Below are 200,894 nucleotides of genomic sequence, written 5' to 3' on the forward strand. Positions count from 1 at the left end.
CTTCGCCTGGTTTAGCCATGTAAGTTGTACGCACGATTTATTCCTCCAATATTCTGTGTTTGTTTGACACTCAATAAGTTTCCGGGGCCTATCGTGGGGCAAACAATACCAGATACTATAGTACCGTAATTTTCTAATTAAGTCAATCGAATCTCGTATATTTCCAGTCTATTTATAATAAACTTCTTTTAAATACAAACCGCTTGCTGGCGCGGTTGAGCGCGCCTGTTGCCGATCTTTAACTTCATACAATCGTAAAAAGTCATGCACGTCGCGACGACCATTACCGATTTCCAATAAAGTGGCCACTAAGATGCGGACCATATTATATAAAAAGCCATTGCCGTGGAATTCAAAAACGAGTTCGTTTTCAGCTGCGTTGTATTCAACGGTTGCTTCATAGATCGTTCTCACTTTATCCTTGATCACCCCGCCAGCGGCCGCAAAACTCGTATAGTCATGCGTCCCCATCACATCAGGCAAGGCCGCCTTAATCCGTTCAACATCGATAGGATATGGATAGTGACCCGTATAACGCCGTTTAAACGGATTGGTGTAATGGCCTAGGTCAACCCGGTACATATAGCGCTTGCCGACCGTTGAAAAACGGGCATGAAAATCATCATCTGCCAATTGGCTATCAACGACTTCCATATCTAACGGTAAAAGGCTGTTTAAGGCCCGTAGCATGCTTTTAGCAGGGAGTGCAGACGGATAGTCAAAATGCACAACTTGACCCATAGCGTGGACGCCAGAGTCGGTTCGGCCGGAACCGTAAACTTGAATATCAGCGCCCTTACTCATCTTAGTTAGCGCCTTTTCCAAGGTGCCTTGAACAGTACGTTGCTTAGGCTGGACTTGAAAACCGGCAAAATCAGTCCCATCATAGGCGACCGTTACTCGATAGCGTTGTGTCATCATTTCTCCTCTTACTTCACAAAATCATTATTTCTATAATAGTCAATTTTCTGAAAAGTAGCAACCCTCCTTCCTATAATAGATAGCAAAAAAACCATTCATAAAAATGAATGGCTTTTTTAACGATTAACCAATTTGATACAATACCTTGCGCAATGCAGTATATTTCTCTCTACCTTCTCTGGTTACCTCGAGCTGCACTGTCCGTTGATCATCATCTATGTTGTGGGCCTTCATTATATAGTGCTTGTTTTGTAAAGCATTCAACTTACGTGAGGCGGCAGGTGGTGACGTATTAAATTTCTTTGCGATTTGCCCAGGTCGGTTATTACCGAGTTCAATAATCTGCTCCAAAACAAGGAACTGATCGTAGGTTAAGCCATATTCTTCACTCGCTTTGTTCAACTGGCTAATCTTTCGTTGTGCGTCAAGATACCACTCACTGATACTTAGAATTTCATTTTGCTCTGCCATTTTTGTTCCTCCTAAGCCTAGGCACCTTCATTTAATACCTGCTTCTGTGTTATGATAGCTATGTATGTAAAAGTGACCGGTAGTTGGTTTTCGAAGGCAAACTACCGACCACTTTTATAAAAATATTTTTTAAGAGCTTTAGTCTAATCTGTTTCAGATTGGATTAAAGTTTTTTTATGCAACTGTTGAGCTCAATGTCCATGTTAAGTTTGCTTTGTAGATAGCATTTGTAACTTGTGCACCTGAAGGCATTGATAATGTAATATTTTCTGGTGTCCAACCAAAGACGTTAGCACCTTGACCTTCGCCATCTTTAGCTTCAGCTACTTTAATGTCTGCACCACCAGCAGCTAATGGTGTTGAGAAATTATTTGTAATTGATGAAACTTTAGCTACTTTTGGTTGTGTAGGAAGAGCTGCTAAATCAGCTGTATAAGTAGCATCTTGTTTGTCTTTTGTTAATTCAGCCACTTTTTGTGTTTGACCGTATTGTGTGTTGTTAAATGATAACTTAGCCCCTGTAATTGTTTCAGCAGTTGGTTTTGATGGGTCAGAATTATCCATAGCTGTTAAAGGATCTACAGATTTAACTGATAATACCCACTTACCAGCTACAGAAGTTGTCCCTTCCCAGAAATCACTTGTTGGATCTGTTGTATTGTTAGGGTTAGCAGCATTGCTCTTAGAATCTTTACGTGTTACTTGTTTATCAACAACAGTTGCCCAAGCAGTACCATCGACATGACCAGCTTTTAAGTCTGCATCATCTGTATTTAAAACAGCTGTTTGGTTAGTCTTACCGCCTTCGTAACTTGCTTTAAGGTTATTTGTTGGTAATGATGTATTCTTACCATCAGCAGTAAAATCTAATTTTGAGTCATCTAAAATTTTGTGGTTACCAAAATCTAGTGTATGTGGCACCATTTGGAGACGTAAGTACCCTGTATTACCGTTGTCACTATTATCACCAAATGAAATCCCAGCAATTGTCTTGTCAGTTTGTGGTAATTTTGTACCACCATTATCATTTGATTGAGCATCTTGTGAACCTTGTTGTGATGTTGCAGCAAATGATGCAGTTGGTGCCATAAGTGAAAGTAATGTTGCGCCAGCCAATACTGAGCTTGTTAATTTTGTGAATTTCATGAGAAATTCCTCCCTAGAATTTTTAGCGCATTAAGCGCGTTTTTATTATATCACTAATATCATATATAGTCAATATAATATTTAGTGTTTATAACCTTTTTTTGTGTAATGCGTTTAAAACCCGTCTGACAACTACATTGTAATCGTTGTATAGACGTTGTAGCTATGGTAAACAAGGGCCGCCATAACGCCAGTCCCAATGAGTGTGATTGTTAGTATCGTTACCAGCGCAATCATGCCCCATTTCGTCTTTTTATAACCAAATTTATTTACCATTTTCTGCATGAAGATCCCTCTTTCGTTTTCTAACTCGGTATACTCTAAAGCAGAGGCTACCGATTATCACTAAAGCAATTGCGATGCCACCCAGAATCCAATTACGATTTCTGAGATAAGCAGCGTTCAGACTGTTAATATATTTAGCTTGCGACGCCGTGATTAAAACATCCTTATGAATCGTCTTGGTATATCGACTATTCTGTGTCGTTAAAGTCATATCATATGTGCCTGGTACCAAACGCTTTCCCCCAAGCAATAGATCCATATAGAAACTCGTATTTGGTGCCACCTTACCGTTTTTCACAGATGTCGTATATTGAATAAATTGCCATTTCTGATTCTGCAATTTGATTTTAATTTTTGCCTTTTCTAAATACATCGGATCAGGATTATTAATTTTGACACTAATCGCTGCCTTGCTAGCTTTAGTGAAACGCGTCTTAATCGACGGTGACTGCAAGTATTGATAGTCTCGCTTTTGCACCTGCTGATCATTCAAAATTAACCCAATCGCATACCGGTAAGCATTTTTAATAGCTGATTTTTGATTAAATTGGTCAGCACTTAGATTAATCGCCGTCGCTTTAGTCCCCTTAAAACTATCATTTGTTTTAATCTTAATGGTAATCCGTTTAGTGGCACCTGCTGGCAAACTTGTTTTTTTAGGAACAGACACCAACTGGCTTCCTGGTTTCTTCAAAAGATGTTTGTCAATCGAATGAGAACCAAGATAATCAACCGATGCATTGTCATTAGTTGTCGCATCTTTGACCTGACCATAAATATTAATTGTATGTTCAGTTGGGTTATAAACCTTAATTCGAACCGTTTTTGTCTGGTTAGCCTTAACATGTAAGTTAAAATAACCTAACCGTTTACCACCAATATTGTCCTTCGGCAATTCTGGCATCAACATAAATGTCGCTTTATTAGCTGCTGGAAGCTTAATGGTACTCTTCTTTTTAGCCGCCTGTACTTGCCCAACTCCTAGTGTCAGTACCACGCCAACCAGCATGGTCATTATTAATACATAACGCCAGTATTTCCGCATGGCATTAACCAATCCTAATAACTTTATAAAGACCATATGCTGCAACCAATAATAAAACCCCATTAGCTGCCATCATATACAACCATTTATTAGTTGGTCGTTGAATTGAGCGCTTATTTAAATTAGCAGCTGCTTCCTTCGATACCTTTAATGTTTTTTTAAACGTCCAAGACATCGGCAACTTATTCCAGAGGTTCTCCCCAGTTACTTTAACCGAAACTTGATACGTTCCAGCCTTCATGTTGTTATACTCCCATGAAATTGGCAGGGTCACAGATGAATTAGGCGCAATACTTGAACCTTCTTTTTCATAAAGGCGTTTATCAGAGAAAATCCCTTTTTTCGACACAACCGCTTTAAAATGTACGTTCTTCAAAACCATCGGCTGCGGGTTACGGAGCTTGATCCCCATCGCAGGTCGGTTATTATACAAAATCGGCTTAGTGGAATCGTATTTTAACTCTGGGTACACCTTATAGTGCGATCCCCGTAAAACAACACTAATCATATAAGCGTAATTACTCGAAATCGTTTGATCAGATGTTTTATTATCACGATATTCAATAAAATGCCAACCTCCAGAAATCATACCGTTAAAATTTTCTTCCGGCATCTTAATTTCTGCTTGAATCACCGTTGTTTCCTGTGGTCCTAAATGAAGCACACGATCTGATTTTCGAACAGCACCAATTGTTGTTAACGGAATCTTCGCACTGGGATCCAACCCCTTAGTAGACGTTTGAAATTTCATATCGCCGCCCATTTGAGTCATCCCATTTTGAAATTCATTCTTAATAGTAATTTTCTTATCGGTGAAATTTTGAACGCGCATCTTAATGGTATGTGTCGTCCCCGGTTTGAACTTAACATCAAAATAGTTCAAACTCGTATCCACTTGACCGTCGGGCATAATTGGTTGAATTTCAAAATCCGCTTTTTCTGTACCAGAAGCTGCCTGTACTTGCTGTGATAGAGCAAAGCCCCCTATCACACCGAAAGCAAGCCCTAAAATAATATTTTTTAATAATCGTTTTCTAAACACGATTTTCTTCCTCCTATGGTGCAACCGTTAATGTCCAATCTAAAGTCGTTGTATAGGTTGTATTATCCCGTTCAGTCGTTTCTGGGACATGTAAGCCAATACTGATATCGGCGTTTTTCTTATCACCAAATTGATAATACCAACTACCTTTACCTTGGTCATCACTGTAACGGTTAGTTTCACTACTCTTATCTTTATTAAGATCGACATCTTGGAAGACACCCGACTTAGTATAAGTCATCAAATTCTTAACTGTATCACCGGTCTTTAATTCAAAATGATTAATTGAAGACATCGCTTGCGCCGGAGTTGTGTTACCAGCATCTGCAATAACATTACCGTTCTTAAACTGTAGCTCCGCGTCTTTTAAGACTTGTTTGCGATCGTCCATAAATGGTTTTTCTTGCGTAACTTGCAATTGCCATGAATCTACACCGTAGTGATCAGTTACTTTAACAGCTTGTGGTGTCTTGTGATCTTCTAGATAGTAGGTACTATCCGTTTGTGTCCGGTTATGCGTCCCGAAGTCCCAATAACTAGGCGCTTCTACTGAAAGCATCCGTTTGTAATACCCATAAGTAATCGTTCGAACCTTATCTGTAAAGACAGGATCATCCTTGTAGGCTTTAGACCAATTAGCATTTGTCAAATCGGTATCTTCCGTTACAGCATGAATCGTGTAACCTTCGATAATCTTAGGTGCTACTCGTGCCGAGTTAACAGTCGATAGCTTAGTACCTGACGTTCCTTTTTCATCAACCTCACTAGCAATATAAGTTGGATGTTTCAAATCATTATCTTCTAAATCAACATAGCGGATAATGATTTCGCCAACATTCTTCTTCAAATTCAATATCGTTTGATTGAAGGTCATTGTATTACCAGCAATTAATGCATTTTCAGTCCCAGTTGATGTCGTTTTAGTTTCCGTTAATTCGTCCGCTGTTAGTTTGGCATCATTTGTAACTACTTTATCCGCTGCCAATGTATTATCATCAACACTAGCCGTCACTTGCATCTTATAGCTGATAGTTGCCATATATCCTGGCTTCAACGGTTGTGATAGTGTAATCGTCTGATGATCAGCACTGAATTTAGCATTTGTATCTGTCGTTTCATTCGTCCCATCGGCTTTGCTGATTTTAACAATCAGTGGGTAATCTTTACCAGTATCGGGGTCACTAAATGAAAGCTTGTCCGATTTTTTCATCGTAATCGCATTAACTTTCATGTTAGTAATGTTCCCGGTATTATCGTCTGCTGCTGTTACCTTGTAACGATAATCAATGACATCCCCTTTACCGGCAGTTGTTTCTACACGGTAACCATCCTTATCAGGATATTTAGGGTCAGTGGATGTTGATGTATCTTCCGTTGTCATATTTTTGAGCGTTTGTTCAAGTTTAACTTCTTTTTTATTCCGAATTTTCAACTTCGACTGGTTAGCTTTTGTCTTATGTTGGTAATTAGCAACCGTCTTATCCGTTAAATCACCGGTTAAATTGTCAGCGTAGAAGTTGGCATCATTCGTAACATCTTGCGTTTTAGCATTGTCTTTGATCTGTACTCGATATTGGACCATTACCTTTTTATCTGCATCAAGTGGATTCTTCAAAGCAATGCCTTTAAGCGTTGCTAACGTATCTGATACCGCGGAGCGTATAATTGTCCCGCCATAACTAATTTGAATCTGTTTATCTGGATACCCTTCAAGTGATACTAATGCCAAATCATCTGGCACATTCATCGTGATGTCTTGAATAGCAGCATTTACTAAAGCAGCATCGTTTGTATACTTCCCTGACGTACTGTCAGTTGGCAATGTAATATCAAAACGATAGCTGACATAATCGCCAGGTTTCCCCGTTGTTTCGGCTTTACCATCTCCAAAACCAGGACCGTTCCAAGCTTGTCCAGGAAGTGCAGTTGCTGGATTTCTGATAAATTGTTGAATGGTTGCACGGTTCGTTTGTGGCACCACGTTCAATTTTGTTTGATTAAACGCTTGTGAATTACCAGCCGTATTATCCAAACGCGTCGCCGTCAGATTACCATCATTAAAGATAGTCTTGGTCTCATTAGTCTTAATCTGCATGAGATAAGTAACCTTGAACGACTTCTTAATTGTCGGTGCAACATCGATACTATTACCAGTCATGTTCCCATTACTCATCACAACCGTGTCATCAACCGTGATGTTCATTGACTTCTCAACGAAAGTCATCATATCGGTGGCGTCGACCGCATTCGCTTCAGTCAACTTGATATTCTTAATGGCAACTTGTTTAAGATCTTCAGTATTACCAGTTGTCGTTTCACCCTTGAATGTGTAGCGGATTGTATCGCCCATCTTCCCGGACGTTTCAACAGCTTCTTTAGTCGTTGCATCATTCTTATCATTACTTGGTGTTGTCGTATTACTAATTGTTTGTTTTAGATTTGAAACTTGCGCCTGTGTTTTCTTAATAATCAAATGTGTTGCATTAGCCGGAATCAAATGACTCGGATCTGTTGGCTGATTTCCTGGGAAAGTACCGCTGCCAGTTAAATTGCTTGCGTAGAAGTTAGCGTCGTTTTGCACATCGACAGTATCGTCCATAATTGGTTCTAGTGTAATTTTCATTTGATATGAAATAACAATTTGTTGGTCAACGCCGTTAATTAGCGTCGAGGCAATCTTCACAGTACCATTCTTATTATTTAGAAAGTCTGTTTCTGATGGTGCCGGTGTAATTGGCTGACCATTAATCGTCGCCTTTAAAGTCCCTGAAACTAAATCCAACCCAAATGGTACGTTACTCATATTATTATTGATATCTTTTAACTGTGCATCTAATAGCGCTGCGTCATTCCCCTTTGGCACATTGATGGTGAATTGGTAATTAATCAAATCACCCATGACCCCCGCTGATTTAGTATCATCCCCGGTTGTATCCATTGTTGGCCGAGTAATATTATGAACTGTTTGTGTAACGGTTGCCGTATTATGTTGTGCAATAATATTTAAATATGCCTTATTGAAAGGAACATCTGTATCAGCTGAAAGACCGTCACCTGTAGAACCAGATTGGATATACTGATCACCTGCGACAGCTGTATCTTTAATAGTTCTTTCCAGATAAACTTTGACAACATCGCCAGCCTTAATACCCTTGCCACTAGCTAATGTCACCATGTAACTATCTTCGCCTGAACCACCTAGCGTTGCAGCAATCGGCGTATCACTTGCGCCTGTCGTCACTTTCAAGTTAGTTGGTGCTGTTAATTGATCAGCTTTTTGAATCCCGATTGCCTTCAAAATTTGCCCTTCAATATCAGCGGTATTATTTGACTTTGCTGTAAATGAGAATTCATAAGCAATTTCATCACCGATTTTACCTTCGGTTACAGCCTTAGGATCCTTCGCATCATCATATTGCCAATCTTCACCAGTTGTTTTGTTCTTAATTTTTTGTTTCAAATCTTCAACTTCACGTTGATTCTTAATGTGTAAAATTGATTGATTGGCTGCGGTTTTGTGCGTCTTATCAATGACTGTTGAAGTTGCTGGCATATCGCCTGTTAAGTTTGATGCGTAGAAGTTCGCGTCGTTGGTAACATCTTGCGTATAGGCAGTCTGACTAATCTTCGCACTATACTCAATTGTTACACCCTTACCCTTTTCTAGTGGGTCAGCTATCGCCAGTTCCGCGTTGTTACTAATTGGGTTACCACTTATATAGATAGGCGTTTCACCATCGATTGTAATTTTCACTTGCTTCGTAGCATCCGCAGAGCCTTCTGGATTAACTAATGACATCCCGCCTGATTCTTTCATCGTAATATCTTTCAAGGCAGTTGCCGCTAAAGCAGCGCCATTTTTTGCACCAGGTGCAACCTTGAATTTATAATCGATGATATTCCCAGGAACGCCACTTGTTTCAGCCTTATCATCACCAATACCAGGGCCCTTCCAAGTTTCGGCAGCAATACTTCTGTTTTTAATGAATTGTTGGATAGCAGCTGTATTATTAGCAGCGGTTATAGTGATAACAGCCGGATTAAATGGATAGCCATCCGGCACTAAATTATGGCCGACAGGGTCAGCGGTTAAGGAAGCAGCCTTTAAATAACCGGGTTGTAAATAAAAGCCACTTTTATTAGCCGTTCTCTCAAAGGTTACTGTGACTGTCTCACCTTTTTTAATCGGTGTATCAATTTTAATGGCATAAACACCAGCGGTTGAACCCTCAACAACCGTACCATCCGTTGTTGTTGAACCAACCGTCACCTTAGTGTTAGTTGGTGCGCTCAGCCCGGCGTTAACGGAAATCGCATTGATTGAAGCATCCGTAATACTTGCCGTATTTGAATCTTTAGCTTTGAAAGAGAAACGATAACCAACTTTATCACCCACATGGCCTGTAGTTGTCGACATATCCTCTACAATCGGTTGCCAATCTTCACCCGCTGTATCGTAGTTCTTGATTTCTTGTTTCATATCCTGCACTTCACGGACAGGATCTGGGACTTTAACGTGTCCGAAGGCCTCATTACTGTCCCAACCTTCCGCTTTTGCACCAGCCGCTTTAACAACATCTAAATGTGCGGTATTGGCGATTTTCGCATACGTATGTTTGACACCCTTATCATCCGTTGCCGTCACAGTTGGTAGACTGCTTAAATCGGCATCGGCTGCAACTGATGTTTCAATCTTCATATTATACGTTTTAGCGTAGTTATCTTCCTTGCCCAAGAAATCAGCCTTCGCCTTTGCCGTCACTTTGTTACCAGTCGTATCAATATCAAAATTGGCGGTTACATCCGTTACCCCATCTTGCATAATCGTGACTTTATCAACTTTTAAATTCTCATTGATCGGATCGGTTAGTTCAAACTTTTCCGTTGGATGGAAGGTACTAATCGTGCCACTTTCAGCTGTACCATGTTGTGGGTTTTTAATTGTACTCCCACGATATGGTAACGTCGCAACAACATTATAGTTAATATTATTGTCATCCCAATCTTGATTCCATTCATCGCCATCACCTGACTTTCCAGGTGCAGAGAATGCCACCGGTACGAGCGCTGATGCTAGAAAATCTAACCGTTGCCAATCAGAAACTGCATATTGAATTGATTGCGTTTTACTGAACGTAACGGTCGCCCAAGCATCTGTATTGTCGGGGTTAATAACTTCGTTATTGTCCCCCCATTCGTCACCGTTATTAGCAGATCCCCCGTTTCTGTCAGTATATTCTTTATTCCCGATATTATTAACAATCACGGTTGATGGATCCATTCCTGGCCCGAAAGTCCCTTTTAACGTACTCTTAGTGACTTGATTATTTGTAACGTAAACGCCTTGAATATTGCTATCTTTAGAAAATTGTAAAAAATCGCGGTGATCTAAATCGGCAACCGTTAAGAAGCCAGATATGCTAATCGGTTTTTTAGTTTCATTATCGTAGAATTCTAACTTGACCGTTGCCAACTGACGATACTGTAAATAGGCTTTTGGATCTTTATCTAAAATACCACCTGCTGAAGATTTTATCTTAGTCGTTCTAAAACCACCGGGTGCTTGAAATGAGCCATTGATCCCCAACATATCTTGTCGATTTTGATTACCTTTATTAGTGCCACGGCCGAAATTAAAACCCCAATTAGTGATATACGTTGTATCCAAAGTAGTACCATTAGGATCACTATAGCCTTGCGTTTTCCACTGAGGCCAATCATTATACCAACCGTGCTTTTCAAGGCCTACAAATTTCTGTTTAATGTCAATCCAATGTTGTTTCCCATTTCCATCCCGAAAGGCCATGACTTTTGTATAGTAGATATAATCTTTATCACCGTCTAATCCATTACCATTTATAAAATCTTTACTCGACTTTGTCTGACCATAATCCGTTTCAGTCGAAACACCTGGGATAAAACTTGGAAACGCGTTATTCGGATAAGGAATTTCGTTGTACGAATCATCTGGTTTTAAGGTCCCCGATGCATCAGCAATCGATGTGTGCGCATTACCAGCTGAATCGTAGTTAACAGTGATTACGCCTTGCTGTGATGATAATGTCTTACTGAAATCAGGATACGTATACGGATCCGTTTCAGTAATTGCTCGTGGTTGAATCAAAACAGACTTAACTTGTTTCTTCGATGATGCTTTTTTTTCACTACTTTTCTTAGACTCGCTCTTCTTAGACGTTTGTTGTTCACTAGACGATTGAACAATACTTTGGCTACTGCTACGAAGTTGCGAAGAGCCACTGACTTGCGTAATTGCTTTAGTGCTATCTATTATTTTAGATGTCTTCACACTATCATCGCCGTCTTGCGTTGATGAGGTCGCTAATACAGCACCTAGTGATTGAACAACCGTTGTCATCAATAGGAAAATTATTAATAAACTATAGATAATTCGCTTCTTCATGTTAAATACCCTCCCGTAGTGCTCTGTTACGTCATGTAACCGTCTGCGCCATTCTTAGGACTCACCCTAACTGCTACAGCGCTAGTTCAAATATTTTAAACAAAAACCATAACTCTTGAGTTATGGTTTTATTCGAAAAGCAATTATTAGCCAAGCGCAATGAACACCCCCGTTAACAGAACAAGCTGTTAATTTTTATAAAGCCCGTTAGAATAACATTAAAAAAAATAGATAATTACATTAATTACCTTGCACGCTATTAAACAATGGTGTAAACTAACTCTAGAGTTAATGATTCACAAATCAAGAGTTGCGGTTTTTATTTTTATTAATTAACAAATTCTTTCTACGTTAAAAACATAGCTATAATCGTTATAAATTAGCCCTTTTAATTCTAAATTCCCATTTTTACTAATTATAGAATTAAAAAATAACAGCTTATTATAAGCGTTAAATCAATCACATACCGGCTATTTTTATGATGTTTTTCTAATTAACCATTTATTAGATATCATTTTTGGAATCAAATAATTCATCACGTTGATATCGGTTAAGTTAACAAACAATTCCAAATGTTAAATTACGACTACTCCTAACCGTATTTATTAATCCCAGTTAAGCATATAAAAAGGAACTCATCACTGTGAAAGTGATGAGTTCCTTTTTATATGCTTATTTATTTTTAAATGTTAGAATTATCCCTTTGGCATAACTAACAATGTTGTTTCCTTACTTACTTGATCACCATTATGTTCTGTGAAAATAACATTTGTTGGTAAAACATCTTGATCAATTTGGCTTGTATCAAATTTGAATGATAAGCCGTCTTCGCTAACAGTCACATTATATTTTTCATTTGTATACATATCAACCGCCTCAATTGTATGTCCCGGTGTACTGATTTTACCGTTTACAATTACTCCCCACTTAACTCTTGATGCGTCCAATGAAGGTGCTGGTGGTACTGCGTTATCGTGTTCCACAATTGCTGTCCCAAACCCTTTAGTGCCTAATGCTGTTGTTTGATCAGCGTATAATTTCGTACCGGCTTTTTGTTGGATAATATCAGCAATGTATGTGCCATCAACGCCAGCAATTGCTGTCCCGATAACTGGACCATCTTCTGAGTTAGCACGAATTTTAACCGTTGAACCAGCTGGTGCGTTACCACCAATCACTTTAGTATCCGTATCCTTAACTGGTGTATGAATTGTTGGTACTTGGTTAATAATTGTCCAGCCTTTATCTAATTTATCCCAGTTAATCTTACCTTCAGATTCTGCATCCCCGATTAAGCTCCAATCTGGAATTGCTTCTGTTGATGTAACAACTGATTGAAATTGATAGAATGAGTTGTTATATGCATCAGGAATTCGTTCACCTAAATCTGTAATCGCTTGACCTAAGTCGATATAGATGTGTGATTCAAGCGTTTGATTGTTGAAAATGTTGTATAAGCCAATCTTGTTTTGGAAGACTAAGACGTTATTCGTACGGTCGTATGAAATATCTTCGCGCTTATAAGTATATTTCTGTGGTTGTCCACCTTGGTTATTCGGTGCGTAGAAGTAACTTGATGGTTCGATATAATCTAAGAATGTTTTTCCATCTGCTGTTGTTTTATTCATTAACGCTTTAAATTCATCAGGCATTACGATCTGAGTTTTTGTTTTTTCACCCACTGCAAGAGCTATAGTTGTCTTACCAGTATATGAAATCTGTAAAGTACCAGAAGTTAATGAAAAGTCATTTGATAGATGAACACCTTCAAGCATGTTTGAACCTTCAAAAGTTGTAGAACCTTTCGTTAAGAATCCAATACCTGCTTTTGGATCTGCAATCTTTGATTTTGCTTTTGTGTTTACTTTTTGTTCAGTCTTCACTGAGCTATTTTCGGCTGCCCGTACCGTTGCAACACCTGTGCTCACCATCAAACCTAACACCGTTGATGATGTTAATAATAAACTAACCATTTTTGTACTCTTGATCATAATTTTCGCCTCCATGTGCGTTTTTTATTTTTTAGCAGCGATCATTATTAGTCAATGACGTTAATTTCCTCTGCTATGTGAATAATGTACCATCTCATTTTCAATTGTGCAAGTAATATTTTCAATTAGATTTTTCCTATGTTAACAGACTTATTGACGCTGTAAGCGTTTCGAAAATAAACTTTTTTTAAATTCACTTGGCTGAATATGTTATTTTTTTAACTTGTTTACCATTATATTTTGAGACATGTAAATATAACCTAATGCTTATATAAATCCTGCTATACCAGTCGTTTTCAGGACTCATGCTAGGATTAGAAATAATTAACCGTTGCTACTAAAAAAGCATTATCTGTAAAATCACCTTTTTGAGGTTGTTTTCAGATAATGCTTTTTATTATTATTGATTAACGTAAGATTACTAACCCAATCGTTAATACCGCCATTGCGACAAACGCGAGCGTATCTCTTGTCTGCCATTTCAAGACACGATATTTACTGCGGCCTTCGCCACCTTGATAACCACGGGCTTCCATGGCAGTTGCTAAGTCATCAGCCCGGTTGAAGCTACTAACAAATAGCGGAATTAAGATGGGAATAATAGCTTTCATTTGTTGCAAAAGACTACCTTCGCCGAAATCAACACCCCGCGCACGTTGCGCATTCATAATCTTCGTGGTTTCATCCATCAACGTTGGTACGAAGCGTAGGGCAATTGATAACATCAATGCGACTTCATAGACTGGGAAATGGATGACTTTTAATGGCTTCAGGATCGATTCGATCGCATCCGCTAATGATAACGGTGGTGTCGTTAACGTTAAGAGCGTCGACATGAAGATAATCAATACAAAACGCATGAAGATATACGCCCCGTTGAGTAATCCGAACTTGGTTAGGCTCAAGAAGCCCCACTGCCAATAGACGGTGCCTCCACGCGTGAAGAAAATTTGGAGTAAAACGGTAAAGAGGATGAGCCACAATAATGGCCGCACCCCTTTCAAGAAGAAACTGAGTTTAATTTTCGAAATTAGAATTAAAGCCATCGTGAAAACAAATAATAAAAGATAAGCTGGCCAAGAGCGTGCTAAGAAAATGATTCCGATGTAATAGAAACTGGCAATTAACTTCGCCCGTGGGTCCATTCGATGCAGGATTGAATCTCCCGGGATATAGCGGCCTAGAATTAGTTTATTCATTAGCGCCACCTGCTTCCTGTGGTAACTGATCGCGCAACATTGCCGCCAACTCGTGTTCCGTTAACGGTACCTTAGGGAATACAAAGCCCTTCTTGATTAATGCTTGGGCAAACTGCGTCGTGGTGGGCAGACCTAGTTGTTTAGACGTTAGCCATTCCGGATCGGCAAAAATTTCGCGCGGTGTCCCACTCTTGGCAATCCCTCCATTTTCCAAGACAACAACGTGATCTGCATAGTTAGCAACATCGTCCATTTGATGTGTAACCATCACAATTGTCATCCCCTGTTCGCGGTGCAGCTTTTCAAATAAGCCCATCATTTCCCGGCGACCAACTGGATCGAGCCCAGCGGTTGGTTCATCGAGAATTAAGACTTCTGGCTGCATGGCCAAAACACCAGCAATTGCAACCCGGCGCATCTGGCCACCGGATAAATCAAATGGTGATTGTTCTAAGACCGCTTCTGGCAGACCAACCAGTTCAACCATTGCTTTAGCCCGTTCAAGCGCTTCGGCTTCTGGTACCCCGAAATTTTGGGGGCCAAAGGCGATATCCTTTTGGACCGTAGCTTCAAATAATTGACTTTCTGGAAATTGGAAGACCATACCAACTTTTTGCCGGATAATCTTCAAATTTTTGTTATTCGTTTCAGGCGTAATTTGGCGCTCACCAATCTGCACGATCCCTTCAGTCGGCTTCAACAACGCATTCAAGTGTTGCAATAACGTCGACTTGCCACTGCCGGTATGGCCGATTAATGCTGTATAAGAGCCCGATTCAATCGTTAAATTAATGTGTTTTAACCCAATCCCTTGAAAAGGTGTCCCGGGTTGATACGTATAACTTACATCTTTGAATGTAATGTCCATAGATGATCAACCATCCTTTCCGTTGTGAGATAGTCCGCTGGCATCGGTACGCCTAACTTAGTAAGTGCTGCTTTGAGTTTCTCGGGATACGGTACATCTAACCCGAGGTCGAGCAATCGTTGGCCATATGCAAAGATTTCGGCTGGTGTCCCTTGATCAATCACTTGTCCCTTGTCTAACATAACAATCCGATCCGCACTAGCCGCTTCGTCAATATCATGGGTAATGGAAAGCACGGTCATTTTCGTTTCTTGTTTCAACGTATGAATGGTCTCGAGGACTTCTTGGCGTCCCTTAGGATCAAGCATGCTTGTTGCTTCATCGAGAATGAGAATCTCAGGTTGTTGGGCGATAATCCCCGCTAATGCCACTCGTTGCTTCTGGCCGCCTGATAAACGACTTGGTTCGCGCGTCATAAATTGGGTCATACCAACGCGGTCAACCGCATCTTGAACCCGTCGCTGCATTTCAGTCCGTTCAATCCCTTGGTTTTCCAGACCAAACGCCACATCATCTTCGACCGTCGCGCCAACAAATTGATTATCCGGATTTTGGAAAACCATGCCAATCTTACGGCGAATGTCCCAAACGGTTTCAATCGATAAGGGTAATCCATCAATCGTAATACTTCCTGACTGTAAATCTAATAAGCCATTCAAGGATTTGGCAAACGTACTCTTACCACTCCCATTATGGCCAATAATTGCGACCCACTCATCGGCATTGATGCTGACCGATAAATCATTAAGGGCCAACCGATTCGCCTGTGGGTATTCATATTTTAAATGTGTCACTTCTATGATTTTATTTTCATTCATTGAGAATACCTAATTTCATGATTTAGAGTGCCATTTCAAGCGGTAGCTTCTGAGTATAGCATAATCAGGTGAATTAACGATGTAATCGTTGATTTGACTGATGTCGCTAGACGGAAGAAGTTGCTTGAAAGGGCACGTTTCAATTTAGAGTGCCGTCAAAGCGTTTTGGCTCTGAGCATTAGCCTAGTATCGTGAATAAGCGACACAGTCGATTGTTTGCGATGCATAGCTAAGCACAAAAGGCAGCTTTGAAAGGCACGTTTCAATTTAGAGTGCCACTTCAAGCGGTAAATTCTGAGTATAGCATAATCAGGTGAATTAACGATGTAATCGTTGATTTACCTGATGTCGCTAGACGCAAGAAGTTGCTTGAAAGGGCACGTTTCTACCAAAATCGCCCAACCACTTGCTTCTAGGGCTGCGAAACTACCCTCTATTTTATCATAGAATCCCCTTAAAGTGGCTGTGTAAGTCGCTCTGTTTATATTTCTACCTAACACAAAAAACGCCTAACTCTGTTAACAGAATTAGACGTTTTATTATGTAAATCATCAATCGATGAAAGCTATGCTGTAGTGCTAACATAACCTTAGGACTAGACTTGGCAAATAAATGCCATCATCATAACGCCCTGTCTCATCGATCAAATGACCTAGAAATCATTTTTTATTATTAAACAAGTTCAATAATAACCATTAATGCACCGTCACCACGACGAGGGGCTGTTTTAAGAATGCGTGTGTAACCACCATTTCTTTCAGCATAACGTGGAGCAATGTCACTAAATAACTTTTGTAAAGCAGATTGAACGATTACAGCATCGTCTTCTTCGCGAATATCAGCTACTTCGTTACGAACGAATGCTGCAGCTTGACGACGAGCGTGTAAATCACCGCGTTTACCTAAAGTGATCATTTTTTCAGTTGTTTTACGAATTTCTTTGGCACGAGCTTCAGTAGTAACAATACGTTCATTGATGATTAAATCTGTTGTCAAATCACGTAACATTGCTTTACGTTGTGAGCTTGTACGACCTAATTTACGATAACTCATGAATGGAGTCCCTCCTTCTTATCAGTTTATTCTTCTGTGCGTAAGCCTAAGCCAAGATCAAATAACTTGTTCTTAACTTCTTCTAACGACTTGCGACCAAGATTTCTAACTTTCATCATATCTGCTTCTGATTTGTCAGTTAACTCTTGAACAGTGTTGATACCAGCGCGTTTCAAACAGTTGTATGAACGGACTGATAAATCTAACTCTTCAATTGTCATTTCAAGCATTTTTTCTTTATGCGTCTCTTCTTTTTCGACCATGATTTCAGCATTCTTCGCTTCATCAGTAAGATCTACAAAGATTGCCAAATGCTCTGTCATAATCTTCGCAGCTAAGCTAATAGCTTCTCTAGGACTGATGGAACCGTTTGTCCAAACATCAAGTGTTAACTTGTCGAAATCGTTACGACGACCAACACGTGTACTTTCTACTTGATAGTTGACACGACTGATTGGGGTATAAATTGAGTCGATTGGTAAAACACCAATTGGCATATCGTCTGACTTGTTTTGAACAGCAGCAACATAACCACGGCCTTTTTTAACTGTCATTCGCACGTGGAAATTGCCGCCTTCAGCTACTGTACAAATATATTGATCAGTATTTAAGACTTCAACATCGTCATCCGAAATGATATCAGCAGCAGTAACTGTTGCTGGTCCCTTAACGTCAATCTCAATCGTTTTGTCTTCTTCAACGTGCAATTTAAGTGCTAATTTTTTGATATTCAAAATGATTTGTGTCACGTCTTCTAGGACGCCATCAATTGTTGAAAATTCATGTAAGACACCATCAATTTGGATATCTGTGACAGCAGTACCTGGTAAAGATGCTAATAAGATACGACGTAAAGAGTTACCTAAAGTCGTACCGTAGCCACGTTCAAGTGGTTCAACAACGAATTTACCGTAGTTAGTACTTTCATCAACCTTTGTAATGTTTGGTTTTTCAAATTCGATCATTCTTATCTTTTACCCCTTTCAAAACGAGAAGTGTTTATACGTGAACACGTTTCAGTTTGTCTCAAAATGAAGCGTAGCCCAGACTAAACACGACGGCGTTTTGGAGGACGAGATCCATTATGAGGAACTGGTGTGACGTCACGAATAGCAGTAACTTCTAAACCAGTTGCTTGTAATGAGCGGATTGCAGCTTCACGACCAGAACCTGGTCCTTTAACAGCAACTTCAATAGATTTCATACCATGTTCCATGGCTTCTTTACCAGCAGCTTCTGCAGCCATTTGAGCAGCAAAAGGTGTTGACTTACGACTACCTTTGAAACCTAATGAACCAGCAGATGACCATGCAACAGCATTCCCGTTAGGATCAGTGATCATTACAAGAGTGTTGTTAAATGTTGAGTGAATATGTGCAACGCCAGCTTCGATATTTTTCTTTACACGACGCTTACGTGGTGCATTCTTCTTGTTTGCCATAAATTATAACCTCCTTTTACTGATTATTTTTTCTTGCCTGCGATAGAAACTTTCTTACCTTTACGTGTACGAGCGTTGTTCTTCGTGTTTTGACCACGAACTGGTAAACCACGACGATGACGCATGCCACGATAAGAACCGATTTCTTGTAGACGTTTGATGTTTAAGCTAACTTCACGACGAAGATCGCCTTCAACTTTAACTGTATCTAATGCTGCACGGATCTTGTCTTCTTGATCCGGCGTTAAATCGCGTGTACGGACGTCTGTTGGGACGCCAGCATCAGCCAAGACTTTAACGGCAGTTGTATTTCCGATTCCGAAAATATAAGTTAAAGCAATCACAATTTGTTTATCACGTGGTAAATCCACACCTGCGATACGAGCCATTCTTGCACCTCCTGCTTATTAATTAACCTTGACGTTGTTTGTGTTTTGGATTAGCTGCGCAGATAATCATAACGCGGCCTTTTCGTTTAATAACTTTACAATGTTCGCACATTGGTTTTACTGATGGTCTTACTTTCATATCGACTGACCTCCTTGATATGATCCTTACGCCTATTTAAAGCGATACGTAATTCGTCCCTTAGTCAAATCATATGGTGATAGTTCAACTGTCACACGGTCTCCCGGTAAAATCTTGATGTAATTCTTACGGATTTTACCTGAAACGTGTGCCAAAATCACAGCACCATTTTCAAGTTCTACTTTGAACATTGCATTTGGTAAAGTATCAGTTACTTTACCTTCAATTTCAATGACGTCATCTTTTGCCACGCAAAAGTACCCCCTTGTGGTTATGAAAATTCATACAGAAAAATGGTGAGAGCTCTCCGCACTCACCCTAGTGTCATACCGAGATATTATATCACAAGCATTAAATTTTTAAAAGCACTGAGTACTTAGTCATTAACCACAAGTCAGGCTTTTACGTGAATAATGACCTAAAAGATCACTTGAGTTGATGACTAGTCTTTAATGGTATCAAGTACTTTTTTAACGGCAGCGAACACGTCATCAATTTCTTGATTCCCATCTACCGTGTAAAGCAGGTTACGTTTTTCATAAAAATCAAGTAAAGGTGTATTCATTTCGATATTGACCTTTAAGCGATTCTTAACCGTTTCAGGTTTATCATCTTCTCGTTGGAAGAAGACGTGGCCGCCACAGCGATCACATGTGCCTTCCACTTGAGTTGGATGGTAAAGCTTGTGGTACGTTGCGCCACAAGTTTTACAAATGAAGCGACCAGATAAACGATCAGCCAAGATTTCAGGATCAACATCAATGTTAATCACACCATCTAAAGGTTTGTTCAATTTATCAGTAATGACCGCTAAAGCATCCGCTTGGTCAAGTGTCCGAGGAAAACCATCAAGAAGATAACCTACATTAGTATCTGCTTGTGAAAGACGTTCCTCGACAATTCCGTTTGTCACATCGTCTGGTACCAATTCACCTTTGTCGATGAAGGCCTTAGCTTTAACACCAAGGTCTGTTTGATCTGCCATAGCAGCTCTAAACATGTCACCAGTTGAAATGTGTGGAATATGATAAGCGTCAACAATCTTTTCAGCTTGTGTTCCCTTACCAGCGCCAGGAAGTCCCATTAACATGAGATTCATGCCTTTGCCTCCTATTTAAAACAAGGATTCAATACTTTTTAAACGATAATTGCTTATCGAATGAAGCCAACGTATTTCCGTTTCATGAGTAAACCTTCGAGTTGACGTGTGCTTTCAAGCGCCACACCAACGACGATTAGTAAACTAGTCCCACCTAAACCAATTGATTGAGGTAGACCACCGAGGTTTGCTGCTAATTGAGGTAATAATGCAATTACCCCTAAGAACAACGCACCGACAGTCGATAGTCGCATTAATACGCCGGAGAGATATTTCTCGGTACCTTTACCCGGCCAAACACCTGGGATATAACTCCCTTGTTTGGTCAAGTTCTCAGCAACTTTTTCAGGGTTAACCTGAACAAACGCGTAGAAGAAGGTAAAGAGAATAATGAGCACCGTATAAACGATCGAACCTGTCACAGTTTGCATACTGAAAATGTCTGACATAACTTTGAACCAAGCATCTTCACCATGGCTTCCCTGGAAGGCCATTAAGATTGTTTGAGGTGTCATAATAAATGAACTAGCAAAGATAACCGGAATCACACCAGCAACATTGACCTTTAGTGGTAAGTAACTGTTGTCACCTGCACCTGCTTCGCGACGTGTATATTGAATTGGAATCTTACGGTTCGCCTGTTGCACCCAAGTAACGAAAGTCACAATGACTAAAACCGCTACAATCAAGCCAACAACGAACAAGATACCAAGCCACATTTCACCTTTAGAAGCATTCAAGACATGTTCCTTGATGATTTGATGAAGGCCACTTGGGAGGCGCGCAATGATACCCGCGAAGATAATCATTGAAACACCATTCCCTAAACCTTTATCAGTTATCTGTTCACCTAACCAAGTAATTAACATCGTCCCACCCGTCAGGATGATCCCGATGCTAACGAAGGTCTTAATTCCTGGATCCTTAACCAAACCCATTTGACTGAGTGAGTTAAAGCCAGCAGTAATCCCAATTGATTGGATAAACGCTAAGATGATCGTTAAGTAACGCGTCACTTGGTTAAGTTTACGTCTCCCAACTTCACCTTGCTTGCTCCATTCTACAAATTTAGGCACAATGTCCATTTGTAGTAATTGAACCACAATTTGGGCCGTGATGAATGGTGAAACCCCCATCGAGAAGATGGAGTAATTCGCCAAGCCACCACCACTAACAGTATCAAGTAAAGGAATCAAACCAGTTGATCCTAACTTGGTTAACGCGCCAGCGTTAACACCTGGTACCGTAATTTGTGCACCTAAACGATAAACGATCAAAACGCCTAAAGTAAACAAAATCTTACTACGGATTTCCTTGACTTTAAATGCGTTTCTTAGTGTTTTAAGCAATTAAATCACCTCAATTGAACCGCCAGCAGCTTCTACAGCAGCTTTTGCAGCTTCAGAATACTTGCTTACCTTAATGTTCAATTTTTTGTTTAATTCACCATTTGCTAATACTTTAACACCTGAAAGTTCGTTCTTAACAACACCTGCTTCGATTAATACAGTTGCTGTGATTTCTGTACCGTCTTCAAAACGATTTAAATCGTTAAGGTTAACGATAGCATATTCTTTGCGGTTGATGTTCTTGAAGCCGCGTTTTGGCATACGACGGAATAAAGGCATTTGCCCACCTTCAAAGCCTAAACGTACCTTACTACGAGCCTTTTGGCCTTTTTGTCCACGGCCAGCTGTTTTACCAGTACCTGAAGACGTACCACGACCGACACGCTTGCGAACATCGCGAGCACCTTCGTTAGGTTTCAATTCATGTAGTTTCATTATTGTGCGCACCTCCTTGCAATATATGTTGAAATTAGTCTTTAATTTCTTCGACTGTTACTAAATGTGCGAGTTTGAAAATCACACCGCGAGTTGCAGCATCATCTGGTTTGATTACAGAACTATTTACTCGGTTCAAGCCAAATTCTTTGACCATTTTACGTTGTTCTGGAAGACGATGAGCAGCACTTTTTCTTAAAGTAATCTTTAATTTAGCCATGTTCAGTTATCCTCCTAGTTTTGTAAGCTTTCTACAGAGATGTTACGCAATTCTGCGATTTGTTCAGCAGTCTTCATACGAGTTAAACCGTCAATTGTGGCACGAATAACGTTGATAGCAGTTTTGCTACCCAATGTTTTACTTGTCACATCATCGATTCCTGCTAATTCCATGACGGCACGAACAGCGCCACCAGCGGCGATACCAGAACCTTCAACGGCTGGTTTTAATAGCACACGACCAGCGCCGAAGCGACCGATAACTTCATGAGGTAAGGTTGTACCAACCTTAGGCACATTGATTAGATTCTTTTTAGCGTCTTCAACGGCTTTACGAATAGCTTCAGGTACTTCTTGAGCTTTACCAGTACCGAAACCAACGTGACCGTTTTTATCACCAACGATTACGATAGCAGCAAAACGTAGACGACGTCCACCTTTAACAACTTTTGTAACACGGTTGATTGAAACAACGCGATCTTCTAAGTCTAAATGAGTTGGATCAATGTAAGTCATAAATGGTTTTCCTCCTTATTAGAATTCTAGTCCGTTTTCACGAGCAGCTGTAGCTAAAGCTTCGATACGACCATGATATAAATAGCCGCCACGATCAAAGACAACAACTTTGTGGCCTGCTTTAACTGCACGTTGTGCAACTAATGCGCCGACTTGTTGTGCTTGTTCGACTTTAGTTCCTTCTACTTTTACTTCTTTATCTAATGTTGAGGCACTTGCTAGCGTCACACCCGCTACGTCATCAATAAGTTGAGCGTAGATGTTTTTGTTAGAACGGAAAACGTTCAAGCGTGGGCAGTCAGCAGTACCAGAGATCTTGCCACGAACGCGTGTATGGCGTTTTTGACGTGTCTTATTCTTGTCTGGTTTTGAAATCACAATTTTCACCTCTTAATGTTGTTTAAACAGCTAGGCTGCTTTATTTACCAGTTTTACCTTCTTTACGGCGAACATGTTCATCAGTATAACGAATACCTTTGCCTTTGTAAGGTTCTGGAGGACGTACATCACGAATTTCAGCTGCGAATTGGCCAACTTTTTGTTTGCTAATACCGCTGATGATGATGTTTGTATTTGATGGCACTTCTACGTTAACACCTTCTGGTGCTTCCATTTCAACTGGATGAGAGTAACCAACATTTAATACTAAAGTTTTACCTTTTAATTGGGCACGGTAACCAACACCGATAAGATCCAATGTCTTCTTGAAGCCTTCCGTAACACCCAAAATCATGTTATTTAAGTTAGCACGCATAGTACCGTGCATTGCACGATCGCTTTCACTCTTACGTGTAAAGTTGATAAGGTTTCCTTCTTGGTGCATTTCAATGATTGGATTGAAATGACGAGTTAGTTCACCTTTAGGTCCCTTAACAGTGATGTTTTCACCGTCTTTTGTTACGGTAACACCTGCAGGGATTTCAATTACTTTTAATCCGATACGACTCACGTTAATGACACCTCCTTATTTAAAGTTTAGATTACCAGACGTATGCGAGAACTTCGCCGCCGGCAGCCTTTTCACGAGCTTCTTTGTCAGTTACGACGCCGTTACTTGTTGAGATAATAGCAATTCCTAAACCATTTAATACCTTAGGAACTTCGTTAGCTTTTACGTAATTACGTAAACCAGGTTTTGAAATACGTTTCAAACCAGAGATAACACGTTCGTTATTCTTACCATACTTCAAGAATACACGGATGATACCTTGTTTGTCGTCTTCAATCACTTCGTAATCACGGATGAAGCCTTCGCGTTTCAAAATTTCAGAAATATCTTTTTTAATACGTGAAGCAGGAACTTCTAAAGATTCGTGACGTACCATGTTGGCGTTACGAATACGTGTTAGATAGTCTGCGATAGGATCTGTCATGACCATGTGGATTAACCTCCTTTATTGAATCTTTTGATTACCAGCTGGCTTTTTTCATGCCTGGAATTTGGCCCTTATGAGCTAATTCACGGAGGCAAACCCGGCAAAGCTTAAACTTACGATATACAGAATGTGGACGTCCACAACGTTCGCAACGTGTGTATTCTTGTGTTGAGAATTTTGCAGGACGATGATTCTTTACAACTAAAGATTTTTTAGCCAAGAAATTGACCTCCCTTTTTATTTAGCAAATGGCATGCCGAATTGTGTTAACAATTCGCGTGCTTCTTCGTCAGTGTTTGAAGTTGTTACAATAACAACATCTAAACCACGAACGCGATCTACCTTATCATAATCGATTTCAGGGAAGATCAATTGTTCGCGTACACCTAATGTATAATTACCGCGACCATCGAATGATTTTGCACTAACACCGTGAAAATCACGAACACGAGGTAAAGATACGTTAACTAATTTATCTAAGAAATCGTACATTCTTTCGCCACGTAAAGTTACTTTAGCGCCGATTGGCATACCTTCACGTAAACGGAAGCCGGCGATTGATTTCTTAGCTTTTGTGATTAATGGTTTTTGACCAGCAATCAAACCTAATTCTTCAACAGCTTTGTCCAAGTTCTTAGCGTTAGAAACAGCATCACCAACACCCATGTTAAGTACGATCTTTTCGATCTTAGGTACTTGCATGCTTGATGTGTAGTTGAACTTTTCGATCAACGCTGGTGTCATTTCTTTAACATATTTTTCTTTTAAACGGTTAGTCATGTAAAAAGTGCCTCCTTTCCCCAAAAGATTATTTATCGATTGATTCTCCAGTTTTCTTTGACACGCGTACTTTCTTGCCATCGACAACTTTGTAGCCAACACGTGTTGGTTCGTTGTTTGATGGATCGATTAGCATGACGTTTGAAGCATCGATACTTGCCTCTGTATCAACAATCCCACCATTAGGATTTTGAGCATTTGGCTTAACGTGCTTTTTAATGGTATTGATACCTTCAACAACAACTCGACCTTCTTTAGGCATAGCTTTGATGATTGTACCTTCTTTACCTTTATCTTTACCGCTGATTACTTTTACTTTATCACCAGTTTTAACAAACATTGATATACGCACCTCCTTGGTAGTCTGTAATTATAGAACTTCAGGCGCTAAGGAAACGATCTTCATGAAATCACTGTCACGTAATTCACGTGCAACTGGTCCGAAGATACGTGTTCCTTTTGGAGTCTTGTCATCATTGATGATAACAGCAGCGTTTTCATCGAACTTGATGTAAGAACCGTCTACACGACGAGCACCTGACTTAGTACGAACGATAACAGCCTTGACAACTTCACCTTTTTTGACAACGCCACCTGGTGTTGCCTGTTTAATTGTTGCAACGATAACATCACCAATATTGGCAGTCTTGCGACCTGAGCCACCTAAAACTTTAATAGTTAAAATTTCACGGGCACCTGAGTTATCAGCAACTTTAAGACGACTTTCTGATTGAATCACTTATAGGTCCTCCTTCCGTCACTTTTATATGAGTAACGATTTAGATAATAACTGCTTTTTCAACGACATCTAATAAACGGAACCGTTTTGTACGTGACAAAGGACGAGTTTCCATAACACGCACAACGTCGCCAACCTTTGCTTCGTTGTTGTCATCTTGTGCATAATATTTCTTTGAATATTTAACACGTTTACCGTATTCAGGATGTGTTTTATAAGTTTCAACCATGACAGTGATTGTTTTATCCATTTTGTCTGAAACAACACGGCCTTGGTACACTTTACGATGGTTACGACTTTCTTCGCTCAAAGTAAATAGCTCCTTTCCATTTATTATTTGTTAAGTTCTTGTTGACGTAATACAGTTTTAATCCGTGCAATGTTCTGACGAACTTGCTTTAAGCGGGCGGTATTTTCTAATTGACCGGTAGCTTGTTGGAAACGAAGATTGAATAATTCTTCTTTGTATTGGTGTTCTTTTTCAAGCATTTCAGCAGTGGTTAATTCAATAATATCTTTAGCCTTCATTTGACTCGCCACCTACTTCCTCGCGTTTTACGATCTTAGTTTTAACTGGCAATTTATGTGATGCCAAGCGTAATGCTTCACGAGCAACTTCTTCAGAAACGCCGCCGATTTCAAACATGACTTTTTCACGTTTTACTACAGCAACCCATCCAGCAGGAGCACCCTTACCTGAACCCATTCGAACGCCGACACCTTTTGCAGTGTATGATTTATGAGGGAAAATTTTAATCCACACTTTCCCACCACGTTTCATGTAACGAGTCATGGCAACACGGGCAGCTTCGATTTGACGGTTGGTAATCCAACTTGATTCTAATGCTTGTAACCCGAATTCACCAAAAGTGACTTCTTTGCCACCTTTTGCAGCACCGCGCATCTTCCCACGGAATTCACGACGATGTTTTACACGTTTAGGTACTAACATGTTTATTTCCCTCCTTTCGTATTGTTGTTGGCTTTAGCAGGTAATACTTCGCCCCGATAAATCCAAGTCTTAACTCCTAATTTACCGTAAGTAGTCATGGCTTCGTCCCATGAATAATCGATGTCTGCACGTAACGTATGCAAAGGAACAGTTCCTTGAGCATGTGTTTCGACACGAGACATGTCAGCACCGTTCAAACGGCCGGCAACTTGAGTTTTGATACCCTTAGCACCAGCGCGCATTGTACGTTGCATAGCTTGGCGTTGAGCGCGACGGAAAGCAACACGTGCTTCCAATTGACGAGCAATACCTTCGCCTACTAAATGAGCGTCTAAATCAGGTTTCTTGATTTCCACAATGTTGATGTGTACTTTCTTGCCTGTTAAGTTATTTAAAGCTTTACGTAGATTTTCTACTTCTGAGCCGCCTTTACCAATGACCATACCAGGTTTAGCAGTATGGATTGAAACGTTCACGCGATTTGCAGCACGTTCGATTTCAATAGTAGAGACAGATGCGTCAGCTAATTTTGTGTTGATATATTTACGAATCTTAAGATCTTCGTGTAAGAATGTTGCGAAATCTTTTTCTGCATACCATTTAGCGTCCCAATCACGGATGACGCCAACACGAAAACCGGTTGGATTAATCTTTTGACCCACGCGATATCCCTCCTTATGCTTCTTTTTCTGATACAACTACAGTGATATGACTTGTACGTTTGTTGATTGGTGATGCTGAGCCTTTAGCGCGAGGACGAAAACGTTTCAATGTTGGTCCTTCGTTAGCGTAAGCTTTCGTAACAACCAAGTTTTCTGCGTCTAAGTCATAATTGTGTTCTGCGTTAGCGATAGCTGACTTCAAAACTTTAATAACAACTGGTGAAGCAGCTCTTGGTGTAAATTCTAAGATTGCAATTGCTTCTGCAACACTCTTGCCTCTGATCAAGTCGATTACCATACGCACTTTACGTGCAGGCATGCGAACTGATTTAGCACTAGCTGTTGCACTAGTAATTTGATCTGCCATTGAGATTCATCCTCCTTTCTAGCGTGCTTTTGTTTTCTTATCGTCATTTCCATGACCATGGAAAGTTCTTGTTGGTACAAATTCGCCTAATTTATGGCCTACCATATCATCTGAAATGAAAACGGGAACGTGTTTCCGTCCATCATAAACAGCGATTGTGTAACCAATAAAGCTAGGGAAAATTGTCGAGCGACGGGACCAAGTCTTGATGACTTGTTTCTTTTCGCTGTCGGCTTGTGCTTCAATCTTGTTGAGCAAGTGAGCGTCTGCGAATGGTCCTTTTTTCAAACTACGACTCATTATGAAACCTCCTTCGAATGAAAAGTGCAACGTGCCCTAATTGCTTAGGCCGCGTTGGCTTTGGATAAGTTCAATTTAAATTGATTATCTTGATTTACGATGACGAATAATAAGTTTCTCTGAACGAGCCTTACTACTACGAGTTTTCTTACCAAGTGTCTTCTTACCCCATGGAGACATAGGAGAAGGACGACCGATAGGAGCTTTACCTTCACCACCACCATGAGGATGATCGTTAGGGTTCATTACTGAACCACGAACTGTAGGACGAATACCCATCCAACGTTTACGGCCAGCTTTACCAATCTTGATTAATTCGTGTTGACCGTTACCAACTGTACCGACCGTTGCACGACATGTAAGTAGGATCATACGTGTTTCGCCTGAAGTTAAACGAACGATAGCGTATTTGCCTTCTTTACCTAATAATTGAGCTGATGTACCAGCTGAACGAACCAATTGGCCGCCTTTACCAGGTTTTAATTCGATATTGTGGATAAGAGTACCATCAGGAATATTAGCTAATGGTAATGCGTTACCTACTTTGATATCAGCATTAACACCAGATTCAACGATCATACCTACTTCAAGGCCTTTAGGGGCGATGATGTATGATTTGATACCATCTGGATATTGGATTAATGCGATATTTGATGTTCTATTTGGATCATATTCGATTGACTTAACAGTCGCTTTGATATCATCCTTAATACGCTTGAAGTCAATGACACGGTAATATTGTTTATGACCGCCGCCACGATGACGAACAGTGATATGACCATGTGCATTACGACCAGCAGTATGGCTTTGGGATTCCAACAACGTCTTTTCAGGGGTTGTCTTTGTGATCTCAGCAAAATCTGAGCTGGTCATGTTACGACGACCATTTGTGGTTGGTTTGTACTTAATAATTCCCACGTGTATGCCCTCCTATAATTTATTCTATTTAATGTTAATTAATCTTCAAAAATCTTGATTTCTTTTGAGTCAGCTGTTAATGTCACGATTGCTTTACGGCGTTTCTTAGTGTAACCCGCATAGCGACCTTGGCGTTTTAACTTGCCACGGACGTTCATGATATTAACGTTTTTAACGTTGACACCAAAGATTTCTTCGATTGCGTAACGCACTTGTGTTTTGTTGGCACGAACATCAACATCAAATGTGTATTTCTTGTCGTCCATTGCAGCCATTGAGCTTTCAGTAACTACTGGGCGTAAAATAACATCGCGTGCTTCCATTATGCAAGCACCTCCTCAATTTTAGAAAGAGCAGCTTGAGTAAGGATTAATTTTTGGTTGCCTACAACGTCTAATACGTTGATACCATCAGCAGGAACAACAGTTACGTTAGGTAAGTTGCGAGCTGATAAAGCAGTAAAATCATTTCCGTCTTCAAGAACTACTAATACTTTAGTATTAACATCTAACTTGTTAAGTACTTCGGCGAATTCCTTAGTCTTAGGTGCATCAAAGCTAAATGAATCAACAACGATTAAATCATTATCGATAACCTTTTGTGAAAGTACTGACTTAATTGCAAGACGACGTACCTTACGAGGTAATTTATAGCTGTATGAACGAGGTGTAGGTCCGAAAACAACACCACCGCCACGCCATTGAGGTGAACGGATTGAGCCTTGACGAGCACGACCAGTACCTTTTTGACGCCAAGGTTTACGACCACCACCACGAACAGCTGATCTGTTCTTAACAGCGTGTGTTCCTTGTCTTAATGATGCACGTTGCATGATGATAGCATCAAATACAACATTTTCATTAGGTTCGATAGCCCAGATTGAGTCGTTTAATTCAACGTTCCCATTTTGGCTACCATCTTGTTTAAATAATGTTACGTTTGCCATTGGTAAAATCCTCCCTTCTCAGATTATTTATGAGCTTTAACGGCTGTTTTAATTGTAACCATTGAGTTTTTAGCGCCTGGTACGTTACCTTTAACAAGAATAACGTTCTTTTCTACGTCTGTACTTACAACCACAAGGTTTTGAACAGTACGTTGGTTGTTACCCATGCGTCCAGGTAATAATTTACCCTTGAAGACACGGTTGATAACAGCACCCATTGAACCAGGACGACGGTGGTAACGAGAACCGTGACCCATAGGCCCACGTGATTGTCCGTCTTTTTTAATGTTACCTTGGAAACCATGACCTTTCGTTACACCAGTAACGTCAACGACGTCGCCGGCTGCGAAAGTATCAACTTTGATTTCTGTTCCTACTTCGTAATCTCCTAATGCGACATCTCTGAATTCTCTAATGAAGCGCTTAGGAGTAGTATTTGCTTTTGCTACATGACCTTTAGCAGGTTTGTTTGACAAGACTTCGCGTTTATCTTCAAAACCGACTTGGATGGCTTCATAGCCGTCTGTTTCGTTTGTTTTAACTTGTAAAACAACGTTTGGAGTTGCTGCGATAACTGTTACGGGAATTAATTCACCGTTTTCAGTAAAGACTTGTGTCATACCTACTTTTCTACCTAAGATTCCTTTTGTGGTCATGGTAACACCTCTTTTCAATTATTTTTTTATTTGGATAATACTAATTAAAGCTTGATTTCGATGTCAACGCCACTAGGTAAGTCAAGTTTCATCAATGAATCAACTGTCTTAGGTGTTGGGTTAACAATATCGATTAAACGTTTGTGAGTACGCATTTCAAATTGTTCACGTGAATCCTTGTGCTTATGTGGTGAACGGAGAACTGTGTATAAAGTTCTTTCAGTTGGTAATGGAATTGGACCAGAGATTGAAGCTCCTGTTCTCTTTGCTGTTTCCACAATCTTATCAGCTGATTGATCTAAAATACGGTGTTCGAATGCTTTCAAACGAATACGAATTTTTTGTTTTGCCATGTTTTTCCCTCCTTCGTCTATTTTAAAAGTAGACTAGCTCCGTGAAAATTTTTCCGGCACGCCCGCCCATGGCAAAGCGGCCGGGTGTGTCGCAACCTCTCACATCTTAGCTACTCGGGGTATCTTGCGACCCCCATGTGTGCAAACCTCTGCTATAGAAATAGCACCTTATATATCTTACAAGATAGAGCGCGATAACGCAACCCCTTTTTTGCTGATTTATCAAAGTTTTTCATGACATTTTCATTACAAAAAAGCCCACAGCGTGTTAGTAGCCTTTTACATTGGTTTTCGTTAAACTAAAGTTAATTTTAAACCTCAGGAGGCTCTTCCAATGGATAAAGCTGCGTTATTGATTATCGATTACACAAATGACTTCGTCGCGCCAGACGGTGCCTTGACAGCTGGTAAGCCGGCTCAAGACATCGCATCTACCATTGTAACACTTGCGGATCAATTTTTAGCCCAAAAACAATTTATTATTTTACCAACTGACTTACACGTTGCCAACGACCCTTTCCATCCAGAGTCTAAACTCTTCCCACCCCACAACCTCGCAGATAGTCGCGGACGTGCTTTTTACGGCCCACTAGCTAATTGGTATGCTGAGCATCAAGACAGCCCCTACGTCTACGCATTTGCCAAGAATCGCTACTCTGCGTTTGCTAACACCAATCTCGATAATTTCCTACGCGAACGGCAGATTACCGATCTGCATTTAACCGGTGTCTGCACGGACATCTGCGTGTTACACACAGCCGTTTCAGCTTATAACTTAAATTATCCACTGACTATCCACCAAAAGGCTGTCGCTACTTTCACGCCAAACGGCCAAGGATGGGCGCTGGCACACTTCAAAAATAGTTTAGGTGCCACAATTGTCTAACAGTCACACATATGGTATATTATGACCAATCTAATCATTAAGGAGATTTTTTATGTTAAATAATAATTCGGCAATTGTGCTATCTATGGCGGTATTTTCTGCATAGATAGCTAATATACCGCCATATTTATACTCTACTATAGAAGTATTATAAATACGGAGGTTTTTAAATTGAATCAACAACTCACCGGCTACGTTATTTTTCAAAGCCAAGATCATTATCGCGTTTTAATTAACGATATCGAAATGAATGCCATCCTCAGCGGTCGTTATCGTCACGAGGCCCAAAGCAACGTCGACTTACCACTGGTCGGCGATCAAGTTTATGGTCAGCTTTACGATGACAATCGCCGTTTTCAAATTATGGGTTATGCAAAACGCCGCTCACTCATTCAAAGACGTAGCACAAAACAACAGAGTCATCTCCAACCACTAGCTGCCAACATCGAGATCCTCTTCATTGTGACGTCAGCTAATAAAGAATTTAATGAAGCGCGTCTTCAACGTTATCTAGCGATGGCTTGGGAAAGCGGCGCCAATCCCGTAATCATCCTCAGTAAAATCGATTTAATTAGCACCAATGAATTAACCGACTATTTGAATCAGATTAGTGCAATCACTTTCGATAGCGTACCGGTCATGACAACCGGCGCTAACCACGATCAACTTGCGGCACAATTCGCAAGCTACCTCGCTCCCGATAGTTGGGTGGGCTTTGTCGGCTCATCAGGGGTTGGTAAATCGACGCTGATTAAGCACATTATTGGTGACCAGCAGCTAACAACGCGTAGCATCCGTTCAGATGATGATAAGGGGCGCCATACGACAACTAGTCGTCAGGCATACCGGACGCCATCAGGAGCTTTCATCGTTGATACACCGGGCATGCGTGAACTTGGTATGACTAGCGAAATGGGCGCAACACTTAACGATGTCTTCACTGATATTGAGACCTTTGCCCAAAACTGTCGCTTCAACGACTGCCAACATAACGGCGAGCCTGGTTGCGCAGTTGCCGCAGCGATCGAAACCCATCAACTAACAGCCAAACGTTTAAGTGATTACCAGAAACTAAAAATCGAAGCTGAATATAGCCAGCTCTCCCCTAGAGAAATAGAACGTGCTAAGGTCACTCGTTTATTGGGTAGTTTAAAAACAAGGCCCGGCCAGAAATAACTAAAAAACACCGTCAATTTAAAATTGGCGGTGTTTTTTTATTTAAGTATTATCGACGAAAAAATGTTATGCCAGGGCGGTGGCAATCGAGTTAGTAGGAATTGAACCTACATCAACCATCTTAAATACATCAGCTCATTTCCATTGTGCCACTTTAATTGTGCCTTCGAAAGCAATTAAATACGGCCAGACAAACAGATCATAAGTGATATGTTTTGATTTTCTTGGGAGGAATTTCAAATGATGGTCCGTTCTACCGATTGAACTATAACTCATTGGTGTTGCTTGCGATAGCTAATTCTTTCTAGGGAGAGCTACCACACAAAATTAACAAAATCAGATGATTCTTGGGAGGAATTTATCTGATGTATAAAGAATAACAATTAGTTGTGAACAAAATGTGAACATTCAATTATGAAACTGTAAAAGAATGACATCGCTCACAACTAAAAAAACCGAGTTGCTTTTGACAGCAACCCGGTCACAAAAAACGATATTAAGCAATTAGTGCAGTCAAACGACCGTTCTGACGAACGATTCGCTTATTGGCCACCGTTCTTCTTAATGATTTCTTCTTGGATGCTCTTAGGAACAGCTGAGTAGTGGTCAAATACCATTGTAAATGTCCCACGACCTTGTGTAGCTGAACGTAATGTTGTCGCATAACCAAACATTTCTGACAATGGTACCATTGCATTAACGATTTGGGCATTACCACGTGCTTCCATACCTTCAACAGCACCACGACGAGCAGTTACTTGTCCCATGATATCGCCAAGATATTCTTCAGGAGCAATAACTTCAACCTTCATGATAGGTTCAAGGATTTCAGCGCCAGCTTGTTTAGCAGCGTTCTTCAATGCCATTGATGCAGCGATCTTAAATGCTGATTCATTAGAATCGACATCATGATAACTACCATCATATAACTTAGCTTTAACGTCAATCAATGGGTAACCAGCTAAGACACCGTTTGCCATTGATTCTTTCAAACCTTGTTCAACTGATGGGATGTATTCACGAGGAACAACACCACCGACGATAGCGTCTTCGAATTCGAAGCCTTTACCTTCTTCATTAGGTGTAAATTCAACCCAAACGTCACCATATTGACCTTTACCACCGGATTGACGAACGAATTTACCTTGTGCAGATGCTTGTTTTGTGAATGTTTCACGGTAAGCAACTTGAGGTTCACCAATTTTGGCAACCACTTTAAATTCACGTCTCATACGATCAACCATGATATCCAAATGCAATTCACCCATACCAGAAATAAGCGTTTCGCCTGTTTCATTGTTGGTTTCAGCCTTGAACGTAGGATCTTCTTCAGCAAGTTTTTGTAAAGCAAGATCTAACTTATCACGATCTTCTTTTGATTCAGGTTCAACAGAAACTTGGATAACTGGGTCAGGGAATTCCATTGATTCCAAGATTAATGGATGATCAACGTCAGTCAATGAATCACCAGTTGTTGTATTCTTCAAACCGATTGCAGCAGCGATATCCCCAGAGAATACTTCAGGAATTTCGTTACGGTGATTTGAATGCATTTGTAATAAACGACCAACACGTTCACGTTTGTCTTTAGTTGCATTCAAGATGTATGAACCAGATTGTAATGTACCAGTATAAACACGGAAGAATGTTAAACGACCAACGAATGGGTCAGTAGCAATCTTAAATGCTAAACCAGCAAATGGTTTGTCATCGCCAGCCATCAATTCAACTTCTGAATCGTCTTCTGGGTTTTTAGCGTTATAAGGGCGTACGTCTAATGGTGATGGTAGGTAATCTACAACACCATCCATTAACATTTGAACACCCTTGTTTTTGAAAGCTGAACCAGCGAAAACTGGGAAGAATTTCAAATCGATAGTTGCTTGACGGATCGCAGCTTTCAATTCTTCTTTAGAAATTTCTTCGCCTTCTAAGTACTTGTCCATAATGTCGTCATTAACATCAGCAACAGCTTCAACTAATTCGGCACGACGTTTTGTAGCTTCTTCAAGGTAGTCAGCAGGTACATCAACTGTATCCCACTTAGCACCTAATTCATCTTCGTCATAGATATCAGCTTGCATTTCGATCAAATCAATCACGCCTTGGAATTCATCTTCAGCGCCAATTGGCATTTGAACGGCATGTGCGTTAGCTTGTAGGCGATCTTCCAATGTTGTCATTGAATAATCAAAGTTAGCGCCAAGTTTGTCCATCTTATTAACGAAAACAATACGAGGTACACCATAAGTAGTAGCTTGACGCCAAACATTTTCAGTTTGAGGTTCAACCCCTGATTGAGCATCTAAGACAGTGATAGCACCATCTAAAACACGCAATGAACGTTCAACTTCGATTGTGAAATCAACGTGACCTGGTGTATCAATGATATTTACTCGATTACCTTTCCATTCAGCAGTTGTAGCAGCTGATGTGATTGTAATCCCACGTTCTTGTTCTTGTTCCATCCAATCCATTTGTGAAGCACCTTCATGTGTTTCACCGATCTTATGGATTTTACCAGTATAGTACAAGATACGTTCTGTAGTCGTTGTTTTACCAGCATCAATATGAGCCATGATACCAATATTACGCGTTTTGTCTAACGGAAATTCACGTTTGTTTGCCATAAGTGAATGTTACTCCTCTCGAATATTAACCTAAAGACAACAAGAGGCCATTATATGATTTTTTAAAAAACATACAATAGCCAACCTTGATAATCTTACCAGCGATAATGTGCAAATGCGCGGTTGGCATCAGCCATTTTATGTGTATCTTCACGTTTCTTAACAGCAGCCCCAGTGTTGTTGGCAGCATCCATGATTTCACGTGCAAGACGTTGATCCATAGTATGTTCCCCACGTAAGCGTGCGTAGTTAACTAACCAGCGTAAACCTAAAGTTGTACGACGTTCTGGGCGAACTTCAATTGGCACTTGGTAGTTAGAACCACCGATACGGCGAGCTTTAACTTCAAGTACTGGCATGATGTTGTTCATAGCTTCTTCGAACACTTCTAATGGTTCATTACCAGTTTCTTCTTTAATAATATCAAATGCGTCATATAAGATTGTTGACGCTGTACCACGTTTACCATCAATCATTAAGCGGTTGATTAAGCGTGAAACCAATTTAGAATTGTACATTGGATCAGGTAAAACGTCACGTTTTGCAACATAGCCTTTTCTTGGCATCCTGATAACCTCCTCAAGATATTTAAGTCCTTGAAGTAACACACAGTGTCATTTAAACTTCAATCGACTTTTTCAAATTTTTTTGTGTGTTATTTTTTAGGTCTCTTAGTACCATATTTAGAACGGCTTTGCATACGACCGTCAACGCCGGCTGTATCTAAAGCACCACGAATAACGTGATAACGAACCCCAGGTAAATCCTTAACACGGCCCCCACGGATAAGAACAACACTATGTTCTTGTAGGTTATGACCAATACCAGGAATATAAGCTGTGACTTCGATTAAGTTAGATAAGCGCACACGAGCATACTTACGTAAAGCAGAGTTAGGCTTTTTAGGTGTCATAGTACCGACACGAGTAGCGACCCCACGTTTTTGTGGTGCTGGATTATCTGTAGCTTTTTTCTTCATACTATTGTAGCCAAAGTTTAATGCAGGTGCATCAGACTTTGAAGTTCTTGATTTACGACCCTTACGTACCAATTGGTTAATTGTTGGCATTTGAAGGTTCCTCCTTCCTTGAGCTGAAAGTTATTTTTGAGTTTTAAGTCCACACATCCAGGTGGTTCTTTTTTTGCGATAAAAAAATGGCAACCTAGATTGCGCGGATTGAGATGCATTTTTAGACGTCAGTCAGCATGTCTGTTATCCAGAAAACCTCCGTAAAAAGCACATCTATAAGAATAGCATGCAAAAAATCGAAAGTCAACTCGATTTCGGTTACTTTTCTGAAAAAAACACTCCCCCTTTACCGTAGTCTAAGAGTAAGGAGGAGTCACTTATGTTACTTTATTTAATCATCTTTTACAGTGGTGCTTGTTGCGCCTCATTTCTAACAGTTTGCGCCTGGCGCTTACCCATCGAAAAGTCCATTATCACACCACGATCGCATTGCGATTGCTGCCAGCAACCACTGGCTTGGTACGACTTATTACCACTATTCAGTTACTTATACTTGCGTGGCCACTGCCGCACTTGTCACGCCCAGATTAAGCCCACTTTTTTATTCAGCGAACTAGCTGGTGGTCTATTAGCCTGCTTCATTTTTAGCCAAGCCCTTTCTTGGGACTTCGATTACTTACTCGTGATTCTCTTTTATATCAGCCTCGTCGATCTCTTCTACTACATTCTCTACCCAATTCCTTTATTTGCGTCGTTAGCCCCCCTCTTTTATTTGTATTGGCCCCAGAATCATTGGCTAGGGGCAGTTGCCTTTTGCTGTGGGCTGTTACTCACCACCTTCTGGGCGCCCGGTTTTGGCTTTGGTGATGTTGAGTTGCTCACTATTCTAACCTTGTGGGTCGGCCTCGAACCCGTTTTGCGAATTCTCTTGGCAGCCTGTTTAATCTGCATTCTATTTCAAGGCATCAAAAAAATCTGGCCATCGCCTAAACAAGCGACGCGCCAGATTCCGTTTATTCCTTATATATCGATGGGTGTAATCATATCACTCCTACAAACACCGCCCCAGCACTTATTCCTTTTGTAAAAATGAATAAGTAAAAAAGAGGCCCCTAAGGACCTCTTTTTTAACGTGCAATTTAGAGCATCTGCTCTAAATTGACACTTCTTTATTCTTTTGTTTCTTCTTGTTTCATTTGTGCTTCAATGTCACTGATTGAGTAAACATTTTCTGAGACAGCACCGACTGTCTTAGGTTCCATATGACGATACTTCGCCATACCAGTACCAGCTGGGACAATCTTACCAATGATAACATTTTCTTTCAAACCAAGTAATGGATCGCTCTTACCGCGGATAGAAGCATCCGTTAAGACACGCGTTGTTTCTTGGAATGATGCGGCTGATAAGAAACTATTTGTTTCCAATGATGCTTTAGTAATACCAAGCAAGACCGGACGACAAGTAGCAGGTACGCCACCGCTAATTAAGGTATCGTGGTTACGGTCTGTAAATTCACTAATATCCATTAATGTACCAGGTAAGATTTCTGTATCACCTGGGTCCATGACACGGACTTTACGTAACATTTGACGGACCATAACTTCAACGTGTTTATCGCCGATTTCAATCCCTTGCATACGGTAAACTTTTTGGACTTCATGCAAGAGGTAGTTTTCAGTTGATAACACATCGCGAACTTTAATTAATTGCTTAGGATCGACAGACCCACCAGTGATTTTTTCACCACGATGAATCATGTCGCCTTCGCTAACAATGATATTTGACGTATAAGGCACGCTGTATGAACGTGTATCAGTTTCGCCTTGAACTGTGATTTCACGTGTGTGTTCTGCGGGATTTTCTTCAACCGCAATCACTTCACCCGTTACTTCAGTAATAGTAGCGATCGCTTTAGGATTACGTGCTTCAAAAATTTCTTGGATACGAGGCAACCCTTGCGTGATATCTTCGCCACCAGCAACCCCACCAGTATGGAAGTTACGCATTGTTAATTGCGTACCAGGTTCACCGATTGATTGGGCAGCAACAGTACCAACTGCTTCGCCAACTTCAACTTCTTCGCCGTTAGCCATGTTACGGCCGTAACATTTCTTGCAGACACCGTGTTTTGTGTTACATGTGAAGACGGAACGAATTGTTACTTCTTCAACACCAGCATCAACAACCGCTTGAGCAAGTTGTTCATCCATCAATTGGTTCTTAGCAACCATTACTTCACCGGTTGTTGGGTTAACAATCGTCTTCATTGCACAACGGCCGACAAGACGGTCATACAATGGTTCGATCATTTCATTACCTTCACGGAGTGAGTGAATTAGAAGACCACGATCAGTACCACAATCTTCTTCACGAATGATAACATCTTGTGCAACATCAACTAAACGACGTGTTAAGTAACCAGAATCGGCAGTCTTAAGAGCCGTATCAGTCATCCCTTTACGGGCACCATGGGTAGACATAAACATTTCCATGACAGAGAGACCTTCACGGAAGTTTGATGTAACAGGGACTTCCATCATCCCACCATTAGGAGCGGCCATCAAGCCACGCATACCAGCAAGTTGCGTAAAGTTAGAGATATTACCACGGGCACCAGAATCAGACATCATTGAGATTGGGTTCGTTGGGTCAAATGAATCCGTTAAACGTTGTTGGATATCATCTTTAGCATCGTTCCAAATTTCAATAACACGCGCATGGCGTTCTTCATCTGTGATCAAACCGCGACGGAATTGTTTAGAAATTGTTGTAACTTTCTTATGAGCGTCATCAACAATTTCTTGTTTTTCAGGTAATTGAGGAACATCGGCAACCCCAACTGTTAAACCAGCATGAGTCGCTTGAACGTAACCTAAGGTCTTCATGTCATCTAATAAATCAGATGTCCGTTGAACCTTATATACCTTGAAGACTTGTGCAATGATATCACTTAAGAAACCTTTCTTAAATGGTAGGATTACGGGTGCACCAGCTAAGTAATCATGAATATCTTCACCGTTGTCGATGAAATACTTGTCAGGAACACCATTCATTAAGTTATCGGTTGTTGGTTCATTTAAATATGGGAAGTCAGCTGGCATGATTTCGTTGAACATCACTTTACCAACACTCGTTACCATAATCTTGTGACGTTGATCATCTGTAAATGGACGGTTAGCCATATCAGCAACTGATAAACCAATCCGACTGTGCAAATGAACGTGGCCAGTTTGATAAGCCATCAAGACTTCGTTTGTATCTTTGAAGATCATGCCTTCGCCGAGACGATTCTTTTGTTCAAGGGTTAAGTAGTAGTTCCCTAAAACAACATCTTGAGATGGTGTAACGATTGGCTTACCATCTTTAGGTGCCAAGATATGATGAGCGGCTAGCATTAACATTCTTGCTTCTGCTTGGGCTTCGTCAGATAAAGGTACGTGGATCGCCATTTGGTCCCCATCAAAATCGGCATTGTAAGCTTCACAAGCTAATGGGTGAAGACGGATTGATTTACCGTCAACCAAGATTGGTTCGAAGGCTTGAATACCAAGTCTATGCAATGTAGGTGCTCGGTTCAATAGAACTGGGCGTTCCTTGATGACATCTTCTAAAACGTCCCAAACATCGTCGTCTTGACGATCAATTTTACGTTTAGCATTCTTGATGTTTGAAGCCATATCGCGTTTAACCAATTCGTGCATCACGAATGGTTTGAACAATTCAAGGGCCATTTCACGTGGTAACCCACATTGATAGAACTTCAATGTAGGGCCAACGTCGATAACTGAACGACCAGAATAATCGACACGTTTACCAAGTAAGTTTTGACGGAAACGACCTTGTTTCCCTTTCAACATGTGTGAAAGTGACTTCAATGGACGGTTACCAGGTCCAGTAACTGGACGGCCACGACGACCATTATCAATCAAAGCATCAACGGCTTCTTGAAGCATCCGTTTTTCATTTTGAACGATGATGTTTGGTGCCATTAAGTCTAACAAGCGTTTCAAACGGTTGTTACGGTTAATAACCCGACGATACAAATCATTCAAATCAGAAGTTGCAAAACGGCCACCTTCAAGTTGAACCATCGGACGTAAATCCGGTGGAATAACTGGAATAGCATCCATTACCATCCAGTCAGGACGGTTCCCTGACTTACGGAAGGCATCTAAGATGTCTAAACGACGGATAGCACGTGTTCTCTTTTGGCCTTGCGCTGACTTCAAGTTTTCCTTCAATTCAGCGACTTCGCCTTCAAGATCAACGTCTTGTAACAATTCTTTAATGGCTTCAGCACCCATTTTGGCGTTGAATTTGTTGCCATATTCATCTAATTTTTCACGGTATTCGCGTTCTGTCATCAATTGTTTCTTTTCAAGTGCTGTATCACCTGGGTCGATAACAACGTATGATGCGAAGTAAATAACTTCTTCCAAAGCACGAGGGCTCATGTCTAAGACAAGACCCATCCGACTAGGAATACCCTTGAAATACCAGATATGGGTAACAGGGGCTGCTAATTCAATATGACCCATTCGTTCACGACGAACTTTTGAGCGTGTTACTTCAACGCCACAACGGTCACAGACGATTCCTTTATAACGAATCCGTTTGTACTTACCACAAGCACATTCCCAATCTTTTGTAGGGCCAAAGATTCTTTCATCAAAAAGGCCATCGCGTTCAGGTTTTAAGGTACGGTAATTGATTGTTTCTGGCTTTTTAACTTCACCATATGACCAACTACGGATTTTGTCTGAAGATGCTAAACCAATTTGCATGCTTTCAAACTTATTGACATCTATCAAAGGGCGACCTCCTCATTATTTGTAAGATAGTCAAGTGTTTTACGCACTCTACTAATCCGATATCAAACGCTTATTCTGCTGATGGATCTTCGGCACTTGCTGCTTGTGCTTTTTCAGCTTCTTGTTGCGCTTTCTTTTCTTCTTGTTCTTTTGCGTATTTAGATAAGGCATCAACGTTCACAACATCGTCATCGTCGTCATCCATATCGCGCAATTCAATTTCTTGATTATCGATATCTAAGACTTTCATGTCTAAACCAAGTGATTGCAATTCTTTAACCAATACTCGGAATGATTCCGGTACACCAGGTTTTGGAATTGGTTCACCCTTAACGATTGCTTCGTATGTCTTCACACGACCCACAACGTCATCAGACTTGTAAGTTAAGATTTCTTGTAAGGTATAAGCGGCACCGTAAGCTTCAAGGGCCCAAACTTCCATTTCACCGAAACGTTGGCCACCAAATTGTGCTTTACCACCCAATGGTTGTTGCGTAACAAGTGAGTATGGTCCGATTGAACGGGCATGAAGTTTATCGTCAACCATGTGGGCTAGTTTCATGTAGTACATGACACCAACTGACACACGTGTATCGAATGGTTCACCGGTCCGACCATCATAAAGAATGCTCTTACCATCAGAAGGCATGTTTGCTTCACGAACAGCAGCCCATAAATCTTTATCTTGCGCACCATCAAAAACCGGTGTTGCAACATGGATACCTAAGTTTCTAGCAGCCATCCCAAGATGTAATTCGAGCACTTGTCCGATATTCATACGAGAAGGCACACCCATGGGACTCAATAAGATATCAACTGGGGTACCATCTGGCATGTATGGCATATCTTCTTCAGGAACCACGATTGAAACAGTCCCTTTGTTACCATGACGTCCAGCCATCTTATCGCCGACTTGAATCTTACGTTTTTGTGTAATGTAAACACGAACCATCATGTTAACACCTGGTGATAATTCATCGCCAGCTTCACGCGTAAAGATCTTAACGTCTTGGATAATACCGCCGCCACCATGAGGTACTTTCAATGATGTATCGCGAACTTCGCGGGCTTTTTCACCGAAGATAGCATGCAATAGACGTTCTTCAGCTGATAATTCTGTCACACCCTTAGGCGTTACCTTACCAACTAAAATGTCGCCGTCTTTAACTTCTGCACCAACGCGGACAATCCCAAATTCGTCAAGATCCTTCAATGAATCTTCACCAACGTTAGGAATTTCACGTGTGATTTCTTCAGGTCCAAGTTTGGTATCGCGGGCTTCTGATTCGTATTCTTCAATATGAATTGATGTATACAAATCTTCTTTAACTAAGCGTTCTGAAAGAACGATCGCATCTTCGTAGTTATACATATTCCAAGTCATGAAAGCGATCAATGGGTTTTGACCTAAGGCTAATTCGCCTTTTTCCATAGCTGGTCCATCAGCGATAATTTCATCAACATCAACGTGATCGCCTTTTGCAACGATTGGGCGTTGGTTGTAGTTTTTACCAGCATTTGAACGACGGAATTTCATTAATTCGTACGTATCTAATGAGCTGTCTTCACGACGAACACGAATCACTTTCGCATCGACATATTCAACAGTTCCGGCATGTTGTGCTAATAAAGCAATCCCTGAATCGTGGGCTGCTTTGTATTCCATCCCAGTCCCAACAAGTGGTGCATGTGGGTTAACCAAAGGAACAGCTTGACGTTGCATGTTAGCACCCATCAAGGCCCGGTTTGAATCATCGTTTTCCAAGAAAGGAATGCAGGCCGTAGCGACAGCAACTACTTGCTTAGGCGAAACGTCCATGTAATCTAACTTGTCGATTGATGTTTCGATATTGTCATCCTTGTAACGGGCCAAGACCGTGTTATCAACGAATGAACCATCATCGTTTAATGGTGAGTTGGCTTGCGCAATGACATAGTTATCTTCTTCGTCGGCTGTTAAGTAGTCGATCTTATCAGTAACTTCATGCGTATCCCAACTAACACGACGATATGGTGTTTCAATGAAGCCATAACGGTTAACAACAGCGTAGCTCGCTAAACTATTGATCAAACCGATATTAGGGCCTTCAGGTGTTTCGATTGGGCACATACGACCATAATGCGTATAGTGAACATCTCGAACTTCATAACCGGCACGGTCACGAGTCAAACCACCAGGTCCTAAGGCAGATAGACGACGTTTATGCGTCAATTCGCCAAGCGGGTTGGTTTGATCCATGAATTGTGACAATTGTGATGAACCGAAGAATTCCTTGATTGAAGCAACAACTGGCCGAATATTGATCAATTGTTGTGGTGTGACGGTGCTTGTGTCTTGGATTGACATCCGTTCCCGAACCACACGTTCCATCCGTGATAAACCGATCCGGAATTGGTTTTGTAATAATTCACCAACTGAACGGATCCGACGGTTACCTAAATGATCAATATCATCCGTTGAACCTAAACCTTCTTGTAAGTTAAAGAAGTAGTTCATTGAAGCGATGATATCAGCAGGAATCACATGTTTCACTTTGGCATCGATATGACCATTACCAATTAAGTTAATTTCTTTATCAGGTGTCTTTTGTGAGTAAACTTTAATGACTTGGAGGGTCATTGGTTCTGGCAAGACGCCTTCATCAGAAGGTTGGTAAGTAACAGCTTTGAAGTCTTCACGATCTAAGTAAGGTGCCAAGGCATCCATCACTTGACGATCAACAACAGTATCTTTAGCAGCAATTACTTCGCCGGTGTCAGGATCAGCTAATGTTTCAGCCAATGTTTGACCCAATAAACGTGTCTTCAAGCTTAATTTCTTATTGATCTTGTAACGACCAACAGAAGCTAAATCATAACGTTTAGCATCGAAGAAACGGGCAAAAAGTAATGAACGTGAGCTGTCAGCTGTCTTAGGTTCGCCGGGGCGAAGTCTTTCATAGACATCTTTCAAAGCTTCTTCCGTTCTTGAGTCGTCAGTATTCTTATGGATATCTTTTTCTAACGTCAACATTAATGAATCGTTGTCGCCCAAGATATCGATAATTTCTTGATCAGACCCGTAACCTAAAGCACGCACTAAAACAGACATTGGAATCTTACGTGTCCGATCGATACGAACGTAGGCAATATCCTTAGCATCTGTTTCAAATTCTAACCAAGCACCCCGGTTAGGGATGACAGTTGTGCCATAAGTTGTCCGGCTATTTTTATCAATAGCACTGTTGAAATAAACACCTGGTGAACGTACTAATTGAGAAACGATAACACGTTCGGCACCATTAATGATGAAAGTCCCTTGGTCAGTCATCAATGGGAAGTCCCCAAAGAAGACGTCTTGAGATTTAATTTCACCAGTTTCATGGTTTGTTAATTTCAAAGTAACGTGTAATGGTGCTGAATAGTTGGCATCATGTTGTCTTGCTTCTTCGACCGTATATTTAGGTTCAAGAAGTTGATAATCAACGAATTCTAATGATAAGTTACCAGCAAAATCGTCGATTGGCATGATGTCATCAAACATTTCACGAAGCCCTTCGTCTAAAAACCATTGATAGGAATTAGATTGGATTTCGATCAAGTTTGGTAGTTCCAACACTTCTTTAATCCGTGCATAGCTTCTACGTGTCCGATGTTTACCGTAATTGACTAAGTGTCCTGCCAAATTGTTCACCCCTCTATAAGTTTTCCGCAGTACTTAATGTTACAAAAACATGACAAAGATTAAGAAAAGATTACATCGCCATATTTTCGAGTTTTTAAGCAGAAAAAAAACAAAAATAGTTGATTTGCTTGATTAAAATCAGCCTCACTATTTTTGCTTTTCATGAATACCGTGCTGGACAATAGATCAGCACAATAAATTTTTCTACGGATTTTCGCAGTTAACTGATAATATACCTTATTTCCTATTAAAAGTCAATCACTGACGCTCATCGAAATAGGCCAAGGCTTTACCCCCATAAACCGTCCCAGGACCGCCCGACATCATGACTGCTGTGTTGATAGTTTCGATTACTTCATCCCGACTAACGCCTTCTTTAATGAGGCGATTCATGTGACTGAGAATGCAGCCTTCACACCGCGTCGCAATCGCAATCCCTAATGCAATCAATTCTTTTTCCTTCACCGTTAAGGCACCATCTTTGACGTTGGCCTTGTGCAAGTCACCAAACGCCCCCATGACTTCGGGCGACGCTTCTTTGAGTGCTGCATATTCCTTTTTACCGGTTTGTGCCTGTTCTGAATAAGTCATCTGAATACCTCCTTGTTTTAATAAGTCTACTATAACAGAGAAAGCGTTTATATCGAGTTGATATGCATTTTTTACAATTTCGTCACACTACTTTTACCATCTTTACAGTAAATACCGGTCAATCTTTACACTGGCCCGCTATACTTTTGTTTGTACCTTAATTCAGGCTGGGAGGCTTCATTATGAAAAGAATAAGTACTGCATTACTATCAATCGGCGCTATCGCCCTCTTACTAGCGGGGTGTCAAGGCAAACAAGCAAATCAGGGTGAATCCAAAGAACAGTCGGCTAAAATCACAGCGGTTGGCTCAACAGCACTCCAACCCCTCGTTGAACAAGCTGGCGCAACCTATCAAACAAAACACGCCGGGATCGATATCACCGTTCAAGGTGGCGGCTCCGGGACCGGTCTGGCACAAGTCAGCGACGGCAGCGTCACAATCGGCAACTCAGACATCTTTGCCGAAGAAAAAGCCGGCATCAACGCTAAGCAGCTCGTTGATCACAAAGTCGCAGTCGTCGCAATTGCCCCCGTCGTGAACGAAAAACTCGGTATCAAATCATTAACCCAGGCACAACTAAAAGACATCTTTACTGGTAAAATTAAGAACTGGCACGCAGTTGGCGGCCCTGACCAATCAATTACCGTCGTTAACCGCGCACAAGGTAGCGGCACACGCCAAACTTTCGAAAATCTCGGTCTGAAAACGAATAAAGTCATGACCAGCCAAGAACAAGATTCATCGGGCACTGTTCAAAAAATCGTGCGCCAAACTCCGGGGGCCATTAGTTACCTCGCCTTTCCTTATATTAAGGATGGTTTGAAAGCTGTCGCACTTAATAAGGTTCAACCAACCACTAAAAACGTCCTCACCAACCAATGGCCTATCTGGTCTTACGAACATGCTTATACGAAGGGGGCGCCTAATTACCAAACCGCTAAATTTATTAATTACCTTCAATCTAAAGACGTGCAAAAAACACTTGTGCCAAAACTCGGTTACATCCCAATGACGCAAATGAAAGTGGAACGGCATGCTGATGGCAGCATCCAAGACGTTAAATAATAATTCTTTAAAGACGGCTAAAATCAGCCGTCTTTTTATATTGGTATAGACAAAAATATTAAGCGAAATAATAAACTTAACATTCAATCGCAAAATTGGTATAATTTAAACTATCAGTTTATGAAGGAGTCTTATTCATGATAAACAATAAAATGAAAACGCTATCCGATAAATACCCAACGAAAATGGCCGTTACTTCTGAAATCATCAATCTCAAGGCTATCTTAAACTTACCCAAACCAACCGAGGCCTTTATGAGCGACCTCCATGGTGAATACGATGCTTTCCAACATCTCATCCGGACCGGTGCCGGTAACTTACGCCAAAAAATCAATGAGCTCTTCTCCGGTGAGATGACCCCTGAGACGATGCAGGCCTTCGCTTTTCTCGTCTACTATCCCACCGAACGATTAGCGCTCAAACACAAGGCCCTCTCAGAAAATGAATTAAATCAGTGGTACCTGACGACTTTTAAACGGATGATTGACCTGCTTAAATTCGTTTCAACGAAATACACGCGTTCTAAAGTCCGTAAAGCGATGGCCCCCGACTTCGTCTACATCACCGAAGAATTAATGTATGGCGATGTCGCCAACGTTGATAAAAAGCGTTATTTCCAAGAAATCACCGCCACCATTATCGAATTAGGCCAAGCCGACGCGTTAATCATCGCCACAAGTCACACGATTCAGCGCCTCGTTGTTGACCAATGGCACATCATTGGTGATATTTACGACCGGGGGCCACATCCCGATTTGATTGTTGACCAATTGACCCAACTGCCAGCAGTCGATGTCCAATGGGGAAATCATGATATTTTATGGTTCGGGGCAGCCAGCGGTTCTGAGCTTTGCTTATTGAACTTGCTACGAATTTGCGCCCGTTATAATAACCTCGCCATCATCGAGGAAACTTATGGGATTGATTTAACTGACTTAGTCCGGTTTGCAGCCCAACACTATCAGGCTAACCCCGCCTTCATGCCGGTTGAAGATCCTAACCAAGGCCCACTAACGCTGGCAGAAAAGCTAAAAATCAGCCAAGTCCAACAAGCCTTAGCTATCATGCAATTTAAACTCGAGTTAACAGTCATTAAACGCCACCCGGAATTCAACATGGATCACCGGCTTCTATTGTCACAAGTCGACTTTAAACGCCGGGTCTTACACCTTAACGGACAAGAATACCCACTCGAAAATACCTGTTTCCAACTGGTCGATCCTGAGAATCCTGAAGCTTTAACGGCAGAAGAAAGCCAAATCATCGCGGATTTACTAGCTGCCTTCACCCGCTGTCAGAAGTTACGCAAACACCTGACCTTTTTAATTGATCACGGTAGTATGTACCGCATTTACAATCAAAACTTACTCTTCCATGGCTGCTTACCCGTCGATGCCCAAGGACACTTCCTAACACTGACCCTCGCTAATCAACACTATGCTGGTAAGCAACTACTCGATTTCTTCGATCAACAAATTCGCTCGTGTTTCAACCACCCCTTACACCAGGCAAATCTCTCGACTGATTTACTATGGTATTTATGGACAGGGCCGCTCTCACCACTTTTTGGTAAGAACGCGATGACGACCTTTGAACGTTATTTCTGCCCAGATCCTGAGACCCACGTTGAAACTAAGAACGCCTATTACAGTCTGCGCCACGACACGGACTTTATTCAAGAACTCCTTGCCGAATTCAACCTTTCGCCTGAAAACGGCCATATCTTAAACGGCCACACGCCGGTTAAAAAAGGCCACGACCCGATTATGGCCAACCGCCAGATGATTGTGATTGATGGTGGTTTTTCAAAAGCCTACCATCACACAACTGGTATTGGCGGCTTTACCCTACTCTATAATTCTTACGGGATGCAGCTGGTGACCCACCAACCTTTCACCACCAAGGCGGATGCGATTGCCAATATGAAAGATATCATCTCCACACGACGAGTCATCGATCAAGTTAGCCAACGCCAACGGGTGAGTCAAACCAATATTGGTGCAGCCATCAAAACCGAAATCGAACAACTCCAAACATTACTAACGATTCAACCGGATCATTAGGATTTAAAAAAACGCCCAGACAAATTAATCTTGTCTGGGCGCTTTTGAATATTATTGGTATTCGCTCTTATTTAACAGTTGTTTTTTCTTTTTTACTATTAATCGTAATTTCACCTTTGGTAGCGCCAATTGTGACTGGCGTATCCGTTGTGATTTCACCAGCTAATAGGGCTTCACTCAAGCGATCTTCAACTTGGGTTTGTAATGCACGGCGAATTGGACGCGCACCGTATTCTGGATCAAAACCGGCTTTAGCCACAACATCCATCGCTGCCGCAGTCATTTTGATCTTGACACCTTGTTCCGCTAAACGGTTTAAGATGCCTTTGGACATAATCTTGACGATTTCACGCAATTCAGGTTGCGTTAATGAGTGGAAGACCACCGTTTCGTCGATTCGGTTTAAGAATTCTGGGCGGAATGACTTCTTCAATTCTTCCAAAATCCGGCCTTGCATTGCTTTGTAATCCGCAGTGACATCTTTGACCCCAAAACCAACTGACTTGTCATCACGTAAGGCGGTTGCCCCTAAGTTAGACGTCATAATCATGATTGTGTTCCGGAAATCAACTTTCCGCCCCTTAGAATCCGTCAAATAGCCATCATCTAAGACTTGTAACAAGATATTGAAAACATCTGGATGAGCCTTTTCAACTTCATCAAAAAGAACAACGGAATACGGCTTATTACGAACTTTTTCAGTTAATTGGCCACCTTCGTCGTAACCGACGTAACCAGGTGCTGCCCCGACTAACCGGCTCGTACTGTAACGTTCCATGTATTCTGACATATCAACCCGAATCAGGTTGTCTTCAGACCCAAACATCGCTTCTGCCAATGCTTTGGCCAACTCAGTCTTACCAACCCCAGTAGGGCCTAAGAACATGAATGAACCGATTGGCCGTTTAGGATCCTTCAAACCACTACGAGCCCGTCGAATTGCGCGAGCGACAGCTGAAATCGCCTCTTCTTGGCCAACAACCCGTTCATGCAAGACTTTTTCAAGCTGCAACAAACGTTCGCTTTCCTTACGTTGCAATTGTGTCACTGGGACACCCGTCCATTGGGCAACAACTTGCGCGATATCTTCTGGTTGGACTTGAATATCTGTTCGAACACCATTTTCTTGTTCAGCCGCTTGGCGTTTAGCCATTTTAGCCTTAGTGATAATTTCTTTTTCGTGAATAGCAGCGGCTTTTTCGAAGTCTTGCGCACCGACTGCTGCTTCTTTTTCTTTGGCTAACGCTTGCAGTTCAGCTTCTAAGCGATCGATTGGTGATTTTTGGTTGACCGCATCTAAGCGGACCTTCGCAGCCGCTTCATCCATCAAATCAATTGCCTTATCAGGTAAGAAGCGATTGGTGATATACCGGTTCGCTAAAACAACGGCTTCATGTAATGCTTCATCGGAAATCGTGATACCGTGATGTTCTTCATAACGTGGTCGTAACCCGCGTAAGATTTGTTCCGCATCTTCTGGTGTTGGTTCATCAACCGTCACTGTCGCGAAACGCCGTTCTAAAGCGGCATCTTTTTCGATGTATTTTTGGTATTCATCAAGGGTTGTCGCCCCGATTAATTGCAATTCGCCACGAGCAAGGGCTGGTTTCAAGATATTTGAGGCGTCAATTGCACCTTCTGCTCCACCAGCACCGATTAAGGTATGCAATTCATCGATAAAGAGGATTACTTGGCCATCTTCATGGATTTCTTCAATAATCTTCTTGAGACGATCTTCAAATTCCCCACGATACTTAGTGCCCGCGACCAATGACCCCATATCAAGCATCATTAATCGTTTTTGTTGCATATCGCTTGGCACATCGCCATTGATAATCCGTTGGGCAAAACCTTCAGCAATCGCTGTTTTACCGACACCTGGTTCGCCAATTAAGACCGGGTTATTCTTGGAACGACGCGCTAAGATTTGCACGAGGCGTTTAACTTCCGAATCACGACCAACAACTGGATCAATTTGGTTTTCGCGGGCCATTTGCGTTAAATCACGAGCCAATTGGTTCAAAGTAGGCGTGCCTTCTTGATCGACCTTTTTAGCACTGGCTTTAGCGCGTTTCTTAGCAGTCGCTGCATCAATCCCCATCTTTTGGAGTAATAATTGCCGGGTTTTAGCTAAACTAAGGCCCAAGTTCAATAGAATGCGGGCCGCAATAATATCATCATCGCGTAATAACGCTAATAATAAATGGGCCGTTCCAATTTTAACTGAGTTTGCTTGCTGGGATTCAACACGCGCTAAATCCAGCACTTGCTTGGCTTTAGGTGAGTATGGCAAATAACCGCCTACACCCATAGCAACGATTGAATCGCCATAACCGGTCAAGCGTTCAATTTCTTCCAGGACATCAGTAGGTGTCACCCCTAACTCACGGAGTGCGTTCCCAGCAATCCCTTCGCTTTCGAGGACGAGCGCTAACAATAGGTGTTCCGTCCCTAATGCATGATGATTAAACTTCTTAGCTTGTTCTTGCGCTAACATTAAAACGTTCTTGGCACTTGGTGTAAATAGATTATTCATGGATAATCCCCCACTCTTTACTTAATTTCGTAACGTAATCTTTCTAAGACAGCAATTAACATTCGTGCCCGTAATTGCTCTTCTAACTGCTTATCGTTAACCGCTAATGTTTGTGGGCTTAAGGTTGCTAAAACCAGATTACCCTCTTTTTGCGATAAAATTTGTTCATCATAGAGCTTCTGGATGATGGCCAGCGTATCAGCCTGCGAAATTCGCGACTCGACACTGTCAATTAATGCCTCTAAAAATTCACGATCATCTAAAAATTGAACTTTAACGATACGGATATAGCCGCCCCCACCACGTTTACTGTTAACGACATAGCCACGTTGCTCAGTAAACCGGGTATTAATCACATAATTGATCTGCGATGGGACACAGTTAAATAATTTGGCAATTTCGGAGCGTCGAATTTCAATCTGCTCGCTGTCAGCCAATATTTTTTTCAAATAGGCTTCAATAATATCTGAGATATTCTGACTTTGCAAATAGATCAATCCCTTTTTTTCATTCTTCAGCGCTTATAATTCAGTCTAAAAATTTAACTTTGACTAACGTTGACTATTATTATAACGATTATTTGTTCAAAAGGAAAGTTTGAAGAACTGCACAAAAAAAGACTTGTTCGACAACAAGTCTTTGAGAGTCGGGAAAACAAGATTTGAACTTGCGACCCCTACGCCCCGAACGTAGTGCTCTACCAAACTGAGCTACTTCCCGGAGAGTTATTTAATTATTTACGGGTACAAAAAAAGCGGAAGACGGGATTCGAACCCGCGACCCCCACCATGGCAAGGTGATGTTCTACCACTGAACTACTTCCGCATTTTTTATTAACTTTTTGTATCCAGTCGGGAAAACAGGATTCGAACCTGCGACCCCCTGGTCCCAAACCAGGTGCTCTACCAAGCTGAGCTATTTCCCGTTATATGCACCCAGTAGGAGTCGAACCTACAACCTTCTGATTCGTAGTCAGACACTCTATCCAGTTGCGCTATGGGTGCATTTTTCATTATGATGCCGAGGACCGGAATCGAACCGGTACGGTAGTCACCTACCGCGGGATTTTAAGTCCCGTGCGTCTGCCAGTTCCGCCACCCCGGCTTAATCATAATGAAAGCGGAAGACGGGATTCGAACCCGCGACCCCCACCATGGCAAGGTGATGTTCTACCACTGAACTACTTCCGCATCTTAATGCCGACTAGACGATTCGAACGCCCGACCCTCTGATTACAAATCAGATGCTCTACCAACTGAGCTAAGTCGGCATAATAAGATAACTTTCATTGAATATTCAATTGAATGCGGGTGAAGGGACTTGAACCCCCACGTCTATATAGACACTAGAACCTAAATCTAGCGCGTCTGCCAATTCCGCCACACCCGCATTTTGGCGTGTAACTTGGCCGATGAGTCGTGACAGGCTCGAACTGTCGACCCTCTGATTAAAAGTCAGATGCTCTACCAACTGAGCTAACGACTCAATGGAGGTTACAGGGCTCGAACCTGTGACCCTCTGCTTGTAAGGCAGACGCTCTCCCAACTGAGCTAAACCTCCATCAAATATAGCGTGGCAACGTCCTATCCTCGCAGGTAGTTTCCCACCAACTACTATCGGCGCTAAGAAGCTTAACTACTGTGTTCGACATGGGAACAGGTGTATCCTTCTTGCTATCGCCACCACACTATTTGTGCTTACGCACTGAGAAGAACTTCGTTCTCTCAAAACTGCATAATAAGTAATATTTCATTTCAAAAGCCAAACATTGCACCTTTGGTTAAGTCCTCGACCGATTAGTACTAGTCCGCTCCATACATCGCTGTACTTCCACTTCTAGCCTATCTACCTGATCATCTTTCAGGGGTCTTACTTCCATAAAGGAATGGGAAATCTCATCTCGAGGGGGGCTTCACACTTAGATGCTTTCAGCGTTTATCCCTGCCATACATAGCTACCCAGCGATGCGCCTGGCGGCACAACTGGTACACCAGAGGTATGTCCATCCCGGTCCTCTCGTACTAAGGACAGCTCCTCTCAAATTTCCTGCGCCCGCGACGGATAGGGACCGAACTGTCTCACGACGTTCTGAACCCAGCTCGCGTACCGCTTTAATGGGCGAACAGCCCAACCCTTGGGACCGACTACAGCCCCAGGATGCGATGAGCCGACATCGAGGTGCCAAACCTCCCCGTCGATGTGGACTCTTGGGGGAGATAAGCCTGTTATCCCCAGGGTAGCTTTTATCCGTTGAGCGATGGCCCTTCCATACGGAACCACCGGATCACTAAGTCCGACTTTCGTCCCTGCTCGATTTGTCAATCTCACAGTCAAGCTCTCTTATACCTTTACACTCTACGAATGATTTCCAACCATTCTGAGAGAACCTTTGAGCGCCTCCGTTACACTTTAGGAGGCGACCGCCCCAGTCAAACTGCCCACCTGACACTGTCTCCCGCCACGCTAAGTGGCGCGGGTTAGAGTGGTCATACAGTTAGGGTAGTATCCCACCAACGCCTCAATCGAAACTAGCGTTCCGATTTCTACGGCTCCTACCTATCCTGTACAAACTGTACAAACACTCAATATCAAGCTACAGTAAAGCTCCATGGGGTCTTTCCGTCCTGTCGCGGGTAACCCGCATCTTCACGGGTATTATAATTTCACCGAGTCTCTCGTTGAGACAGTGCCCAAATCATTACGCCTTTCGTGCGGGTCGGAACTTACCCGACAAGGAATTTCGCTACCTTAGGACCGTTATAGTTACGGCCGCCGTTTACTGGGGCTTCAATTCTGGGCTTCGCTTGCGCTAACTCATCCTCTTAACCTTCCAGCACCGGGCAGGCGTCAGCCCCTATACGTCATCTTACGATTTTGCAGAGACCTGTGTTTTTGATAAACAGTTGTTTGGGCCTATTCACTGCGGCTGACCTGACGGTCAGCACCCCTTCTCCCGAAGTTACGGGGTCATTTTGCCGAGTTCCTTAACGAGAGTTCACTCGCTCACCTTAGGATATTCTCCTCGACCACCTGTGTCGGTTTACGGTACGGGTAGTTTATTTCTCACTAGAAGCTTTTCTTGGCAGTGTAACATCAGGAACTTCGCTACTTAATTTCGCTCCCCATCACAACTTGTCCTTAAAGAATCAAGCATTTCACTCAACTCAAGACTTATTGCTTGGACACACATTTCCAGTCGTGTGCATTCCTTAGCTTCCTGCGTCCCTCCATCATTCAAACAAAATAAACTAGTACAGGAATATCAACCTGTTATCCATCGACTACGCCTCTCGGCCTCGCCTTAGGTCCCGACTAACCCTGGGAGGACGAGCCTTCCCCAGGAAACCTTAGTCATACGGTGGATCAGATTCTCACTGATCTTTCGCTACTCATGCCGGCATTCTCACTTCTAAGCGCTCCACTAGTCCTTACGATCTAGCTTCATCGCCCTTAGAACGCTCTCCTACCGCGGACACTTACGTGTCCACCCACAGTTTCGGTATTATGTTTAGCCCCGGTACATTTTCGGCGCAGCGGCACTCGACTAGTGAGCTATTACGCACTCTTTAAATGGTGGCTGCTTCTGAGCCAACATCCTAGTTGTCTGTGCACCGCCACATCCTTTTCCACTTAACATAAATTTTGGGACCTTAACTGGTGATCTGGGCTGTTTCCCTTTCGACTACGGATCTTATCACTCGCAGTCTGACTCCCGGAACTAAATCAATGGTATTCGGAGTTTATCTGAATTCAGTAACCCATGACGGGCCCCTAGTCCAAACAGTGCTCTACCTCCATGATCCAATATTCCGAGGCTAGCCCTAAAGCTATTTCGGAGAGAACCAGCTATCTCCAAGTTCGATTGGAATTTCACCGCTACCCACACCTCATCCCCGCCATTTTCAACTGACGTGGGTTCGGTCCTCCAGTGTGTTTTACCACACCTTCAACCTGGACATGGGTAGGTCACTTGGTTTCGGGTCTACATCTATATACTCACTCGCCCATTTCAGACTCGCTTTCGCTACGGCTCCAGCTTTTCACTTTAACCTCGCATATAAACGTAACTCGCCGGTTCATTCTACAAAAGGCACGCCATCACTCATTAACGAGCTTTGACTAATTGTAGGCACATGGTTTCAGGATCTATTTCACTCCCCTTCCGGGGTGCTTTTCACCTTTCCCTCACGGTACTGGTTCACTATCGGTCACTAGGGAGTATTTAGCCTTGGGAGATGGTCCTCCCGGATTCCGACGGAATTTCACGTGTTCCGCCGTACTCAGGATCCAGAACGGAGGTTAAGTTGTTTAATCTACGTGGTTATCACACTCTTTGACTCAGCTTCCCAGCTGATTCGATTACAACTTAACTTGGTAACTCCAAAGTTCTGTCCTACAACCCCAAGAAGCAAGCTTCTTGGTTTGGGCTCTTCCCCGTTCGCTCGCCGCTACTTAGGGAATCGATTTTTCTTTCTCTTCCTGAAGGTACTTAGATGTTTCAGTTCCCCTCGTCTACCTTCATTAAGCTATGTATTCACTTAATGATAATACTCGATTAAAAGTATTGGGTTCCCCCATTCGGAAATCTCCGGATCAAAGCTTACTTACAGCTCCCCGAAGCATATCGGTGTTAGTACCGTCCTTCATCGGCTCCTAGTGCCAAGGCATCCACCATGCGCCCTTTATAACTTAACCTATCTTTACCTACGGTAAAGGGTTATTATTTGAGTTTAGCGATATGAACTAATTCATATTTCTATTATTAAAAAACTCTTTAAAACGCAATGTTTTTCTCGGCTTTTAAAACTAATATATTACTTATTATCCAGTTTTCAAAGAACAAAGTTACGATGACTATTGTCATCAATGGAGGATAACGGGATCGAACCGATGACCTCCTGCGTGCAAAGCAGGCGCTCTCCCAGCTGAGCTAATCCCCCATAATGAAACTATTAAATTGGTACAATGGGCCTAAATGGACTCGAACCATCGACCTCACGCTTATCAGGCGTGCGCTCTAACCAGCTGAGCTATAGGCCCAAAAACGTCCTTAATGATGAGAGTAGACCTCTCAAAACTAAACAAAGTTTTGATTTCGCAAATGTACAAGGTTTTCCGTATTATTCCTTAGAAAGGAGGTGATCCAGCCGCAGGTTCTCCTACGGCTACCTTGTTACGACTTCACCCTAATCATCTGTCCCACCTTAGACGGCTGGCTCCCCGAAGGGTTACCTCACCGGCTTTGGGTGTTACAAACTCTCATGGTGTGACGGGCGGTGTGTACAAGGCCCGGGAACGTATTCACCGCGGCATGCTGATCCGCGATTACTAGCGATTCCGGCTTCATGTAGGCGAGTTGCAGCCTACAATCCGAACTGAGAATGGTTTTAAGAGATTAGCTAAACCTCGCGGTCTCGCAACTCGTTGTACCATCCATTGTAGCACGTGTGTAGCCCAGGTCATAAGGGGCATGATGATTTGACGTCGTCCCCACCTTCCTCCGGTTTGTCACCGGCAGTCTCACTAGAGTGCCCAACTAAATGCTGGCAACTAGTAATAAGGGTTGCGCTCGTTGCGGGACTTAACCCAACATCTCACGACACGAGCTGACGACAACCATGCACCACCTGTCACTTTGTCCCCGAAGGGAAAGCTCTATCTCTAGAGTGGTCAAAGGATGTCAAGACCTGGTAAGGTTCTTCGCGTTGCTTCGAATTAAACCACATGCTCCACCGCTTGTGCGGGCCCCCGTCAATTCCTTTGAGTTTCAACCTTGCGGTCGTACTCCCCAGGCGGAGTGCTTAATGCGTTAGCTGCGGCACTGAAGGGCGGAAACCCTCCAACACCTAGCACTCATCGTTTACGGCATGGACTACCAGGGTATCTAATCCTGTTTGCTACCCATGCTTTCGAGCCTCAGCGTCAGTTACAGACCAGACAGCCGCCTTCGCCACTGGTGTTCTTCCATATATCTACGCATTTCACCGCTACACATGGAGTTCCACTGTCCTCTTCTGCACTCAAGTTTCCCAGTTTCCGATGCACTTCTTCGGTTGAGCCGAAGGCTTTCACATCAGACTTAAGAAACCGCCTGCGCTCGCTTTACGCCCAATAAATCCGGACAACGCTTGCCACCTACGTATTACCGCGGCTGCTGGCACGTAGTTAGCCGTGGCTTTCTGGTTGGATACCGTCACTACCTGATCAGTTACTATCAGATACATTCTTCTCCAACAACAGAGTTTTACGATCCGAAAACCTTCTTCACTCACGCGGCGTTGCTCCATCAGACTTTCGTCCATTGTGGAAGATTCCCTACTGCTGCCTCCCGTAGGAGTCTGGGCCGTGTCTCAGTCCCAGTGTGGCCGATTACCCTCTCAGGTCGGCTATGCATCACGGTCTTGGTGAGCCTTTACCTCACCAACTAACTAATGCACCGCGGGTCCATCCTAAAGTGATAGCCGAAACCATCTTTCAACCCTACACCATGCGGTGTTAGGTTTTATGCGGTATTAGCATCTGTTTCCAAATGTTATCCCCCACTTTAGGGCAGGTTACCCACGTGTTACTCACCCGTCCGCCACTCACTCAAATGTTTATCAATCAGGAGCAAGCTCCTTCAATCTAAACGAGAGTGCGTTCGACTTGCATGTATTAGGCACGCCGCCAGCGTTCGTCCTGAGCCAGGATCAAACTCTCGATTAAAAGTTTGTAGCTCTTGTTTTGTTACTTAATTTATTTGCTAGCGAAATTGACTTCGCAAATATGTTGTGCCCTAAAAGGGCGACCCTACACATTTGGTTTATCAAAACTTTGTTCAGTTTTCAAAGGTCTACCTTATATGAATCGCCGTTACTTGAAATTTAAAATCTCATAAGCAACGCAATTAATCATATCATGCAATCAAGTTGATGTCAACTACTTTTTAAAAATAATTTTTATCAACTTATCAATCACACGTTCATCTCTCGACAACATAGAATATCTTACCATCCTAGTGGGACAACGTCAATCACTATTTTCACATTTTTTTAAAAAACTTGAAATTAACCTTTGTCGAACTTTAAAAAACCGTTTTAATTCCTTTAAAATTGACTTTAATTGCGTCACTGATTATCTCTTATAACACTTTTAAATCGCGATTTCGACACCATTTTATAGAATTGGTATAGGTAAAAGGCGGATTGGCTAACAAATCATGCAAATTTGTTAGCTAATCCGCCTTAATTACCATTAATAGAAGTCTTCCAAGCGTTCATAATCTAATATTTCCACTTGTCGACCTTGTCTTTTTATCAATTGACGTTGTTCTAATTGCTTTAATTGCCGCGATAAAGTTTCTGGCGTCGTCCCAATATATGTTGCTAATTCTTTTAACTTCATCGGGATTTTAACCGTCAATGTCTCACTGACCTTCACCAAAGCCAATAAATAAGTTACCAGTCGTGATTCTACCGAGTCGATATTCATTAGATTAGCTTGTTGTTCCAACTTAATCATCTTATTAGCCGTCACTTCTAAAAGTTTCAAACTGATTTCCGGATAACTTAATAGTAGTTCTTGAAAAGGTGCGCGGGGCAATGTACAGATGACGCTGTCTTGAAGCGCCTCACCATATACTTGTTCCTCTTGGTTCGTAAAAAGCAGCTTCTCCCCTTCAAAGTCCCCCGGTTCCATAATCCGCAACAGTTGTTCTTTACCCGCTGCGGACAATTGATAAACTTTAATACTCCCACTAGCCAGAATCACTAGGCGTTTTTGCGCAGTCGGACTAATGACTTGCTGCCCCTTAGCAACCTTTTCGTGGTGGGTTAGCGCCGAAATCTTCAAGAGACTGTCGTGATCAAGGTGACTAAATATCGGTACTAATTCCGCACAAATATGTTGTTCAACAGTTGCCACACGCCCACTTCCTTCTATTTAGTCGTCATCTTCTTCGTCTAAACCTTCACGCGCATCCTTACCGAGTTGATTTTGTAATACGCGAATTTGATGCTGGTTATACCCTAGCATATCAACCATATCAGCCGCTAAAGCAAAGCGTTCTTCTTTTTGGGCGAGCTTGATGGCCCGTGATACGAATAGGTTGGCGGTGTTAAAATCGTTGACCAATTCCGCCATCATGGCTGGCACATCCCAATACTTGATGCGCGCATCCTCAGTAAGCATCCCGTATTCAGTATATTCCGCTTGCGTCGTCGGGATTACTTCGCCCTCATCCAACAATCGTTCGGCCGTCTTATCTAATAGCATATCATTTTCAGTTAATAAAGTTGCCACCTGTGCCTTGAAGATTTCATTATTCATGCCTTTAGCAGCCCACTTCATCTGACGGAGTTTGCGTCGTTGGATTGTCAGGTTGGCCATAATGTGGCCAATCATCGCGCCAGCCGTTGGTGCACGGTGATCCACATCTGCTTGTTTCAGTTCTGCTTGGTAACGTGCTTCAATTGCCGCGGTTGTTAACATCTCAATGCCCCCTTATTTAACCTTCACACTTTTAACGTTGTAGCCCAGATCTGTGACAACTTGCGTCAATCGTTCCGGATTAGTCGTCGTTTCATCATATTCAGTTTTTACTTTGCTGGCATTAAATAGTACTTTGACTGCTTCGACACCGGCTTGTTGACTCACACCGGCTTGAATCTTTTGCATACATGATGGGCATGAGAGTTCGTCTAATTGCATCACTAATTTTGCCATAATAATGACCACCTTTTCTTTATTTGATATCTTCACTATACTGCCAGTCGCATGATTAAAAATTGATCGCCATCAAGTTTAGTGAATTTTAAAGCGAATTAAGCGCATCGCGTTTAAAATGACGACTAAAATACTAATTTCGTGAACCAACATCCCGCTGGCCATTTGAACGTAGCCTAAAATCAATCCTAATAGAAGTAACGCGACTGTTCCAACCGCAATCACGATATTTTGGACCGTATTACGGGCTGTTGCCTTAGTGAGGTAATCGGCGTAGACGACTTCAGAAAGCGTCGATTGCATCAATACAATATCCGACGTTTCAATTGCGACATCCGTGCCCGAACCCATCGCAATCCCAATGTCCGCCAACGCTAATGACGGACTATCATTGATGCCATCACCGATAAAAGCCACTTTTTGACCTTTGGCTTGGTACCTTTTCAAGTAATCAACCTTCTCGACTGGTAACAAGTTCGCGTGAAATTCCGTAATCCCCACTTCGCGGGCAATAGCTGCAGCAGTTTGTTCATTATCCCCAGTCAACATCACGAGCTTTTTAACACCGGCCTTTTTCAAACGGGCTAAAGCCACCTTAGCTTCCGGTTTAACTGTATCCGCGATACCAATTACTAAGGCAAGCGTCTGATCAATCGCCACCAATACTATTGATTGACCCGCTCGTTGACTCGCTTCAATAGTAGCGAGTTGAGCAGCATTCAGTTTAACCCCTGCATCAGTCAACAGTTTAGCCCGGCCAATCTGGATTAGGTGCTCCCCAACTTGCGCTTTAACCCCTAGTCCTTTGAGCGTTTCAATTTGCCCAATCAGCGGTAAGTCAGTGACGCCTTGGGCTTGGGCATATTTGACCACTGCGGTTGCCAATGGATGATCCGATTGTTTTTCGACAGCGGCTGCTAATTTCAAAGCTTCGGCTTGGTTTTTTGTATAGTCGATGACTTGCGCCACCGCTGTTTCACCTTTAGTGAGTGTGCCCGTCTTATCAAAAACCATCGTGTCAATGCCAGCCATCGTGTTAACCACTTCGCCACCTTTAATTAAGACGCCATTTTTGGCACCATTGCCAATTCCAGCAACAATTGAAACTGGCGCCCCAATCACTAGGGCGCCTGGGCAGCCCAGTACTAAAATCGTAATCGCCAATTTAAAATCACGTGTGATTAGACCGACCACTAACGCTAGCACCAATACTGCGGGCGTGTAGTAAGTCGCAAAACGATCGATAAACTTTTCCGCCGGTGATTTACTATCTTGTGCTTCTTCCACTAATTCAACAATTTGGGCAAAAGTCGTGTCATCCCCGACTTGGTTCGCCACCACGGTCAGCGTGCCATTATCGACAATCGCCCCCGAATAAACGCTGGCCCCCACTTCTTTTTTAATTAACTGCGCTTCACCTGTGATACTGGCTTCATTCACAAAAGCACTTCCCGTGATAACTGTCCCATCAACCGGCACCTGCCCCCCGGCTTTGACTAAAACGTGATCGCCAATTGCCACATCGTCGACATCAACTGTCGTCACAGTCCCATCTCCCGCAACCACTTGTGCGGTTTGAGGTGCCATTTCCGATAATGACCGAATTGATTCCCGGGTCTTTTTAAGCGTTCGCTGTTCAAGATAACTCCCGAATAGGAACAAAAAGGTCACAATCGCTGATTCATTATATTCGCCAATAATGAAGGCTCCGATTACCGCAATGGTCACCAACAAATCGATGCTCACGACTTTAACCTTTAACGCTTGATAGGCTTGCATCAAAATCGGCGCCACCCCGAACACTGAAGCAACTAGCAGTAAGCCTTGCATTACAACAGTCGGCCCACCTAACCAGTACCAACTATACGCCACCACAATTAGCATTCCCACAGTCAACGCTATTTGATTCTTACCCGCCTGTAACCATCTTTGAAATCGCATTTGAACCCCTTCTTTCTATCTGTTGTCTCTATTATAGAAGGCACAACATTGAAAGAACTTGACGGTTATCAAGTTATATTGAAAAAAAAAATTCAATTTTATTAGTAAAATTAATTGCTTATAATTATTTTTACTAAAAATAAAAATCGATAAAAACGCTTTTAAAATCGCAATTTAAAGCAATTATCAGTTAACTTAACTAAAATATACCGGAATTAGTTATTTACTTTTTTACTAAAAAACACTATTATAAACTCAAGAAAACGTTTTCAAATAAAAATAGACTATTTAAATTCGAAGGTGAGTATATGGTAACCACTTGGTTTCAAGACGCAAAAACTTATATTGAACAAAAAGCAGCACATAACGCGACGACTATCGGTCCGTTTTTCCCCCATACCACACTTGCTGGCCACTATCAGTTAGCAGAACCCCAATGGTGGACGGCTGGTTTCTGGCCCGGCATTCTCTGGCATCATTACAATGCCACGCAAGACCAAGCAACCGCCACTTTAGCTGAGCAACTTGAAGCAAAGATGCAACCACTCTTAAGCGACCCTAGCAAACTCGATCATGACATGGGATTCATGTGGACCCTAACCAGTTTAGCGCGCTACGATCTAACGCACGATTCAAAGGCCAAAACAAACGCTTTGTTAGCAGCCACCTTGTTACTCGGCCGCTTCAATAGTGCTGGTCGTTATTTAGAAGCTTGGAATAGCTGGCAAGGTGCCGACGACACTAGCGGGATTGTTATCATCGACAGTTTAATGAATATCAGTCTCCTTTATTGGGCCAGCGAAGAAACGAGCGATCCCCGTTTTGCAGTTGCGGCAACACAACATGCTGAAACTATCTTGCGTGAATTCGTTCGCGAAGACGGTTCCGTCCATCACATGGTCAACTTCGACTCTGCTACTGGCGAAGTACTTGAAAAAATTGGTGGTCAAGGGTTTGCCGAAATGAGTGCTTGGTCTCGCGGTTGCGCCTGGGCCATTTATGGTTTTGCCATTGCTTATCACTACACACAAAAGCTTGAATTCTTAGCGGCTTCAATGAAAATTGCAAATTACTTCTATTTACACACCGCCAATAGTGCCGTACCTCTGTGGGACTTCAAAATTCCAGCTAATACGACCCAAACAAAATACGATTACCCCGATTCTTCGGCCGCAGCAATTGCCGCTTGTGGCTTCCTACTATTAGGTCGCATCGCCGCTCCTGAAGAACAGGCCTTTTACCACGATGCCGGCGCCGATTTATTGAAACGCCTTTACGACCATGCCACAACACCAACAACTGATGCTGCATTGATCACTCACGGTACCGGTCACTGGCCAGAACAAAAGAATCTGGACACCGGTCTGATTTACGGCGATTACTTCTTCTCCGAAGGCATTTATCAATTAAATGACATTTATAACATTTTCTGGTTAGGAGGCCACTGGCAAGATGCAACCTTACAATCAAACACTCAAGCATAATTCTTTAAAAACACGCACCGATTATGAACAAGCGTTAATTTCATTAATCGATCCCGTCTACAACTTAATGGCGGCTCAAAAAGCTACCGGCCGTGTCCACCTCGGCACAAGTGGCGCTGTTTATGATGAACCACGGCGCGATATCGAAGGTTTTTTACGCAGTTTATGGGGCTTAGGCCCTTTGTGTAGCACACCCGAACGAGCAGCCACTTATGCAACCTATTTTAAAGTTGCCACGGATGGCATTCTAGCAGGTACTGATCCACAATCACCTGATTATTGGGGACAACTGACCGATTACGATCAACTTTTTGTTGAAATGGGGTCTTTAGCAACCTTTCTAACCTTAACGCGTGATTTCTTCTGGGAGACATTAACTGACCAACAACAAATCAACATCCACCAATGGTTAGATCAAATTAACCATCGGACAATTCCACCCACTAACTGGTTATTCTTCCGGATCCTAGTTGATTCCTTTTTCGAAACAGTTGGTTTACCAGTCCCCAATGACCAGATCACCCATGATTTAGCCGACATCGATGGTTACTACCTAGCTGATGGCTGGTATTTCGATGGTTATCGCAATCAAATCGATTACTATATCGCCTGGGGAATGCAGTATTACGGCTTACTCTTTAGTACGCTCACACCGGAAAAAGACAATCCTCACAGCACCACTTTCCGCGAACGGGGCGCACAATTTGCCGCCACTTTTAAAGATTGGTTTGCCGCTGACGGTGCTGCATTACCTTTTGGTCGTAGTCAGGCCTATCGTTTCGCTCAATCCTCATTCTGGGCAGCCGCCGCTTTCACGCACACACCTTTAAATGACGTTTCACTTGGCGAAGTAAAATATCTACTTCTAAACAATATGCGCCAATGGTTCCAAAAACCAATTTTCAATAGCGACGGGACCCTTTCAATCGGCTACGGTTACGCTAATTTAAATATGGCAGAAGGTTACAACGCGCCTGGTTCCCCTTATTGGGCGCTCAAAAACTTCATTATTTTGGCCCTCCCAGATGACGATCCATTCTGGCAAGCCCCAGAAGTCCAACCCACATTCACCACACTTGATCAAAATGACTATAGTCGCATGTTGCTGATTCACAGCCAAGATGGCCAAGAACTCCAAGCATTTACAGCCGGTCAACATTCTCATGAACACGCACATGGCGCAGCCAAGTATGAAAAATTCGTTTATTCAACAACCTTTGGCTTCAGTACGCCTAAAGATACAGTCCTCCCTAAACAAGGGGCCTTCGATAATACGCTCGCCGTTTCCGAAAACGACTATCATTATCAAACTGTCTTCGGTTACCAAGCCTTCCAAACGCACAGTCATTACGTTTATGGTCAATGGCAACCTTGGCCCGATGCCACAGTCAAAAGTTTTATCATCCCTTGTTACCCTTGGCACATCCGGATTCATGTGATTGATAACCAACGGCCCATCAATCTCATCGAAGGTAGCTTTAGCGCCCCTTCCGATGGTCAACCAATCACTAGCCAGTTAGCCAATAGCTGTTTCTACGCAAGTTCCATCGGTACTACCGGGATTGTTTCGCTAACACCAGACTTAACCACCGAGCTCACGGCACCAGAACCAAACACGAATTTTATTTATCCTAAAACAGTCTTACCACAACTGACAGGTCATTTGGCAGTCGGTCACCACACCTTGATTTCAGCATACTTGGGCACACCAGTTCAAGATGTCGCACTACCAGAGACCATCGACGTCCAACTCAAGCAAGACCAAGTCACAATCACAATCGATAAGCAACAAACCCGCATCAAACTGACTGAAATTTAAAAGCCCAATCTTTGGGCTACCTCAAAATATAAGCGGATTATATATGATGAAGGAGTGAATTCTTTTGGCTAAAACCAATCAAGCAGAGATCGATATTGCAAATGCAAACGCGAAAGTAAAAGATGAACAGCAACCCAAACTTCCTTGGATGTTCTCCTGGGCGATGTTCCTGGCGCCAATGGTCTGGTATGGCCCGAACATTGCCGTGCGCAACACCTTAATTCCCCAACTATTCGGTCAAATCGACCCAGCTAATAAAGTCTGGGCTTTCGGAATTATTAGTGCCGCAGCGACGTTTACCGGCGCTATTACCAATTTATTGTTTGGCGCCTTTTCAGATGTGACGCGCTCCAGATGGGGGAGTCGGAAACCTTACATTACCATCGGTACCCTCGTAATGGCGGCCATGATGGTGATTATTGCCAATTCAGCATCGGTCATGACGATTATTTTCCTTTGGATTATCTGTGCAGCCGGTGAAAATGCGGTGGCCGCTTCAATCTATGCGCAAATTTCCGATCGTGTTGCGCCTAAATGGCGGGGCACCGCTTCAACTTTCTACGGTGTTGGCTTCACGATTTCGCAACAAGCGTTCACCATCTTAGCTGCGCAATTCTTGGGTAATATTAAATTTGGGATCTACGCAATGGCGTTAATCTCCGTTATCCTCGGGATTGTCCACCTATTATTGGCGAAAGAACCTAGCAATCTCGACGAACCTAAGATTTCGATCAATAAAGAAACTTTTGCGAAGTACTTCTTCTTCCCAACCAAAGGTGCACGTGATTTCTACCTCGCCTTGTTCGCAAAATTCTTCATGGTTGTTGGTAGCACGATTATTACTACCTATACCTTATTCATTTTCACTGATTATATGGGCGTTACAAGCCAACAAGCCGGCAAATCAATTTCGATTTTCTCAACCTTAATGCTTGTCTTCGGTGTGATTTTCGCCCTGATTTCAGGCCCGTTAGCTGATCGTGCTAAACGGGTGAAGATGCCCGTCTTATTCGCGATTTTCTTGTTAGGGTTTGCCGCCTTATTCCCACTCTTTATCGCGCATCCTTGGGCCATGTATGCTTACGCCGTTTTCGCAGCAATTGGCAACGGCATCTTCAACTCAGTGGATGGCGCCTTAAACCTCAACGTACTGCCTTCGTCTGATACTGCCGGCAAGGATTTAGGCCTAATTAACCTTGCCAATACCCTTTCTCAAATGATTGGCGCACTCGCTGCTTCCGCAATCGTTTCAACTATGGGCTATCAAAAGATTTTCTTAGTCGCCATTATTCTTGAACTAATCGGCGCAGCTCTCATTGCAATGATTCGTTCCGTTAAATAACCAAAAAAACCCTGATATTGGCTAAAGCTAATATCAGGGTTTTTTAGATACTTCAACTATGACGATATTGTTCTTTGTAAATGATCAGCATTAATCCACCAAAACTAATCACACTGATTAAATATCCAATCTTCTGTAAGCGAGTTGTCTGGTAAAAGACGGTCACCTTTCCTTTGCCCTTTAAGGTAATTTGCGTTAAACCGTTTTGCGGGTTCATTTGCATCGGTCTCAGTCGCTTCTCATGATTAATGTTAGCAACATAGCCTTTGTAATAAATAAACGGTACCTCGACCACCGCTTTTTGATGCTTAAGTGTCGTAAATTCGAATTGATACTGCCCCCATGTATGTCGCACGTTAGTGATTTTGACTTTATCAGGTTGGTACTGAACCACTTGTTTTTTATGCTTCAGAATCTTTTGATAATCAGTCTGTGCGGGTAGATACTCATGTCCCGCACCAATATAGTACGGGTTAGGTTGATTGTATTGCGCATTCGTTCTAAAACGCCAACTTTGATTTTGAATACTATTTGTCGCGTAAATAACATTGCCGACGCCCAACATCAGAATAATGGCGTAAAAATAGTACTTGTTATTTAACAACTGCAAATCATCTTTAGCAATCAAGTAACTGACAATCGCTGTGATGATTGCAAAAAAACGCCACGGAAATTGGATTGTATTAATAATCGTATGGTCGAATAATTGCCAAGGCATCAACGGCGTGACCATTATGAACAAACCGAGTGCGATCGCAATCAAATCACGGTCATTTTTGGACCGCCAAAATAGGTAACACGCTAATCCCAATCCTAGTAAAATCGTGATCCCCACATTAACTGTATTCGCATGGAAAACGGCGTTGATTAACGAATTACGGACCACTTCTTTAAAAGCTAGCGTACGATCTGATAAAAAGGCTAGCGGTTGGGAAGAAACTTGAAACGTTGTGGTCGCCATTTGTTCACCCACCGCTAAGAAATACTGCGCTAATAAACCCAATGATAACCCACCAGCTGCGATTAAATACTTAAAACTGCCATTTTTATAAAGCGTCTTAAGGTTCAACAACGTGTAGATCACGATGAAAATCCCCGTCATTTCCACAGAAATCATATGGCTATAACCAATCGCAACCATCCCTACAGCTAGCAAGTACCAATACTGGTGCTTACCAGCCTTCAATCTGGTCATCATTACAATGACTAACGGGAAAAAGGTCAAGGCAATGACTTCCCCGATTGCCTGCCGGTTAACTAAATCAGCAAAGCGATAGATACTAAGGCCATATAACAAAGCAAATATGACGGCCTTCTTCCTTGTAAACCCCGCTAATTTCCCAGAGCCATAAGTCACCAAAAAAGTACTTAAATTAATAAAAATTGCGAAGATCACGAAACTTTCTTTAATCGACAAGCCCATCACTCTTAAAATTGCTGGTAGATAAAGAAAGGCATCTGGGTAAAAAAGACTTGCGGCATAGCCCATCCCGCCAATAAAAAAGTAACTTATTTTAGGGAAAAAGTCGCCATGTTTAATTGAGAGTGCTAAATTTTCCACTCTATTCATGTGAAAATGATAATCGGCTCCAGATAAAATTTTATTAGGTTGTAAATAAACAATAGCGACCATTGCAATACTAACAATTAGAAAAAATAATAGCGTTACAGCTACCACATGTTGACGATAAAAATGCTTTAATCTTGTCATTATCTGCACCTCGTAAAGTCTTCGAAGTATCGACTACCATCTATTCCTGAATGGATGAATCTGATGGTGGATACTCGTTATAGATTAACTTTACCGAATTGCACTTGAAAATGTACAGTAATTTGTTTTGCGATTAATAAGATAAAAATTAATATTTTAAATATAACTAGACACTAATGCTTTTAACGATATACAAAAACGAGCTAATAATTAATTAACCCGTTTTTGTATATGTGGTTTATAAATGAATATAATAATAATTAACTAAAAGCGTTTAAATAATCCGTACTGATATCAAACTGGCGAGTACGACCTAATTCTGGAAAATATAAGTCACTAGCCCATTGCCAAGAAGCATTGCCAGTGTGTAATAATTGGTCATTAGAAGGGTTCAGGGGCCATTCAGCGACCCAGCAGGTCTTTGCGCCTAATTTAGTCATATCCAACACTGAAGAAAACCACGATTTAGAGGAATAATGATAGACATTTTTAAAACCGGCCGCTTTTAAAGTGTCGGCGAATTTCAAAGCATTGCTAGTCGCATTCGGACTGTTAACTGATTCGTAATCATTCACAAAAGATGTATTTTGCGCTAACTTCAATTCTTTGGCATAGTTCATAAAGTAAGTGGCCTCTTCCGCAGCTTCTTGGGGATTAGCGAACCAACTAAAATGGTAGACACTCACTTTTAACCCGGCTGCCTGGGCATTTGCAATCTGTTCAGGGGCTAAGGGATTGCGGTAAGAATCCCCCTCCGTTAATTTAACGATGACGCCTTTAATCCCGTATTGATTCTTCATTAATTGGAATTCATCTTTTGAGATGCTGCCATTATTACTCGAAATATCAATAAAATCTTTCGCCGGACGACCAGTTTCAGCCGCTGAGATCCCTGATTCATCGGCAAAATACGCGGGACCATTTTGTTTGATCAAATCACCCAGCGCATGATTATTATTCTCATTAATAATAGTGTGCGTTATGGCACCTGAACTGCCAGTCTGGTTAGTCGCATACACCGTATTTTGTGTCAGCAAAGCACTCGATAGTAATAGCGTTCCTAAAGTTAACGTCACAATTTTTTTCATTGTTGGCCCCCTGCGTATTCTTTTAGATTATGATTATCCATCAGTATGAATAAGATTTACACTATAGATACCATATGTATATTATTAAATAGCGCCGATTTAAAATCAACTAATAACCCTTTTAGATAAGCCAAACAAAAAAGACCTGCGTCAAAGACTCAGGCCCTACATTGTATATGTCCTACTATTAGCGGATGCATTTAGTCGTTGATTGTCTCACGACAAGTTCTGTGCTCAAAACAATCCGTTGAGCAATTGACGGGTTTTCAATTCGTTTTTGTAATAACGCCATACCGACCTCACCCATTTCTTCAGTAAAGGTCTTAACTGTCGTCAGCGGCGGGTTCAGATAACGCGCAAAGGACAGGTCATTAATACCGACTACCGAAATCGTCTCTGGTACCTTAATCTGTTGAGCTGCTAATTCATTCATCACACCAATCGCCATCGCATCGTTGGCGGCTAGAATCGCCGTTGGTAATTCATCCCCCCAACTGGCTAGTGCCTGTTTAGTTAATGTTTCGCCTAAACTGACTGACAAACGCGCATTAGTATCGACAAAAAAATAGTGCTCATCAAATAATTGATAATGCTGCATAATATCACGATACGTATTTACAACCGGTGTCCGGTATGGACGGTAACCATGTAAGTTATCGTGTTCCTCAGCCCCGATAAAGGCAATCTTTTGATGCCCTAACTGAATTAAGTGCTCAATTGCCAACTCAGCCGCTTGTTCATAATCACTGTTAACCGTATCAAAATTCTGAAGCGGAAAATTAGTCCCAATAAAAACAGCATTCTCGCTCAGCTTAACAATCCTTTTGATGGTTTGCTCGTCAAACTTCCCAATACAGATACTACCAACAACTGACTGCATAGCATCTGAAGCTGTATCTCCCTTAATCAGATTATATCCCAGCTGTTGGGCTGCTTTTTCAGCACCAATTCGAATCGACATATAATAAAGATCATCGAATTCTTCATCACCTTGCCGCCATTGGAATAAAGCAATATTCTTTTCCGTAGCTTTGGTACTCTTGACCTTACGCTTCTTATGTTTCTTCGTTTTATATTTTGTGTAGTTTAGCGCTTCGGCGGTTTCAAACACCTTACGCTTAGTCGCTTCAGTAACGCTCAATGATGCATCGTAATTTAAAATTCGCGATACAGTCGCAATTGAGACATTCGCTTGTTCCGCAATGTCGCTAATCGTTGCCATGGTGACTCCCTTCGATAACTTAACTAAAAAAATAAGCCACGACTTATTTTGAGGCATTCGCAATCGCACCAAAGTGATCATGCCTATCCTCTATTATAGACTATTTCAAGCCTAATATAACAGGAATTAGACGAGTATTCCGGTCAAAATAAAAAAGCCATCGCTAGGATGACTGCTTAAAATTTATTATTCATCTAACGTATACACCTTAGGGTTCTGTGCAGCGTTGATGACAGCATCTGAATATTCATATCGAGTCCCAACATCATGCCAATTTAACGCGTTTATCTCTTCAAAACTAATATCATCAATTGGCCGTAATCCCAATGCTTCCGACGGCGATTGCCAGTAATAGCTGATTGTCTGATTACTATTCACGAGATAACCACCGATTGTTGAGCCATTCCCTGAATTACCGGATAGAATATAATGCATTTCTTCATTTGGCTTCGTTTGAACATGGAATTCTATATCATTTTCAAAACCATTAACATGCTCTGTAAAATCAGTCATTTTTAACAAGTACCCCACAATATTTGCATCTGTCGGTCTGTTTTGTGTATTATGTTGTCCCTTTTTCTGATAACCGGCGATAACCTCTGCTTTTGTTGTTTTCTGAATACTTGATAACGTTAGCCAGTCGCCATTTCCGAACCGCGACCCACTTTGACCCGATAAATTACGAATTTGGTATTGCCCATTATTATTCCTTAAATCAAATTTCGATACGCCTTTTGCAACATGTTGCTCTCCAGTATCAGTATCTACCATAATTAAGCCATTACTTCTCAATTCATAATACCCAGCATTTTTATAAATAATTGTCCCCGAACTCATGATTTGAGTAGTACCGTCTGCAGGATAGACAATGCTAAATTGCCCATCATCTTCTAGCGATTCAATATTAACCGCCAAATAATTTGATGTGGTCCAAGAACCAGTTGTTAAATTCTGGTGCGCCACCGTTGATTCTTTTTTAGCCGTGATCACTTTTTTCCGCGTCATACTAGATGTGGTCGTCGTAACTTTCTTTTTCTTTATATTATCCTGTATTTTATGATGCTGCGTATCAGGCGTTGCTTGCGTTCGCATCATGCCGCCTAGTTTGAACCCGGCAATAATAATTAGTCCCAAAATTAAAACAGCCCCAATAATCTGCTTCATTTGCTTTGTCATTTACTTACTCCCCCGTAAAAGTATTAATAATTCCGCTATCTATCGCTTCAGTATACCTGATGTTAATCACAAATAAAATATCAGCTAAATCACAACAAATAAAAAAACTAGGTTTCAGAATCAACCTAGCATTTCTCAATTCTTACTTCTGATTATATTGTTTTAACGCTAATGCAAAGTCTCCAAGTGTTGCCGATCCATTGTTCTCAACTAACGGCATCGTTATATAATCTTCTAACTTAGGGACTTCAACATAATTGTTTAATTGCTCCTTAAATTGCAATCTAACTTTATCTAAGAAGATTTTATTAACTACCCCGCCTCCTAAAACAATTTTATTAGGGCGAATAATCAAGGTTTGTTGCACCACAGCTTGTGCTAAATAGTAGGCCATAATATCCCAAACCGGGGCTGACTGATCGACATCCTGTCCTTTTTTGCCTAATCGCTTCTCAAAAGTGGGCCCAGCAATCAATCCCTCTAGGCAATCACCGTGAAATGGGCAGATACCTTTGAAATTTAAATCATCTGGATGTCGCTTCACGAGGACGTGTCCCATTTCAGGATGGCCCAAGGTTCCGATTAATTGACCATTGATAATAGCACCAGCACCAACCCCCGTCCCCACCGTATAGTAAACTAGCGAATCAACAGGCTCCTGCGATATCTGAGCAGCTACATATTCACCATATGCTGAACCATTGACATCCGTTGTAAAAATAATTGGGCGTGCAAGTTCCTTCTTTAGATAACCCACAAAATCGACATCATGCCACCCAAGCTTGGGAGTATTTGTAATATATCCATATTTGGCGTGATTTTTCCGTAATTCGATTGGCCCAAATGAAGCGACTGTTATTACTGTCACATTTGGGAATTTTTTAAAAAAGGTGACTACTCGCGCTAAAGTTTCTTGTGGCGTTGTCGTCGCAAATGTTACTTTATCCTTAACTTGATAGTACTCATCGCCCACGGCACAAACAAATTTAGTTCCGCCGGCTTCTACACTGCCCACTAATAATTCACTCATGTTACTTTTCCTCATTCCCGATAGCTACAACCAACGCATCATACGGCTGTAATACACCACTTGTCGCTATTTTATTTAATAATAAATTATTACTAATAATTTTTTGGTTAGGTCCGAAGTGCTGAATGGGTAACGTATAACTTTCTCTATTCTTAGATAAGTTAATAATAACTAACCAACTCTGTTCTCCTAACATCCGTTTGTAGCTAATCACATTTTGATTACCTGTCGGTACATTTTCAAACCGACCTTGGCGAATAATTGCGTTACGTTTTCGTAACTTTATTAACTGCTGGTAAGTCGCATAAATAGAGCGTTCATCTTGTTTGGCCAATTCAACATTGATTTCTAAATAGTTAGGGTTTACCGGTAACCATGGCGTCCCATCTGTGAAACCTGATTGATTCTTACCATTCCATTGCATCGGATGCCGCGCGTTGTCTCGACCTTTAGCATTAATCCCATTTAAGATATCACTTATCGCATAGCCTTGTTGCTGTCGTTGTTGGTAAACGCGCCGACTCTCAATATCCTCAATTTCGTGATAACTCGTAATTGGATAATTGGTCATGCCAATTTCCTCACCCTGATAAATATACGGGGTTCCTTTAAGCATATGCAGGTAAATTGCTAATGCTTGCGCACTTTTTTCACGATACTGGCTATCGTCTCCCCAACGTGACACAATTCGCGGTAAATCATGATTACTCCAAAATAACGAGTTCCAACCAACGCCATCTAGCGCTAATTGCCATTTACTAAATACCGCATGTAACTCTGCTGGAATAAGTGGTTTTAAATCCCAGCGAGTCATCCCTGGTTGTTTATCTAAATTAATTTGTTCAAATTGAAAAATCATCGATAGTTCGTGGCGATTAGGATTACTGTACAGCTGGCCAATTTCAGGTGTTGCCCCCCATGTCTCTCCAACCGTTACTACATCATACTGTGAAAGCACCCTTGCATTCATCTCTTGGAGATACGCATGTAATTGCGGTCCGTTTTCCTTAATTTTGTGGTCGGGTTCCTTCCCTATCAGATCAATAACGTCCATCCTAAAACCACCAATCCCTTTTTGAAGCCACCAAGTCATCATCTGGTAGACGGCTTCTCTAACTTTAGGATTTTGCCAATTTAAATCTGGTTGTTCTTTCGCATAAAAATGTAAATAATATTGCCCAGTAACCGCATCAAACGCCCAAGCTGATCCTTTAAAATTACTTTGTAAATCATTCGGAACACTACCATCGGTTGCAGGGTCTCGCCAAATATAGAAATCACGATACGGATTATCTTTTGATTTTCTTGCTTCTAAAAACCATGGATGTTGGTCACTTGTATGATTAACAACTAAGTCCATAACAATTTTAATCTTACGAATCTTCGCCGCTTCAATTAACTGCTCCATATCCACCATAGAACCATATTCCGGATTAATTGCCTGATAATCTGAAATATCATAGCCGTTATCAACATTAGGAGATTGATAAACTGGTGACAGCCAAATTACATTTACACCCAGATCAACTAGGTAATCTAATCTTTGAATAATACCCTGAATATCACCAATTCCATCGCCATTACTATCTTGAAAACTTCTTGGATAGACTTGATAAAATACTGCATTTTGCCACCAGTTAGTTTGCATGTAACTACCCCTTAATCCTTTTTAGCGTGTAATTGAATAATTTCTTCACCTTGCATAGCAGCCCTGTCGACTGTTAAAAGCGAATCAACTTGTGCATATCCCGCTGTATTCGTCACAATAGTCATTGTTAGCGGTGTTAGCCCTGCCTGTTTAATCTTATCAATATCAAAATGACCTAATAAATCGCCTTCGCTAACATGTTGTCCCTGTTGGACAATCTTTTCAAAACCTACACCATTTAAATTAACTGTATCTAAACCAATATGAATTAGCACTTCCGCACCATCATCCGATTTTATCCCGTATGCGTGACCTGTATCAGCCGCAATTGTTATCACACCGGTAACTGGTGCAAGTACATCTTGAGAAGTTGGCATAATCGCAATACCTTTTCCCATTGCTTCACTTGCAAAAACTGGATCGGGTACTGATGCTAAGTCAACAATTCGTCCGGTAACTGGTGCACTAATCTTTTCATCTTGTAATCTCTCCACTACTTCTGGGGTAGCTGGTGCTTCATTGATTATTTCTTCTTCAGTTGTCTTCATTGCCTTTTTACCATATAAGTATGTCCCCACAAATGCGATTACGAAACTAATAATAGCTCCCATCATAAAACTAGGGATACTCTTAGGTGCAATCGCAATAAACCCAATAATTCCTGCAGGTCCCATTGATACTGATAAAACATGTAATAAACCAATAATAAATGATGAGATTCCTGATGCAATTAAACCAATAAAGAATGGAAACTTCAATTTTAAATTAACTCCAAATAATGCTGGTTCAGTAATTCCCAACATCGCAGAAATCCCAGCAGAAGTCGTTAATGACTTTTGTTGTTTATTCTTAGTAACGAAGAACACAGCGAAAGTTGCAGCCCCTTGAGCAATATTTGCCATCGCCGCAACGGGAAAAATAAACGATCCACCAGTTTTGGCAATATCTGCCAAAAGTGTCGTTTCAATTGCCGGGAAGCTTTGATGCAAGCCAGTTAAGACAATTGCTGAATATCCCAGGCCAAAAATCCCCATACCGACTGCACCTAACGTTTGATAAGCCCATACTAAACTATCAGTAACACCATTTGAAACAATTCTCAATGCAGGACCAACTAATGTAAAGGTTAAAAATCCTGTGATAATAATCGATAACATTGGTGTAAACGTAAAATCAACAGCATCATTTAAATGTTTATGGAAGAATTTCTCTAAATTAGCAAGAATGAAGGCAACTCCGATAACCGGAATTACTTGACCTTGATAACCAGCTTGCGCAATATTCAATCCAAAGACATGCCAATACGTCATATGCCCTGTAGCAATACTTTCAGCAACCCCATAACCATTAACTAGGTTAGGCATAACTAACATCATTCCTGCTGCCGCACCTAGATATGGGTTCCCACCAAATCGCTTAGTTGCAGAAAATGCAATTAAAATTGGTAAGAAGGTAAATGGCGCTGACGACATCATATTGACAATCTCAGCGAATCCTTTCCACTGTGGAAACATCTGGACAATTGATTGTGCGCCAAACAAGCCTTGACCTGTCAAAACATTATTAATAGCCATTAATAGGCCGCCAGCAGTTAAAGCTGGTATTAATGGCACAAAGATATCGCTTAAAACCTTAATGAATTTCATAATAATATTGTCTTTATTATCAGCCGCAATATTTTTTAATTCTTCTTTAGAAGCTTCTTTAATATTTACAATCTTAATAAATTCGTCATAAACGGTGTTAACATCCCCTGGACCAACAATAATTTGATATTGGCCATTCGCATTAAACGTACCCTTTAGATCTGGATCATTATCTAATGCTGCTTGGTCTATTATTTTCACGTCCTTCACAACTAATCGTAACCTAGTCGCACAATGAGCAGCCGCAACCACATTGTCTTTTCCAACTGCCTGAGCTATTCGTTTCGCTACTTCCTTATGATTCATGCCGAACACTCCTTTTAACATTATTGTTTTACATATTTTTGCAAACGCTTTTCAAATACGATAATACAACCGTTTACATTTTATGTCAAACGATTATCATATTTTATAAAAAATACATAACATACTTATTTATAAAGGTTTTAAAGAATGATATACGTTTGACATATCAAACGTTTACATTTATATTATATTTATTAATACCATGTCACAAAGGAGTTTATTATGCCATTAATTACAAACTGGACACGTCAAATACGCTATCAACCTTACTCAGATTGGTCCATCGATTATCAACAACAATTGTTGAATCGTGTCCAAAATTCACCCTATCGTCTCAATTACCATATTCAGCCAGATACAGGTTTATTAAATGATCCCAACGGTTTCTCTTATTTCAATCACCAATGGCACTTATTTTATCAAAGTTATCCTATGGGACCAGTTCACGGTCTAAAATCCTGGCACCATCTTATTTCAGATGATCTTATTGATTGGCGCAAAGCAACTCCTTTATTACCTGGCGGAAATTACGACAGTCACGGCGCATATTCTGGTAGTGCATTACCAATTAATGATAGACTCTTCCTTTTTTATACTGGTAACGTCAGAAATAGTGACTGGGAGCGAACACCTTTTCAAAACGGTGCATGGCTCAGTCAAGCAGGTACCATCAGCAAAATATCTGAGCCTCTAATCAAACAACCACGCCATTATACTGATCATTTCCGAGATCCAATGATTTTTAAGTATCAAGACCAAATCATGGCGCTAATTGGCGCTCAAGATAACAATAAAATTGGTAAGATTGCCGTTTTTAAAGCGGATCACAATAACATTAATAATTGGCGCCCGCTCGGCGAATTAACTTTTACAAGTGAAAAACTAGGTTACATGGTTGAATGTCCTAATCTCATCTTTATTAATCATCAGCCGGTTTTAATTTTTTGCCCACAGGGTTTAACATCCGAAGTTATTTCTTACCAGAACATCTATCCAAATATGTATGTGGTTGGTCATTCATTCGAACTCAATACAACCACCATTACGCAGCCTTCTGAGCTTACTAATCTTGATGACGGCTTTGACTGTTACGCCACACAAGCTTTTAATGCTCCAGATGGTCGTGCACTGGCAGTAAGTTGGTTAGGTTTACCTGAAATTGAATATCCAACTGATAAAGACGGTTGGGCTCATTGCCTAAGCCTAGTTAAGGAATTAACACTCCATGATAATCAACTTTATCAATACCCCGTCGAAGAAACAAAAGCGCTCCGCCAAACAAAACAAATCGTATCACTCAGTAAACAAAGCACAATACCTACAACTAACGCTTATGAATTAGAACTCGAAGTGCCGGCAAACACTAGCCAAACTCTTCACGTCTTTAGCAATCCCTCGAAATCAAATAGTTTAGTACTTACTATTGATACAACAAATGGTAAAATTACAATGGATCGTTCTGCTGCTGGGGTCTCATTTGGCCAACAATATGGTCAAATCAGAACAACTAATGTTCAACCCCATCATCCTATTCACATTAACTTATTCGCAGATCAATCGGTCGTTGAACTTTATATCAACCATGGTGCCAAAGTTATGAGTAGTCGCTTATTCCCAGCGGAAAATCAAAATACAATCTGGGCAGAGATACCACAAAAAGCACAACTTTGGCCTTTATCTAAAGTAAATAACAACTGATATGACTAGCTTTAGGGGGGGAAAACGTGCCTACAAAACTAACGGATGTTGCCAAATTGGCAAAGGTCAGTCCGACAACAGTTTCTAGAGTCATTAACAACTATGGTTATCTTAGCCAAAAAACAATTGATAAGGTTCATGCCGCTATGGCCGAATTAAATTATCAACCTAATAATTTAGCAAGATCGTTACAAGGAAAGAAAGCACAAATGATAGGGCTTATTTTTCCTTCTGTTAGTAATCCGTTTTTTGGAGAATTAATTGAACGCCTCGAAAAGAAACTTTTTGATAAAGGCTACAAGAGTATTCTTTGTGATAGTAACCGTGAGCCTGAAAAAGAAAAAGCATATCTAGGTATGTTAGCCGCAAATCAAGTAGACGGTATTATTGCAGGAGGTCATAATACCGAACTACAAGAATATGAAAAAATGAGTGCACCCGTTATTTCATTTGATCGACTATTGAGTACACACATTCCCATTATTTCCAGTGATAACTTTGCCGGCGGTCAAATCGCCACCAACACCTTGATTAACCTCGGCGCTAAACGGATCGGTATTATTACTGGTAGTAACGAAACTAATTCACCGACGCTTTTACGACTTAATGGCTATTTAGATGCACTACAAAAAAGGGGCTTAGATCCTTTTGTCTTCCAAGTTAAAAGCACCACTTCAGATAGTCTTAAAAAAATCGAAATTGCGCGTATTCTCCGTGAAGAACACTTAGATGGCCTTTTTTGTACTGATGATTTAACTGCTATTTCCGTAATAAATGAAGCCCAAAATCAAAATATTAAGATTCCTCAAGATCTTAAACTAATTGGCTATGATGGTACCGAGCTAATTCAAAAATACTTTCCACAGCTAACAACGATTATTCAACCGATTGACGAGATTGCCTCACTATTAGCAGAACTAATTACTCTACGGATTGAAGACCCTAGTGCCCCATTAGAGACGCGCTACACTCTACCCGTAAAATTATTACAATCTAATTCAATTTAAAAAGAGGTAGTCGGGATAAAATTATTTTATCCCGACTACCTCTTTTTTATTTACTAACAAGACTTAAAATGATAAACAACTGTATGAAAATCGGTCTTATTTCGAGGTAACGTTAATCCAACATTCATTAACTCGTCCCCACCATATTGTTCACCTGAATCAGATTGATATACCTTGTTAGGATCTAAATAATTTAATTTAAATACCGGATAATGCGGTGCTGCTTGTGCTAGTTCACTGTAAATCAACACATTAAATTCACTACGATTTTCATTGATGATCAACCAAGCAGTGTAGTTATCATCAGTAACAACTAAGCGATAGAACCGACCAAACTGAGTTAATTGCCGTTCTTTTTTTGCGATTTTGGTTTGTTGTTTAATCTGTTGTTTCTCATCAGCACTTAATTGCGTTAAATCAAGTTCATAACCTAGGTTCCCAAACCTCGCAATATCAAACCTCGTCTGTACATCTGTTGTTCTACCTACTTGATGATTAGGAACTGCACTCACATGTGCGGCCATCGTAACTGGTGGGTATAATAAACTATAGCCATCTTGGATAACAACTCTGCTTGGTGCATCTGTATTATCACTCGTCCAGGTCTGTGGCATGTAATATAGCATGCCCGGATCAAACCGTCCGCCTCCACTTGAACAACCTTCAAATAATACTGTTGGAAATTCATTCGTAATCACTTCTAACACATGATATAAACCTAAGATATAGCGGTGCCAAACCTCACCTTGTTGACTATCATCAACTGCCGTACTATAAACATCTGACATATGTCGATTCATATCCCATTTAATATAATCAATTTTTCCAGTACTAAGATGTTGTCTCAGCATTTGTATTAGATAATCTTGAACCGCTGGGCGTGTCAAGTCTAACACTAATTGATTTCTACCTTCCATCGGTTCGTAATTTGGAACATGTAAACACCAATCTGGATGCTGACGATATAGATTACTTTTCCGCGAAATCATCTCAGGTTCAAACCACAGTCCAAATGACAAACCATATTGCTTAATCTTATCCGCTAACTGTCCAATTCCATGCGGTAATTTGGTCTGATCAACTGACCAGTCCCCCAAAGATGTCGTATCATCGTTACGTCCAACAAACCACCCATCATCCAAAACAAATAATTCGATACCAACATCGGTCGCTTCTTGCGCCAATGCTTCACATTTAGCATCGTCGATTGCAAAATACATTGCTTCCCAAGTATTAATTAAAATCGGCCGCTCCTGGTGACTAAAACGCTGCGGTACTAAATGATTCTGGTACAGTTGATGAAAATTCTGACTCATTCCGTTTAACCCAGCCATACTATAGTTCATGATAGCCTCTGGTGCGATAAATGTTTCGTTCTGTGCCAAGCGCCAATCAAATGTATCTGTATTCAAACCTAGCTGTGCGCGAATATTACCGTATTGATCTTGTTCAACCTGTCCCATAAAATTACCACTATAAACCAAATGAAATCCATAAACCACACCGGTATATTCTGTTGTTTCAGGAGATAAAAGTGCGAAGAAAGGTTGGTGTTGCGGACTACTTGCACCGCGAACACTTTCTATTTTTTGGATGCCTGGATAAATAGGATGTTGATTGCGATTAGCTTCATTAATATGTGCTCCATATAATGATAACCAGGATAGCTTTTGCGGTGTAAAATCGATTGATAAACTTTGACAATTCTGAATTGTAATTGCTTGTTGCCCAATATTTGTCACTTCTTGATGCGTTGCGATAATATCTAAACCCTTAAAAATTGTATAATACATCGCTACCCGCACACCGGCTTTCAAATCCTCCAAATTAATGCGTAGTGTTTGTGCATCATTATCACTAACAATATAAGTTGACGGTAAGCCATTTAGCTTAGGTTTCCCAGTAATAATTTGGTAATCCCGATATTCTAAGTCAAGGTGAGTATTATGACTTGCTTGCCGAATTGTTAAAGCAGGAATTCGATAATCCCCCGTATCTCGTGTTGGACAAATTAGTGGTAACTCACCTAACGAAAACGTTCGATCTGTCGAAGGATTAACAGCTAATCCACGGTCCGTAAACCGGATAGTGTTACTTTCATGATACTGACGAATATGAGCACCAAAATAGCGATGAATTACATATTTTTGTTGAACGATTGCTAAGACCATACTGATACGCCCATTATCTAGGTAAAATATTGCCTTTTTTTCATCAAAACTAATCATTTTATCACATCCTATTTCCACTTATTTATTCTATGATAAAATGAATACTAATCCACAACAAGAGTAACAAATTTAATGGGAGGGTAATAAATTGGGGCTCAATCATTCTTTTCAGCTGCACTATGATCACACACAGTACTTTCATTTAATCGGTGGTGGAAATGAAACTGTCACTGCGAATTATTATTGGGACTGTCGCCAAAGAACTGGGAACTATTGCCTTTTTCAATATACAATTAAAGGACAAGGTCATTTACAAATTGGCGATAGTCATTACACCCTAAAACCCGGTGATGCCTTTTTAGCGACAATTCCTGGTAACCAAATTTATTCATTAGCACCAGATAGTATAAATTGGCAATTTATCTACTTGGAATTCTCACCTCATTTTATTGATCAATGGCACCAAATGACACAAGATACGCCCGTACTGAATTTTAAGGAACATCCCCTATTCGTTAAAAGTTGTCTAACGTTAAATCAAATAGGTCTCCAAAATGCGTTTAGTGATTATTTCGAAAATACAAGTCGATCAGCGCAATTTTTCTTTGATCTCTTACGAATTAGTCAATATACTAACCAATCAGCTCAAGATAAATATCCAGAATGGTTAAGCCGTTACCGTCAGTGGCTAGATACCCATTACGATCAGGATGTTTCATTAGAAGAGGCGGCCAATCTTTTCAATAAGTCAAAATACACACTTATTAAGACTTTTAAACATCATTATCAACAATCACCGAAACAATACTTAATTGATTTGCGTATTAAAAAAGCAATGCGTTTACTCATTGAGCATCCTGACTTAACCGTCAAAGTGGTGGCACAAAAGTGTGGCTTTCAGTCGGCTAATTACTTCACCAAAGTTTTCCATAAAAAAACAACGTACCCTCCTCTAAAATTTGCTCAAGAAAATACATTGCACAATAGTAGTGTTCATTATTTTAATAACTAAATCTGCGCTTATTAATAAACTTAATTATTTTAGCGTTCGTTTATATTCCTCATGTCTTTTAGGATCAACCTGCGTTGTGCCTGGCATGAAATGGATAGCTTCTGTCCCTGCTTCTTTGGCTTGGTGGTAATACCATTTCTTCCACCGCAAGAAAGCTAGGTTGGTTTCTAATACTTTAATTTTAGCTTCTAACTGCTGTTCGTGTTCGACCATAAAATCGTAACGGTCAGGTAGTGTTTCGTCGCCTATCATACACCAATCAATAAACTGACCAATTTCTCTAATCGGAATCGCTGATTTTTTCAAGCAGTCGATTACTTCGAGATAACCTAAATCATCATCCGTAAAAATCCGGTGGCCAGCTGTATTCCGTTTGGCAAATGGTAATAAACCTTCCTTATCGTAATAGCGGAGCGTATCGACCGAAACACCCATTTTAGTTGCAATCTCACCGATTAAATAAGTTGTCATCTTTTCTCCTTGACCTGGAGCTAACTCCAGGTAGTATGCTTTTTTATAGCATAATATAGAAAGCAGGTTTTGACCACTATGAATAAACCATTAATCGTTATTACAGGCGCTAGCTCAGGATTTGGCGCCGAAATCGCTAAAATTTTTAATACTGCTGGCTATCCAGAATTACTGCTTGGTAGACGGGCTGATAAAATCGCTAACTTACCTTTAAACTTTGAAAACGTCTTAATCGAATCAGTCGATGTCACTAATCAAGCGGAATTTAAAATTGCGATTCAAAAAGCAGAAGCGAAATTTGGGCCGACCGACTTACTGGTCAATAATGCTGGTGTTATGTTACTAGGGAATGTCTTGACCCAAGACGCCAAGGAATGGCAAACAATGCTCGACACGAACGTCATGGGCGTTCTAAACGGCATGCAGATTGTATTACCTGCCATGGTTGAACACCAACATGGGACAATCATCAACATGTCTTCATTAGCTGGTCGTAAGACTTTCGTAAACCATGCTGCCTATGTCGCTTCTAAATTTGGCGTTCATGGTCTAAGCGAAACCATCCGTGAAGAAGTATCGGGCCAAAACGTTCGGATTTCAATGGTCGCCCCAGGCGCTGCTGAGACAGAATTACTAACCCACGTCACTGATCAAGGTGCCTTAACAGACTATCAGGCTTGGAAAGATAGCATGGGTGGCATTACCTTGAACCCGGTTCATGTTGCGGAAGCAGTGAAGTTCATTTATGACATGCCTCAATCAGTTAATATTCGGGAACTCGATATTGCAGCAACACGTCAAGATAGCTAATATTTTTAAGCGCACCGTGACAATTTTATATCACGATGCGCTTTTTTAATTCGCGCCTTATATTTCACAATACTTGTCATTATTTATTTTAACAATATGTTACACCTTCAAACTAATGATTGTTTTACACTGGTTTTTACTCTAAACTAGAGTATAGAAAGCGGGGTATTACTTTTGCCAAAATATGAAGAAATCGCCGACACACTTCGCCAGCGGATTAAGCAAGGAATTTATCCTGCTAACTCGTTACTCCCTAATCAGGTTGAACTTGTCGAAGAATTTGATGCTAGTCGCATGACGGTTAAAAAGGCCATTACGATTCTCACCATGGAAGGGCTCGTTTTTGCCCGTCGTGGTGCTGGCACCAAGGTACTGGACCATTCTTTTTGGAATAAAAATACTGCACCAGCCGATCAATATCGGGGGATGTCCTTTGATTTAGCTGATGCCAATCAAACCCTCACCAGTAAGGTTATTACCTTCAAAGTCACCTTCCCCTCACCAGAAGTTAAGGAACGCCTTACTTTAAGCGCACAACAACCGGTTTACGAAATCATTCGCTTACGGATTGTCGATGGCGTCAACAGCGTCCTTGAACACACATACATGCCCGTTAACCTAGCACCGGGTTTAACAGATGAAATTCTAGAAAGTTCCATTTACAGTTATTTGAAGAAAGACCTTCACTTAACTTTTGCGGGTGCTTTCCGAAATATTCAAGCCGACAAAGCTGATAAATATGATCAAGAATATCTCGAATGTGCACCTACTGATCCGGTTTTAGAAGTCGAACAAGTGGTCTATCTCGATAGTGGTCAACCGATTGAGTATTCCCGGAGTCGTAACCGCTACGACCGCCGCGGTTATACTTACTTGGACGTCAATAACTGCTAATTACAACACAAAAAGAAGCCCTTATCACGTTGATAAGGGCTTCTTTTTTATAGTGCTTTATTTTTCAAGATCTTGTAATTTTTGGTTGTCATCTAATACTGAACGACCGCCATTACCAATTTTTTGTAAATGATTCATACCGAACCACAATAGAATCAATGCAACTACCATAAATAGTAGTAACGTGAAGACTGTTTGTAGCACTTGACCGTTACCTAAACCAGATGTAATTGCTTGTCTGAAGCCTAGGATTGAATAAGTCATTGGTAAGAATGGATGGATGACATTGTAGAAGTGGTTTGTAATTTCCATTGGGAATGTCCCACCTGAACCACCTAATTGGAGCATCAAGAGAACCATCGCCAAGAAACGACCAGGATTGTCGAACGTCATTGATAGGAACATGATGATTGCCATCGATGTCAATGAGAACACAATTGATACTAAGAAGAATTGAGCAGGATGATCAACATTTAAACCTGCAATCATCATCAAACCAGGTTCGATGATTGCCATGCCGACAGCAACTAAGGCGCCGACAGAAATCTTACTTAAGTACCAAGCTGTTGCTGATTGACCAGTCATTGAAATCTTCCGGATTGGGAAGGCAAAGTTGAAGACGATTGCCCCAACGAATAAGGCTAATGAAAGCACGTATGGTGCTAAAGCATGGCCGTAGTTAGGCACATAGCTGTAGTTTGAGTGTTTCAATTCAGCAGGTGCAGCGAACATGTCGGCTGTCTTATTCGTTAATTGGATATCGTTGACTTGTTTTGCGCCACCCTTAAGGGCCGTTGCTAAAGTCTTGTTACCTTCAGTTAACTGTCCAGCACCGTCATTTAATTTAGCTGAGTTAGCAGCTAATTGACTCGTCCCATCAGCTAATTGACCAACACCACTCGTTAACGTTGGGATCTTAGCGTTTAATTGACCTAGACCACCGTTCAATGTTTCAGAACCGGTTGCCAATTGGCTAACGCCACTTGTTAATTGTGGGACTTGGCTATTCAATTGACCAGTACCAGTTGCTAATTGTTGTGAACCAGCAGCCAATTGACCAACACCGCTTGTCAATTGTGGTACTTGACCATTTAATTGGGCTGTACCAGCATACAAGGCTTTTGAACCTGTTGCTAATTGACTAACACCGCTTGTCAATTGTGGTACTTGACCGTTTAATTGGGCTGTACCGGCATATAAGGCTTTTGAACCTGTTGCTAATTGACCAACACCGCTTGTCAATTGTGGTACTTGACCATTTAATTGGGCTGTACCAGCATATAAGGCTTTTGAACCTGTTGCTAATTGGCTAACACCGCTGGTTAACGCTGGGATTTGACCATTTAATTGGTTTGTTCCAGCAGCTAATTGAGTACCACCAGCAACTAATTCACCATTCTTACTTACTAATGCTTTAGAACCATTAGCAGCAGTTGCGACACCTGTTGTATATTTACCTAGACCAGCAATCACTGCTTGTGACCCTGTTTCTAATTGGCTAATACCAGCATCTAACTTAGCTGCACCAGATGCTAAACCAGGATTGCCCTGTGCATCATCGTTCAAGCCAGTTTGGATTGCTTTAAGACTACCTAACATTGAAACAGAACCTTTAACAGCTGCTGTTAACTGTGCGTATTGTGCAGCTGTTGGTTTCTTAGCATCAATTTTAGCATTAATACCAGAAACAATTTGTTGTGCTTCATCCTTAGCTGAAGCGGAGAGTTGTGCACTCAACTTAGCTTTAATGCCGGCTTCTTGTTGTGCACTGAAAACAATGCCAGCTTGTTTTTCAGCATCAATAATTGCTTGTGCTTTTGCATTGAAATCAGTTGTTGCAACAACTTGATCAGGAATCGCATTTAAATCTGTTTGTAAGGCAGGAATCGTACTTTCAACTTGCGCAATCATCCCATTTAATGCTGTATATTGTGCAACGGCTGCATTATAACTTGCATCATCTTTGAATGTTGGATTGCTGTTAAGTTGTGATTGCATCTTTTGTAACCCAGCAGAAATCTTTTGACTACCCGCTTTTAAGTCCTTAACGCCAGATGCTAGACTTGTTGCACCGTTGTTTAAATCATTATTATTTTTAGCAAGTTCTTGTAAACCGTCATTTAAACTACTTGTGCCATCAGTATAAGCTGTTACACCCTTACTTAAGCTAGCAGCCCCATTATTTAAGTCTTTTGCACCTGAGGCTAAGGCGCCTGTTTTACCATTTAACGTTTGTAAACCTGTATTTAATTGACCAGCGCCATTATTCAAATCTTTTGCACCTGAGGCCAATGCACCTGTTTTACCATTTAACGTTTGTAAACCTGTATTTAATTGACCAGCACCGTTATTCAATTGACTAGCACCTGAAGCCAATGCACCTGTTTTACTGTTCAATGTTTGTAAGCCTGTATTTAATTGACCGGCACCATTGTTCAATTGGCTGGCGCCTGAAGCTAATGCGCCTGTCTTACTGTTCAATGTTTGTAAACCTGTGTTCAATTGGTTAGCACCGCTGTCCAATTGGCTAGCACCTGAGGCTAAGGCGCCTGTTTTGCTATTCAATGTTTGTAGACCTGTGTTTAAGGCCCCTGAACCGGCTGCTAATTTTTGAATACCGTCTGATAAAGGTGTCACGCTAGTTTTCATTGTCATAACACCATCGTTCACCTGATCAACACCAGCGGTATAAGTGTTCAAGCCATCGGAAAGTGTGACTGAACCATCTGTTAACTTCTTAGCCCCTGAAGCGGCTGTACTGAAGCCTTTACCAGCTGTTTTGACTTGTTTAAACATAACTTGGGCATAAGCCTTTGTCACTGTTTCACGTACTTGGGCGTTCAATTCCTTGGCACCCATTTCACTGATAACTTCACCGATGAAGTTCAATGAATCATTTGTTTCATATTGGATTTGCATCTTTTTAGGATTCTTATCCAAGACTGTTGCGGCGTTTGCTGAAAAGTTCTTAGGTAAAGTAACGACTGTATAGTATTCTTTATCCTTCAAACCTTGTTTAGCCTTCTTGGCCGAAACGAAACGCCAACCTAATTGGTCGTTCTTCTTTAATTCCTTAACCATGTCTTTACCAGCACTCAACGTTTCACCGTTATAAGTTGCTGGTTGATCATTATTTACGACAGCGACTGGTAATTCACCAGTACTACCGTAAGGATCCCAGACAGATTTCAGGAAAAAGACACTGTACAAGAACGGAATAAACATGATTGCGATTAACGAAATCATGATGATTTTATTCTTGGCAATGAACTTAAATTCATTTTGAATCATCTTCATCTGTAAAACTCCTTACTTAATTTTGATGTATAATCAATTACATTCAATATCCACGATAACTGAATTAGTTTAACCTTTTTTCATGAAAATTTCAACCCTTATGCATTAATCAATCAAACATTAGTCACAAAAAAAGCGTTCCAGGTTAGCCTAGAACGCTTTAGCACACTAATTACTTCCTATAATATAGGTTAGCTGATAAATTTTACTTAACTATCTTGCTTTGCGTGAGATTTCCAAAGTAGTCATTGCACCACTGGAAGGCGATAAAAGGGACCTAAACGTGTTCTACCAACCATATCCTTGCGGTTAGCTCTGAACGTCAAACAATCGACTTCGTTGCTTATTCACGGATTTAGTCTAATGCTCAAAGCCAACCCGTTTCAAACGCGCTCTTATCTTAAACGCGCTCTATTTTTGTCATGCCACCCATGTATGGTACCAATGCTTCTGGGATTGTGACACTGCCGTCTTCATTTTGGTAGTTTTCCAAAATGGCAGCAACTGTCCGGCCAACCGCTAAACCTGAACCGTTCAATGTGTGGACCAAGTTCACGTGGCCATCTTCGTCACGGTAACGAATTTGGGCGCGACGTGCTTGGAAGTCGGTACAATCTGAACAGCTTGAGATTTCACGGTAAGTATTTTGAGCTGGTAACCAAACTTCAATGTCATAAGTCTTAGCTGATGTGAAGCTGGCATCGCCAGTTGCCAATGTAATGACATGGTATGGCAAGTTCAATGCTTTTAAGATGTTTTCAGCATCGTTGGTCATTTTTTCTAATTCATTAAATGATTCTTCAGGCTTTGTGAATTTCACCATTTCAACTTTGTTAAATTGGTGCATCCGGATTAAACCACGTGTATCACGACCGGCACTCCCAGCTTCTGAACGGAAGGCTGGTGATAAGGCTGTGAAGTAGATTGGTAATTGGGCGCCATCTAAGATTTCATCACGGTAGAAGTTTGTCAATGGCACTTCGGCTGTTGGAATCAAGGTCATTGGTTCGCCTTCATTAGTCATTGTGTAAACATCTTCCGTAAACTTAGGAAATTGGCCAGTCCCAAACATTGATTCACCATTAACCAAGTAAGGGGTAATCATTTCTTCATAACCTTCTTTGGCATGTTGATCCAACATAAAGTTATAAACGGCCCGTTCCAAACGTGCACCAGCACCCTTGTAATAAACGAAACGGCTTCCTGAAACTTTAGCAGCCCGTTCAAAATCTAAGATACCCAATTTTTCACCGATATCCCAGTGTGCTAATGGTTCGAAATCAAATTCGCGGGGGGTTGACCATTTACGTTCTTCACGGCTGAAGCTTTCATCCAAACCAACTGGTGCTGAATCATCAGGGAAGTTAGGTAAGCGAACCAAAATATAGTCCACTTTTTCCTTGACTTCAGCTAATTGGGCATCTAAGTCTTTGATTTCTGCGCCGACATTCTTCATCGCAGCGATTTGTTCAGTTGCATCTTCCTTATTGCGTTTAGCAACAGCGATTGCTTCTGAAGCCGCGTTTCTATTTTTCTTCAATTCTTCGGTTTGGACGATTAAAGCGCGCCGTTTTTCATCTAAGGCAACTACCTCATCGATTTCTGCGGCATCAATGCCACGAGTTGCTAATTTATCCTTTGCCCATTGGACATTTTCCCGAATTACTCTGATATCTAACATAGCACTCTCTCCTTTTTATAGATAATAATCAACAAAAAAAGCCTTCTCATCCCCTAATTGGGACGAAAAGACTTCACATTCGCGGTACCACCCAAGTTCACTGATTACCAAATAACCAGTGCCCTTCATTGCTGATAACGGTCAGGTGCCGTGTAGTTATTCACTACCCACTATTACGCTGGAATACTGGATTCAATACCTTCCACCAACCGGTATCTCTCTGTCAATCCATATAGGCGCTTATTCACGTGTTTATCTCTTGCATTAAGAATAACCTATTTGGCAATTAAATTCAATCACAATCCGATGACTTTTGTAACCAAAGTTCTCTTAATAACCCATATAGGCGACCATAGTGATCACTATCTGCATTTTGATTCCACTTAAACATCACAGCATCTGGGTTAACCTTATTGGCCAATGAGATACTTGATGTACTGATGACCATATCTGCATCCGCTAAATCAGCATCATCGTGACTAGCTTTTACATAACGAATATTTTTAAGGGACATCATTAAATCAAAATAACCCAAGAATGATTGTTCTGAGACAACCACCACTTTCACAAAAGTTGTTGGGGCCATGCGTTGAACAACTTGCCGCAAGACATTATAAAGCCCGCTAACAATCTCATCGCGCAAATCACTGATAAAGTCTAAACTTTTATCCATCAATAAATAGTCGACTGTATCTTCAATATCCTGCTTGAGAATCGGATTTTCTTTCAAGCGTGTATAGTCATCCATTAAATGGTTAGCCATCATCGACATCACATCTTGTTTGAACATATAAATCGTCATGACGGTCGCCATTAACGTCTGTACTAATCCTTCAAAGTCTTCTTCTTCCAAATTCAAATGATTTTCAAGATCAATTGGCACTTTAGCTATAAAATCCATCACAAACTTATGGGTTTTAGGAATATAACGCTCATAGCGATCATCGTAAGAAGGCATATAACGATTATTACCTTGTAACAAGATTGGACCAAAGTTCATTAAGTCATAGAAATTAAAGGATTCAGCCATTGCTTCTTCCGTTGTCATCTGTGCCATCGCATTTTTAATGATTAATGCTGGTCCGATAAAAGGCTGATCGATATATGCGTTAATCATGTTGGGAACCGGGTACCGTAATAGATTCTCTTCTGTTGGGCCTTGAATATAGTGTCGTTGAACAATTCGATAGTACATGATGACCACTAAGTATGCGCCCAATTCACGCGTTAAAACATTGGGTCTTGCTAATTGGAAACGGTCGACTGCTAAATCAAACGCCTTTAAGGCATCAATCCGGTCAATCGTTTCAAAAGGCCAAGTGTGTCCGTCAGTGGCTAACCAGAATAAAATGGTGAGCACTAAACGAATCTTATTTTCATCACCTTCAAGGCGAATTGGATCGTAATACATGCGGATATCAAATGAGCGGATTAAATCCCGGACACCCTTCAAATGTCGCAGAGCGGTTGCTTTACTAATATCGTGTGCTTCCCAGAATTGTTCGAAAGTGACTTCTTCGCCCTTGAGCAAGATGTTCACAAAATCAAACACATCCGATTGGTTCACTAAGTGATAATGATAGGCATCCAATGGTACACTGAATAGCTTTTGCACATCTTCAGTGTCTTCACCAACAACTTCTTTCAAATCAGCAACAATACTCATATAGGTATTATATAAACTCCCATAAGTACGGTTTAATAAGGCCGCGACCTGCTTCAAATTCACGTCGTCGACTAGTGGCTTATTTTTTCGAGATAGTGCAATTCTTTTTTTGACGGGTAATTCATCCCGCTTCAAACTCGCGATATCCAACAACAAGCCGTATTTATCATTTTCGGCCTGCGTTAAAAAAATACTATCATTTCTATTCAACTGACTAACCTCCCGGAAAGTTATCTATAAGGAGCAATTTATTTTATCATTAATGACTAGGGAATGAAACCACATCTCGCTTCAATAAACAAGCGTTGCTTTTTACGCTAAAAATGCTAGAATATTTAAGTGACGTTTGGTGGCGAAACACCACATGTTGTATATCAATAACACTTAAAACACATTTTATAGTCAAAAGAGGGAGACTGATGACATTGCTCGTACTTGCTGGCACAATTGGTGCAGGAAAAACTAGTTTAACAAAATATTTATCTGATCATTTAGGAACGGAAGCTTTTTACGAATCCGTCGACGATAATGAAGTATTACCTTTATTTTATAAAGATCCTACTAAGTATGCTTTTTTACTCCAAATCTATTTCTTAAATAAACGATTTGACAGTATCAAGCAAGCTTACACCGATGATAACAACATCTTGGATCGCTCAATTTTCGAAGATTCATTACTCTTCCATCTAAATGCTGATCTTGGTCGCGCAACAGCAACTGAAGTCCGCGTTTACGACGAATTGTTAGCCAACATGATGCAAGAATTACCATTTGCTGCCCACAAGAAGCGCCCTGATTTATTAATCCACGTGCGTGTTAGCTTTGAAACAATGCTTTCACGGATTCAAAAACGTGGCCGTTCTTACGAACAATTAGATGCTGACCCAACCCTCTACGACTACTATAAAGAACTAAATAGCCGTTACGATGCTTGGTACGAAGCTTACGACGAAAGTCCTAAGATGCAAATCGACGGTGATGTGCTAGATTTCGTTGAAAACGAAGCTGATCGTAAAAAAGTCATCGACATGATCGACCAACGCGTTAAAGAATTAAACGAACAACAATCTAAAGCAATCTGAATCTGATTTAAAAAAGGCCTGGATAATAACTTATCCAGGCCTTTTTTGCATACAAATGTGTACGTTATCAATCGAGCTCAGATTTTTCTAAATGTGATTTTTGAATCCATAATTCGTGAACAATGCCATATAACCGCGCATAATGATCGCTGTTGGCATTCAGACGCCAGACAAACGGCACGGCATCTGAATTGGTATATTCTGGCAAGGTAATACTTGCCGTGGTGACGACTAGATCAGCATCCCGTAGTGCATCATCACTAGTACTAACATCGACATATTGAATATTCTCTAAGGCGGCTAAAATATCCATATACCCTAAGTAATCCTGTTCAATCACTAGAGCAACCTTAACGCGGTTAACCGGCCGATATTGTTGAATCAATTGACGCACTAAATTATAGTAGGCCTTCACAATCGCATCTCGATTAGGCGCAAATAATCGAAATTCAGGTTCAAATAAAAGATAATCGATTGTTTGACTCACATCAGCATGTAACTGCTCGTTTGGCCGTAATAGCTTTAGCCGTTCCATTAATTGATGAGATGCCACTGAAGTCATATCATTCCCTAATACATGAATATTAGTCGTCACAACGAATAAAGCGTTTTGGAGTTCGTGATAAACGGCATCAGAAATCCCTAAGTAGCGCTGAATATCGATTGGCGTCCGTTCTAGGAAATGCCGGACAAATCGATAAACTTCTGGTACATAACGTTCATACACCTTACATTCGTCCATATCAAATCGCTCTTTTGACTTCAAAGGCATTGGGCCGTATTTCAAAATGAAGTATAAGCCAGCCGACTCTGCGCGGCATTGCGCCGGCGATAGTTGTGCCAACGTTGCCCGTAAGTTAATGAGATCTTGCGTAAAATCAGCGACTAAATAGGCATTCGTCAAATCCGGATACGGATAGCGAATCAATGACATCCGCTCATCTTCTTCAATAATCTTCCCTTGCATCACACGATAATAAGAGACTGCAATCATATAAGCGCCAATCTCACGGGTTAACAAATTGGGTTTTTCCAACTGATAGGCCTCAACCGCATAATCAAACGCCTCGTGTGCTGTTTGCTGATTAACCTCATCAAAAACCCAGGTATGGCCACCAGCTGCTAGCCAATATAAGGTCACCAGTGCAATCCGAATCGCCTTTTCATCACCTTCTAAGTGAATTGGATCGTATGCGATGCGGACATTAAAAGCGCGGATTAAATCCCGTACCTGTTTTAAATGTCGTAAGACTGTCGCCTTACTACTTTGATGCTTCTCCCAAAACGATTGGAACGAGACGTTGCCACCATGTAATAAAATTTGGACAAAATCATAGACATCCGAATTTTTTACCATATAAAAATGGTAAGCATCACTTGGTACCTTGAAGAGCTGACGAGCATCATCCGTATCAGTGCCTAATACTGCCTGCAAGTCACCTACCATACTCATATACATATTATATAAACTACCATAGTTACGATCTAAAAGCGCCGCAACCTGTTTTAAATTCACATCATCAATCAGGTAATCAACCTGTCTGGCCATACTAATTCGTTTCTTAACGGGCAGTTCATCCCACTTAACGTTAGTAATATCTAAGAATAAAGCATATTTTTCTTTCTCAGCTAGCGTCAAATAAATACTGTTCGTATTCATCTAAGTAGCACCTCCAGTCCAAACTAACTATCATTGGCAAACGACTGATGAGCTAGAATTAATTTTATATTAATTTGAATTCTTTTATTACCGCAGTTCTATTATACCCTTATCAAATGCAATTAAACATTATAATCATAAATAATATTTTAGAATATTATAATAATATACATAGTATTGATTATTAACATTGAGCTGCGTTAAATAATTATTAATCTCATCCCGTTATTTTTTAGGCGTTAAATGTTAAAAACGAAACAAAAAAAGAACTTAGCATTATCATTAGATTTTGCTAAGTTCTAGTTAAAAAATTTTCTAAAGTGTCAGCTGCCACCCCATCGGCGCTTCGTAAGGATCTGTTGAAATCTGATAATCATTTCTATACGGTAAATGAAGCTGTAGTGAGCTCTCCTTAAGGGGATTATCCCCCATCCGTGTTTCTAGACTTTGCGCTGTCGTGTCACGTTTCAAAATTCCATCAATCCACTCACCATCGCTCTTATCCGGCGCTAATGGTAGCGGGGCTACATTATTGATATTGTATTTAAAATTATTAGTAATATAAAATGGATTGTGACTTGCCTCATTCGCATCTAGATAGGCTAATTTTAAATTAAAACCATTTAATAACGGATTATAAACAGTTACCTTTGGCGCCTCAGCCGTTCCAGTATCAGCAACCGATTTTTGGGCCAATTGAATCTCGTTGATAGCAACCGTTCTTGTTGCCTCACCTGAAGAATGACCCAAAACATCCGTGCCAAATGATATCCTAGCCGGTACGGTCACTTCAAGAGCGGCCTTCACCTGCAGGGTAAAATTAAATGTTGCCGTGGTTTCAATCTTATCCGCAGCAAGCGTTGCCGCCTTGGCATCCGCCGTTGTGGCAAATTCAATCCCGCTAGTTTTAGTGAGTGGGTAGCCAATCTTCTGTGCCTCAGTTTTCACGTCTCCAGCTATTGCCTTGGTCTGATTATTTAAATCAGCCAATAAACTTTCTTGATCTAGCTTTACAGAGGTCCCAGTTTGGGCACCACTGGAATAGCGATGCCACTCACCTTTATCGTTATTACCGTTACTGTTATACCGATAATATAAGCCATAGCTGTTAGGTACATTCGATAGCTTTAACTCCCCTGTAATCCCTAGACTAGGTGCAGGCTTTAAAGTCCCATCAGCATAATCAAACTTAGCCGTCCCACCACTCTTAAGCGATTGAGAATTCTTACTACCAGGATCATTTAGATCGATGGAATCGATGATTGGCTTTTTGACGCTACCGCCATCGTTTAAATCCGGAAATTCTTGGTTATTACCAAAAACAGACTTATCATGCTCTGGGGAAATAATCGCATTATCCAACGTAATATTATTCGCCGCAACGACTCCACCAATATATAGTCCATGTGTAGAACTCCCGGCGTAATAAGAACCATGAGGGATTAACATCGTCCCAAATAACATCGTCCCTGGGCTACGGTTAGTGTAACTAACTGCAGCAGTTTGTGCCGTTAATCCTGAATTATCCTGTTTATCTTGATCAAATAATTCTGGGTAGTTGTCAGAATCGTACGTATCTGTAAAGTTATTTAGTAGATGAGAGCCAAATTTCAGTACATTTGGATTGCTCCAATCTTCATCAGATGCACCCCCAACCTCTTTGGAAATGCTATTAACGTATCCAGGTTTACCAACATCTGCTGTATACAATGGAAATCTGAAATTATCAATACTTCCAATATAGAAGCCGTCTCCAGGTTGGAAATCAAATCTTTTATCGTTAAAATTTTTATAATTAATAACAATATATGGTATTTTTTCTGGATCTAATGTTTTCCCCTCATTTTTATAGAAACTATCAGAAAAGTGAAACTGTATATTCATGTGTTTAGCTTTTTCATAATTCTCAGTTAATCGATTTCGATCAATCGAAACCGCAACAATCGGCTTCTTACCATCCACTTCTGCAGCATATGGCTTAGTTTTTTCTCTTGTTTCGGCACTCACAGTTGGATCATCTGCTTTAGCAACAATGTTGATAACCACATCTGTGACCTCAGTCCATGGATCAGTAATATAGAACGGATTAGATTTTGGCCTTACCACCGCATTCTCATTATTAATCGGATTTGTTTGTTTTAAATCCATAATTTCATCAGTACTCGACCAAAAACTCTGTCCTTCCGGAATGAGATCTTCATAAAAATCACTCACATCCTGGATATTTTGCTGTAAGCTATAATCTGTAGCTGCTGAATTGCCATTCGTTTCATACTTATTAATCCCGTTATCAACATACTGTGGTAGTTTAGCTAAATTACCGTTTGTACCTTCTACCATTTTATTCTTCCAAAGACCTTCAAAAGTCCCTTGTTGTCCCTTGCTAAAACCAGAAAGCGAGACCGACATTCCAGGGTATGCTGCTTCAGCATCGGCTTTCGGCGTATCAGTTGCAAACTCAGTATTTTTAGAAATACCATCTTCAACTAGCGGATTTTGCCACATACCCCCTAAATGAAAAACTAAGTTTTTCATTCCTTTAGTTTTATCAAATATTTTTTCATTTCCTTTTGTGAAATCATTAATAATGACGGCTGGATTTTTTAAATTCTTAAAATAGTTATCATACGCTGTATTTGTACTTGATTCAGTTGAACCGTTAAATCCTGGTGCACCAAGCCAATCCTTCTTCAAAATGACTGAATTAGCCATTATTCGACCACTAAATGGAGATTCAGATTGAACAAACTGGTTTCCAGCAACCATCATAAAATTAGATGCCCCACCTAGCGGATATTTATTATCAATTCGTGCCTTATTTTTAATCACCGTCTCAGTCGCTTGGACATTTTGATGATTAATAAAACTCGTCATTGCAAAACAACCAATTGCTAGTGCGATTAAACCATAATTTCTTTTTGTCATATATGTTGCCTCCAGTCCTTACTTCCCCATTAAGCGCTAGAAGACACCCCCACGTTATTGTTTTTCTAGTTCTTTCATTTGTTTTTCATCTTGTTTCTTACGACGACGATACCCCAAGTAATACGTCGTAATCAATAGGATAATGAAAATAATAATTAATAGAATAATTAACCAAATCCACCATAAGTCTTTATTCTTACGATTTAATTTCATTGCTTGTCCAACTGTGATTTCGAAATCTTGATCGAAGACCCATGTCTTTTGATCCGATTTAGCCACTAAGTGTAAGTGATGTTTCCCTGGACTAATCCAATTATTCCCCAATGGAATACCGTATTCAAAACTAGAATTCGTCGCCATCGTAATACCTTCACGCTTGTTGCCAAAGAGCACCTTGCTGCCCTTATGTTTTGAAACGCTCGCACTAATCGTCATCGCCCCGGGTGTGGCTGGCGCGATGTTTTGTAATTTAGCCAAAATAGCTGGCTCATTTAAATAATTATTGCCACTAATTCGAATCCGGCGTAATTTCAATTCGGGTAGGACATGGCTGTTAGGATGTTCCCTTAAAATAACTCCAAGTGCCATCGCATAATAATTATCCACACTAAAACCTTGTTGGTCCGTCTTTTGATGACTGCCCGCTTTAGTGTCTTTAAAGTATAACGCACCTTTTAAAACACCGTTGTATAATTTAGCCGGCATTGTCACCTTGAAATTAACCGTTTTAGTCTCCCGCGGTTTTAGCGTGATGACTTGCGGTTGGTCAAATATTTGGCTAAATTGATATTCCGCTTGTGACAAACTTCCTGGATGATACTTATCAAAGGCTTCCGACCCTGAAACGGTCGTATAACCTGTATTAGCAGAAGCATCAATCGTTTTAGTATTATCTTCTAAATTTTCTAGCGTGACCGCTAATGTTTCAGTTTGATTGGGTTTCATTACCAAATCAAAACTTGTTAGTGCATTATCGTATTGATTATCGGGAATATTGGCACTCACCGTAAACCCAGCACCTGCCCCATGGACTATTTGCGTATTAACAACCATTAATAGCAATAGTACAAACCCCATCAATGATAATAACAATGTATGTCTTTTTTTCATCGGATCTCCTTCACGAAAAAAAGTTGGGTTCCCCCAACTTTTAATTATATTATTTGATAAATATTAATGATTAACCAGCATATTTTGTTGTTGGATTGTCGGATAAAGTCCAAGTAATGGCGGCGTCGTAAACCCCGTTTTGAATATCTTTTAAGTTGCTTAATTCTAATTTAGAACCAGCGTCTAATTGACGCGCTACTGTGAAAAGACCTTCTTGATTTCCAGAAGTTGCAAGACTTAAAGCATCTGCAGAAGTCATAATAACATTAGATGTGTTAGTGTCAATTACCTTATCTGACAAACCTAATTTAGCGTTATCTAAGAGAATCTTGCCATCTGCAGTGCCACCATTAGCACTTGTAAATTGACTCATAGTAGTAGATAAGGTCCAATGGTTGTTAACACCACGATAATCGCTGACTTGTAATGTGTCAGTTGCTGATTGATTAATCGAACCCGTTTTTGTATGATCATCACTATGTTTTTTTAAATCAGTACTACTTATTTGAGTAATTGGCGCTTCATGATTTGCATGCATAATAGTATTGATATCAATACCATCTTTAGTACCAAAGTTAAAATCAGGGGCAGCATCTAATGTTAACTTACCTGCTTTAACGTTAAATTCTGCCGTTGTTGTTGCCCCAGCTTCTAACTTACCGTCCTTTGTTGTTGCCTCAATACCTGAACCTGGTGTAACAGTTGGTGTATCTGCAGCTTGTACCCCAGCAACGTTGATCAACGTTGCACCTGCCAATGTGACTGCTGCTAATAATGCGAATTTTGTTTGTTTCATTATAATTTCCCCCAAATAATTCGTTATTTAATATTACTTACATGTATTAGTTATTCATTACTGTAAGGTAAGTTTAGGTCATAAATGTCAAAAACACAAGTTTCCCCTTAATTATAAACCCCCAAAAGTTCATTTCATTTTTCAGACTAAAAAATCCGTATCTGACATTATAATAAACCCCATTTACTTCATTCGTAAAATTATTCAGCCCTGATAATTGCCCGTCAAAATAGCATTAATTCAACATTTAAACTAATCTAAATAGTGAATAATTAAATTACATCAAATACGCCGTTTGATAGTCGCTTCATTATTAAATTTAAAAATTAGATATTTTTTCTATCTTTTGAGTCTCTTATCCCCAAATCAACAATTAAATTGGACTAAACCATTATCATTAATTGCGTATTTCAATATTACTATTTGCTAACACTTTAAAATGATAATTGTTATTTTATTCAATTATCCTTTCGAGGCAGCATTAGTGATGAAATTCACCCGCTATATTTCATTAAAAAAAATTAACTGAAATTTTTTTTACAGTATGTTGTATCGACATTCAACAATGTAAACTTTCACTATTTTTCAATCATTTTTTTAGTGGTTATTGGACTGGACCATTTATTCTCCCCTCTTCGCACCAAGTGATTGCTTTTAAAGTACGGTTCGATTCAGTATACTAATATGTATCAGTTATTCTTGGGGGAAACCAATATGCGAACATGGCAAAAGAGCATTATTTTCATTCTAGCACTTATCGCAATACCGATTATTTATTTTGAAAACCAATATTTTAGCCACCAACAAAGAGAGGCCCAAATTAAAACGAGTCAAAGAGCTATTTTCAAAGCCTATCGAACTCATTCCGAAAATAATTATGCGAATTTTACCGTTTACACCGATAGCAAACCGGCTGGGAAAATTTACTACTTTGTTCCTAAGAACCAAGAAGGTCACACAATCGATTTACTTCAGCAACAACAACGCATCGGTGAACGACTCTACCAAAAAGCCCGCAGAAACAAGCAAAAAAACATCACTGTTTATATTACCTATAACGGCGACAACCTTCACAACGATACCTATCGTTTAACACCAACTGGTGCCGTTTACAGCCAGGTTAATCATCGGTTCAGTACTAAATTCGGTAAATTCGCTGATCAATTAGGTCATGAAGCAGTCTATAATCTCGCCAATCAAACTAAACCGGTGACTTTCAAAGCCTTATATAAAGATGCCGCGACACTACCAATGATTAAACAAACTGCTATCGATCAACAATTAAAAAAGCATCACTATACAACGCAACAATTAGAAGAGTTGGAAAAGCTTGATTTTCCGACTGATCTCAATTATCACCAGTTTTCTTTTTCGCAACACGGTCTAACGCTCCACTTCACCAAAAATACTTTAGGCATCAAGCATATCACGTTACCGCTAGCGACAATCGGCCCTTATCTAAACCCCGATTACATCGCCGAAGATTACACAATGCCACGTGCCAAGAAGAAGTCAGCGGCCGTCGCCCTAACCTTCAATACCGCACTTAATCCCGACCGCACTCACCAAATTCTGAAGATTCTAAACGAAAAAGCGGTACAAGCCACCTTCTTTCCAACCGGCGAAGCGGCTCATCAGCATCCCAAAGTGCTCCGCCAACTGAGGGTAGCCAACCAAGCGATTGGTAACCAAAGTTATGCTGCTGAGGATTCGATCAATACCATGAGCGAACCCGATCTAACAACCAATATTACTAAAACAGATCGGGCAATTTTCCAAGCCACTGGCGTACTCCCCCGATTCATGCGTGTCACGCCAGATACGACCAACAAAGCAATTGCAACTGCCAGTCAGCGGAGCTTAATCAGTTGGTCAGTCGATTCAGAAGATTGGCGCACCGACATTCAGGCAGCTGAGATTACCAAAAATGTGATCGAACGGACAACTGGTGGCGATGTTGTGCTACTCAGAACCGCGCCGGAAACAATCAAAGCACTTCCTGAGATTATCGATCAATTACGGGCGAACGGCTATCATCTAGTCACTATTCCCTCACTATTTGAACACCGCTTAGCACCTTTCCAACAATATGCTAAAGCCGCTGATCCTTATCAAGGCTAGCCTATAAAATTTTCTAGAAATCTCCGCTAATGTTGGCGGGGATTTTTTTGCCTAAAAAATAGGCGGTACGTTATCGATGAAATATCGATAACGTACCGCCTAGAAAAGACAGTTTAATATTTAATAATATGCTCGAGCTGATCATTAGTTGAGGATTGCGACCGCAACCGTTAAATATGTTGCAAATATCAGCCACACTAAATATGGCATTAACAACAAACAAGCAACCTTATTCAACTTAGCAGCATAATTGATGCACGCAATTACTAAAACATCTAGGATTAAAATCACCACGAACCCCGTCCAATAGTAACCTCTAAAAAATATGATACTCCAAACAAAATTTAAAATAATCTGTGCGCTATAAAAACTACCGGCTAGTAGACCAACGTTATTCTTGGTAAAGTTTTTATAAATGAGATACCCCGCAATCGCAATCAGCGCGTACAACAAAGGCCATACAATGCCAAAAAGATAATCCGGCGGTGCTAACGGTGGCAAGGATAAGCCGTTGTAAATACCTTTAATATCACCCGCAAACAAACCTGATAACCCACCAATTGCTTCAATTACCATTATAAAAAGCAATAACCCTAATATCGAATATTTGTTTTTCTTATTCACCATCATATTACACCTCTTTAAAAATATTATTAATATAATTGAAAGCCCGTGCTATTTAACAAACTCGTTGTATTCTAGCGCAACAGCAAACTATTATCTAAAGAATATCTCTATCTTTATTATAACAAGTTCCTTCTCATATTAATGTTTTTAAGATTAGCTATTATTTTGGTAAATATACTTTCCAAGTCGATTTCACATTTTTAATTATCCGGCATTACTTTATCCGCAGTCGATAGTTCCCAAGTTGCCTCTAATTTATATCTACCAGCATGCTTCGCGTAATGATCCGCCTTAGCATTATGGAATTTCAAGTTAACATCGCTCTTATAAAACGGCATTGATTTAGCCGGTTGCATGGCGTCTAACTGTTCATCCCCCGACAATTGTTTTTGGGTATCCAATGTTAACAATGGTGTCTCTGGACCTTTTAATAAGTCACCTAGATTTACAATCTGCCCGGCTTCCCAAGTATCATCCGTTCCCGTTTTTAACGAGTATAATTGGACGTTAAAGTCAGTTGCATCGTTTTGCAACAATGGATTATCAACAAGATCGGCACCAGAAGTGCTATTCTTAACAACTAATTTCCAGTTCATATAAAACGGATTTTCAACATTAATTTGGCCCTTAGCGACACTCAGCGGTTCTTGTTCAGAGGTGCCTAATGTATAGGTCCCAAAATCAAATACCTTTGGATAGTTAACCAACAAATCACCATGCACATTCAAGGTGTAATTAGTAATCGTATTATCATACTTTGCCTTGATTTCACTTTCCGTCATCGTCGATAAATCGTCAGAGGCGCTAGCGACAACAAACGAGAATTTATTTTTATGCAATAAATGCCAACCGATAAAGGCTTTCTCGACGCCATCAACAACATAATCACCGTCAATCTGACCGGCATTATAGACGGTTTGATCATCGTAATTATCGACATTGTCTTTCGTTTTTAGATCTTCGGTAACATCAGCAATCGACAATTCAACTGTCTGCGCTTCACTTGTCTTATTAGGTTCTAATGGATTTTTACCATCTGGCTCATATTTCTTCCACTTACCATTATTCATTCGCGACCATAATACATTACTGGTCCCTGCGGGTTGATCGATTAAAAAGGTGTTTTTAAAAGCCCGACCATCCAAGCGGTGCATCGTTTCTGATTCTGGATCAATTTCAACATTATTATTCAACGAAAACTGGAAGACATAGTTCGTCTCAACATTTTCCGGACTGAAATTAACGCCATTAGGTAAGGTCACGGACAAAATCCGCGGTACTTTGGTCGTTGATTCCAAATCGGAAGTCCCCGGGAATTTACCGTCCGCATTGAAGTTCGCCCCAAAAGCTTTATCAACCGCGACGTTCCCATCTAAATAGATACTCCGGTTGGTAACCACGTTCCCAGCAAAACTATATTGAGAATCGCCTTGAATAATAATATTCGTATGCGGTGCTAGAATGGTCCCAATGAATGAATAATTTTCTTCCGAACCACGGTTAGAATTCAGTGTAATGGCGGCGTCATCCCCACCATTAATCGTATTAAAATTATTCATCACATGGGCCGCTGAATTGTACCGAAGCTTAGTATTATCAGCTGGCGTATAATCCAATCGCTCATTATACTGGGCTGTCGTTTGTGGGTAATATTTGTTTTCAACCGGTGGATGAGCCTTCACTTGGGCTGGCGTGTAGGCACTAATACTATACGTCGAACTGGCACTAAAATTAAAGGTCTTGAAATTATGGTAATTAAAGATCACAAACGGCATCTTTTGCTGTCCCGCTGTGTAGTTCAATAAATTAATAGAAATCCCTTCCGCCTTCTGGAAGAGGCCATCATTAGCAGCACCATCAATATCAACCACTGCAACCCCAACATCGGTACTAGCCGTATTCATATCAATATTAACTTGGATGACATTATTGTTTAAATCGACACCTAGCCCACTACCACTAACCGCTTTGCTGTTAAGCGTGATCGACTTAATAGCATCTGAATGGACGTCACCCTTATAGCCAATAATATTACCATCAGTATCGTATTCCGTCGCCGTTAGATTCGCATAATAATCACTCACGTTGGTCACATTACTAATCGCTTGTGCTTGGGTACTAACTTTATTATCTTTAAAATAGCTAATATCCCCTAAGTAAGCTGTCTTGCCATCTAATTGATAGGCCCGGTTTTTGAAGGTTTTCACTTTATTATCATCATTAAGAATACTTTTCAACTGGCTATCTGGTATATTGTCTTGGGCCGACGTCCCCATAACATAGTGGCCAACTTCCTTATCCTTACCAATCATACTATTATCATTTGCAACAATTTTGGTAAATGCTTTTGAAAAGGCGGTCGCTGAAACCAGCGCTGGATCTAAATTCGTCGGTAAGGTTATCTTAGCATCCGTAAAATTATTAACTTTAGTGCTCGGATACTCATTCTTATCTTCAGTATCATTCACAGAAGTCCCGACTAAAAAATGCCCGGCATAAAATTCGCCTTGCATATTCTGTGTATTATTACCGTTAACAATCATGTTCTGCCCAGCAAATAATGTCGCATCACTGGCAGCCCCTAACGGATAGCGTTGGCTAGGCCGTTCGATGGTTTTATTACCCACACGAACCAGCCCGTTTTTGCTAGTCGCCGCCATACTTCCGTGAGATGGAACTAGCCAAATCACAAAACTAAGGACTAACAAGCTTTTTAATAATATTTTGATATTTATTTTCATATTTGTTCCTCAATTAAATTCTCAACGACATCAACTAATTTTATAGTATATGACAGTAGGTGTATAGTCAATAATATAAATTGTTATAGACTTTATACTTTATCTTTTCATTTTAGTGTGGTATTATTTCATTTCATGAGAAAGATAATTATGAAAGAAGGCACTATTTTGAATAAATTGGTAAAAATGTTAACAGTATCATCAGCAACACTTATGGGGGTTGTCGGGCTAAGCCAACTAGCACCTGTTCACGCTGCGGACACAACAGCTAAATCAGTGGGAACCCTTGCTATCACAGACGGGACACAAACTTTAACAAGTGTCGATGATATCGATTTTGGTAGTATTGCATATGACGCAAATGGTATGAAAGCTACTTTGGAAAACCCTAATGAAAAGAAGGCTACTGTGAAAGATACAACATTTTCACAAACTGCTTGGACAATCTCTGGTCAAACAGATTCAGATGTTGCTGATTTAACGATTAATGGTCAATTATTATCAGCAACACCTGCTGCTGTTTTCACTAAAACTGCGGATGCAAAATTTGGCGAACAAACTGCTACTGTTGAAAATGCAACAATGGCATTATCTGCTGACCAAGCAACTAAGAATGGTACAAAAGCAATCAGCATGGATGTTAACTGGACGCTTGCACCTACAACTAGAAGTGCTAACTTCAACTAATCACAGACAATTCATAAAAGGTCGGGACAATTTTTTGTCACGCCTTTTTTAATACCCCCCACCGAAAGGAAGGTTCTATGAAAAAATCGCTTCGATTTTTCCTCCCATTATTATTAGCGCTCTTCTTCTTAACCCCTACAAAAGCTTGGGCGGACTCGGCTAATTTTTCAATCAAAAAGGTTGATACACCTGAACAAACTAAAGAAGCTGACTTCTACGACATTTTAACCAAACCTAATCAAAATACCAAACTGGTCGCTAACGTCATAAACGCTAGCAATCAATCTGCTACGTATACTGTAACGCTACGCAACGGTGTTACCAACAACAGTGGTCAGATTGCCTACGTTTCTCGCGATCAATCTAATAACGGTCAAACGCTTAATAAACTTAATCCAGCAGCGGTTAAAGTAACCGTTCCAGCTAACAGTAAAAAAGATGTGACAATTCCGCTTAAAATGCCCCCTGTGACTTTCCCCGGAATCATCTTGGGTGCACTGCACGTCGAAAAAGATGCTGCTAAGCCAGAACAAACAGCCAAGAAAACCCAAATCGTCAATCATTACGGGATTGAAATTCCAGTTGTCGTTCGTACAATGCCCTCTTCAACCCCGCAAACCAAACTTCAGTTAAAAAAAGTGACCGCTGGGTTAGATATGAATAAACATTCTGCTGTTCTAGCAACCCTTTATAATGAAAGTAACTGGGTGTTAACCCCACTTAAAGTGGATGCTAAAGTTTATCGCAAATCAAACCATAAACTACTCTATAGCAGCCATAAAAAAGGGCTAGAGATGGCGCCTAACTCAAGTTTCAACTACGCCATTGAGCCTGGGGACAAACCACTCAAAGCTGGTACCTATTTATTAGATATGACGGCTAAATCAGATAAGAAAACTTGGCATTTTACTAGCGAATTCACAATTAAACGCGCCACCCTTAAAGAAAATGCCAAAGATGAACTAAAATCACCAGAGAAAAAGCACCATCTCAATATTATCTGGTTGATTGTCGGGTTCAGCATCCTATTACTCATCTTGATCATTCTTTACTTACTCTACAAACTACGCCAAAAAACAAAAGAATAACAAAAAAAGAGCCGAGACATCTGTCTCGGCTCTTTTTTATTGTCTAGCGATGTTTACTCAAATCAACTTTTTCTAACGGAATAACCTTTGTTTTATAGCGAATCTTGTAGTAGCTGTAAAGAATAATGAACAACGGAATACTCATGTAACTAATCCCAATTGCTGTCCAATCAAAATGCGCGAACGCTTGAATATCTTGGCCAATAATGACAATCACGCAAAGTAAGAAAGCGAAAATGGGGCCAAATGGGAACCACCGTGCGTGGTATTTCAATTCTGACAATTGATGTCCTTGTGCTTTAAAAGCCCGCCGGAAACGATAATGTGAAATCGCGATCCCTAACCAAGCGATGAAACCAGTCAAACCACTAGCGGCCACAAGGAACAGATAAATTCGGGTTCCAAAAACACTAGTCATAAAAGTTAAAGCGCCAATAATCGTTGTCCCAATCAAGGCCATCACTGGAATACCACGTTTGCTTGTCTTGGCAAAAATCTTAGCCGCATAACCATCTTCGGCCATTGACCACAACATTCTTGAAGAAGCATACATCCCTGAATTAGCGGCTGATAAGACTGATGTTAAAATGACTGCATTCATGATGCTGGCAGCTGATGCTAAACCAGCACGCTTGAAGACCAAGGTAAACGGACTAACCGCAATGTTGGTTTCACTAGCACCTAGTAATGAAGGGCTTGTATAAGGAATTAAACAAGCGATCACGAAGATTGATAAGATGTAGAATAATAAAATACGCCAGAAAACTTGTTTGATAGCCTTTGGAATACTTTTTTCAGGCGTCTTCGATTCCCCGGCTGTAATTCCAATTAATTCGGTCCCTTGGAATGAGAAACCAGCAACAACAAACACACTCAACATCATTGGTAAACCACCAACAAAGGGTGCTTTCTTAAGCGTAAAGTTGCTAAGACCGGTCCGATGACCACCCATGATGCCGAAAATTGTTAAGACACCGACACCTAAGAAAATAATAACGGTCACCACTTTGATTAACGCAAACCAATATTCGGTTTCACCAAATGATTTCACACTCGTGATGTTAATCAAGAAAATCAATAATAGCGCGACTAAACTAAAAATCCACCCCGGCATATCTGGTAACCAGAATTGCATCACTAAAGCTGCGGTACTGATATCGACGGCTAACGTAATCGCCCAATTAAACCAGTAATTCCAACCAAGTGCAAATCCTAAGGCTGGATCAACAAACCGCGTTGCATAAGTTGAAAACGACCCTGAAACTGGCAAGTAAGTCGCCATTTCGCCCAAACTGGTCATCAAGAAGAAAACCATGATCCCAATGCCACAATAAGCAAGTAGCGCGCCGCCGGGACCCGCCTTGGCAATTGCCGACCCACTTGTAACGAATAGGCCCGTTCCAATACTACCACCCAACGCAATCATCGATAGATGTCGCGTCTTTAATTCCCGCTTCATTTCATTTTCTGCCATACTACTTCCGCTCTTTTCTCTATTATTTCAAGAAAATCGCACCAACCTCCGAATTTAGCAAACAAAAAAGCCTTTTTGTCTGCTAAAAACGACAAAAAGACTATAAGCCTTATATTAACCGTTGATAGCGCCCCGTAACGTTTCGTTACGACAGTCCTTGATTTATTCAACCAAGTCCCAACATCAAAATGAATAAGCAAATTGACATTTCGGCAAATTCCCCTTTAATTATTCCTCATCACTGCTTAGTCAGTTCAGAATAACGACTGATGGTTTTTGCGACCTCTTATCTTGTTAAAGGTAGTATAGCGGATTGAAGCGCATCCGTCAACATTGGACACAACGTAAATTTTAATCATAAAAAGGGATGATCACCTAATGGCAATCATCCCTTTTTGATTGTTATTCTTCAGTCTTATCTTGCTTGTTTTTCCGCCATAATAAGAAGAGTAGGAACAAGATTAAGAGTACCATGATACCAATAATCACGTATAACCACCAGTTATTTTGTGGTAATTCAACAGCCTTGCCATTATATTGTCTGGCTTCTTTTTGCGTAATTTCAAAATCCTTTGATAATAACCACTGGCCCTTATTTGAGTTAACCTTAATCTTAATATTATAGTGGCCCGCTTTGAGCGGTTGATTCTTCAAATCAATTCCGTAATCAAAGTTAGAGTTAGGTGCCATCTGTAAATCAGTCTGTTTACTTTGATAGAGCACCTTACTTTGACCCACCCGGCGAATCTTAGCATCGACTTGCATCTCACCTACAGAGTTAGCTTGCGTATTTTGAATATTGGCTAAAATGCCAGTATGACCGTTCAGTAGGCCTGGTTTAATTCGATTTAACCGTAAGTGTGGTTTCACCGTTTGATCGGATTGCGTTAACTTAACCCCCAGAATATAGGAATAGCGGTTCGTCAAAGACGTCCCTTTTTTATGGTCTAAAGCTTGTTCAACTTGATCTTGCTTAACTTGTGACACATAAAAGCCACCTAAAATAGTCCCTTTAAAATTTTCTTTAGGCGCGTTCAGCGTAAACGTCGCTGTTCGACTACTTTCAGCAGGTACCTTTAAGCGTTGCGCTGGTGACATCAATTTAGTAAATGGATACTTCAACGTTTTATCGTACTGTGGATCAGACTGGCTGTAATCAATCACCCCGTTTTGATTAGTAATGGCCGTATTTGGTGCGACATCTACTTCAAGATCTTTTTTGCCAGTATTTTGGACGACGACCGATACGTCCTGTTTTTGACCAGGTTTCACACGTAAGTCGTAATAGCCTAAATTCTTATCCGTTTGATTTTCCGGATAAATCGGTGCAACCGAATAAGTTACCTTTTCGGCATGAACAACTTGTTGGTTGACAGTAAATGCCACAAGCAGCGTTGCTAGCACTCCCATCACTAATCCAAGCCATTTTCTAAAATATGTCATTTTCTAATCTCCTCTATCTTAAGGGGCCGGTGTATTACCTAACGTCCAGTCAATGGTCCCTGTGTAATCACCCACATAGGCCCCTGCATTCACTTTTAACAATATCCCTTGATTATCATCCCACTTAATCGGTGTAATGTCATCATCCGATGTTGTTGTTTTAGAGGCAATTTTTTGCGGGGTGGCGGTAACATCTGTCATCTTTTGACCATCGACGTAAACTAGACCGCCATCTAACTGCTTATGATCTGTCGTCCGTGTCAAACCGGTTGAGCTAGCATATAAATCCCAACGTGAACCGGTGCCACGCGTATCGGCGACTGTTGGTGCCCAATCGGTATTATCGCGTTTATTAATCGTATTCTTCCCGACAGTCACTGGTTCGAAACCAATTTCATCTTTAACCTTATCTAATAAAAGCGTCCCGCCTTTTAATTTAAAGTACACGGTAACCACTGCTGATTTTTCATTGTAACCAGCATTGGTCATGTAAAGCGTCAATTTATGGGTGTCATTCAATGATAAACCGACCGTTGGAATCCCACTAACCAACTTCGAACCGACATTATTTTGCGCAATGGTCTTTTCTGCACCATCATCGATTGCATAATGCAACGTACCTAGTGCATGGCTATCAATCTTACCAGTCGCTGATGATTGCGACCAAGAACCAGTCAAATCGATCGGTTGATTCTTATCGAGTGCAATTGGTTTTTCTTTGGTTGGATCAGTCCATTTTTTATCCAAGGTAATCTTAGGCACGCTTGTGACATAAATAGCCTTTTCGGTTGAATCGCGGGCCATCTTACCATCCAAACTAATTTTGTAGTTCCGACCTAGGTTAGTCGTCCCATCAGTTGGCGTTGGATCAAAAGCAGTTAACGTAAATTGAATCTTAGACGTGCTATTTTTAGCAATATCGCCCATATTAACCCCGGTACTATATTTATTATCACCAACGGTACCGAAAAAATCACTTTCGGTCGCAGCATGCGGTGTCAGTGCATTACCATTCAAATCAATAGCAGGTGTCTTAAAAAGACCTGTCGAAACTTTATTCTTCGATACCAATTTATCGTTAATCGCTAAATCATCGGCAACATAGGAAACTCCTTGCGAATCATCCGTTCCTTCAGTCATATAACGCACCCCAACTTGCTTCCAATCAGAACCACTCGTTGGTTCATTATTGATTGTCAGAACGCCTTTTAGTTCTTCTAAAGGTTTTGCTGGATTATCCTTCGTTACCTCAGCACCTAGTGCATCACCATTTTCATGGTACACTTTGTAATTTTGCGACGTAGTAGGAATATTTGAAATTTTCTCAAAAGCGACTTGATTCAATTCATTACTACCACCAGTTTTACCGGTGAAGCCCCAGTAAACACTCGTCCCACCGAAAGTTTTGTTCAAATCAGTGATTGTGGCGGTCCCTCTCAAGACAGTATCAAAATAATAACTCAAAAGGTGCTTATCCGGATCCCAAGTGACCCTAAATTGGTGCCATTTACCATCTGATAAATACGTATTCTTCGGTAATTCATATAAATTACCGTGATTTAAAATAGTTGTGTAGTCCGCTAAAATTCCTAATCCTGAAGTAGCCGAAGTATAGGTTCCGGCCTGAGCTGGAAAACCACTCGCAATATGATTAGTCGTTAATTGAGTAACCGAAAAATCTAACCAGTTCTGCTTAAAATTCTTGGCGTCCCAGTTTTTATTATTAAACGTATCAAACTCGACCGCGAAACTATTTTGAATCGCCGTCGATAAATCCGGTTTAGCACTACTACTGCTTTGCGGTTCAGCCCAAACTCCCAATTGCTGACCACTACCATTCAGTTGAATCACACTCGTCCCACGACTATCGCCATGCATTACAAAAGCCATCCCATCAGCAGCTTTAACCCCGCTATCACCAAAATTGAGTAACATCGATGAATCAAAACTCTTGGTTAAATCAATCCGATTATCCGGATTAGACCAAATAGCCCCCGACTGATTGTTGGCGGCTGGGTTAATGACGGTCACGCCGTCCACTGGTAATTCACTGTCAGATGCCTTTAGTGGTGGTGCGAATAAATTCTCGATATTTGTAATGTGTGCCGGTACTGGGTCGATTGTTGCCTCTGTTGGGCGAACTACCACCAAGATTCCTAGCAATAAACTAATACCTAGCACTAAAAACTGTATTGTTTTATTAATACGCATTGCCAGTCCTCCTTGAGCAGCTTCTTCCAAATGACTAATTAACTGTTACCTCAAGTGATTTCTGTTTAGAAATCAACTGAGGTAACAGCTCATTATTGAGCTGTTACTACTATTATAACCATTGTAAAACGCCATCTCAAATTAGGGGTGAATTATGCTTTAGGTGTTGCGGTTAACGTCCATGTTAATTGACCCGTATAGTCACCAGCATAAGCGCCAGCTAAAACATGAAGATTTGAGCCACTAATCTTGTAGTTCCAGTTACCTAACCCTTGATCTTTGCCAGCTGTGATAATATTTTTAGCACTATCATTTGTTAAATCAACTGATTTCGTATCTGCGACCGTGTGGGCTGCGTTATCAGCACTAATACCACTTGCGTTCTTCAATGTTAAAGTTGAACTTTCAAGTGTGTGATTACTTGCATCTGTGAATGGCGTTGTAAGCGCAACATCAACTGTATAGCCCGCGCCAGTACCACGTGCATCGGCAACTGAAACAACACCATCAGCTGTTTGAGCTAAATCCAAAACAGAAGTTGTAATTTCTTTTGTCCCAAAATCTAAGTCGGGCACAGCTGTTAACTTAACATTCCCCGTGACATCTTTAGGTGCTGTCAATTGTGCTTTGACCACTGAAGTACCTGTTTGGCCGTCAGATGCGATTGCATTCTGGGGCGCATCTGCTGCAAAAACTGTTTGGCCTGAAATCATTGCTGCACCTGCTACTGTTACCAACCCACTTAATAATAATGTACTCATCTTCATCACAAAGACCTCTATTCTTTAAATTTTCTTTTATCATCTAATTAACATCGTCAAAAAATCCAGCGTTCCAACCATCTTGTCCCTTGAAAAGTAACGCTATTAACCTTTTCGAGATTAGTATATCACCGTCATAATTAATTGTAAACAACTTATTTTCAAAAATATTTAATAAAATAATAGTTTATTAAATAAAGTATATGCCGTATCCATTATTTAATAATTTCTGAAAATAACAATCCCTTATATATCAACGCTCCATTACCCTTTGTTGGAAATTAATTCTAAACGATTATGGAAATTTCAGCAAATAATAACATTTTATTTTTTAATTTTAGATAATCAAGTGGGCGTTAGTGACATAAATCACTATCATATTGATTAAAAATCCCCAAAAAAACAGGCTAGAAGAAAGCTTCTTCTAGCCTGTTTTTTAGACATCAATCAATTTATTTTAGATTTTTAATAATCTTTTGAATTAGTAATTCCCGTTGTTCAGCCGATTGGTTCCAATCGATAACTGGAATATCCGGATGACCCATCGTTTCGATAATTAAACCAGAAACAGTTTGTTTCTTTAGCTCGTTGGCCCATAGCATATCTGCTTTATGAAAAGCAGCATTAATAATCAATGTGCCTTGTTTAGCCACCGGTTGGAAATCATTAAATACTGTATCTAACTTGCCGGTATCCGGATACGACTTAATCTGCCCTTCAGTTGCCAATACAACATCGTAAATTGATACTTCACTGGCTGGTCTCGCTAACGTAAAGCCGCCACTATTACCTGAAGACGACTTTACAAGACCGGCTACCACTAATTTACGAATAATCTTACGTAAATAAGTTTGTGAGCCCCCTAACCGATGGTGAATGACTTCTGATGAAATCGTATGTTCAGGATCTTGGGTTGCCAATAACACAATAATGCACGTTGCTTGTTCAAATGCTCGTGTTAGTTGCATATTAGTCTATCTCCTTTTAACAAACGTCCCCGAAGCCGCACCTGGAGCCGCTTTTACTTCAAAACCATATTTAGTTAAAATGTGTTCAACTTTGTTGAAACTCTCGCGATCAAAAGTACTGATATTGCCATCGATTGTTTGAATTTCTAATTTATTAGCTAAGTTACAAAAAGCTTTAACTGCCAATTGTGCTAATCCTAAGTTTTGATAATCATAAACTGCCAAACGTGACGCTGCACCCAATGTTTCCAAAACCGTAATATGCATTTCATTTTTCCATTTGTTGGTTTCAAACAAGAGTTGTGCTTGAAAATCAACTATTGAATGTCCAAATTTATCAACATTCGCATACGGCGTATATACAAAAATCGAGTTGGTTGATTCCCGCTGGCCGCCTTCACGATAGTCCGTATAGACAACGTATTGTTTAACCTCATCATCGCTACTTTGATTCATGCTAGATAGAATTGTTAACTTTGAATCTGCCTCAATTTGCGCTAATTTTCTTGCAAAGGCTTGATCATTTTCACTTGCCATCTGATAACCCCCATTTGTCTTTCAATCCCGATTATACCACAGGTTTTCCAATTTAACCGCGCTTTTTAAAGGGTTCTCATTTCGATTGTGATTTTTTTATCGAAATCCCTTTTCGTCTAAATTATATTGGTAGTATTGGACTAAATCGCCACCTAAATAGTCCGGAAGCTGCGTTTGATAAGCAGTGGTAAAGCCCACTTTTTGCAAACAATGGGCTGATTTTTGGTTGGTGATAAAACAAGCCGCCATAAACTTTCCGACCTGTAGATTATCGTGATAGGCAGCCAAAACCGCAGTTAGTGCACTTGTCATTAAGCCTTGGCGGCGACATTGCGGTAAAATCGCAAAACTCAGTTCGTACGATTCAATATTGATATTGTCTTGTGCCAAATTTGGCGCTAACATAATGAGCCCACAAACCGCATCAGTCTCCTTAGTGACAATTGCCCATGAATGCTCATCAGACTGAAGCATGGTTAGAAAAGATTGCGCTTCATGCTCAGATTGAAACGGTGGCATGTTAAGTTGCGCTGCAATCTCTCTTTCACAACCGATTTGGTAGACCACTGCTAAATCACTAGCAATAAAATGTCTTAATTGTACGGTTTCTGTTTGAATATTCACCCCATCGTCTCCTTTTGAAATTCCTACCTTTATCATACGTTACTTACTTATTTCCGCCAAGCCGTTTTTTATATTTGTCTTAAGAACAAGCATATTAATTGTGGTAGACCACTAAATATTTTATAATTGTAGCCATCAATTCCTATTGTTAGAAAGATGGTGTTCGTATGGCGTTACGTGATTACTTTCATTTATTCTCAACCGTTCCAGAACAATCAGAATCTTACGATTACATCCTTCATTTTCTAGGGACGACCACGCCAGATTTGCGCGATTATCCCGATTTAACCAAAATTTGTGATTGGGCTGCTTACGACGATCACAGTTTTAGAATCTGGACCAGTTTACCTTTGGATGAATTCGAACAAAAATTGGCGCAATTAACACCGCTAAACGAAAGAGATTATCAAATTGATTACAGCTATAATTTTAAGGATATTAATTTCTTCTAAACTTTACGCTTGACTTTTAGTCGTTCCTGCCGTAAATTGATTAACAATCATACAAGTCATCTCATTCAAACCAAGTAATGCTTTATCTGTGTGTCAGGAAGTCGGTGGTTGCTGCGAACCGATTAGGGTAAATGTCGTGAAATACTGAATGAAGACTTCGGCTAATTAACAGGACCGTTATCCCCTGTAAAAGTGGCGTGTTGGCTTAAATTGGCGCGCTAACTGGGTGGTACCGCGGTTTCCAATCGTCCCTATTCGCAGATGCGAGTAGGGACTTTTTTTATGCAAAATACTATTGAAAACGACTTTCAATAGCACGTTTCAACTAATTTTAACTAAAGGGAGGTTTTTGCATGTTAAGGCATCTTGCATGTGGTGGTATTCTTCGTTATCAGTCCTATGACGCACAACTTCAGATAAAACTTAAAAAGGATGCGTTAATATGTCAAAAAAATCAATTAGTCTATTCGAAGCAACATTAGTTCTCGTGATTCTCCTGGCCATTATGGGGACCGGCGTTATTATTTTCCAACTTTCTCCTCAAACCCCGGTCCTCACCGGGATTGCCCTGCTGATGTTATGGGCGCGGTGGCGGCATTTTAGTTGGGGCACGATTCATGAAGGGATTGAGGAAGGTTTAAAAAGTGGTCTAATTCCCATCATTATTTTCATTCTCGTCGGTGCCTTGATCAGTACTTGGATTGCCGCTGGTGTCATTCCCAGTTTAATGGTTTGGGGCTTCCAGATGGTCAATGTCCACTGGTTTATTCCATCCATTTTCGTCGTTTGTGCCCTCGTGGGGAGTGCCATTGGGAGTGCCTTTACCGTTATTTCAACGGTCGGGATTGCCTTTTTCGGCATTGGTGCCACACTGGGATTAGATACCACCATCGTCGCAGCTGCCATTATTTCCGGGGCAATATTTGGTGATAAATCTTCACCCCTCTCTCAATCAACTAATTTAACGGCTGCCGTTACTGAAACAGATCTCTTTGCCCACATCAAAAACTTAATGTGGACAACCGTACCAGCTTTTGTCGGTTCATTAGTGCTATACGCGATTATCGGGCATACATCTCGTGATATTCCGTTGACCAAAATCAGTACAACCGTTGCCATTTTAAAGGCCCATACCGACGTTAGCCTCTGGGCCTTACTCCCGATTATTTTAATTTTCGTCTGTGCGCGGTTAAAAATGCCAGCTATTCCAACGTTATTTTTAAATATCGCCGTTTCAATCGGTTTAATTTTTAGCCATCATCCCCACACTTCTTTTAAAACAATTGCCAACTTGATTGAAAATGGCTTCGTCGCTCATACGGGCAATCAAAGTATCGATGCACTTCTCACACGTGGCGGTATTAATAGCATGTTGAGCACAGTGGCCTTAATTATCATGACGTTGACCCTAGGTGGCCTATTGATGAAACTCGGTTTAATCGAACGCGTGATGACGCCCCTGGCGACCCATCTCAAAACCCCTGGTCAATTGATCAGCGCGGTGATTGCTTCTGGGATTGGCGTTAACCTCTTTATCGGTGAAGAATTCCTTTCTGTTATCCTACCAGGTAAAGCTTTTAAATCAACGTTTGAAAAATCAGATCTTAGCAACTTGGCGCTTGGCCGCGCACTCGAAGATGGCGGGACCGTTATTAACTACTTAGTCCCTTGGGGCGTTGCCGGCGTTTTCGCCGCTAACACCCTCGGCGTGCCAACACTAAGCTACCTGCCATTTTGTTTCTTCAGTATCCTCTCACCAATCTTCTCAATCTTGAGTGGGTTTACAGGGATTGGCCTCAAAAAGAAAAGTGTTACTCATTAAGCAAAATAAAAGAGGTTGCGACAAAAGTAATTTTTGTCGCAACCTCTTTTTTGAATTCAAAATTTTATACCTGAAACGCACTCTTTTTAGAATAGATTCATCAAGAATTGACCGCCGTAAACTAATGCAAAGCTATAGGCCGCAATTGATGCTGGTTTACATAAGATGATAATCCATGTGAATTTCTTCAATGACATTTCGGTTAAACCGGCCATCAAACATAAGACATCATCGGGCGCAACCGGTAGGAAAATCGCTAAGGCGAAAAAGCGCGCGAAGTTTTTCTTTTCCGTAATCGTGCCAATATATTTATCGTAAGTCTTCTCGTTGATGACGTGGAGGATAAATGGTTTCCCAAACTGGCGGGCCAGTAAGAAATTTAAAATTGATCCGATTGCAATTCCGATGTAGTTATAGATAAAGCCCCATAGCGGGCCAAAAACTAAAACACCGGCAGCGGTACTAATCCCCCCCGGAATCACTGGAATCACAACCTGAATAATTTGAATCGTAATGAAAATAATCGGGCCGATGAGTACCGAATGACCCAAGTACGCTTGCAAGGCAGTTGTGTTGTTAAAAAGCCCTAGTCGTGACCAGTAAATGGCTAATGCAATACTCCCAATCAGGGCCATCAGAGAAGTCGTGCTAATTAAACGTCTTGATATTGTTCTACTCATCCGCCAAATTCCTTTCCATCTTCAATGTACCTATAATTTACCACAATTTATTTTATAGCAAGTCCGCCAATAGTCTGATTTAAGAAATCTTAATTTTTTAAGCAATCATTCTAAAAATGTCCGAAAAGGCTTTAATCCTTGGGCCCGATATTTTTTAACGAACTGAGCGACTGCTTCAGGATCTTGTGTTTGAGCATCGATTACCAATTGTTCAACTGGTAATGGCCGTTCGTTAGCGATTTTGACGTCAATCACAACGGGCCCTTGACGTTTTTGAGCCGCTGCAAAAGCAGCCTTCAATTCATCTAACGTCCGAACTGTAAAGCCCTGTGCCCCCAATGCGGTTGCGGCTGCGCCGTAATCAGCACCTTGAATGGCAACACCAGAATGGGGTTGGCCTTTGTCATCTTGTTCGGCTTCAATAAACCCAAATGAATCGTTACTCAACACAACGTTGATAATTGGCATTTGGTATTTAACTTGTGTGATCAAATCTTGCATCACCATCGTGAAGCCACCATCACCGCTGATTGACCAAACTTGCCGATCAGGGAAGGCTGCTTGCGTCCCAATGGCAGCTGGTAAAGCAGCCCCCATCGTTGCGTACCAAGCTGAAATCGTCGTCTTTTGGCCGGGTTTCATCTTCAAAAAGCGCACGCCGTCAATCGTAACGTTTCCCACGTCTAAGTTAAAAATAGCGTCAGCAGTTGCCATTTGATTGATTGCTTTGAAGACTGGTTCCACTCGTAACGGTGTTTGTGGATCCTCTTCAAAACTAGCGGTCCATTGATCCCAGTTAGCCTTATTAGCGACTGCTGCGCGGTAAAAGGCTGTCTTTTCAGATACCGGTTCACTGGCCTTGAGTAGCGCCGTTAATGCTGTTTTGGCATCCGCTAAAATCCCAACATCAACATGGTGTCTGTGGCCGAGTTTCGTTGGATCAATATCGATTTGAATGAACTTCGCATCTGGTTTGAAGAAGTACTGGCCAAATTCATAGTTGCTGCCGACAAACAAAATTAAATCGGCGGCTTCTGCCAAATCAACTCCTGGTTTAGTCGCAACACGGCCGGCTGAAACCATGTAAGCTGGGTTGTCGTCAGCGACGATGCCTTTAGAAAGGGCTGATGACATCATTGGGATACTTAACTTATCAGATAATGCCACTAATTCGTCGCCGGCTGCTTTGGCACCTTGACCAAAATAAATAATGGGTTGTTTAGCCTCTTTAATCAATTGCAATGCTTGTTGAATATCAGTTGAACGAGGTTCTGGATAATTCCCCATCTGGAATAGGTTAGCGGTTGCTTCAAAATTATCTTCGATTGGTTGCCAGCCTAAATCCGTTGGAATTGTCACAACCGCTACACCACTATGTTTGTAAGCTTGTTGAATCGCTTGGTCAACAACTAGTGGTAATTGTTCAGCCGTCATAACCGTCCGGTTGTAGACTGCTACATCTGCAAACATTGGATTTTCGTTCATTTCTTGGAAATAATCAGTATTCATGACACCCGTTGCCACTTGCCCGACTAATGCTAAAACGGGGACGTGATCGTACTTCGCATCATAAAGCCCATTCAATAGATGAACGGCGCCGGGACCAGCTGACCCAAATGTGGCCGCGATTTTACCAGTCACCTTAGCTTCACCTGAAGCTGCCAAAGCACCAACTTCTTCGTGGCGAACCTGAATATAACGCATAATTGCTTTTTGGTTATGCAATGCATTCATCGTTGAATCAAATGAGCCGCCTGGTAACCCAAAAATATGATCAATTCCCCAGTCTGCCATGACTTTTAACATTGCGTCTGCTGCATTTATCTTTTGTGTTACCATCTAAAAGACCTCCTGATTAATTTTTATTCCGCTTATTTAAGTATACCGCCTAAATTGTAAGCGTTACAAATGATAAGTCTTTTTTGGTCGTTTTGACTGGTAACGCATCGGCTTTTTTGGTATGCTTGCATCAAGCTAGATAATAATGATTATTAATAAGTGATCATTAACTTTAGATTTTTAGGGAGGCTTTTTTAATGGCTATTATAGCTAAAGATGCACAAGATGTTTTTAAAGATGCGGGCGAGAATATTATTTTCACGACACTTAATTTAAATCGCCAAGATTTTTCATCAGACCGCGCTGCCGTTTCAGATTTGGCCGAACGGATTCCCGCCATTATCAATAGTATGAATATCCGCTATCCAGATGCCCATTTGCGCGTTGCTTTTGGAATCGGATCCGATGCTTGGGACTATCTATTCCCAAACGCCCCTAAACCGCGAGAACTAGAACCTTTCCAAACGATTCCTAGTCCTAAACACGATGCTGTCGCTACTGGCGGCGACTTATTCTTCCACATTCGGGCCAAAGAAATGGCTGTTTGCTACGAAGTAATGGCCCAATTCATGCACTTCATTGATCAAAATACAACAACGATTGATGAAACCCACGGCTTCCGTTATTTCGAAGGCCGTTCAATTATCGGCTTTATCGATGGTACGGAAAATCCTGCCATCGATGAAACGGCCGAATACGCCCTAGTTGGTGATGAAGACCCCGAATTCATCAATGGCTCATACGCTTTTGCGCAAAAATATATTCACGCCATGGATACTTGGAATCACACTTCAACTGAAGAACAAGAAAAAACAATTGGTCGTAAGAAATTCTCTGATCTTGAATTAGACGACGATGACAAACCAACAAATGCCCACAATGTTGTCTCACAAGATAACGAAGGCGGCGTTGAACATAAAATTGTTCGAATGAACGTCCCTTACGCTAACCCTGGCGAAAAGATGACCGGCACTTACTTCATTGGCTATGCTCGCCAATGGACAATTGTTAAACGGATGCTCACGAACATGTTCGTCGGTAAACCAGCCGGCAACTATGATCACCTACTAGATTTCAGCGAACCAACAACCGGCGCTCTCTTCTTCATCCCATCCAAAACACTACTAGCAAAAATTGCGGAAGAAGAAATTTAGAGTGCGTTTAAAGCGGTTTGACGCTGCGCATTAGCTGAGTGTTGTAACTAATCGCCAACTTAAAAGACCGGAGACAAAAGTACTTTTGTCTCCGGTCTTTTAAGTTGCTTTTTGTTGACTTCCCGCATACCGATTGCTAAACTGATATTACTTACTTTAAATAAGAAAACAATGAGGTGTTTTAAATGTCAGATACAATGCAAGCTGTTGCGATCAATCAATACGGCGATGAACAAACACTTGAAATGATTACTTTACCAATGCCAACTATTGGTGAACACCAAGTATTAATTAAATCAAAAGCAACTGCGATCAATCCTCTTGACTGGAAATTGCGTGCAGGGTACCTCAAAAGTATGTTCGATTGGGCTTTTCCAATCGTACTTGGTTGGGATTTAGCCGGTGTCGTTACTGAAGTCGGCTCAGCTGTGACAGATTGGCAAGTCGGCGACGAAGTCTTTGCGCGTCCAGCCACTTCCAACCGCGGTACTTACGCTGAATATGTTGCGGTTGACGATGAATTAATCGCACGCAAGCCTCAAAACGTCACTTTTGAAGAAGCTGCTGCCGTGCCACTAGCTGGTGAAACCGCTTGGCAAGCGCTCTTCACACATGGCCACTTAAAAGCTGGTGAAACCGTGCTCGTCCAAGCTGGTTCCGGCGGTGTTGGTTCATATGCCATTCAATTTGCCAAGGCAATGGGCGCCCATGTCATCACAACAACTAGTGCCAAAAATTTCGATCTTGTCCGTGACTTAGGGGCCGACGAAATTATCGATTATCGTAATGAAAAAGTCGCTGATAAAGCACACAATGTTGACCTGGTCATCGATACAATCGGTGGTCAAAGCCAAGTGGATGCTTGGTCCGTGCTCAATCCTGAAACAGGTCGCCAAATTTCAATCGTTGGTGAAGCACCCGAAACAGCTGACATTATCAAAGACACAAAGATGACGTTTGAAGCGATCTGGTTAATGCCAAATGGTAAACAACTTCGTGAGATTGCTAATCTCATGGCTGACGGTAAAGTCAAATCAATTATTGATACTGTCCTCCCATTCTCAGCGGAAGGCTTAATCAAATCACATCAACTAAGTGCAACACACCATTCAACTGGTAAAATCGTCATTAAATTCGCAGATTAATCTCCAAAAATTAAGAACGGCTTAGTAGTGGTTAACGTCACGACTAAGCCTTTTTTCGTACCTCACAAAGATAATAATCCACCTTAACCGATTTATATTGCTTCCCCCCTTTAACTAATAGTATAATAACTTAAACTTTAGGGGGGATTTACAAATGGATAAAACATACAAATCAAGCGCTGAATTAAAGCGCGAGGCTAAGGCGCTCTACGCGGGACATTGGGGCCAAGCAATCAAGCTTAATATCGTCCCAACACTCTTTTCAATTCTAGCTTTTATTTTAATCGGGGGCCTTTTTATGGCACTCGCTGCACTCTTTATGACAACGGACTTTGTTTCATCAGGCTCTGGTTCATTTCCTAGTAACATGTCTTCTGGTAATTCGTTGACTGGTAATATCGGTGGCTTCATCGTTGGTTTAATTACTTTGGGAATTTCATTTACGACGCTCGATTGGGTCCGCTCAAAGGATGCTGACTTTAACGCTTTTAGTGGTGCTTTTAGCGTCTTTTCAAAACGTTATTTTGTCGGAGCGGTCATTACTGAACTATTAGCCGGCTTTTTCACCGTCTTATGGACATTGCTTTTCATCATCCCTGGGCTGATTAAGTCATTTTCTTATTCTCAAGCACCGTTCATCTTCAAAGATTTAACGGACGCTCACCCAGAAGCCGATATCAATTACCTCGATTGTATTACAAAAAGTCGTGAATTGATGGACGGACACAAATTTAGATTCTTCATCTTAAAATTAAGTTTCTTAGGTTGGGATATTTTAGCCGGCTTTACCTTTGGGATTGGCTATATTTGGTTAAATCCTTATAAACAAGCAGCTTACATGGGCTTTTACGCCGACTTAGTGGACTAGCATGCTGAAAGGATTGGTGATTGCCAATCCTTTTTTGTTACCCTCAATGACCGAAACGGCTAAAATAGAGAAGAAAGGATGTGTCCTCATTGATTGCAAATACCCAAATCACCCTAGATTCTCACCAAAATTGGCAAGCTGGCACCGCCCAAGTCCCAACACCTGGCGACCACGAATTACTGATCAAAGTCCAAGCCGCTGCAATGAACCCTATTGATCTCAAACGGCGCGCTATTACGACGCATATTTTAGGCTACGATGGTTACGGCGAAGTCTTAGCAACCGGCAAAGCCGTCACGCAATTTAAAGTTGGCGATATCGTCTATTACGCCGGTTCTACTCGACTAGATGGCAGTTTTCAAGCCTACCAATGTATGACTGAAGCTCTCTGCGCACTTGCCCCCGCGCAATTATCAGCGAGTGAAGCAGCTGGCTTACCTTTAGTCTCGCTAACTGCCTACGAACTACTTTTTGAAAAATTTCATTTCGAGGCCAAAGAACAAGCCCACCTCGGTAAAAACCTCCTCATTATTAACGGCGCTGGTGGGGTCGGCTCAATTATGAGTCAACTCGCCAAATGGGCTGGGTTCACCGTTTATGCCACCAGCAGTCCTCAAAATTTTAACTGGCTAAAAACTAATGGCGTCGATTATCCTGTTGACTACCATCCAACAAGTAACCAGCTCAATCTCGCGCAACTGCCAACCGACCACTTCGATGCGATTGCCATTCTTTACGATCTCGCACCCTATTTGTCTGCTGCCACACGCTTAATCAAACCACTCGGTCATGTCGGTTCACTGGTTAATATGCAAGCCCCACTTGATCTAACACCGCTGAAAGCAAAATCAGTTTCATTTGATTGGGAATACATGTTTACTAAAACGGATTTTAATTATGAAATAGCCAGCCAAGGCGCGATCCTCAAAAAAATAGCGCGCCTCGCCGACACTAATCAAATCCACCCAATTACAACACAAGTCTACCAAGGCTTATCAGTTAAAAACCTCAACACTATCACAAGCGAACTCACAAAAGGTCACGCCATTGGTAAGTATGTGCTAACCTACTAAAAAAGGGAGCTAGCGACAAAAATTACTTTTGTCGCTAGCTCCTTTTTAGTCCAATAAACCATATTTAATCTTAAAGCGATTTATAATCCGATACCACGATTGATAAAAACAATAAATAAAGAACACATTCGATAATGCATGCGCCAAATCGAAATAAAAACTCGCAATATAGGCTGCAATGAATGTTTTGAGCGATAAAGGATTAACGTAGGCGATAAAGTACCACAAATTCATCACCCAACCGAAAATAAACCCCCAGATAAAGCCGAATAGACACAGCCAATATTTATTGTGGGCCCAATCAAAGCGGCTAATCAGCCCGGCCGTCACGCCCATCATCCCCCAGCAAAACATCTGCCACGGTGTCCACGGCCCTTGACCTAAGAAAAAGTTCGAAACCAAAGCGGCCGTTGACCCAATCATGAAGCCAGCCTCTGGACCCAAAACTAAAGCCGCGACAATTACCACGAAACTTGTCGGTTGAACACTCGGCAGCGGCGCAAAAGGGACCCGGCTGACTGCCGCAATCGTCGCTAAAACGGCGATCATTACAATTTCCCGGGCCCGAATTTGACGCTTTTCAAAGCGCCAATAAAATGGCAGCATACTGACCACTAAACAAATGAAACTCAACGCTAAAAAATACCGTCCCTGTAATCGAATGATTAAGCCTAATAAAACCGCGATTATGCAAAAGGCAATCCCAAAAACCAGGTTGTTTTGCCAGTCAACGCGCTTCATCGGCTAACCTCTTCCCAAGTTAACGCCGCAGAGTCTTGTGGTCGCAAGAGTCGATTAATCGGGGTGGTGTAAAAGAAATTCGCTTGGAAAAACTGGTGCGGTGCTTCTTGCGCAACAATTGCGCCATCAAATAACAAGGCGCATTGGTTCGCAAAGCGAGCGCTAAAGACCATATCGTGGCTAGCCATGATAATCGTTAACCCTGCTGCTTGTAACTGCTGCAATAAGCGTCCAAGTGCTTGTTTACGCAGTGGATCTAAGCCCTTTGTCGGTTCATCTAAAATGAGCAACTTAGGATTAGCTAATAAAATAATCCCTAGTGCAATCAATTGTTGCTCGCCACCACTGGTATCTTGCGGATCACTGTCTGCTAAAGCAGTTAAGCCTAGCTTATCCAGCATCGCCGTAGCCGCTTCTTCTGGGTGTTCACGCCCTAGTTGAACGGCACGCCGCTCAAATTCAACCCGAACACTCTCCGCGCTAAACTGATCGGCCGGTTGTTGGGATAAATAGCCAATCACTTTAAATAACTGCTCTGTCGGCCACTTTTGTAATGGCCGTTCTAACAAACGGACCGTTCCGCGGCGGGGTTCCAGCAAGCCAATCAACACTTTTAAGAGTGTCGATTTCCCAATCCCGTTTTTACCGACGATGGCTAACCAATCCCCGGTATGAACTGTTAACTTAAGCTGATTCAAAACATACGGCTCATTTTTAGTATATTGAAAATCTAAATGGTCGGCGGTTAATAATGTTTCTTGCATCGCGGCTACTACCGGACGTAATTGATCATGAATGCTGCCAGCTGGCAATTGACGTTGCCCGGCCACGACCGTCAATGGCACTGGTTCAGGGGCCAATTGTTGTTGCCAAAAAAGCCGCGGAATTTCCGGCATGAAATCCCGTAAAGTCGATTGCTGCCAAATTGCCTGTAGCCCTTGCTCAACTGGTCCTTGATAGCTGATGCGGCCGTTTGTCATTAACCACAGTTGATTAGCCAACGGTAACACATCATCCAACTGATGCTCGCTCATGATAATCGTTATGCCTAATTCATCGTGTACACGTTGTAATAAGCTCATAAATTCTTTGGTCGCAATCGGATCTAATTGCGCCGTTGGTTCATCCAACACTAACAAGCTCGGTTGGAGAATCAAAATTGCCGCCAAATTAACCAGTTGTTTTTGGCCGCCGGATAATTCGTGGACCGATGCGTATAAAATATCTTGAATGTCTAAAAAACTAACGAGTTCTGCAATTCTTTTCTGAATATTAGCACTAGCTTCGCCGCTATTTTCCAACGAGAAGGCTAGCTCCTGAATGACGGTATCCATTACAAGTTGGTTCTCGGGATTTTGGAAAACAAAGCCGATTTTCTGCGTACTAACGGCTGGGTCGAGATCCACCACCGTTTGACCATTAAAGGATACCTGCCCTAAGCGTTGTCCCACTGGCCATAATTCTCGTTTAAATTGGCGTAATAAAGTCGTTTTACCGCTACCTGAAGGACCAGCCACGACCACCCAATCACCAGCATTGACCGTCAGATTAATCTCGGCCAAGCTCGGCTGATTTGCTAACGCATATTGAAATTGAAGCTGTTCTATCTGTGCAATTGCCACCATAAGTACTCCCATCCTTCCAATAATAATGGTAATCCATCAATCAGCAAAATCACGCTTAGACACGCCCAATCACGCCCAGTTAGCCGCAACGTGCCCAGAGTTGGATAAACGATTAACTGGCCGTTACCCCGACTGGCACACCAAAAGGCAAACAGACCACCGCCAACCAACACTATTAACAGGCCATAATCACGATGTGTCATTTGATAACGACGATAAGTACTTCTTTTTTGAACACCAAAGCCGCGGGCCGTCATTGAATCGGCGGTCTGCAGCGCTTCGGTCAGTGTATTGGTTAATAAAATTGCCAGCAAATGCATCCCTGCTTGGGCACGGGCTCTTAGCCGCCCGGTCGCCATTTGAATTCCGCGTGTCCGTTGCACGGCTGTAATATCACGTAAGCGCCGAATGAATAATGGAAAAAAACGCATCGTCATCATCGTCAGTAAGGTCAATTGCGGGGCGACTCCGCCGAATAACGCCAAAAATTTATGGTTGGTCATATGCTGATTATAGGCCACAAAAATCAATAATAAAACGGCCAAAGCGGTCGCCATTAAAAAACCATAGACCACCGCTTCCGCCGTTATCAAGGTACCGCCAACCGTCATCATAACGTGCGTCCCGTGATTATTGATAATTGGATTCATGATGACAATCAAGACCATCATCAATAAGGCACCTTGCAGCGTGCTAACTGTTTTCTGTTGATTTTTAGCAACCCAATTAACCACAATAATGACAATCAGTTGGCCACCTAAAAAGTAGGGGTGGTTGAAACCCATCGAAAAGCTAATCATTAATATGAAGTACACCAATAGAACTAGTGGGTGTAGTTGATCAATAATCAGTTGCGATTTTAGCCCTGAGGTGCGTGGCGATCGTGTCCGAGATCTTCCGTATACAGCCAATCAATAACATCTCCACTCTTCACATGATAGACACCACACGATTGATTTGAAAAAACACCGTTGACCCGATAGAGCCAACCACTCTGGGGGCCCTTATCGAATTCAAACAAGCCATTAATCCCTTTGACGTAGGCGCTAGCACCAATCCCCCGGTAGGCTAATGGCATGCCTTGTTGGCCTGTTAGCCGTTTTAAAACAGCCAATACTGTCTCCCCATCATCAATCGTTACCGAAGCGTGATTAATCAGAGCCGGGTTGCCTTCACTAATCGGCCCATAAACGCTTACCGTTACCTTCTTAGCAACCGGTTCAGGCTGTTTAGCTGGTGCTTCGTGAGCTTCAGCCTGCTGTGTTGGTTGCTGTGCTGTTGAACTTGCCGCACTGCTGGCTGATTGCCGCGTTGTTGGTGTAACAGTCGTTGCTGACTGAGAGGTTGGTGTTGGTTTTGTTGATGCGCTTGCCTGTTGTTCTTTTTTAGCATCCCTGGCTGGTTCAGACTGACTAGCCTGCTTGGCTTCTTTAGACTGTTCCTGCTTAGCAACAGTGGCCTGCTTCGCCGCTTTAGTCTTAGTGGTCGTCTTTTTCGAAGTCGATTCGGCGTGCTTAGCGACCGTTTTATGCGCAGTCTTTTTAGGTTGTGCTGATTGCTGGCTTGCGTGTTTGATCGCGGCTGGTTCTTGTTGCACACTCGCGTAGGTGCCATAACCGATGCCACCTAGTAACACGAGACTTGCTACGCTTAGTAGTAGGCGCTTTTTAACCATCTAGTTGCCTCCTAGCGTTGTTTTAACCGACGTGTTTGGTAACCCGCAACACCCAGTAACATGAATAATCCCGCTAAAACGCTGGCCCAAACAGATTGATGACCCGTTTGTGGTAATGCATCTTGCGTCGCCGTTGTCCCAGTCAATGGCATCTCTGCTTCTTTATTACCGGATTGTTTCGGTAATTGGGGATTTAAATCAACCGCTGAAGAGGACGATGATGAAACCTCACCGGCTGGCTTTTTACTAGGAATACCTGGCTCAGGAACTGGCGTTGGTTCTGGTTTGGGTTCTGGTTTGGGCTCTGGGTCCGGTTCTGGCACTACTTTTTTAAAGTTATAGATTGAACCCTTACCCTTCAATAAATAATCATATTGGCCTAAAGCATAGACCGCTTGTTCGGTTGACATTGATAACGCGCCATCATCGCTGCCCATCATCCAGCGGAATTGCCCGTCGGCTTTTTGGTAAGCAATTAAGTTCGTGATTGGTGTCGCACCTTTATCACCCACAAACGTTGTGGCTGGATTGACGCCAGCTGCGGCCAAGCCCAAGATGGCCATTGCCGTGCTATTTGAGTTTTCTTCAGTTGAAAAACCCCCAGGAATCAAGAAACCGCCTGTTGTTTTCACAAAACCGGTTGTTTTTAATAAGGCAACTGCGCGATCCAAAGCGCTTTGAACCTTTGGTTGATCACGATGCATGCCTAATGCTGACATCGTCATCCCTGTAATATCCAAATCACTGACTGATCCGAAAAAAGCCCAACCGCCAGCTGTATTTTGTTGTTTTAAAACTAAATCGATTAATTGATTAATCGTTTGGTTAGCTTGTGCCCCGTAATCTTGGGTGCTAAGGGCAATAATCCCGTAGACTTGCCCTGTGATACCGGCAGTAGCCGCTTTTTTAATAATTTCAGCAATTAAATTAACCCCATTGAATTGCGTGGGGTCTTCGCCAATTGCAGCTATCCCAATTGTCAAACGTTCCAAATCAGTTGCAGAATAATGCCCGGCCATTCCGGTTAATTCTTCGGCAAAGACTTGGTGGAACGTTGCTTTTTGAACGGTCGTTAATTGGGCCCCTGAGCTGATAAGTGCCAAGGCTGACCAAACTTCGGTGTCCTGACTTGCTACTAATTGTTGCGCTCCCCGTTTCAACGCCCCTTGATAATCCCGATTTAAAACGGCTTTAGCCGCTGATTTGGCAGGTTGTTCATTGGTCGTCTGCGCTGTTTTAGCAGGGACTTCCGCCACTTGTGAACGTGAAGCCACTCCTTGACTTTGACGGCTTGTTTCAACCAATTGATTGCTAGCAACTTGACTGCTAGTTGCTTGACTAGCACTAAATTGGCTTGTCACAACTGACTGCTGGCTTGTTTGAGTCTCCGCTGCATGCGCACTGGTTGCACTGGTAATCACCGGCGTTAATAGTAATAAACTCGCCCATAATCCGGTATAGATTTGTTTTCGTTTCATATAATATTCCCCTACCCCTACAAACTTAACTTTTAACTAATTACTCCTATTTTAACAATTTTTGGTCTAAAGCAACATCTTTTTAAAGCACTATCATTGGATTGACGGATTATTTTTCGTAAAAAGGCCTCATTTTATGCGTACTATTGTCACAGTTTATTCAAAATATCTGCCTAAACTGATTATTATTCAGTTTTTATAAGGAGGCATCATTATGAATTTTATCAAACGTGCTTGGCAAAATATTTCATTCAAAAAAGGCCGTAGCTTATTATTAGTCATTGTTATGACTGTTATTCTAGTCTTCATTATGGCCGGGTTACTCATTAGAAACGCTGCAGTAACAACGGTTAACAACACCAAACAACAAGTCGGTGCCAGTGTCACCTTATCGGCCAATCGTGATCAGGCCTTCAAGAAAATGCGCTCGTCGACACCACCAACGAGCACTTCTAAAACGAAGAAACCATCGCTCAGCATGCCTTCAGTTAGCTTAGCCAACGTCAAAAAGATTGCGCAATTATCCGGTGTCGCCAACTACAACGTCAGCGTTGCAACTTCGGCTAATGCTGATTCCATTGATGCGATTAGCACTTCTTCAGCTAGCAATAATGGTCCGATGGGCATGTCGCAATCCACCTCATCAGGCGATTTACAAATCACTGGGGTCCTCAATATGAAGACCCTCAGCGATTTCAAAGATAACACCAATAAAATTACCAAAGGCCGTGCTTTAAACAGTGCCGATGTTAATACTAACAACGTTGTGATTGAAAGCGAACTTGCTAAACAAAACAATCTCAGGGTTGGCGATACAATTAAGATCAAAGCCACAACGACTGGTAAAAAAGCGTACACCCTCAAAGTCGTCGGAATTTACAAAGCGAGTCAAAGTAGCAGCTCAAGTATGGGGCCTCAACAAAGCGATCCTTCTAATACGCTTTATACCGCTTATACCTTGGCTAACCAAATTAAAGGTCAAACCAATAAAGTCGACAGTGCCGTCTTTACTTTAAGCAATCCAACTCAAAAAACGGCCTTCTTGAAAGCTGCTAAGAAAATTATCAACACTAAAAAATTCAGCCTCACAGCAGACGATAGTACTTACCAAACCTTGAAACAATCAATGCAAAAAATGACAAATTTCGCTAATAAAATTGTTTGGTTAGTTGCCATTGCCGGTACCGTCATTTTAGCCCTGATCATCATCTTAATGGTGCGTGAACGCCGTTATGAAATGGGTGTTTTACTCTCATTAGGTGAAAAACGGACTAAGATTATTGGGCAATTACTCGTTGAAATGTTCATGTTACTGATTGTCAGCTTAGCGCTCGCCGGTATCGGTGGTCAACTTGCCGCTCAAGCCCTCAGCAAGCAAGTCATGAATTCCGTTACAACAAGCACCACAACCGACAGCGCAACAACTCAACCTGGCGGTAATGGTGGCCCTGGCGGCGGTCAAGCACCAAGTGGCCAACCTGGTGGTAATCGTCTCGGTGGTCAAATGCCCCAAGGCAATCCAACTAAAGCCAAAGCCATTAAAGCGAGCGATTTAAACCTCAAAATTAATCCGTTAACCTTACTTCAATTAGGCGCCTTTGGTTTCACCATCATTTCTTTGGCAGTATTACTGGCTTCAGCCAATATTCTAAGACTCGAACCACGAAAAATTCTCATTGGATAATTAGGAGGTCACATTATGTTAACAGCCAAAGATGTCAGTTATTGGTACGATTCAGAAGAAAATACACTCTACAAAGACGTTAATCTCAACTTTGAAGCCGGGCAACTCTACGGCATTATCGGTAGTAGTGGCGCTGGGAAAACGACCCTCTTAACAATGCTGGCTGGTCTCGACAAACCACGCAAAGGTGAAATCCTCTATGAAGGCACTTCACTTCAAAAAATCGGTTTGACGCAATACCGCAACCGCTATGTTTCAATTGTCTTCCAAGCCTACAACTTGCTCCCCTATATGTCGGCCCTCGATAACGTCCTAACCGCAATGGCCATTACTCATTCCGAGCGCGCAAACCCCAGTGAGTTTGCGCTAGAGATGCTGACTAAGGTCGGTATCAATCCTGATATGGCTCGTAAAAACGTTCAGAAACTATCCGGCGGGCAGCAACAACGGGTGGCAATCGTCCGGGTAATGTGTTGTGATGCACCAGTCGTTGTTGCCGATGAACCAACCGGTAATTTAGACGACACTAACACCCGGGAAATAATTAAACTGTTCCAAGAGCTCGCCCACGAACAACAAAAATGTGTCATCCTCGTAACCCATGAAAAAGAGGTCGCCGCGAGTTGCGACGTGCAATATCTATTGCAGCACAAAACCTTTGAAGAAGTCACTCTCTAAACTCGCTTAAAATAAACTGTCGATAGTAAGCTGAACGGCAGTTTATTTTATTGAAAATTGTTATACTGAAGCTACCAAATGGAGGTGTCTTCGATGACCACAATCTATTACGATTATTTAACGCATGCCAATCAAAACCTAGTCGTTGCCGCAACTGATCACGGTGTCTGCTTTGTCGGTTCCCCTAACCAACCACTCAGTGAGCTAACAACTTTTATGCCCGGTTATGACTTACGACAAGACCCCTCGAAACTGGCGCCAGCAATTGCCCAAATAACGGCCTATCTAACGCATAAGAGAACCACTTGGGATTTACCCCTCGACTTCTTAGGCGGCACGCCTTTCCAACAACAAGTCTGGTCGGCCTTGCAGGCAATTCCATACGGGCAAACCGTGACTTACTATCAACTAGCCACACAAATTGGGCGGCCAACTGCGATTCGAGCAGTAGCTTCTGCTGTTGGACGTAATCCGCTACTAATAATTGTGCCCTGTCATCGCGTCCTCCGCAAAGATGGCTCATTGGGTGGTTTCCGTGGCGGTTTAGCTTTTAAAAAACAGTTATTAGCGCTCGAGCAATAAAAAAGGTGTGCCCCCCTCGGGGAGCACACCTTTTTTAATCACTTTTTTAGCGTTCTTCGCTACCTAATAAACGACCCGTAAAGGCTGCTAGGATAGCACCCACGATTGGGGCTGCTAAGTAAACCCAATAATGAGCTAGTGCTGAACCACCAGCAAAAATAGCTGGTCCAAAACTTCTAGCAGGGTTTAACGAACCACCCGTTAAGTTAAGCGCAACGATAATCAATAAGCTCAATGTAATCCCGATTGCCAATGGTGCCATTTGACTATTGCCAAAACGATCACTAGTTGTCATTAAGATTACCAAGATGAAACTGAACGTTACGATCACTTCAACTAAGAACGCAACTCCTGCCCCAATTTTAGGAAAATCAGTTTGACCAAAACCGGTCCGACTTAAATCAAGCGCATTGATGAGAACTGATAATAACCCTGAAGCGACAATTGCACCTAAGAATTGCGCTACGATATAAAAAACGCCATCTTTTGCTTCTAAGCGTTTATTAATCATCATCGCAATAGAAACGGCCGGGTTAAAATGACCACCCGAAACGCCACCAAAAGCATAAGCCATCACAGTCACTGTTAACCCAAATGCCAAGCCAATCGTTAATGTATCAGCTTTAGCAATTACAACTGCACCGGTTCCTAAGAACACTAACATAAAAGTACCAATAAATTCTGCTGCATAACGTCGCATAAATAATTCCTTCTCTCTAACTTGTTGTGAACCCTATTAATTATACAATTAATTGCTTTTGAATGCATCAAAAAGGGCTCTTAATTCAGGGCATTAAGCAAATAATTTGATATTATGCTATTAAAAGCCTATACTTATTAATAATCTAGTCGTAAAATATAGGCTTATTTTACCCCTTTTTAAACTAAGTAAAAGAGATGATATATTACGCAAGTAACTGATGTCTATGGTATTACGCATGATAACTGTAAACTAATCGAAACAGAAAATTCATTTACGCGCATTTTCTTGGCCCAAGGCCCTGATGGTACACGTTATACATGTCTCTTACCAGACGCTAAACCAAACCCAAAATCCAATCAACATTTCGTCTACGGTAACCCCGCAGATGCGCCATACTAAGTATCATCAAAAAAGAGCCGCCAACTAACCGTTGGTGGCCCTTTTTATTTCCCAGGCAATTATTCAGCCACTAAAATATCCAAGAATAATTCACCATATTTTTCTAATTTATTTTCGCCGACCCCTTTAACATCTAACATTTCAGTCAGTGAGGTTGGCATAATTTCACACATTGAATACAACGTCTTATCCGAGAAGATTACAAATGGTGGTACACCCTGTTCCTCAGCTAAATCACGGCGTAGTTCCCGTAAGCGTTCGAATAACTCATTGTCTTCAGGCAATGTTTTTTGAACTTTAGCGGCCATTTTACGCGTCACTTTTTCTTGGCCTTTAAGCACCTTGACGCCCGCTAACGTGATTTGTAAAACGGGATATTGACCACCAGAAGCCCGTAAATAGCCCGACGCGACTAAGTAATCAATCAAGCCACTAACTTCTTTTTGCGAATCGCCCCGCATCAAACCGTATGTTGGCAACTCGTCAAAACGAAACTGCATAATCTTCTGGTTCTTAGAACCCGTCAATACTTGTGCAACCATCACTTTACCGAAACGTTCATCCATTCGTTTGATGCACGATAAAACCTTTTGGGCATCAATTGTAATATCTTGTGATTCGCGCGTATCAAGGCAGTTACTGCAACGACCACATTTTTCACAATCATCATCGAAATAATTAACAATATATTGTTGCAAGCACTGCTGGGTATTAGCGTATTGCGTCATTTCTTGTAATTTGGCGTATTCCCGTTGCTTATTTTCATCATCCATTTCTGATTGATCGATGAAAAAGTGTTGAATCTGCACATCATTGACTTTAAAGAGTAGAATCGCCTCACTTGGTAAACCATCACGACCAGCTCGACCGGCTTCTTGATAGTAAGCTTCTAAGCTGCCAGGAATCTGTGCATGGACGACAAACCGCACATTACTCTTATCGATTCCCATTCCAAAAGCATTCGTGGCGACCATAATCGGTTTACGATCGTAGAGAAAATCTTCTTGATTTTGTCGGCGCACCATTTCATTTAAACCGCCATGATACATTGTGACCGGTAGTTTGGCTTTTTCAATCAACTTCGTGAGCCGTTCAACTTCTTTCCGAGTACTAGCATAAATGATGCCCGATTTTTGCTGGTTAACCTTCAAATAATCGATTAAGTAGCGATCACTATTTTGGTTTTTAACTACTTGAAAAGCGAGATTTTCCCGTGAAAAGCCAGTCTTAACTTCATGTTGAATCCCCAAGCGGTGCATAATATCATCCGCCACTTGTGACGTAGCGGTCGCCGTTAACGCAACAATCGTTGGTTGTTGCCGCATGCTTTTAATCGTGTCCGTTAAGCGTAAATAACTAGGCCGAAAATCGTGTCCCCACTGCGAGATACAATGCGCTTCATCGACGGCAATCAAATCGATTGTTAACTCGGCTAAATCCGCTAAAAAGTAATCCGAATCCAACCGTTCCGGTGATACATAGAGTAACTTGACTTCACCCCGCGCCGCCTGATTGAAGCGTTCTTGCACTTCACCTTGCGTCAAGGTACTGTTGATGAACGTTGCCGGAATCCCATTTTCGTTGAGCGCATCGACTTGATCTTTCATCAATGAAATCAATGGCGAAACGACTAGTGTTAATCCCGGTAACATCAGCGCTGGAATCTGATAACATAGCGACTTCCCACCACCAGTTGGCATAATTGCCAATACATTGGTTCCTGCTAATAAGGATTCAATCACATCTGCTTGGCCTTCTCTAAAATGATCATAGCCAAATTTTTCTTTTAGTACTGCTTGTGCCTGCATGCCATTTCTCCCACCCGTTAAAATTCCTATCTACTATCATAACAAAAAACAACGCCTTTGCGGTCAAAATAAAAAGGTCGCTCCTATTTTAAAATCCGGAAGCCACTAGCTGACAAATCGCTTAATTTAGTGTTTAATTAACATTAATTACCCCAGATGGAGGTTTTATGATGCTTAAACTGCAAGTTAACTTAGAGACCACACAAACCGAAATTCTTTTTGACCAACAAATATTGACCATCTATCCGGAACAACCAGCCACATTACCACCATTTAACGGCTTGCTACTGCATACAAATCAGCAGCAAATCACGCAAATCAACTATTTAACAAAAGCTCCTAAGGTCCTCCCAAGTGAACCATTTTTAACGCTCACCGATGCAGACTGGCCCGAAGGTCTACCCTATTTAGGCCGCTTGTTAGCCGAACAATCATCGGCCATTCAAACAACCGATTTGCCGGCCAAAGTCCCTAGTAATTATCACCAAACTTTACGCCCACTATTTGAAACGTTAAACTTAATTCTAGAAAGATTTGGTTTCAATTGGCAACCCGCGGCGGTCCAAAAAGCAAAACCGACTGCTAAGGCCCGTCATCGCTGGACAAAAACAATTAGCACCGTCCCCTTCACCATTGAAACACGACAAGCCACCGGCACTGCCATATGGCAAAAACGAAACGAAATGTGCCTCAAAGCGGGCGCAACGTTAATGCTGGAACCGCCCCTCAACAAGGATGGCTCACTCGGTTTTGCCGCTAAGATGGGCACCCAATTGCGCCATGAACACCGCGACCAAGTTCAGGATAATGTCACAACAGAAGACATTATCTTTAAAAGCGTTAATGAAGTGGGACTTTTTCTCTATTTTGGTGGCACCAATAGCTGGCTAGAACTGGTTGATCAAGCTGGCCGCTCAATTGATGACTGGTCAAAAATTTAATAAGGTAGGTTCGTATTATGCAATTAACAAGTACAGGAATTCATAATGGTTATTTTGATGATATTTATGGCGGCTACAGCGATGCCCGAAACGAAGCTGGTATGCCGACTTATTCAATTCCTTTTACAATTGAACAAGCGCCTGCAGACACCGTTACTTATGCGGCGATTTTCTATGATTTAGATGCCTATGAAGTCACTAAGGGCTTCCCTTGGATTCATTGGACTCTCGCTAATCTGAAATCAACAACGGTTTTGGCAAATAGTAGTCAACAGCAACCTGATTTTGTGCAAGGCGTCAATACGTGGCATAGTCCGATGACGGATAACCAATCGGCAGAGGCCTCTGCTTGCTACGGCGGTATGACACCGCCAAATCGCGATCACACCTATACTCTGACAGTTTTTGCGCTCGACTGTTCGCTTGATTTAGAGGATAGTTTTTACCTCAATCAATTGACAACTGCCATGAAGGGCCACATCCTTGATAAAGCTGTTCTAGAAGCAAAATACCGTCAATTTAAGCACTAAAGTGACAGACTTTTCAGCAGGACCTAACACTTTTGTTATCCGGCATAAAAAACATCGCTTTTTAACGTTGGTCAGTATATGATACTTTTATCAATTAATTAATGAGGTGCTTTCATTGAAAAAGAAAATGATTAGTCTGGTCGCCATTGTTGCGCTCATCATCGTCGGCTTTGCCGGTTATCACTACTACAAAAATACTTACCAAGGTGACGTTGGCTACGCCCAAGTGCCCGCTCAAGTGCCTGCCAAGCAAGCCACTAAGGACGATAGTAATAAGACCGTGCCAGGTACGTACAGTTACAAATATAAGCTAAAGGTCGTCAAAGTAGATGGAACACAAACAACTGTCCCTGTTGAAATTTCTAGCGAAAAACCAACACCATTGACACCTAACAGCTATGTTAAATTGGAATTCAATGCCAAACGGGTGCTAACAGGTCCCAATAATATTGCCAAGGATAAAATTCCAGCTAAAGTACAGGCTGAATTAGAAAAATAATTAAAAAAGAGGTTCGAGCAAAAATCATTTTGCTCGAACCTTTTCTAGTGAAGCCGTTCAATGGAAAAATTATAAATGTTTCGTGTGAAACATTTATAATTTTTTAGAGTTGTTTTAACGCTTCGCGTTGCGCTAATGCCGATAACGTATGGGAGTCAACAAAATCAATTACCCATTCCGGATTAGTCTTAGCGTAATCACGTAAGGCCCAGCCAATCGCTTTTTGAATGAAGAATTCCGGTGTTATTTGATCGGCTTCGATAGCGGCTTGCAAATAATCAATACACGTTGCGTCCTTGAACCCTAATTGCAGAATCAGCCCAACGCGGCGTAACCAAAAGTTATCTTTTTGAGCGAATAGTTGCCCGACCCATTCAAATTCAGCTGGATGACGCTTGATGTACGCACTAAAAACGCGTTTCCAAGGGTCCACACTATCCCACCAGGCTTTTTCAGTTACTAATTCGGCAAACTGTAATAGATCTGCACGTTGCCATTTACGGACGGCCCGCGCCGCAATATCGATTGCCACATATTGATATTCGCGCGCTTCACGCGCATAAAGCGCCTTAATAATCACCATCAATTCTGCCGCCGGTAACTGTTTCACAGCTAGCCAAAAGTCGCGTTCGTAAGCATGTCTTTCGGTCGCTTTGACACCATTAAAAGTAAACTGATCTTGCATATATCGCGCCATCGCTGCTTGGTTTTCTGGATGAATGGGTAACTCAAATATCAGCATCATTGGCCTCCTCGATAATGTTCTTAAAATGTTTTATACAATAATAAGCCGCCAAAAACGATTAATAAGTCATAAATGTAACGAACCATTGTTTGGCTATCAATTTTGGCACTAACCCAGTTTCCTAGCGGTATCACAATTAGCAATAAGGGCAAACTAATCCCCAATAATTGAACGACTTGGCGCGTCCAAAATCCTGCCAATAGATGACTAATCACGACGACCGTCCCCACACAGACAAAATGGGCCTGTAAAATACCGCGCAATTCCGAGACGGGCCATTTTTTCAGCGTTCCATAAATCACAACCGGGACGCCGTGACTGTTATAAGCACTGCCCATGACACCCGAAATAACCCCCGCTAAGTAGTCCCAAACCGGTGCTTTTAAATGTTGTTTTTGAACGCGGTGTTGCTGCAGTTGATACAAATTATAACTACCATATATGATTAAAAAACCGGCCAAAGTCCGTAATACAATCACTGTTGGCACATAGGTCATTAGGGCAATCCCGACCGGAACGCCCAATAATGAGCCAATGACGAGCCGGCGCACAATTGCGATATCAATCTGCCGGCGGTGCTGAACAACCGCTGGAATGGCCACGATGAGGCCTAAAGCTCCGATTAAGGCCGTCGCCGATTTTAAATCAAATGCCACTAATGCTAATAACGGCATCGTCACTAACGCTTCACCAAAGCCAAAAACAGTTCGCGTAAAGGCCCCTAATAGGACAATTAAAACGACAATCACTAGCGTCATCATTTAAGAAAGGCCTCCTCTACACCGTCTTGTTCCAAAGGACCTTTTTATACGGTTGGCCTTGGCCTGCTAAGACTGATAGGCTCGCGTTTGCGACCATTTTTTGATCACGAATCCCACTAAACGGTACGCCTAAAAGAGTCCCCATGACAAACAATAAAACAATCCCGTGGGCCACAATTAAAACGTGGCCTTCTGGATAAGCTTGTTGCGCTTGGTCAATAACTGTCATGGCCCGGTTTAAAACGGATTGGTAGGATTCCGCGTGAAGCTGGTCGGCCTCAAATAAATCTGGATGGTGAAAGTAATTATCAAATTGCGGATGTTTTTCTTGCGCCGCTACCGGCTGTGCTTCCCAATCACCTAGCACCATTTCCCGTAGTTGGGGGACAATCGTTAACGCCGGTTGCCCAACACGCGTTTGCGCCAGTACGTGTTCCGCGGTTGTTTGGGCACGTTGGAGTGGTGATGTTAAAATGGCATCAAAAACTTGGTCGCCTAGATAATCACCCAAGCGGTCTGCGGCCGCTAGCCCCGCTGGTGTCAACGCAGAATCGACCCCACCACCATTGAAACACTGTGCTTTATTAATCGTTGTTTCGCCGTGACGTACAAAATAAAAAGTTGTCATGTTCATCCCCACTTTCGTTTCTCCATTATACTATAAGAAAGCTGACACCATTCCAATCGCAAAAGAGGCTACGACAAATTTTGCCGTAGCCTCTTTTAATTTGACAGCCTTATTTAATATTGACGTAAGTCAAATCAAACAAGTGACTTAAATCTTGTAATTGTTCTGAATCAATAGCAAATGATAAGACTGTATGGTGACCGCCACCAACGGTTAACCAACCAACAGCACCGTCGCGTAAGCCTTGTTTTGGTGTCCAGAGTTGTTTAGCAACTGGCAAGTGTGGTGTGTCAGCTTCTGGTTTGTTGCCGCGAACATCATATGACATCAATTTGAATTCGTCGCCATAATCAGCCATTGTAACATCCACCGCGTCGCCTTGCATCCCAGTGAAGACTAAGCGTGCAGGATCATCTTTATCGCCGATATCTAATGGGTGCACTTCAACCCGTGGTTTGTCTGATGCAATTGAAGGATCAACTTCAAGCATATGTGAGCCTAAGATTGCTTCATGACCTTGACGTAAATCAAGGGTGTAATCTTCCATGAAGACCGTCTTTTCATTATGAGCCATAATCTTCAATAAGCGGTCTAAAGCAGCGGTCTTCCAGTCCCCTTCACCGGCGAAACCATAACCTTCAGCCATCAATAATTGGGCTGCTAAACCTGGTAATTGTTCCAAACCAACTAAATCTTCGAAGTTGGTTGTGAAAGCTGAGTAGCCCCGATCGTCCATAAATTTCTTCAAACCGAAGTATTCACGAATTTGGTATTTAACATTGTGTTCGAATTTTTCTGGTGTATTTTGACCTTCAACAAAGTCGTATTCTTTTTGTAAATCAGCATACTTAGCATCAATATCAGCCTCTGAGACAGCATTGACTTCTGCGACTAAATCACCGACACCCCAATAATCAACCGTCCAACCAAATTTGATTTGGGCTTCAACTTTATCACCGTCTGTGACAGCCACGTTGCGCATTTTATCGGCAAATGTTACGACTTTAATCTTAAATGATTCGTTGTAAGCCACCGCAACGTCCATCCATTTAGCCATTGCTTTTTGAACGTCTTCATCACCCCAGTAACCTGAGATAATCTTGTTACTTTTACGTAAACGCGCATTGATGAAAGCATATTCGCGATCGCCATGCGCTGATTGGTTTAAGTTCATATAATCGAAGTCGATTGTGTCGTATGGAATCTTGTTTAAGAATTGAGTTGCTAAATGAAGTAATGGTTTTTGTAATAATTTTGTCCCGCGGATCCAGTTCTTAGCAGGTGAGAAAGTATGCATCCAAGTGATGACCCCAGCAACGTGATCGTTGTAGTTGGCTTCTTTCATCACTTTTGTAATGTTATCAGCAGTTGTTGCGACTAATTTAAAAATAATTGGGTAAGGCAATTGGTGACTCGCGTTTAATTTTTCAACGATTTCCTTAGCATCTTTTTCAACTGAGCGGAGGGTTTCTTCGCCGTATAATGATTGACTACCTGTGACAAACCAAAATTCATAATTTTCTGTATTTAACATGATAAAGACTCCTTTTTTAATGTGCTTCTTTTTTTAACGTGCTTTCATCAACAGCTTCCTGTGCTTTGCTACACTTATCAAATCGGCGCTTGTAGCGCCAATTCGCTAAGTTAAGCAAGTGCTCAGAAGCTACCCATTGATGACGCACTTCCGCTTTTAACGCACTTCTTTTTTAGCATGTCCTTGTGATTGGGCGTTGTTTTGACCGTAGTAGGCATTTTTGCCATGCTTGCGGTAATAGTGTTTGTCCAACAAGAATTGTGGGACGGCACTGTTATTGCGCGTCAATTGAAGGGCGTGGTAATCCATTTCGGCCACGACTTCTAAAACTTTAGCGTTATAGACGGCTTTGTCTGGTGTGGCACCCCAAGTGAAAGGCCCGTGTTGACGAACCAGGACCGCTGGAACGGCTTCAGGATCAATGCCTTGTTCCTTGAAGGTTTTCACAATGACCTTACCCGTATTTTCTTCGTAATCATTTTCGATTTCGGCTTGCGTTAAGGCTTCAGAAACTGGGATATCCCCGTAAAAGGTATCTGCATGTGTCGTGCCAAGGGCGGGCACCGGAATACCGGCTTCAGCAAATGAAACGGCCCAAGGTGAATGCGTATGCACAATGCCACCGATTTCTGGAAATTCATTGTATAAAACGGTATGCGTTGGCGTATCACTAGAAGGATTCATATTGCCTTCAACGACTTCGCCTTTTAAGTTCACGACAATCATGTCGCTTGGTTTTAAGTCTTCGTAATCAACACCCGAAGGTTTGATGACAAACAAGCCTTTTTCGCGGTCAATTCCGGAAACATTACCCCAAGTAAAAGTGACTAGGTCTAATTTAGGTAGGCGCATATTGGCGTCGTACACTTCTTGTTTTAGTTTTTCTAACATGCTTTAATCCTCACTTCTCATCTTTAATCGCAGCAATTGCCGCACTTTCAATTGGTAACCCTGCTTGGTAGGCTTCAATAAAGGTTTGATAACCGGCCACACCTGCGGCTTCTGGACTGAGCGTCATGCTTTCTGGATTCGTAAAGACGTTGTGATCCAAGAAATCATCGAGCGTTTGACCATTATTATCAGCGGCAAACATTGCCAAGACAGCCATGCCCCAAGGACCACCCTCACCGGCATTACTCATAACCGTAATCGGCGTGTTTAAAGCATTCGCTAAGACTTGTTGTCCAACGACAGGGGTTTTGAACAACCCACCTTGGGCAATCATGACGTCTGTCTTGATTTGTTCTTCCTTCACCAAGATATCCATCCCAATTTTAAGCGGTGCAAAGGCCGCGTATAATTGGGTTTGAATAAAGTTGGGTAAGTTGAAGTGGCTGTGGGGTTGTCTGACAAATAATGGGCGCCCAGCCGGCATTTTAGTGACATTTTCACCGGATAAGTAGCTGTAATTAATCAAGCCCCCTGCGTCTTGATCGGCATGGGTTGCTTCTAAGAACAACGTTTCGTATAACCGATCAGGTGCTAATGAGACGCCCAAGCGTGCGGCAAATTCATTGAATAAATTAGCCCAAGCATTGATATCTGACGAACAATTATTTGTATGGACCATCGCAACTGGTGAGCCATCAGGGGTCATCACCATATCAATATCGCGATGCACTTGTTTGAGCGGTTGGTCTAACACCACCATTGAAAAGGCTGAGGTTCCGACTGAGATGTTCCCGGTCCGTTTGCGGACACTGTTGGTACCGACCATTCCGGTTCCGGCATCCCCTTCAGGCGGCGCCATCAAGCTGCCCGCTGTCAAATTACCGCTTGGATCTAACAAATGCGCGCCGGCTGACGTTAATTGGCCCGCAGCGTGCCCCGCTGGCAAGACCGCTGGTAAAATGTCGGCTAATTGCCAAGGTTGTTGTTGAACGCGTTTGATTTGATCGAATTGTGCGACTAACTGATCATCATAACTTCCCGTTTTGGGATCAATGGGGAAGACACCGGATGCGTCGCCAATCCCGAGGACTTTTTCACCTGATAATTGCCAGTGGACATAACCGGCTAAGGTGGTCATGAAAGCCACTTGGCTGACATGTGCTTCATCATTTAAGATGGCTTGATATAAATGCGCAATGCTCCACCGTTGTGGAATATTGAAATTAAATTGTTTGGTTAATTCATCAGCTGCTTGTTCGGTGATGTTGTTGCGCCACGTTCTAAAAGGCACCAACAATTGATCGTCCTTAGAAAAGGCGAGATAACCATGCATCATTGCGCTGACACCGATACTTTTAATCGTGGTTATCGGTTCGTGATACTTGCTTTGGACTTCCGCAGCCATTTGCATATAGCTCGCTTGAATCCCGGTCCAAACCGCATCAACTGGATACGTCCAGACACCATCTTCTAATTGGTTTTCCCAAACATAACTCCCTGACGCAATGGTTTGAAAGTCTTGCGCTACTAAAACGGCTTTGATCCGGGTGGAGCCTAATTCGATTCCTAATGACACTTGACCGGATTTAATGGCTTGTGCTGCTTCAATTAAATTCATCATCATCTTTCCTCTCTGGCACTTATGCTTTATGCGCCTTGTTTGTGCCTTGCGCTTCAATTTCTTCTAGCGTGTGACCCATGGTTTCAGGGACACACGTTCTGATAAAGAGGACACCCAATAAACAAATGACACCGAAAATGGCGAAGACCCCTTCTTGTGGCATGGATGCGATCATCATTGGGAAGAGTAACCCCACTAAGAATGAACCAATCCAGTTGAATGATGAGGCTAAGCCGGATGCTTTACCCCGAATAGCTAGTGGGAAGATTTCACCGACTAAAACCCATGTTAGTGGTGCCCAAGTAAAGGCATAAAAGGCCACATAGAGGCATAAGAAAAATACAATCATCATTGGATTAAAGTTGGGAATTAAGGCATTCATAATGGCTGGTAAAATAAATGACAAGCCCATCACGGTTCCACCAAGTGTTAACAACGTCCGCCGTTTGAACTTATCGGCGATGACTAAGAATAAAAGTGAGCCTAAAACTAAGATGATCCCTTGGATAATCGGCCACATCAATGCTGAACTCGCGGCTTTGCCCGTTGCCTTTTCCACAATCAATGGGATGTAGTAGAAAATGGCGTTAGCGCCTTGGAATTGTTGAAAACCAGCAACCCCAATTCCGGCAATCACGAGATAGCGATATTTGCCACTTAAAAGCGTTTTCATCGAAGTGCTTTGTTGCACGTTACTTTCCATGCCGGCCGTTGTCTGAATATTCGTTAATTCAGTTTCGACCTCATCTTTTGAACGGATATAACCAAGAACTTGGCGTGCTTCATCTAACCGATTATGTTTCACCAAGAACCGTGGTGATTCTGGTAACCGTAAAACACCTAAGTAAAGAATAACCGCTGGTACTGCGGCAAGCCCTAACATTAAGCGCCATGCTAATTGTTCAGGCAAACCTTTTAATAGATAATCCACAATATAAGACAACAACATTCCGGAAACAATCATCGTTTGATTAATCCCTGTGAGTCGCCCTCTTAGTCTAGCTGGTGCCATTTCAGACATATATGCCGGTACTAAGGCGGATGCTGCTCCGACTGCTAATCCCAAGAAAACCCGGACAGCGATTAAGTAAACTTGTCCGTCGTTTGGCGAGAATGCTGATAATAATGAGCCGATTGCAAAAATCAAAGATGATAGCAAAATCATCTTCCGCCGCCCCCATTTATCTGATAACTGTCCAGCAAGTGCGCCACCGAAGATTGCACCGAACATGACTGCCGATGTAATCCAACCAACAACCCCGGCATTATTCTCTAAATGCCAGTCGTGTTGTAGAAAGGGTAACGCTCCCGTCATTACGCCAATATCATAACCAAACAAGATCCCACCAAATGAGCCAAAGAAGTAAATAAAACTACTTGGAATTTTTTTAGCTTGCGTCATGCTTTTTTCCTCCATCTTTTTTAAGCCTATTTAACGTACTTTTTAAATGACCGTTTCGCTTTATAAAACGGTTTCAATTTGTCGACAAATTCAGTCTATAACTTTTATTCGAATAAATCAATATAATTATTTTTGATTCGAATTAATATAAGTAAGCGTCATCATTTTAAACCGCATGTTATTGGGCTTTTGATCTGCTATAATTTTTTAAAATTAATTTCCGCCTATTTTATTTATTCGAATAATTACAGCAATAAAAAAAGAGGCCATCGTTAGATAGCCTCTTTTAAGAGTCCTGTTTATTTAACTGTTCCAGCAGAGTCCCGTTTAATTAATGGTGGTTGGTATAGGATCGATTCGACCGGTTTATCCTGAATCATATCTAAGACCATCTGCCCCGCATCTTCACCCATCTTCGTCTTATTATGGTTGAGTGTTGTCAGGCTAGGGCTGATGTACCGTGACATTTGATAATCATCAAACCCCACCACCGAAATATCTGTCGGAACTTTCAACCCTTTTGATTTCAGAAAATCAATGACCCGAATCGCAAGTTGATCGTTGTAACAAACAATTGCCGTTGGGACTTCTGAGCCCTGTAAATAATCTGCCACACGTTTCAAGACTTTCTCAAAACTGTCGCCTGATTGATACATAATTAAATTACTCTTATACGCAATTGCGGGTTGTTGTTGGTAAGCTTGAATAAAGCCATTCATCCGGTGAACACCTTGCAAATCCCCCACTTGGAAAATACCGAGCATCGCTTCATGACCGAGTTCAAAGAGGTAGTTAACCATCTCTTTTTCTGCCTCTAAATCATCATTAGTAATGACTGGAAAATTCAATTCTGGGTAGGAAGCATTGATAAAGAGCGTTGGGATTTGATCGTCTTGAATCTCGTGATATAAATCCATATTCGGATTTTTAAGCGCACTTTGAGTGGGTTCGATAATCAAACCGGCAACCTTGTTATCAAGCATATTAATCAGACTCTTGCGCTCTTTTTCATGATTATTATGCGTGTTGCTAATCAGAATTGAATAACCCTTTTCAGAAAGCACCCGATCAATCCCAGAAATAATACTTGGGAAAATGTAGTCTGCAATATGGGTTGTGATGATGCCAATAACCTTGCTATCAGCATCATTCGTCCATTCACGGTGCCAATCTTGAACAAACATCCCACCCCCTTGAATCCGATTGATGAAGTGTTCTTCTTCTAAATCGCCGACTGCCCGACGAATGGTATACCGCGAAACATCGTACTGCGCCATTAATTCAGTTTCAGTTGGTAATTTATCCCCAATTGAATACTGACCGGAAATAATTGCTTCTTTTAAGGCTTCTTTTACTTTTTTAAATTTATTTTGCATACTTTTACTCCACCAATCAATTTTAAATTAATTCGAAATTGATTGCTAATTGATGTGATTTTTAATAATTTGTTTGAATACTTCTAGCATAGCAAAGTTTGCCCTATTTTCCAATCCGTAAACCCGCTATATTAAAAAAAGGCCCTGCAGACAAAATTTCTTTTGTCTACAGCGCCCTCTATAATTATTTCTTCAAATTCAATCCGGCCGGTTGTTGGTCGGCGGGTGTGTTGGCTGCTAATACTTGATCATGCGCAACCGTGCCGGCGTAAATATCGTCTGTTAAGACGTTGCGACGGTGTTTGATGATCCGGTAAACATGTAACACTAGCACTGCCACGTTAATGGCAAGGGCCAATGCACTGACCGTCATCAAAGCGGCGCTACTATGCGTACTTTGCACTGAAAATTGTGAGTCCGTCACGAAGGCAGGATAACTCATCGTAAACATCATCCAAAAAGCCAAGGTTTGCGCGCGTGCTTGTAACCAACTGCCTTTTTTCACGAAGAAAGCAGCTAACGTACATGAAATCAATAAAGCCGCCCCTGCGTAGAATGAGTGATCGCCAACGCAGTTATATACATAGGCAAAGTTCCAAACATCATAGGCGATAATCCACGGCCAGATTTGATCGGGCCAGATCATGTCTTTTTGTTTGTCGTGGCTGATAATAATCCCAAACCAACCAGAAATCGTAATAATATTGATGATTCCGGCAATCCCGTTCATGATATTCCAAGCGCCACCGTTCATGACAACGCCATCCACTAAGCCGTGTAAGCCAGCCACTTGGAAGTCCCGAATAACGGCTTCCATAATATTGAAGGCCAAGATAGCCGGTGGGAAAATCAACGCCCACTTATTGTGTTGCAATTTAGGCATAAAACGCAATGCCATAAAGCCTAAACATCCGGCCAGCGCTGAGTAAACTTTAACCCAGTGGAACCAGGTCCCAGTACTACTATCAGGACCAGCCGTCGTTGGCCAAACAAAAATCGTTAAAATAATAGGTAGTCCAACAAATAATAATAATGCCACCCATTTGTTAGCCCGTGCGGCTTCGTTTAACAGCATTAAAGCTGCAACGACCCCCATCCAAACGAGCCAATCGATCCCCGCAATATTCTGAAATAACATATAAAACCCCTCCTAGCAATAATAGCTGTTTCTATACTTTTACTGTAGTCGGTTCTTAAGGGTTTCGATATGGTTATTCTAGGAGATTTGTCCAAATTTAACGATTATTATCTAGTACTTGTTGCAAGGTGCCATTTAACATCCGATGCATCCGCTGATAGAATTCAACTTTCGATTCTTGTAGGTTGGTCACCAACCATTGAATGATCTGTGTCGCTAACGCCCAACCATAAAAATTGGCCATTTCATCACGCAAGGTCGGTGGACAAGCCGGTTGCAGATCATCAACAACCCCAGTGACCATGTTAAACGCAACGCGGTATAAAAACCGGCCTAATAAGTCGCGATTCAGGGAGTGAAACGTATTTAAACAAAATTGACGATTGGTTTCAATGTAACGCAACAAAAGATCCAACCCCTTGGCCCAATCTTGTTCTTTTTGGTAGGCCGCCAGTTGAGACACAATCTCGCGATTATAAATCCACGCGACTAACTCATTAATATCGGCAAAATGATAATAAAAAGTATTACGGGCAACGTTGGCCTGATGCGTCAACTGATTAACAGTGATATGATCAACCGGTGTCGTTGCCATTAGTAGTTTCAGATTTTGGGCCAAGTTTTGTTTGGTATCCATCTCAAATAACCTCCACTTGATAATTACCTTTAGCATCCCACAGATAGTTGGTCCTCGCAACTGCCGGTTCCAATTTGCACTTCCATTAAAAGTGTTCTATCGTTAAAGATAACAATTAACGGAGGCGACTTATAATATGCACGAAACTGACGACGCTTTTAGGGCGATGACCAACGGGGAATGGTATTTTGATTCAGCGGTCACTATTCAAAAACGGGATGCAACCCGCCTTGCCTTACAAAAGGCCGGCCAAATCTTAGATAACGATGCACGGATGGCCACCATCCAAAAATTACTCGGCCACACCGGTAGCGACTTTTTCATCGAAACCGGTTTTGAATTTAGCTTCGGCCAAAATATTTCAATCGGCGACCATTTTTACGCCAACCGTAACGTCATTATTTGCGATGAAGCACCGGTGACGATTGGCAACTATTGTAAATTTGGGCCGGGGGTCTCTCTTTTAACCCCCTACCACCCAATCGATCCCCAAGAGCGCGCCACCAAAAAAGAAATCTCTAGCGCGATTACGCTTGGTGATCATGTCTGGTTAGGCGCCAATGTCACCATTCTACCCGGAATTACACTCGGCAATAACGTTGTCGTTGGTGCGGGCAGTGTCGTCACAAAATCCTATCCGGATAACGTGATTTTAGTCGGTAATCCCGCACGTATCTTGCGAGAAATCCCTAGCGTTCAATAAACAGCATTAAGCCATCTTAAGTATGGCTTTTTTTGAGCGCTAAAAAGTTATTCTGGATTAAATCAACTTTTTTTAGCGCATCGGTTGACGAGCTGATTCATAATCTATATTATACCCCTATAGGGTATAATATAGATTGGAGAGACGTTTATGTTTAACTTTTTCAAAGAGTCACCTAGCATCTCGACCACAGAATTAGCAAAGGCACTAACAAAAAACACCGCTTTAATTGATGTCAGAACACCCGTTGAATTTCGATCAGGACACATTCCAGGCGCCCGCAATATCCCACTAGCAAACATGCCAACCTTTACGGGGAACCAAAAGCAGCCGATTTATTTAATTTGCCAATCTGGTATGCGCAGTAAAAAAGCAGCCCGATTTTTAGAAAAACAGGGGTATCATGCTATCAATGTCCGTGGCGGTATGCATCAATGGGCCGGCACTATCAAAAGGGGGTAACACACTATGAAGAAAATTATTATTATTGGTGGCGTTGCAGGCGGAATGTCAGCAGCCACTAGATTACGACGTTTAATGGAAGATGCTGAAATTATCGTATTAGAAAAAGGGCCTTTTGTTTCTTTTGCTAATTGCGGCCTTCCCTATTATGTTTCTGGGGAAATCGCCAGTAAAGATGCATTACTTGTCCAAACACCACAATCCTTGAAAGCACGATTTAACTTAGATGTCCGCCCAAATAATGAAGTAATTGCCATTCAACCTGATAAAAAGCGGGTAACCATTAGCCATGGCAATGCAATTACTGAAGAAAACTATGACGCCCTCATCCTTTCACCCGGCGCACGACCGCTCGTTCCAACGATCCCGGGCCTAGAAACGGCAACCAATGTCTTCAGTTTACGCAATGTCCCTGATTTAGAAGCAATTATGGCAGCTATCGATCGCAACAAAGCTAAACACGCTACCGTTATCGGTGCCGGTTTTATCGGTTTAGAGATGGCCGAAAACTTAAAAAAACGGGGTTTATCCGTCACAATCGTTGAAAAAGCCCCCCACGTCCTGCCCTCTTTAGACGAAGAAATGGCTGCCTCTGTTCATAAAGAATTGCTGAATAATCAAGTTACCGTAATAACTTCCCAGTCTGCAGTTGCATTTAAAAACCACGGTCATGAAATTGTCTTAGAAGACGGTTCAACAATTTCATCGGATTTAACAATTTTATCAGTTGGCGTCCAACCTGAAACAACGCTCGCTAAAGAAGCTGGTATCACTTTAGGAATGCGCGGTGGCATCCTTGTAGATAGTAACTACCGAACAAATTATCCTGATATCTATGCAGTTGGTGACGCCATTTTGGTTAAACAACAGCTAACTGGAGAAGAGGCGTTAATCTCATTAGCCTCGCCAGCTAACCGCCAAGGCCGCCAAGTAGCAGATGTCATCGCTGGTTTACCTAGAAAAAATAAAGGCAGTATCGGCACTGCGATTGTCCGGGTCTTCGGTCTAAGTGCAGCATCAACCGGTTTCAGCGAACATATGGCTAAGCAAAGTGGCCTAAATGTTCAAGTCGTCCACGTGGCCGGAAAAGATCATGCTGGTTATTATCCTGATGCAAAAGATATCCTCTTAAAACTCATTTTTGAACGTGAAACGGGTCGGATTCTTGGCGCGCAAGCTGTTGGTGCAAAAGGTGTTGATAAACGAATTGATATTCTAGCAACAGCAATTAAAGGTAACCTCAACATTGAGGACTTACCGGAACTAGAACTGACATATGCCCCACCGTTTGGATCAGCAAAAGACCCCGTCAATATGCTTGGCTACGCCGCATTGAACCTATTTGAAGGTATCAGCGATAACCTGCAATGGTCTGAATTACCAGAAGCATTAGCGAGCGGCAAAATTTTATTAGATGTCCGCAATCCGGATGAATTAATTAATAATGGCCGCTTTAAGCAAGCTATGCACATCCCACTAGATGAACTACGCGAGCGGATTGGTGAATTAGATCCGGACAAAGCATACATCATCACCTGTCACAGCGGCTTGCGTAGTTATGTAGGTGAGCGCCTATTAAAACAAGCGGGCTTTAATGTTCAAAATCTAGATGGTGCTTTTGCCTTATACAATACCGTTAGGCCAAATGATATCGTCCATAGCGCGCTCTAAAAAGTAAATACTTCCGATTTAACTGCTCACTTTTTAAACGAAAAAAGCGTATAATATGACGAATATCATCGCAGAAGATCTTTATGAAGTGGAGAAAATAAAATGGCAAATTGTGATAAATCAATTATTAACCGGTTAAGACGGATTGAAGGCCAAACTCGAGGAATCCAAAAAATGATTGCTGAAGAAAGTGATTGCCAACAGGTAATTACCCAATTAAACGCTGTCCGTTCAGGGATTGACCGTGTAATGGGAATTATCGTTGCTGAGAATCTTCAAGCGTGTTTAGAAAATCCCGATGAGGACCTAGCTATTCAACAACATAAAATCGAACAAGCCGTCAATATGATTATCAAAAAATAACCCTCTAAATCACTAAATTGAATCCCTACTAAGCATCTAACGTCCAATCTTATTTGAGACGCTAGATGCTTTTTTGGTGCGCTAACTAATTAATCCTAATACTTTATCTGCGCTGTTTAAGCGCCCACAAAAAAACACGACCCCTTCTAGAAGTCGTGTCTCCTATTTTTTATTTACCCCCGACCGTATAATGATCGATAATCCTTTTTAAGGCCGTTGCTGCACCTTGATTGCCCACTAATTTCGTATAGTAAGCCGCAAATCGTTCGTCCGCCACATACATCGCCGCTAAACCGCGGTGCATGGCTAAACTATAACGTGGTGTCGCCGTTTTCAGCCACGTTTGATGGGCTTTAAATGCCGCTTGTGCTGCTTCTGACGGTAATTGCGGTTGCGCCAAGTAAGTTTGCAAGGCCGTCGTTAAGCTGCCCTCAGCGGCTTGCATCGTCGCATACTGCGCTTTGGTTAAACCCGCAAAATGTTGATCCGCCGCTTGCTTGGCTTGTGCGCCATAGTTTGCCGTCACTTCTTGCCCATAGCGTTGATCATTTTCAGTGATTGCCTGTTGTTTGAACTGTTCGAATTTAGTTTGGTCGGTCATTTGAGAACCTCCAGTTTGATTTTGAAGGGTGGCATCTAACTGCGCCAAAGTCGCCGTCAACACTGCTTGTTGCTTGGCAAGTTCCTCCCGTTTAGCCGCTAAATGCGTCAGCCGTTCTACTGGCGGTAATGCCAATAACTGCTGAATCTCAGCCAAGCTAAACTGTAATTGCCGGTACATCAAGATTAACTGCAGCCGATCCGCGTCCTGACTCGAATAGCTTCGATAACCGTTGCTAGCAACCACCGGCACCAGTAACCCGCGCTCGTGATAATACCGCAGTGTGCGCTCAGAAACACCAGTCAATTCAGCGAAAGCTTTAATCTGATAATTCATCGCCATCCCCCCTTCAAAATCCACTATAAGACCTGACGTGGCGTGAGGGTCAAGCGCCAATTATCATTTATTGATTAATTTTTGGTCAACCAAGAAATCATGGGCCACATCACGCGCTTTACGGTGTTTGACTTGAACCTGGTAGTTCATCTGTTGCATCTGATCTTCAGTAATCTTCCCGGCTAGCTTGTTGAGCGCTTTGACGACTTCTGGATGGGCCTTTTTGAAGCGCTCCTTCATAATCGGTGCGCCTTGATAAGGTGGGAAGAAATGCCGATCGTCTTTTAAAACAACTAGCTTGTAGCGCGCCACTTCCGCATCGGTGGTATACCCGTCGACCACATCGACCTTGCCATCCGCAATCGCTTTGTAGCGGATGCTAGGTTCCATAATTTTAGCATCTAGTTGCAATTGATACGTCTTCTTCAAGCCTTGATAGCCATCTTTTTGATGATAAAAATCCGGGTCAAAGCCGGCCGTCAACGATTGGTTCAAGGCCGCCAAATCCGAAATCGTTTTAACGTTATATTTCTTGGCAAAAGCCGCACTAACCGCCAAGTCGTAACCATTTTGATAGCGCATTGGTGGCAAGTATGCCATCTTGAATTGTTCTTGGAGCGATTTTTTAGCGAGTTGGTACGTTTTAGTTGGATTCTGGTTGGTCTTGGTTGGCGATTTCACCAACGTTTGTAAGACCGTACCCGTAAATTCTGGATAGATATCAATTTGATCGGCCTTCAACGCGTTAAATAAGAAGGTCGTGCCACCAAAATTCGGTTTAACCGTCACCTCATATTGCGGATGATCGGCCAAAATGAGGTCACGATACATATTCATCAAGATTTCGGGCTCACTGCCTAACTTACCGGCAATCGTAATTTTAGTTGGTGGTGCTTGGAGCCGTGTCACGCCTTCTACAAGGCCAAAAAGCCCCACAAAAATGGCCAAGCTAATCGTAATCTTTTTGAACGATAATGTCCCTAACCAGCGAATCAGCGCGCTAACCACTAACGCCAAAACAGCCGAGAGCGTTGCCCCGACCACTAACAAGGCATTATTATTCGACTGAATCCCGACCAAGATAAAAGTCCCCAGACCGCCCGCGCCAATCAAGGCCGCCAAAGTTGCCGTTCCGATAATCATGACTAGCGCAATCCGCAGGCCCGAAATAATCAGCGGCATCGCCAACGGTAGCTCGATGCGTAATAAGCGCTTCGCACGCGGTAAGCCAAAAGCAATCTCCGCTTCTTTTAACGCCGGATCAATCCCGCTGAGTCCCGCGTATGTATTTTGAAAAATCGGCATCAATGCGTATAAGACTAACGTAATCACTGCCGGCACCGTACCAATCCCAACGAGTGGGATCAATAATCCTAAGAGCGCCAACGACGGAATCGTCTGTAGGACACTTGTCACTTGCAACATCGCTTCGGCAAGTTTTTGGTGCGCAGTTAAAATAATCGCGAGTGGAATCCCAATGACCGCCGCAATTAAGAGCGCCAGTAATGAGATTTCCAGATGTTGGCCGAGCGCTTGCAATAATTCGCCCGATTGAGTCGTTAAAATCTGCTGAATCTGTTGAATCATCATTAAAGCCCCCGTTTCGCAATGAGCGTCGTTAAATCAGTCGTCGTCAATTGCCGTTGTGTTTGGTCCTCAAGTGCCACGACGACCCCTTCAGGTTGCGCGATTAAGGCTTGGGCCAAGGCCTTGATGGAGGCTGTCATGGCAATCGTTTCCGGTTGCCCGCTAACCAAGGTTCCCAAATCTGCAGCCACTAAATCTTGCACCGTCAAGGTCGTTGGTTGGCGTTCAATATCGAAAAATTCACGGACGAAGTCGTTTTTCGGTTGGTTAAAAATCGCTTCGGCCGTTCCAATTTGTTGAATGCTCCCCGCCCGCATGACCGCAATTTCATCGCCCAAGCGCAGGGCTTCTTTCATATCATGGGTCACAAAAACAACCGTATTATGCAATTGCTTTTGCAAATCCAATACGAGATCTTGCAATTGTGTCCGCGTCACAGGATCAAGCGCGCTAAACGGTTCATCCATTAAAATCACTTTGGGTTTGGTCGCCAGCGCCCGAATAATCCCAATTCGCTGTTGTTGCCCCCCAGAGAGCTCACTAGGGTAGCGGTTGGCATATTTATCCGGATCCAGATTAACCAGCATTAACAGCTCCCGAGCACGTTTTTGGCGATCAGCTTTAGACCACTTCAAGACTTCAAGTTGAATCGTAATATTTTCTTCGATGGTTAAATGCGGAAAAAGGGCGATATTTTGTAAAACATAGCCGATGTTAAGCCGGAGGGTCTGTAAATCCATTTGGTCAATTGGCTGACCATCAATTTTAATCGTCCCACTAGTTGGTTCGATCAACCGATTAATCATTTTGACCGAGGTCGTTTTCCCGCTACCACTAGGGCCGACCAACACAAATAGACCATTGTCTGGAATGGTTAATGTTAAGCCGTCTAATGCTCGGCTTTGGCCGTATTGTTTGGTAACACCTTCAAATTCAATCATGCAATCCTCCTTTTGCCGTTCAAAGATATGTTAACTCATTGTACCACTTACAAAAAGTCCCACCAATTGACGTGCTTGAAGCCGTCAATCTTATTTTTTTGATTCACTTTTACACTGTGCTACGATGAAGCCAAAGCAATCAATTAAGGAGGGTTTAATATGAAAACACATTTTGACACCATCGTGATTGGTGGTGGCCCCGGCGGCTTGGCAGCGGCCTACCGCTTGGCGGAACAACAGTCCGTCTTAGTCGTCGAAAATGATTTATGGGGTGGTACTTGTCCCAATCGCGGTTGCGATCCTAAAAAAATGCTCTACTCGGCCGTTGAAGCCATTGACCACCAGCACGCCATGCAAGCTAGTGGTTTGGTCGGCACCAGTTATATCAATTGGCCTCAACTGATGGCTTTTAAACGCCAATATACCACCCAAATTCCGGACGGCACCTTAAGTGGTCTACAAAGCGCTGGCATTCGTACAGTAACTGGTACTGCCCACTTTATCGCTGACCACTATTTACGCGTCAATGAAACGGATTACACGGCTGATCACTTCATCATCGCAACCGGTCAAACCCCAACGCTGCCTGCAATTGAAGGACGCGATCTTTTACAGACCAGCAATCAATTTTTAGACCTGGATCACCTCCCTGCTAAAATAGCCTTCATCGGTGCCGGTTATATCGCCATCGAGTTAGCGAACATCGCCGCCACAGCGGGCGCTGAAGTCCATATCATTCAACACAACAACCGGATTTTACGCGATTTTCCAGAAACCATGACGACCGAATTGATTACCAGCCTTCAAAATAAGGGCGTTCAGTTCCATTTCGAAACAACGGTCACCAAAGTCCATGAGACCACCAAAGGCCTCGTGCTCAACAACGCAGGGGGCTTCACACTAACCGTGGATGCCGCTTTTGCCGCACTCGGGCGTCACGCCAATATCGACCAACTCAACTTACCCGCAGCGGACGTTGTCACTGGCCACCACGGTATTCAAGTAGACGATCACTTAGTCAGCAGTAACCCGCGGATCTACGCTATTGGCGATGTCGTTGATCGGCCCCAGCCTAAATTGACGCCAGTCGCCGGCTTTGAAGGGCGCTATGTAGCCGATCAACTTCTCCAAACCAATTCAGACCCCATTGCGTATCCGCTCATTCCACACACGGTTTACGCTAGCCCCCAGATTTCACAAGTCGGTATCTCTGTTCAAACCGCACAAGAAAATCCTGATCAATATCGACTTAATCAACAAACAACCACCAAGTGGTACACGTTCAATCGGATTAAGGAACCAAACGCGATGGTCACAACGATTTTTGACCGCCAAACCAACCAACTCGTCGGCGCGGCAGCCTACACCGCGATTGCCGAAGAATTAATCAATTATTTGACACCCCTCATTAAAAATCACACGACCGTGGCTGAACTCACCGATACAATCTACAACTACCCAAGCCCCGCCAGTGATTTGAAATATTACTACTAAAAAAGTGTTGAAGACCAACTGGGCCTTCAACACTTTTTTAAATACTGCTTTCTTTTTTCGCTTTTCCTTGTAACCACAGATTAAAGGCGAGCACGATCACCAAGAGCACTGTCGCAATCAACATAATATTGTGTAAGCCTTGGTACATAATCGCGCGCATTGCTGGTAAGAGGTGCGCTGGCAATTCGTGCACACGTTGGAGATTGCTCAACTTGTTCATCATCGCCATCGTGATTTGGCCGTGTGATTTGGCAATCCCTTGCGTTAAAGCATGGTTTAAAATCACGCCGTAAATCGACGACATGAACGTTTGACTCAGAATCCGTAAGAGATAAGCAAATGAGGTCGCAATGGGCACATCGCGCGTCTCAGCGTCTTCTTGGACACTAATTTGCAAGACGTTAAAACTCATCCCAAGGCCGAACCCTTCAAAAGCGCCCATCAATAATAAAAACCAAAATGGTGCCCGATCGCCTATCATTAACATCCCGCTAAAGGCGATTAAAAAAGCGACGGTCCCCAAGGTCACTACGCGGTGTTTCCCTAAGCGTGGTTGAACTGCCGGCCCAGCCAGCGAACCAATCAAGTTAGTGACCGCGCCTGGAATTTGCGTCATTCCGCCGAGTAACGCACTCAAACCTAGTAACCCTTGCGCCCACATTGGAATATAAATGTTAAACGCGATAAACGCGCCCCATAAAACGACGAATAGGATGAAATCAGTCACCAATTGCAGATTTTTAAACAACCGGTTCGGTACGATTGGATCGGCCGCGCGATCTTCCACTCGGTATAATACAACTAACAAGGCCAAGCCTGCGACGATTAACCCAATAATCAGCGTCAACGAGCCAGTCCCAATCATTTGAATCCCGGTCAATAACGTCACCAAACTGGTAATCATAATACCGGCACCTAAGTAATCGACGCTGCCACTGAGATGTACTTTAGGTTGTTCTTTGAAGAAATACCGCACGCAGAGAATGGATACCAATGCGATTGGCACGTTGATGTAAAAGACCCAGTGCCAACTAAAGGTATCAACAATCCAACCACCAATCAGTGGCCCGACAATCGAAGCCGCACTATAACTCGCAGTGGCATAACCGATAACTTGCGCCCGCTTGCGCAAATCTTGGTATAAATCAGCATAAATGATGAATGGCAAGGTGTTCATCCCACCAGCACCAATCCCCATGACGGTTCTAGCAATCAGGAAGAAAACGATGTTCCCAGAAACCGCCTGAAAAATCGAACTGATCGCAAACAACAACGTTGCCAATTGATAGGCCCGCCGATTGCCGATGTGTTCACCCAACTTACTCCATAAAGGCGTGGCCACCGCCATCCCCAACAAGAAGACCGCCACAATCCAGCCCATATATTGAATCCCGTGCAAATCACTAATGATTGCTGGCAAGGCCGTATTAATGATTGTCCCATCAAGCCCCGCCATCATATTTGATAATAATAATGCCAGTGTTACTAAAAGTGTATTCTTCTTATTCACTATCAACTTACTCCGTATTTTCTATTTTTTATTTATTATAGTATAAGCGCCGCTATTTAACGAGCGCACTTCAACGGCTCAATTGCTTTTATTATCATACACCTTTAAGTTGACTGGAAGACAAACAAAAAAGGCCCCTTTTCAGGTTCCTTTTTCAATGTCACTTCGAACCGTTTTTGAGATTTCGAATTAAAGATTTTCGCGCGCCGCTATCATCTGTTCGATAAATTGCGCAATAGTCTCAACTTCAGCTTCGGAGTAGTTGGCTAAAACAGCTTCATAGTTTTGGCGTTGCCGTTGATGTAATTGATGATGCAGCTCACCGATTTCTTGTCCGCGGGCCGTAATTCTCAGTACAACGGCTTTTTGATTCTCCGGCGTGTGAAATTTTTCAACCAACCGATTCTTAGCGAGGCGCTGAATATAGCGCGATAACATCCCTTGCGACAATTCGGATTGTGCCTGTAGCTGCTTAAACGGGATTGCTTCGCCTGCCTGTGCCAGTTGGGTCAAAATTGCCAATTCTGAATGCGTCAATTTCTTGGCTTGAGCCATCATCTCCGGCGTTTTATTGGCCTGTAAATGCTGCAATAGCCACTCGCGCTCAGGATCTTGATCATTTTCAGCATGTAATTTGGCGATCATTTCTTGGAGCTTTGCTAATTTAGACATTTTTAATTACCTGTAATATATCTGTTGACTTTCATGAATTTAGAATCTATACTAATTTTACATTACAGGTAATTAAAAAACAAGAATCTTTCACTTTTACAGTTAACCGGGTTATTTTCACCCTAATTCATTACCAGTAATTAATCCTATAAAAAAGAGGTTTTTAATATGCAAGCAGCAGTTGTAACAGATTTTAAACAAGATCCTAAATTTGATAACCAATTTCCAACACCAACCCCTCACCAAGATGAAGTCCTCATTAACGTGATTGCCTCATCCCTTTCTAATCGGGTGCGCTCCGGAGCAGCCGGCAGCCACTACACCTCCACGGACCAACTACCAATGATCCCCGGTGTCGATGGCATCGGCACTTTACCAACCGGTGAACAAGTTTATTTCGCCAGCGAAGGTACTTTTGCTGAACAAGTCGCCGTCAAAAAAGGCCACTGGGTAACCGTTCCCGATGGCCTTGATGCGCTTAAATTAGCAGGCATGATGAATCCCGCGCTTTCTTCTTGGATGGCCCTAAACTACCGTGCCAATTTTAGTGCCGGTCAAAAAGTTATGATCCTGGGCGCTACCGGTAATGCTGGTATGATGGCCGTTCAGATTGCCAAACGCTTAGGCGCTTCAGAAATTATCGCCGTCGCCCGCAATACAGAGCAGCTCAAGACACTAACTGACTTAGGCGCTACACAACTGGTCGATCTCTCTGCAGAACCCGCACAACGCAATGCTCAACTCGCTAAAGCTGGTAGTGACGTTGATATCGTCCTGGATTATCTTTGGGGCGACGTTGCAGCAAACGCCATGACCGCCATCATCCCCCACCGCCAAAATGCCGAACAACTTTTGCAATGGGTTGAAATCGGCTCATCTGCTGGCCAAACCGCACCCATTCCAGGGGCTGCCTTCCGCGCTGTCGCTTTGCGCTTAATTGGCTCCGGCCAAGGTTCAGTTGCGCCTATCAATATCATGAAGTCCTTGCACGCCATTTTAACCGCTGAAAAAGAACACCCTTTTACTTTTACAACTCGGACACTACCATTATCAGATGTTGAAGCTGGCTGGCATCTTCCTGGCAATGAACGCCTCGTTTTCACTATCTAGTCGGTCCCTCGCACCACAGCATCGCGCCGCATACGAATCCCGTATTCCGCCAAGCCAATCACAACCGCAATCGTCAACAGAATGAGGAGACTCTTCCAATCTTGTTTCAAGATTAATAAATCTCCAGCAAAGGCATAAATAAAAGCAACGATCGTCGAACCGGCTAAACAAGCCCAGCTTTGTGCTTTAGCCGTTAAATGCGTATCACCGGCGGCTAGATTCACAAAAGCAGTCGGAATCATTGGTACTGCATAACCAATCAAGACGCCCACGGCCGGATGCCGCATTTTAACTAACGCACGATAAACGCGTGAATCCGGCTTTTTGTGGCGGTGATCCCGCACTCTGGTCAATAACTGCACTTGCAGTAAATTCCCGAGTGTTAAACCAATCGCATTAACGACAAAGCCACCCCAATGCCCTAGGCAAACCCCGACAAGCATCGCAACCGCTGAAGTCGGCGCGCCAGGAATCACTGTCATCACGACCATCACTAAGCCAAACACCAAGAACGCATATGGCCCCAGATGACGGATATCCAACACATATTGCCGATAATCCTGCCACTGCGCTAAAAAGGCAACGACCGTCCTCTGATGGCGCCAACCAATCAATAAAATAATCAGTGCTAGTAAGATGACACTTACCGCCAGTACCAGCCGCTTTTGTTGGTGTACTGTCATTAGATTGCCTCCTTATTTGGGTAACACATCAACACCTGATAGTCACATATTAAAAACATGCCTCAATAGTTTACCCAAATTTAATTTAAACCTCTAATAATAAACTCTTTTCTTTCATTTGTTATTAAAAAATCGATGCTTTCAGTCTGTGTATACTGAATAACAATGCCATTTTTATTATATGCGTCTACAAGTTCTTTCAAAATGACTCTAAAATTAGACACTCCTATCAATCTATCCCTTGTATTACCACTATTAACATTGCGTAATAACCGTTCTTTATCAAAATCAATAACCGTAAACAAATTATAATAAGCTAAAAAAACACCCGCAACAGATCTAATCTGCGTTGCTTCTATAAATTGACGGTAGTACTGGGCAACCTTTAAGAAATCCGCATAACTCTTAAACCTAAACTTTCCTTGTTTAACCACGTCTAAAATTTTTACTTTTCGACGATCGATCAATCCATAACCAACACAAATAATATCAGTTGGCCTAATAAATGGCATATTTTGAATCGCTTCGTTTAATCTTAAATACTCGTCGTTTCCTTGATTTGCGTAATGCCGAATGTAATCGCTAATCTGCCAACGCTTAGCAGTTGTATTAATCTCAACCACATCATTCTCACTTTTTTTAGGAGTCACGTAATAAATAATCGGTTTCCCTAATTCTTTAGCATAAGTATAACGATGCTGGCCATCGATAATATTAAATTCTTCATCTACTAAAATTGGATTCTTAATGCCTTCAGTAGCGATTGATTCATTTAATAAATCAAATTTAGTAATGTCACGATTATATTCTAAAATCTTAAATTGTTGATAATTATATGTTTGATATATTTTACTAAAAACTCGATCCATTCCTTTTCCTTTCAGCTACTATATATTTAGAAGCTCTCTTGATTTTTCAGATAATATATTAGGTAATTTATTATTCTTCACTTCAAATTTTATCCTACTATTTTCACTTGCGTTATGTTTTGCATTATATAGCTTAACCATTTTAATCATAATATTAGTTTGACTTCTATTGCCTCGTAGCTCGCTTAGAACCTTCGAGTCAATTAAATATTCAGGCAATTTTTCGATTTTAATATTTCTTATCGTGTACAACTCAAAATAGGCCATAAATAGTTGTTGATAGCTCTTTAAACCGGTCATTTCAATAAATCGATTATACTCATTAATGAAACGACGGTAGGCATTATAATTATAAAAATTAAACCCACCCATATGAACCTGTAGAACACCACTTGATATGCCACCACTACGTCCCATCCCAGTCCTTGCCATCGAAGATAGTGGAATATGTGGATTCTTACTATGTAACTCTGATAACTTCATATACTCTTCATTACCCTCCACAGTATAACGATGTACATAATCGGACAATGTCCAATTATGTGTCGTCCGATTCATTTTTATAATATCTTCAAAGGTGATTCCACTCACAATTCTATAAAGTATTGGTCGATTCGTTTCTTTAGCAGCAAGAAACCTCGCCTGTCCGTCACCGATTTCAAACCCATTATTCACAATGATTGGTACTAACATACCATTCTCACTAATAGATTTTTTTAAAGTACGTCTCATCTCAGGTTTACGATTACCTTCAAAATATTTAAATTGACCATAGTTTTTTGTTATGTAGATTTCTCCAACAACTTCATCCATTCCTATCACTCCTAAAAATAATTACGTTCTCGAAAATTAGACACAAAAATAACCATAATTACCGCCAAATCAATAAACCATTTTAGATAAATAGTTATTCATTGTTTTTGGGCGCACTCATGGCTAGTCTAAAAAGTTGTTAAATTCAAAAAAAAACGTACAATAGGACTTGTAGGTATTTGTGGATCAGACTCGAATCTAGCCACAATGCTTATAAAGTAAAATAGATACGGCAATATCTATTTTACTTGCCCGCTTCGGCGGGTTTTTTTATGCTCTAATCTCAATTTAAAACGTAGAGTTATCAGTAAGTTAAAATAGTTTAACTTCACTATCAATTATACCACACATATATTCTAAATTATCCCTACGCCATAAAAAGATGAAATAGTAGAAACGAACGTGGGGTAGGGGATGAGCTATTGTTTCCTTCAACATTCGGTTAAGATGAAATTCCTGACGTAGCTGTAAGCTACCGTCATAAGCTATTGTTTCTTTCAACATTCGGTTAAGATGAAATGCCCTATCTGTTCAATTTCAACGTGATGGAGCTATTGTTTCCTTCAACATTCGGTTAAGATGAAATCAACTTGCCCTCATCATCTAAAGATAATTTGCTATTGTTTCCTTCAACATTCGGTTAAGATGAAATCGCCATGAAATGGTGTTCCAAGTGTCTAGCGCTATTGTTTCCTTCAACATTCGGTTAAGATGAAATTCTATGTTTCATCATCATCACTCCTTAATTGCTATTGTTTCCTTCAACATTCGGTTAAGATGAAATAGAGCGAGTCGTCTGATAACACGTACTTTTGCTATTGTTTCCTTCAACATTCGGTTAAGATGAAATACGGAAAAACTCTTTCTTCGATGAGTCAGGGCTATTGTTTCCTTCAACATTCGGTTAAGATGAAATAAATCATTAAGGAGATGCTAAATGGATAATGCTATTGTTTCCTTCAACATTCGGTTAAGATGAAATTTTAAATAGCCACCTTCGTAATCTTTGATTGCTATTGTTTCCTTCAACATTCGGTTAAGATGAAATTCCGCCCTGCGCCGCATTGAAGTTAGCAGCGCTATTGTTTCCTTCAACATTCGGTTAAGATGAAATTATCATTAACGCTAATCGCACGCGGATTGAGCTATTGTTTCCTTCAACATTCGGTTAAGATGAAATGATAAAGAGGCAATTATCACGACTAATGCCGCTATTGTTTCCTTCAACATTCGGTTAAGATGAAATCTGTAAATCCCGTACTCAATCAATGCTGCAGCTATTGTTTCCTTCAACATTCGGTTAAGATGAAATTTTCAGAAGTGTCATCCTAGCAACGATTGAGCTATTGTTTCCTTCAACATTCGGTTAAGATGAAATATATCCAATTAGCGCTACGGACTGGCCAATGCTATTGTTTCCTTCAACATTCGGTTAAGATGAAATTACGCGACTTTTGTTCTGTCGGATTGTTCTGCTATTGTTTCCTTCAACATTCGGTTAAGATGAAATTTCAGTCGCCGGTACTGCTTTACGTGGTGCGCTATTGTTTCCTTCAACATTCGGTTAAGATGAAATTTGGAATCAAAACTTAACAAGCTCGATAAGGCTATTGTTTCCTTCAACATTCGGTTAAGATGAAATGTCGCTTTGATGATCACTACGAAAGAGTATGCTATTGTTTCCTTCAACATTCGGTTAAGATGAAATATTGATGCGTTATTAACTGGGTGCGTGAGGCTATTGTTTCCTTCAACATTCGGTTAAGATGAAATACAAATTGATGAATTAGGTTTCAGCGAAATGCTATTGTTTCCTTCAACATTCGGTTAAGATGAAATTTAACGTACGATTAGGCTTGAAGTAAAGCTGCTATTGTTTCCTTCAACATTCGGTTAAGATGAAATATCGCTTTTTGGCTTACGCTGCGCAATGTAGCTATTGTTTCCTTCAACATTCGGTTAAGATGAAATAAATGAAAAACTATATATTCAATACGGGCAGCTATTGTTTCCTTCAACATTCGGTTAAGATGAAATGGGGATGAAATCGGACTGCAAGAGTCTGGTGCTATTGTTTCCTTCAACATTCGGTTAAGATGAAATTTTCGGTGCGTGAAGCTATTGCGCGTGGATGCTATTGTTTCCTTCAACATTCGGTTAAGATGAAATACCTTCACTAAAAAAGCCCGATATCATAACGATATCGAGCCTTTTTTAATGGTCAAAATGTAGTCAACTGGTTCCCATCGACTTTTTCCTCATTAGGTAGCCGATCCCCTACAAGTAACCGCATTTCATCAAACTGTTTCTCTGTCACAATCAATAATCGTACTGACCCCTTTTCGGGCAAATTATCATTTAATCGATACTCATATTTTTTTGACATATCATAGCCATTCACAATCCGATAATAGACAGAATATTGCATCATTACATAACCTTCACCCAGTAAATACTGCCGGAATTTACTGGCCGCCCGCCGATCTTCTGCCTTAACCACCGGTAAATCAAACATCACTAATAAACGCATATATTTACTCATACTCGTGAGCTCGCAATCGGACTAATTCCGGCAATTTTAGTCCTGCAGCTGAATCATTTCGACAACACATTGTATACGAGGAAACTACTTTATGAATAGCATTATTTAGCGTATGATACTCGCCATCAATCAATACTTCTGTAAACAATAGTGCAAACAGTGCTTGTTTATTTTCAGAAGTTAATACCTCTTCCAATTGTTCAATATTTTGACTAACCCACAGATCGACAAATGGTCTAAAAGGTTCCATTAAATCATCTGCTAAGTTAAACGGATTTAATTCGTTATGATGGAATAATCCTAGTGCTGGTTCAAAACCGTATGCACAGATATCTCGCGCAACTGCGCCACGGACAATCGCATAACCGTAATTCAAGGCACCATTCAAGACGTCATCGGTCCGCCGAGTAAATTGGTCGTTGAACAACAATCTGAAATAAAGTCGTGCTGCTTGTGATTCTTGATGACTTCGATCACCTTCAAGCACTTGTTTGCCCATTACTTCAAGCTCAACAGATGGTCGCCCATTCAGCGCTAAACACTTAGCTTGATTAGCAATTTTTTGTTTCATCACTTTTTGCCAAAGGCGATCTTTTAGTTTTGAACGAACATGCATTTGAATTGTCAATGCTTCAAATTTTTTGAAATATTGACCAACCGGTAAAATAATTGCACAAGGGAGATGCTTTTGATCGCAAGTAAAGACCGCCACTTCAGCCTCTGCTAATACCGATAAGGCAGGTGTTGTAATTGTACATTGTGGATGGTCGATCATAATACTATTAATATCATCGACCGGTATTGTATAATCTTCCTCTTGTTGAATCACCAACTGTTGCCGCCGAATACTTAGACGGGTTGGTTTTTGAATGTAGATATTACGAAAGCCCATTAAACCATCTCTTTTTATCTTATTTAAAGGTTAAACGTTTTTTCTCTTTCACTCGATGATATTCACCGAAATAATCAACTTGATATTTTTCGAAGGTTAGTAAGGTAGCGATACCAATACTAGTTGCAGAATAACTATTATCATGTGCTTTTACTTGAATACTAGCAGTTGATATGCTGGCACTATTAAAGTATCCGTAAAAATCCGCTACAGTCTCTGGATCAGAATCTAATTTTTCCTTATCATACTTAGGTTTGAATCCATCCTTCGATTTAATATGGATCATATCGCCTTGATAAAGCGAAAAGAGAAACTCATCATCCCCTGTTATATAATTCCAATCCTCATGTATCTTATCTCTTGTCACATATTGCATCGGTAATTCCTTTTCCACCGTATCCTTCACGTAAATGGGAACAAAGACGTATTTCTTCGGTGTTTTGAAAACATCTATCCGAACCATTGAACCATTGTCAGCAGCCGATTTTCCTTGATCCAAGACGGTTGAAATTGTCGTCTTTTTAATAAACTTCACTTTACGGACCAACTTCTTGGTCCCATGATCCATATATTCCAAATAACCATTAGGAAATGCTTTTTTGCCATCATTATCATGTGCATTTAAAGCTTCAATTAAAGCTTTTTCAACAACCGATCCGCCACCATTATCACTATAGTACGGACTATCACCGGTTCCTAGTACACCTTTTTTATTAATTTTTAGGTTCGTAATCGCGGTGCGTGAAATAACCTTACCTTCTTTTAGTAACTTGCCACTTCGAATCGTATCAAGATGGGCTGGCCCAGTCACCTTTCGATTAGGTGTTCGGACGACAAAGATTGGTTTCAATGCCGCTAATTCTTCGGCTGTATAATGTTGCCAAGTATGGTTCTTGCTAAATTCGGCAGGATCGGAAGCGGTCCGCATTTCTAATTCATCACGGAATTGATCCCAGGGCAATGGAAAGTCGTTGAAAATTTTACTAAATAATTTCGCGTTTAATTTTTGACTTTCTTCGGCATACTCATTATCGTTTAGTTCCTCTGTATGCCAAAGCGCCTTATTATACTTCACTTCCTGATTATAACTATAATGAGTTACTTTACGGATAAATGTAGGTGAGATAGCGCCAATGACAACCGCATCAACAGCATGATGCACATCACCATTTTCACGGACCTTCCGAATTCCCCACCGGCCACGAATCTTAGAAGTCACCTCGCCATTTAAGGCCAATACACGTTGCTTCTTATCTAGCGTCTCGGAGAATTCTATTTCATTACGGAAGTAATTGTAGAGTACTTTTGAAATATACCGGGTATCATTAATATTGCGCTTCTTCCACCCCGACACTTCATCCTTACTCAATTGACGCTTCAATAACTTATCCCGTTTACGCGGATTGTGAATCGAATTAGTCGCAATCGCTTCTAACTTAGCAATGCGATCCGGTTGATCTGCTAGATAGTCAAGCGGAATCCGGTTGCCCTTTTCACGATTGGCAGCTGAACTCGTTAAAACCTTATTCCCATAACTATCATCAAAACTAATACTATATGGAATAATGTGGTCAATATCATAGCTACCCGTAAAAGCCTGCGTTAACTTAATTTTTTGGCCAGTATAGGGGTCAAATTCATTTTGTTCCTCAAATAACTTGTAGCGAATAATATTTTCCCCATTAACATTAAGTCCTAATTCTCGAAGTTTCTCAGCAACTTTTTCATTACGTTGCCGACCTTCTTCTTGTTGCTTCGTGATCTCTTTTCGTTTTTCTAAAGTCTTTCCAAGTTCGCGCGCTAATTCAATATTTATGCTGTCAGGTTTACCATAGCGTCTAATAATTTGTTTTACGACTTTAATTGTTTTATAAACAGTGCGCCGAACAACTGGATTCGTGATATCTTCATCAAAATTAATTTGTTTTGACTTAAAATCATAGCCCGCATTTTCCGCTGCTTCGCTATAAACTTGACCCATTTCTAAATATGGAATAATATTTTGCATTGCTTTTAGAGATAAATGACCAAACTTGGAAAAGTTCAACCCTAATAATTTTTCAATAATTGCTTCTGGTAATTTTAATTCTTCTTCAAAATATCGACGACGCCGTTTATCACTTGAATAGGCAGTTAGCGCAAACCCGATATGATCCAACAGGGCCGTATTTGCCATCAATTCCTCTGGTAATACTTTGGCAAGTTTATGATAAGCATTCATTGCAATAAACTTGGTGCCTTCAGTCTTAATCTTATCCTCTTTGGCGCTGTATGTTAATAAGTTAAAACTAGCCTCATCGTTTAACTTCAATAATTTACGAATTTGCGTGTATTTAAGTGTTTGTTTCTGATAAGCTGCTTGGATTAACAGATCCCGTTGCTCACCAGTTAGTGGTTTAAAGTTGCCACCAACCATTTCTCGATACTGTAAACTATTTACTTTTTGCAATAAATTGAAGTACTCAAAAGTGGCAGTTGCTTTGGCCGCCCGATTTTCATTTGGTTCAAATGTACAGCGACCAATCATTTTTAAAATTTGATCACCAGCATAAGGACCTGCACCAGGGCCTTCATCGAAGTCCCGTTGTGCCATAAAAATACCGGCGTGTTCTTGTCCGTTTTTATCTGTATAGCCAGATAAATAAACCTGTTCAAATTGAGCCGTAATTACTGAATTGCCAAATGATTTTTGAGCTGCAAATAACTTTTCAATTTCAGCATATAATAGATCACGACTCGGCGTTCCCAAATAACCATCAACATACGCTTTATTTCGTTTATGCTCAGCATATTTGGCATCATTTAGATAAAGTTCCCCCACCGTTCGATAATTTTTTTCAGCTAGGTCCTTTTTGATTTCTTCGATTGAATTCAGTAATAACCCCATCTGCTTTTTATCAGCCGGATCACTCGGATCTAATTCAAACTTACGATTTGATTTAAACCCACGATGCGTAACGAAATAATAAAGCACCCTAAACAGCTCTTCATTTGTTAATAGCCGATCTAACCCGGCCACCCTTAATTCATAAATTGACCGTTCAAATTTAGGATCTTTATATATATTTTCAATCTGTTTCTCGGACAATATTCCTTCATTAATAAATAACCGTTTCGTCCGATGCTTTCTAAAATTAGTCCGCCGATTACGTCGACGTAACCCCCGTTTATCGCGCCGTGGCGCCGCTAATGAAGCCCCAGTTTTAGGTTGTTCCGCTCTTGGAAATATAACGGAATTCATTTGTAAAATCTTGAAGGGAACACCGTTCTCATCGGTCGCTAAAACTGAATAGCCAATTGAAGCAATCCCCAAATCCAACCCGATTTTGTAACCCATTAAATCCACTCCTTTTTATTTCTTATTTTTGTGACTTGTGCGACAAGCCCGTTTAATTCTTCTTCATCACCATCATTATTTGAAGGAAATAATAGTTTATTTAAAGTATTCTTATTACTTTGGTAATTACTTTTATACCGGAAACTCTTACTCTGATTTCAGAATAAGAATCTATAAATAATGAGATCTTATCGATTATTTTAAAAAACAATCTGTATGAACTCTTTATTGATTACCTAAAAATTGGCCAAACCTCCTCTCTTTGTCATTATAGCTATTATCGGCAACTATTACCACTGTGAAATTAATATCAATCCTTTTAGAATGGCATTGAGAGCGCTAACATTTATAAAAAAGATAGCCCCTAATCACAAATAATTAGGAGCTAGAGCTTTACTAGAGCCCTTCTATTAGGTCTATTATTATTAGGTCCTATATAACTTTATTCGTAATATAGGGACTAATTACTGAATAAATTCCTATGTATATCATACTAGGAACCAATAATTAAATCGGATATATCTACTAATAGAGGTAGATATATCCGATTTAAATCCTATCGTTCACTGGACGGATAATAATACTATTATTATCGATATTCAAAATAACTTGTTCCTTATTCTTCTTCAAACTAATTGTCTCTCCCCGCTCGTTATTAATTAATATTTGAGCCATACTAAAACACCTTCTTTCTACTAACAGTCTTAGTATGCCGATAATTTATCATTATTACTACGCGAGTTTAAGCGCTATCAAAAAGAGCAAAAAGATAGCCCCTAATCATAAATGATTAGGGGCTAGAGCTTTACTGGCACCCTATATAGGGTCCAATTACTATTGTGTCCTTCAAACACTCGGTTAAGATGAAGAATAAGTAGGGAGCGACCCTACCTGTTCAACAATATTATACCAAGAATATTTACTAATAACAATCATTTAATCAATTTCAGGTAAGTCTAATATCACTGATATCTCCTGTCGATCGTTAGGATCAATGATATTTTCAATAATAATTTTAGCCGGTTGATATCGCTCATTTAATGAACTTTGTATAATAATATTTCCCGTCAAAACACGATTGTTAGAACTATCCTGCCGGTAATCTGCAATTAACGTTAATTTATTCGAAATAAGATAACCATCTTTATTTTCAACGTATACGATAACCTCTTTACTTCGACGATTACTTGAAATTGCCTGAATTTGGATAAGGCTCAATGAAAATTGATAACTACTGATAATCGTAAATTCATTTAATAAGGCTAAATCAACCTGTTTAACGGGCTGTGCATGTCGATCGTTCTTAATCGCTATTAACGGAATCATCAATTCTTGCAGGCTAGCACCACCGTGAACATAACGACTTCCACCACCTTGGATTGCTAATCGCTCTAATCCTCTAGGAGTGTGCGCATAATAATCCGGCAAGCTGTGTGGTTTAAAAGTCAATAATGGCTCCTCAGTCGTTGGCTGTTGATCAAGCCAAAACCGTCTATTTCTAACCAAATACTGCGTAGGGCTACTCACTTTATCTATCGATTGTGACATATATTGTTCAAATATAAAGCCATGATCAGCTGTTATAAATATATTCGTCGCCGTAAGATGCCCAACTAAAGCACTTACTAGCTCACTTAACTGCGATAGTGCTAAATCAACTGCCGAAAATATCTCCGACTCCGTTTTAGCATTATCACCTCTGGCATCAATTGTATTATGATAAATATAATTAACAGTCGTTCCATTATATAGTTGTCGTAATTGATCACGACTCATTTTCAAAACATCTTCAGCAGAATTTACCGTTACAACTTCATTAGGTAGTGCATTTTGTAAAATCGTTAATCGGTTTTTCAGCCCTGAACTAAGTCGTTGATCAACTAAAACGTGCCCTTCTCCATCTAACGTTAACTTTTGGTGGGGTAATAGGCTAGCCATCCCTAAATCTGTATAGGACGGAACGTTCCCCTCCATTGCATCTAGCGTCGCATCAAATCGTTGTGATCGATTCAATTTTTCAACTAATTCTTGACCAACCTCATAGCGGAAAGCATCAGATATAATAATAAAAACCCGTTTATTTTCAGACACTAAAGGTGCTATTCTTTGTTTGTAAAATTGACTTATCGGAAGATCGTCACTAAATTGATCCGTTGATTGCGTTTGTATTTTTTGATACCATTGCTGATTTACTAGTACTAAAAAACCATTGCTATAATAACGATTTATCTTATCACGAAGTTCGCCCAATACCGCACTTGGTTGCTTCAAGTCACTATAGTATTGATTAAATTGTCGATACCAACGATCAATTTGCGCTAAATGCGTTTGATAATAATGCCAGAGCTCAGTTTTGTCTTTTTGATGCCATTCACTCTGGGTGGCTAATAAATCAATAGCTCGAATTAAACGTAATGCTATTAGTAAAACCCGATATTCCGTTTTGTATTTAAAATACCAGTGAGTTGCCTGCCTCTCCACAATCGTTTGTTCATATGCATCCAAGTTGAGTCCGTCCTGAACAAGCTGCGTTGTAATCACTTGCACTAGTAGTGCATCCCCAATGGCAAATAATTGTCCTTTTTTCAGAAAATCAATTGGCTTATTCTCTAACACTCTATCTAATTTTAATAAATGTGTAATATAATCAATACTTTTTTCATATATTGTTGTTCTCTGACGTTGATTAGCCCACTGGTTTAAAAATACCGTTACATCATTTGTCTTAGGTAGGTAGTACTTTTGCCAAGACCTAGGTAATCCCGATTCAAACTCAATTTGAGCTTGTGTTTCAAAAATCGCAATCATTAACTTAGCAACAGTTGGCACCTCATCATGAAAACCAAAACGTTTTTCAACCTGTTGCCAAAACCACTCAGGTCGGCCAAAACGTTCAATCTGTTGCCATCCACTCAGATCCTCAAGTGCTTGTTGTCCTAGTAGTGTCATCAGTCCACTTAGAAAACTAAACTCTTTTTCTTTAATCAACACTAAAAAAATGGCTAATTCTATTTTATCCTGTGAAATTACCCGTTCATCCCGAAGTCGATCAACTAAATCAGATTGACGCTTCTGATTATTAAAAAAGGAAGGATATTCATGAATAATGTGTTTTTTCATTTCTTCCGATTGTACATCTAGCTCATCAAACACCTGACTAATCCGATCAGTTCGAAATTCCGGCTGGCTATATAAATAGATATCAATTAACGGATCATGCTGTGTATCTGGACGAGCCGTCATGAAATAGAGTAAAAAGTTTTGATTGGGCTCCAAAATTTCAATTTGATATTTTGTTTTAAAATAATTATGTTGATCAACCTTAATAATTCTTACTCCTGGTAATTTATATTGGTCAATCTCTTCTGAAAAACTACCTTCTACATCATACCAAAAAATAATTCGCCTACTTTGATATTGTTCCAATGGTTGCTTAAACCGTTCTTGGAGTAGTTGCTCCGTATTATCTAAACTCATATATTTCACAACCTTTTTAATTAATCACTAGCTATTGTAACAAACAACCCTGCCAAAATGATACTAATCTAAAAAAACGATACTGATAAAAATTAAATTTTATCAATATCGTTTTTTATAATTTAAGCTTAGTTAATAAATTCCCCTTTTCCGATTGACCATTAGTAGTTTCGATAATAATCTCCTGGAATTTTTGATAATTAACTTTAATCCCATCATCTAAATTAATCTCAATTTCTCGACTAGCCGCATACTGTAATATTGCTTCATACTGACGTACTTCCGAAAGTTGTTTTTGATATTTTTGATGACGTTTCTTTAATAATGCTTGTTCCCGTGTTGAATCAACCTCAATCATTGTGGTTTCATCTAACTGTTGAATACTCTTTAATAACGGCAAGACATAATCAGTTCTAACCCGCGCTAACGTCTGCTTATCATACCGATGCCCATAAATCAGTGCCTTAAAACCGTTCTCCTTACCACTATCTAATTGCCAGTAAATCGGGCGTTTACGATAAATCTTAACATGATCTTTATAGAAATCCTTTAAGAAGTATTTTCGTAATAAGGTCTCTGGTTGGCCGCCGTCATTCGGATAAAGTGTTTGTGCGAGATACATTAAATTCTGATCAACGGTTTCTGCCCCATAAATTAACCCCACCAAGTGGCGGATTCTAGTCACAATATCATCCCCATAATAACCTTTCTCAAAACCAATCGGAATAATATTATCAGAATCTGGTTTAAATCCTTGGTACTGATCAACATCATACTGTCCACCAGCATAAGCTAACCCCGGCTGATCAAGTCGATACCGTCCAAAAATAACCCCAACTAAATATGACAGAAAACTTTTTACTTCTCTTACTTGTTTCGCTCGTTCCACTGTCACATCCTGATCGGTCTCCTCCGGTGATAACTCATCTTGCAACCCATAAATATCAATAAATATCTTATTAAGCGCCTCTTCATTAGCCTTTAAGTGCGTAAATCGCGCTTCAGCAACTGCCTGCCATTGTTTAAACGCCGCCTCAATCAAAGTTGCGCCTTGTTGATATTGAACGAGTGGGTGAGTCTTAAAGTCCCAAGAAGTTTCAAAAGAATCCCAATCTTGTTGTGATAAGGAGATATTTTGCTGAACAATACTCCCCACTTCTTCTTTAACCTCCTCATGTATCTCATCTATAATAGGGACATTAACTATATCACCCACCTGAAAATTTAATGTCTCACTTAAATTTTTTAAAAGAAACTTAAAAGCCGCTGTATTCATAAAGCCTAATAAATAATCAATATTTTCTCTTTCTGTAATTAAAAATGGCGCTGCATCGCCCTGAATACTGATATTTGTATTTAATTTAGCCCCAAAATTGCCACTCGTTATTTTATTCCATACTATAGCTTTGTTGAAGTAATACTTCTCATTTGGAATAATACTATTTTGTTGACTCTTAATAGCATTTCCATTGTCTTCCCACTTTACTATATCTGTAAGACCACTAAACCATCTTCTGTACTTCCCACCATTATTAAACATTACCCATACATAATCTATACTTTTACCATTAAATATACTATTAGAACTCACTTCATACCAATTTCTCACAAACTTATTTGCATCCCCAGTCTGTAACCCTCGCCGAGCAATCCCTATATCGCCTAATTTTGAATTATTTTTAAAAATAGCTCGCACCTTATCACTCGCCCAATAAGCAATCGGTGTCCCTGGAATATCTTGGAAAGAGATCATTTCCCGTAAATATCGATAATCAACCGATTCATCTTTAGCCGCTTCAGCAGTCTTTATTGGTTGTTGTTCACTCCCTTTAAAGGCTTCTAATCGCAGATAGACTCCTCTACGATTTACAGTCTGATTTTGAATAACAAATGTACAGATAGGGACGGTCGCATCTTCAAATGCTGAGTATTCTAGTTGCACTAAACTTGTAATAGTCCCATTTTCAATCAGATATTGGCGTAATTTTTGGTGTGATGAAATAAACATCCATGTATAGGGACTCATCAGGGCTGCATAGCCATTTTTTTTAGTCATCATAAAGGTCTTTTTAATAAACGCTGAATACAGATCTGATTTCACATCGGCATAATTCTGCTGCATAAACCTTTTCAAGGTTGGATTGTACTTATTATGATATGGCGGATTAGTCACGACTACGTTATATTTCTGCTTTAATAATTCAGCACAGATTAATATTGGCAACAAACAATCTTGTAATTCATGCCATAATGCTTCTTGATAAAGATCTGTTGGCTCATACTGATTGATTCGTTCAATTAACTGTTGGTAATTTAGAATTGAATCAGCCATTATAAGTGTCCCAAACTGTTTCGCATCTGCAAAAGTCGTCATCACTTCATTAATCGCATCAAATTCAGTAACATTTGCAATTAATTCTAGAGCTTCTTGAGAAATAGACTTTTTAGCATCCTTAAATTCATAGACATTAAATACAATTGGTTCTCTCTGTCTTCTTAAAAATCTAGGTTGTTTCTCTAACATCTTCAATAGTAAGGCTAGTTGAGTAATCTGAACCGATCTTTGATCAATATCTAATCCAAATAAATTATATTTTAAAATTAATTGCGGAATTTCCCGCGCAGAGTACCCTTGTTCTTGATACATCTGGTACAGCATTTCAAAGGCTTCTAGTAGGATATGTCCAGAACCACAAGCCGGATCAATTATTTTTATCTGTTCCAATTCTTGCGTTTCATTTGCCGCAATTAATGGCTTCTCATGCCCTAAATAGTATTCCCAGTTATTAACTAATTGAGTAGCAGGATACTGACTCAGATATTCATTTCCCAGAGAATTTTGCAGCATATACTGAACAATCCATTTAGGCGTAAATAATTGAGTAACGACCGGTAATTCATTTTTAGAAACGTTATGATTCTTGAGACCACCAACACGCTCCTTTAATTCTGAATTATAGTATTGAAATAACCAACCAATTATTTCAATATCATCCCAATCCTGATCCGCAATATCACTACTAACCAAATCTGAGACGAGACCATTTTTTTGCAATAAATTGTTGGGAAGTAAAGCTGATATTGTACCAGATATTGAATCAAAGGCACTTGGTAAAATAAGCGCTAATTGGTTGATCTGTTGCTTCAACAAATATTGATACCGGCTATTATCTTTATCTGCTCTACTCTGAAGACTATCCTCAATCTCCGCAAGGTAATGTGTGTCTAAATCAAGTGTCTCTATAACATCATAGATATCTGTTAAAGCATCTGGCTCACTTTTGCCATCTCTTTCTGAAGATAACAATCGCATTTGAATTGGTAGATAATTATGTAGTTCCATATATCTAACAACCGCCACCCAGTTAAACCAAGTAAAAGCTGCTTTTTCAATAAGCTGTGACAAAGCCTCACTATAACTGTAATCACGCATTAATATTTCCATTTCATCTAAAAACTCTTTAAAATCAGTTGTTTCTTGATTGGTTAATGTTCTACGCTGACTACCGTTTTCAATAATATTATTGGTTAAATTAGGCAAATTAGTATCCGTTACTAAATAATGAAACGTTAAATAAGATCGGATGCTAACAAGCAAATTTCTTTTTGCAGTGACTGCAAATCTCTTTATCGCGGTTTTATCCATTGAAATCCATCCTATAAAAATAGAGTATAAAACAGTATTATCTGTCTTATACTCTATTTTAAACGATTATTGCTTAAATGATATATAATTCATCATTATCAGCTAGCTTTTGTTCAAGTTGTGCTCTAACTGCTGCCACGTAACGATCAATATCCGCTTCCGACTTAATCGTCACACTTTGACTAGGAAAAACAGTATCGTGAGTAATCCGTAATGTTTTTGCAATTGGTTTCACCGCCGCTACTTTTGTAACATTAGGCTTAAAATCATTATCATCTTCCTCGACGGTAAGTGGTACTTGCTTTTCTACAAATTCGTTAATCAGTATCATAAAACGATCCCGTGTTGAAATAATATCAGTATTTAATCCTCGCACCTCAGTAATTGTTTGTGCACGACTAAGTTTATCTGAGATCATCGCGTATTGTCTAATAATCTTCTCTTTAAATTCATCGACTAATTCTGGCGTCCCTAAAGTATCCAATAAACTTTCACAGTTTTTTTCTAGTTGAATCTGATAAGGTGCTGCAGCCAATTCTATCTCGTTTGTCAGACCTGTTAAAAAGACTTCATTTAAAGATTTTAACTCTTTAATAACTTGATAAGGTTCCGCATAATTAACAATCTGGTGGATCCTTTCTCCAGCTCTTTTCACTTCATCCTGTGTCAGGTAATCCTGATCTTGTTGATATCTAATATCTAATTCATTAGCAACTTCAAATAATTCGTATTGTGAGCTAAAGAACTGCTTAACATCTTCATTATCATCATATGTTTCCAATAGCTCATCAGCAATATGCGCTAATCGTTCAAAGAATTGTTGTGCATCCTTTAACTCCCAGACACTTTCTAATAATGCTAATTCCCGTTTAACTGACGATTCACCAGGATAATAACTATGCCCACTATATCTCATTAATAGGTTATTTAATACTTTAATTTCTCGGCGGAAGGGTTCCTTGATCTCGTTCATTCGATCATCATCTTTTGATTTCTCAGGAACAATATTAAACATCGCTTTAACAACTTGATTAGCAGTTCTCAAGAATGCTGCTTGAATAACATCCCTTTGTTCAACAGCAATTTTTTCTTGTTCTTTACTACGACTAATTTCACTGATAAAGTAACTTAAATTAGCCTCTGGAATTAACTTTTCACTTTGGCGGCGCATTTGGATTTTTTCAGCTAGTAATAGTCGAATAAGACTTGCCAAAACTGTTTCTTCTTGCCAACCAAAGGGGGCAACTTTATAGTTATCTAATAGCGATTTTAAAGAAACACGTTGCTTCCGCGCGTGCCATACCTCTAAGTCCTTTAAAATCGCTTCAGTTGCTAATTCATTGGGATCCTCTATTGACTGATCTAATAAATGCCCTTGTTGACTAAAGAGCCCTTCAAGGTCATCTCTATGGTAATTATGTTTAATATATTTTAACTTAGAAAACGTAATTTCAGTCGCTTGTTTTAGTGCCTGATTAATTATCGTTTTAGCTTCGCCTGCAACACCTAACCGGCTCCCATTAACATAAATCTCAGATCTTGCTAAAATAGCCGTTACTTGAATCTTAATCTCTTGTGATAATTGCGTTCTTTCACGACCTTTATGGCTAACGATGTCTTCATAGCTATCTGTTCGTTGATGAGCAGCCTCTCGTAAATATTGATCAATTCGTTTAAATTGTTGAATATCCTCTAAATAAGTGCCGCTTTCTGGTAAACGAACGACAATGACACCTTCTTCCATAGAACGTGCACTAGCATCTTCATTCGAATTAACTTCCAGACTAAGTGGTGTATAAATTTGGAGTGCCAATTGACTGGTAGCTTTTTTTAATACAATGTTATCTACTATCTGATTAACTTCGAAATTATAACTGACACTTGGAAATTCTTTAAACGGTTTATACGTATACTGCTTTAAACCTAATATATCGGTATAAATCATTGATCCTAGATAACTAACTATATCACTATTAGTAATTTCAACCGATTGAATATCCCGATTAATATCTTGTTCTTCATTCGTTAGAAAAACATATTCCGTTCCTTGTCTTTGAATCAGAAATTCCCGTTCTAAACGTTTCAAACTTTCTTGAATATTACTCTTGATGGTAACCATTTGAGCGTCAATATTATCAATCATTAACGTTGTCAGGTTATCAATGTTAGAAGGTATCTCTTGTACATAGCGAATTAAGAACAATAACTTCAGAACTTCGACATCAAACTTATCAAGCCGTTTATTACTTTTAGCCTGAATAATAGGTGTTTGCACAGAATATTCTAGTGCATTTTCAATATTTTCATAGAATACCGAGAATGGTACCAAAAAATCGGTCGATTGTTCACTAAATATTTGTGCCGCATACTGTGCTGCAGATAGTAGACTACGCTCACCATTTGCCAAATGTTTCCCAGCGAAACCATGTCCTCGAATTCCCATAAATACTTTTTGTAATAGATTAAACTGATAAGGCACAAAAGGATAAGTATCAATAAATTCATCTACATCATCAAAAGATTTCATTTCTGCCGTATCATTAGTAAATAGAATTTTATTTTTTAGAACAGCTTCGTTTTCTGTATATTCAGTTGTTAATATCGCGCTGGCTGCTTCTGTCTTCGCTAATAATCGCTTCTTAATAACTTCATCCGCATTAGCAGAACTCAATGGCAATCGCGTGTTAAAACGCCCCTGAATCTTAGAAAAATCATTAGAGGACATACCACCACGATTTAGTGAATCAATATCCTGCTGACTTGTTACAACTACCCAGACCTTTCCTTGACAATATTGCGCTAGATCTTCAACAACCATCTGTAAATCCAGCATTAATTGACCATTATCAGCAATATATTGCCCCATCTCATCTGCTAAAAAAACTAAATGATAATTATCTGGCTGTTGATCAACGTATCGCTTCACTTTTTTAGCAAATGACTCATCACTAATTTCATAATTAGCTTCCCCAGATTCTATGAAGTGTCGTGCGCTCTCAATCGTCATTTCTGTTACTTCACTTAAGGCCTCAATTACCGAGTCCTCATTATAAAAAATTTCCTCCCGGCCTTCCACCCAATCTAAGTCAGCAATACGCTCAAAAGCAGTTTTAAACTGTTCATACTGTCCGTTATTGGCAAGTGTCTCTTCCATCTCCGCAATCCATGCATTAGCACCTGAGAAGCCTCGTAATTCATTCAAAACTTTATTAAAGACTTTAACAACAGCCGATTTACTATTCATACTGTCAGCCTCAGCCTTAGATTCAATATTAAATAATGCAACCTGATTAGGTTGTTCACTAGCGCGTTTTATTAGCGCTAATGTCTCATCATTTTCTTCAAACTTATCTTCGATAAACGATATAGGTCGTCGTCCTTTAACTGTCTTTTGACTATCAATTAGGTAGCTTAATATCTTTAAGAAATGAGATTTACCAGAACCAAAGAACCCAGATATCCAGACACCCATTTGATCAGTTGGTTGCTCTAACGACTTTACGTACGCCTCAAAAAAAGTTCCCATATTCTTACGTATTTCGCTAGTAATCACATACTCATCTAATTCCTGATATGTATTTGATTCTTGATCTTGGCCAATTTTTACGACTCCTTGAATCTCACGATCTATTGGCTTTTTAAATAACTCATTAACCTTCATGTTGGTTCCTCCACTCATATTATGGTTCAACAATTCGGAATGCACGATAATAATTATCATCTTTAAATTGGTTAAACAATGATAATTTATTGCCTTCGTAAACTCCAGGATAAAATAGAATTAACGGCTTTTGTACAATGATTGGTTGCAGATTGTTTAACACAGTATGTGCCCGTACCAATGGATATGCACTACCAACACCTGTAATAAAAGTTATAGTATTATCTTCACAATGTTCTCGTATATACTTAATAACCTCATCTCGATCAGTAGCTGTTTTTAAAGCCCTCTGCATACGATCATATAATGTAAAAGAATCTTTCGTCTGTTCCATCTGATAATTCTTTTCCATATACTGCCGCTCTTCGAAAAAACGAGTTGCGATATCAAAAAGATTAAACTCTTTGATTGGCGTATCTAATTTATTAACTGTATATCGCTGAATTTCTGGCAATCTAGATCTAACCAGTAACTCATCAGCTGGATTATAATCAAATATATAAAAACTAACCTCGTTTCCCAATCCTTGTTTAGTGAGAAATTGATTATCAGAAATTCTAGCCTGCAACTCATTTAATCTTTCATTTGTTGTTCTCACGAAATAAGCCTCCCTATTAATATTTCAACACATTGCTTATCCCCGTTTTCAATTAGATATTGTCGAACATCCCCCGTTAGGATACTATTTTTTATGTGTTCATCTTGTAACAATTGAGTTTCAGTTAATATCTGCTGATATGCACTTGCTAATCGTCTTTTTGTACCGTCAGTCCACATTTTAACACGATTACTCTGTAATTCCTTATTAGTGATAAAATTAATAATATCAGATTTTTTTAACGTATCTTTATGACTTATAATCGATTGCCAATAAACTTCTCTCATAAATTCATAGAATAACTGATCAGTCCTCAAAATAGAATATAATAGAACTATTTTTGCAGTATCTTGATCAACTTCAACAAACTTTGTTACTAAATAATCATCAAGATAATTTAATCTTTTCAAGATAATTTCTACAGCAATTTTCCTTCTACTAATTGATGGTAATTGCAATAAATCCTCTTCGATAACTTGTCTTCGTATTTTTTCTGTAGGAACACCTTTTACTAGTAATTCTCCAACCCTTCTAGACTCGAGAAACATTAAAGGTCTAGTATTTAACGTAGTTCTATAGTTATCTTTCATACTATTTTCTCCTTTTAGGATTACTATTAGTATAGTAGATATTCATAAGATAATCTAACAAAAAAAGGCTGAACCCTGAGGTTCAACCTTTTTAATTTGCGTGGCAACGTCCTATCCTCGCAGGTAGTTTCCCACCAACTACTATCGGCGCTAAGAAGCTTAACTACTGTGTTCGACATGGGAACAGGTGTATCCTTCTTGCTATCGCCACCACACTATTTGTGCTTACGCACTGAGAAGAACTTCGTTCTCTCAAAACTGCATAATAAGTAATATTTTCATTTCAAAAGCCAAACATTGCACCTTTGGTTAAGTCCTCGACCGATTAGTACTAGTCCGCTCCATACATCGCTGTACTTCCACTTCTAGCCTATCTACCTGATCATCTTTCAGGGGTCTTACTTCCATAAAGGAATGGGAAATCTCATCTCGAGGGGGGCTTCACACTTAGATGCTTTCAGCGTTTATCCCTGCCATACATAGCTACCCAGCGATGCGCCTGGCGGCACAACTGGTACACCAGAGGTATGTCCATCCCGGTCCTCTCGTACTAAGGACAGCTCCTCTCAAATTTCCTGCGCCCGCGACGGATAGGGACCGAACTGTCTCACGACGTTCTGAACCCAGCTCGCGTACCGCTTTAATGGGCGAACAGCCCAACCCTTGGGACCGACTACAGCCCCAGGATGCGATGAGCCGACATCGAGGTGCCAAACCTCCCCGTCGATGTGGACTCTTGGGGGAGATAAGCCTGTTATCCCCAGGGTAGCTTTTATCCGTTGAGCGATGGCCCTTCCATACGGAACCACCGGATCACTAAGTCCGACTTTCGTCCCTGCTCGATTTGTCAATCTCACAGTCAAGCTCTCTTATACCTTTACACTCTACGAATGATTTCCAACCATTCTGAGAGAACCTTTGAGCGCCTCCGTTACACTTTAGGAGGCGACCGCCCCAGTCAAACTGCCCACCTGACACTGTCTCCCGCCACGCTAAGTGGCGCGGGTTAGAGTGGTCATACAGTTAGGGTAGTATCCCACCAACGCCTCAATCGAAACTAGCGTTCCGATTTCTACGGCTCCTACCTATCCTGTACAAACTGTACAAACACTCAATATCAAGCTACAGTAAAGCTCCATGGGGTCTTTCCGTCCTGTCGCGGGTAACCCGCATCTTCACGGGTATTATAATTTCACCGAGTCTCTCGTTGAGACAGTGCCCAAATCATTACGCCTTTCGTGCGGGTCGGAACTTACCCGACAAGGAATTTCGCTACCTTAGGACCGTTATAGTTACGGCCGCCGTTTACTGGGGCTTCAATTCTGGGCTTCGCTTGCGCTAACTCATCCTCTTAACCTTCCAGCACCGGGCAGGCGTCAGCCCCTATACGTCATCTTACGATTTTGCAGAGACCTGTGTTTTTGATAAACAGTTGTTTGGGCCTATTCACTGCGGCTGACCTGACGGTCAGCACCCCTTCTCCCGAAGTTACGGGGTCATTTTGCCGAGTTCCTTAACGAGAGTTCACTCGCTCACCTTAGGATATTCTCCTCGACCACCTGTGTCGGTTTACGGTACGGGTAGTTTATTTCTCACTAGAAGCTTTTCTTGGCAGTGTAACATCAGGAACTTCGCTACTTAATTTCGCTCCCCATCACAACTTGTCCTTAAAGAATCAAGCATTTCACTCAACTCAAGACTTATTGCTTGGACACACATTTCCAGTCGTGTGCATTCCTTAGCTTCCTGCGTCCCTCCATCATTCAAACAAAATAAACTAGTACAGGAATATCAACCTGTTATCCATCGACTACGCCTCTCGGCCTCGCCTTAGGTCCCGACTAACCCTGGGAGGACGAGCCTTCCCCAGGAAACCTTAGTCATACGGTGGATCAGATTCTCACTGATCTTTCGCTACTCATGCCGGCATTCTCACTTCTAAGCGCTCCACTAGTCCTTACGATCTAGCTTCGTCGCCCTTAGAACGCTCTCCTACCGCGGACACTTACGTGTCCACCCACAGTTTCGGTATTATGTTTAGCCCCGGTACATTTTCGGCGCAGCGGCACTCGACTAGTGAGCTATTACGCACTCTTTAAATGGTGGCTGCTTCTGAGCCAACATCCTAGTTGTCTGTGCACCGCCACATCCTTTTCCACTTAACATAAATTTTGGGACCTTAACTGGTGATCTGGGCTGTTTCCCTTTCGACTACGGATCTTATCACTCGCAGTCTGACTCCCGGAACTAAATCAATGGTATTCGGAGTTTATCTGAATTCAGTAACCCATGACGGGCCCCTAGTCCAAACAGTGCTCTACCTCCATGATCCAATATTCCGAGGCTAGCCCTAAAGCTATTTCGGAGAGAACCAGCTATCTCCAAGTTCGATTGGAATTTCACCGCTACCCACACCTCATCCCCGCCATTTTCAACTGACGTGGGTTCGGTCCTCCAGTGTGTTTTACCACACCTTCAACCTGGACATGGGTAGGTCACTTGGTTTCGGGTCTACATCTATATACTCACTCGCCCATTTCAGACTCGCTTTCGCTACGGCTCCAGCTTTTCACTTTAACCTCGCATATAAACGTAACTCGCCGGTTCATTCTACAAAAGGCACGCCATCACTCATTAACGAGCTTTGACTAATTGTAGGCACATGGTTTCAGGATCTATTTCACTCCCCTTCCGGGGTGCTTTTCACCTTTCCCTCACGGTACTGGTTCACTATCGGTCACTAGGGAGTATTTAGCCTTGGGAGATGGTCCTCCCGGATTCCGACGGAATTTCACGTGTTCCGCCGTACTCAGGATCCAGAACGGAGGTTAAGTTGTTTAATCTACGTGGTTATCACACTCTTTGACTCAGCTTCCCAGCTGATTCGATTACAACTTAACTTGGTAACTCCAAAGTTCTGTCCTACAACCCCAAGAAGCAAGCTTCTTGGTTTGGGCTCTTCCCCGTTCGCTCGCCGCTACTTAGGGAATCGATTTTTCTTTCTCTTCCTGAAGGTACTTAGATGTTTCAGTTCCCCTCGTCTACCTTCATTAAGCTATGTATTCACTTAATGATAATACTCGATTAAAAGTATTGGGTTCCCCCATTCGGAAATCTCCGGATCAAAGCTTACTTACAGCTCCCCGAAGCATATCGGTGTTAGTACCGTCCTTCATCGGCTCCTAGTGCCAAGGCATCCACCATGCGCCCTTTATAACTTAACCTATCTTTACCTACGGTAAAGGGTTATTATTTGAGTTTAGCGATATGAACTAATTCATATTTCTATTATTAAAAAACTCTTTAAAACGCAATGTTTTTCTCGGCTTTTAAAACTAATATATTACTTATTATCCAGTTTTCAAAGAACAAAGTTTGAGAGTAGACCTCTCAAAACTAAACAAAGTTTTGATTTCGCAAATGTACAAGGTTTTCCGTATTATTCCTTAGAAAGGAGGTGATCCAGCCGCAGGTTCTCCTACGGCTACCTTGTTACGACTTCACCCTAATCATCTGTCCCACCTTAGACGGCTGGCTCCCCGAAGGGTTACCTCACCGGCTTTGGGTGTTACAAACTCTCATGGTGTGACGGGCGGTGTGTACAAGGCCCGGGAACGTATTCACCGCGGCATGCTGATCCGCGATTACTAGCGATTCCGGCTTCATGTAGGCGAGTTGCAGCCTACAATCCGAACTGAGAATGGTTTTAAGAGATTAGCTAAACCTCGCGGTCTCGCAACTCGTTGTACCATCCATTGTAGCACGTGTGTAGCCCAGGTCATAAGGGGCATGATGATTTGACGTCGTCCCCACCTTCCTCCGGTTTGTCACCGGCAGTCTCACTAGAGTGCCCAACTTAATGCTGGCAACTAGTAATAAGGGTTGCGCTCGTTGCGGGACTTAACCCAACATCTCACGACACGAGCTGACGACAACCATGCACCACCTGTCACTTTGTCCCCGAAGGGAAAGCTCTATCTCTAGAGTGGTCAAAGGATGTCAAGACCTGGTAAGGTTCTTCGCGTTGCTTCGAATTAAACCACATGCTCCACCGCTTGTGCGGGCCCCCGTCAATTCCTTTGAGTTTCAACCTTGCGGTCGTACTCCCCAGGCGGAGTGCTTAATGCGTTAGCTGCGGCACTGAAGGGCGGAAACCCTCCAACACCTAGCACTCATCGTTTACGGCATGGACTACCAGGGTATCTAATCCTGTTTGCTACCCATGCTTTCGAGCCTCAGCGTCAGTTACAGACCAGACAGCCGCCTTCGCCACTGGTGTTCTTCCATATATCTACGCATTTCACCGCTACACATGGAGTTCCACTGTCCTCTTCTGCACTCAAGTTTCCCAGTTTCCGATGCACTTCTTCGGTTGAGCCGAAGGCTTTCACATCAGACTTAAGAAACCGCCTGCGCTCGCTTTACGCCCAATAAATCCGGACAACGCTTGCCACCTACGTATTACCGCGGCTGCTGGCACGTAGTTAGCCGTGGCTTTCTGGTTGGATACCGTCACTACCTGATCAGTTACTATCAGATACATTCTTCTCCAACAACAGAGTTTTACGATCCGAAAACCTTCTTCACTCACGCGGCGTTGCTCCATCAGACTTTCGTCCATTGTGGAAGATTCCCTACTGCTGCCTCCCGTAGGAGTCTGGGCCGTGTCTCAGTCCCAGTGTGGCCGATTACCCTCTCAGGTCGGCTATGCATCACGGTCTTGGTGAGCCTTTACCTCACCAACTAACTAATGCACCGCGGGTCCATCCTAAAGTGATAGCCGAAACCATCTTTCAACCCTGCACCATGCGGTGCTAGGTTTTATGCGGTATTAGCATCTGTTTCCAAATGTTATCCCCCACTTTAGGGCAGGTTACCCACGTGTTACTCACCCGTCCGCCACTCACTCAAATGCTTATCAATCAGGAGCAAGCTCCTTCAATCTAAACGAGAGTGCGTTCGACTTGCATGTATTAGGCACGCCGCCAGCGTTCGTCCTGAGCCAGGATCAAACTCTCGATTAAAAGTTTGTAGCTCTTGTTTTGTTACTTAATTTATTTGCTAGCGAAATTGACTTCGCAAATATGTTGTGCCCTAAAAGGGCGACCCTACACATTTGGTTTATCAAAACTTTGTTCAGTTTTCAAAGATCTACTGTGTTGAAACAGCTTTTTAATTATATCATATAACTAATTATCTGTCAAACACTTTTAAAAATTATTTATCACTTAGAAGTTATAACTCCGTAAGCAACATATAATATGTTATCACGATTAGAATTAAATAACAAGTGTTTTTCAAAAACATTTTAATTATTTATTTCCTCACTCATTACTGAGTTACTCGTTTGAGACAACTTTTATATCTTACCAAGTTAAATCCCAATGGTCAAGCTTTTTCGACATAAATATTATATTTATTCAAAACAGATCTATTACACGCTATTTCAGCATTTAATTATTTAAAATAGCCAACAAAAAAGGCTGAACCCTAAGGTTCAACCTTTTTAATTTGCGTGGCAACGTCCTATCCTCGCAGGTAGTTTCCCACCAACTACTATCGGCGCTAAGAAGCTTAACTACTGTGTTCGACATGGGAACAGGTGTATCCTTCTTGCTATCGCCACCACACTATTTGTGCTTACGCACTGAGAAGAACTTCGTTCTCTCAAAACTGCATAATAAGTAATATTTTCATTTCAAAAGCCAAACATTGCACCTTTGGTTAAGTCCTCGACCGATTAGTACTAGTCCGCTCCATACATCGCTGTACTTCCACTTCTAGCCTATCTACCTGATCATCTTTCAGGGGTCTTACTTCCATAAAGGAATGGGAAATCTCATCTCGAGGGGGGCTTCACACTTAGATGCTTTCAGCGTTTATCCCTGCCATACATAGCTACCCAGCGATGCGCCTGGCGGCACAACTGGTACACCAGAGGTATGTCCATCCCGGTCCTCTCGTACTAAGGACAGCTCCTCTCAAATTTCCTGCGCCCGCGACGGATAGGGACCGAACTGTCTCACGACGTTCTGAACCCAGCTCGCGTACCGCTTTAATGGGCGAACAGCCCAACCCTTGGGACCGACTACAGCCCCAGGATGCGATGAGCCGACATCGAGGTGCCAAACCTCCCCGTCGATGTGGACTCTTGGGGGAGATAAGCCTGTTATCCCCAGGGTAGCTTTTATCCGTTGAGCGATGGCCCTTCCATACGGAACCACCGGATCACTAAGTCCGACTTTCGTCCCTGCTCGATTTGTCAATCTCACAGTCAAGCTCTCTTATACCTTTACACTCTACGAATGATTTCCAACCATTCTGAGAGAACCTTTGAGCGCCTCCGTTACACTTTAGGAGGCGACCGCCCCAGTCAAACTGCCCACCTGACACTGTCTCCCGCCACGCTAAGTGGCGCGGGTTAGAGTGGTCATACAGTTAGGGTAGTATCCCACCAACGCCTCAATCGAAACTAGCGTTCCGATTTCTACGGCTCCTACCTATCCTGTACAAACTGTACAAACACTCAATATCAAGCTACAGTAAAGCTCCATGGGGTCTTTCCGTCCTGTCGCGGGTAACCCGCATCTTCACGGGTATTATAATTTCACCGAGTCTCTCGTTGAGACAGTGCCCAAATCATTACGCCTTTCGTGCGGGTCGGAACTTACCCGACAAGGAATTTCGCTACCTTAGGACCGTTATAGTTACGGCCGCCGTTTACTGGGGCTTCAATTCTGGGCTTCGCTTGCGCTAACTCATCCTCTTAACCTTCCAGCACCGGGCAGGCGTCAGCCCCTATACGTCATCTTACGATTTTGCAGAGACCTGTGTTTTTGATAAACAGTTGTTTGGGCCTATTCACTGCAGCTGACCTGACGGTCAGCACCCCTTCTCCCGAAGTTACGGGGTCATTTTGCCGAGTTCCTTAACGAGAGTTCACTCGCTCACCTTAGGATATTCTCCTCGACCACCTGTGTCGGTTTACGGTACGGGTAGTTTATTTCTCACTAGAAGCTTTTCTTGGCAGTGTAACATCAGGAACTTCGCTACTTAATTTCGCTCCCCATCACAACTTGTCCTTAAAGAATCAAGCATTTCACTCAACTCAAGACTTATTGCTTGGACACACATTTCCAGTCGTGTGCATTCCTTAGCTTCCTGCGTCCCTCCATCATTCAAACAAAATAAACTAGTACAGGAATATCAACCTGTTATCCATCGACTACGCCTCTCGGCCTCGCCTTAGGTCCCGACTAACCCTGGGAGGACGAGCCTTCCCCAGGAAACCTTAGTCATACGGTGGATCAGATTCTCACTGATCTTTCGCTACTCATGCCGGCATTCTCACTTCTAAGCGCTCCACTAGTCCTTACGATCTAGCTTCGTCGCCCTTAGAACGCTCTCCTACCGCGGACACTTACGTGTCCACCCACAGTTTCGGTATTATGTTTAGCCCCGGTACATTTTCGGCGCAGCGGCACTCGACTAGTGAGCTATTACGCACTCTTTAAATGGTGGCTGCTTCTGAGCCAACATCCTAGTTGTCTGTGCACCGCCACATCCTTTTCCACTTAACATAAATTTTGGGACCTTAACTGGTGATCTGGGCTGTTTCCCTTTCGACTACGGATCTTATCACTCGCAGTCTGACTCCCGGAACTAAATCAATGGTATTCGGAGTTTATCTGAATTCAGTAACCCATGACGGGCCCCTAGTCCAAACAGTGCTCTACCTCCATGATCCAATATTCCGAGGCTAGCCCTAAAGCTATTTCGGAGAGAACCAGCTATCTCCAAGTTCGATTGGAATTTCACCGCTACCCACACCTCATCCCCGCCATTTTCAACTGACGTGGGTTCGGTCCTCCAGTGTGTTTTACCACACCTTCAACCTGGACATGGGTAGGTCACTTGGTTTCGGGTCTACATCTATATACTCACTCGCCCATTTCAGACTCGCTTTCGCTACGGCTCCAGCTTTTCACTTTAACCTCGCATATAAACGTAACTCGCCGGTTCATTCTACAAAAGGCACGCCATCACTCATTAACGAGCTTTGACTAATTGTAGGCACATGGTTTCAGGATCTATTTCACTCCCCTTCCGGGGTGCTTTTCACCTTTCCCTCACGGTACTGGTTCACTATCGGTCACTAGGGAGTATTTAGCCTTGGGAGATGGTCCTCCCGGATTCCGACGGAATTTCACGTGTTCCGCCGTACTCAGGATCCAGAACGGAGGTTAAGTTGTTTAATCTACGTGGTTATCACACTCTTTGACTCAGCTTCCCAGCTGATTCGATTACAACTTAACTTGGTAACTCCAAAGTTCTGTCCTACAACCCCAAGAAGCAAGCTTCTTGGTTTGGGCTCTTCCCCGTTCGCTCGCCGCTACTTAGGGAATCGATTTTTCTTTCTCTTCCTGAAGGTACTTAGATGTTTCAGTTCCCCTCGTCTACCTTCATTAAGCTATGTATTCACTTAATGATAATACTCGATTAAAAGTATTGGGTTCCCCCATTCGGAAATCTCCGGATCAAAGCTTACTTACAGCTCCCCGAAGCATATCGGTGTTAGTACCGTCCTTCATCGGCTCCTAGTGCCAAGGCATCCACCATGCGCCCTTTATAACTTAACCTATCTTTACCTACGGTAAAGGGTTATTATTTGAGTTTAGCGATATGAACTAATTCATATTTCTATTATTAAAAAACTCTTTAAAACGCAATGTTTTTCTCGGCTTTTAAAACTAATATATTACTTATTATCCAGTTTTCAAAGAACAAAGTTTGAGAGTAGACCTCTCAAAACTAAACAAAGTTTTGATTTCGCAAATGTACAAGGTTTTCCGTATTATTCCTTAGAAAGGAGGTGATCCAGCCGCAGGTTCTCCTACGGCTACCTTGTTACGACTTCACCCTAATCATCTGTCCCACCTTAGACGGCTGGCTCCCCGAAGGGTTACCTCACCGGCTTTGGGTGTTACAAACTCTCATGGTGTGACGGGCGGTGTGTACAAGGCCCGGGAACGTATTCACCGCGGCATGCTGATCCGCGATTACTAGCGATTCCGGCTTCATGTAGGCGAGTTGCAGCCTACAATCCGAACTGAGAATGGTTTTAAGAGATTAGCTAAACCTCGCGGTCTCGCAACTCGTTGTACCATCCATTGTAGCACGTGTGTAGCCCAGGTCATAAGGGGCATGATGATTTGACGTCGTCCCCACCTTCCTCCGGTTTGTCACCGGCAGTCTCACTAGAGTGCCCAACTTAATGCTGGCAACTAGTAATAAGGGTTGCGCTCGTTGCGGGACTTAACCCAACATCTCACGACACGAGCTGACGACAACCATGCACCACCTGTCACTTTGTCCCCGAAGGGAAAGCTCTATCTCTAGAGTGGTCAAAGGATGTCAAGACCTGGTAAGGTTCTTCGCGTTGCTTCGAATTAAACCACATGCTCCACCGCTTGTGCGGGCCCCCGTCAATTCCTTTGAGTTTCAACCTTGCGGTCGTACTCCCCAGGCGGAGTGCTTAATGCGTTAGCTGCGGCACTGAAGGGCGGAAACCCTCCAACACCTAGCACTCATCGTTTACGGCATGGACTACCAGGGTATCTAATCCTGTTTGCTACCCATGCTTTCGAGCCTCAGCGTCAGTTACAGACCAGACAGCCGCCTTCGCCACTGGTGTTCTTCCATATATCTACGCATTTCACCGCTACACATGGAGTTCCACTGTCCTCTTCTGCACTCAAGTTTCCCAGTTTCCGATGCACTTCTTCGGTTGAGCCGAAGGCTTTCACATCAGACTTAAGAAACCGCCTGCGCTCGCTTTACGCCCAATAAATCCGGACAACGCTTGCCACCTACGTATTACCGCGGCTGCTGGCACGTAGTTAGCCGTGGCTTTCTGGTTGGATACCGTCACTACCTGATCAGTTACTATCAGATACATTCTTCTCCAACAACAGAGTTTTACGATCCGAAAACCTTCTTCACTCACGCGGCGTTGCTCCATCAGACTTTCGTCCATTGTGGAAGATTCCCTACTGCTGCCTCCCGTAGGAGTCTGGGCCGTGTCTCAGTCCCAGTGTGGCCGATTACCCTCTCAGGTCGGCTATGCATCACGGTCTTGGTGAGCCTTTACCTCACCAACTAACTAATGCACCGCGGGTCCATCCTAAAGTGATAGCCGAAACCATCTTTCAACCCTGCACCATGCGGTGCTAGGTTTTATGCGGTATTAGCATCTGTTTCCAAATGTTATCCCCCACTTTAGGGCAGGTTACCCACGTGTTACTCACCCGTCCGCCACTCACTCAAATGCTTATCAATCAGGAGCAAGCTCCTTCAATCTAAACGAGAGTGCGTTCGACTTGCATGTATTAGGCACGCCGCCAGCGTTCGTCCTGAGCCAGGATCAAACTCTCGATTAAAAGTTTGTAGCTCTTGTTTTGTTGCTTAATTTATTTGCTAGCGAAATTGACTTCGCAAATATGTTGTGCCCTAAAAGGGCCACCCTACACATTTGGTTTATCAAAACTTTGTTCAGTTTTCAAAGATCTACTGTGTTGAAACATCTTTTTAATTATATCATATAACTAATTATCTGTCAAACACTTTTAAAAATTATTTATCACTTAGAAGTTATAACTCCGTAAGCAACATATAATATGTTATCACGATTAGAATTAAATAACAAGTGTTTTTCAAAAACATTTTAATTATTTATTTCCTCACTCATTACTGAGTTACTCGCTTGCGACAACTTTACTAGTATACCAACTTACAATAACAGATACAAGGACTTTCTGAAAAAGATTCAAAAAAAGAAGACCCGCGACACAAATACGTGTCTGCGGGTCTTCTCTCGTTATTAAGCGTATAGTTTAGCAACTTGTTTTTGTAATTCTGGATGTGCTAAGAATTCATCATAGTTTGTTTCGGCACGATCAACTAAACCGTTGGCTGAGACTTCAATGATGTGATCTGCAATTGTTTGAATAAACTGGTGATCATGAGATGTAAAGATCAAAGCACCCTTGAAATCGATCAAGGCATCATTCAATGATGTAATTGATTCCAAATCCAAATGGTTGGTTGGATCATCTAATAGTAAAGTGTTTGATTTTTGAAGCATGATTTTAGATAGGATACAACGAACCTTTTCCCCACCAGAGAGGACATTAATTTCCTTCGTTACTTCATCCCCAGAGAATAACATCTTCCCTAAGAAGCCACGTAAGAAAGTATTGTCGTCTTCACCTTTAGCGGCAAATTGACGTAACCAGTCTAAGATGATGAGTTGATCATCATTAAAGGCTGAGTTCGTATCTCTTGGTAAGTATGATTGTTGACTCGTCACACCCCAGGTCACTGTACCACTATCTGGTTCTACTTCACCAGCTAAGATTTGCATTAAGACAGCTGTCGCAACATCATTTCGTGAAACGATTGCTGCTTTTTCGTCTGGCTTAACTGAGAAGCTGATGTTATCTAACACTTTAACACCATCGATTGTTTTTGAGACGTTCTCAACCCGTAAAAGGTCATTGCCCAATTCGCGTTCGAAATCGAACTTAATGAATGGGTATTGACGTGAAGAAGGTTGGATATCTTCTAATGTAATCTTCTCTAATTGCTTCTTACGAGAAGTAGCTTGTTTTGATTTTGAAGCATTAGCACTGAAACGTGCGATAAAGTCTTGTAATTCTTTGATTTGTTCTTCTTTTTTAGCATTAACGTTTGATTGTAACTTAGCTGCCAACTTACTTGATTCTAACCAGAAGTCGTAGTTACCAACGAATGTCTTGATGCGACCGAAGTCCACATCACACATCATTGTACATACTTGGTTTAAGAAGTAACGGTCATGGGAAACAACGATCACGATGTTCGGGAAGTCAGCCAAGAAGTTTTCTAACCATTCAACTGAGGCACTGTCCAAACCATTAGTTGGTTCGTCCAATAATAGGATATCAGGTTTGCCAAAGAGTGCTTGACCAAGTAAAACCTTAATCTTTTGCCCTTCCATCAATTCACTCATCTTCACATGATGTAAAGATTCATCGATTCCTAAAGCTTGGAGTAATTGAGCCGCTTCTGATTCAGCATCCCAACCATTCATTTCAGCGAATTCAGCTTCTAGATCAGCAGCCTTCATCCCATCTTCTTCAGTGAATTCAGCTTTAGCATATAGGGCATCCTTAGCTTGCATCACTTCATATAACTTCTTATGACCTTGGATCACGGTCTCTAACACTTCGAATTCTTCAAAAGCGTAGTGATCTTGATTCAAACTCGACATCCGTTCATTAGGGCCCATTGAGATGTGGCCTGATGATGGTTGTAATTTACCTTCTAATAATTTTAGAAAAGTTGACTTACCTGCACCATTGGCACCGATCACGCCATAACAATTTCCAGGTGTAAACTTCAAATTAACGTCTTCATATAACTTACGCCCAGAAAGCGTTAAGCTCATTTCACTAACAGTTATCACTTGATTCCCTCACTTTTCTTCCATGACTCTAAAAAGCCAACCGTTTCATGTGAAACGGCTGGCTTTTTACCATTGACAATATATGCTTAACTCTAACATATCTAATGACTAGTTATCAACCAGGCTATTTGACCTTAGCAATCTTACCTTGTTGAATATATACGCTTAGAATCCCGATATCGGCTGGGTTCACCCCACCAATCCGACTTGCTTGCGCAAGTGTTTCGGGTTGAATTTTTTGTAATTTTTGACGTCCTTCTGTTGCAAGGCCTTCAATGGCGTCGTAATCGATATTAGCTGGAATCTTCTTGGCTTCCATCCGTTTTAACTTCGCAATCTTAGCCTTTTCCTTATCAATATACCCTGCGTATTTGATTTGGATTTCAACTTGTTCCACAACGCGGTTATCAATTCCTTCGACCGCTGGAATGAATTGAATTAAATCAGCATACTTCACTTCTGGCCGTTTCAAGAAGTCACTGGCTAAAACACCATCTTTAAGTGGAGCCTCACCCTTAGCCGCTAAAAAGGCTTGGATTTCTGGGGTTGGTTTTAAGCGAATCGTTTCTAAACGTGCTAACTCAGCTTCAACGGCTGCTTTTTTCACTTCATAACTGTCAAAACGGTCATCATTGATTAAACCTAATTCATGACCCTTTTCCGTTAAGCGTAAATCAGCGTTATCGTGACGAAGCATCAACCGGTATTCCGCACGTGAGGTTAATAGACGATAAGGTTCCTTCGTGCCCTTCGTGACCAAGTCATCGATCAAGACCCCGATGTAAGCTTCACTGCGGTCTAAGATGAATGGGTCGCGGCCCGTTTGTTTGAGGGCAGCGTTGATTCCGGCCATCAAACCTTGACCAGCAGCTTCTTCATATCCTGAAGTGCCGTTCATTTGACCGGCTGTATAAAGATTTTCAACCACTTTGGTTTCAAGGGTTGGTTTTAGTTGCCATGGTTCAACGACATCATATTCAATCGCATAACCAGGGCGCATCATTTGGGCATTTTCTAACCCTTCGATCGAATGGATCATTTTGTGTTGGATTTCTTCTGGCATTGATGTTGAGAAATCACCAACGTAATATTCTTCTGTTTCGCGGCCTTCTGGTTCCAAGAAAATTTGGTGGCGAGGCTTATCCGCGAAGCGGACGATTTTATCTTCAATTGATGGGCAATAACGTGGGCCGACACCTTCAATCACACCGGTAAACATTGGGGCGCGGTCGAGATTATCGCGAATCACTTGATGCGTCGTATCATTCGTGTACGTCATCCAACAAGAAAGTTGGTCTTTCAAATAAGCACTATCAGGTGTTTCGAAACTAAAGTGGTTCGGTTCCTTATCCCCTGGTTGTTCTTCCGTCTTTGAAAAGTCGATTGTGGTGCCGTCCACGCGTGGGGGTGTCCCGGTTTTAAAACGCGTCAACACAAAACCGTTATCTTCAAGACTCTCTGAAAGTTTAATAGAAGGAATTGAATTATTAGGACCTGATGAATACGTTAATTCACCAATGATAATCTTGCCGCGTGAGGCTGTTCCGGCTGTTAAAATCACACTGTCAGCACTGTAACGAGCACCCGTGTTAGTCACAATCCCTTTGCAGACACCGTCTTCAACGATCAATGATTCAGCAATGCCTTGACGGAGTGTTAAGTGATCCGTCGTTTCGATTGTCCGTTTCATTGTCCGGTGATAGGCATGCTTATCAGCTTGGGCGCGTAATGCGCGGACAGCTGGACCTTTACCTGTATTTAGCATCCGCATTTGGATGTAAGTCTTATCGATATTGCGGCCCATTTGACCACCCAAGGCGTCAATTTCACGGACCACGATGCCTTTTGCCGGGCCACCCAATGATGGGTTACATGGCATAAAAGCCACCATATCTAAGTTAATCGTTAATAATAATGTTTCGCGGCCCATTCGTGCAGCAGCTAATGCCGCTTCGGAACCTGCATGGCCGGCACCGACGACAATCACGTCGTAGTGCGCTGCGTCATATTCTCGCATGTTTTGTTCTCCTTTAATATGGTTCAAGATCTATTTACCTAAACAGAATTGGCTAAAGAGTTCCGTAATCAATTCATCTGGTGCTGAATCCCCGGTAATCTCACCGAGCTTGTCCCAACAGTTGGTCATATCAATTTGCACCAGGTCAACTGGCATGCCAGCTGCAATCCCGCTAATGACTTCATCTAATGATTGTTGTGCTTGGTTTAATAAGCCAATTTGGCGGGCGTTGGTAATCATCACCGTACTTTGGCTATTTTCAATCCCACCGAAGAAGAGTTTGGCGATTTGGGCTTCCAAATCAGTCACCCCTTCACTCGTTAAAATTGACGTTTGAATCAATTCATCAGCACGTACTAATGTTTGGAGTTCATCTAAGTCCAATTGATTAGGTAAGTCAGTCTTATTTAAAATAATGATCCGTTTTTTATCAGTTGTCGCTGTGATTAGTTCGCGATCTTCAATCGTTAAAGGTTCGCTTTGGTTTAGGACCAGTAAAATCAAGTCAGCTTTGGTAATTGCCGCACGACTTCTTTCGACCCCAATCTTTTCAACCTTATCTTCCGTATCATGAATCCCCGCCGTATCGACCAGCTTCAATGGTACGCCGCGGACGTTAACGTATTCTTCCAAAACATCACGGGTCGTTCCAGCAACATCCGTCACGATGGCTTTATCTTCATGTAAAAGATGGTTTAACAAACTTGATTTGCCGACGTTTGGTCGCCCAACGATGGCCGTTGCCAACCCTTCACGCAAGACTTTCCCTTGTTGCGCTGTTTGGAGTAATTCACCAATCCGCCCTTTAACAAGTTCAGCTTTTTCAAGTAAAATCCGGGTGGTCATTTCATCGGTATCATATTCGGGATAGTCAATGTTGACTTCGACTTGCGCCAATACTTCTAGGATTTCTTGACGCAAATTTTTAATGAGATGCGTTAAGCTCCCGTCCAATTGATCAACAGCAACTTGCATTGCCCGGTCAGTCTTGGCCCGGATAAGATCCATCACAGATTCAGCCTGGGTTAAATCAATCCGCCCGTTTAAAAAGGCCCGCTTCGTGAATTCGCCCGGTTCGGCCATTCGTGCACCGTAACTCATCAATAGTTGCAAGATTCGGTTAGTCGCCACAATCCCACCATGACAATTAATTTCAATCACATCTTCGCGCGTAAAGGTTTTAGGCGCCCGCATGACAGAAACCATGACTTCGTCGACCACTGCATCGGTTTTAGGGTCAATAATATGGCCATAATTAATCGTATGGCTCGCCACTTTATCGAGATCCTTGCCGCGATAAACCCGTTTAATGATGGCTAAACTGTCATCTCCTGAAAGACGCACAATTGAAATTGCCCCCTCACCAGGTGGTGTTGAGATTGCCGTAATCGTATCAAATTCTGTGACTGTCGTTGGCATTATAAAAGCTTCCTTCCTAAAATAGCTGCATAAAAAAAGCGCTTAGCGTCCACCCCTCCCGTCATTGCGTAAGGGGTGGACAAAGCACTTTCACTACTTTATCGATATTTAATTAGTTTCATTATACACGATTTCTATCGACCGTCAATTGACAAGTCTCAAAAAGAACGCGCTAGTTCAACCACAATTACCCGGCGATCGCCGCGGCCTTCTGAGTGGGTTTGCACGTGGCGATTATCTGTTAAATAGCCATGAACAATCTTCCGTTCAAATGCTGGCATCGGCTCTAAAGTGACCGCCTTACCAGTTGCGACCACTTCTCTGGCCGCCTTATCTGCTAAATGTTTAATAATCGTCGCTCTTCTTTGCCGATAATCACCAACATCTAACATCATCAACTGTTTACCTTTAGTGTGATGATCATAATACGTTTGCGCTAAATATTGGAGCGCATTGATCGTCTTGCCGTGTTTACCAATCAACAAGCCTTCCTTAGACGTCTTTAAATGAAAGGTAACTTGCTTGTGTTCTTTGGTGACGGTCATCGTGACCGGCGTACCAATCTGCGCTGTTATGTCGGTAATGTATTGCTTTAAGGCTTCAATTGTCGCCTCACGACTCTGCCGCATTGGCGCCTTTTCTGGCTGATCTGCTGGCTCAGTTGCTACGTCAGCCACGCTTGGTTGTGCCGGTTCAACTGGGGTTGGTTCAGCGACCGTTATCGGCTTTAACGTAACGATTGCCGGTTGCTTACCAAACCCTAAAAAACCCTTCTTACCTTCTTCAAGGACATCAACTGTGACCTCTTCACGCGTCACTTTTAACGCGGCTAACCCCGCTTCAATGGCGGCTTGAATATCCTTACCTTCAAAAGTTGGCATTTTTAAACCTCCGCTCATTAAGTGCCAGTTTGTCACTGGACGCTTATTTTTGTCTAATATTAGTATAACATGCCCGCTTTTTAAGCGACACCTAATCTAAATCGGTAGCGGTTAGCTCTAAAAAGAGCGCCACATCTTGGGCGATTGAGTCCGCCGCTGCTTGCCAAAAGGCCGGTTGCGTCAAATCAACGCCTAAATGTTTTTGCGCTAATTCTTCAGTACTCATATTGGCGGTATCTTGCAAGAGTGCGATATAGTCGGCTTCAAAATGCGGCACACTTTGTGCTTTGGCGTAAATCCCCATGGAAAAGAGATACCCAAATGTATACGGGAAGTTATAAAATGGTACGTCATCGAAGAAGAAATGTTGCTTATCCGCCCAGAATAATGGATCATAATCCGTTAGTGCATCCGCATAGGCTTCTTTTTGGGCGCTCAACATAATCCCTTTCAAATCGTCAGGCGTTAGTAGCCCTTGTTGCCGCATTTCATAGAAGCGATGTTCAAATAAATAGCGCGCATGAATATTCATAAACATATCGATGGCGTTCGTTATTTTTTGATCGAGTAAGTTAATCTTCGTCGCGCGATCTTGCGCTTCATTGACTGTTGCATCGACCACGATTAATTCCGCCAACGTCGAAGCCGTTTCGGCGACGTTCATCGCATAGTCTTGGCGCCAACCAGGTAATTGATTAATCATCATCGTATGAAAGCCGTGCCCTAATTCATGCGCCAAAGTTGAAACGCCGCCGGGTGTGCCATCGTAGGTCATGAAAATTCTAAAATCATTAGTTTCGGGTAAATCGGTCATGTAGCCACCCGGTTGTTTGCCCGGCCGATCTTCCGCTTCAATCCACCGTTTTTCAAACGCGGTTTGTGCGACGGTTGCCATTTTCGGACTGAAATCCCGGAAATGCGCAATGATAAATTCAGCAGCTTCGTCATACGATTTTTTAGTCATTTGGAAATCATCAACCACGACTGGTGCCCAAGTATCTTGCCAAGCTAACTGCTTTTTACCCATTAAAGCGGCCTTGCGGTTCAAAAAAGCAACCAGTGGGGCCTTATTTTGGCTGACTACCGACCACATCGCATCCAGCGTAGCTGGTTGCATTCGGTTATCTTCCAGCGGCTTTTTCATAAAGTCGGTGGTCCCATGAGCTTGATAAGTCGTTAATCTAAAACCGGCTAAGTGATTCAAGGTATCCGCCAACATTGGTGAAAAACGATCCCAAGTTTGTTGCCAATTTTTAAAAACCACTTCGCGAACTTTAGGATCTGGATCTGATTCAAACTTATTTTGGGCCTGCCCAGCTGATAAGGTTTGGTCTAAATAAGGAATCTGGGTTTCCGCAACGATTGTATCGTAGTGATCACTCCAACCTTGCAAACCATCGAGTGCCAATTGGTCCAACAATTTTTCGGTTTGTTCATCTAATAAGTCCGCCCCTTGCTGACGTTTTTCCCGTAGGTTGAACTGAATCAGTGCAAAGGCTGGTTGGTTAGCTAATGTTTCAAATTGTTCCGTCGTCAAGGCCACTAATTTTTTCGTCAACAAGACATCAATTTGACGGGCGGTATTTTGCAATTGGTTAATGCGGTCCATCATGGGTGCGACTTGTTGGTTACGCTCGTCGACCGATTGAATCATATTAACGAAACTACCAGTTTGCTTCAACCCGGATTCAATTTGTTGTAATTGCGTCGTGATGGCCTGCATTTGTTCAAAGGCCGGTTCATCAAACACAAATTGCCAGTCACTTGTCATTTTTAAAACAACCGGAATCTGTTGCCCCAATGCTTGGAGTCGATTTTCTAAGGCTGGTGAGGCTAAGCCCCCTTTAAAAATGGTTTCTAAATCCCATTGTTCTGAGTAAGTCATATCCTTGCCCTCCGCTTTTCAACTATTGCGCCTATTATAACGAATTTTAGCGACCAGTGCGACGATTTTAAGCGGCCGCCTACTAGACATTTGCTTTAAATCTGTTATATTAGCAATGTAAGCAGATACATAACTGCTAGAAAGGCGATGCTGAACATGACCATTGAACAAATACCAGCCAACACATTGGCAGATTTAGCCGCATTATTAAACAAGCGTGAAGTCCCTGACGAAATCATGGCGACCGGACCCGAATTGATCCAGTACGGTCAACATCTCAAGGCTAGCCAACTATCAGATGACGCCCACCTCGGCAGCGACTTGGGCGGTGCCGGTCTTTTAACCCTTATTGAACAAGCCAACACGGCGTTTTTCGATCACTTTCATCTCTTTGATGACGCCGCTCCGATTGACGCCAAATTAACGCGCAAAGTGGTCACGCTCTATCATCTAAAACCAATTGACGACCAGCACTTCTTATTCCGCTTGAAGCAGTTGGATTATTAAAAATTAAAAAGACCGACCAGCATGAAATGCTGGTCGGTCTTTTTAATTTTTAAGATTAACGTTTTTTCGTTGCTTTCTTACGTGCTTTAGCAAGTGCTTTTTCCCGATCACGTTTGGCTTGTTCTTTAGCTTCACGTTCTCGACGAATCTTGAATGGGTTTTGAATCACCATTGTTTGACCAACAGAAAAGGCATTTGTAACTACCCAGTAAATTGAAACGGCTGACGCAATGTTCATCGCCATCACGAAAATCATGATTGGCATTACCCAGAGCATTGCGGTCGTTGTGGCATTCTTCGTTGGTTGTGACATCATCGTTAAATATGATGTCGCAAACGTAAAGACGGCCGCCAAAATCGCCATAATAAAGTACGGATCAGCTTTACCAAGTTGCATCCATAAGAATGACCCACTCTTCAAAGCAGATGTCCGGTAGATGGCTTGATACAAGGCAATCAAGACTGGCATTTGAACCAATAATGGTAAACAACCAATCACAGGATTGACCCCTGCTTCAGCGTAAAGTTTCTGTGTTTCTTCCCGTAATTTTTGTTGGGTTTCGACATCTTTAGAAGCGTATTTCTTTTGAAGGGCTTGAATTTCCGGCGCCACTTCTTGTTGCTTCATCATAGTCTTACTTTGCCACCAAGTTAATGGCAAAATAATCAATCGGATAATAATGGTAAAGGCAACGATGGCCCAACCATAACTACCACCAAAGATATCAGCTAACCACAACAGGAATCGTGAGAAGTTATAAATAATATAGTGATCCCAGAAACCAGTGCTAGCACTGTTAACAGGTGTCGTACTACACCCAGCAGCAATTAGCATAAATAAGAATAAACTAGCGACTAATAATAGTCGTTTGCGATTTTTTGAATTCACTCTCAATCCCTCACTTATTCAGAAGCAGAATCTGCTTCTTCCTTTAATAACTTAGCTAGCTTGAAGACATGGATCAAATTTTGTTTTGTTTCTGCCATCGTTAATTGGTTGGCGCCACGTCTTGCGATCACCAAAAAGTCAACGGGTTGCAACAAATCTGGTTTCAACTCCGTAATACTTTGGCGAATATAACGTTTCACCTGATTACGCATCACTGCGTTACCTACTTTTTTACCGACAGAAAGACCGACTCTAAAATGTTTTTGACCAGGCTTATCTAAGCGGTAAACCACAAAATTGCGGTTGGCCACTGATTGACTTGCATCAAAAACCGTTTGGAAATCTTGTTCTTTTTTAACACGGTACGACTTTCTCATAATTCACTCCGGCATTTCTATTAATAAATTGAGGATAATAAAAAAACCACTGAAGCATCAGTGGCCTATGCAGATAATACTTTTCTGCCCTTAGCACGGCGTCTTGCAAGTACCTTGCGACCGTTCTTAGTATTCATACGTTTCATGAAACCATGAACACGTTCTTTATGGCGTTTCTTTGGTTGAAATGTTCTCTTTGTAGTCATTAATCTGGCACCTCCTAATTGACTATGTCTATTGTTTTCTTATCTGAGAAACAACTGGCGGCATAACCACCTATGACATTCACTAAAATATAATAGCATATTTCTATAGAAGTTAAAACACTTTCTGTAAAAAAATTCGCTAAATTTGGTTGTCCACAACGTCGCAAAATTTTGTTTTTCTTGTGGATAACCTGACTAGTTGATTTTAACATAAATTTTATCCCCAGCAAACCTGCCCGAGTTATCCAGAGAATCACAGGGTGTTTATTAGTTATCCACACCTGTTTTTAATGCTGTGCATAAGCCACAAAAACCCATGCTGTGAAAGCCTCTATTTTCAATTCGTTTTTGTGGATAACTCTAAAATAACTGTGTACTACTCAGTTGTCCACACCCCGAAATAAAAGTTATCCGCCTCGTTGTGGATGAGTGCATAACTTTTTATTTTTATCCTGTGGATTTTGTTCTTGTTGTGGAAAACTTTTTTTTAGAATGCTAGAATGTATTTAGTCTTTCTTTATTGAGTATTTTTCAATAAAGTGGTGATTTTATGTGAGGAGGACACGCTAC

At 41.5% G+C, this 200,894-nt stretch carries 157 protein-coding genes, 12 tRNA genes, 9 rRNA genes, 3 pseudogenes and 1 CRISPR repeat array (1 of these 182 only partly in view); of the genes and pseudogenes, 36 read left to right on the forward strand and 145 right to left on the reverse strand.

Annotated features, from left to right (window positions below):
• From C0213_09435 to C0213_09630, 40 genes are all read right to left on the reverse strand, one after another.
• Positions 1 to 34: the beginning of a 50S ribosomal protein L13 gene (locus C0213_09435; protein AUX12628.1), read on the reverse strand. Its footprint begins 410 nt before the window's first position; the window shows 34 of its 444 coding nt (coding positions 1–34); the start codon lies at positions 32 to 34; the stop codon falls past the left edge of the window.
• Between the two features lie 134 nt (positions 35 to 168).
• A complete protein-coding gene (locus C0213_09440) occupies positions 169 to 918 on the reverse strand; it encodes a tRNA pseudouridine(38-40) synthase TruA (GenBank protein AUX12629.1) in 750 nt (249 codons plus the stop codon).
• Between the two features lie 126 nt (positions 919 to 1,044).
• Positions 1,045 to 1,392: a MarR family transcriptional regulator gene (locus C0213_09445; protein ID AUX12630.1), complete on the reverse strand. Its 348-nt coding sequence runs from the start codon at positions 1,390 to 1,392 to the stop codon at positions 1,045 to 1,047.
• Between the two features lie 174 nt (positions 1,393 to 1,566).
• Positions 1,567 to 2,538: a cell surface protein gene (locus C0213_09450; GenBank protein ID AUX12631.1), complete on the reverse strand. Its 972-nt coding sequence runs from the start codon at positions 2,536 to 2,538 to the stop codon at positions 1,567 to 1,569.
• 265 nt (positions 2,539 to 2,803) lie between these two features.
• Positions 2,804 to 3,931, reverse strand: a complete 1,128-nt coding sequence (locus C0213_09455) for a hypothetical protein (protein ID AUX12632.1) — start codon at positions 3,929 to 3,931, stop codon at positions 2,804 to 2,806.
• Positions 3,873 to 4,910, reverse strand: a complete 1,038-nt coding sequence (locus C0213_09460; GenBank protein ID AUX12633.1) for a DUF916 and DUF3324 domain-containing protein — start codon at positions 4,908 to 4,910, stop codon at positions 3,873 to 3,875. Before C0213_09460 ends, C0213_09455 begins: the two co-directional genes overlap by 59 nt.
• A gap of 13 nt (positions 4,911 to 4,923) precedes the next feature.
• Positions 4,924 to 11,331, reverse strand: coding sequence for a hypothetical protein (locus C0213_09465; GenBank protein ID AUX12634.1), 6,408 nt, complete (start codon positions 11,329 to 11,331; stop codon positions 4,924 to 4,926).
• A 695-nt stretch (positions 11,332 to 12,026) separates the two neighbouring features.
• Positions 12,027 to 13,322 (reverse strand): hypothetical protein, encoded by a 1,296-nt coding sequence (locus tag C0213_09470; protein AUX12635.1) that lies wholly within the window; start codon positions 13,320 to 13,322, stop codon positions 12,027 to 12,029.
• A 407-nt stretch (positions 13,323 to 13,729) separates the two neighbouring features.
• The gene (locus tag C0213_09475; GenBank protein ID AUX12636.1) at positions 13,730 to 14,521 is read right to left on the reverse strand and encodes a cobalt ABC transporter ATP-binding protein; all 792 of its coding nucleotides are present in this window, start codon (positions 14,519 to 14,521) and stop codon (positions 13,730 to 13,732) included.
• Positions 14,514 to 15,389, reverse strand: a complete 876-nt coding sequence (locus tag C0213_09480) for an energy-coupling factor ABC transporter ATP-binding protein (protein ID AUX12637.1) — start codon at positions 15,387 to 15,389, stop codon at positions 14,514 to 14,516. The genes C0213_09475 and C0213_09480 overlap by 8 nt, the downstream gene beginning before the upstream one ends.
• A complete protein-coding gene (locus C0213_09485) occupies positions 15,365 to 16,207 on the reverse strand; it encodes an energy-coupling factor ABC transporter ATP-binding protein (protein ID AUX12638.1) in 843 nt (280 codons plus the stop codon). The genes C0213_09480 and C0213_09485 overlap by 25 nt, the downstream gene beginning before the upstream one ends.
• Before the next feature lie 672 nt (positions 16,208 to 16,879).
• On the reverse strand, positions 16,880 to 17,260 hold the full coding sequence (locus tag C0213_09490; protein AUX12639.1) for a 50S ribosomal protein L17: 381 nt from the start codon (positions 17,258 to 17,260) through the stop codon (positions 16,880 to 16,882).
• Positions 17,261 to 17,286: 26 nt separating this feature from the next.
• A complete protein-coding gene (locus C0213_09495) occupies positions 17,287 to 18,225 on the reverse strand; it encodes a DNA-directed RNA polymerase subunit alpha (protein ID AUX12640.1) in 939 nt (312 codons plus the stop codon).
• Positions 18,226 to 18,308: 83 nt separating this feature from the next.
• Complete coding sequence (locus C0213_09500; protein ID AUX12641.1) at positions 18,309 to 18,701, reverse strand: 30S ribosomal protein S11; 393 nt, start codon at positions 18,699 to 18,701, stop codon at positions 18,309 to 18,311.
• 23 nt (positions 18,702 to 18,724) lie between these two features.
• A complete protein-coding gene (locus tag C0213_09505; GenBank protein AUX12642.1) occupies positions 18,725 to 19,090 on the reverse strand; it encodes a 30S ribosomal protein S13 in 366 nt (121 codons plus the stop codon).
• 22 nt (positions 19,091 to 19,112) lie between these two features.
• Positions 19,113 to 19,229, reverse strand: coding sequence for a 50S ribosomal protein L36 (locus tag C0213_09510; GenBank protein AUX12643.1), 117 nt, complete (start codon positions 19,227 to 19,229; stop codon positions 19,113 to 19,115).
• A 32-nt stretch (positions 19,230 to 19,261) separates the two neighbouring features.
• A complete protein-coding gene (locus tag C0213_09515) occupies positions 19,262 to 19,480 on the reverse strand; it encodes a translation initiation factor IF-1 (GenBank protein AUX12644.1) in 219 nt (72 codons plus the stop codon).
• 191 nt (positions 19,481 to 19,671) lie between these two features.
• On the reverse strand, positions 19,672 to 20,328 hold the full coding sequence (locus C0213_09520) for an adenylate kinase (protein AUX12645.1): 657 nt from the start codon (positions 20,326 to 20,328) through the stop codon (positions 19,672 to 19,674).
• Between the two features lie 53 nt (positions 20,329 to 20,381).
• Positions 20,382 to 21,677: a preprotein translocase subunit SecY gene (locus tag C0213_09525; GenBank protein ID AUX12646.1), complete on the reverse strand. Its 1,296-nt coding sequence runs from the start codon at positions 21,675 to 21,677 to the stop codon at positions 20,382 to 20,384.
• A complete protein-coding gene (locus tag C0213_09530; protein AUX12647.1) occupies positions 21,678 to 22,112 on the reverse strand; it encodes a 50S ribosomal protein L15 in 435 nt (144 codons plus the stop codon).
• Positions 22,113 to 22,146: 34 nt separating this feature from the next.
• Positions 22,147 to 22,332, reverse strand: coding sequence for a 50S ribosomal protein L30 (locus C0213_09535; GenBank protein AUX12648.1), 186 nt, complete (start codon positions 22,330 to 22,332; stop codon positions 22,147 to 22,149).
• A gap of 14 nt (positions 22,333 to 22,346) precedes the next feature.
• Positions 22,347 to 22,847, reverse strand: a complete 501-nt coding sequence (locus tag C0213_09540; GenBank protein AUX12649.1) for a 30S ribosomal protein S5 — start codon at positions 22,845 to 22,847, stop codon at positions 22,347 to 22,349.
• Positions 22,848 to 22,865: 18 nt separating this feature from the next.
• On the reverse strand, positions 22,866 to 23,225 hold the full coding sequence (locus tag C0213_09545) for a 50S ribosomal protein L18 (GenBank protein AUX12650.1): 360 nt from the start codon (positions 23,223 to 23,225) through the stop codon (positions 22,866 to 22,868).
• Between the two features lie 40 nt (positions 23,226 to 23,265).
• Positions 23,266 to 23,796, reverse strand: a complete 531-nt coding sequence (locus C0213_09550) for a 50S ribosomal protein L6 (protein ID AUX12651.1) — start codon at positions 23,794 to 23,796, stop codon at positions 23,266 to 23,268.
• 31 nt (positions 23,797 to 23,827) lie between these two features.
• Positions 23,828 to 24,226: a 30S ribosomal protein S8 gene (locus C0213_09555; GenBank protein ID AUX12652.1), complete on the reverse strand. Its 399-nt coding sequence runs from the start codon at positions 24,224 to 24,226 to the stop codon at positions 23,828 to 23,830.
• 31 nt (positions 24,227 to 24,257) lie between these two features.
• Positions 24,258 to 24,443, reverse strand: coding sequence for a type Z 30S ribosomal protein S14 (locus tag C0213_09560; GenBank protein AUX12653.1), 186 nt, complete (start codon positions 24,441 to 24,443; stop codon positions 24,258 to 24,260).
• Positions 24,444 to 24,460: 17 nt separating this feature from the next.
• Positions 24,461 to 25,003, reverse strand: a complete 543-nt coding sequence (locus C0213_09565; GenBank protein AUX12654.1) for a 50S ribosomal protein L5 — start codon at positions 25,001 to 25,003, stop codon at positions 24,461 to 24,463.
• A 28-nt stretch (positions 25,004 to 25,031) separates the two neighbouring features.
• Entirely contained in the window at positions 25,032 to 25,343 is a 312-nt protein-coding gene (locus C0213_09570) for a 50S ribosomal protein L24 (GenBank protein AUX12655.1), read from the reverse strand.
• Between the two features lie 30 nt (positions 25,344 to 25,373).
• On the reverse strand, positions 25,374 to 25,742 hold the full coding sequence (locus C0213_09575) for a 50S ribosomal protein L14 (GenBank protein ID AUX12656.1): 369 nt from the start codon (positions 25,740 to 25,742) through the stop codon (positions 25,374 to 25,376).
• A 40-nt stretch (positions 25,743 to 25,782) separates the two neighbouring features.
• Positions 25,783 to 26,052 carry a 30S ribosomal protein S17 gene (locus tag C0213_09580; protein AUX12657.1) on the reverse strand — a complete coding sequence of 90 codons (270 nt, stop codon included), beginning with the start codon at positions 26,050 to 26,052 and terminating at the stop codon, positions 25,783 to 25,785.
• Between the two features lie 23 nt (positions 26,053 to 26,075).
• The gene (locus C0213_09585; protein AUX12658.1) at positions 26,076 to 26,270 is read right to left on the reverse strand and encodes a 50S ribosomal protein L29; all 195 of its coding nucleotides are present in this window, start codon (positions 26,268 to 26,270) and stop codon (positions 26,076 to 26,078) included.
• Positions 26,260 to 26,694 carry a 50S ribosomal protein L16 gene (locus C0213_09590; protein AUX12659.1) on the reverse strand — a complete coding sequence of 145 codons (435 nt, stop codon included), beginning with the start codon at positions 26,692 to 26,694 and terminating at the stop codon, positions 26,260 to 26,262. The genes C0213_09585 and C0213_09590 overlap by 11 nt, the downstream gene beginning before the upstream one ends.
• Positions 26,695 to 26,696: 2 nt before the next feature.
• The gene (locus tag C0213_09595) at positions 26,697 to 27,356 is read right to left on the reverse strand and encodes a 30S ribosomal protein S3 (protein ID AUX12660.1); all 660 of its coding nucleotides are present in this window, start codon (positions 27,354 to 27,356) and stop codon (positions 26,697 to 26,699) included.
• 13 nt (positions 27,357 to 27,369) lie between these two features.
• Positions 27,370 to 27,723 carry a 50S ribosomal protein L22 gene (rplV, locus tag C0213_09600; protein ID AUX12661.1) on the reverse strand — a complete coding sequence of 118 codons (354 nt, stop codon included), beginning with the start codon at positions 27,721 to 27,723 and terminating at the stop codon, positions 27,370 to 27,372.
• Between the two features lie 18 nt (positions 27,724 to 27,741).
• Positions 27,742 to 28,023, reverse strand: a complete 282-nt coding sequence (locus tag C0213_09605) for a 30S ribosomal protein S19 (GenBank protein AUX12662.1) — start codon at positions 28,021 to 28,023, stop codon at positions 27,742 to 27,744.
• A gap of 84 nt (positions 28,024 to 28,107) precedes the next feature.
• Entirely contained in the window at positions 28,108 to 28,941 is an 834-nt protein-coding gene (locus C0213_09610) for a 50S ribosomal protein L2 (protein ID AUX12663.1), read from the reverse strand.
• Between the two features lie 38 nt (positions 28,942 to 28,979).
• Positions 28,980 to 29,264 carry a 50S ribosomal protein L23 gene (locus C0213_09615; protein ID AUX12664.1) on the reverse strand — a complete coding sequence of 95 codons (285 nt, stop codon included), beginning with the start codon at positions 29,262 to 29,264 and terminating at the stop codon, positions 28,980 to 28,982.
• A complete protein-coding gene (locus C0213_09620; protein ID AUX12665.1) occupies positions 29,264 to 29,887 on the reverse strand; it encodes a 50S ribosomal protein L4 in 624 nt (207 codons plus the stop codon). Before C0213_09620 ends, C0213_09615 begins: the two co-directional genes overlap by 1 nt.
• A 23-nt stretch (positions 29,888 to 29,910) precedes the next feature.
• Positions 29,911 to 30,543: a 50S ribosomal protein L3 gene (locus tag C0213_09625; GenBank protein ID AUX12666.1), complete on the reverse strand. Its 633-nt coding sequence runs from the start codon at positions 30,541 to 30,543 to the stop codon at positions 29,911 to 29,913.
• 44 nt (positions 30,544 to 30,587) lie between these two features.
• Positions 30,588 to 30,896 (reverse strand): 30S ribosomal protein S10, encoded by a 309-nt coding sequence (locus tag C0213_09630; protein ID AUX12667.1) that lies wholly within the window; start codon positions 30,894 to 30,896, stop codon positions 30,588 to 30,590.
• A 334-nt stretch (positions 30,897 to 31,230) separates the two neighbouring features.
• Here C0213_09630 and C0213_09635 point away from each other — a divergent pair, with 334 nt between their 5' ends.
• Positions 31,231 to 31,782 (forward strand): isochorismatase, encoded by a 552-nt coding sequence (locus C0213_09635; protein ID AUX12668.1) that lies wholly within the window; start codon positions 31,231 to 31,233, stop codon positions 31,780 to 31,782.
• A gap of 171 nt (positions 31,783 to 31,953) precedes the next feature.
• Positions 31,954 to 32,958 (forward strand): ribosome small subunit-dependent GTPase A, encoded by a 1,005-nt coding sequence (gene rsgA / locus C0213_09640; GenBank protein ID AUX12669.1) that lies wholly within the window; start codon positions 31,954 to 31,956, stop codon positions 32,956 to 32,958.
• Positions 32,959 to 33,500: 542 nt separating this feature from the next.
• On the opposite strand, the gene fusA is transcribed toward rsgA, so the two are convergent.
• The 3 genes from fusA to C0213_09655 form a co-directional block, all read right to left on the reverse strand.
• Positions 33,501 to 35,588, reverse strand: a complete 2,088-nt coding sequence (gene fusA / locus C0213_09645; protein AUX12670.1) for an elongation factor G — start codon at positions 35,586 to 35,588, stop codon at positions 33,501 to 33,503.
• A 95-nt stretch (positions 35,589 to 35,683) separates the two neighbouring features.
• Positions 35,684 to 36,154, reverse strand: a complete 471-nt coding sequence (locus C0213_09650; GenBank protein ID AUX12671.1) for a 30S ribosomal protein S7 — start codon at positions 36,152 to 36,154, stop codon at positions 35,684 to 35,686.
• An 89-nt stretch (positions 36,155 to 36,243) separates the two neighbouring features.
• Positions 36,244 to 36,657, reverse strand: coding sequence for a 30S ribosomal protein S12 (locus C0213_09655; GenBank protein ID AUX12672.1), 414 nt, complete (start codon positions 36,655 to 36,657; stop codon positions 36,244 to 36,246).
• A 280-nt stretch (positions 36,658 to 36,937) separates the two neighbouring features.
• Between C0213_09655 and C0213_09660 the strand changes: the two genes are divergently transcribed.
• Complete coding sequence (locus C0213_09660) at positions 36,938 to 37,645, forward strand: hypothetical protein (GenBank protein AUX12673.1); 708 nt, start codon at positions 36,938 to 36,940, stop codon at positions 37,643 to 37,645.
• Between the two features lie 82 nt (positions 37,646 to 37,727).
• On the opposite strand, the gene rpoC is transcribed toward C0213_09660, so the two are convergent.
• From rpoC to C0213_09675, 3 genes are all read right to left on the reverse strand, one after another.
• On the reverse strand, positions 37,728 to 41,372 hold the full coding sequence (rpoC, locus tag C0213_09665; protein ID AUX12674.1) for a DNA-directed RNA polymerase subunit beta': 3,645 nt from the start codon (positions 41,370 to 41,372) through the stop codon (positions 37,728 to 37,730).
• A gap of 70 nt (positions 41,373 to 41,442) precedes the next feature.
• Positions 41,443 to 45,036 (reverse strand): DNA-directed RNA polymerase subunit beta, encoded by a 3,594-nt coding sequence (locus C0213_09670; protein ID AUX12675.1) that lies wholly within the window; start codon positions 45,034 to 45,036, stop codon positions 41,443 to 41,445.
• A 258-nt stretch (positions 45,037 to 45,294) separates the two neighbouring features.
• Positions 45,295 to 45,627: a carboxymuconolactone decarboxylase family protein gene (locus C0213_09675; protein ID AUX12676.1), complete on the reverse strand. Its 333-nt coding sequence runs from the start codon at positions 45,625 to 45,627 to the stop codon at positions 45,295 to 45,297.
• Positions 45,628 to 45,809: 182 nt separating this feature from the next.
• Between C0213_09675 and C0213_09680 the strand changes: the two genes are divergently transcribed.
• Together C0213_09680 and C0213_09685 are read left to right on the forward strand one after the other, a co-directional pair.
• Positions 45,810 to 46,694 (forward strand): phosphate ABC transporter substrate-binding protein, encoded by an 885-nt coding sequence (locus C0213_09680; protein ID AUX12677.1) that lies wholly within the window; start codon positions 45,810 to 45,812, stop codon positions 46,692 to 46,694.
• 137 nt (positions 46,695 to 46,831) lie between these two features.
• The gene (locus tag C0213_09685) at positions 46,832 to 48,757 is read left to right on the forward strand and encodes a class 3 fructose-bisphosphatase (protein ID AUX12678.1); all 1,926 of its coding nucleotides are present in this window, start codon (positions 46,832 to 46,834) and stop codon (positions 48,755 to 48,757) included.
• A 67-nt stretch (positions 48,758 to 48,824) separates the two neighbouring features.
• Here C0213_09685 and C0213_09690 read toward each other — a convergent pair whose 3' ends face one another.
• The 21 genes from C0213_09690 to C0213_09790 form a co-directional block, all read right to left on the reverse strand.
• Positions 48,825 to 51,293: an ATP-dependent Clp protease ATP-binding subunit ClpC gene (locus tag C0213_09690; GenBank protein ID AUX12679.1), complete on the reverse strand. Its 2,469-nt coding sequence runs from the start codon at positions 51,291 to 51,293 to the stop codon at positions 48,825 to 48,827.
• 17 nt (positions 51,294 to 51,310) lie between these two features.
• Positions 51,311 to 51,781, reverse strand: a complete 471-nt coding sequence (locus C0213_09695; protein AUX12680.1) for a CtsR family transcriptional regulator — start codon at positions 51,779 to 51,781, stop codon at positions 51,311 to 51,313.
• 158 nt (positions 51,782 to 51,939) lie between these two features.
• Positions 51,940 to 52,013, reverse strand: a tRNA-Pro gene (locus tag C0213_09700).
• Positions 52,014 to 52,046: 33 nt separating this feature from the next.
• Positions 52,047 to 52,118 (reverse strand) — tRNA-Gly (locus C0213_09705).
• 26 nt (positions 52,119 to 52,144) lie between these two features.
• Positions 52,145 to 52,218 (reverse strand) — tRNA-Pro (locus C0213_09710).
• 5 nt (positions 52,219 to 52,223) lie between these two features.
• Positions 52,224 to 52,297: transfer RNA gene (locus C0213_09715), tRNA-Arg, on the reverse strand.
• Between the two features lie 11 nt (positions 52,298 to 52,308).
• Positions 52,309 to 52,397 (reverse strand) — tRNA-Leu (locus tag C0213_09720).
• Positions 52,398 to 52,411: 14 nt separating this feature from the next.
• Positions 52,412 to 52,483, reverse strand: a tRNA-Gly gene (locus tag C0213_09725).
• 7 nt (positions 52,484 to 52,490) lie between these two features.
• Positions 52,491 to 52,563 (reverse strand) — tRNA-Thr (locus C0213_09730).
• A 35-nt stretch (positions 52,564 to 52,598) separates the two neighbouring features.
• Positions 52,599 to 52,682 (reverse strand) — tRNA-Leu (locus tag C0213_09735).
• Positions 52,683 to 52,705: 23 nt separating this feature from the next.
• Positions 52,706 to 52,778: transfer RNA gene (locus tag C0213_09740), tRNA-Lys, on the reverse strand.
• A gap of 2 nt (positions 52,779 to 52,780) precedes the next feature.
• Positions 52,781 to 52,853 (reverse strand) — tRNA-Val (locus C0213_09745).
• Between the two features lie 10 nt (positions 52,854 to 52,863).
• Positions 52,864 to 52,980, reverse strand: a 5S ribosomal RNA gene (rrf, locus tag C0213_09750).
• An 88-nt stretch (positions 52,981 to 53,068) separates the two neighbouring features.
• Positions 53,069 to 55,989 (reverse strand): 23S ribosomal RNA (locus C0213_09755).
• Between the two features lie 171 nt (positions 55,990 to 56,160).
• Positions 56,161 to 56,233: transfer RNA gene (locus C0213_09760), tRNA-Ala, on the reverse strand.
• Positions 56,234 to 56,259: 26 nt separating this feature from the next.
• Positions 56,260 to 56,333 (reverse strand) — tRNA-Ile (locus C0213_09765).
• 83 nt (positions 56,334 to 56,416) lie between these two features.
• Positions 56,417 to 57,994, reverse strand: a 16S ribosomal RNA gene (locus tag C0213_09770).
• The 16S, 23S and 5S rRNA genes sit together here with 12 tRNA genes alongside, the layout of an rRNA operon.
• Positions 57,995 to 58,526: 532 nt before the next feature.
• Positions 58,527 to 59,195 carry a Crp/Fnr family transcriptional regulator gene (locus C0213_09775; protein ID AUX12681.1) on the reverse strand — a complete coding sequence of 223 codons (669 nt, stop codon included), beginning with the start codon at positions 59,193 to 59,195 and terminating at the stop codon, positions 58,527 to 58,529.
• Between the two features lie 18 nt (positions 59,196 to 59,213).
• A complete protein-coding gene (locus C0213_09780; GenBank protein ID AUX12682.1) occupies positions 59,214 to 59,762 on the reverse strand; it encodes a DNA starvation/stationary phase protection protein in 549 nt (182 codons plus the stop codon).
• 12 nt (positions 59,763 to 59,774) lie between these two features.
• Positions 59,775 to 59,996, reverse strand: coding sequence for a copper resistance protein CopZ (locus C0213_09785; protein AUX12683.1), 222 nt, complete (start codon positions 59,994 to 59,996; stop codon positions 59,775 to 59,777).
• A gap of 78 nt (positions 59,997 to 60,074) precedes the next feature.
• Entirely contained in the window at positions 60,075 to 61,937 is a 1,863-nt protein-coding gene (locus C0213_09790; GenBank protein AUX12684.1) for a copper-translocating P-type ATPase, read from the reverse strand.
• A 308-nt stretch (positions 61,938 to 62,245) separates the two neighbouring features.
• Here C0213_09790 and C0213_09795 point away from each other — a divergent pair, with 308 nt between their 5' ends.
• The 3 genes from C0213_09795 to C0213_09805 all read left to right on the forward strand — a co-directional run bounded on the left by C0213_09795 (position 62,246) and on the right by C0213_09805 (position 66,582).
• Positions 62,246 to 63,421 carry a glycosyl hydrolase gene (locus C0213_09795; protein ID AUX12685.1) on the forward strand — a complete coding sequence of 392 codons (1,176 nt, stop codon included), beginning with the start codon at positions 62,246 to 62,248 and terminating at the stop codon, positions 63,419 to 63,421.
• Positions 63,390 to 65,240, forward strand: coding sequence for a hypothetical protein (locus tag C0213_09800; GenBank protein ID AUX12686.1), 1,851 nt, complete (start codon positions 63,390 to 63,392; stop codon positions 65,238 to 65,240). Before C0213_09795 ends, C0213_09800 begins: the two co-directional genes overlap by 32 nt.
• Positions 65,241 to 65,304: 64 nt before the next feature.
• Positions 65,305 to 66,582 (forward strand): MFS transporter, encoded by a 1,278-nt coding sequence (locus C0213_09805; protein AUX12687.1) that lies wholly within the window; start codon positions 65,305 to 65,307, stop codon positions 66,580 to 66,582.
• Between the two features lie 52 nt (positions 66,583 to 66,634).
• Here the strand turns inward: C0213_09805 and C0213_09810 are convergent, their stop codons facing one another.
• From C0213_09810 to C0213_09840, 7 genes are all read right to left on the reverse strand, one after another.
• Positions 66,635 to 68,293 carry a hypothetical protein gene (locus tag C0213_09810; protein AUX12688.1) on the reverse strand — a complete coding sequence of 553 codons (1,659 nt, stop codon included), beginning with the start codon at positions 68,291 to 68,293 and terminating at the stop codon, positions 66,635 to 66,637.
• 260 nt (positions 68,294 to 68,553) lie between these two features.
• Positions 68,554 to 69,312, reverse strand: coding sequence for a cell wall hydrolase (locus tag C0213_09815; GenBank protein ID AUX12841.1), 759 nt, complete (start codon positions 69,310 to 69,312; stop codon positions 68,554 to 68,556).
• Positions 69,313 to 69,568: 256 nt separating this feature from the next.
• The gene (locus C0213_09820) at positions 69,569 to 70,603 is read right to left on the reverse strand and encodes a LacI family transcriptional regulator (protein AUX12689.1); all 1,035 of its coding nucleotides are present in this window, start codon (positions 70,601 to 70,603) and stop codon (positions 69,569 to 69,571) included.
• 186 nt (positions 70,604 to 70,789) lie between these two features.
• The gene (locus C0213_09825) at positions 70,790 to 71,779 is read right to left on the reverse strand and encodes a hypothetical protein (protein AUX12690.1); all 990 of its coding nucleotides are present in this window, start codon (positions 71,777 to 71,779) and stop codon (positions 70,790 to 70,792) included.
• Between the two features lie 142 nt (positions 71,780 to 71,921).
• Complete coding sequence (locus tag C0213_09830; protein ID AUX12691.1) at positions 71,922 to 72,824, reverse strand: fructokinase/branched chain amino acid--2-keto-4-methylthiobutyrate aminotransferase; 903 nt, start codon at positions 72,822 to 72,824, stop codon at positions 71,922 to 71,924.
• The gene (locus tag C0213_09835; GenBank protein ID AUX12692.1) at positions 72,811 to 74,457 is read right to left on the reverse strand and encodes a glucohydrolase; all 1,647 of its coding nucleotides are present in this window, start codon (positions 74,455 to 74,457) and stop codon (positions 72,811 to 72,813) included. The genes C0213_09830 and C0213_09835 overlap by 14 nt, the downstream gene beginning before the upstream one ends.
• 11 nt (positions 74,458 to 74,468) lie before the next feature.
• Entirely contained in the window at positions 74,469 to 76,409 is a 1,941-nt protein-coding gene (locus C0213_09840; protein ID AUX12693.1) for a PTS beta-glucoside transporter subunit EIIBCA, read from the reverse strand.
• A gap of 222 nt (positions 76,410 to 76,631) precedes the next feature.
• On the opposite strand from C0213_09840, the gene C0213_09845 reads away from it, so the two are divergent.
• Both C0213_09845 and C0213_09850 read left to right on the forward strand, forming a co-directional pair.
• Positions 76,632 to 78,107: a sucrose-6-phosphate hydrolase gene (locus C0213_09845; GenBank protein AUX12694.1), complete on the forward strand. Its 1,476-nt coding sequence runs from the start codon at positions 76,632 to 76,634 to the stop codon at positions 78,105 to 78,107.
• A gap of 26 nt (positions 78,108 to 78,133) precedes the next feature.
• Positions 78,134 to 79,114, forward strand: coding sequence for a LacI family transcriptional regulator (locus C0213_09850; protein AUX12695.1), 981 nt, complete (start codon positions 78,134 to 78,136; stop codon positions 79,112 to 79,114).
• A gap of 53 nt (positions 79,115 to 79,167) precedes the next feature.
• On the opposite strand, the gene C0213_09855 is transcribed toward C0213_09850, so the two are convergent.
• Positions 79,168 to 81,342, reverse strand: a complete 2,175-nt coding sequence (locus tag C0213_09855) for an alpha-galactosidase (GenBank protein ID AUX12696.1) — start codon at positions 81,340 to 81,342, stop codon at positions 79,168 to 79,170.
• Between the two features lie 91 nt (positions 81,343 to 81,433).
• Here C0213_09855 and C0213_09860 point away from each other — a divergent pair, with 91 nt between their 5' ends.
• Entirely contained in the window at positions 81,434 to 82,297 is an 864-nt protein-coding gene (locus C0213_09860) for a hypothetical protein (protein AUX12697.1), read from the forward strand.
• Positions 82,298 to 82,321: 24 nt separating this feature from the next.
• On the opposite strand, the gene C0213_09865 is transcribed toward C0213_09860, so the two are convergent.
• On the reverse strand, positions 82,322 to 82,768 hold the full coding sequence (locus C0213_09865; protein AUX12698.1) for a MerR family transcriptional regulator: 447 nt from the start codon (positions 82,766 to 82,768) through the stop codon (positions 82,322 to 82,324).
• A 78-nt stretch (positions 82,769 to 82,846) separates the two neighbouring features.
• Between C0213_09865 and C0213_09870 the strand changes: the two genes are divergently transcribed.
• The gene (locus tag C0213_09870; protein ID AUX12699.1) at positions 82,847 to 83,578 is read left to right on the forward strand and encodes an oxidoreductase; all 732 of its coding nucleotides are present in this window, start codon (positions 82,847 to 82,849) and stop codon (positions 83,576 to 83,578) included.
• 174 nt (positions 83,579 to 83,752) lie between these two features.
• Positions 83,753 to 84,472 (forward strand): GntR family transcriptional regulator, encoded by a 720-nt coding sequence (locus C0213_09875; protein AUX12700.1) that lies wholly within the window; start codon positions 83,753 to 83,755, stop codon positions 84,470 to 84,472.
• Positions 84,473 to 84,529: 57 nt separating this feature from the next.
• On the opposite strand, the gene C0213_09880 is transcribed toward C0213_09875, so the two are convergent.
• From C0213_09880 to C0213_09890, 3 genes are all read right to left on the reverse strand, one after another.
• Positions 84,530 to 87,763 (reverse strand): YhgE/Pip domain-containing protein, encoded by a 3,234-nt coding sequence (locus C0213_09880; protein AUX12842.1) that lies wholly within the window; start codon positions 87,761 to 87,763, stop codon positions 84,530 to 84,532.
• A gap of 406 nt (positions 87,764 to 88,169) precedes the next feature.
• Positions 88,170 to 89,450 carry a serine--tRNA ligase gene (locus tag C0213_09885; protein AUX12701.1) on the reverse strand — a complete coding sequence of 427 codons (1,281 nt, stop codon included), beginning with the start codon at positions 89,448 to 89,450 and terminating at the stop codon, positions 88,170 to 88,172.
• Positions 89,451 to 89,742: 292 nt separating this feature from the next.
• A complete protein-coding gene (locus tag C0213_09890; protein ID AUX12702.1) occupies positions 89,743 to 91,326 on the reverse strand; it encodes a hypothetical protein in 1,584 nt (527 codons plus the stop codon).
• A 209-nt stretch (positions 91,327 to 91,535) separates the two neighbouring features.
• On the opposite strand from C0213_09890, the gene C0213_09895 reads away from it, so the two are divergent.
• Positions 91,536 to 92,198 (forward strand): deoxynucleoside kinase, encoded by a 663-nt coding sequence (locus C0213_09895; protein AUX12703.1) that lies wholly within the window; start codon positions 91,536 to 91,538, stop codon positions 92,196 to 92,198.
• 67 nt (positions 92,199 to 92,265) lie between these two features.
• Here the strand turns inward: C0213_09895 and C0213_09900 are convergent, their stop codons facing one another.
• The 4 genes from C0213_09900 to C0213_09915 form a co-directional block, all read right to left on the reverse strand.
• Positions 92,266 to 93,858, reverse strand: coding sequence for a hypothetical protein (locus C0213_09900; GenBank protein ID AUX12704.1), 1,593 nt, complete (start codon positions 93,856 to 93,858; stop codon positions 92,266 to 92,268).
• 315 nt (positions 93,859 to 94,173) lie between these two features.
• Positions 94,174 to 96,783 (reverse strand): hypothetical protein, encoded by a 2,610-nt coding sequence (locus tag C0213_09905; GenBank protein AUX12705.1) that lies wholly within the window; start codon positions 96,781 to 96,783, stop codon positions 94,174 to 94,176.
• A 54-nt stretch (positions 96,784 to 96,837) separates the two neighbouring features.
• On the reverse strand, positions 96,838 to 97,893 hold the full coding sequence (locus tag C0213_09910; GenBank protein AUX12706.1) for a hypothetical protein: 1,056 nt from the start codon (positions 97,891 to 97,893) through the stop codon (positions 96,838 to 96,840).
• Between the two features lie 70 nt (positions 97,894 to 97,963).
• Positions 97,964 to 98,689: a hypothetical protein gene (locus C0213_09915; GenBank protein AUX12707.1), complete on the reverse strand. Its 726-nt coding sequence runs from the start codon at positions 98,687 to 98,689 to the stop codon at positions 97,964 to 97,966.
• A 684-nt stretch (positions 98,690 to 99,373) separates the two neighbouring features.
• Here C0213_09915 and C0213_09920 point away from each other — a divergent pair.
• Positions 99,374 to 100,810 (forward strand): hypothetical protein, encoded by a 1,437-nt coding sequence (locus C0213_09920; GenBank protein AUX12708.1) that lies wholly within the window; start codon positions 99,374 to 99,376, stop codon positions 100,808 to 100,810.
• A gap of 144 nt (positions 100,811 to 100,954) precedes the next feature.
• Here the strand turns inward: C0213_09920 and C0213_09925 are convergent, their stop codons facing one another.
• The 5 genes and pseudogenes from C0213_09925 to C0213_09945 form a co-directional block, all read right to left on the reverse strand.
• Positions 100,955 to 101,437, reverse strand: coding sequence for a sensory protein (locus C0213_09925; GenBank protein ID AUX12843.1), 483 nt, complete (start codon positions 101,435 to 101,437; stop codon positions 100,955 to 100,957).
• Positions 101,438 to 101,637: 200 nt separating this feature from the next.
• Positions 101,638 to 102,333, reverse strand: a complete 696-nt coding sequence (locus C0213_09930; protein AUX12844.1) for a hypothetical protein — start codon at positions 102,331 to 102,333, stop codon at positions 101,638 to 101,640.
• Between the two features lie 315 nt (positions 102,334 to 102,648).
• A pseudogene (locus C0213_09935) lies at positions 102,649 to 103,341 on the reverse strand (hypothetical protein).
• A gap of 78 nt (positions 103,342 to 103,419) precedes the next feature.
• Positions 103,420 to 103,713 (reverse strand): annotated as a pseudogene (locus C0213_09940) (hypothetical protein).
• 189 nt (positions 103,714 to 103,902) lie between these two features.
• Positions 103,903 to 104,097: pseudogene (locus C0213_09945) on the reverse strand (hypothetical protein).
• 231 nt (positions 104,098 to 104,328) lie between these two features.
• On the opposite strand from C0213_09945, the gene C0213_09950 reads away from it, so the two are divergent.
• Together C0213_09950 and C0213_09955 are read left to right on the forward strand one after the other, a co-directional pair.
• Entirely contained in the window at positions 104,329 to 104,865 is a 537-nt protein-coding gene (locus C0213_09950; GenBank protein ID AUX12709.1) for a hypothetical protein, read from the forward strand.
• Positions 104,866 to 104,942: 77 nt separating this feature from the next.
• Positions 104,943 to 105,953: a cell surface protein gene (locus tag C0213_09955; protein ID AUX12710.1), complete on the forward strand. Its 1,011-nt coding sequence runs from the start codon at positions 104,943 to 104,945 to the stop codon at positions 105,951 to 105,953.
• 43 nt (positions 105,954 to 105,996) lie between these two features.
• On the opposite strand, the gene C0213_09960 is transcribed toward C0213_09955, so the two are convergent.
• From C0213_09960 to C0213_09995, 8 genes are all read right to left on the reverse strand, one after another.
• A complete protein-coding gene (locus tag C0213_09960) occupies positions 105,997 to 107,427 on the reverse strand; it encodes a gamma-aminobutyrate permease (protein ID AUX12711.1) in 1,431 nt (476 codons plus the stop codon).
• The gene (locus C0213_09965; GenBank protein ID AUX12712.1) at positions 107,409 to 107,627 is read right to left on the reverse strand and encodes a hypothetical protein; all 219 of its coding nucleotides are present in this window, start codon (positions 107,625 to 107,627) and stop codon (positions 107,409 to 107,411) included. Before C0213_09965 ends, C0213_09960 begins: the two co-directional genes overlap by 19 nt.
• A 202-nt stretch (positions 107,628 to 107,829) precedes the next feature.
• A complete protein-coding gene (locus tag C0213_09970) occupies positions 107,830 to 108,870 on the reverse strand; it encodes a cell wall protein (protein ID AUX12713.1) in 1,041 nt (346 codons plus the stop codon).
• Between the two features lie 18 nt (positions 108,871 to 108,888).
• Positions 108,889 to 111,081, reverse strand: coding sequence for a hypothetical protein (locus C0213_09975; GenBank protein AUX12714.1), 2,193 nt, complete (start codon positions 111,079 to 111,081; stop codon positions 108,889 to 108,891).
• Between the two features lie 152 nt (positions 111,082 to 111,233).
• Positions 111,234 to 111,848 carry a hypothetical protein gene (locus C0213_09980; protein ID AUX12715.1) on the reverse strand — a complete coding sequence of 205 codons (615 nt, stop codon included), beginning with the start codon at positions 111,846 to 111,848 and terminating at the stop codon, positions 111,234 to 111,236.
• Between the two features lie 446 nt (positions 111,849 to 112,294).
• Complete coding sequence (locus C0213_09985) at positions 112,295 to 112,810, reverse strand: Rrf2 family transcriptional regulator (protein AUX12716.1); 516 nt, start codon at positions 112,808 to 112,810, stop codon at positions 112,295 to 112,297.
• A 6-nt stretch (positions 112,811 to 112,816) separates the two neighbouring features.
• A complete protein-coding gene (locus tag C0213_09990) occupies positions 112,817 to 113,347 on the reverse strand; it encodes a hypothetical protein (protein ID AUX12717.1) in 531 nt (176 codons plus the stop codon).
• Between the two features lie 96 nt (positions 113,348 to 113,443).
• A complete protein-coding gene (locus tag C0213_09995; GenBank protein ID AUX12718.1) occupies positions 113,444 to 113,971 on the reverse strand; it encodes an N-acetyltransferase in 528 nt (175 codons plus the stop codon).
• A 167-nt stretch (positions 113,972 to 114,138) separates the two neighbouring features.
• Here C0213_09995 and C0213_10000 point away from each other — a divergent pair, with 167 nt between their 5' ends.
• Both C0213_10000 and nhaC read left to right on the forward strand, forming a co-directional pair.
• On the forward strand, positions 114,139 to 114,423 hold the full coding sequence (locus C0213_10000) for a hypothetical protein (protein AUX12719.1): 285 nt from the start codon (positions 114,139 to 114,141) through the stop codon (positions 114,421 to 114,423).
• 442 nt (positions 114,424 to 114,865) lie between these two features.
• Positions 114,866 to 116,245, forward strand: coding sequence for a Na+/H+ antiporter NhaC (gene nhaC, locus C0213_10005; protein ID AUX12720.1), 1,380 nt, complete (start codon positions 114,866 to 114,868; stop codon positions 116,243 to 116,245).
• An 86-nt stretch (positions 116,246 to 116,331) separates the two neighbouring features.
• On the opposite strand, the gene C0213_10010 is transcribed toward nhaC, so the two are convergent.
• Both C0213_10010 and spxB read right to left on the reverse strand, forming a co-directional pair.
• Positions 116,332 to 116,925, reverse strand: a complete 594-nt coding sequence (locus C0213_10010) for a hypothetical protein (GenBank protein ID AUX12721.1) — start codon at positions 116,923 to 116,925, stop codon at positions 116,332 to 116,334.
• A gap of 105 nt (positions 116,926 to 117,030) precedes the next feature.
• Positions 117,031 to 118,764 (reverse strand): pyruvate oxidase, encoded by a 1,734-nt coding sequence (gene spxB / locus C0213_10015; protein AUX12722.1) that lies wholly within the window; start codon positions 118,762 to 118,764, stop codon positions 117,031 to 117,033.
• Between the two features lie 197 nt (positions 118,765 to 118,961).
• Between spxB and C0213_10020 the strand changes: the two genes are divergently transcribed.
• The 4 genes from C0213_10020 (at position 118,962) to C0213_10035 (ending at position 123,004) form a co-directional block, all read left to right on the forward strand.
• Positions 118,962 to 119,918, forward strand: a complete 957-nt coding sequence (locus C0213_10020; protein ID AUX12723.1) for a peroxidase — start codon at positions 118,962 to 118,964, stop codon at positions 119,916 to 119,918.
• 185 nt (positions 119,919 to 120,103) lie between these two features.
• A complete protein-coding gene (locus C0213_10025) occupies positions 120,104 to 121,063 on the forward strand; it encodes an NADPH:quinone reductase (protein ID AUX12724.1) in 960 nt (319 codons plus the stop codon).
• A gap of 154 nt (positions 121,064 to 121,217) precedes the next feature.
• Positions 121,218 to 121,931 (forward strand): hypothetical protein, encoded by a 714-nt coding sequence (locus C0213_10030; protein AUX12725.1) that lies wholly within the window; start codon positions 121,218 to 121,220, stop codon positions 121,929 to 121,931.
• Between the two features lie 89 nt (positions 121,932 to 122,020).
• Positions 122,021 to 123,004: an NADPH:quinone reductase gene (locus C0213_10035; GenBank protein AUX12726.1), complete on the forward strand. Its 984-nt coding sequence runs from the start codon at positions 122,021 to 122,023 to the stop codon at positions 123,002 to 123,004.
• Between the two features lie 45 nt (positions 123,005 to 123,049).
• Here the strand turns inward: C0213_10035 and C0213_10040 are convergent, their stop codons facing one another.
• The 5 genes from C0213_10040 to C0213_10060 are packed head-to-tail and all read right to left on the reverse strand — an operon-like array spanning position 123,050 to position 128,523.
• The gene (locus tag C0213_10040; protein AUX12727.1) at positions 123,050 to 123,745 is read right to left on the reverse strand and encodes an ECF transporter S component; all 696 of its coding nucleotides are present in this window, start codon (positions 123,743 to 123,745) and stop codon (positions 123,050 to 123,052) included.
• The gene (locus tag C0213_10045; GenBank protein ID AUX12728.1) at positions 123,742 to 125,382 is read right to left on the reverse strand and encodes a cobalt ABC transporter ATP-binding protein; all 1,641 of its coding nucleotides are present in this window, start codon (positions 125,380 to 125,382) and stop codon (positions 123,742 to 123,744) included. Before C0213_10045 ends, C0213_10040 begins: the two co-directional genes overlap by 4 nt.
• Positions 125,349 to 126,281 (reverse strand): energy-coupling factor transporter transmembrane protein EcfT, encoded by a 933-nt coding sequence (locus tag C0213_10050; protein AUX12729.1) that lies wholly within the window; start codon positions 126,279 to 126,281, stop codon positions 125,349 to 125,351. The genes C0213_10045 and C0213_10050 overlap by 34 nt, the downstream gene beginning before the upstream one ends.
• On the reverse strand, positions 126,230 to 127,045 hold the full coding sequence (locus C0213_10055; protein AUX12730.1) for a hypothetical protein: 816 nt from the start codon (positions 127,043 to 127,045) through the stop codon (positions 126,230 to 126,232). Before C0213_10055 ends, C0213_10050 begins: the two co-directional genes overlap by 52 nt.
• An 11-nt stretch (positions 127,046 to 127,056) precedes the next feature.
• Positions 127,057 to 128,523, reverse strand: coding sequence for a hypothetical protein (locus C0213_10060; protein ID AUX12731.1), 1,467 nt, complete (start codon positions 128,521 to 128,523; stop codon positions 127,057 to 127,059).
• Positions 128,524 to 128,737: 214 nt separating this feature from the next.
• On the opposite strand from C0213_10060, the gene C0213_10065 reads away from it, so the two are divergent.
• From C0213_10065 to C0213_10075, 3 genes are all read left to right on the forward strand, one after another.
• Entirely contained in the window at positions 128,738 to 130,207 is a 1,470-nt protein-coding gene (locus C0213_10065; protein AUX12732.1) for an ABC transporter permease, read from the forward strand.
• Between the two features lie 15 nt (positions 130,208 to 130,222).
• Positions 130,223 to 130,885: an ABC transporter gene (locus C0213_10070; GenBank protein AUX12733.1), complete on the forward strand. Its 663-nt coding sequence runs from the start codon at positions 130,223 to 130,225 to the stop codon at positions 130,883 to 130,885.
• A gap of 93 nt (positions 130,886 to 130,978) precedes the next feature.
• A complete protein-coding gene (locus tag C0213_10075; protein ID AUX12734.1) occupies positions 130,979 to 131,467 on the forward strand; it encodes a methylated-DNA--[protein]-cysteine S-methyltransferase in 489 nt (162 codons plus the stop codon).
• A 46-nt stretch (positions 131,468 to 131,513) separates the two neighbouring features.
• On the opposite strand, the gene C0213_10080 is transcribed toward C0213_10075, so the two are convergent.
• Both C0213_10080 and recQ read right to left on the reverse strand, forming a co-directional pair.
• A complete protein-coding gene (locus C0213_10080; protein ID AUX12735.1) occupies positions 131,514 to 132,167 on the reverse strand; it encodes an MIP family channel protein in 654 nt (217 codons plus the stop codon).
• A gap of 461 nt (positions 132,168 to 132,628) precedes the next feature.
• The gene (recQ, locus tag C0213_10085) at positions 132,629 to 134,377 is read right to left on the reverse strand and encodes a DNA helicase RecQ (GenBank protein AUX12736.1); all 1,749 of its coding nucleotides are present in this window, start codon (positions 134,375 to 134,377) and stop codon (positions 132,629 to 132,631) included.
• 440 nt (positions 134,378 to 134,817) lie between these two features.
• Here recQ and C0213_10090 point away from each other — a divergent pair, with 440 nt between their 5' ends.
• From C0213_10090 to C0213_10100, 3 genes are all read left to right on the forward strand, one after another.
• A complete protein-coding gene (locus tag C0213_10090) occupies positions 134,818 to 135,318 on the forward strand; it encodes a hypothetical protein (GenBank protein AUX12845.1) in 501 nt (166 codons plus the stop codon).
• Between the two features lie 17 nt (positions 135,319 to 135,335).
• Positions 135,336 to 135,848 carry a YbhB/YbcL family Raf kinase inhibitor-like protein gene (locus C0213_10095; GenBank protein ID AUX12737.1) on the forward strand — a complete coding sequence of 171 codons (513 nt, stop codon included), beginning with the start codon at positions 135,336 to 135,338 and terminating at the stop codon, positions 135,846 to 135,848.
• Between the two features lie 115 nt (positions 135,849 to 135,963).
• Positions 135,964 to 136,347, forward strand: coding sequence for a hypothetical protein (locus tag C0213_10100; protein AUX12738.1), 384 nt, complete (start codon positions 135,964 to 135,966; stop codon positions 136,345 to 136,347).
• 103 nt (positions 136,348 to 136,450) lie between these two features.
• On the opposite strand, the gene C0213_10105 is transcribed toward C0213_10100, so the two are convergent.
• From C0213_10105 to C0213_10150, 10 genes are all read right to left on the reverse strand, one after another.
• A complete protein-coding gene (locus C0213_10105) occupies positions 136,451 to 137,092 on the reverse strand; it encodes a DNA alkylation repair protein (GenBank protein AUX12739.1) in 642 nt (213 codons plus the stop codon).
• Positions 137,093 to 137,112: 20 nt separating this feature from the next.
• The gene (locus C0213_10110) at positions 137,113 to 137,850 is read right to left on the reverse strand and encodes a sulfite exporter TauE/SafE family protein (protein ID AUX12846.1); all 738 of its coding nucleotides are present in this window, start codon (positions 137,848 to 137,850) and stop codon (positions 137,113 to 137,115) included.
• A gap of 19 nt (positions 137,851 to 137,869) precedes the next feature.
• Complete coding sequence (locus C0213_10115) at positions 137,870 to 138,481, reverse strand: histidine phosphatase family protein (protein ID AUX12847.1); 612 nt, start codon at positions 138,479 to 138,481, stop codon at positions 137,870 to 137,872.
• Between the two features lie 109 nt (positions 138,482 to 138,590).
• Positions 138,591 to 140,015 (reverse strand): L-arabinose isomerase, encoded by a 1,425-nt coding sequence (locus tag C0213_10120; GenBank protein AUX12740.1) that lies wholly within the window; start codon positions 140,013 to 140,015, stop codon positions 138,591 to 138,593.
• A 156-nt stretch (positions 140,016 to 140,171) separates the two neighbouring features.
• Positions 140,172 to 140,906 carry an L-ribulose-5-phosphate 4-epimerase gene (gene araD / locus C0213_10125; protein AUX12741.1) on the reverse strand — a complete coding sequence of 245 codons (735 nt, stop codon included), beginning with the start codon at positions 140,904 to 140,906 and terminating at the stop codon, positions 140,172 to 140,174.
• A gap of 10 nt (positions 140,907 to 140,916) precedes the next feature.
• Complete coding sequence (locus tag C0213_10130) at positions 140,917 to 142,524, reverse strand: ATPase (GenBank protein AUX12848.1); 1,608 nt, start codon at positions 142,522 to 142,524, stop codon at positions 140,917 to 140,919.
• Between the two features lie 22 nt (positions 142,525 to 142,546).
• A complete protein-coding gene (locus tag C0213_10135) occupies positions 142,547 to 143,929 on the reverse strand; it encodes an MFS transporter (GenBank protein AUX12742.1) in 1,383 nt (460 codons plus the stop codon).
• A gap of 299 nt (positions 143,930 to 144,228) precedes the next feature.
• Positions 144,229 to 145,305, reverse strand: coding sequence for a GntR family transcriptional regulator (locus C0213_10140; GenBank protein ID AUX12743.1), 1,077 nt, complete (start codon positions 145,303 to 145,305; stop codon positions 144,229 to 144,231).
• A gap of 184 nt (positions 145,306 to 145,489) precedes the next feature.
• Positions 145,490 to 146,443: a hypothetical protein gene (locus C0213_10145; GenBank protein AUX12744.1), complete on the reverse strand. Its 954-nt coding sequence runs from the start codon at positions 146,441 to 146,443 to the stop codon at positions 145,490 to 145,492.
• Positions 146,444 to 146,540: 97 nt separating this feature from the next.
• Positions 146,541 to 147,080 (reverse strand): TetR family transcriptional regulator, encoded by a 540-nt coding sequence (locus C0213_10150; GenBank protein AUX12745.1) that lies wholly within the window; start codon positions 147,078 to 147,080, stop codon positions 146,541 to 146,543.
• A gap of 136 nt (positions 147,081 to 147,216) precedes the next feature.
• On the opposite strand from C0213_10150, the gene C0213_10155 reads away from it, so the two are divergent.
• The 4 genes from C0213_10155 (at position 147,217) to C0213_10170 (ending at position 150,279) form a co-directional block, all read left to right on the forward strand.
• Positions 147,217 to 147,783 carry a galactoside O-acetyltransferase gene (locus tag C0213_10155; GenBank protein AUX12746.1) on the forward strand — a complete coding sequence of 189 codons (567 nt, stop codon included), beginning with the start codon at positions 147,217 to 147,219 and terminating at the stop codon, positions 147,781 to 147,783.
• A 150-nt stretch (positions 147,784 to 147,933) separates the two neighbouring features.
• The gene (locus tag C0213_10160; GenBank protein AUX12747.1) at positions 147,934 to 148,245 is read left to right on the forward strand and encodes a rhodanese-like domain-containing protein; all 312 of its coding nucleotides are present in this window, start codon (positions 147,934 to 147,936) and stop codon (positions 148,243 to 148,245) included.
• Between the two features lie 6 nt (positions 148,246 to 148,251).
• Positions 148,252 to 149,916, forward strand: a complete 1,665-nt coding sequence (locus tag C0213_10165) for a CoA-disulfide reductase (protein ID AUX12748.1) — start codon at positions 148,252 to 148,254, stop codon at positions 149,914 to 149,916.
• Between the two features lie 102 nt (positions 149,917 to 150,018).
• A complete protein-coding gene (locus C0213_10170; GenBank protein ID AUX12749.1) occupies positions 150,019 to 150,279 on the forward strand; it encodes a hypothetical protein in 261 nt (86 codons plus the stop codon).
• 169 nt (positions 150,280 to 150,448) lie between these two features.
• Here the strand turns inward: C0213_10170 and C0213_10175 are convergent, their stop codons facing one another.
• Genes C0213_10175 through C0213_10185 form a run of 3 tightly spaced genes read right to left on the reverse strand, consistent with a single transcriptional unit; the run spans position 150,449 to position 153,744 of the window.
• Positions 150,449 to 151,222, reverse strand: a complete 774-nt coding sequence (locus C0213_10175; protein ID AUX12750.1) for a MerR family transcriptional regulator — start codon at positions 151,220 to 151,222, stop codon at positions 150,449 to 150,451.
• 57 nt (positions 151,223 to 151,279) lie between these two features.
• A complete protein-coding gene (locus tag C0213_10180) occupies positions 151,280 to 152,800 on the reverse strand; it encodes a glycine/betaine ABC transporter permease (GenBank protein AUX12849.1) in 1,521 nt (506 codons plus the stop codon).
• A 5-nt stretch (positions 152,801 to 152,805) separates the two neighbouring features.
• Complete coding sequence (locus C0213_10185; GenBank protein ID AUX12751.1) at positions 152,806 to 153,744, reverse strand: proline/glycine betaine ABC transporter ATP-binding protein; 939 nt, start codon at positions 153,742 to 153,744, stop codon at positions 152,806 to 152,808.
• Positions 153,745 to 153,903: 159 nt separating this feature from the next.
• On the opposite strand from C0213_10185, the gene C0213_10190 reads away from it, so the two are divergent.
• Positions 153,904 to 155,238, forward strand: coding sequence for an NAD(P)/FAD-dependent oxidoreductase (locus C0213_10190; protein AUX12752.1), 1,335 nt, complete (start codon positions 153,904 to 153,906; stop codon positions 155,236 to 155,238).
• A 37-nt stretch (positions 155,239 to 155,275) separates the two neighbouring features.
• Here C0213_10190 and C0213_10195 read toward each other — a convergent pair whose 3' ends face one another.
• A complete protein-coding gene (locus tag C0213_10195) occupies positions 155,276 to 156,748 on the reverse strand; it encodes an MFS transporter (protein AUX12753.1) in 1,473 nt (490 codons plus the stop codon).
• Between the two features lie 189 nt (positions 156,749 to 156,937).
• Positions 156,938 to 157,420, reverse strand: coding sequence for a MarR family transcriptional regulator (locus C0213_10200; protein ID AUX12754.1), 483 nt, complete (start codon positions 157,418 to 157,420; stop codon positions 156,938 to 156,940).
• 168 nt (positions 157,421 to 157,588) lie between these two features.
• On the opposite strand from C0213_10200, the gene C0213_10205 reads away from it, so the two are divergent.
• Positions 157,589 to 158,530 carry an alcohol dehydrogenase gene (locus C0213_10205; protein ID AUX12755.1) on the forward strand — a complete coding sequence of 314 codons (942 nt, stop codon included), beginning with the start codon at positions 157,589 to 157,591 and terminating at the stop codon, positions 158,528 to 158,530.
• Here C0213_10205 and C0213_10210 read toward each other — a convergent pair.
• From C0213_10210 to C0213_10315, 22 genes are all read right to left on the reverse strand, one after another.
• A complete protein-coding gene (locus tag C0213_10210; protein ID AUX12756.1) occupies positions 158,527 to 159,213 on the reverse strand; it encodes a hypothetical protein in 687 nt (228 codons plus the stop codon). The genes C0213_10205 and C0213_10210 overlap by 4 nt on opposite strands.
• Positions 159,214 to 159,293: 80 nt before the next feature.
• Positions 159,294 to 160,082, reverse strand: coding sequence for a hypothetical protein (locus tag C0213_10215; GenBank protein AUX12757.1), 789 nt, complete (start codon positions 160,080 to 160,082; stop codon positions 159,294 to 159,296).
• An 18-nt stretch (positions 160,083 to 160,100) separates the two neighbouring features.
• A complete protein-coding gene (locus C0213_10220) occupies positions 160,101 to 160,895 on the reverse strand; it encodes a hypothetical protein (protein AUX12758.1) in 795 nt (264 codons plus the stop codon).
• A gap of 353 nt (positions 160,896 to 161,248) precedes the next feature.
• Positions 161,249 to 163,064: direct repeats of the CRISPR family, unit length 36 nt; unit sequence GCTATTGTTTCCTTCAACATTCGGTTAAGATGAAAT.
• A 52-nt stretch (positions 163,065 to 163,116) separates the two neighbouring features.
• Positions 163,117 to 163,437, reverse strand: a complete 321-nt coding sequence (cas2, locus tag C0213_10225) for a CRISPR-associated endonuclease Cas2 (GenBank protein ID AUX12759.1) — start codon at positions 163,435 to 163,437, stop codon at positions 163,117 to 163,119.
• Positions 163,430 to 164,329 (reverse strand): type II CRISPR-associated endonuclease Cas1, encoded by a 900-nt coding sequence (locus C0213_10230; protein AUX12760.1) that lies wholly within the window; start codon positions 164,327 to 164,329, stop codon positions 163,430 to 163,432. The genes cas2 and C0213_10230 overlap by 8 nt, the downstream gene beginning before the upstream one ends.
• Positions 164,330 to 164,348: 19 nt before the next feature.
• Positions 164,349 to 167,666: a type II CRISPR RNA-guided endonuclease Cas9 gene (cas9, locus tag C0213_10235; GenBank protein ID AUX12761.1), complete on the reverse strand. Its 3,318-nt coding sequence runs from the start codon at positions 167,664 to 167,666 to the stop codon at positions 164,349 to 164,351.
• 936 nt (positions 167,667 to 168,602) lie between these two features.
• Entirely contained in the window at positions 168,603 to 171,143 is a 2,541-nt protein-coding gene (locus C0213_10240) for a BREX-1 system phosphatase PglZ type A (protein AUX12762.1), read from the reverse strand.
• A 115-nt stretch (positions 171,144 to 171,258) separates the two neighbouring features.
• A complete protein-coding gene (locus C0213_10245; GenBank protein AUX12763.1) occupies positions 171,259 to 174,789 on the reverse strand; it encodes an SAM-dependent methyltransferase in 3,531 nt (1,176 codons plus the stop codon).
• 73 nt (positions 174,790 to 174,862) lie between these two features.
• Positions 174,863 to 178,510, reverse strand: coding sequence for a BREX system P-loop protein BrxC (gene brxC / locus C0213_10250; GenBank protein AUX12764.1), 3,648 nt, complete (start codon positions 178,508 to 178,510; stop codon positions 174,863 to 174,865).
• Positions 178,470 to 179,069, reverse strand: coding sequence for a DUF1788 domain-containing protein (locus tag C0213_10255; GenBank protein ID AUX12765.1), 600 nt, complete (start codon positions 179,067 to 179,069; stop codon positions 178,470 to 178,472). The genes brxC and C0213_10255 overlap by 41 nt, the downstream gene beginning before the upstream one ends.
• A complete protein-coding gene (locus tag C0213_10260) occupies positions 179,045 to 179,638 on the reverse strand; it encodes a DUF1819 domain-containing protein (GenBank protein ID AUX12766.1) in 594 nt (197 codons plus the stop codon). Before C0213_10260 ends, C0213_10255 begins: the two co-directional genes overlap by 25 nt.
• Positions 179,639 to 179,736: 98 nt before the next feature.
• Positions 179,737 to 179,853, reverse strand: a 5S ribosomal RNA gene (gene rrf, locus C0213_10265).
• An 89-nt stretch (positions 179,854 to 179,942) separates the two neighbouring features.
• Positions 179,943 to 182,863, reverse strand: a 23S ribosomal RNA gene (locus C0213_10270).
• A gap of 217 nt (positions 182,864 to 183,080) precedes the next feature.
• Positions 183,081 to 184,658: ribosomal RNA gene (locus C0213_10275) — 16S ribosomal RNA — on the reverse strand.
• A gap of 493 nt (positions 184,659 to 185,151) precedes the next feature.
• Positions 185,152 to 185,268 (reverse strand): 5S ribosomal RNA (rrf, locus tag C0213_10280).
• 89 nt (positions 185,269 to 185,357) lie between these two features.
• A 23S ribosomal RNA gene (locus C0213_10285) occupies positions 185,358 to 188,278 on the reverse strand.
• A 217-nt stretch (positions 188,279 to 188,495) separates the two neighbouring features.
• A 16S ribosomal RNA gene (locus C0213_10290) occupies positions 188,496 to 190,073 on the reverse strand.
• A 444-nt stretch (positions 190,074 to 190,517) separates the two neighbouring features.
• Entirely contained in the window at positions 190,518 to 192,143 is a 1,626-nt protein-coding gene (locus C0213_10295) for an ABC-F family ATPase (protein ID AUX12767.1), read from the reverse strand.
• Between the two features lie 124 nt (positions 192,144 to 192,267).
• Positions 192,268 to 194,160 (reverse strand): tRNA uridine-5-carboxymethylaminomethyl(34) synthesis enzyme MnmG, encoded by a 1,893-nt coding sequence (locus tag C0213_10300; protein AUX12768.1) that lies wholly within the window; start codon positions 194,158 to 194,160, stop codon positions 192,268 to 192,270.
• 30 nt (positions 194,161 to 194,190) lie between these two features.
• Positions 194,191 to 195,579 carry a tRNA uridine-5-carboxymethylaminomethyl(34) synthesis GTPase MnmE gene (locus C0213_10305; GenBank protein ID AUX12769.1) on the reverse strand — a complete coding sequence of 463 codons (1,389 nt, stop codon included), beginning with the start codon at positions 195,577 to 195,579 and terminating at the stop codon, positions 194,191 to 194,193.
• Positions 195,580 to 195,737: 158 nt separating this feature from the next.
• Entirely contained in the window at positions 195,738 to 196,460 is a 723-nt protein-coding gene (locus C0213_10310; GenBank protein AUX12770.1) for a single-stranded DNA-binding protein, read from the reverse strand.
• Positions 196,461 to 196,551: 91 nt separating this feature from the next.
• The gene (locus C0213_10315) at positions 196,552 to 198,345 is read right to left on the reverse strand and encodes an oligoendopeptidase (protein AUX12771.1); all 1,794 of its coding nucleotides are present in this window, start codon (positions 198,343 to 198,345) and stop codon (positions 196,552 to 196,554) included.
• 156 nt (positions 198,346 to 198,501) lie between these two features.
• Between C0213_10315 and C0213_10320 the strand changes: the two genes are divergently transcribed.
• On the forward strand, positions 198,502 to 198,852 hold the full coding sequence (locus C0213_10320) for a hypothetical protein (protein AUX12772.1): 351 nt from the start codon (positions 198,502 to 198,504) through the stop codon (positions 198,850 to 198,852).
• Positions 198,853 to 198,907: 55 nt separating this feature from the next.
• On the opposite strand, the gene C0213_10325 is transcribed toward C0213_10320, so the two are convergent.
• The 3 genes from C0213_10325 to C0213_10335 form a co-directional block, all read right to left on the reverse strand.
• Positions 198,908 to 199,741: a hypothetical protein gene (locus C0213_10325; protein AUX12773.1), complete on the reverse strand. Its 834-nt coding sequence runs from the start codon at positions 199,739 to 199,741 to the stop codon at positions 198,908 to 198,910.
• A gap of 14 nt (positions 199,742 to 199,755) precedes the next feature.
• Positions 199,756 to 200,118: a ribonuclease P protein component gene (locus C0213_10330; protein AUX12774.1), complete on the reverse strand. Its 363-nt coding sequence runs from the start codon at positions 200,116 to 200,118 to the stop codon at positions 199,756 to 199,758.
• A 65-nt stretch (positions 200,119 to 200,183) separates the two neighbouring features.
• Positions 200,184 to 200,324: a 50S ribosomal protein L34 gene (locus tag C0213_10335; protein ID AUX12775.1), complete on the reverse strand. Its 141-nt coding sequence runs from the start codon at positions 200,322 to 200,324 to the stop codon at positions 200,184 to 200,186.
• Positions 200,325 to 200,894 lie beyond the last annotated feature (570 nt).

The sequence above is a fragment of the Latilactobacillus sakei genome, assembly GCA_002953655.1.
GTDB lineage: Bacteria > Bacillota > Bacilli > Lactobacillales > Lactobacillaceae > Latilactobacillus > Latilactobacillus sakei_A.

What these genes read in the sequence shown, in the direction of transcription:
- C0213_09440 (AUX12629.1), bottom strand. Translation starts at nt 918, where the DNA reads ATGACACAACGCTATCGAGTAACGGTCGCCTATGATGGGACTGATTTT.
- C0213_09445 (AUX12630.1), bottom strand. Translation starts at nt 1,392, where the DNA reads ATGGCAGAGCAAAATGAAATTCTAAGTATCAGTGAGTGGTATCTTGAC.
- C0213_09450 (AUX12631.1), bottom strand. Translation starts at nt 2,538, where the DNA reads ATGAAATTCACAAAATTAACAAGCTCAGTATTGGCTGGCGCAACATTA.
- C0213_09455 (AUX12632.1), bottom strand. Translation starts at nt 3,931, where the DNA reads ATGGGGTTTTATTATTGGTTGCAGCATATGGTCTTTATAAAGTTATTA.
- C0213_09465 (AUX12634.1), bottom strand. Translation starts at nt 11,331, where the DNA reads ATGAAGAAGCGAATTATCTATAGTTTATTAATAATTTTCCTATTGATG.
- C0213_09470 (AUX12635.1), bottom strand. Translation starts at nt 13,322, where the DNA reads ATGATCAAGAGTACAAAAATGGTTAGTTTATTATTAACATCATCAACG.
- C0213_09475 (AUX12636.1), bottom strand. Translation starts at nt 14,521, where the DNA reads ATGAATAAACTAATTCTAGGCCGCTATATCCCGGGAGATTCAATCCTG.
- C0213_09480 (AUX12637.1), bottom strand. Translation starts at nt 15,389, where the DNA reads ATGGACATTACATTCAAAGATGTAAGTTATACGTATCAACCCGGGACA.
- C0213_09485 (AUX12638.1), bottom strand. Translation starts at nt 16,207, where the DNA reads ATGAATGAAAATAAAATCATAGAAGTGACACATTTAAAATATGAATAC.
- C0213_09490 (AUX12639.1), bottom strand. Translation starts at nt 17,260, where the DNA reads ATGAGTTATCGTAAATTAGGTCGTACAAGCTCACAACGTAAAGCAATG.
- C0213_09495 (AUX12640.1), bottom strand. Translation starts at nt 18,225, where the DNA reads ATGATCGAATTTGAAAAACCAAACATTACAAAGGTTGATGAAAGTACT.
- C0213_09500 (AUX12641.1), bottom strand. Translation starts at nt 18,701, where the DNA reads ATGGCAAACAAGAAGAATGCACCACGTAAGCGTCGTGTAAAGAAAAAT.
- C0213_09505 (AUX12642.1), bottom strand. Translation starts at nt 19,090, where the DNA reads ATGGCTCGTATCGCAGGTGTGGATTTACCACGTGATAAACAAATTGTG.
- C0213_09510 (AUX12643.1), bottom strand. Translation starts at nt 19,229, where the DNA reads ATGAAAGTAAGACCATCAGTAAAACCAATGTGCGAACATTGTAAAGTT.
- C0213_09520 (AUX12645.1), bottom strand. Translation starts at nt 20,328, where the DNA reads ATGAATCTCATGTTAATGGGACTTCCTGGCGCTGGTAAGGGAACACAA.
- C0213_09530 (AUX12647.1), bottom strand. Translation starts at nt 22,112, where the DNA reads ATGAAACTACATGAATTGAAACCTAACGAAGGTGCTCGCGATGTTCGC.
- C0213_09535 (AUX12648.1), bottom strand. Translation starts at nt 22,332, where the DNA reads ATGGCTAAATTAAAGATTACTTTAAGAAAAAGTGCTGCTCATCGTCTT.
- C0213_09540 (AUX12649.1), bottom strand. Translation starts at nt 22,847, where the DNA reads ATGACTTACATTGATCCAACTCATTTAGACTTAGAAGATCGCGTTGTT.
- C0213_09555 (AUX12652.1), bottom strand. Translation starts at nt 24,226, where the DNA reads ATGGTCATGACAGATCCTATCGCAGACTATCTAACACGTATTCGTAAC.
- C0213_09565 (AUX12654.1), bottom strand. Translation starts at nt 25,003, where the DNA reads ATGACTAACCGTTTAAAAGAAAAATATGTTAAAGAAATGACACCAGCG.
- C0213_09570 (AUX12655.1), bottom strand. Translation starts at nt 25,343, where the DNA reads ATGTTTGTTAAAACTGGTGATAAAGTAAAAGTAATCAGCGGTAAAGAT.
- C0213_09585 (AUX12658.1), bottom strand. Translation starts at nt 26,270, where the DNA reads ATGAAGGCTAAAGATATTATTGAATTAACCACTGCTGAAATGCTTGAA.
- C0213_09590 (AUX12659.1), bottom strand. Translation starts at nt 26,694, where the DNA reads ATGTTAGTACCTAAACGTGTAAAACATCGTCGTGAATTCCGTGGGAAG.
- rplV (AUX12661.1), bottom strand. Translation starts at nt 27,723, where the DNA reads ATGGCAGATCAAATTACTAGTGCAACAGCTAGTGCTAAATCAGTTCGC.
- C0213_09605 (AUX12662.1), bottom strand. Translation starts at nt 28,023, where the DNA reads ATGAGTCGTAGTTTGAAAAAAGGACCATTCGCAGACGCTCACTTGCTC.
- C0213_09615 (AUX12664.1), bottom strand. Translation starts at nt 29,264, where the DNA reads ATGGAAGCACGCGATGTTATTTTACGCCCAGTAGTTACTGAAAGCTCA.
- C0213_09620 (AUX12665.1), bottom strand. Translation starts at nt 29,887, where the DNA reads ATGGCAAACGTAACATTATTTAAACAAGATGGTAGCCAAAATGGGAAC.
- C0213_09625 (AUX12666.1), bottom strand. Translation starts at nt 30,543, where the DNA reads ATGACCACAAAAGGAATCTTAGGTAGAAAAGTAGGTATGACACAAGTC.
- C0213_09630 (AUX12667.1), bottom strand. Translation starts at nt 30,896, where the DNA reads ATGGCAAAACAAAAAATTCGTATTCGTTTGAAAGCATTCGAACACCGT.
- C0213_09635 (AUX12668.1), top strand. Translation starts at nt 31,231, where the DNA reads ATGGATAAAGCTGCGTTATTGATTATCGATTACACAAATGACTTCGTC.
- fusA (AUX12670.1), bottom strand. Translation starts at nt 35,588, where the DNA reads ATGGCAAACAAACGTGAATTTCCGTTAGACAAAACGCGTAATATTGGT.
- C0213_09650 (AUX12671.1), bottom strand. Translation starts at nt 36,154, where the DNA reads ATGCCAAGAAAAGGCTATGTTGCAAAACGTGACGTTTTACCTGATCCA.
- C0213_09655 (AUX12672.1), bottom strand. Translation starts at nt 36,657, where the DNA reads ATGCCAACAATTAACCAATTGGTACGTAAGGGTCGTAAATCAAGAACT.
- C0213_09660 (AUX12673.1), top strand. Translation starts at nt 36,938, where the DNA reads ATGTTACTTTATTTAATCATCTTTTACAGTGGTGCTTGTTGCGCCTCA.
- C0213_09675 (AUX12676.1), bottom strand. Translation starts at nt 45,627, where the DNA reads ATGACTTATTCAGAACAGGCACAAACCGGTAAAAAGGAATATGCAGCA.
- C0213_09680 (AUX12677.1), top strand. Translation starts at nt 45,810, where the DNA reads ATGAAAAGAATAAGTACTGCATTACTATCAATCGGCGCTATCGCCCTC.
- C0213_09685 (AUX12678.1), top strand. Translation starts at nt 46,832, where the DNA reads ATGATAAACAATAAAATGAAAACGCTATCCGATAAATACCCAACGAAA.
- C0213_09690 (AUX12679.1), bottom strand. Translation starts at nt 51,293, where the DNA reads ATGAATAATCTATTTACACCAAGTGCCAAGAACGTTTTAATGTTAGCG.
- C0213_09780 (AUX12682.1), bottom strand. Translation starts at nt 59,762, where the DNA reads ATGTTAACAACCGCGGCAATTGAAGCACGTTACCAAGCAGAACTGAAA.
- C0213_09785 (AUX12683.1), bottom strand. Translation starts at nt 59,996, where the DNA reads ATGGCAAAATTAGTGATGCAATTAGACGAACTCTCATGCCCATCATGT.
- C0213_09790 (AUX12684.1), bottom strand. Translation starts at nt 61,937, where the DNA reads ATGCGATTTCAAAGATGGTTACAGGCGGGTAAGAATCAAATAGCGTTG.
- C0213_09795 (AUX12685.1), top strand. Translation starts at nt 62,246, where the DNA reads ATGGTAACCACTTGGTTTCAAGACGCAAAAACTTATATTGAACAAAAA.
- C0213_09800 (AUX12686.1), top strand. Translation starts at nt 63,390, where the DNA reads ATGCAACCTTACAATCAAACACTCAAGCATAATTCTTTAAAAACACGC.
- C0213_09810 (AUX12688.1), bottom strand. Translation starts at nt 68,293, where the DNA reads ATGACAAGATTAAAGCATTTTTATCGTCAACATGTGGTAGCTGTAACG.
- C0213_09820 (AUX12689.1), bottom strand. Translation starts at nt 70,603, where the DNA reads ATGGCAACGATTAGCGACATTGCGGAACAAGCGAATGTCTCAATTGCG.
- C0213_09825 (AUX12690.1), bottom strand. Translation starts at nt 71,779, where the DNA reads ATGACAAAGCAAATGAAGCAGATTATTGGGGCTGTTTTAATTTTGGGA.
- C0213_09830 (AUX12691.1), bottom strand. Translation starts at nt 72,824, where the DNA reads ATGAGGAAAAGTAACATGAGTGAATTATTAGTGGGCAGTGTAGAAGCC.
- C0213_09835 (AUX12692.1), bottom strand. Translation starts at nt 74,457, where the DNA reads ATGCAAACTAACTGGTGGCAAAATGCAGTATTTTATCAAGTCTATCCA.
- C0213_09840 (AUX12693.1), bottom strand. Translation starts at nt 76,409, where the DNA reads ATGAATCATAAGGAAGTAGCGAAACGAATAGCTCAGGCAGTTGGAAAA.
- C0213_09845 (AUX12694.1), top strand. Translation starts at nt 76,632, where the DNA reads ATGCCATTAATTACAAACTGGACACGTCAAATACGCTATCAACCTTAC.
- C0213_09855 (AUX12696.1), bottom strand. Translation starts at nt 81,342, where the DNA reads ATGATTAGTTTTGATGAAAAAAAGGCAATATTTTACCTAGATAATGGG.
- C0213_09865 (AUX12698.1), bottom strand. Translation starts at nt 82,768, where the DNA reads ATGACAACTTATTTAATCGGTGAGATTGCAACTAAAATGGGTGTTTCG.
- C0213_09870 (AUX12699.1), top strand. Translation starts at nt 82,847, where the DNA reads ATGAATAAACCATTAATCGTTATTACAGGCGCTAGCTCAGGATTTGGC.
- C0213_09880 (AUX12842.1), bottom strand. Translation starts at nt 87,763, where the DNA reads ATGATTCAAAATGAATTTAAGTTCATTGCCAAGAATAAAATCATCATG.
- C0213_09885 (AUX12701.1), bottom strand. Translation starts at nt 89,450, where the DNA reads ATGTTAGATATCAGAGTAATTCGGGAAAATGTCCAATGGGCAAAGGAT.
- C0213_09895 (AUX12703.1), top strand. Translation starts at nt 91,536, where the DNA reads ATGACATTGCTCGTACTTGCTGGCACAATTGGTGCAGGAAAAACTAGT.
- C0213_09900 (AUX12704.1), bottom strand. Translation starts at nt 93,858, where the DNA reads ATGAATACGAACAGTATTTATTTGACGCTAGCTGAGAAAGAAAAATAT.
- C0213_09905 (AUX12705.1), bottom strand. Translation starts at nt 96,783, where the DNA reads ATGACAAAAAGAAATTATGGTTTAATCGCACTAGCAATTGGTTGTTTT.
- C0213_09910 (AUX12706.1), bottom strand. Translation starts at nt 97,893, where the DNA reads ATGAAAAAAAGACATACATTGTTATTATCATTGATGGGGTTTGTACTA.
- C0213_09915 (AUX12707.1), bottom strand. Translation starts at nt 98,689, where the DNA reads ATGAAACAAACAAAATTCGCATTATTAGCAGCAGTCACATTGGCAGGT.
- C0213_09920 (AUX12708.1), top strand. Translation starts at nt 99,374, where the DNA reads ATGTATCAGTTATTCTTGGGGGAAACCAATATGCGAACATGGCAAAAG.
- C0213_09925 (AUX12843.1), bottom strand. Translation starts at nt 101,437, where the DNA reads ATGGTGAATAAGAAAAACAAATATTCGATATTAGGGTTATTGCTTTTT.
- C0213_09950 (AUX12709.1), top strand. Translation starts at nt 104,329, where the DNA reads ATGAAAGAAGGCACTATTTTGAATAAATTGGTAAAAATGTTAACAGTA.
- C0213_09955 (AUX12710.1), top strand. Translation starts at nt 104,943, where the DNA reads ATGAAAAAATCGCTTCGATTTTTCCTCCCATTATTATTAGCGCTCTTC.
- C0213_09960 (AUX12711.1), bottom strand. Translation starts at nt 107,427, where the DNA reads ATGGCAGAAAATGAAATGAAGCGGGAATTAAAGACGCGACATCTATCG.
- C0213_09970 (AUX12713.1), bottom strand. Translation starts at nt 108,870, where the DNA reads ATGACATATTTTAGAAAATGGCTTGGATTAGTGATGGGAGTGCTAGCA.
- C0213_09975 (AUX12714.1), bottom strand. Translation starts at nt 111,081, where the DNA reads ATGCGTATTAATAAAACAATACAGTTTTTAGTGCTAGGTATTAGTTTA.
- C0213_09980 (AUX12715.1), bottom strand. Translation starts at nt 111,848, where the DNA reads ATGAAGATGAGTACATTATTATTAAGTGGGTTGGTAACAGTAGCAGGT.
- C0213_09985 (AUX12716.1), bottom strand. Translation starts at nt 112,810, where the DNA reads ATGCAACTAACACGAGCATTTGAACAAGCAACGTGCATTATTGTGTTA.
- C0213_09990 (AUX12717.1), bottom strand. Translation starts at nt 113,347, where the DNA reads ATGGCAAGTGAAAATGATCAAGCCTTTGCAAGAAAATTAGCGCAAATT.
- C0213_10000 (AUX12719.1), top strand. Translation starts at nt 114,139, where the DNA reads ATGGCGTTACGTGATTACTTTCATTTATTCTCAACCGTTCCAGAACAA.
- nhaC (AUX12720.1), top strand. Translation starts at nt 114,866, where the DNA reads ATGTCAAAAAAATCAATTAGTCTATTCGAAGCAACATTAGTTCTCGTG.
- C0213_10010 (AUX12721.1), bottom strand. Translation starts at nt 116,925, where the DNA reads ATGAGTAGAACAATATCAAGACGTTTAATTAGCACGACTTCTCTGATG.
- spxB (AUX12722.1), bottom strand. Translation starts at nt 118,764, where the DNA reads ATGGTAACACAAAAGATAAATGCAGCAGACGCAATGTTAAAAGTCATG.
- C0213_10020 (AUX12723.1), top strand. Translation starts at nt 118,962, where the DNA reads ATGGCTATTATAGCTAAAGATGCACAAGATGTTTTTAAAGATGCGGGC.
- C0213_10025 (AUX12724.1), top strand. Translation starts at nt 120,104, where the DNA reads ATGTCAGATACAATGCAAGCTGTTGCGATCAATCAATACGGCGATGAA.
- C0213_10030 (AUX12725.1), top strand. Translation starts at nt 121,218, where the DNA reads ATGGATAAAACATACAAATCAAGCGCTGAATTAAAGCGCGAGGCTAAG.
- C0213_10040 (AUX12727.1), bottom strand. Translation starts at nt 123,745, where the DNA reads ATGAAGCGCGTTGACTGGCAAAACAACCTGGTTTTTGGGATTGCCTTT.
- C0213_10045 (AUX12728.1), bottom strand. Translation starts at nt 125,382, where the DNA reads ATGGGAGTACTTATGGTGGCAATTGCACAGATAGAACAGCTTCAATTT.
- C0213_10055 (AUX12730.1), bottom strand. Translation starts at nt 127,045, where the DNA reads ATGGTTAAAAAGCGCCTACTACTAAGCGTAGCAAGTCTCGTGTTACTA.
- C0213_10060 (AUX12731.1), bottom strand. Translation starts at nt 128,523, where the DNA reads ATGAAACGAAAACAAATCTATACCGGATTATGGGCGAGTTTATTACTA.
- C0213_10065 (AUX12732.1), top strand. Translation starts at nt 128,738, where the DNA reads ATGAATTTTATCAAACGTGCTTGGCAAAATATTTCATTCAAAAAAGGC.
- C0213_10070 (AUX12733.1), top strand. Translation starts at nt 130,223, where the DNA reads ATGTTAACAGCCAAAGATGTCAGTTATTGGTACGATTCAGAAGAAAAT.
- C0213_10075 (AUX12734.1), top strand. Translation starts at nt 130,979, where the DNA reads ATGACCACAATCTATTACGATTATTTAACGCATGCCAATCAAAACCTA.
- C0213_10080 (AUX12735.1), bottom strand. Translation starts at nt 132,167, where the DNA reads ATGCGACGTTATGCAGCAGAATTTATTGGTACTTTTATGTTAGTGTTC.
- recQ (AUX12736.1), bottom strand. Translation starts at nt 134,377, where the DNA reads ATGCAGGCACAAGCAGTACTAAAAGAAAAATTTGGCTATGATCATTTT.
- C0213_10095 (AUX12737.1), top strand. Translation starts at nt 135,336, where the DNA reads ATGCAATTAACAAGTACAGGAATTCATAATGGTTATTTTGATGATATT.
- C0213_10105 (AUX12739.1), bottom strand. Translation starts at nt 137,092, where the DNA reads ATGATGCTGATATTTGAGTTACCCATTCATCCAGAAAACCAAGCAGCG.
- C0213_10110 (AUX12846.1), bottom strand. Translation starts at nt 137,850, where the DNA reads ATGACGCTAGTGATTGTCGTTTTAATTGTCCTATTAGGGGCCTTTACG.
- C0213_10115 (AUX12847.1), bottom strand. Translation starts at nt 138,481, where the DNA reads ATGACAACTTTTTATTTTGTACGTCACGGCGAAACAACGATTAATAAA.
- C0213_10120 (AUX12740.1), bottom strand. Translation starts at nt 140,015, where the DNA reads ATGTTAAATACAGAAAATTATGAATTTTGGTTTGTCACAGGTAGTCAA.
- araD (AUX12741.1), bottom strand. Translation starts at nt 140,906, where the DNA reads ATGTTAGAAAAACTAAAACAAGAAGTGTACGACGCCAATATGCGCCTA.
- C0213_10130 (AUX12848.1), bottom strand. Translation starts at nt 142,524, where the DNA reads ATGAATTTAATTGAAGCAGCACAAGCCATTAAATCCGGTCAAGTGTCA.
- C0213_10135 (AUX12742.1), bottom strand. Translation starts at nt 143,929, where the DNA reads ATGACGCAAGCTAAAAAAATTCCAAGTAGTTTTATTTACTTCTTTGGC.
- C0213_10140 (AUX12743.1), bottom strand. Translation starts at nt 145,305, where the DNA reads ATGCAAAATAAATTTAAAAAAGTAAAAGAAGCCTTAAAAGAAGCAATT.
- C0213_10145 (AUX12744.1), bottom strand. Translation starts at nt 146,443, where the DNA reads ATGTTATTTCAGAATATTGCGGGGATCGATTGGCTCGTTTGGATGGGG.
- C0213_10150 (AUX12745.1), bottom strand. Translation starts at nt 147,080, where the DNA reads ATGGATACCAAACAAAACTTGGCCCAAAATCTGAAACTACTAATGGCA.
- C0213_10155 (AUX12746.1), top strand. Translation starts at nt 147,217, where the DNA reads ATGCACGAAACTGACGACGCTTTTAGGGCGATGACCAACGGGGAATGG.
- C0213_10160 (AUX12747.1), top strand. Translation starts at nt 147,934, where the DNA reads ATGTTTAACTTTTTCAAAGAGTCACCTAGCATCTCGACCACAGAATTA.
- C0213_10165 (AUX12748.1), top strand. Translation starts at nt 148,252, where the DNA reads ATGAAGAAAATTATTATTATTGGTGGCGTTGCAGGCGGAATGTCAGCA.
- C0213_10170 (AUX12749.1), top strand. Translation starts at nt 150,019, where the DNA reads ATGGCAAATTGTGATAAATCAATTATTAACCGGTTAAGACGGATTGAA.
- C0213_10175 (AUX12750.1), bottom strand. Translation starts at nt 151,222, where the DNA reads ATGGCGATGAATTATCAGATTAAAGCTTTCGCTGAATTGACTGGTGTT.
- C0213_10185 (AUX12751.1), bottom strand. Translation starts at nt 153,744, where the DNA reads ATGATTGAATTTGAAGGTGTTACCAAACAATACGGCCAAAGCCGAGCA.
- C0213_10190 (AUX12752.1), top strand. Translation starts at nt 153,904, where the DNA reads ATGAAAACACATTTTGACACCATCGTGATTGGTGGTGGCCCCGGCGGC.
- C0213_10200 (AUX12754.1), bottom strand. Translation starts at nt 157,420, where the DNA reads ATGTCTAAATTAGCAAAGCTCCAAGAAATGATCGCCAAATTACATGCT.
- C0213_10205 (AUX12755.1), top strand. Translation starts at nt 157,589, where the DNA reads ATGCAAGCAGCAGTTGTAACAGATTTTAAACAAGATCCTAAATTTGAT.
- C0213_10210 (AUX12756.1), bottom strand. Translation starts at nt 159,213, where the DNA reads ATGACAGTACACCAACAAAAGCGGCTGGTACTGGCGGTAAGTGTCATC.
- C0213_10215 (AUX12757.1), bottom strand. Translation starts at nt 160,082, where the DNA reads ATGGATCGAGTTTTTAGTAAAATATATCAAACATATAATTATCAACAA.
- C0213_10220 (AUX12758.1), bottom strand. Translation starts at nt 160,895, where the DNA reads ATGGATGAAGTTGTTGGAGAAATCTACATAACAAAAAACTATGGTCAA.
- cas2 (AUX12759.1), bottom strand. Translation starts at nt 163,437, where the DNA reads ATGAGTAAATATATGCGTTTATTAGTGATGTTTGATTTACCGGTGGTT.
- C0213_10230 (AUX12760.1), bottom strand. Translation starts at nt 164,329, where the DNA reads ATGGGCTTTCGTAATATCTACATTCAAAAACCAACCCGTCTAAGTATT.
- cas9 (AUX12761.1), bottom strand. Translation starts at nt 167,666, where the DNA reads ATGGGTTACAAAATCGGGTTGGATTTGGGGATTGCTTCAATTGGCTAT.
- C0213_10240 (AUX12762.1), bottom strand. Translation starts at nt 171,143, where the DNA reads ATGAGTTTAGATAATACGGAGCAACTACTCCAAGAACGGTTTAAGCAA.
- C0213_10245 (AUX12763.1), bottom strand. Translation starts at nt 174,789, where the DNA reads ATGGATAAAACCGCGATAAAGAGATTTGCAGTCACTGCAAAAAGAAAT.
- brxC (AUX12764.1), bottom strand. Translation starts at nt 178,510, where the DNA reads ATGATAATTATTATCGTGCATTCCGAATTGTTGAACCATAATATGAGT.
- C0213_10260 (AUX12766.1), bottom strand. Translation starts at nt 179,638, where the DNA reads ATGAAAGATAACTATAGAACTACGTTAAATACTAGACCTTTAATGTTT.
- C0213_10300 (AUX12768.1), bottom strand. Translation starts at nt 194,160, where the DNA reads ATGCGAGAATATGACGCAGCGCACTACGACGTGATTGTCGTCGGTGCC.
- C0213_10305 (AUX12769.1), bottom strand. Translation starts at nt 195,579, where the DNA reads ATGCCAACGACAGTCACAGAATTTGATACGATTACGGCAATCTCAACA.
- C0213_10310 (AUX12770.1), bottom strand. Translation starts at nt 196,460, where the DNA reads ATGCCAACTTTTGAAGGTAAGGATATTCAAGCCGCCATTGAAGCGGGG.
- C0213_10315 (AUX12771.1), bottom strand. Translation starts at nt 198,345, where the DNA reads ATGACTTACTCAGAACAATGGGATTTAGAAACCATTTTTAAAGGGGGC.
- C0213_10320 (AUX12772.1), top strand. Translation starts at nt 198,502, where the DNA reads ATGACCATTGAACAAATACCAGCCAACACATTGGCAGATTTAGCCGCA.
- C0213_10330 (AUX12774.1), bottom strand. Translation starts at nt 200,118, where the DNA reads ATGAGAAAGTCGTACCGTGTTAAAAAAGAACAAGATTTCCAAACGGTT.
- C0213_10335 (AUX12775.1), bottom strand. Translation starts at nt 200,324, where the DNA reads ATGACTACAAAGAGAACATTTCAACCAAAGAAACGCCATAAAGAACGT.